The sequence below is a fragment of the Hymenobacter nitidus genome, from assembly GCF_020447315.1.
Lineage (GTDB): Bacteria > Bacteroidota > Bacteroidia > Cytophagales > Hymenobacteraceae > Hymenobacter > Hymenobacter nitidus.
The window spans coordinates 56,755-287,440 of record NZ_JAJADQ010000006.1; the positions used below are offsets into that span (position 1 = coordinate 56,755).

166 protein-coding genes, 1 tRNA gene and 1 riboswitch (2 of these 168 running past the window's edge) are annotated in these 230,686 nt (G+C 62.3%); of the genes, 88 read left to right on the plus strand and 79 right to left on the minus strand.

Features of this window, described 5'->3' with window-relative positions:
• Both LGH70_RS12505 and LGH70_RS12510 read left to right on the plus strand, forming a co-directional pair.
• Window positions 1–805 carry the 3' portion of a PQQ-dependent sugar dehydrogenase gene (locus LGH70_RS12505; protein WP_226186041.1) on the plus strand. Its footprint begins 2,750 nt before the window's first position, so the window shows 805 of its 3,555 coding nt (coding positions 2,751–3,555); its start codon lies beyond the left edge, outside the window; its stop codon occupies window positions 803–805.
• A 139-nt stretch (window positions 806–944) separates the two neighbouring features.
• Window positions 945–1,451, plus strand: a complete 507-nt coding sequence (locus LGH70_RS12510; protein ID WP_226186042.1) for a GNAT family N-acetyltransferase — start codon at window positions 945–947, stop codon at window positions 1,449–1,451.
• 1 nt (window position 1,452) lies between these two features.
• Here the strand turns inward: LGH70_RS12510 and LGH70_RS12515 are convergent, their stop codons facing one another.
• Window positions 1,453–2,895 carry an APC family permease gene (locus LGH70_RS12515; protein ID WP_226186043.1) on the minus strand — a complete coding sequence of 481 codons (1,443 nt, stop codon included), beginning with the start codon at window positions 2,893–2,895 and terminating at the stop codon, window positions 1,453–1,455.
• A 100-nt stretch (window positions 2,896–2,995) separates the two neighbouring features.
• On the opposite strand from LGH70_RS12515, the gene LGH70_RS12520 reads away from it, so the two are divergent.
• The 4 genes from LGH70_RS12520 to LGH70_RS12535 all read left to right on the plus strand — a co-directional run bounded on the left by LGH70_RS12520 (window position 2,996) and on the right by LGH70_RS12535 (window position 6,564).
• A complete protein-coding gene (locus tag LGH70_RS12520; RefSeq protein ID WP_226186045.1) occupies window positions 2,996–3,934 on the plus strand; it encodes a cation diffusion facilitator family transporter in 939 nt (312 codons plus the stop codon).
• A 100-nt stretch (window positions 3,935–4,034) separates the two neighbouring features.
• Complete coding sequence (locus LGH70_RS12525) at window positions 4,035–5,276, plus strand: glycoside hydrolase family 1 protein (protein WP_226186047.1); 1,242 nt, start codon at window positions 4,035–4,037, stop codon at window positions 5,274–5,276.
• Between the two features lie 11 nt (window positions 5,277–5,287).
• Window positions 5,288–6,010, plus strand: a complete 723-nt coding sequence (locus LGH70_RS12530) for a phospholipase D-like domain-containing protein (protein WP_226186048.1) — start codon at window positions 5,288–5,290, stop codon at window positions 6,008–6,010.
• A gap of 44 nt (window positions 6,011–6,054) precedes the next feature.
• Window positions 6,055–6,564: a methylated-DNA--[protein]-cysteine S-methyltransferase gene (locus LGH70_RS12535; RefSeq protein ID WP_226186050.1), complete on the plus strand. Its 510-nt coding sequence runs from the start codon at window positions 6,055–6,057 to the stop codon at window positions 6,562–6,564.
• Here the strand turns inward: LGH70_RS12535 and LGH70_RS12540 are convergent.
• Window positions 6,561–7,445, minus strand: a complete 885-nt coding sequence (locus LGH70_RS12540; RefSeq protein ID WP_226186052.1) for an alpha/beta hydrolase — start codon at window positions 7,443–7,445, stop codon at window positions 6,561–6,563. The genes LGH70_RS12535 and LGH70_RS12540 overlap by 4 nt on opposite strands.
• A 175-nt stretch (window positions 7,446–7,620) precedes the next feature.
• On the opposite strand from LGH70_RS12540, the gene LGH70_RS12545 reads away from it, so the two are divergent.
• Window positions 7,621–8,340, plus strand: a complete 720-nt coding sequence (locus LGH70_RS12545) for a tetratricopeptide repeat protein (RefSeq protein ID WP_226186054.1) — start codon at window positions 7,621–7,623, stop codon at window positions 8,338–8,340.
• Between the two features lie 123 nt (window positions 8,341–8,463).
• Complete coding sequence (locus LGH70_RS12550) at window positions 8,464–9,150, plus strand: hypothetical protein (protein ID WP_226186056.1); 687 nt, start codon at window positions 8,464–8,466, stop codon at window positions 9,148–9,150.
• 100 nt (window positions 9,151–9,250) lie between these two features.
• Here the strand turns inward: LGH70_RS12550 and LGH70_RS12555 are convergent, their stop codons facing one another.
• Window positions 9,251–11,581, minus strand: a complete 2,331-nt coding sequence (locus tag LGH70_RS12555; protein ID WP_226186058.1) for a M4 family metallopeptidase — start codon at window positions 11,579–11,581, stop codon at window positions 9,251–9,253.
• 393 nt (window positions 11,582–11,974) lie between these two features.
• On the opposite strand from LGH70_RS12555, the gene LGH70_RS12560 reads away from it, so the two are divergent.
• The gene (locus tag LGH70_RS12560) at window positions 11,975–12,739 is read left to right on the plus strand and encodes an SDR family oxidoreductase (RefSeq protein WP_226186060.1); all 765 of its coding nucleotides are present in this window, start codon (window positions 11,975–11,977) and stop codon (window positions 12,737–12,739) included.
• Between the two features lie 251 nt (window positions 12,740–12,990).
• On the opposite strand, the gene LGH70_RS12565 is transcribed toward LGH70_RS12560, so the two are convergent.
• A complete protein-coding gene (locus tag LGH70_RS12565) occupies window positions 12,991–13,857 on the minus strand; it encodes an ATP-grasp domain-containing protein (protein WP_226186062.1) in 867 nt (288 codons plus the stop codon).
• Between the two features lie 11 nt (window positions 13,858–13,868).
• A complete protein-coding gene (locus LGH70_RS12570; protein WP_226186063.1) occupies window positions 13,869–15,188 on the minus strand; it encodes an amidohydrolase in 1,320 nt (439 codons plus the stop codon).
• Between the two features lie 169 nt (window positions 15,189–15,357).
• On the opposite strand from LGH70_RS12570, the gene LGH70_RS12575 reads away from it, so the two are divergent.
• The 4 genes from LGH70_RS12575 (at window position 15,358) to LGH70_RS12590 (ending at window position 20,818) form a co-directional block, all read left to right on the plus strand.
• Window positions 15,358–16,155, plus strand: a complete 798-nt coding sequence (locus LGH70_RS12575; protein ID WP_226186065.1) for a WG repeat-containing protein — start codon at window positions 15,358–15,360, stop codon at window positions 16,153–16,155.
• A 439-nt stretch (window positions 16,156–16,594) separates the two neighbouring features.
• On the plus strand, window positions 16,595–17,401 hold the full coding sequence (locus LGH70_RS12580) for an energy transducer TonB (protein ID WP_226186067.1): 807 nt from the start codon (window positions 16,595–16,597) through the stop codon (window positions 17,399–17,401).
• A gap of 91 nt (window positions 17,402–17,492) precedes the next feature.
• The gene (locus LGH70_RS12585; protein ID WP_226186069.1) at window positions 17,493–19,049 is read left to right on the plus strand and encodes a hydroxymethylglutaryl-CoA reductase; all 1,557 of its coding nucleotides are present in this window, start codon (window positions 17,493–17,495) and stop codon (window positions 19,047–19,049) included.
• A gap of 215 nt (window positions 19,050–19,264) precedes the next feature.
• Window positions 19,265–20,818, plus strand: a complete 1,554-nt coding sequence (locus tag LGH70_RS12590) for a T9SS type A sorting domain-containing protein (RefSeq protein ID WP_226186071.1) — start codon at window positions 19,265–19,267, stop codon at window positions 20,816–20,818.
• 88 nt (window positions 20,819–20,906) lie between these two features.
• Here LGH70_RS12590 and LGH70_RS12595 read toward each other — a convergent pair whose 3' ends face one another.
• Window positions 20,907–21,431 (minus strand): hypothetical protein, encoded by a 525-nt coding sequence (locus LGH70_RS12595; protein ID WP_226186073.1) that lies wholly within the window; start codon window positions 21,429–21,431, stop codon window positions 20,907–20,909.
• A gap of 122 nt (window positions 21,432–21,553) precedes the next feature.
• Window positions 21,554–22,762, minus strand: coding sequence for a homogentisate 1,2-dioxygenase (locus LGH70_RS12600; RefSeq protein WP_226186075.1), 1,209 nt, complete (start codon window positions 22,760–22,762; stop codon window positions 21,554–21,556).
• Window positions 22,763–23,035: 273 nt separating this feature from the next.
• Here LGH70_RS12600 and LGH70_RS12605 point away from each other — a divergent pair, with 273 nt between their 5' ends.
• Window positions 23,036–24,067 carry a transglutaminase-like domain-containing protein gene (locus LGH70_RS12605; RefSeq protein ID WP_226186077.1) on the plus strand — a complete coding sequence of 344 codons (1,032 nt, stop codon included), beginning with the start codon at window positions 23,036–23,038 and terminating at the stop codon, window positions 24,065–24,067.
• 114 nt (window positions 24,068–24,181) lie between these two features.
• On the opposite strand, the gene LGH70_RS12610 is transcribed toward LGH70_RS12605, so the two are convergent.
• Both LGH70_RS12610 and LGH70_RS12615 read right to left on the minus strand, forming a co-directional pair.
• The gene (locus LGH70_RS12610; RefSeq protein WP_226186079.1) at window positions 24,182–24,658 is read right to left on the minus strand and encodes a lipocalin family protein; all 477 of its coding nucleotides are present in this window, start codon (window positions 24,656–24,658) and stop codon (window positions 24,182–24,184) included.
• 196 nt (window positions 24,659–24,854) lie between these two features.
• Window positions 24,855–26,549: a S41 family peptidase gene (locus tag LGH70_RS12615; protein WP_226186081.1), complete on the minus strand. Its 1,695-nt coding sequence runs from the start codon at window positions 26,547–26,549 to the stop codon at window positions 24,855–24,857.
• Window positions 26,550–26,962: 413 nt separating this feature from the next.
• Between LGH70_RS12615 and ruvX the strand changes: the two genes are divergently transcribed.
• The 3 genes from ruvX (at window position 26,963) to LGH70_RS12630 (ending at window position 29,091) form a co-directional block, all read left to right on the plus strand.
• Complete coding sequence (gene ruvX, locus LGH70_RS12620; protein ID WP_226186083.1) at window positions 26,963–27,373, plus strand: Holliday junction resolvase RuvX; 411 nt, start codon at window positions 26,963–26,965, stop codon at window positions 27,371–27,373.
• Window positions 27,370–27,978: a peptide deformylase gene (gene def, locus LGH70_RS12625; RefSeq protein ID WP_226186085.1), complete on the plus strand. Its 609-nt coding sequence runs from the start codon at window positions 27,370–27,372 to the stop codon at window positions 27,976–27,978. Before ruvX ends, def begins: the two co-directional genes overlap by 4 nt.
• A 135-nt stretch (window positions 27,979–28,113) precedes the next feature.
• Entirely contained in the window at window positions 28,114–29,091 is a 978-nt protein-coding gene (locus tag LGH70_RS12630; protein ID WP_226186087.1) for a zinc dependent phospholipase C family protein, read from the plus strand.
• A gap of 29 nt (window positions 29,092–29,120) precedes the next feature.
• Here LGH70_RS12630 and LGH70_RS12635 read toward each other — a convergent pair whose 3' ends face one another.
• Both LGH70_RS12635 and LGH70_RS12640 read right to left on the minus strand, forming a co-directional pair.
• Window positions 29,121–29,762 (minus strand): class I SAM-dependent methyltransferase, encoded by a 642-nt coding sequence (locus LGH70_RS12635; protein WP_226186090.1) that lies wholly within the window; start codon window positions 29,760–29,762, stop codon window positions 29,121–29,123.
• A 29-nt stretch (window positions 29,763–29,791) separates the two neighbouring features.
• Entirely contained in the window at window positions 29,792–30,760 is a 969-nt protein-coding gene (locus LGH70_RS12640; RefSeq protein WP_226186092.1) for a GDP-mannose 4,6-dehydratase, read from the minus strand.
• Between the two features lie 368 nt (window positions 30,761–31,128).
• Here LGH70_RS12640 and LGH70_RS12645 point away from each other — a divergent pair, with 368 nt between their 5' ends.
• The 5 genes from LGH70_RS12645 to LGH70_RS12665 all read left to right on the plus strand — a co-directional run bounded on the left by LGH70_RS12645 (window position 31,129) and on the right by LGH70_RS12665 (window position 35,420).
• On the plus strand, window positions 31,129–32,835 hold the full coding sequence (locus tag LGH70_RS12645) for an ArnT family glycosyltransferase (protein ID WP_226186100.1): 1,707 nt from the start codon (window positions 31,129–31,131) through the stop codon (window positions 32,833–32,835).
• 108 nt (window positions 32,836–32,943) lie between these two features.
• Window positions 32,944–33,315, plus strand: a complete 372-nt coding sequence (locus tag LGH70_RS12650; RefSeq protein WP_226186102.1) for a hypothetical protein — start codon at window positions 32,944–32,946, stop codon at window positions 33,313–33,315.
• A 115-nt stretch (window positions 33,316–33,430) separates the two neighbouring features.
• Entirely contained in the window at window positions 33,431–33,802 is a 372-nt protein-coding gene (locus LGH70_RS12655) for a DMT family protein (RefSeq protein WP_226186104.1), read from the plus strand.
• A 170-nt stretch (window positions 33,803–33,972) separates the two neighbouring features.
• Window positions 33,973–34,947: a helix-turn-helix transcriptional regulator gene (locus LGH70_RS12660; protein ID WP_226186106.1), complete on the plus strand. Its 975-nt coding sequence runs from the start codon at window positions 33,973–33,975 to the stop codon at window positions 34,945–34,947.
• A gap of 80 nt (window positions 34,948–35,027) precedes the next feature.
• A complete protein-coding gene (locus tag LGH70_RS12665) occupies window positions 35,028–35,420 on the plus strand; it encodes a RidA family protein (RefSeq protein WP_226186107.1) in 393 nt (130 codons plus the stop codon).
• A 122-nt stretch (window positions 35,421–35,542) separates the two neighbouring features.
• Here the strand turns inward: LGH70_RS12665 and LGH70_RS12670 are convergent, their stop codons facing one another.
• Window positions 35,543–36,415, minus strand: coding sequence for an aldo/keto reductase (locus LGH70_RS12670; protein WP_226186108.1), 873 nt, complete (start codon window positions 36,413–36,415; stop codon window positions 35,543–35,545).
• A 378-nt stretch (window positions 36,416–36,793) separates the two neighbouring features.
• Here LGH70_RS12670 and LGH70_RS12675 point away from each other — a divergent pair, with 378 nt between their 5' ends.
• Window positions 36,794–39,130, plus strand: coding sequence for a patatin-like phospholipase family protein (locus LGH70_RS12675; protein ID WP_226186112.1), 2,337 nt, complete (start codon window positions 36,794–36,796; stop codon window positions 39,128–39,130).
• 233 nt (window positions 39,131–39,363) lie between these two features.
• Here LGH70_RS12675 and LGH70_RS12680 read toward each other — a convergent pair whose 3' ends face one another.
• The 4 genes from LGH70_RS12680 to LGH70_RS12695 form a co-directional block, all read right to left on the minus strand.
• Window positions 39,364–40,209 (minus strand): MIP/aquaporin family protein, encoded by an 846-nt coding sequence (locus LGH70_RS12680; RefSeq protein WP_226186114.1) that lies wholly within the window; start codon window positions 40,207–40,209, stop codon window positions 39,364–39,366.
• 90 nt (window positions 40,210–40,299) lie between these two features.
• Window positions 40,300–42,309, minus strand: coding sequence for a type I pullulanase (gene pulA / locus LGH70_RS12685; protein WP_226186116.1), 2,010 nt, complete (start codon window positions 42,307–42,309; stop codon window positions 40,300–40,302).
• 434 nt (window positions 42,310–42,743) lie between these two features.
• Window positions 42,744–43,526, minus strand: coding sequence for an alpha/beta fold hydrolase (locus tag LGH70_RS12690; RefSeq protein ID WP_226186118.1), 783 nt, complete (start codon window positions 43,524–43,526; stop codon window positions 42,744–42,746).
• 60 nt (window positions 43,527–43,586) lie between these two features.
• The gene (locus LGH70_RS12695) at window positions 43,587–44,540 is read right to left on the minus strand and encodes a hydrogen peroxide-inducible genes activator (protein ID WP_226186120.1); all 954 of its coding nucleotides are present in this window, start codon (window positions 44,538–44,540) and stop codon (window positions 43,587–43,589) included.
• An 86-nt stretch (window positions 44,541–44,626) separates the two neighbouring features.
• On the opposite strand from LGH70_RS12695, the gene LGH70_RS12700 reads away from it, so the two are divergent.
• The 5 genes from LGH70_RS12700 (at window position 44,627) to LGH70_RS12720 (ending at window position 50,030) form a co-directional block, all read left to right on the plus strand.
• A complete protein-coding gene (locus LGH70_RS12700; protein WP_226186122.1) occupies window positions 44,627–45,304 on the plus strand; it encodes a response regulator transcription factor in 678 nt (225 codons plus the stop codon).
• 254 nt (window positions 45,305–45,558) lie between these two features.
• The gene (locus LGH70_RS12705; protein WP_226186124.1) at window positions 45,559–46,929 is read left to right on the plus strand and encodes a sensor histidine kinase; all 1,371 of its coding nucleotides are present in this window, start codon (window positions 45,559–45,561) and stop codon (window positions 46,927–46,929) included.
• 103 nt (window positions 46,930–47,032) lie between these two features.
• Window positions 47,033–47,329, plus strand: coding sequence for a hypothetical protein (locus LGH70_RS12710; protein WP_226186126.1), 297 nt, complete (start codon window positions 47,033–47,035; stop codon window positions 47,327–47,329).
• A gap of 48 nt (window positions 47,330–47,377) precedes the next feature.
• The gene (locus LGH70_RS12715; RefSeq protein ID WP_226186128.1) at window positions 47,378–48,322 is read left to right on the plus strand and encodes an SdiA-regulated domain-containing protein; all 945 of its coding nucleotides are present in this window, start codon (window positions 47,378–47,380) and stop codon (window positions 48,320–48,322) included.
• A 196-nt stretch (window positions 48,323–48,518) separates the two neighbouring features.
• Complete coding sequence (locus LGH70_RS12720; protein WP_226186130.1) at window positions 48,519–50,030, plus strand: catalase; 1,512 nt, start codon at window positions 48,519–48,521, stop codon at window positions 50,028–50,030.
• A gap of 460 nt (window positions 50,031–50,490) precedes the next feature.
• Here the strand turns inward: LGH70_RS12720 and LGH70_RS12725 are convergent, their stop codons facing one another.
• The 3 genes from LGH70_RS12725 to LGH70_RS12735 all read right to left on the minus strand — a co-directional run bounded on the left by LGH70_RS12725 (window position 50,491) and on the right by LGH70_RS12735 (window position 54,455).
• Window positions 50,491–51,828: a family 1 glycosylhydrolase gene (locus tag LGH70_RS12725; protein ID WP_226186133.1), complete on the minus strand. Its 1,338-nt coding sequence runs from the start codon at window positions 51,826–51,828 to the stop codon at window positions 50,491–50,493.
• Between the two features lie 232 nt (window positions 51,829–52,060).
• Complete coding sequence (locus tag LGH70_RS12730) at window positions 52,061–53,737, minus strand: GMC family oxidoreductase (RefSeq protein WP_226186138.1); 1,677 nt, start codon at window positions 53,735–53,737, stop codon at window positions 52,061–52,063.
• A gap of 118 nt (window positions 53,738–53,855) precedes the next feature.
• Complete coding sequence (locus LGH70_RS12735; protein WP_226186140.1) at window positions 53,856–54,455, minus strand: gluconate 2-dehydrogenase subunit 3 family protein; 600 nt, start codon at window positions 54,453–54,455, stop codon at window positions 53,856–53,858.
• 295 nt (window positions 54,456–54,750) lie between these two features.
• On the opposite strand from LGH70_RS12735, the gene LGH70_RS12740 reads away from it, so the two are divergent.
• Window positions 54,751–58,728, plus strand: coding sequence for a T9SS type A sorting domain-containing protein (locus LGH70_RS12740; protein WP_226186146.1), 3,978 nt, complete (start codon window positions 54,751–54,753; stop codon window positions 58,726–58,728).
• A gap of 411 nt (window positions 58,729–59,139) precedes the next feature.
• Entirely contained in the window at window positions 59,140–60,303 is a 1,164-nt protein-coding gene (uxuA, locus tag LGH70_RS12745; RefSeq protein WP_226186148.1) for a mannonate dehydratase, read from the plus strand.
• A gap of 69 nt (window positions 60,304–60,372) precedes the next feature.
• On the opposite strand, the gene LGH70_RS12750 is transcribed toward uxuA, so the two are convergent.
• Window positions 60,373–61,212, minus strand: coding sequence for an SDR family oxidoreductase (locus LGH70_RS12750; RefSeq protein ID WP_226186585.1), 840 nt, complete (start codon window positions 61,210–61,212; stop codon window positions 60,373–60,375).
• 281 nt (window positions 61,213–61,493) lie between these two features.
• On the opposite strand from LGH70_RS12750, the gene LGH70_RS12755 reads away from it, so the two are divergent.
• The gene (locus LGH70_RS12755) at window positions 61,494–63,200 is read left to right on the plus strand and encodes a hypothetical protein (RefSeq protein WP_226186150.1); all 1,707 of its coding nucleotides are present in this window, start codon (window positions 61,494–61,496) and stop codon (window positions 63,198–63,200) included.
• Between the two features lie 72 nt (window positions 63,201–63,272).
• On the opposite strand, the gene LGH70_RS12760 is transcribed toward LGH70_RS12755, so the two are convergent.
• Both LGH70_RS12760 and LGH70_RS12765 read right to left on the minus strand, forming a co-directional pair.
• Window positions 63,273–64,391: an alkene reductase gene (locus LGH70_RS12760; protein ID WP_226186152.1), complete on the minus strand. Its 1,119-nt coding sequence runs from the start codon at window positions 64,389–64,391 to the stop codon at window positions 63,273–63,275.
• A 138-nt stretch (window positions 64,392–64,529) separates the two neighbouring features.
• The gene (locus tag LGH70_RS12765) at window positions 64,530–65,699 is read right to left on the minus strand and encodes an OmpA family protein (protein ID WP_226186154.1); all 1,170 of its coding nucleotides are present in this window, start codon (window positions 65,697–65,699) and stop codon (window positions 64,530–64,532) included.
• A 118-nt stretch (window positions 65,700–65,817) separates the two neighbouring features.
• Window positions 65,818–65,927, plus strand: a riboswitch (SAM riboswitch).
• A 73-nt stretch (window positions 65,928–66,000) separates the two neighbouring features.
• Here LGH70_RS12765 and metH point away from each other — a divergent pair.
• The 9 genes from metH to LGH70_RS12810 all read left to right on the plus strand — a co-directional run bounded on the left by metH (window position 66,001) and on the right by LGH70_RS12810 (window position 76,770).
• Window positions 66,001–69,720, plus strand: a complete 3,720-nt coding sequence (metH, locus tag LGH70_RS12770; RefSeq protein ID WP_226186156.1) for a methionine synthase — start codon at window positions 66,001–66,003, stop codon at window positions 69,718–69,720.
• A 192-nt stretch (window positions 69,721–69,912) separates the two neighbouring features.
• Window positions 69,913–70,869 carry a methylenetetrahydrofolate reductase [NAD(P)H] gene (gene metF, locus LGH70_RS12775; RefSeq protein WP_226186158.1) on the plus strand — a complete coding sequence of 319 codons (957 nt, stop codon included), beginning with the start codon at window positions 69,913–69,915 and terminating at the stop codon, window positions 70,867–70,869.
• Between the two features lie 105 nt (window positions 70,870–70,974).
• A complete protein-coding gene (locus LGH70_RS12780) occupies window positions 70,975–71,451 on the plus strand; it encodes a tetratricopeptide repeat protein (RefSeq protein WP_226186162.1) in 477 nt (158 codons plus the stop codon).
• A gap of 345 nt (window positions 71,452–71,796) precedes the next feature.
• On the plus strand, window positions 71,797–72,285 hold the full coding sequence (locus tag LGH70_RS12785) for an energy transducer TonB (RefSeq protein ID WP_226186164.1): 489 nt from the start codon (window positions 71,797–71,799) through the stop codon (window positions 72,283–72,285).
• A gap of 53 nt (window positions 72,286–72,338) precedes the next feature.
• Entirely contained in the window at window positions 72,339–72,890 is a 552-nt protein-coding gene (locus tag LGH70_RS12790) for a hypothetical protein (RefSeq protein ID WP_226186166.1), read from the plus strand.
• A gap of 58 nt (window positions 72,891–72,948) precedes the next feature.
• Window positions 72,949–74,478, plus strand: coding sequence for an N-acetylmuramoyl-L-alanine amidase (locus tag LGH70_RS23630; RefSeq protein WP_262905329.1), 1,530 nt, complete (start codon window positions 72,949–72,951; stop codon window positions 74,476–74,478).
• 173 nt (window positions 74,479–74,651) lie between these two features.
• A complete protein-coding gene (locus tag LGH70_RS12800) occupies window positions 74,652–76,052 on the plus strand; it encodes an L-lactate MFS transporter (RefSeq protein WP_226186168.1) in 1,401 nt (466 codons plus the stop codon).
• Window positions 76,053–76,090: 38 nt separating this feature from the next.
• Window positions 76,091–76,234, plus strand: a complete 144-nt coding sequence (locus tag LGH70_RS12805) for an MFS transporter small subunit (RefSeq protein WP_226186170.1) — start codon at window positions 76,091–76,093, stop codon at window positions 76,232–76,234.
• A gap of 104 nt (window positions 76,235–76,338) precedes the next feature.
• Entirely contained in the window at window positions 76,339–76,770 is a 432-nt protein-coding gene (locus LGH70_RS12810) for a putative signal transducing protein (protein WP_226186172.1), read from the plus strand.
• Window positions 76,771–76,989: 219 nt separating this feature from the next.
• On the opposite strand, the gene LGH70_RS12815 is transcribed toward LGH70_RS12810, so the two are convergent.
• Complete coding sequence (locus LGH70_RS12815) at window positions 76,990–78,201, minus strand: molybdopterin molybdotransferase MoeA (RefSeq protein WP_226186174.1); 1,212 nt, start codon at window positions 78,199–78,201, stop codon at window positions 76,990–76,992.
• A gap of 235 nt (window positions 78,202–78,436) precedes the next feature.
• On the opposite strand from LGH70_RS12815, the gene moaC reads away from it, so the two are divergent.
• The 3 genes from moaC to LGH70_RS12830 are packed head-to-tail and all read left to right on the plus strand — an operon-like array spanning window position 78,437 to window position 80,483.
• Complete coding sequence (gene moaC / locus LGH70_RS12820) at window positions 78,437–78,928, plus strand: cyclic pyranopterin monophosphate synthase MoaC (RefSeq protein ID WP_226186176.1); 492 nt, start codon at window positions 78,437–78,439, stop codon at window positions 78,926–78,928.
• Complete coding sequence (locus tag LGH70_RS12825; RefSeq protein ID WP_226186178.1) at window positions 78,918–80,105, plus strand: NTP transferase domain-containing protein; 1,188 nt, start codon at window positions 78,918–78,920, stop codon at window positions 80,103–80,105. The genes moaC and LGH70_RS12825 overlap by 11 nt, the downstream gene beginning before the upstream one ends.
• Window positions 80,106–80,156: 51 nt before the next feature.
• Window positions 80,157–80,483, plus strand: coding sequence for a hypothetical protein (locus LGH70_RS12830; RefSeq protein ID WP_226186180.1), 327 nt, complete (start codon window positions 80,157–80,159; stop codon window positions 80,481–80,483).
• Window positions 80,484–80,493: 10 nt separating this feature from the next.
• Here the strand turns inward: LGH70_RS12830 and LGH70_RS12835 are convergent, their stop codons facing one another.
• Window positions 80,494–80,910 (minus strand): molybdenum cofactor biosynthesis protein MoaE, encoded by a 417-nt coding sequence (locus LGH70_RS12835; RefSeq protein WP_226186182.1) that lies wholly within the window; start codon window positions 80,908–80,910, stop codon window positions 80,494–80,496.
• Window positions 80,911–81,066: 156 nt separating this feature from the next.
• On the minus strand, window positions 81,067–81,309 hold the full coding sequence (locus LGH70_RS12840; RefSeq protein ID WP_226186184.1) for a MoaD/ThiS family protein: 243 nt from the start codon (window positions 81,307–81,309) through the stop codon (window positions 81,067–81,069).
• Between the two features lie 128 nt (window positions 81,310–81,437).
• On the opposite strand from LGH70_RS12840, the gene moaA reads away from it, so the two are divergent.
• The 6 genes from moaA to LGH70_RS12870 all read left to right on the plus strand — a co-directional run bounded on the left by moaA (window position 81,438) and on the right by LGH70_RS12870 (window position 86,661).
• Window positions 81,438–82,445 carry a GTP 3',8-cyclase MoaA gene (gene moaA, locus LGH70_RS12845; protein WP_226186186.1) on the plus strand — a complete coding sequence of 336 codons (1,008 nt, stop codon included), beginning with the start codon at window positions 81,438–81,440 and terminating at the stop codon, window positions 82,443–82,445.
• A gap of 87 nt (window positions 82,446–82,532) precedes the next feature.
• Entirely contained in the window at window positions 82,533–83,333 is an 801-nt protein-coding gene (locus LGH70_RS12850; RefSeq protein ID WP_226186188.1) for an alpha/beta hydrolase, read from the plus strand.
• Between the two features lie 102 nt (window positions 83,334–83,435).
• Window positions 83,436–83,990, plus strand: coding sequence for an RNA polymerase sigma factor (locus LGH70_RS12855; RefSeq protein ID WP_226186190.1), 555 nt, complete (start codon window positions 83,436–83,438; stop codon window positions 83,988–83,990).
• A 6-nt stretch (window positions 83,991–83,996) separates the two neighbouring features.
• Window positions 83,997–84,296: a hypothetical protein gene (locus LGH70_RS12860; protein WP_226186191.1), complete on the plus strand. Its 300-nt coding sequence runs from the start codon at window positions 83,997–83,999 to the stop codon at window positions 84,294–84,296.
• Between the two features lie 92 nt (window positions 84,297–84,388).
• A complete protein-coding gene (locus tag LGH70_RS12865) occupies window positions 84,389–85,087 on the plus strand; it encodes a ClpP family protease (RefSeq protein ID WP_284438445.1) in 699 nt (232 codons plus the stop codon).
• Window positions 85,088–85,386: 299 nt separating this feature from the next.
• Window positions 85,387–86,661, plus strand: a complete 1,275-nt coding sequence (locus tag LGH70_RS12870; protein WP_226186193.1) for a leucine-rich repeat domain-containing protein — start codon at window positions 85,387–85,389, stop codon at window positions 86,659–86,661.
• Window positions 86,662–86,667: 6 nt separating this feature from the next.
• On the opposite strand, the gene LGH70_RS12875 is transcribed toward LGH70_RS12870, so the two are convergent.
• Both LGH70_RS12875 and moeB read right to left on the minus strand, forming a co-directional pair.
• Window positions 86,668–87,834, minus strand: coding sequence for a putative sulfate/molybdate transporter (locus LGH70_RS12875; protein WP_226186195.1), 1,167 nt, complete (start codon window positions 87,832–87,834; stop codon window positions 86,668–86,670).
• Between the two features lie 45 nt (window positions 87,835–87,879).
• The gene (gene moeB / locus LGH70_RS12880) at window positions 87,880–88,983 is read right to left on the minus strand and encodes a HesA/MoeB/ThiF family protein (protein WP_226186197.1); all 1,104 of its coding nucleotides are present in this window, start codon (window positions 88,981–88,983) and stop codon (window positions 87,880–87,882) included.
• Between the two features lie 176 nt (window positions 88,984–89,159).
• Between moeB and fdhD the strand changes: the two genes are divergently transcribed.
• Entirely contained in the window at window positions 89,160–90,038 is an 879-nt protein-coding gene (fdhD, locus tag LGH70_RS12885; protein WP_226186198.1) for a formate dehydrogenase accessory sulfurtransferase FdhD, read from the plus strand.
• A 25-nt stretch (window positions 90,039–90,063) separates the two neighbouring features.
• On the opposite strand, the gene LGH70_RS12890 is transcribed toward fdhD, so the two are convergent.
• The 4 genes from LGH70_RS12890 to LGH70_RS12905 form a co-directional block, all read right to left on the minus strand.
• On the minus strand, window positions 90,064–92,484 hold the full coding sequence (locus LGH70_RS12890; RefSeq protein ID WP_226186200.1) for a hypothetical protein: 2,421 nt from the start codon (window positions 92,482–92,484) through the stop codon (window positions 90,064–90,066).
• A 41-nt stretch (window positions 92,485–92,525) separates the two neighbouring features.
• Window positions 92,526–93,665, minus strand: coding sequence for a DUF4249 domain-containing protein (locus LGH70_RS12895; RefSeq protein ID WP_226186201.1), 1,140 nt, complete (start codon window positions 93,663–93,665; stop codon window positions 92,526–92,528).
• 11 nt (window positions 93,666–93,676) lie between these two features.
• The gene (locus LGH70_RS12900; protein ID WP_226186202.1) at window positions 93,677–96,430 is read right to left on the minus strand and encodes a TonB-dependent receptor; all 2,754 of its coding nucleotides are present in this window, start codon (window positions 96,428–96,430) and stop codon (window positions 93,677–93,679) included.
• A 78-nt stretch (window positions 96,431–96,508) separates the two neighbouring features.
• Complete coding sequence (locus LGH70_RS12905) at window positions 96,509–97,273, minus strand: hypothetical protein (protein ID WP_226186203.1); 765 nt, start codon at window positions 97,271–97,273, stop codon at window positions 96,509–96,511.
• Between the two features lie 359 nt (window positions 97,274–97,632).
• On the opposite strand from LGH70_RS12905, the gene LGH70_RS12910 reads away from it, so the two are divergent.
• The 6 genes from LGH70_RS12910 to LGH70_RS12935 all read left to right on the plus strand — a co-directional run bounded on the left by LGH70_RS12910 (window position 97,633) and on the right by LGH70_RS12935 (window position 104,810).
• The gene (locus LGH70_RS12910) at window positions 97,633–97,950 is read left to right on the plus strand and encodes a DUF7009 family protein (protein WP_226186204.1); all 318 of its coding nucleotides are present in this window, start codon (window positions 97,633–97,635) and stop codon (window positions 97,948–97,950) included.
• Between the two features lie 154 nt (window positions 97,951–98,104).
• Window positions 98,105–100,663 (plus strand): FdhF/YdeP family oxidoreductase, encoded by a 2,559-nt coding sequence (locus LGH70_RS12915; RefSeq protein ID WP_226186205.1) that lies wholly within the window; start codon window positions 98,105–98,107, stop codon window positions 100,661–100,663.
• A 231-nt stretch (window positions 100,664–100,894) separates the two neighbouring features.
• Window positions 100,895–101,881 (plus strand): hypothetical protein, encoded by a 987-nt coding sequence (locus tag LGH70_RS12920; RefSeq protein WP_226186206.1) that lies wholly within the window; start codon window positions 100,895–100,897, stop codon window positions 101,879–101,881.
• 24 nt (window positions 101,882–101,905) lie between these two features.
• Window positions 101,906–102,916, plus strand: a complete 1,011-nt coding sequence (locus LGH70_RS12925; protein ID WP_226186209.1) for a hypothetical protein — start codon at window positions 101,906–101,908, stop codon at window positions 102,914–102,916.
• A gap of 88 nt (window positions 102,917–103,004) precedes the next feature.
• Window positions 103,005–104,027, plus strand: a complete 1,023-nt coding sequence (locus LGH70_RS12930) for a hypothetical protein (protein ID WP_226186210.1) — start codon at window positions 103,005–103,007, stop codon at window positions 104,025–104,027.
• Window positions 104,028–104,216: 189 nt separating this feature from the next.
• The gene (locus LGH70_RS12935; RefSeq protein ID WP_226186213.1) at window positions 104,217–104,810 is read left to right on the plus strand and encodes a hypothetical protein; all 594 of its coding nucleotides are present in this window, start codon (window positions 104,217–104,219) and stop codon (window positions 104,808–104,810) included.
• On the opposite strand, the gene tamL is transcribed toward LGH70_RS12935, so the two are convergent.
• Together tamL and LGH70_RS23845 are read right to left on the minus strand one after the other, a co-directional pair.
• A complete protein-coding gene (gene tamL, locus LGH70_RS23840) occupies window positions 104,807–107,170 on the minus strand; it encodes a translocation and assembly module lipoprotein TamL (protein WP_226186215.1) in 2,364 nt (787 codons plus the stop codon). The two genes, LGH70_RS12935 and tamL, sit on opposite strands and share 4 nt — an antisense overlap.
• Before the next feature lie 41 nt (window positions 107,171–107,211).
• On the minus strand, window positions 107,212–112,353 hold the full coding sequence (locus LGH70_RS23845) for a translocation/assembly module TamB domain-containing protein (RefSeq protein ID WP_226186217.1): 5,142 nt from the start codon (window positions 112,351–112,353) through the stop codon (window positions 107,212–107,214).
• A 380-nt stretch (window positions 112,354–112,733) separates the two neighbouring features.
• Between LGH70_RS23845 and LGH70_RS12950 the strand changes: the two genes are divergently transcribed.
• The 4 genes from LGH70_RS12950 to LGH70_RS12965 all read left to right on the plus strand — a co-directional run bounded on the left by LGH70_RS12950 (window position 112,734) and on the right by LGH70_RS12965 (window position 127,393).
• Window positions 112,734–115,472: a 4-alpha-glucanotransferase gene (locus LGH70_RS12950; RefSeq protein ID WP_226186218.1), complete on the plus strand. Its 2,739-nt coding sequence runs from the start codon at window positions 112,734–112,736 to the stop codon at window positions 115,470–115,472.
• A gap of 506 nt (window positions 115,473–115,978) precedes the next feature.
• Window positions 115,979–121,840: a beta strand repeat-containing protein gene (locus tag LGH70_RS12955; protein WP_226186219.1), complete on the plus strand. Its 5,862-nt coding sequence runs from the start codon at window positions 115,979–115,981 to the stop codon at window positions 121,838–121,840.
• A gap of 528 nt (window positions 121,841–122,368) precedes the next feature.
• A complete protein-coding gene (locus LGH70_RS23850; RefSeq protein ID WP_226186220.1) occupies window positions 122,369–126,280 on the plus strand; it encodes a DUF6923 family protein in 3,912 nt (1,303 codons plus the stop codon).
• 141 nt (window positions 126,281–126,421) lie between these two features.
• Entirely contained in the window at window positions 126,422–127,393 is a 972-nt protein-coding gene (locus LGH70_RS12965) for an NAD(P)/FAD-dependent oxidoreductase (RefSeq protein WP_226186221.1), read from the plus strand.
• A gap of 96 nt (window positions 127,394–127,489) precedes the next feature.
• On the opposite strand, the gene LGH70_RS12970 is transcribed toward LGH70_RS12965, so the two are convergent.
• The 3 genes from LGH70_RS12970 to LGH70_RS12980 all read right to left on the minus strand — a co-directional run bounded on the left by LGH70_RS12970 (window position 127,490) and on the right by LGH70_RS12980 (window position 129,338).
• Window positions 127,490–127,849: a hypothetical protein gene (locus LGH70_RS12970; RefSeq protein WP_226186222.1), complete on the minus strand. Its 360-nt coding sequence runs from the start codon at window positions 127,847–127,849 to the stop codon at window positions 127,490–127,492.
• Window positions 127,850–127,896: 47 nt separating this feature from the next.
• Window positions 127,897–128,319 (minus strand): hypothetical protein, encoded by a 423-nt coding sequence (locus LGH70_RS12975; protein ID WP_226186223.1) that lies wholly within the window; start codon window positions 128,317–128,319, stop codon window positions 127,897–127,899.
• A 317-nt stretch (window positions 128,320–128,636) separates the two neighbouring features.
• The gene (locus LGH70_RS12980) at window positions 128,637–129,338 is read right to left on the minus strand and encodes a carboxypeptidase-like regulatory domain-containing protein (protein ID WP_226186225.1); all 702 of its coding nucleotides are present in this window, start codon (window positions 129,336–129,338) and stop codon (window positions 128,637–128,639) included.
• Window positions 129,339–129,843: 505 nt separating this feature from the next.
• Here LGH70_RS12980 and LGH70_RS12985 point away from each other — a divergent pair.
• Window positions 129,844–132,351 (plus strand): DUF5686 and carboxypeptidase-like regulatory domain-containing protein, encoded by a 2,508-nt coding sequence (locus LGH70_RS12985; protein ID WP_226186227.1) that lies wholly within the window; start codon window positions 129,844–129,846, stop codon window positions 132,349–132,351.
• A 75-nt stretch (window positions 132,352–132,426) separates the two neighbouring features.
• On the opposite strand, the gene LGH70_RS12990 is transcribed toward LGH70_RS12985, so the two are convergent.
• Complete coding sequence (locus LGH70_RS12990; protein ID WP_226186229.1) at window positions 132,427–134,028, minus strand: family 43 glycosylhydrolase; 1,602 nt, start codon at window positions 134,026–134,028, stop codon at window positions 132,427–132,429.
• Window positions 134,029–134,669: 641 nt separating this feature from the next.
• Here LGH70_RS12990 and galK point away from each other — a divergent pair.
• Window positions 134,670–135,821, plus strand: a complete 1,152-nt coding sequence (gene galK, locus LGH70_RS12995) for a galactokinase (RefSeq protein WP_226186231.1) — start codon at window positions 134,670–134,672, stop codon at window positions 135,819–135,821.
• 199 nt (window positions 135,822–136,020) lie between these two features.
• Here galK and LGH70_RS13000 read toward each other — a convergent pair whose 3' ends face one another.
• The 11 genes from LGH70_RS13000 to LGH70_RS13050 all read right to left on the minus strand — a co-directional run bounded on the left by LGH70_RS13000 (window position 136,021) and on the right by LGH70_RS13050 (window position 160,406).
• The gene (locus LGH70_RS13000) at window positions 136,021–136,902 is read right to left on the minus strand and encodes a glycoside hydrolase family 16 protein (RefSeq protein ID WP_226186234.1); all 882 of its coding nucleotides are present in this window, start codon (window positions 136,900–136,902) and stop codon (window positions 136,021–136,023) included.
• A gap of 33 nt (window positions 136,903–136,935) precedes the next feature.
• A complete protein-coding gene (locus LGH70_RS13005) occupies window positions 136,936–137,739 on the minus strand; it encodes a PKD domain-containing protein (RefSeq protein WP_226186236.1) in 804 nt (267 codons plus the stop codon).
• A gap of 80 nt (window positions 137,740–137,819) precedes the next feature.
• Window positions 137,820–139,310 (minus strand): RagB/SusD family nutrient uptake outer membrane protein, encoded by a 1,491-nt coding sequence (locus LGH70_RS13010; protein WP_226186238.1) that lies wholly within the window; start codon window positions 139,308–139,310, stop codon window positions 137,820–137,822.
• Between the two features lie 21 nt (window positions 139,311–139,331).
• The gene (locus LGH70_RS13015; protein ID WP_226186240.1) at window positions 139,332–142,532 is read right to left on the minus strand and encodes a SusC/RagA family TonB-linked outer membrane protein; all 3,201 of its coding nucleotides are present in this window, start codon (window positions 142,530–142,532) and stop codon (window positions 139,332–139,334) included.
• A 75-nt stretch (window positions 142,533–142,607) separates the two neighbouring features.
• Window positions 142,608–144,947 (minus strand): beta-glucosidase family protein, encoded by a 2,340-nt coding sequence (locus LGH70_RS13020; RefSeq protein ID WP_226186242.1) that lies wholly within the window; start codon window positions 144,945–144,947, stop codon window positions 142,608–142,610.
• Between the two features lie 435 nt (window positions 144,948–145,382).
• Window positions 145,383–147,410 carry a 7TM diverse intracellular signaling domain-containing protein gene (locus tag LGH70_RS13025; RefSeq protein ID WP_226186246.1) on the minus strand — a complete coding sequence of 676 codons (2,028 nt, stop codon included), beginning with the start codon at window positions 147,408–147,410 and terminating at the stop codon, window positions 145,383–145,385.
• Window positions 147,411–147,523: 113 nt separating this feature from the next.
• Window positions 147,524–149,410, minus strand: coding sequence for a cellulase family glycosylhydrolase (locus LGH70_RS13030; protein ID WP_226186247.1), 1,887 nt, complete (start codon window positions 149,408–149,410; stop codon window positions 147,524–147,526).
• A gap of 149 nt (window positions 149,411–149,559) precedes the next feature.
• Window positions 149,560–153,852, minus strand: a complete 4,293-nt coding sequence (locus tag LGH70_RS13035) for an Ig-like domain-containing protein (RefSeq protein WP_226186267.1) — start codon at window positions 153,850–153,852, stop codon at window positions 149,560–149,562.
• Window positions 153,853–154,507: 655 nt separating this feature from the next.
• Window positions 154,508–157,858 carry a T9SS type A sorting domain-containing protein gene (locus LGH70_RS13040; protein ID WP_226186280.1) on the minus strand — a complete coding sequence of 1,117 codons (3,351 nt, stop codon included), beginning with the start codon at window positions 157,856–157,858 and terminating at the stop codon, window positions 154,508–154,510.
• 32 nt (window positions 157,859–157,890) lie between these two features.
• Window positions 157,891–158,502, minus strand: a complete 612-nt coding sequence (locus LGH70_RS13045) for a carboxypeptidase-like regulatory domain-containing protein (RefSeq protein WP_226186282.1) — start codon at window positions 158,500–158,502, stop codon at window positions 157,891–157,893.
• 371 nt (window positions 158,503–158,873) lie between these two features.
• A complete protein-coding gene (locus LGH70_RS13050) occupies window positions 158,874–160,406 on the minus strand; it encodes a M28 family metallopeptidase (protein ID WP_226186285.1) in 1,533 nt (510 codons plus the stop codon).
• A 289-nt stretch (window positions 160,407–160,695) separates the two neighbouring features.
• Here LGH70_RS13050 and LGH70_RS13055 point away from each other — a divergent pair, with 289 nt between their 5' ends.
• Window positions 160,696–162,780 (plus strand): tetratricopeptide repeat-containing sensor histidine kinase, encoded by a 2,085-nt coding sequence (locus LGH70_RS13055; RefSeq protein WP_226186288.1) that lies wholly within the window; start codon window positions 160,696–160,698, stop codon window positions 162,778–162,780.
• Here LGH70_RS13055 and LGH70_RS13060 read toward each other — a convergent pair.
• A complete protein-coding gene (locus LGH70_RS13060; protein ID WP_226186291.1) occupies window positions 162,777–163,313 on the minus strand; it encodes a GNAT family N-acetyltransferase in 537 nt (178 codons plus the stop codon). The genes LGH70_RS13055 and LGH70_RS13060 overlap by 4 nt on opposite strands.
• A 65-nt stretch (window positions 163,314–163,378) precedes the next feature.
• Here LGH70_RS13060 and LGH70_RS13065 point away from each other — a divergent pair, with 65 nt between their 5' ends.
• Window positions 163,379–164,344 (plus strand): ABC transporter ATP-binding protein, encoded by a 966-nt coding sequence (locus tag LGH70_RS13065; protein WP_226186294.1) that lies wholly within the window; start codon window positions 163,379–163,381, stop codon window positions 164,342–164,344.
• Window positions 164,332–165,903 (plus strand): ABC transporter permease/substrate-binding protein, encoded by a 1,572-nt coding sequence (locus LGH70_RS13070; RefSeq protein WP_226186295.1) that lies wholly within the window; start codon window positions 164,332–164,334, stop codon window positions 165,901–165,903. Before LGH70_RS13065 ends, LGH70_RS13070 begins: the two co-directional genes overlap by 13 nt.
• A gap of 50 nt (window positions 165,904–165,953) precedes the next feature.
• On the opposite strand, the gene LGH70_RS23855 is transcribed toward LGH70_RS13070, so the two are convergent.
• The 10 genes from LGH70_RS23855 to LGH70_RS13120 form a co-directional block, all read right to left on the minus strand.
• On the minus strand, window positions 165,954–167,189 hold the full coding sequence (locus LGH70_RS23855) for a sensor histidine kinase (protein ID WP_226186296.1): 1,236 nt from the start codon (window positions 167,187–167,189) through the stop codon (window positions 165,954–165,956).
• A gap of 12 nt (window positions 167,190–167,201) precedes the next feature.
• Entirely contained in the window at window positions 167,202–167,645 is a 444-nt protein-coding gene (locus LGH70_RS13080) for a response regulator (protein ID WP_226186297.1), read from the minus strand.
• Between the two features lie 3 nt (window positions 167,646–167,648).
• A complete protein-coding gene (locus LGH70_RS13085) occupies window positions 167,649–169,967 on the minus strand; it encodes an ATP-binding protein (protein WP_226186298.1) in 2,319 nt (772 codons plus the stop codon).
• Entirely contained in the window at window positions 169,949–170,515 is a 567-nt protein-coding gene (locus tag LGH70_RS13090) for a biliverdin-producing heme oxygenase (RefSeq protein ID WP_226186299.1), read from the minus strand. Before LGH70_RS13090 ends, LGH70_RS13085 begins: the two co-directional genes overlap by 19 nt.
• Before the next feature lie 242 nt (window positions 170,516–170,757).
• Entirely contained in the window at window positions 170,758–171,627 is an 870-nt protein-coding gene (locus LGH70_RS13095; RefSeq protein ID WP_226186301.1) for an AraC family transcriptional regulator, read from the minus strand.
• A gap of 149 nt (window positions 171,628–171,776) precedes the next feature.
• Entirely contained in the window at window positions 171,777–172,214 is a 438-nt protein-coding gene (locus LGH70_RS13100; RefSeq protein WP_226186303.1) for a DUF983 domain-containing protein, read from the minus strand.
• Between the two features lie 117 nt (window positions 172,215–172,331).
• Entirely contained in the window at window positions 172,332–173,519 is a 1,188-nt protein-coding gene (locus LGH70_RS13105) for an MFS transporter (RefSeq protein ID WP_226186306.1), read from the minus strand.
• A 154-nt stretch (window positions 173,520–173,673) separates the two neighbouring features.
• Window positions 173,674–174,858 carry an efflux RND transporter periplasmic adaptor subunit gene (locus LGH70_RS13110; RefSeq protein WP_226186310.1) on the minus strand — a complete coding sequence of 395 codons (1,185 nt, stop codon included), beginning with the start codon at window positions 174,856–174,858 and terminating at the stop codon, window positions 173,674–173,676.
• Between the two features lie 26 nt (window positions 174,859–174,884).
• Complete coding sequence (locus LGH70_RS13115; RefSeq protein ID WP_226186313.1) at window positions 174,885–179,276, minus strand: CusA/CzcA family heavy metal efflux RND transporter; 4,392 nt, start codon at window positions 179,274–179,276, stop codon at window positions 174,885–174,887.
• 214 nt (window positions 179,277–179,490) lie between these two features.
• The gene (locus LGH70_RS13120; protein WP_226186316.1) at window positions 179,491–179,874 is read right to left on the minus strand and encodes a hypothetical protein; all 384 of its coding nucleotides are present in this window, start codon (window positions 179,872–179,874) and stop codon (window positions 179,491–179,493) included.
• A 368-nt stretch (window positions 179,875–180,242) separates the two neighbouring features.
• Between LGH70_RS13120 and LGH70_RS13125 the strand changes: the two genes are divergently transcribed.
• Complete coding sequence (locus LGH70_RS13125; protein WP_226186319.1) at window positions 180,243–188,426, plus strand: YDG domain-containing protein; 8,184 nt, start codon at window positions 180,243–180,245, stop codon at window positions 188,424–188,426.
• 212 nt (window positions 188,427–188,638) lie between these two features.
• On the opposite strand, the gene LGH70_RS13130 is transcribed toward LGH70_RS13125, so the two are convergent.
• Window positions 188,639–188,711: transfer RNA gene (locus tag LGH70_RS13130), tRNA-Met, on the minus strand.
• Between the two features lie 244 nt (window positions 188,712–188,955).
• Between LGH70_RS13130 and LGH70_RS13135 the strand changes: the two genes are divergently transcribed.
• The gene (locus LGH70_RS13135; protein ID WP_226186321.1) at window positions 188,956–190,101 is read left to right on the plus strand and encodes an alpha/beta hydrolase; all 1,146 of its coding nucleotides are present in this window, start codon (window positions 188,956–188,958) and stop codon (window positions 190,099–190,101) included.
• Window positions 190,102–190,189: 88 nt separating this feature from the next.
• On the opposite strand, the gene LGH70_RS13140 is transcribed toward LGH70_RS13135, so the two are convergent.
• A complete protein-coding gene (locus LGH70_RS13140) occupies window positions 190,190–192,067 on the minus strand; it encodes a BamA/TamA family outer membrane protein (protein ID WP_226186323.1) in 1,878 nt (625 codons plus the stop codon).
• A 148-nt stretch (window positions 192,068–192,215) separates the two neighbouring features.
• Between LGH70_RS13140 and hemW the strand changes: the two genes are divergently transcribed.
• From hemW to LGH70_RS13160, 4 genes are all read left to right on the plus strand, one after another.
• Window positions 192,216–193,358: a radical SAM family heme chaperone HemW gene (gene hemW, locus LGH70_RS13145; protein WP_226186325.1), complete on the plus strand. Its 1,143-nt coding sequence runs from the start codon at window positions 192,216–192,218 to the stop codon at window positions 193,356–193,358.
• Between the two features lie 146 nt (window positions 193,359–193,504).
• Window positions 193,505–193,924, plus strand: a complete 420-nt coding sequence (locus tag LGH70_RS13150) for a hypothetical protein (protein WP_226186327.1) — start codon at window positions 193,505–193,507, stop codon at window positions 193,922–193,924.
• Window positions 193,925–193,962: 38 nt separating this feature from the next.
• The gene (locus LGH70_RS13155) at window positions 193,963–194,634 is read left to right on the plus strand and encodes an alpha/beta fold hydrolase (RefSeq protein ID WP_226186329.1); all 672 of its coding nucleotides are present in this window, start codon (window positions 193,963–193,965) and stop codon (window positions 194,632–194,634) included.
• Between the two features lie 32 nt (window positions 194,635–194,666).
• Window positions 194,667–195,425: a cyclase family protein gene (locus LGH70_RS13160; RefSeq protein ID WP_226186332.1), complete on the plus strand. Its 759-nt coding sequence runs from the start codon at window positions 194,667–194,669 to the stop codon at window positions 195,423–195,425.
• 99 nt (window positions 195,426–195,524) lie between these two features.
• Here the strand turns inward: LGH70_RS13160 and rpmA are convergent, their stop codons facing one another.
• Complete coding sequence (gene rpmA / locus LGH70_RS13165; protein ID WP_135463841.1) at window positions 195,525–195,803, minus strand: 50S ribosomal protein L27; 279 nt, start codon at window positions 195,801–195,803, stop codon at window positions 195,525–195,527.
• A gap of 103 nt (window positions 195,804–195,906) precedes the next feature.
• Window positions 195,907–196,212, minus strand: a complete 306-nt coding sequence (gene rplU / locus LGH70_RS13170) for a 50S ribosomal protein L21 (protein ID WP_226186335.1) — start codon at window positions 196,210–196,212, stop codon at window positions 195,907–195,909.
• A gap of 481 nt (window positions 196,213–196,693) precedes the next feature.
• Here rplU and LGH70_RS13175 point away from each other — a divergent pair, with 481 nt between their 5' ends.
• The 3 genes from LGH70_RS13175 to LGH70_RS13185 all read left to right on the plus strand — a co-directional run bounded on the left by LGH70_RS13175 (window position 196,694) and on the right by LGH70_RS13185 (window position 201,511).
• The gene (locus tag LGH70_RS13175) at window positions 196,694–197,653 is read left to right on the plus strand and encodes a ribonucleoside-diphosphate reductase small subunit (protein WP_226186338.1); all 960 of its coding nucleotides are present in this window, start codon (window positions 196,694–196,696) and stop codon (window positions 197,651–197,653) included.
• A 574-nt stretch (window positions 197,654–198,227) separates the two neighbouring features.
• Window positions 198,228–200,606 (plus strand): ribonucleoside-diphosphate reductase subunit alpha, encoded by a 2,379-nt coding sequence (locus tag LGH70_RS13180; protein WP_226186342.1) that lies wholly within the window; start codon window positions 198,228–198,230, stop codon window positions 200,604–200,606.
• 41 nt (window positions 200,607–200,647) lie between these two features.
• Complete coding sequence (locus tag LGH70_RS13185; RefSeq protein ID WP_226186345.1) at window positions 200,648–201,511, plus strand: BRO family protein; 864 nt, start codon at window positions 200,648–200,650, stop codon at window positions 201,509–201,511.
• A 236-nt stretch (window positions 201,512–201,747) separates the two neighbouring features.
• On the opposite strand, the gene LGH70_RS13190 is transcribed toward LGH70_RS13185, so the two are convergent.
• The gene (locus tag LGH70_RS13190) at window positions 201,748–202,065 is read right to left on the minus strand and encodes a cyclic-phosphate processing receiver domain-containing protein (RefSeq protein ID WP_226186348.1); all 318 of its coding nucleotides are present in this window, start codon (window positions 202,063–202,065) and stop codon (window positions 201,748–201,750) included.
• 323 nt (window positions 202,066–202,388) lie between these two features.
• Here LGH70_RS13190 and LGH70_RS13195 point away from each other — a divergent pair, with 323 nt between their 5' ends.
• From LGH70_RS13195 to LGH70_RS13205, 3 genes are all read left to right on the plus strand, one after another.
• Window positions 202,389–203,084, plus strand: a complete 696-nt coding sequence (locus tag LGH70_RS13195) for a hypothetical protein (protein WP_226186351.1) — start codon at window positions 202,389–202,391, stop codon at window positions 203,082–203,084.
• 292 nt (window positions 203,085–203,376) lie between these two features.
• A complete protein-coding gene (locus LGH70_RS13200; RefSeq protein ID WP_226186353.1) occupies window positions 203,377–204,393 on the plus strand; it encodes an alpha/beta hydrolase family protein in 1,017 nt (338 codons plus the stop codon).
• 192 nt (window positions 204,394–204,585) lie between these two features.
• On the plus strand, window positions 204,586–205,113 hold the full coding sequence (locus LGH70_RS13205; RefSeq protein WP_226186356.1) for a ferritin: 528 nt from the start codon (window positions 204,586–204,588) through the stop codon (window positions 205,111–205,113).
• A gap of 36 nt (window positions 205,114–205,149) precedes the next feature.
• Here the strand turns inward: LGH70_RS13205 and LGH70_RS13210 are convergent, their stop codons facing one another.
• Complete coding sequence (locus LGH70_RS13210; RefSeq protein ID WP_226186360.1) at window positions 205,150–205,584, minus strand: hypothetical protein; 435 nt, start codon at window positions 205,582–205,584, stop codon at window positions 205,150–205,152.
• 142 nt (window positions 205,585–205,726) lie between these two features.
• Here LGH70_RS13210 and LGH70_RS13215 point away from each other — a divergent pair, with 142 nt between their 5' ends.
• Window positions 205,727–206,077 (plus strand): hypothetical protein, encoded by a 351-nt coding sequence (locus LGH70_RS13215; protein WP_226186363.1) that lies wholly within the window; start codon window positions 205,727–205,729, stop codon window positions 206,075–206,077.
• A 140-nt stretch (window positions 206,078–206,217) separates the two neighbouring features.
• Here LGH70_RS13215 and LGH70_RS13220 read toward each other — a convergent pair whose 3' ends face one another.
• Both LGH70_RS13220 and LGH70_RS13225 read right to left on the minus strand, forming a co-directional pair.
• Entirely contained in the window at window positions 206,218–206,928 is a 711-nt protein-coding gene (locus tag LGH70_RS13220) for a hypothetical protein (RefSeq protein WP_226186366.1), read from the minus strand.
• A 312-nt stretch (window positions 206,929–207,240) separates the two neighbouring features.
• Window positions 207,241–207,681, minus strand: a complete 441-nt coding sequence (locus tag LGH70_RS13225) for a hypothetical protein (protein WP_226186368.1) — start codon at window positions 207,679–207,681, stop codon at window positions 207,241–207,243.
• Between the two features lie 325 nt (window positions 207,682–208,006).
• On the opposite strand from LGH70_RS13225, the gene LGH70_RS13230 reads away from it, so the two are divergent.
• Window positions 208,007–208,588 (plus strand): DUF4269 domain-containing protein, encoded by a 582-nt coding sequence (locus LGH70_RS13230; protein WP_226186370.1) that lies wholly within the window; start codon window positions 208,007–208,009, stop codon window positions 208,586–208,588.
• Window positions 208,589–208,612: 24 nt separating this feature from the next.
• On the opposite strand, the gene LGH70_RS13235 is transcribed toward LGH70_RS13230, so the two are convergent.
• Window positions 208,613–209,014 carry a nuclear transport factor 2 family protein gene (locus LGH70_RS13235; RefSeq protein ID WP_226186372.1) on the minus strand — a complete coding sequence of 134 codons (402 nt, stop codon included), beginning with the start codon at window positions 209,012–209,014 and terminating at the stop codon, window positions 208,613–208,615.
• A gap of 206 nt (window positions 209,015–209,220) precedes the next feature.
• Between LGH70_RS13235 and LGH70_RS13240 the strand changes: the two genes are divergently transcribed.
• From LGH70_RS13240 to LGH70_RS13255, 4 genes are all read left to right on the plus strand, one after another.
• Window positions 209,221–209,772, plus strand: a complete 552-nt coding sequence (locus LGH70_RS13240; protein WP_226186375.1) for a GNAT family N-acetyltransferase — start codon at window positions 209,221–209,223, stop codon at window positions 209,770–209,772.
• Window positions 209,773–209,778: 6 nt separating this feature from the next.
• Window positions 209,779–210,093 (plus strand): hypothetical protein, encoded by a 315-nt coding sequence (locus LGH70_RS13245; protein WP_226186377.1) that lies wholly within the window; start codon window positions 209,779–209,781, stop codon window positions 210,091–210,093.
• Entirely contained in the window at window positions 210,093–210,647 is a 555-nt protein-coding gene (locus LGH70_RS13250; protein ID WP_226186593.1) for a GNAT family N-acetyltransferase, read from the plus strand. Before LGH70_RS13245 ends, LGH70_RS13250 begins: the two co-directional genes overlap by 1 nt.
• Window positions 210,648–210,768: 121 nt before the next feature.
• Window positions 210,769–212,055, plus strand: coding sequence for a TPM domain-containing protein (locus tag LGH70_RS13255; RefSeq protein ID WP_226186381.1), 1,287 nt, complete (start codon window positions 210,769–210,771; stop codon window positions 212,053–212,055).
• Between the two features lie 257 nt (window positions 212,056–212,312).
• Here the strand turns inward: LGH70_RS13255 and LGH70_RS13260 are convergent, their stop codons facing one another.
• The 10 genes from LGH70_RS13260 to LGH70_RS13305 form a co-directional block, all read right to left on the minus strand.
• Entirely contained in the window at window positions 212,313–212,594 is a 282-nt protein-coding gene (locus LGH70_RS13260) for a hypothetical protein (protein ID WP_226186384.1), read from the minus strand.
• A 217-nt stretch (window positions 212,595–212,811) separates the two neighbouring features.
• Window positions 212,812–213,216 carry a nuclear transport factor 2 family protein gene (locus tag LGH70_RS13265; protein WP_226186387.1) on the minus strand — a complete coding sequence of 135 codons (405 nt, stop codon included), beginning with the start codon at window positions 213,214–213,216 and terminating at the stop codon, window positions 212,812–212,814.
• 327 nt (window positions 213,217–213,543) lie between these two features.
• Complete coding sequence (locus LGH70_RS13270; protein ID WP_226186391.1) at window positions 213,544–213,786, minus strand: hypothetical protein; 243 nt, start codon at window positions 213,784–213,786, stop codon at window positions 213,544–213,546.
• A gap of 334 nt (window positions 213,787–214,120) precedes the next feature.
• On the minus strand, window positions 214,121–215,521 hold the full coding sequence (locus LGH70_RS13275; RefSeq protein ID WP_226186394.1) for a lysophospholipid acyltransferase family protein: 1,401 nt from the start codon (window positions 215,519–215,521) through the stop codon (window positions 214,121–214,123).
• Between the two features lie 324 nt (window positions 215,522–215,845).
• On the minus strand, window positions 215,846–216,919 hold the full coding sequence (locus tag LGH70_RS13280) for a chorismate mutase (RefSeq protein WP_226186397.1): 1,074 nt from the start codon (window positions 216,917–216,919) through the stop codon (window positions 215,846–215,848).
• 185 nt (window positions 216,920–217,104) lie between these two features.
• Window positions 217,105–217,950 (minus strand): prephenate dehydrogenase, encoded by an 846-nt coding sequence (locus LGH70_RS13285; RefSeq protein WP_226186400.1) that lies wholly within the window; start codon window positions 217,948–217,950, stop codon window positions 217,105–217,107.
• On the minus strand, window positions 217,947–219,140 hold the full coding sequence (locus LGH70_RS13290; protein ID WP_226186403.1) for a pyridoxal phosphate-dependent aminotransferase: 1,194 nt from the start codon (window positions 219,138–219,140) through the stop codon (window positions 217,947–217,949). Before LGH70_RS13290 ends, LGH70_RS13285 begins: the two co-directional genes overlap by 4 nt.
• 52 nt (window positions 219,141–219,192) lie before the next feature.
• Window positions 219,193–220,026: a prephenate dehydratase gene (locus LGH70_RS13295; protein ID WP_226186406.1), complete on the minus strand. Its 834-nt coding sequence runs from the start codon at window positions 220,024–220,026 to the stop codon at window positions 219,193–219,195.
• A 708-nt stretch (window positions 220,027–220,734) separates the two neighbouring features.
• Window positions 220,735–221,436 (minus strand): carboxypeptidase-like regulatory domain-containing protein, encoded by a 702-nt coding sequence (locus LGH70_RS13300; protein WP_226186409.1) that lies wholly within the window; start codon window positions 221,434–221,436, stop codon window positions 220,735–220,737.
• A 115-nt stretch (window positions 221,437–221,551) separates the two neighbouring features.
• Complete coding sequence (locus tag LGH70_RS13305) at window positions 221,552–223,480, minus strand: YfbK domain-containing protein (RefSeq protein ID WP_226186412.1); 1,929 nt, start codon at window positions 223,478–223,480, stop codon at window positions 221,552–221,554.
• 231 nt (window positions 223,481–223,711) lie between these two features.
• Here LGH70_RS13305 and LGH70_RS13310 point away from each other — a divergent pair, with 231 nt between their 5' ends.
• The 3 genes from LGH70_RS13310 (at window position 223,712) to LGH70_RS13320 (ending at window position 226,102) form a co-directional block, all read left to right on the plus strand.
• Window positions 223,712–224,245, plus strand: a complete 534-nt coding sequence (locus tag LGH70_RS13310; RefSeq protein ID WP_226186414.1) for a Riean_0653 family protein — start codon at window positions 223,712–223,714, stop codon at window positions 224,243–224,245.
• A gap of 122 nt (window positions 224,246–224,367) precedes the next feature.
• Window positions 224,368–224,985, plus strand: coding sequence for an RNA polymerase sigma factor (locus LGH70_RS13315; RefSeq protein ID WP_226186415.1), 618 nt, complete (start codon window positions 224,368–224,370; stop codon window positions 224,983–224,985).
• Window positions 224,972–226,102 (plus strand): energy transducer TonB, encoded by a 1,131-nt coding sequence (locus LGH70_RS13320; protein ID WP_226186416.1) that lies wholly within the window; start codon window positions 224,972–224,974, stop codon window positions 226,100–226,102. The genes LGH70_RS13315 and LGH70_RS13320 overlap by 14 nt, the downstream gene beginning before the upstream one ends.
• A 191-nt stretch (window positions 226,103–226,293) precedes the next feature.
• Here LGH70_RS13320 and LGH70_RS13325 read toward each other — a convergent pair whose 3' ends face one another.
• Window positions 226,294–226,677, minus strand: coding sequence for a dodecin family protein (locus tag LGH70_RS13325; protein WP_226186417.1), 384 nt, complete (start codon window positions 226,675–226,677; stop codon window positions 226,294–226,296).
• Between the two features lie 364 nt (window positions 226,678–227,041).
• Here LGH70_RS13325 and LGH70_RS13330 point away from each other — a divergent pair, with 364 nt between their 5' ends.
• Window positions 227,042–227,800, plus strand: coding sequence for a porin family protein (locus tag LGH70_RS13330; RefSeq protein WP_226186418.1), 759 nt, complete (start codon window positions 227,042–227,044; stop codon window positions 227,798–227,800).
• A gap of 380 nt (window positions 227,801–228,180) precedes the next feature.
• Window positions 228,181–230,686 carry the 5' portion of a DUF7948 domain-containing protein gene (locus LGH70_RS13335; RefSeq protein ID WP_226186419.1) on the plus strand. The gene runs 518 nt beyond the window's last position, so only the first 2,506 of its 3,024 coding nucleotides appear in the window; its start codon is at window positions 228,181–228,183; its stop codon lies off the right edge, out of view.

The following is a 230,686-nucleotide window of genomic DNA, read 5'->3' on the forward strand; positions in this document are numbered from 1 at the left end:
TTACGCCGGGCCGGGCTTGACCAAGCAAATAGTACCCGGCGCGGCGTTGTCGCGGCCCGGCAGTGCGCCGGCAGCCGTGTATCTGTCGGACCTGAACTGGACGGCGGCCAGCAGCGGCTGGGGCCCCGTGGAGCGGGACGGCAGCAACGGGGAGCTGGACCCGGCCGACAGCAAAACTATTAGCCTGGACGGCGTTACCTATGCCAAAGGCCTGGGCGTGCACGCCGCTTCCAATATAACATATTCCTTAAAAGGGGCCTACAGCCGCTTTCTGAGCGACCTGGGCGTGGATGACGAAGTCGGCAATAACGGCAGCGTCGTGTTTCAGGTGTATCTGGATGGCACGCTGGCTTACGAAAGCAGCCGGCTGACCGGCAGCTCGGCCACGGCCCGCCTCGACCTGAACGTCAGCGGCAAAAACGAGCTGCGTCTGGTTGTTACCAACGCCGGGGACGACAACAGCTACGACCACGCCGACTGGGCCGGAGCCCGCCTGCTGCCGGCCACCGAAGCCCAACCAGCACTACGGGCCACTACTCCAAAGCTGAAGGCGTTGCCCTTTGCCCTGTACCCCAACCCGGCCACCTCGTTCGTGAACCTGAGTTTGCGGCTGCCCGAAGCTCAAACCGTGCGCGTGACGGTGCTCGACGCGCTGGGGCGGCAGCTGCTCGACACTACCCTTGCAGCCGCCGCGGGCCGGAGTGAGCTGCCCGTGCCCTTGCGGGGCCTGGCGCCGGGGGTGTATCTGCTGACGGTGCAGGCCGGCACAAGTACCAGTACCCAGCGCCTGGTGGTAGCCGAATAGCGACCCTTCGCTCGTGAGCAAAGCCCGGCAGGGCGGGTCTTTGGGACTCGCCCTGCCGGGCTTTTTTCGGCCTGGCCCGGGCCGGCCGCTAACCTGAGTTTAGGGTAAATCGTGTATGTTCAGGCCTTAAAACTCCCGTATGCCCCTGATTCGCCCCGCTACCGCCGCCGACCTTCCCGCCATTCTGAGCTTGGTAAGCCGCGTAGTGCCCCTGATGCAGGCCAGTGGCAACCAGCAGTGGAGCGCCGACTACCCCAACGAAGAAGTTTTCCGCCAGGATATAACCCACGAGCAGCTCTGGGTAGCCGAGCTGGCCGGGCAGGTAGTGGGCGTGGCGGCCCTCACCCAGGACCAGGATGCGGAATATGCCCAGGCCGACTGGGACGCCACCGAAACCGCTATTGTAACCCACCGCCTGGCCGTGGACCCTGATACCCAGGGCCAAGGCGTGGCCGCCGCTTTGCTGCAACAGGCCGAGCAGCTGGCCCGGGAACGGGGCCTGAAGTCGCTGCGGGTGGATACCAACTCGGAAAACGCAGCTACTCAGCGGCTATTCCCCAAGCTGGGCTACCGCTTTGCGGGCGAAATCACGCTGGCATTTCGGCCGGGGCTGCGGTTTTTGTGCTACGAGAAGCGGCTGGGGTAACTTAGGCGTCGAACGGCCACCGCTTCAAGCGGCGGCTCCAGAGCAGAAACACCCCCGTGCCCAGCAGCATCATGACCAGAGCAGCCAGCTGAAAGTAGAGCTTGAAGTGCAGGGTGCCCCAGGTTACCTCGGCCGGGGCAATGCCGCCGAAAACGGCCAGCCACACGACGATGGCCACCAGCACCGGCACCGGATACAGGGGCATTTTGAACGGCAGAGAGGCCGTGCCCCGCCGGCGGCGCAGCAGCATCAGCCCGACGGCCTGACCCACGAACTGTACCAGAATGCGCATGGCCAGAATAGCTGAGATGACCTCGCCCAGCTTAAAGAGCAGGCTGAAGACGAAGCCCACGCCCCCCAGAATCAGCAGCGACACGTGGGGAAAGTGCTTGGTGGGGTGGGTTTTGGCAAAGACCGGCAGAAACTCGCCGTCGGCCGCCGCCGCGTAGGGAATGCGGGAGTACCCCAGCAGCACCGCAAACAGGGAGGCAAAGGCCACCAGCAGCACCAGGGCCGTGGCCGCAGTGGCCGCCACTGGTCCGTAGAGGCGCTCCATGAATACGCTGATGATGAACTGCGACTTGTCGCCGGCCCCAGCTTGCCAGGCTTGCACCTCCTGCCACGGAATAACGGTGCCCACACTCCAGTTCAAGAGCAGATACAGCGCGGCAATGCCCAGAATGCTCAGGAAAATACTGCGCGGAATTACCCGCTCGGGGTTCACGATTTCGGCGCCCAGGTGGCACACGTTGTAGTAGCCCAGGTAGGAATAGATAGTCTTGACGGCCGCCTGCCCCATGGCCGCCGACAGCAGCAGGCCCGTCAGGTGTCCATCCTGCCACGACAGCAGGCTGCCCAGGCCGCCGGCCGGAAACAGCTCGACCGGGTGGTTGGGGTGGGTAAGGCCGCCAAAAATCAGCCAGCCCATCAACCCCAGTACGCCCACCCAGAGCATCACGCCCAGCTTGCCAATATCCTCGATGCGGCGGTAGAGCAGCACGATGAGCAGCAGCACCACGCTGCCGGCCACCAGCTTGGGCTGCCACCACTCGGGCAGGGGCACGAGGTAGCTGAAGTACTGAGCGAAGCCGATGGCGCCCGAGGCCAGCACCAGCGGCGACTGAATCAGGGTTTGCCACACGTAGAGAAACGACATGAGCCGGCCCCACTTTTTCTCGCCGTAGGCCAGCTTCAGAAATTTGTAGCTTCCGCCCGCCTCGGGGTAGGCCGCACCCAGCTCGCTCCAGATCAGCCCGTCGACGGCAGCCAGGCCCGCGCCTACCAGCCAGGCCAGCAGAAAGTGCGGCCCCATGAAGCCCATGACTAGCGGCAAGGTCACGAAGGGCCCAATGCCCACCATGTCTATCATGTTCAGAGCCGTGGCCTGCACCAGGCCCAGACGGCGGCGCAGCGGGGCAGTCGTTTCGGTAGTAGTCGGGGTCATAGGCGGTAAAAGTCGGATAAAAGCGGATTGTTCACCCAAGCAATATTAACCCCGCGTTGCCGGGTTGCGTACCACGGGTTCTTTCCCTCTGCTTTTCACTATGGCCGGAAGCTCTTCAAAAATTGCCATTTACGGGGCCATCGGAGCCAACATTGCCATTGCCATCAGCAAGTTCGTAGCCGCCTTTTTCACCGGCTCGTCGGCCATGCTTTCCGAGGGCATTCACTCCCTGGTCGACAGCGGCAACGGCATCCTGATTCTCTACGGCGTGAAGCAGGCCGAAAAGCCCGCCGACACCCGCCACCCATTCGGGCGCAGCAAGGAGCTGTACTTCTGGGCCCTGATTGTGGCCGTGCTGGTGTTTTCGGTGGGCGGCGGCATGTCGTTCTACGAGGGTATCGAGCACCTGAAGCATCCGGCCCCCATCACCGACCCTACCTGGAACTACTGGGTGCTGGGCCTCTCGCTCGTTTTTGAGGGCATTTCCTGCTTTCTGGCGTTCCGGGAGTTCAACAAAAGCCGGGGCGACGCCGGCTTCTGGGCCACGCTGAGGCGCAGCAAAGACCCCTCCGTATTTGCCATTCTGATGGAAGATCTGGCCGCGCTGCTAGGTCTGACCATTGCCCTGCTGGGCGTGTATTTCGGGCATTTGCTCAACAACCCTTACCTCGACGGCGGCGCCTCCATCTGCATTGGCGTACTGCTGGTGTCGGTGGCTATCTTCCTGATCTACAAAACCAAGGGCCTGCTCGTCGGCGAAGGCGTGGACGAGGAAACCCTGGCCAGCATCGACGCCATTGCCCGGGCCGAGGCCGCCGTGGAAACCGTCCGTACCCCGCTTACCAGCTACCTGGGCCCGGCCGACGTGGTGCTGGCCCTGGACGTGCAGTTCAAGCGCGACCTGACGGCCGGGCAGGTCGAGCAGGCCATCGACCGGCTGCAGGACGCCCTGCGGGCCAAGCACCCCGAGTTCAAGCGTATTTTCATCGAGGCCAAATCCCTGAGTCAGAAGCAGCGCCAGGCGGAAGCATTGGCCTAACCTTGATTTCAGGCAGTATATTATTGCCGATTTCCGCTCTTATCATCTGCCGCATTCTTCTCCCACCCGGCGGTGGTTTTCTCTACGCAACCCCTTTCCTATGCCGAAGCTCAACGCCACTACCGCCACCTTGCCCGCCAACCCTTTTCAAACGTTCTGGATGGGCGGCTACGAATGCACCGACCAGCTCAACGCCTTCGGGCACCGCGTCGACTTCCTGCACACCACTGGCCACTTGCAGCGCCTCGACGCCGACTACCAGGATCTGCAGCCCTTTAATATCGGCTCGGTGCGGGAGGGAATCCGCTGGAGCCAGGTGGAAAAAACGCCCTACCAGTACGACTGGAGCACGGTGCAGCACATGCTGGACGCGGGCCGGCGCCACGGCATTCAGCAGATCTGGGACCTGTGCCACTTCGGCTACCCCGACGACCTGACGCCCCTGCACCCCATGTTTGCCCGGCGCTTCAGCCACCTCTGCCGCGCCTTCGTGGCCTTCTACCGCGCCCAGCGCCCCGACGATACGCTCATCGTGACGCCCATCAACGAGGTAAGTTTTATGAGCTGGCTAGGTGGCGACGTGCGCGGCACCTCGCCCTACTGCGTGGGCCAGGGCTGGGAAGTGAAGCGCGGCCTGATGCGGGCCTACATCGAAGGCGTGGCCGCCCTGCGCGAAGCCGACCCCGGCATCCGCATCCTGACCACCGAGCCCCTGATTCATATTGTGGCGGCCCCCAACGCCAATCGCGCCCAGCGGCAGCGGGCCCGGGAATTCGACGAAAACCAGTTTCAGGCCGTGGATATGCTTTCCGGCCGCCTCTGCCCCGACCTGGGCGGGCGCCCCGAATACCTTGACCTGCTGGGCTTCAACTATTACTACGACAACCAGTGGCAGCTCGACCCGCACCAGACCCTGCCCTGGGCCAACGATTTCAACGACCCGCGCTTCCGGCCCCTGAGCTTTCTGCTGCAGCGGGCCTGGCAGCGCTACCACCGCCCCGTGGTGCTCACCGAAACCAGCCACCCCGGCATCGACCGGCCGCTCTGGATTGAGATGATCGGCCGGGAATGCGCCGCAGCCTTGCAGGCCGGCGTGCCGGTCTTCGGCGCCTGCCTCTACCCCATCATCGACCGGCCCGACTGGGACCACCTCACGCCCTGGCACCGCGCCGGCCTCTGGGATGCCGACATTACCGCCTCCGACCCCGGCCTGACCCGCGTGCTCGACCAACCCTACGCCGAAGCGCTGCTGGTGGCCCAGGAAACCGTGTCGGCCGCTATTCCCAAGCCGCTGACGGTAGTTACCGAAGCCGACGTGGCCCTTTCCCTGTCCTTGACCTAGCCTCTGCCATCATGAGCCAACCAGCCCCCAACCCAGCCGGCACCGCCGACCTGCTGCACCACTTCGAGCAGGCGTTTGCTGATTCCACGCTGTCGGCCCAGGAAGCGCGGGAGCTGCGGGCCCGGCTGGCAGCGCACGGGCAGCAGGGCCCGGCTCTGGCGACGCTGCGGCAGCAGCTCTTTGCCATGGCGCGGGAACGGTTCAACTCCTTCGAGGACAAAGCCGTGGTGGAGTGGCTGGAGGCGGCCAGCGCCTTGCTGTTGCCCCTGGCTCCACCCCAGCCGGCCCACACTACGGTGCATTTCAGCCCCGGCGCCGAGTGCGTGGAGGCCATCCGTCGGTTTATCAGTCAGGCGGCCCAGCAACTGGATGTGTGCGTGTTTACCATTTCCGATGACCGGATAACGGACTCTCTGCTGGCCGCTCACCGGCGCGGCGTGGCTATCCGGCTGCTCACCGACGACGACAAGCTGCACGACAAAGGCTCGGACGTGGTGCAGCTGCACGCCAACGGCCTGAGCATCCGGACCGACTGCACGACCAACCACATGCACCACAAGTTTGCCGTGGCCGACCGGCGCCTGGTACTGACCGGCAGCTACAACTGGACCCGCTCGGCGGCCCTCTACAACCTGGAAAACCTGCTCATCACCGACGATACCACGGCCGTGCGGCGCTACAGTGCCGAGTTTGACCGGCTCTGGGCCGAAATGCCCGTGTTTGAGGGCAAGTAAATCCGTGGGCGACGGGTTATCTTGCCGGGCCTTATTTTGCTTTGATGACTGCTGCCCCCGCCTTTGCCTGTTCGTACCTCGCCACGCCTATTGGGCTGCTGGAGCTGAAAGGCTCGGAAGCCGGGCTGGCCGCCGTGACGTTTCTGGACGCGCCAGGCCTACTCACCGAAACCCCGCGGGCCAGCGTGGCCGAGTGCCTGCGCGAGGCACACCAGCAGCTGCAAGCCTACTTCGGCCGCGAGCTGCGCGACTTTTCCTTGGTCTACGACCTGACGCGCGGCACTGACTTTCAGCGCCAGGTGTGGCAGGTGCTGCAGGGCGTAGGCTACGGCCGTACCGCTTCCTACCTGGACCTGGCCCGGCAGCTGGGCAACCCCGGCGCGGTGCGGGCCGTGGGTGCCGCCAACGGCCAGAACCCATTGGCCATCGTGTGGCCCTGCCACCGCGTTATCGGGGCCGGTGGGCAGCTGACGGGCTACGCCGGGGGCCTGCCGCGCAAAAAGTGGCTGCTGGCCCACGAGCAGCCCGCCGCCCAGGGCAACCTGTTTGGCTAGCCCGCGGCCCCCACAAATTTGCGCAGAGCCTGGTAGATGACATTGTCTTTCCAATAGAGTTGCAGCACCATGGGCACGTGCTTTTTGCCCGCCAGCACCGCAAACTCCGGCTCCCGCCCGAGCGTCTTTAGCTTCTGTCGGAACTTCTCACTGCTGCTACTGATGGACGGGTAGGTTTCGCCGCCAATAAACATGAGAAATGGCGGCGTTTGAGCCGTAACATAGTACATCGGCGACACGGCTTTCCACCCCGCGGGGTCTTGGCCGAAGGGCACCAGGTACTGCTCGTCGCCGCCGTACTGCATCTTGCGCAGGTAGTCGTACATATCCAGGCCGGCCGGGTCGTCGAGGATGGCGCCGCGCACGGGGTTGGCGGCCAGGCCGCGCCGGCTGAAAAGCTGATTATCGGCGGCCAGCAGCGCGGCCAGCCCACCCCCGGCCGAGTGGCCCATAGTAAACACCCGCTGCGGGTCGCCGCCGTACTCGGCAATGTGCTGGTAGGTCCAGACCACGGCCCGGGCGCAGTCGTCGGCCATGGCGGGCACCTGCGCCTGCGGGGCCAGCCGGTAGTTGATAATCACGGCCACGACGCCCTGTTTGGCCAGGCGCCGCCCGATAAAGGAGTAGAGGTTTTTGTTGCCGCTGTTCCAGTTGCCGCCGTGAATAAAGACCACTACGGGGTAGGGCACGGCGGCTTTTCGGCGCGGAGCATACACGTTGAGGCGGTGGCGCTGGGTGTCGAAGCCCGCTTCAGAAGTAGGCACGTAGGCAATATCGGTGGTGCGGCGGCTGGGCCGGGCCTGGGCTACTTCATTGGCTACCAGCACCAGCACCACGATAAGCAGCAGGGCGGGCAGCGCCAGGAAACGGAATAAGGTCATGCAAAAGGGTTTCGGCCAAGATTCACGCCGGCTTCAGGAACCGGGCGCCCCGCTATATACTTTATAACCCAGGGTCCGGATTGGCAGGCGTGCCCGGTTGGTGGGCGCCGCGCTATATTTGCCAGGGCTGTTTACGCGGTCTGTTCCCACTTCTGTTCTTACTTCAGCGTTTTATATGAAAAAGTATTTGTTGCTCCTGGCGTGCGGCTTTATTCTCGGGGCCGCTCCGGCGCAGGCTCAGCGCAAAACCAAGGTTAAGGTAAAGTCGGATGCGGCCGGCACGACGGCCAACCGCCAGCTGCCGCTGTTCGGGGGCCTATCGGTGGAAGCGGCCCAGCAGGTGATGGGTGCGGCCTTTCTGACCAGCATCGACAAAAGCTTCCCCTCCCGGGCCGAGGCCAGCAAGTTCTTCGCCAACAAAGGCTACGAGTACATCACCGAAAACAAGCCCGACACGGCCCTCTACCGCTTCAACCTGGCCTGGCTGCTCGACCCGAAAAACGCCGATGCCTACCGCGGGCTGGGCATTGTGGCCAGCCGCAACGAGACGCCCGACGAGTCCATCAGCCTGCTGACCCAGGGCCTGGTGCTGGCCCCCTCCAACTCCTTGATGCTGGTTGACCTGGGCACCAGCTACCTGATTCGCCATCAGCAAACCAAAAAGAAAAAGGACTTGGAGCAGGCCTATAAATATCTGGAGCAGGCCCTGGCCGCCGATGCCACCAACGCCTATGCCTGGCAGCAGATGGCGCGCGTGCACTACCTGCGCGAAGACTACGCCAAGGCCTGGGAAGCCGTGCACAAAGGCCAGAGCCTGAACGTAAGCAGCCTGGACCTGGACCTGATCAGCGACCTGACGGCCAAGCTGCCCGACCCCAAAGGCATGTTCAAATAAGCCTGGGGCGGTGCCCGACAGCAACGGTAAAGTGCTAACGCCCGTATTCCGGCTGCTTACCAACTGTAACAGGCCGTGAATTTTCGACTGCTTTCCCTCGCCAGCTTGCTGCTTTTCTCTCTTTTGGCCCACACCGTTCAGGCCCAGGGCCCCGAGCGGCGGAAGCGGCATTTCACCAACTCGGCCCGGCCCTACCACCGGGGCCCGATCTACTTCACACTGGGCGGCGGGGCGGCCTTTTACAACGGCGACCTGGCCGAAAGCCTGGGCGACAACCTGCCGGGCCCCAGCGGCAGCATCGGGGTGCTGTACCTGGTACGGCCCCGCGTAGTATTGGGCACCGAGCTTTCCCTTTTTAAGCTGGGCGCCAAAGACCAGCTGCCCGAGCGGGGCTATGCTTTCCGGGGCCGCAACGGCTCGTTGGTGGGCTTTGTGCGCTACGAGCTGGTGCGGGATGAGTCCGAGTTTGCCGACTCGCGCGGCGCCGGTGCCCTGATCAAGCCCTACGTGAAAGTCGGGGGCGGTTTTCTGCTCTACACGCCCGAGGCCTACATGGGCGACGGCCGGCCCGTGCCCAGCACCGTTTTCCTGACTTCGGAGCGCAACGACTACCCGGCCACGGCCCTGGTAGCCCCGGTGGGCCTGGGCTTCGTGTTTCGGCTGCTGCCCAACCTGAACGCCACGGCTGAAGGCAGCTACTACTTCACTTCCACCGACCACCTCGACGACATCAGCCAGCGCGGCAACGCTACCCGCAACGACGGCTACGGCCTGCTGGAGCTCAAGCTCGAATACTCGCCCTGGCGATAAACCCGCTTCCGGAACCACAGTTGCCTAAAGCAGCGCCCACTAAAAAAGGCCCGTCATCCGACGGGCCTTTTTTAGTGGGTGTGAGGCTCTACAAAAAACCTTATTCCTTCACGAAACGCTGACGGTAGATGGTCTGCCCGTCGCTGACGGTCAGCGTGTACAGGCCTTTGGCCAAGCCCGACACGTTCAGCTGCCCGTTGCCTTCGTAGCGGGCCGCCGTGCTGGTAGCGCCGCGCACGTCCAGCACCTGCACCGATACCACGCTGGCATTGTTCGGCAGCAGCACGGTCAGGCGGTCAGTAGCGGGGTTCGGATACACGTCGAACTGGGTGGAAGCTGTGCTGCCCGAGATGCCGTGCACGCCAGCCACAGCCGCACCGCCGCTTATAGTCACGCTGTAATCCTCGGTTTCGCCGTAGCTGTAGGCGTTGCAGCTACCCGTGCCCGAGTTGTCGCTCATCACCACGCGCAGGCGGGTTTTGCCGTTTTTGGCCGACAAGGGCACCGTGAAGCCCGAGCTGCGCGTGGCGCTGCTGGTAGAAGCGGCGGCGCTAACCACCAGCTCACCGGCATCGGTGAAGAGGCCGTTCTGGTTGTAGTCGATGTATACTTTGAAGTATTCCGCGTAGGCCGTGCCCACGAAGCCGGCACTGTAGCTGATGGTCTGGGCGGTACCAGCCGTCAGGGTCGGGGCCGCCAGAGCCGTACCGTTGTAGTAGCCGGCATCAGCGCCCGACGTGCGCGTCAGGGTGCCCAGGGCCACGTAGTCGATGAACTCGTAGGCGACGCTGTTGGCTTTCGAGGTGCAATACGTGACGCCGGTGGGTGGCGGTGTGCCCCCGCCGTAAGCGGCGCCCACGCCCACGGCGTTCCAGGCGTTGGTCACGGCAATTTCCTGGGCCGAGCCGGCCCCGTACAGGTCTTTGGCCGACTGAATCGAGTAAGTACGGGCCGCGGCGTAGTTGCTCGAGGCCGTCAGGTACACGCTTTCGGTGCGGTAGGCAATTTTGGCGGCGGCATCAATGCCGATACCGGTAACGCTGAATGAGGTGCCTTTGTCGTTGGTGCCGCTGCCGCCCACAGCCAGGCGGTAAAACCAGTGGTTGAGCACGCCCGAGTTAGTGTGCACTCCGCCGTAGTCGCCGCTGCCGGCATACCAGTAGGTGCCCTGGTAGGTATCGGGCTGGCCTTCGGCGTTGGGGTTGCTCATCGAGCGCAGCGAGGGCCGCACCTTGTCGATGTCTTCGCCAATGAGCCAGGTTTGCTTGTCGGGAGCCTTGTAATACTCCACGCAGGCGCCCCAGATGTCGGAGAAGCCTTCATTTAGTGCCCCCGATTCGTAGGAATAGGTCAGGTTGGCCGTGCTGGAGCACACCGCGTGGCCAATTTCGTGGGCTGCCACGTCGAGCGAGGTCAGCGGGTCGAAGCGGGAGGCGCCGTCGCCGTAGGTCATGCGCGAGCCGTCCCAGAAGGCATTTTCGTAGCCTGCCCCGCCCGGCGTATCGTCGAAGTGCACGTAGCTCCTGATTTTGGCGCCGGCGTTGTTGTAGGAGTTGCGGCCGTGCACGTTTTTGAAGTAGTCGTAGGTGCCCTGGGCACCCCAGTGCGCGTCGAGGGCTGCATTATCGAAGGCAGCGTTGTTGTACTCCGTCCAGCTGTTGTCGGCATCGATGAAGTCGACGGCGGCGGTGTAGCTGTTGCTTTTGCGGCAGTTGTAGGTTTCAATGCCCAGGCCGCGCGTCAATTCCCGCAGGCGGTAGCCACCGGTGGCCGTTTCGGTGGCCCCGGTCTGGGTACCCGAGTACTTGGTGCCAAACGTGCCCGTGGCGGCCACGTGCTTGATAATATTGTCCTGCATCACCACCTGGCCGGTGTGCGCGTCCACGTAGATGTAGGCGCGGCTGACGGGCTGCTGGGCGTAGATGTTGAACTTCCAGGCCAGCGTGGGCTGCCCCGCCTGCGCGGTGCCCGCGGCCCGCTGGTTTTCCACAATCACCAGCTCGCCCTGGGGCTTGTAGGTGGCCGCGGGGTTGTTGTCCTGGTCTTTCAGACCGGCTTCCTCGGCCGCATCCTGCCACATGTACTTCTTGGCCCCCACAAACTGCAGGGCCGCCTGCAACGCCGCCGATGCACTAACGGCGGGCGTCACGTTCAGCTTTTCAATCCGCTCGAAGCTGCCGCTCATGCTTTGCACGGCGCCGTCTTTGGCGTGCAGTGTGTAGGCAGCATGCTCCACCTTGATGCCCTTGTAGTATTGTTGGTGCCGCTCGTGGGCAAAGCCCAGCTGGTCGATTTCGGTCTTGCTGCGCAGCATCTGGTCGTTGGCGCCCAGCTGCAACTGCTCGGCAAAGGCTTTGCGGGCGTCGTTCAGGGTGTAGGCCGGAGCATCGGCGCGGAAAGCCACCAGCGCGGGCGTACCCTTGTCGGACAAGACCTTTTGCTGAACGTTTGTTTTTTGCTGGGCCTGGGCAGTAGAGCACGCAAGGCCACTAGCCAGTAGCAAGGCTACCGCTGCGTAATTTTTTCTCATGGGATGGTTGGCTTGAAAGATGATAGAAAGGAACGGGCTTCGGATTGGCTACCGAACAACAGAATGGCAATAACTCGGCATTATTATGGTCTTATTACTATTGAATTTACTAATTAGTTGACACTTTATTGCAAAATCTTCAATAAAAGTAAGTAGCCACCGAATATCCCGCCTTCTCTGGCCATGTTTCTAGGCCGCGCGGCCGGGGCATTTGCCGGCTGCGGCGCACAGCCAAGCCGCTACTTTTACACGTTCCCTTGATATTGTGACTTTCAACCTAACTACTGGAGCAACATGACGAACCGCTGGAATCTGGAAGGCCGCACGGCTTTGGTTACCGGAGCTTCTAAAGGCATTGGGGCCGCCGTGGCCGAGGAGCTGCTGCGCTTCGGAGCCACCGTAGTAGCCGTGGCCCGCCATGCCCCCGACCTCGAAGCTCAGGTGGCCGAGTGGCGGCGCCAGGGCCTGGACGCCCACGCCCTGACGGCCGACGTGAGCCGCCCCGACGACCGCCAAAATCTGCTGCACGAGTTCAGCCGGCAGTGGCCCAAGCTGGATATTCTGGTCAACAACGTGGGCACCAACATCCGCAAGTCGACGGCCGTGTACAGCGCCGAGGACTACCGCCACGTGATGGAAACCAACCTGGAATCGGTGTTTGGCATGTCGCAGGGTGCCTACGAGCTGCTCAAGCTGGCCCAGGGCTGCATCGTGAATGTGTCGTCGGTGGCGGGCCTCACGCACCTGCGCACTGGCTCGGTGTACGGCATGACCAAGGCGGCCATCATTCAGCTGACCCGCAACCTGGCCGTGGAGTGGGCCCCCGACAACATCCGGGTGAACTGCGTGGCGCCCTGGTACATCCGCACGCCGCTGGCCGCCGGAGTGCTCAGCAACGAGCAATACCTGCACAGCGTGCTGGACCGCACCCCCATGCAGCGCGTGGGCGAACCGGAGGAAGTAAGCAGCGCCGTGGCCTTTCTGTGTTTGCCCGCCGCCAGCTACATCACCGGCCAGACGCTGAGCGTGGACGGCGGCTTCAGCGTGAATGGTTTCTAGACCACGGATTCAGCGGATTTTGTGGGCGGTTGTTTCCCAACGTGTCCTTGCGAGGCGTAGCCGAAGCAATCCGTCCTCTGCGCAGTACGACACAGCCTGTTACCAGAAAGCCCTTTCCTACTTGCGTGGGAAAGGGCTTTTCAGTTTAGAAGGCTCGGCACATTTCAGAGGACGGATTGACGCCGCTTCATGCGCGGAATGTCCTTCGTCCTCGCAAGGACACGGGTTTCATATTTCTCTCACTTCCCGCTCTATTGGTGTAAAGCCGCTTCGTAGCGGGCAAAGGCGCCTTCGCTTGAGTCCAGGTAGAGGAAGGGCTCAATCAGCTCCAGCTCCATGAGCAGGAACTCGCCGTGGGAGTCTACCCCATCGACGCGGGCGTAGAGGCAGCCCTGGGCAAACTGGGCCACGATGCTGTCGGCGGCCTGGCGCAGGTGAGCCGGGGCTTTGCGGGGCTCGATGCCGCCGCCCAGGTAGTGCTGCACCCGGAAGTCGCCCGACTTGGGCGTTTTCAGCACGCAGTGGCTGTATTTGCCGCCCAAATACACGAGCGACCATTCGCCCTCAGTCTGGATTTCGGGCTGGAAGGGCTGCACCAGGAAGTCTTCGTGCTGCACCAGCTCGGTGAGCAGCGGCAGCCGCTCGGCCGTTTCAGGGCGGGTCAGGGTGAAGGTGTTTTTGGCGCCGCCGCTCACGGCGGGCTTCACCACCAGCTGGTCACTTTTCAGCAGGTCAAACAGCTCATCAATCACCACGGTGCTGCCTTTCGGGAGCCAGTGCGTGGGCACGATTTTCACGCCGGCCTGCTCCAGGTCGCGCAGGTACTTCTTATCGGCATTCCAGCGGATGATGTGGGAGGGGTTGAGCAGCTCGATGCCGGTAGCGTCCATCCGGTCGAGCCAGGCGTAGAAATCATCGACCCGGTCGAAGTAGTCCCAGGGCGACTTCACCACTACTTTGTCGTAGCCCGCCCAGTCGACGGCCGGGTTGGTCCAGACGCGGGGGGCTACCTGGTGGCCCTGGCTGCGCAGGTGGCGCGTGAGCAGGGTATCTTCATCTTCAACGGTAGGAGCGGCGTATTGCGCGAGACTCTCGCAGGTAACCAGGGCAATGTTCATTCGGGGGAAGCTTACTTTTTGGCGGTCAGGTAATCGGCGGCCAGGGTGGCCAGCGTGGTAACGCCCAAGGTCAGGCCGCTTTCGTCGATGCGGAAGCCGGGCGTGTGGTGGGGGCCGGTGGTGGCCGGGTCGGTGCCCTTGGTCATGCCGCCCACGAAGACGAACAGGCCCGGTACTTTCTCCTGGAAGAAGGCAAAGTCCTCGGCCCCGGTCACGGCCTTTTGCAGCACTACTTTATCGGCGCTGCCGGCGGCCGTGCGCAACGAGGGCAGCATCTTGTCGGTCAGCTTGAGGTCGTTGTAGGTCACGGGGGCGTAGTTCACGATGTCGACTTCGGCCGTGGCCCCGGCGCTGGCGGCAATGCCGGTGGCCGTACGGCGAATGTCCTCCCAGATCTTGCGCTGCATGTCCTTGTTCAGCGTCCGGATGGTGCCGGTCAGCTCCACCTGGTCCGGGATGATGTTGTTGCGCACCCCGCCGTGAATCATGCCCACCGTAATGACAGCCGCGTCCTCGGTCAGCAGGGTCTGGCGGCTGATGATGGTTTGCAAGCCCAGCACAATCTGCGAGGCCGTTACCACCGGGTCCACGCTCAGCCAGGGGTAGGCCCCGTGCGCCGATTTGCCTTTTACCTTGATGGTAAACACGTCGGACGAAGCCATTTCACCCCCGGGCCGGTACTTGAGCGTGCCCACTTCGGTCTGGGCGTTGATGTGCACCCCGAAGATGGCATCGACCTTGGGGTTGTCGAGCACGCCCTGCTTCACCATGAGCTTGGCGCCGCCTTCCTCGCCGGGCAGGGAGCCTTCCTCGGCGGGCTGAAAGATAAACTTGATGGTACCGGGCAGGTCCTTTTTCACCTGGCTCAGCACCTCGGCCGCGCCCATCAGCATGGCCACGTGGGTATCGTGGCCGCAGGCGTGCATCACGCCTACTTCCTGGCCGTTGTACTGGGTGCGGGCCTTGCTGGCGAAGGGCAGCTCGTTCTTTTCCGTGACGGGCAGCGCATCCATGTCGGCGCGCAGGGCTACTACGGGGCCGGGCTTGCCACCCTTCAGAATACCCACCACGCCGGTGCGGGCCACGCCGGTCTGCACTTCCAGGCCCAGACTTTTGAGGTGGGCGGCAATGATACCGGCCGTGCGGGTTTCCTGGTTGCCCAGCTCGGGGTGCTCGTGCAGGTCGCGGCGCCAGGCTATAACCTTGGCTTCCTCGGCGGCGGCCAGCTTGGCAATGCGGGCATCGAGGGCGGCATTCTGAGCGGTGGCGGGAGCCGCGGCCAGGGCGGTCAGCAGGCCGGCGGCGGCCAGGAAAAAGTAGCGTTGGTTCATCCGAAACTGGAAAAGCAGGCGTTAAGCAGGCAAGGTACAATGCCGGACGCATTTGCTGAAGCCGCCGGGCGCGCCGGCCGCCGCCAGCTGTTGGTCACGACAGTCCCAGGTTCTTGTAAAAAGCCAATTTGTGCTCGTCGTTTCCGCCCGACCCCGTATCTTAGGGGCAATGCCTGGCTTACCTCTCCCCGCTTTTCTCGTCAAACTGACGCCGCTGCTGCTGGCCCTGCTGCTGGCGGCGCCGGCGCCCGCCCAGACCACCCCGGCCCGCCTGGTTCCGTTCCGGAAAGGCGCCAAGTGGGGCTACGCCGACCAGAGCCGCCGCATCGTGCTGCCCCTGCAGTATGACGAGGCCGGCCCTTTCGTGCAGGAGCTGGCCTGGGTGCGCGTCGGCAGCCTCTACGGCTACATCGACGGGGGCGGCAACCCCGTCACGCCCATTCAGTTCACCAAAGCCGGCTCCTTCTCCCACGACCGGGCCACGGTGGAGCTGGCGGGCGAAACCTTCCAGATTGACGGCAGCGGCAAGCGCGTAACGGCCCCCGCCGAGCCCGAGCCGGAAAGCGAGTTTCTCACCCAGGGCGACCTGCTGCGGCAAAACGGCAAGGTCGGGTTCCGCTTCACGGTGGGCCAGGCCGTGGTGCCGGCCATCTACGACGAGATTCAGGAGAACTACAACGGCTTACTCTTCGTGCGCCAGGGCCAGAAGTGGGGCGTGCTCAACAACAAGGGCAAGCTGACGCTGCCTATCGAGTACGACGCCATCCGGGCCGTGGAGGCCAACAACTTTGCCTTCGCCATCGTGGAGCAGCAGGGCCTGTATGGGTACCTGGCCGAGGATGGCCGCCTGCTGGTGCCCCTCAAGTACAGCGCCGCCGAGCCCTTCGTGGCCAGCGTGGCCCGCGTAACGACCCCCGACGGCCGCAGCGGCTACATCGACACCCGCGGCCGGGAGTATTTCGAGTAGGCGCGGCCGGGTAGCCGGGCGGGTCAGGGCTTGGGAGGCTCTGCACCGGTGCAGAATGGCTGCCGGGCCCTCTTTAGTGCCCCTGCACCGGTGCAGGACGCATCCAGCACCCCCGGCAGCCGTCCTGCACCGGTGCAGGCCATGTCCGGAGCCCCCGGTAGTCATCTTGCACCGGTGCAGGATGACTACCGGGGCGCCTTTGGTCATTCTGCACCGGTGCAGAACGTCTCCGGGGTAGGCTGGAGCCATCCTGCACCAGTAGCAAGAGGCTTCGGGTGCCCCCGCAGGCTTCTGCCACCAGTGGCAACGGTTTCTGGGGTGGGCTGGATAGGCTTGCTACCGGTGACGGATGCAAATACTTACCGGGCAACGTATCTTCCGGATGCAGACCGGGGTCGGGGCTGCGTTATGCCGTACCCCACGTTATCCAACCGCCGCTATGCTCGACCTGCCCCTTCTGAACGTACGCCTGAATCCTTGCCATGAAGACTGGCAGCAGATGACGCCCACCGCGCAGGGCCGCCACTGCGCCAGTTGCCAGCGCACCGTCCACGACTTCACCACCGCCACCCAGGCCGACCTGATGGCTGCCCGCGCCGCCTCGGCCGACGGGCGCCTGTGTGGTCGGTTCCGGCAGGCGCAGCTGGCCCCGGCCCAGCCACAGTTGCGCCCGAAGCTGCGGCGGTTTCTGGTAGCCCTGGTGCTGGTGTGCGGGCTGGGACTAAGCAGTGGCGAGGCGTGGGCGCAGGTGCGGAAGGCTGAACTTAATACGCGGGCTGTACCGCCTGCCGGGCTGCAACTCAAAAGGCCCGAGGAGTTGAGCCCGGTTTCCCTGACGGATGATGTAGATCAGCTACTCGCGCCAGCGGGGCCAACACCGGAGCGAATGGTATTTGTTGGCTCCGTCGAGCAGATGCCGCAGTACCCCGGCGGCATGGACGCTCTGATTGCCTACCTCGGGCAAAACACCCGCTACCCTGACAGCGTCACGGCTTCGGGCAAGGTATTCGTCAGCTTTCTGCTCACGAAAACCGGGGCCATAACCAATGTCCGCATCACGCGGGGAGTCAATCCGGCCTTGGATGCGGAGGCCCTGCGCGTAGTGCAGCAAATGCCACCCTGGCTATCCGGTGAGCAAAATAACTTGCCGGTGGATGTGAGCTACACCATGCCCATCACCTTCAGCCGGGAGCCGGACACTGGTGCCCACAAGCAGAAAGGCAAGCGCCGGGCCGCCGGCCGGTAGGCGCTAATCTTAAGAGCATCATCGGCGGTTCGGGGAAAAATTCGCACTTTAATCCCGCTATATTTCCACCGAACCCACTTCCCTGCGCCTTATGATCTTTACGCCCAGCCCCATGCTCCTCAAGCTGCTCTATACCCGCGGCAGCCTGCACAACACGCCCGAGGGTGTGGCCTTCAGCATCAAAAACCGCCTCGACACGGTGCGCATCACCCGCATCGACTACGTGCAGGTGGACGATGTGCGTCTGGGCGTGGAGCAGATTGCCCTGGACCTGGGCGGGGGCGACGTGCGGCCCGCCACCGTGTTCAACGCCGACAGCAGCGGCTACGAGCTGCCCGTGGGTCAGGCGGCCACGTTTCATCTGGCCACCGAGCACCTTAAGGAGGGCATTCACAAGGTGCGGGTGCAGTTCTCAGCCGACCCCTTCGGCGACCTGAACGTGGAGGTGGAAGATGCCATCGTCAACATTCCCGATACCCGCACCCGCATTCCGCGTCAGGACCAGGACGACTACTCCGAGGCCGCCATTCAGGCCCGGCAGCGCTTCGCCGAAGAGTTTTCGGGCGAGGAGTTCAAGCACCTGAAGCACTACTCCTTCGACCCGCACATGCTGCAGGGCAACTGCGAGCATTTCACCGGCGTGGCCCAGATTCCGGTGGGCCTGGCCGGCCCGCTGACCGTGAACGGGGAGCACGCCCAGGGCGACTTTCTCATTCCGATGGCTACCACCGAAGGCACGCTGGTGGCCAGCTACAACCGCGGCATTCAGGTGCTCAACCTCTGCGGGGGCGTGAAGTGCACCGTCATCGGCGACGCCATGCAGCGGGCCCCGGTCTTTGTGTTCGACGACGCCCGCGGGGCCCGCGACTTCGGCAAGTGGGTAGAACAGGAAATCGAGAAGATCCGGCCCGAGGCCGAAAGCACCTCCCGCATTGCCAAGCTCCAGTACATCGATACCTACCTGAGCAACAAGTTCGCCTACCTGCGCTTCAACTACAGCACCGGCGACGCGGCCGGCCAGAACATGGTGGGCCGGGCCACCTTCGCGGCCTGCTCCTGGATTCTGGAAAACTACAAGGGTGCGCCCATCCGCCACTTCTACCTCGAATCGAACTTCGCCACCGACAAAAAGGCCAGCCAGATCAACGTGATGCGCACCCGGGGCAAGCGCGTGGTGGCCGAGTGCGTCATCAAGCGCGACATTCTGCAGCAGCGCATGCGCGTGACGCCCGAGCAGCTGGCCTACCACGGGCAGGTGAGCAACGTGGGGGCCTTTCTGAGCGGGGCCAACAACAACGGCGCCCACTCGGCCAACGGCATTACGGCCCTCTTCATTGCCACCGGCCAGGACGTAGCCAACGTGTCGGAATCGTCGGCGGGCGTGCTGTACTCGGAAGTGACCAAGGAAGGCGACCTGTATCTGAGCATCACCATTCCTTCCCTCATCGTAGCTACTCACGGCGGCGGCACGGGCCTGGCCACCCAGAACGAGTGCCTGCGCATGCTGGGCTGCGTGGGCCGGGGCACAGTGAACAAGTTTGCCGAAATAGTGGCCGGCGTGGTGCTGGCCGGCGAGCTGAGCCTGGGCTCGGCCATTTCATCGTCCGACTGGGTGAGCAGCCACGAGCAGTACGGCCGCAACCGGTAGGACAGATAGGATGGAACATCATTCCTCGCTCTGCCCGGAATGATGTTCCATCCTATCTGTCATCCTGGGTATTCCGCGCATTAAGCGGCGACGAAAGGCCTTATCACGCTAGCACGAATCGTAGAAACCCCAGTTGTTTTACTCCCACAAAGTCGTTCCCGAAGCTCAGGCATGACCGACTTGCCAGCCTTACAACCACACACCTATTGCCCGCTATGAATAAACTTGTACTGCTAAGCCTGCTGAGCCTGCCGGCCCTGGCACGCGCCCAATCGGCCCATCCCAACGTGCTGATCAGCGTGCAGAACTCGCCCAACGAAACCAGCATTGCCATCAACCCCAAGAATACCCAGGAGCTGGTGGCCGGGGCCAACCTCAACAACCAGTACACCTCGCTCGACGGGGGCCGCACCTGGACCTGGCGCACCCTGACCTCGCCCTACTCGGTGTGGGGCGACCCGGTGGTGGTAGCCGACACGACGGGCGCCTTCTACTACTTCCACCTGTCGAATCCCGGGGCCACGTCCATCGGCTTCCCCTTCATCGACCGGCTGCTGGTGCAGCGCACGGCGCAGGCGGCTATCCCCTTCAGCTACCGCAGCTTTTTCGGCCTGAACCCGCCCAAGCAGCAGGACAAGGAGTGGGTGGCTGTGGACCGCAAAACCAACACCCTGTACGCCACCTGGACCGAATTTGACGCCTACGGCAGCCTCAGCTCCCGCGACAGTACCCGCATTCTGTTCTCCAAGTCCACGGACCAGGCCCAAACCTGGAGCCCGCCCCGGCGCATCAGCTTCTACGGCGGCGACGCGGTGGATGAGGACGCCACGGTGGAAGGCGCCGTGCCGGCCGTGGGCCCCAACGGCGAAATCTACTCGGCCTGGGCCGGGCCGCGCGGCATCGTCTTCAACCGCAGCCTGGATGCCGGCCAAACCTGGCTGCCCAAGGAAAAACCCATCGTGAGCCAGCCCGGCGGCTGGGACTACGCCGTGCCGGGCATCTACCGGGCCAACGGCCTGCCCGTGACGGCCTGCGACGTAAGTACCGGCCCCCACCGCGGCACCCTGTACGTGAACTGGACCGACCAGCGCAACGGCCCCTCCGACACCGACGTGTGGCTGGCGCGCAGCACTGACGGCGGCCAGACCTGGAGTGCGCCCCTGCGGGTGAACAACGACCCGCCCGGCCGCCACCAGTTCTTTACCTGGATGACCGTAGACCAGAAAACCGGCTACCTGTGGTTTGTCTTCTACGACCGGCGCAGCTACCCCGACACCCGCACCGACGTGTATGGCGCCCGCAGCACCGACGGCGGCCGGACCTTCCAGAACTTCCGGCTGAGCCAGACGCCGTTTGTGCCCAATGAGAACGTCTTTTTCGGCGACTACACCAACATCACGGCCCACGACAACGTGGTGCGCCCCGTCTGGACGCGGCTAGACAACACGCAGTCCAGCGCCTGGACGGCCCTGATTGACCCGACGGTGCTGGCCGCCAAAGGCACCCTGCCCGACCTGACGCTGCAAACCTACCCCAACCCGGCCGCCCACACCCTGCACCTGGCCCTGGATTTGCCCACGGCGGCCCTGGCCCACATCGACCTGCAAACCACTACGGGCCGGCACGTGCGCACGGCGCTGCACCAGCAGTTGGCGGCGGGTCATCAGCAGCTCAGCATTCCGGTGCGCGACCTGGCGGCGGGGGTGTATCTGCTGGAAATGAAGATCGGCAATGCCGTGCTGCACCGCAAAGTCACGGTGCTGCATTAGTTCAGGCTAATCGAACGTCAACAGAAAGGGCCGCTGATATCAGCGGCCCTTTCTGTTAATCGGCTTGTTAATCAGCTTGGCTACCAGTTTAGAGCGGGTCGGCGGTTACTTTGAAGCGGGAGTCGGCCCGCACGGTTACTTCCTTGCCAATGGTGCTGTTCACGGTAGCCTGGGTGTGCAGCGTGTAGCTGGGCGCTTTGAGGTACTTGTCCAGCTTGGCGCCGCTCGGGGTCAGCTCGATGCTGCTCACGCCCTTGGGCACCTGCGCCAGCGAGGCCAGCGGTACGATGTCGTTCTGATCGGTGCCGATGGAGATGCTGATGTTGTTCAGGAAGTCAAAATTGGCGGCCGACGGGTCGGTGATGGTCAGCGTGAACTTGGTCAGCGACACATCTTTTACCAGGTCGGCGTTGGTGTTGTTGTTCTTGAAGGTCTGCTCGGCGTTGGTCGTCACGGGCACCGGCAGAATCACGGGCACGGTAACAACGGGGCTGGCGGGAATCTTGATGTTCTGGCTGTAATCAACGTTAAAGGTCAGCAGCTCATTGATCTTTTTGCAGCTCATAATGCCCAGCAGCAGGAATAGCGGGGCCAGTAGCAATACTTTTTTCATGTTGGTCAGTTGTTGCAGAAGATGAGAAAAAGGTTGGAAGACGCACAACGCCGGCCCCATTGGATTAGTGCCGGCGTTGGTTGACAACAATATAGACGTTTGCAGTTTATAAGTACCCGCTTCTAGTCCATCATATCCGCTGCCCGGGGTGGCTCGTGCTTGAAGTCCGGGTTCCAGCTCATCGGATAGTTCTTGTCCAGGTAAGGCAGGGCGGCTTCGGTCAGGTACAAGGGCCGGAACGTGTCGACCATAACGGCCAACTCGTGGGTTTCCTTTTTGCCGATGCTGGCCTCTACCGTGCCCGGGTGCGGGCCGTGCGGAATGCCGCTAGGATGCACCGTAAACGAGGCCAGATCCACACCTTTGCGCGACATGAAGTTGCCGGCCACGTAGTACAGTACCTCGTCCGAGTCCACGTTGGAGTGGTTGTAAGGTGCCGGGATGCTGTCGGGGTGATAGTCGAACAGGCGGGGCACGAAGGAGCAAATCACGAAGTTGTGCGCCTCAAAGGTCTGGTGCACGGGTGGCGGCTGGTGAATGCGGCCCGTAATGGGCTCAAAATCGTGGATGCTGAAGGCGTAGGGGTAGAAATACCCGTCCCAGCCCACTACGTCGAAGGGCGAGTGGCCGTACGTCAGCTCGTGCAGATAGCCTTCCTTCTTGATCCTGACCACGTAATTGCCCGACTCGCGCACGTCGTCGGTAATCAGGGCGTGGGGCGGCCGGATGTCCCGCTCGCAGTAAGGCGAGTGCTCCAGCAGCTGCCCGAAGTGGTTGCGGTAGCGCCGGCAGGTTTCGATGGGGCTGAACGACTCGATGATAAGCAGCCGCACGGGGCCCTCATCAAAGTGCAGCTGGTGAATGATGGTGCGCGGAATCACGACGTAGTCGCCGGGCTCGAAGCGCACGATGCCCAGCTGGCTCCACAGCTCGCCGCTGCCTTCGTGCACGAAGATAACCTCGTCGGCCAGGGCATTCTTGTAGTAGTAATCCATGCGCCGCTCCGTGGGGTTGCAGATGCTCATGGTCACGTCGGCGTTGCCGATAAGCGTCTGCCGGGCCTTGAGGTAGTCGCCGCCGGTGGTGGTCTGGCCCAGGGTGCGCAGGTGGCTGGGTTCCAGGGGCCGGTCTTTCAGCAGCTTGGGCGCGTAAGGCACTGGCTCCCCGACCTTCTTGATCTGGGTGGGCGGGTTGATGTGGTAGAGCAGCGACGAGACGCCGTGAAACCCGAGCGTGCCCACCAGCTGCTCGGAGTAGAGCGTGCCGTCGGGCTGGCGGAACTGGGTGTGGCGCTTGTGCGGAATCTGACCAATACGATGGTAGTAAGCCATACAAAAGGAATTTTCGGGTGGGAAAACGGGTGGGGTTCCGGTGGGTGAAGGTAACAACTACCCGGCAAAAGCCGGCGCCCGGGCCCGGGCGGCCGGATGGTAGTAGCATACGTAAGAAAACAACATTGCCGAAAATGAATTCTCTCTTTGGGCTTGGTGTCTTAGGAGCTACGCCTAGTGCCGTACCTTTGGTGCCCCAAAACCTAAGCCCCCATTCTTGCCACCAGCTCACGCATTTTGCCGCTGGCCTTTACCTTATCAAGACTTCTACCCGTGCTTCATCTTCCTTCGTTGCCGAAAGCTTTTTCCTTCCTGTTCCTGGCCGGCACGCTGCTATCCTGGAATGGCAAGTCGCCCGCCCGCCCTACTCCGGTGCAGGCCCGCACGTTTGCCTTCGAATACACCGCCACGGTGAAGGATTTGCCAGCCCAGGCCAAGGAAGCCGACCTCTGGATTCCGGTGCCGCACTCCGATAAGTCGCAGGACATCAAAGATCTGTCGATTAGCTCGCCCTACCCCTACGAGCTGCTCGACGCGGCCCACGGCAACAAGGTGCTGCACCTGCGGGTGCTGAATCCCAAGCCGGCGCCCTTCTCCGTAACGATGAAGTTCAACGCCACCCGGCGCGAGCACAAAAACCCCGTGCTGATGCCCGAGGCCGGTGCCAAAAAGGAAAAAGAAGCCACCGACCCCGACATGCAGCGCTGGCTGCAGGCCGACCAGCTCGTGCCCCTCGACGACAAAATCCGCCTCTGGGCCCAGGAAGTAGTGGCCAAAGCCAACGCCAAAACCGACCTGGAAAAGGCCCAGGCCATCTACAACCACGTGGTCAGCACCGTGAAGTACGACAAGACCGGCCAGGGCTGGGGCCGCGGCGACATCTACTACGCCTGCGACGCCCGCCGCGGCAACTGCACCGACTTCCACGCTGTGTTTATCGGCTATTGCCGCGCCGTGGGCATTCCGGCCCGCTTCAGCATCGGCTTCCCCCTACCCACCGAGCGGGGCGAGGGCGAGGTAAAAGGCTACCACTGCTGGGCCGAGTTCTACACCAAAGCCACCGGCTGGGTGCCCGTCGATGCTTCCGAGGCCGCCAAAGACCCTTCGCGCCGCAACTACTTCTTCGGGGCCCACGACGAAAACCGCGTCGAGTTCACCCGGGGCCGCGACCTGACGCTGGCTCCGCGCCAGCAGGGCCAGACGCTCAACTACTTCATCTACCCCTACGCCGAAGTCGACGGTAAGCCCTTTGCCTCCGTCGACAAGCAGTTCCGCTACCACGACCTGACGCAGGCCAAGAAGTAGCCCGCCAGCACCGCCCAAACTCAGAACGGGGCCTTCCCTACCGTTTGCAGCCGGTAGGAAAGGCCCCGTTCCTATGTTTTCATAGGTCAGAAAGAATCAGTACACGAGGTATAGCTAGTGGCCCAAAGGGCGCTTGGTAAAGGTTATTAGCATGCTGAAAGGCCCGTCGGTGGTTGTGGTGCGGTAGGCCAGCTGCAGGTGGGAGGCCGTTAGCTCGGCTATCTGCCAGGTGTCGTCGAAGGCGCCGTTGCCGCCCGTAATGGTCAGCAGGCGGCCATCGGCACTCACCGACCATTCTCCCTGGGCCCGCTCCTTGGCTTGGGCGCTGCACCGCAGGCGGCCAGCCCGTTCTATGTATACCTGCTTGCCCCCGGCCCGCTCAAAGCGGATAACGTCGTCGCGCAGGCAAGGCTCTATCCGTTGGCGGGACGCTTTCGGGCCGGTGTTTTCCGTCCAGCTCGTCCACACCCAGTCGTGGTTTACCAATAGCAATATGCGCTGCTCTGCGGTCGATGGAGTTGTTTTGGTCCACGTCCAGGCTGCCAGCAACCCGACCACGCCCAGGAGCAGCAGGAAGTAGAGTCGTTTCATGGCAACCGGGTTTATAATGAGCCTTCTTCCGTTTCTGCCGCGCAGCATCGGTTTTCCAAATTTCCCCTTATCACCAGCCCTTCGCAATACCTATAACTGGGTATTTTTCACCGCTTTGGACTTAGGCAAAAAGCCGTCCGCCGGCCTTCCCATGCGAGAAGGCCGGCGGACGGCTTTTGTCAAACAAGCGCTGTTCCTATTTCAGCAAGCCCAGCAAGGCGGTGCCGTCGGCGGTGCTGCTCAAAGCGCGCAGGGCTTGCTGCAGCTCGGCATCCTGGTCGCGCAGCACCTGATAATACGCGGTTTTGCCGTAGGCGCTGCGGGCAATCAGGGCCTTAAGCTGGCCGCGCAGCAGCGTGGCGCAGCGCCGCATCCCGGCCGCATCGGCGGGCACGCCGTTGTGGGCGGCCTGCGAGGCCAGGGTTTGCAGCTGCACGTCGGAGATGCGGAAGGAGGTGTTGAACTGCTCGAAGCGCAGGCCTTCCAGCTCGCCTTTGTGGTCCTGGTAGAAGTTCAGGGCAAACTCCCGCACCAGGTTGTGGCTCTGCAAACGGGTGTAATACGCCGAGTAGGCCGATGTGTCGCGGGGCACAAAAAGGTCGGGCATGATGCCGCCGCCGCCGTACACGGTGCGGCCCTTGTCGGTGCGGTAGCGCAGCGAGTCGGCGAAGTGGATGCTGTCGGCGTGGAAATACTCACCGTGCTTCTGGCGCTGGGCCAGTTCCTGCTCATACTGGGCGTAGCCGCCGCGGTACGACTTCTGAATCGAGCGGCCCGAGGGCGTGTAGTAGCGGGCAATGGTCAGGCGCAGCTCCGAGCCGTCGTTGAGAGCAATGGGCTGCTGTACAAGGCCTTTGCCGAAGGTGCGCCGACCCACCACCAGGGCCCGGTCATGGTCCTGCAAAGCGCCGGCTACGACTTCGGCGGCCGAGGCGCTGCCTTCGTCTACCAGCACCACCAGCGGGCCTTCCTCAAACTCGCCCAGGGTGCGCGAGTAGGTTTGGGTGTCGTACAGGTCACCTTTGCCATCGGTGTAGACAATTTTCTTGGTGCCCCCGATAAACTCGTCGGCCAGCTTGGTAGCCCGGTCGAGGTAGCCGCCGGGGTTGCCCCGCAGGTCGAGCACAAGGCGGCTCAGGCCCTGCCGACGCAAATCGCCCAGCGCCTGCTTAAACTCGTCGTAAGTACCGCTGGCAAAGCGGCTCACTTTAATGTAGCCGGTCTGGTTGTCAAGCATGTAGGCCACGTCCACCGAAGAGTTCGGAATGCGGTTGCGGGTAACCAGCACGCTGATGGGCTTGAGCTGCTTGCGGCGCTGCACCAGCAGCTGCACCTTGCTGCCGCGGGGGCCGCGCAGCTTGCCAAACATCTCCTCGGTGGTGATGTGCACGCCCGAAACCTGCTCGCCGTTCACGGCCAGGATCCGGTCGCCGGGGTGCAGACCGGCCTGCTCGGCGGGGCCGCCGCTCAGGGGTGAAACGATGGTAACGGTGTCGCGGAACAGATTGAACTCGACGCCCACGCCGTCGAAGTCACTCTGCAAAAAAGCCGAGGCCTGCTGCTGCTGCTTGGCCGGAATAAACACCGAATGCGGGTCCAGGCGCTCCAGCATGCGGCTGATGGCGTAGTCGGACAGCGCTTCGGCATCGACGGAATCGACGTAGTCGCGGTCGACGTAGCTCAGAATTTCTTTGAACTTTAGGTAGCCCCGGGCCGTGCCGTCGGGGTTTTGGTCGGAAGGCCGAAACGGATTTGCTCCCAGCAAAATACCACAGGCCAGCACGATGGCCAGCAGCAGCGGCTGCCGCACCTGACGCCGCGAGTTGCGGGGGGCGGAAGTCGACGGGCTTACCGGTTCGGGCGCCTGAGCATCGTTTGGCTCAACATTCATAAGCGACTGAGAGAGTAGGAGTTCGAGCGATAAAGAAGAATAATAAGCCAGGGTAAGCTTCCAAATTTATTGAAACTTTTCCAAGAAACGCCCATGCAACATAGGAGCATCCGGATTTTCCAATAACAGTACAATTTTTTATAAATTAAGAACTATACAGGGTTGATATAGCTTGATAATCTACAAAAGCCGAACTATTCTAAAAGCCTGAAGCACAAAGATAAATCTATGATTTTTCGAAGTATGTCGCCTTTAGACGAATTACGCTGATGGCAGGACCGACGCGGCCTTCTGGCGGCTAAATGCGAGGGTGCCTGCCGGTGATATAGCGTGTCACCATTCTTGCGGGCTGTCGTATCTTTACGCGGCGCAGCGGGTTGTTTACTGCCACTGCCATCTTTTTCACGCATTCCATGGGACGTATCCTTGCCATTGACTACGGGCACAAGCGAGTGGGGCTGGCCGTCACGGATCCGCTCCAGATGATAGCCACGCCGCTCGAAACTATTCACAGCCAGGACCTGCTGACCTACGTCAAGACGCTGCACGCCCGCGAGCCGCTCTCGGCCCTGGTTATTGGCATGCCCAAAACGCTGCTTAACGAAGCCACCGACTCGACCAGCGCCGTGGTGGGCGTGGTGCGGCGCCTGCGCAAGGACTTTCCCGAGCTGCCGGTGCATGAAATTGATGAGCGCTACACTTCCCGCATGGCTCACGCGGCCATGCTGGCCGGCGGCTTGTCCAAGAAAGACCGGCGCGACAAGGCCATGGTCGACAAAGTAAGCGCCACTCTGATTTTGCAATCTTTCCTCGAATCCCGATGATTTACCCCATTGTTGCCTTCGGTGACCCGGTTCTGAAAACCCGCGCCAAAGACATTCCGGCCGATATGCCCGCCACCGAGCTGAAGCAGCTGGTAGCCGATATGTTCGACACCATGTACCACGCCAACGGCGTGGGCCTGGCCGCGCCCCAGATTGGCAAAGGCGTGCGCCTGTTCGTTATCGACTCGGCCCCGATGGTGGCCCGCGACGAGGACGATGAAGACGAAGAGGAGGAAGAAGCTGACGCTACCGAGGCGCCCGTGAAGCGGGCCTTCATCAACCCGGTGATGGTGAGCGAAACCGGCGAGGAATGGGGCTTCGAAGAAGGCTGCCTGAGCATTCCGGGGGTGCGCGAAACCGTGTACCGCCACGAAACCATCGTGATTCGCTACGAGGATGAGCAGCGTGTGCAGCACGAAGACACGTTTTCGGGCATGACGGCCCGCGTGATTCAGCACGAGTACGACCACCTGGAAGGTGTGCTGTTCACCGACCATTTGTCGAGCTTTAAAAAGCAGCTCATCAAAGGCAAGCTCACCCGCATCAGCAAGGGCGACGTGAGTGCCGACTACCGCATGCGCTTTGCCGGCCAGGGCCGGCGCTAAACCCCGCAGAACCAGAGCAGAAACTCGCTGGTCGGGCCGCAAAAAAGCGGGCTAGGCCGGCGAGTTTTTCGTTACTTTTGGCTAGATGGGCTACCCTGGTTTTTAGCTCTTCGCCCGCCTTTTGCTTCTGTTTATATGCGTAAAACCTCTACCCTGGTGCTCTTACTAGCGTTGTGGCTGTGGCCGCAGCAGCCTCAGGCCTGGGGCTTTTTCGGGCACCGGCTCATCAACCGGTTGTCGGTGTTTACGCTGCCGCCCGAAATGGTCGGGTTTTACAAGAGCAACATCGACTACCTGACCGAAAACGCCACCCGGCCAGACTCGCGCCGCTCGGTGGTGCCCGGCGAGGCCCCGCGCCACTTCCTCGACGTGGACGTGTACGGCGACAGTGCCCTCACCAAGCTGCCCCACAACTGGGCCGACGCCGTAGCCCGCTACGGGGAAGACTCGCTGATGCGTCATGGCATTGTGCCGTGGCACGTGGTGAAGATGAAGTACCAGCTCACCGAAGCCTTCAAAAAGCGCGACGCCGACCGGATTCTGAGCCTTTCGGCCGACATGGGCCACTACATTGCCGATGCCTGCGTGCCCCTGCACACCACCCACAACTACAACGGGCAGCTGACCGGGCAGCGCGGCATTCATGGGTTCTGGGAAAGCCGGCTACCGGAAATCCTGAGTGCCAACTACGACTTTTTCGTGGGCCAGCCGGTGTACCTGAAAAACCCGACCCAGACTATCTGGGACGTGGTGGGCCGCTCCAACGCCGCTGTCGACTCGGTGCTGCGCTTCGAGCGGGAGCTGACCACGCAGTTTGCCGAGGACCGCAAGTTTGGCTTCGAGGAGCGCGGCAACCAGACCGTGCGCGTGTATTCCCGCGACTTCACCAACGAGTACCACCAGCGTCTGAACGGGCAGGTGGAGCGGCAGATGCGCCTGGCCGTGAAGCTGGTAAGTAGCTACTGGTACACCTGCTGGGTAGATGCCGGCCAGCCCGACCTGGGCAAGCTGCCCCGCACCCCTTCCGAAACCGAGAAGCAGCGCCTGGCCAAGGAAGCCACCGAACTGCGCAACGCCCCAGCCGAAGCCGCCGTGCCTGGCCACGAGGATTAAGTACTACTTAGCGGGAAGGGCTTTGTCACTTAACGCTTCTGCGCCACCAGCTGCACCAGCCGGTGCGTTTCGCGCGTGAAGTCGGCGGCTTGAATGGGCTCCTCGTAGCGCAGAATGCGGAATCCGGCGGCAGCGTAGAGGTCCCGTAACTCATGGGTGGCAAAGCCTATTTGCTGATCGGAAGGCGTGTTCCAGGCGCGGTTTACCTCGGCGTGGAAGTTCTCGAACACCAGCAGACCACCGGGCTTCAGAGCCGCCTGCACCTGGGCTACGTGAGCGGTGTCGTCGGCGTAGCAGAGCACCAGCAGGTTCCAATGACTTCGGCCCCAGTCGTAGGTAGCGGCATCGTGCTCCAGGGCAGTGAGTGGCACGCCCAGCTGCTGGGCCTGTTGTCGGGCAAAGGCTAGGGCCTGGTCGGCTAAATCGATGCCGGTGACCTGCCAGCCTAGTTGAGCCAGGTGCAGCGCGTTACGGCCTTCACCCATGTTAATATCCAGGGCCGCGCCGGGCCGCAGCCGGCGTACGGCTTCGACCAGCAGAGCATTGGGCTGCGGGTTGAAACGGGTACTGCGCCAAGCGGGGTCGAGCAGGAAATGATTCCAGCGGGCCCGCTCATAGTCGCGCAGCTGCTCGGCAGTGGCATCGGGCGGGGGTGGTGGGTAGCTGGGCACGGCGCGGCTTGTTGGTTACTTGGCAACTGCTACACTTCCTGCGTCTGCGGCAGCCAGGCCACAAACTGGCGCAGGCCTTCCGTGAGACTGGTGCGCGGGGCGTAGCCGAGCAGCAGCTGGGCCTTGCTGATGTCGGCGAAGGTGATGTCGACGTCGCCGGCCTGCAGGGGCTGGAACGACAGCTCGGGCTGCACGCCCACCACCTGGCCCACGGCCTCAATCAGCTCGAGCAGAGGCACGGGGCGGCTGTTGCCCAGGTTTACGGTTTCGAACACGCCGGTGTGCGACAACAGGTAGCGCACTCCGCGCACAATGCCATCCACGGTATCGGCCACGAAGGTGTAGTCGCGGGAGGTGCTGCCGTTGCCGAACACCGGAATGGGCTGGCCGGCGCGTAGCAGGCGCACAAACTTGTGAATGGCCAGATCGGGGCGCTGGCGCGGGCCATACACCGTAAAGAAGCGCGCATTCAGCGCATCCAGCTTATACAGATGATGGTAGGTGTGCACCAGCTCCTCGCCGGCCAGCTTACTGGCCGCGTAGGGCGAAATGCAGGTGGCCAGCGTGTTCAGATCTTCCCGGAACGGCTTCTCCGGCGAGTTGCCGTACACCGACGACGAGGAGGCGAAAAACAGCTTGCGAATACCGCGCTGGCGCATCCACTCCAGCAGATGCACGGTGCCCATCACGTTGCTTTCCAGGTAAGAAGCCGGCTCCTGCACCGAAGGGCCCACGCCGGCCTTGGCCGCGAGGTGCACCACGATGTCGGCTGCCACGGCGGGCAGCGCCGCCGGGCCCTGGCGCAGGTCGGCTTCGTGGAAGGAAAAGTGCGGATGGTGGGCAAAGCCGGCCAGGTTGGCTTCCTTCACGGCCCGGGGGTAAAACGGGTCGAAATTATCGAGGCCGATGACGTGGTAGCCGTCGTGCAGCAGCCGCTCGCAGAGGTGGGAGCCGATGAAGCCGGCGCAGCCGGTAACGAGAACAGTAGAAGGTCGCAAGCGGGTCGAGGGAAGGGATGCGGGCAAAGCCGGAGCCGAAAAGGTCGGGAAAATATCCATCAGGTTTTCTGATTAGCCAGCAAGCTGCTTGAAATAACGACCAGGCCGTCGGGCCGGGGTAAATTAGAATAGCTGATCCCCAACGCCCTACCATACGAAGCGCTTACGGTTCTGATGATAACTCTATAAATGAATTGTGGTTTATTATAGCCAGATTATTCCTTTCCTTCTATCATCCTTGCGCCAGCGCGCCGCAGCGCCGATGTCGGCACCTGTCCCCGCCGGCCGGGCCGCCGGCGGGCTACTTACCTAACTTCTACGCTTCCCGCCGCAGCACCGCAGCTGGGGCGGCCCGACGGATCTTCTGCATGGCATCGGCTTCTGTTCGTTCTTTTTTTGCGCGTAGCTGGGTGCGGCTGCTGACCGTGCTGGCCGTGTGCGGCGCCAACTTTTTTGCCCACCTAGGCGCACTGCCCGTCACGCTGATGGAGGCTCGCAACTTCGTGGCCGCCCGCGAAATGGCCGCCGGCGGCTCCTGGGTGCTGCCCACCATGAACGGGCAGCTGCGCCTGGCCAAGCCGCCCCTGCCCACCTGGGCGGTAGCCACCGTGATGCAGCTCACCGACGGCACGGCCAACCCGGCGCTGCTGCGCCTGCCCGCCGCCCTTATGGCCACGCTGCTGGTACTGTTTTTCTGGGGCCTGGTCCGCGAGCTTACCCGTGCCGCGCCCCTGGAAGTCCAGGCGCCGGGGCGCACGGCCTGGTTGGCGGCCCTGGTGCTGGGCAGCAGTCTGCTGGTGGTAACGGTGGGCCGCGAGGGGCAGTGGGACATCTTTGCCAACAGCCTGGCCGTGGGCAGCCTGTGGCTGCTGGCGCGGGGCAGCAACCAGCCCGGACCGGCTTACGCCACCTTTGCCGGGGCCGGCCTGCTGCTGGGCGGCTGCCTGCTGAGCAAAGGCCCCGTGAGCCTCTACACCATTTTGTTGCCGTTTGTAGCCGCCTACCTTACCAACTGGCAGCCGGGGGGCCGGGCACGGTTGCGGGCCCACGGGCGCGGACTGCTGCTGGGGCTGGTCGTGGCCCTGGTGGTAGGCGGGGCCTGGCCGCTGTATGTGTGGCAGCATGTGCCGGCCGCCGCGGCCGCCGTGGCCCGCCTCGAAGTCACGTCCTGGAGTGAGCGGCACGTGGAGCCGGTCTGGTACTACTTCAACTTCGCCGTGTTCGTGGGCGTGTGGGCCCTGGTGGCCCTGGCGGCCCTGGCCCTGCCCTATGCGCAGCGCCGCGCCAACGGCTTTGTGCCCTACGGCTTCGCGCTGGCCTGGCTGCTGGCCTCTCTGCTGCTGCTGAGCATCGTGCCCACCAAGAAGGAGCGCTACATGCTGCCGCTGCTGCCGCCCCTGGTGTTGCTGCTCACCGGGCTGCTGCGCTACTGGGAGCAGGAAGTGGCCGCGCCCGGCAGCACGGGTAGCCGGGCCGACCAGTGGCTGCTGCGCGGCTGGGCCGGGCTGCTAACCCTGGCCGCAGTAGCCGGGCCCGTAGCCCTGGGGCTGGCGCGGCTGCCAGGCTTTGCGGTAAGCTCCCCGGTCTTTATCCTTATAAGCGTAGCCCTGGCTGCCCTGGCCGCTACCGCCGCGTGGGCGGGCTGGCAGCAGCGCCCTTCGGTGCTGATGGCCGCATCCATAACGGCAATGAGCGTGCTGATGCTGGGGCTGATGCCCGCCTACGCGGCTTTGAAAAGCCGCTCCGAAGAGCCGGGCCTGCGCCGCCTAACGCAGGTGCGGGCCCGGCCCGAGTGGCAGCAGTTGCCCTGGCTGGCCCTGGATGAGCTGCACATCGAGCAGGTGTGGAAGGCCGGGCACGCCGTGCCCACCTGGGTGGCCCCGCCCGACAGCCTACCGCCGCTGCCGGCCGTGGTGGTGGCCGCCGCTCCGATGCCGCGGCGGCTGCCCGAAGCCTGGCGGGGCCGGGTGCGGGTAGTGCGGGCCGACAGCTTTTACCTGGGCAGCAAGCGGGCCGACGGACAGTTTTTCGTGGGTGAGCTGGTGCCGGTGGATGGGCAGCCGAAGCAGAAGTAAAAGCCGGCTTTAGTCCAGCTGTTTACCCTTACTTTCGAAGCCACGTATTCTTTTGCTACTTCTGGCTACCTGTTCTTAGGCCTCTTACGAAAGCACCTGCCTATACCTATGAACCTAATTACTCGCACCAAGGTGCGCCTAGGCCTGCTCTGGGGCCTGTTTGGGCTGCTGCTGCTCAATACCAGCCTCTACCAGCTGCTACTGCACGTTCTTTTCTCTGGCTATGGAAACCGGGACCTGACTCACCCGGAGTATTTGATGCATCGAAAAGTCGATACCATCTGGGACTGGGAGGTGCTGCTTTTACTGGTGGGCTTGCTGGCGGCGGGCCTCTATAACTTCCGTCGGCTCAACCGGGATTTTCCTCGAAAGAACGGGACGTATGACTGGGCTCAGCTGCTGACCTTCCTGCTGGTTATCGTGCTGAGCCTGCTCTTATGTATAGCGCTGTGTATGCCCCGGGGTGGTATGCTGGGCTAGTCAACCACGAATTATCACAACGCTTGCCCAGGCTACGGTGCTTTCCAGGGTGGCTGGTACCAAGCCCGCGCCCCGCCGTATTCTGGTCTATTTACTCATTCTTTTCTGTGTCCCCATGAAAGGCCTTACCACCATTGTACTGCTCACCATTTCCAACCTGTTCATGACCTTCGCCTGGTACGGGCACCTGCAGTTCAAGAAGATTACCTGGCTGCACGGGCTGGGGCTGGTGGGCGTGATTCTGGTGAGCTGGGGGCTGGCCTTCTTCGAGTACGTGTTTCAGGTGCCGGCCAACCGCCTCGGCTTCCGGGAAAACGGCGGCCCATTCAGCCTGTTCGAGCTCAAGGTGATTCAGGAGGTTGTGTCGCTGAGCGTCTTCACGCTGTGCGCCGTCTACGTCTTCAAAACCGACAAGCTGGCCTGGAACCACCTGCTGGGTTTCGCCCTGCTGGTAGCGGCGGTGTATGTTATTTTCCGGAAGTGGTGAGGAGTGGCAGCAGCTGAGCTAACCCAGCATATCAGGTCGAGCAGTGCAAAGCGCCTCGCGGGCTAAAAGTTGTTGAAAAAGGACTTCTGGTGAGGATATACTTGCTGTCAATCCAAGGGCTGTATCCGGCCCGATCCACAAAAAGAACCTTCTCTTCGCTTCCTTCCGCTATGAATCGATTTGACCGCATCACGGCCATACTCATCCAGCTGCAGGCCCGGCGGGTGGTGAGCGGCCCGGCCCTGGCCGAGCAGTTTGGCGTGAGTCTGCGCACCATCTACCGCGACATGCGGACCCTGGAAGAAGCCGGGGTGCCCATCACGGCCGAGTACGGGGCCGGCTACTCCCTGGTGGAAGGCTACCGGCTGCCGCCCGTCATGTTTACCCGCGAAGAAGCTACGGCCCTGCTTACGGCCGAAAAGCTGGCTGCCCACCTCACCGACGCGCCCACGGCCCACCTTGGCGCCGCGGCCATGGATAAGGTGCGCGCCGTGCTGCGTCACCCCGACCGGGACCATCTGGCTACCCTGGCGCCCCATATTCAGGTGCTGGAGCCCCGCGACCAGGCCGCCCGCCCCAATGCCTACCAGCTGCTGGTGGCAGCCGTGGCTACCCGGCAGGTGGTGCGCCTGCGCTACCAGGCCGCCGACCACCACGCGCCCAGCACGCGCGACATCGAGCCTATCGGCCTGTATCTGAGCCAGCAGTGGCACGTAGTGGCGTATTGCCGGCTGCGGCAGGCCTTTCGCAACTTTCGCCTCGACCGGATTCAGCAGGTTGACCTTAGCCCGGAAGTCTTTGCGCCCCGCCTCGAAACGCTGCAGCAGTACTGGGCCGCTGAAGCCGACCGGCGGCAGAAAGAGAAGGTAGTAGTGCGCTTCCAGCCGGCCGCTATGCTGCCCGCCACCCTGCAGCGCCTGCACGACACCAAGCACCAGTACGGCTGGGCCCACGAGCACCCCTTGCCGGCCGGCGAGCTGGAAATGACCTTGTTTCTGGGCTCTTTGCCCTACCTGGCCACCTGGCTGCTGCCCTACGCCGGGGCCGTAACGGTGGTGGAGCCGCTGGCCCTGCACGAGCACCTGCGCGAGCTGGCCCAGCGCGCCCACGATTTTTTTTGCATCCCGCCAGCAAGGCTGACATAAGGCTGTCAGTATTGGCCGCGACGTTTGTGGAGTCAAGTGACAAACACTCTTTTTCTCCATCATCAGCAGCAAGCAGCTACATGCAAAAGCGCACAATTGACCCCTGGAAATGGGGCGAGCAAACCAACTCCGTTCAGGCCGTGGAAATCAAGCAGGCCGAGGGCACGCTCTACTGCTCCGGGCAAGTGGCCATCGATGCCCAGGGCCAGCCCAGCACCGCCGACATGCGGACCCAGCTCATTCAGGTGTTTCAGAACCTGGAGCAGCTGATTCGGGAGGCAGGCTACGACTGCGCCGGCATCGTGCGCCTGAACGTCTTCACCACTTCGACGACGGAGTTTTTCACGACCTGCGTGGATGTCTACCAGGGCTGGACAACGCGGCACGGCATCCGGCAGGCTACCACAATGCTGGAAGTGCAGGGCCTGTTTGCGGGCCTGACCATTGAAGTAGAAGCCACGGTGGTTAAGTAGGAGCCGCCAGGCCTGCGTGGCCCCGCACGACACGACGCGCCCTGAAAACAAGAGGCTGAAGCTACTAGCGCTTCAGCCTCTTGCTGGTTCTGGTAGTCGGGCCGGGTGTTAATTGCCGGAACTTACCCCAGATAGGCCATGTCCTCGGCGCTGAGCTCAATGGCGGCAGCGGCCAGGTTTTCGCGCAGGTGGACCAGCGACGAGGTGCCGGGAATCGGGAGCAGCAGGGGCGACTTGTGCAGCAGCCAGGCAATGTTGAGCTGGGCTTCCGAGACGCCGCGCTGCCGGGCCATTTCGGTCAGCTTGTTGCCGGCACTGGGCAGGCCGTGCACCAACGAGAAGAAGGGCACCAGCGGAATGCCGTGCTGCTCGCACAGGGGCAGCACTTCACCGCCCCGGGTTTCGCCGTGGCCGTCGTTGAGGGTGGTGCGCTGGGCGTAGCCGTACATGTTTTCCACGCTGGCTACCTCACCCAGCTGCAAGGCGGCGGTCAGCTCCTCGGGGTTGACGTTGCTGACGCCCACGTGCAGGATTTTGCCCTCGCGCTGCAACTCGTACATTGCGCCCATCGACTCGGCGAAGGGCACGGCGGCGCCCGGCATCACCCGGAAGTGCACCAGCTGAATCTGCTCCTGGCGCAGGGTACGCAGGTTGTTTTCGATGCTGGTCCGCAGGTTTTCGGGCGTATTAAAAGGTATCCAGCTTTTATCGGGCCGCCGGGCCCCGCCTACTTTGGTGCAGATAACCAGGTCGTCGGCGTACGGGTACAGGGCCTCGGCAATCAGCCGGTTGGTCACGTCGTCGCCGTAGTAGTCGGCCGTGTCGATGAAGTTGACGCCGCTGGCCACGGCGGTTTTCAGGATTTCCAGGGCCTGGGGCCGGTCGGCAGGCTCCCCCCAGATGCCGGGACCGGTGAGGCGCATGGTGCCGTAGCCCAGGCGGTTGACTGTCAGCGGCCGGGTTGAGTTGGGAGCTATGGTGATGGTAGTGGACATAGTGGTTGCGCGAAAAGAAGCGTACAAGATAGATTGCGGACACCCGGTTTCCCGGCGGCCGGCGCGCCGGCGCTTTCGTCGTCAGGTGCCGGCCCTGACCAGTGCAAAGGTGGGTACTCCTTCGGTGGCCGGTGTGGTGAGTACTTCCGGATAAATGGTGAATACTTCCGTTTTTCAGGGCCGACCAGCTAAAATTCCGGGGTAGGGTGCCGGGCGGGCCGGGGTGAGCGGCTGAGTCGCGGCCACGAGGCTCAGCTGCGGTTCAGCTTACCAATAGGCCCCAAACATAGGCCATCGGCTATACAGCCGGCAACTTGCCGCACCTGAATGCGTAGGGAAAGCCGCTGCCCGATCTGGCGGCTTCACCTCTCCCACCCTATGCGCAACGTATACTGCCGGCTTTTGCTTCTGCTGGTATCAGCCTTTTCCCTATCTCCCGTTTCGGCCCAGAAAGTGGGTCTGGTACTCAGCGGCGGCGGCGCCAAGGGCCTGGCCCACGTAGGCGTGCTCAAGCAGCTCGAAAAAAACCAGGTCCCCATCGACTACATCGTGGGCACCAGCATGGGCGCCATCGTGGGCGCCTTATACGCGGCAGGCTACTCGCCCAAGGAAATCGAGGAAATTGTGCTCAAGCCCGAGTTTCAGAACTGGGTGTCGGGCGCACCCCTCGAAGGCAAGGTGTATAACTACTACGACGTGGACCCCACCCCGGCGGCCCTGCACCTACGCCTGGCCGTCGACTCGACCCTGAAAACCCGCGTGACGCCCAAGCTGGTCGACGACGTGACCCTGAACTACGTGCTGGCCACGATGCTGGCCCCGGCCGGCGCCATTTCCAATTACGATTTCAACAACCTGCTGGTGCCCTACCGGGCCGTGGCCTCCGAGGTGTTTACCCGCGAGAAGGTGGTGCAGCGCAACGGCTCCTTGTCGGATGCGGTACGCAATTCCATGGCCTTCCCGCTGGCCTTCCGCCCCATCCGGCAGGCCGACGGCCGCTACCTCTTCGACGGGGCCGTGGTGGATAACTTCCCGACCGGGGTGATGCGCGAGGAGTTTAAGCCCGACATCATCATCGGGGTGAATGTGGGCGACGTGGCCTTCAACAAGTACCCCAAGGAGAAAGACGACAAGCTGCTGACCAGCACCCTGGTATTCCTGGGCTCGAACGTGGCCGATACGCTGTCGGTGGGCAAGAACGGCATCTTCATCCAGCCCGATCTGGACGGCATCACGGCCGCCGACTTCAACAAGGTGCGCCAGCTGGTGCAGCTGGGTGAGCAGGCCGCCGAGAAGAAAATGGCCCTGACCCTGCGCCGCATTCAGCGGCGCGAAGACACGCTGGCTCTGCAGCAGCGCCGCCGCGCCTTCCAGGAAAAAGCGCCCCGCCCCGACTTTAAGGAAATAAAAGTGCAGGGCCTGCCGCGCCAGCAGCAGGATTTCGTGCGCCGTTTCTTCGTGCGCAACGGTACCAGCTACTCGCCCGGCGACGTGGAAGAAGGCTACTACCGCCTCGTCAACAACGACTTTTTCAACAACGTGTACCCGCGCATCCGCTACGACAAGCAGCAGGAAGGCTACGTGCTGACCGTGGACGCGCGCCAGAACAGCAACCTCACCGCCGACCTGGGCGTGATGCTCTCGACCCGTTCGATGAACAACTTCTACATCGGGGGCGCCTACCGCTACCTGAACCGCTACCTCTACACCATCCGGGCCGATGCCACCATCGGGCGCTTCTACAACGGGGCGCGGGGCTCGTTCCGCATCAGCATTCCGGGCCGCATTCCGCTGTACTTTGAGCCCACGGTCACCTTCAACAACTTCAACTACCAGGACACGGGCGGCCTGCTGGGCTCCACGGCCCAGAACACCCAGCTCAGCCAGCGCGACTTCAAAACCGAGCTGCAAATCGGCTTCAGCCCCAATTACCGCAGCCGCTACACCCTGAGCGGGGGCCTGTTTACCAACCGTGACCAGTACGCCAACACCGACGAAATCAGCAGCAACGCCCAGCTCGACCTAGACCGCCTGCAGGGCCTGACGGCCGCTGGCCGCTTCGAGCGTAACTCTCTCAACCGCCGCCAGTACGCCGTCAGCGGCAAGCGCGTGGAGGTCAGCGTGCGGGGTGTTACGGCCCAGGAAAAGTACACGCCCGGCACCACCGCCGGCGACCTGCCCGAGCGTACCAAAACGCACACCTTTCTGAAGAGCAACCTCTTCATCGAGCAGTACTTCACCTTCAACAAGGTGGACTCGGTGGGCCGCAAGGTGCACGCCTGGGGCTATATTCTGGATGCCGTGGCCACCACCCAGGGCCCGTTTGCCACCTACCGCGCCTCGCTCACCTCGGCCCCGGCTTTTTTGCCCCTGCCCGACTCGCGCACCCTGTTTCTGGACCGCTACCGGGGCACGGCCTACGCCGCCGTGGGCCTGCGCTACACCCGCGCCGTGCTGGGCCAGCTGGAGTGGCGCACCGAAGTCTACGGCCACGTGCTGGTGCGGCCCTGGGAGCGGCAGCTCGACAATACGGTGCTGGCCCGCCGCGGCAATACCGTCAGCCGCCCCTACCTCACGGCCATGACCGGCTTCGTGTATGAAACGCCCGTGGGCCCGGCCGCCCTGCAGTTTATTCACTACGACGACCGGGACAATAAATTCGGCGTCTTCGCCCACATCGGCTACGTCCTCTTCCGCGACCGGTCGTTGGATTAGCGGTGAGGTAGTGAGTTAAAAACCCGTGTCCTTGCGAGGCGCAGCCGTGGCACCCGCAGGACAGCGCCGCTAATCCGTCCGCTGAAATGTGCCGAGCTTCCTTTACTGAAAAGCCCTTTCCTGCTCGTGCGGGAAAGGGCTTTCTGGTAGAAGGACGGGACTACCTGCGCAGAGGACGGATGGCTTCGCCAGCTCGCCATGACTGACGAGGCAGAACATCACTCACCACCTCACTATTTCGCCACTGCCTGCGGGTACACGGGGGGCTCGGTGGCGTGGGGCTCCCGGGCGTGCGGGCTGCCCGGGGCGGCTTCGCAGCCGGCCAGGATGGCGCAGGCCATCGTCTGGCCTTTGTACACGCGGTTAAAAAAAATGGCCGCCAGCCACATGGCCACGATGGGCGCCACCCAGTACAGCCACAGGCCGGCGTAGCTTTGGGCGGCCACGGCGCTGCCCAGGGTGCGGGCCGGGTTTAGGCTCATGCTCGACAGCGGGCTTTCGAAGGTGATGTAGAGCAGCAGCAGCGCGCCAATCAGCCAGCCCGTGGATTTGCGCAGGCGCTCGTGGTGCAGCGCCAGCAGCATAACCAGCATCAGAATAAAGGAAATGACGAACTCGGCCCCGAAAGCCACGAGCTGCCCGTGCTCCGGCTTGGGCTCGGTCACCAGGTAGTTGATGGCCGGGTGGGCAAAGGCCGCGCCCAGGGCCAGCTTGAGCAGCTGCCCGATCAGCAGGGCGCCGGCCAGCTGGGCCAACATGTACCAGCACGCGTCGGCCCACCGGATTTTGCCCAGCTGCCAGAAGGCAATGGTCACGGCCGGGTTGATGTGGGCGCCCGACTTTTTACCCCACGGATTATACACCAGCACCACGATGACCAGACCCATGCCCAGCCCGATACCGGCGCGCCGCAGCAGCTCCTGCCCAGCCAGGGCCTGCTGCACCGGGGAGGCCGGGTGCTCAAACAGGATGGTAAGCAGCGTGCCGCAAAGCATAAAGAAGCCGATGCCGGCCGCCTCGGCCACGTAGTGCGGCCAGTGCCGGCGCCAGGCCCGGCCCATGTCAGGAAAGAATGTCATTAGCTGGTTCTACGCAAACGAGAAGCCCATGCCCACCGGCCTGGTACGGCTATGGAACCGCCCGGCGGCCCCGTGGTTATGAGCAAGGGCCTACGGCTGCACCAGAATCATGGCTGAGGAGGCAGGTAGGCTGAGCGGTTGGCCGGCTTCCACCGTCAGCTGACCCAGCCCCTTCTGGTTGATTTCCTGCCCGCGCAACACGACCGTATAACTCCCGGCCGGCAGCGGTACTGAGCTGGCCGCGCGGTTGCCGTTGAAGAGCACCGTGATGCGGCCCCAGTCGTCGCCGTTGGCGTGGTTCAGCAGCTGGTAGCCGATGGTATTGGCGGGCATGGCGGGCAGAAAGGCCAGGTGCTTTTCGACCAGCGCCCGGGTGGGCAGGCGAAAAGCGGGGTGCGTTTTGCGCAGACCAATGAGCTTCTGGTAAAACTCGAACACGGCGCGGTGCTGCGCCTTGCGGGCCCAGTCGAGCTGGTTTACGTTGTCGGGCAGGTTGTAGGAGTTGTGCGAACCGCCCTTGGTGCGCAGGAATTCGTCGCCGACGGGCAGAAATGGAATGCCCTGGCTGGTAAAGACGATGGTGTTGCTAAACAGGTCCATCTTAATCAGCTCTTCCTCCGAAGCGCCGGGGTTGGCCACCGTGAGCTTGTCCCAGAGCACCCGGTCGTCGTGGCAGGCCACGTAGTTGATGGCCTGGCTGGGCTCGTTGGCCCAGGGCGCCTTCGAGTAGTTCACCTTGGCGTAGTCGAGCTGGGGGTGCTGAGTGGCGCCCACGATGCCGAATTTTACGCTTTCCTCCAGGCCGGGCTGGCCGCTGGCAAAGCCGGGCTCGGTTTGGCGGGCGTAGTGGCCCTTTACCGCGTCGCGCAGCTCGTCGCCGAAGGCGGCAATGCGGTCCAGCTTCGGAATATTGGCTTTTACGGCCCGCTCGGTTTCGGGCAGCGGGCTGCTGCCGGCCGTCCAGCCTTCCCCGTAGATGAAAATGCTGTGGTCAATTTCGTCGAGGGCCACGCGCACGGCCCGCATGGTGCGCAAATCCAGGATGCCCATCAAATCGAAGCGGAACCCATCCACGTGGTACTCCCGGGCCCAGTACGCCACCGACTCCACGATGAGCTTGCGCACCATCGTCCGCTCGGAAGCCACTTCGTTGCCGCAAGCCGCCGCGTCGGAGTAGGTACCGTCGGGCCGCTGCCGGTAGTAGTAGCCGGGCACGAGCTGGTCGAAAGAGCTGCGGGCGGCATCGGCAGTGTGGTTGTACACCACGTCGAGCACGAGGCGCAGCTCCTGGCGGTGCAGAGCCTGTACCAACTGCTTGAACTCGCGGATGCGGCTGGCGGGGTCGGCGGGGTTGGTGGCGTAGGAGCCCTCGGGCACGGAATAGTGCAGCGGGTCGTAGCCCCAGTTGTAGCGGTTTTCTTCCAGCCGGTTTTCATCTACGGAAGCAAAGTCGTTGGTGGGCAGCAGGTGCAGGTGGGTAATGCCCAACTCCTGCAAGTGCTGCAACCCGGTGCTGACGCCCTGCGGCCCGCGGGTTGCGGGTTCGGTGAGGCCCAGGAACTTGCCCTTGTGCGCAATGCCCGACTGCGGGTGCATGCTCAGGTCGCGCACATGGGCTTCACCGATGACGATGTCGGTGGCCTGTTTCAGCTCGGGGCGCCGGTCGTCGGGCCAGCCGGCCGGGCTGGCGGTGGCCGGGTCGAGCAGGGCGCCGCGCAGGCCGTTGATACCCACGGCGTGCACGTAGGGGTCGGGCACTTCGGCCATCTGCTTGCCCCCAATGGTGGCCTGCACCACGTAGAACCGCCCCGGCGGCTGGGCCGGCAGCTGGTACACCCACGTCCCGCCCGCCGACTTCTGCATGGCGTACGTGGCCACCGGCTCGCCGCCCATGCCTTCGGCGTAGAGCTTAAGCTGCATGCTTTCGGCCGTGGGTGCCCACACCCGCAGCGTGGCCTGCCCGCGCACGAAGGTCAGGCCCAGGTCGGAGCCGGTGTAGGTGGGGTAGGCCGCAAAGTCGGGGAGTTTGGCGCCGCTTTTATTCGACACGGCGCAGGCGGTAGCCACCAGGAACAGGCATAGGAACAACAGAAACTTCATAGAAGTAAAGTTGCTGAAAAGCGGGCAGGAATTACTGACGGCTGAGGCCACAGCGGCTCCCTACTAATTGCCGGCAGAATAGCTTTGCTCAGCGCCGATGATTAAGTTTCCTCCAGCGCTTCGTCGCGCAGACAGTAGAAGTTACCACGGCAGCCGAGAGGCTTCAACTGCGCGGACGCCAGATGAAGCCTGACGGTCATTGGTGCAAACCTGCATCCGCACGCCATGCAGAGGTATTTTTGGATAAACAATATACCATGTAAACGCACATGCGTTTACCTATAAAGGTAAACACATAATAAATCTAAGATAAGAATGTTTACCAACAGCAAAAATTAACTCTGGTAAACACACCAAATACAATAAACATATCTGCTTACCCGGAACAACGTTAGCGGCGGCACAAGTTGCGGCCTATACTGCCAGCGGGCAAGTTACTGCGCCAGGTTGTGCTTTGCTACAAACTCTTGCAGCAGCCGGGCCACCGCTTCCGGAGCTTCGAGCGGCGGCAGGTGCCCTACGCCACCCAGAATTTCCAGGGGCGTGTTATCGGGCAGGTAGGGCAGGGTTTCGAGGCCGTGCACCGAGGGCGACATAATGGGGTCGGCGCCACCGCTGATGATGAGGCAGGGTGGCTGCACCAGACACAGGCGCGCCGAAATATCCTCGCGGCTGCCGTAGCGCATCCAGGCGTCCCAGGCCAGGTGGGAGGCCCGTAGGTTGTCTTCGATTACCAGGATTTTCACGGCTTCCGGCACGCGCTTCACCAGAATTCGGTCGGCCGTAGCCGCTGCCGCTTCGGGGTGGCCAAAGCCTTTGAGCGAAGCAGCCCGCTCCTCATCGGTCATGGGCTCGATGGTGGGCGGTGAAGGGGCCAGCAGCACCAGGCCCCGCAACCCGACGGGCTGCTCGGAAGCCACCCACATGGACGTTTTGGCCCCCATCGAGTGGCCGACGAGCACGTAATTACTCAGGCCGCGCCGCTCGATGAAGGCCAGCACATCGGCCGCGTAGTGCTCGACCAGGTAGCCGCTTTCGGGGGCCGGGGCCCGCCCGAAGCCGCGCAGGTCGGGGGCCAGGCAATGAAAATCGGGGGCCAACTCATCCATGACGAGCTGCCATTCCCGGCCGCTACCGGCCCAGTAGTGCAGGAAAACAAAGGTCAGCGGGCCGCGGCCCGCTTCCAGGGCGGGCAGGTCGATAGGTACCAAGGACATGAATCGGAGGTTGCTTTTCCTGACGTACGGAATGCGCCGCCCGGCGGCGCAAGCTCGACACTACTTCCACCGAATCTTTTGTCCGGCCTGCCCTACCCGCAGCCGGGCCGGCAGCTGGGCCAGGATTACGTCGCGCAGGGTGGCCAGCAGCGGCAGGCGCACAAACCCGTGATGTACTACCAAGCTTACTTCGCGCACCGGCTCGGGCGCGGCAAAGCGCTTTATCATCGGGTTCGTATCGACTTCCTCTAGCACCGACAGCTCGGGCACCAGCGTGTAGCCATCGGTGCGGCTTACCAGTTGCTTCAGGGTTTCAATCGAGCCGCTTTCGTAGGTGTAGGGCCGGGGCGTGGCCGGGGCCGGCGCGTTGCACAGGTTCAGCACCTGGTGGCGGAAGCAGTGGCCCTGCTGCAAGAGCCAGAGGCCGTCGGCGGCAAGGTCGGCTGGCTCGATAACCGACCTGTTGTAGAGCGGATGGCCTTCGGCGACGTAGCCCAGAAACGGCTCTTCCAGCACCGGAATTTCGCGCAGGCTCCGGTCGTCGAGGGGCGTTACGAGCAGGCCCACATCCAGAGTATGGTCCTTGAGGCGCTGCATAATGGCGGCCGACTGCAGCTCCTCCACGTGCAGGCGCAGCCCGGGGTAGCGCCCGGCCAGCTCCACCAGAAACAGCGGCACCAGGTAGGGCGCCAGCGTCGGGATAACGCCCAGGCGCAGCTCGCCCACCAGGTCGCCCTTTTCGAGCTGCACTACTTCGTGCAGCTGCTGCACCTCGCGCAATACCTGCCGGGCCTGCTGCACCACTTTAGCGCCCACCGCCGTGGGCCGCACGCCCTTGGTGGTGCGGTCGAACAGCAGCACGCCCAGCTCTTCTTCGAGCTTCTGCACCTGCATACTCAGCGTGGGCTGGGTCACGAAGCAGGTTGAGGCGGCCAGCACAAACTGGCGGTGGGTATCGAGGGCGACGAGGTATTCGAGCTGCTGCACGGTCATGCCGCAAATATAACCTGCCACTATACTTTATACATTACCCATCAATTTAACTTATACAACAACCCGCTACCCCACCCGTAATCCGGGTACTACTGCACCCGCGCCGCATGAAAATACTACTGGTCGAGGATGAGCCCAAGCTGGCTTCGTTTATTCAAAAGGGCTTCCAAAACGAGGGCTACGAGCTGGAGGTGGCCTTCGACGGGCAAATGGGTTTGTCCCTGTTCCGCCAAAACAGCTACGATTTGCTCGTGCTCGACGTGAACCTGCCCCACATCAACGGCTTCGAGCTGTGCCGGCTAGTTCGGGCCGACAACGCCCACGTGCCGGTGCTCATGCTCACGGCCCTGGATAGCCTGGAAGACAAAACCCTGGGCTTCGAGGCCGGGGCCGACGATTACCTGGTCAAGCCCTTCAAGTTTCAGGAGCTGCTGCTGCGGGCCCGGGCCCTGACCAAGCGCAACGCCGACGCCTCGGCCGTGAAGCGCACCCTGCGCATGGCCGACCTGGAGTTGAACCTGGAAAGCAAAACCGTGACCCGGGCCGGGCAGCGCATCGATTTGACGGCCAAGGAATATTCCCTGCTGGAACACCTGCTGCTGAACCGGGGCAAAATCGTGTCCCGCGTCGATATCACCGAGAAAGTCTGGGAACTGGACTTCGACACCAATACCAACGTCATCGACGTCTACATCAGCCACCTGCGCCGCAAGCTCGACAAAGGCCACGAGCCCAAGCTCATCCACACCGTCGTGGGTATGGGCTACGTGATGCGGGAAGGATGATTGTTTAATGGGGCGAATGTGCTAATCGTCTGTCATTGCGAGGCGTAGCCGCGGCAATCCGTCCTCTGCGCAGGTAGTCACGACCTTTTCCCACCAAGCCTTTCTACCGCAGCAGCCTCGAGCTACAAAGGGCTTGTCACGGTAGAAAGCTCGGCACATTTCAGAGGATGGATTGCCGCGGCTTACGCCTCGCAATGACACAGCATTAGCACATCAGCACATCAGCACATTTCCCACATTAGCACATTAACCCCATGCTGGTTCGCAACAAGCTCATTCTGCGGTTTATGGCATTGGTGTTTGCCATTCAGCTCTGCCTGACGGCCTTTATCTACTACTACAGCGCCCGGGCGCGGGAATTGCGCTTCTACCACCGGCTCGAAGGCAAGGCCACGCAAACCGCCAGCCTGCTGATTCGCCGCCTCCAGCTCGACTCCGAGGTGCTGCGCAGCTTCCGCAAAAAGGACCTGCTGACCATGCACAATGAGCGCATCAGCCTCTACGATTCGCAACGGCGCCTCGTGTTTCATCTTTCTCAGGAAGACGAGCCCGCCCCGGCCCGCGACGCGGAGTATTTCGACCAGATTACCCGCAAGAAACCCGCCCGGTTTCGGGAAGGCAAAGTGGAAACCCTGGGCATTCTGTACCGCTACAAAAAACGGGAATACCTGGTGTTCGTGGCCGGGCGCGACCAGTTCGGGGGCCGGGAATTCGACACGCTGACCTCGATTCTGCTCTGGGGCAACCTCGGGGCGCTGGTGCTCATCATCGGGGCCGCCTGGCTGTTTGCCGACCGGTCCTTGCGGCCTTTGCAGCGCATGGTGGCCGAGGTGAAAGGCATTACGGCTTCCAACCTGAAGCGGCGGGTGGACGAGGGCAACCGGCAGGACGAAATTGCCCAGCTGGCCATGACCTTCAACCAGATGCTCAGCGGGCTGGAGCAGGCCTTCGAGAACCAGAAAAGCTTCGTGGCCCACGCCTCCCACGAGCTGCGCACCCCGCTGGCTACCGTGCTGGGCACCCTGGAAACGGCCTCGGCCTACGACACCGACCTGCCCGCGGCCAAGCGCAGCATCGACTCGGCGGTGGAGGAAATCCAGAAAATAATCGACCTGACCAACGGCCTGCTGGCCCTGGCTAAAGCCGACGACACCTCGTTCCGGTGCGCCCACGTTTCGCTCGACGATGTGGTGCTACAAGCCGTGGACGCCTGCAAGCTGCGCTACCCCGGCCGCCCCATTCAGGTGGATTTCGGCCCCTGGCCCGAGGCGGTGGAGGAAGTGTACGGGGTGCGCGGCAACGCCCAGCTGCTGCACACGGCCGTGCTGAACCTGCTCGACAACGCCTGCAAATACTCCGAACAGGCCGTGCTGGTGGCCCTGAGCTACCCGGCGGCGCGCACCGTGCAGCTCACCATCTCCGACACCGGCCCCGGCCTGCCACCCGACGAGGCAGCCCGCATCCTGGAGCCGCTCTACCGGGGCCGCAACGGCCTCGACAAGCCCGGCTACGGCCTGGGCCTGGCCATTACCAGCAAGATTGTGCAGGTGCACGCGGGCCAGCTCACCATCGACTCCCGGGAAGGCGCCGGCACCCGGGCCACGGTGCGGCTGCCGGCCCTATAGGCCGCCGCGCGTTCAGGTTATTTTAATGTGGTAGTCAGACGACGTTAATGTCGGGGCCGGTCCTTTGCAGGGTACTTACGACTAACCGCCTATGAAACCGACCATGAATTCCTCTCCCCCGCTGCTGGCCTGGATTGTGGTGCTGCTGCTGTCCGTCGGGCTCAATATCTACGGGCTGGCTACCGGCTACCGCCCCAGAAGCGCGGCTCCGGCCTCTTCCGCCGCTACCTCGCGCTTCGTGCATAGTGCGGCACTCGAAGCCGATGAGGATGACGAGGATACCGAAGAAGACGACACTTCCTGGCTGGCCCTGAGCGAGGAGCTGCGCCAGACGCGCCGCCAACTCGCCGAGTGCCAGGGCCGTACCCCCACGTCGGCTCACCGTATTGTCAGCCAGTAAACCCCTTACCCACCCGATTTTCTGCTCTCTAGTTCTGCCGATTTCCCTATGAAAAACCTGCTTTTTGCCCTCCTTACGCTGCCTGTTGGCTGCAATTCTCCCGCTGCCACGTCGGCTGATGCCTCTTCCAGCTCCCTGCTGCCGGTACAAGCCGTGAGCCAGCGCACCACCCCGCCGGCCCCCAAAGCCGCTATGGCCTACGACTTCTCCCGTCCGGCCGCTACCTACGCTATGCCGTCGGAGCTGGCCGAGCTGTCGGGCATTGCCCTGGCCGGCAGCACCCATATTACCGGTATCGAGGACGAAACCGGCAACCTCTACGAGTACAACCTCACCACCCGCAAGGTCGACCGGGTGATTCCCTTCGGCAGCAGCGGCGACTACGAAGACGTGGCCCGCGTGGGCGCCGACTGGTTTATCATGCGCAGCGACGGGAAGCTGTTCCGCTACTCCGCCACGGGCACCCAGGAGTACGAAACCGGCCTGAGCTTCGCCAACGAAACCGAGGGCCTGACCTACGACGCGGCCTCCAAAACCCTGCTGGTGGCCTGCAAAGGCGAGCCGGGCGCCGGCCTCTCCTTTGGGCAGCGCGCCATTTACCGCCTGCACCCCGAAACCTTTAAGGCCGAAGCCAAGCCCGCCTATGTGCTGGACGTGGAAGCCATCCGCGGCTCTACCGCGGGGGCTGATGCGGCGGCCGAAAAGTCGGGGAAGAAGGGTAAAAAGAAGGGCTCGGGTAAAGGATTTTCGCCCTCGGCCGTAGCCGTGCACCCCGTTACCGGCCACGTCTTCGTGCTGTCGGCCAAGCAGAATGGCATCGTGGAGCTGGACCAGAACGGGCAGCTGCTGGCCGCCCAGCCCCTGCCCGCCGACCTGTTTCCCCAGGCCGAAGGCCTGGCCTTCACGCCCAGCGGCGACCTGTACGTGGCCACTGAAGCCGGCAAAAGCGCCACTCAGGCCAGTATTCATCTGTTTCGCGCCCGGGGCCGGTAATCTTTCCGGTTCTGTATAAGCAGCAACGCCTCGCCAACCTGAAGCCAAGTTGGCGGGACGTTGCCGTTTATATATCAACGCAAACTATACTGGTATTGAAATTATCAATTTTCATTATACATCGGGAAGCTCAACCTTTGTCCACCGCCAAACCCGGCGGCTTGCTCTGAACTCCAACCCTTTTCTGCACGTACCGATGGAAGAATCCACTCAACCCAAGAAGCTGACCACTGCGGCCGGCCGCCCGATTTTCGACAACCAGAACTCCGTATCGGCCGGGGCCCGCGGCCCGTTGCTGCTGCAAGACTACTTCCTGCACGAAAAGCTGGCCCACTTCAACCGGGAGCGGATTCCGGAGCGCGTGGTGCACGCCAAGGGCTCCGGGGCCTACGGTACCTTCACCGTGACCCACGACATCACCCACCTGACCCGCGCCAAACTGTTCAGTAAAGTGGGCAACGAGTGCCGCATGTTTGCCCGTTTCAGCACCGTGGGCGGCGAAAAAGGCTCGGCCGACACCGAGCGGGACCCCCGCGGCTTCGCCCTGAAGTTCTACACCGAAGACGGCAACTGGGACCTGGTGGGTAATAACACGCCGGTGTTCTTCGTGAAAGACCCGGTGAAGTTCCCCGACTTTATCCATACTCAGAAGCGCGAGGCCCGCAGCAATTTGAAAAGCCCCACGATGATGTGGGACTTCTGGAGCCTGAACCCCGAAAGCCTGCACCAGATTACCATTCTGATGTCGGACCGCGGCACGCCCTACGGCTACCGCCACATGCACGGCTACGGCTCTCACACCTTCTCGCTGATTAACGCCGAAAACGAGCGGGTATGGGTGAAATTCCACTTCCGTACCGAACAGGGCGTGAAGAACTTCAACAACGAGGACGCCATCCGGATGAAGGGCGAGGACGCCGACTTTGCCCAGCACGACCTGGTAGCGGCCATCGACAACGGCAATTTCCCCCGCTGGAAGATGTTCATTCAGGTAATGACCGACGAGCAGGCCAAAACCTTCCGCTGGAACCCCTTCGATTTGACCAAAGTGTGGCCCCAGGGCGAATTCCCCTTGCACGAAGTAGGCGTAATGGAGCTGAACGAAGTGCCCGTAAACTACCACGCCCACGTGGAACAGGCCGCTTTCTCGCCGGCTCACGTGGTGGACGGCATCGGCTACTCGCCCGATAAAATGCTGCAGGGCCGCATTCTGAGCTACCCCGACGCGCACCGCTACCGCCTGGGCGTCAACTACGAGCACCTGCCCGTAAATGCCTGCCCCTACGGCTTTAGCAACTACCAGCGCGACGGCCAAATGGCCCTCGGCGACAACGGCGGCCCCGGCCCCAACTACTTCCCCAACTCCTTCGACGGCCCCGTGGAAGACAAAACCGTGGGTGAGCCCGCCCAGGAACTTGATGGCCTCTTCGCCGACCGCTACGACCGCAACGCCGGCCCCGGCAACGACGACCACTACACCCAGGCCGGCAACCTGTTCCGTCTGCTCGACGCCCAGGCCCAGCGCAACCTGATCAGCAACGTGGTGGGCTCGATGAGCGGCATCGATGGCCCCAAGAAAGACCTCATCACCCAGCGCCAGCTTTGCCACTGGTTCCGCGCCGATATCCGCCTGGGCATGGCCATTGCCAAAGGTCTGGGCGTGGATGTGGAGATGCCCACCGAACATATTGCCGCCGCTACGGTTTAGCTTATAGTAGTAACCGACCTGCCTTTTTCTGCACAAAGAGCCGGCCCCCGCAAGGAGGCCGGCTCTTTTGTTTTGTGCGTGTCCGGATGAGCGAAGCGCGGCCCCAGCGGGGTAGCTAGTCCGTTATGCCGAACACAACAGTCTACTTTTCAGACTTTTCAGCATCGCCCTTACTTCTGACCGCGGCAACCACTAAAAACACAAAGGCTACTATATAAACGATACCTAAACCTGTGTTTTCAAACCGTAGGGTTTCGAAATCGAATTTTCGATATGCAGCGGTTCCGATAATAACGGCGAGCAGTGCAAGGGGTATCCGGCCCATTATTCTGGTAGTTGGTTGGCGTGTAGTAAGCTGCCCACCAAATATAGAGAAAGTGCTCTGTATACGTTGCTTGCCCGAGCACTTTCGGTAAACCACTGTACAAAGAGCACTTCACCATGCCGCGTTGAGCCGACCCTACACCTCCACTTTCAGCGTGGCCGGCTGCTTGGTGACCTGGAACATCTCGCCGTGGGGCACAATGGTAATCTGGCCGTATTCCTGGAGCAGTTGGCGGTAGGCAACGGACACCTTGCGCGGGTTCCGGTCGAGGTCGTAGAGGCCGCAGGCGTTGACTTTGCCTACTTTCTGGGCCAGGCCTATGTCCCAGTCGACCTGGTCGATAAGGGAATACCAGGTGAAGCCGAGCACGGGAATGCCTTCCTCGCGCATCCTGAGGATGTTGACCCACTGCTTCCAGAGCCAGGTGGGAGCGTCGTGCGCGTCGAAGACGTTGGTTTCGGTGTGCATCACTGGCTTGCGGTAGCGCAGGTAGTATTCGTGGGTGATGTTGTACCAGCCCAGCACGTCCATGCTGGTGCACTCCTCGCCGTTGGGCAGAATGATTCGCTCGTTGCGGCCGTAGTAGTCGTTGCCCATTACCTGGTAGCCCGGAGGCTCGCCGGCCATAAACCAGTCGTACTCCTGGCGCGTCATCCCGTTGTCGTAGAGGTAGTTGAGCACGTCGGCGTCGGGGTGGCGGGCGTAGAGCAGGTCCAGGGCCAGGAAGCGCAGCTTATTTTCCAGCTTGATACGGGCGCAGGGGCTGGCCCGCAGCTCGTGGATGTACTCAGCCGACTCACTTTGCACGATGATGCAGTCGGGCCGCACCTGGGCAATCTGCTGGTTGGCCATGATGCTGGCCGCCACCAAGTGCTTGATGGCCGTTACAAAGCCCTGGTCCGACCTGAGCTGCTCGTTCCAGATGCCGTCCTTGGCGCTCATGCGGGCCGTCACGAAAATCTCGTTGACGGGCGTGTAGTAGCGCACCCAGGGGTAGCGCCGGGCCACGGCTTCGGCGTATTCGGCGAAATGAACCGGCAACTCGGGGTTCTGGAAGTCGCCGAGCCAGTCGGGCACCCCGAAGTGCAGCAGGTCCAGAATCGGGGTGATGCCCAGGCGCTGCATCTCGGCCATGGCCTGGTCGGCAAACTCCCAGTCGTACTTACCCGGGCCCAGGTGGATGCTGTAGTACGGCAAACCGTAGCGCAACACCTTCAGGCCCATGTCTTTCACCAGGGCCAGATCTTCCTTCCACCGGTCGTAGTGCCCGCACTCGGCCAGCAGGTCGCGGCGGGTTTTGCCGTGGTCGATGGTAGGATACGAGCACTCGATACCGGTGGCAAACATGAAGTTGCCTGCCTCGCCCGTCGGCAGGCCGCTGCCGTCGCGCCCGGCGGCCCCGCCGTACTCGTCGCCGGCGTAGTTGCCTTCCCCAAACCGGGCTTTGATATGCTTCAAAAAGTCTTTAGCCATTGGATATGTCTGAACAAAACTCCCCTCCTGTTTCCAAATTCCGGGCATCAAGCGGCGTGGGTGCCCGCAGGGCGGGATGGTTAACTCGTTGCTGATGTTATGTATCTTGATAAAACCTTGGAGGATAAATTGTTTGGTCTACCGACTGCCGTCCGGCCAAACAACGCCAATCAACCACCCCGCCCTGCGGGCATCTCTCCTCATCTGAGGAGGGGATTTGACGTTTTATCAGTTACTTCTGGCTTTCCAGGAATTTATCGGCGGTGCGTAGGGCCAGGGCCATGATGGTCAGGGCCGGATTCACGCTCAGGGCGCTGGGAAACACCGAGTTGTCGCAGATGTAGAGATTGGGCACATCGAAGGCTTTGCCGTTGGCGTCCACTACCGCGTCGTCGCCGCTGAGGCCCATACGGGCCGTGCCAATGACGTGGGCCGAGCGGGGAAAAGCCCAGATGTCGGTGGCCCCGGCGGCTTCCCAGATCCGGCGCATCAGCTTTTCGGCGTGGGCGTTCATCCGAATTTCGTTGTCGTGGTTGGTGAAGTGCAACCGGGGCTTGGGCAGGCCACGGGCATCTTTTTCGTCGGCCAGCTCCAGGAAGTTGTCGGCGTGGGGCAGACAGTCGCCCAGGATGTTGATGCCGGCAATGTGGTTGTACTGCTGCATGTACTGGCGTAGCGGCTCGCCCCACAGCTTGCGGCCCCGGGCCACCTGCCCGGCAAACGTAACCGGCATGATACCAATGCTTTGCAACAGGTACCCACCCACAAAATCCGCATCCTTGGGCCGGAAGGTATCCTGGGAAATCAACGAGCCGGGAATGCCTTTGTAGGGTCGCACTTCCTCGGCGAAGGTGCCGAACACCTGAATGCCGGGGTGGGCCATGAAGTTGCGCCCCACGTGCCCGCTACTCAGCGCCAACTCATTGAGTAGCAAGAGCCGAGGCGTTTCCACGGCGCCGGCACACAGAAACAGGTGGCGGCAGCGCAGGCGCTGCTCCTCCCCGTTCTGCACGTACACTACGCCGGTAATTTTGCCCGTGTCGTCCCGCTCTATTTCGGTCACGTACGAGTTGGGCCGGATGTCGGCGCCGTGGGCAGCGGCCAGGGGCAGGAAAGTCACGTCCATGCTGGCCTTGGCGCCGGTGCTGCAGCCGGCCTGGCAGAAGCCGCGGTTGGTGCAGGCCTCGCGCCAGCCCACGCCCTCCTGGTAATAACGCGCCGACAGCGCCGCATTGGCCGCCGGCGAGGTTTTGATGCCCAACGTTTCGCAGCCGCGCTGCATCAGCTGGGCGGCGCCGTTCAGAGGCAGCGGGGCCAGTGGATAGCCCTTGCGGCGGGGCGGCCCCCACGGGTAAGGTGTCGGGCCCGAAATACCCAGAAACTGCTCCAGCTCCTCGAAATATGGCTCCAGCTCCTCGTAGCCAAAGGGCCAGTCGACGCCCGCGCCGAAGTCACGGTGCAGGTGCAGGTCTTCGGGCTGGGGGCGCGGGGTGTAGGCCGTGTAGTGCAGCGTGGAGCCGCCCACGCCGGTACCGGAGTTGTTTTTGCCAAAAGCCACCGGGTCGTGGCCGGCCGAAAGCCGCTCGTCGTTCCAGAACAGGAACTCCTGGGCTTTTTCATCGGTGGCAAAGTCCTTTTTCGGGTCGTGCCAGGGGCCGGCCTCCAGGGCCACTACCTTCAGGCCGGCCATGGCCAGGCGGGCCAGCAGCGGCGCCCCGCCGGCTCCCGTGCCGATAACGATGCAGTCCACGGTTTCGGCGGGCAGCGGTATTTCCAGGGGGGCAGGCTGGGGTACGAGGGGCGTTTCCCCCACCGGCGTATCGGCCAGCAGGCTTTTAAGCAGCGGGTCCTGAATTTCCGGCTTCACGGGGTTCAGGATGCCTTCTTCCAGGGTTTCTTCGTCGGGCATAACGGGGAGATGGGGAGGTAGTGACTTACAGACTTAGCGAGTTGGTGATTTTACTGAGTTGTGGTTCAGACTGCGCCGAGCTGCTCAAGTCGAACATCAAACTCACTAAATCACTAAGTCACTCATTCACCGCTGGTTCGCGCGGTTCTTTTTCGTTGAGGCCGATGTGAGTCCAGCCGGGCACGTCGGCCATGCCCACGTAGCCGATTTCCTCCTGGGCCAGCGGGTGGGCGTAGTAGTTTTCGGTCATTTCGGCCAGCAGCTCCTCGAAAAAGCGGTTGGCCGACAGCGTATCCCAGAGTGGGCCCGGCGCGGTTTCGTTCTGTACGGCCTGCAGCACGGCATCCTGCTGCAAGCCGGTCAGCTGCTCAAACGGGGCACCGAACATAACCCGGGCACTTTCCCGAATGCCGCCCAGCCCCAGCCGGTACGCTTCCCGGTCGGGAGGCAGCACGTCGTAGCGCCAGCCGTCGGAAAGGCCCTCGAGCAGGCGCTGGTCGATGGCGGCGGCCAGCTCGATGGGCGCGGCGCGGTCGGGTTGCGGAAACAGGCGGGCCGCTACCATGCGCAGCAGCTCATAGGTGGCCGCGTCGAAAAACTGCGGCTCATAGGCCGGGGCGAGCAGGCGGGCTTCCAGCGCCTGGCGCGTGGCCTCCGTCATGAGGTCGGTGGCCAGCAGGGCCCGCACCGTGCCTGCGGGGTAGGGAGAAGAAGTCATATCGGAATCAGAGGAAAAAGCCATAGGACACACGTTACTGACGAGCTAAGCCGCCGGAAGGTTATTGCCGTTGAGCTTGCTGCCGCCTAAATAACCCGCCCGGCAGTATTTTGTGAGGCGCATCCTGAAAATAACCAGCATCTTAGCCGGGCTTAAACCCTGGCCGGCCCTACCGCCGGGAGCTGCGAAACCCAGCACCGGCAACAGGTACGAAGCGTCCGAAATGGGCACTAAGCCCGCTTTTGTCTACCTTGAACCAGCTTTACTACCATTCGCCCCCTCTACCCTATTGCGTATGAAACAACTCCTTTACTCACTGCTGGCCCTGGGCCTGGCGCACCCCGCCGCGGCCCAGCTTACCGGCACCAAAACCATTGACCCGGCCGGCACCGGCGCCAACAACTACGCCACCTTCAGCGCGGCCATCAACGCCCTGAATGCCGGGGGCGTGGGCACTGCGGGCGTCACGTTCCAAGTGAAAAGCGGGGTGGTGTTTGCCGAGCTGCCCCCGGCTCTGACGGCCAGCGGCACGGCGGCGGGCCGCATCGTGTTTCAGAAGGACGGCACCGGCGCCAACCCCCGCCTGCAGGGCACGGGCACGGGCGCAACCGACGCGGGCCTGACCCTGGACGGGGCCGACTACGTGACTTTCGACGGCATCGACGTGACGGACGCGGCCACCAATACCACCCCGGTGCAGCAGCTGGAGTTTGGCTTCTGGCTGAAAAACGGCGCTACCAACAACCTGGTGCAGAACAGCACCGTGGATCTGAACCGCGCCAACACCACCAAAACCTACGGGGTGAACGTGCTGGACGGCAACAACAACCAGAACCGCTTCCTCTCCAACACGGTGCAGGACTGCTTCTACGGCTACAACATCGACGCCGGCGGCACGCTCTACGACACCGGCAACGAAATCGGGGTGCTGCCTGGTGGGGCGCCCAGCCGCGTGCTGAATATTGGCGCGGGCTCGGCCAACCTGCCTACGGGCATCGTGTACGGCATTTACCTGCGCACCCAGACCGGGGCCAAAGTAGCCGCTACCGAGGTTTCGGGCCTCACCGGCACCAGCGCCGTGTATGGTATCTACTCGACCGGCACTAATAACAGCGCCGACATTACCGACAACCGTGTGCATGCCATGACGGCTACCGGCTCCTCGGCCGCGGCCCAGGGCATCTACGTCAACAGCGGCACCACGCACCGCATTTCCGGCAACTACACCTACGACATTGCGGCCAACGGCGCCACGGGGTTTGCCTCGGGCATGGACATTACGGCCGGCACCACCAACTACGTTTCCAACAACTTCGTCTACGACATCCGGGCGCTGGCCAGCACGGCGGGCACCTCGGTACGGGCTCTGAGCTTCCGGGGCGGCACCAACAACTACTGCTACCACAACACGGTGGTGCTGACCGGCACGCCCACGGCGGCCAGCAACAAGAGCGGCGCGTTCTACATTTCGGGCACCCCGCCGGTTGATCTGCGCAACAACATCTTCGTGAACCTGATAACCCTGCCCAGCGGCGGCGGGGGCGTGGCGGCGGCCTTTTTCAAAAGCACCGCGGTGCTGACCAACCTGGCCCCTGCTTCCAACAACAACCTCTACTACGCCGGCACGCCTTCGCCGGAGAAACCCATTTTCTACGGGGTAGCCACCACGCCGGCCGTCGACCAGACGCTGGCCCAGTACAAGCAGCGCGCCGCCACGGCCGACCAGAGTGCCGTAACGGAAAACGTGCCCTTCATTAACCCGCTTACCGACCCGCACCTGCAGCCCGGCGTGGCCACGCAGGCCGAAAGCGGCGGCATGCCCCTGGCCGCCTCGCCCCTGCCCGTGCCCACCGACATCGACGGCAACGCCCGCACCGTGGCCACCCCCGACCTGGGTGCCGACGAAGGCACTTTCCTGACCGTCGATATATCCGGCCCCAGCATTGCCTACCAGCGCCTGCCGAACACGGCCAGCACCGCCAGCCGCACCCTGAGCGGCGTAGTAATTACCGACCCCAGCGGGGTAGCCAGCGGCACGCTCAGCCCCCGGCTCTACTACAAGAAAAAAACCGACGCCAACGTCTTCACGGCTCCCAACGACGCTACCGGCGACGGCTGGAAGTGGGTCGGACCCACGGCCTCTACGCCCAGCTACTCATTCACGCTGGACGTGAGCAAGCTGCGCTCAGCCCCAGCCTCCGGCGACTCGATTCAGTACTTCGTGACGGCCCAGGACGTGGTGGCGACGCCCAACGTCAGCGCCTCGCCCGGTGCGGGCTTTGCCGCTACTTCGGTGGCCAGCATCACCAGCGCGCCCACCAAGCCGAATGCCTACCGTGTGCTGGCGTTGCTGAGCGGCGTGCAGACGGTGGGAACGGCTGCCACGGCCAACTACGCCACCATTACGGCCGCCATTAACGACCTGAACACCAAAGAGCTGGGTGGCCCGCTGGTATTTCAGCTGCTGGATACCACCTACCCGAACGAAACCTACCCGCTGACGCTCAATGCCAATACCGGCTCCAGCGCCACGAACACCGTGACCATCCGCCCCGCGCCCAACCAAAGCGTGCGACTATCACCTTCGGCCGCCACGCCCCTGTTCATCATCGATGCCAGCTACGTAACGCTGGACGGCACCAATGGCAATAACAGCAGCGTCACGCTGATCAATAACGGCACGGCTACCAGCAGCGGCGTGGTATTCGTGACGGGTGCCGACGTGACCCTGCGCAACCTGAGCATTCAGGCGGCTACTTCGAACACGGCCTACGGCGTGGCCTTCAGCGGCGCGGCCAACGGCACGGTGCGCGGCTGCACTATCGGGCGCACCGCCACGGGCATTCAGGCCCAGAGCAACTGCGTCAACTTTACGGCCGTGAATAACCTGCTCGGCGGCACCACGGCCACGGATAAAATCGGCAGCAGTGGCATCGTCGTGACGGCCACCCAGGGCTTCGCCGTGAGCAACAACACCATTGCCGGCATCACGCGGGGCACCAGCCCCTCAGTGAGCGGCATCGTGGTCAGCGGGGCTTCCGCCGACGGCGTTATTGCCGCCAACCAGATTCGCGACATCGTGCATACGGGCACGGGCACCAGCAACAGCTACGGCGCCTTCGGTATCCGGCTGTCGGCGGCGGGGGCCAATGCCAACGTGGCCGTGGTCAACAATATGATTTCCGACATTGCCGCCACCGGCGACGACGGCGTGGCCTTCACACCCCAGGGCGTGTACATGACGACCGGCGGCGGCTACAAGCTGGGCTTCAACACGATTCGTCTGACGGGCACCGTGGCCGAGGGCACCACGCCGATTTCGTCGGCAGTTGCCATCGTGGCCGGCGTGAGTGACGTGTCGCTGGTGAACAATATCCTGGTGAACCTGCAAACTTCGACGCCGGCCGCGGGCCGCACCTACGCCGTGTACACCGAGGCTACCGCGTCGCCGTTTACGCTGATTGACAACAACGCCTATTTCTCGCAGAGCGGCCGCCTGGCCTACCTGCGCGGCGGTGAGCGGACCACCCTGGCGGCCCTGCGCACCGCTACCACCCAGGACGCCGGCAGCGTGGTTACCAACCCCTTGTTCAGCCTGATTACGGCCGGCGACCTGCGGCCCGTGGCCAACGCCAACTGCAACCTCGACGGCAAAGCCCGCCCCGTGGCCGGCGTTACTGCTGATATTGCCAACAACCCGCGCAACGCCAGCACGCCCGACATCGGGGCCTACGAGTTTGCCGCCGCGGCCCGACCAGTGCCGGTAGCACCCAATAAATTCGGCATCCAGGGCCAGGCCATTCCTGATCTGACGGCTACCGTCGCGCCTTTCGGGGTGGCTGTGTGGTATGCCGATGCCGCCCTGACCCAGCGCCTGTTTGCCGGCCCTAGCTTTGCCACGGGCCGCACCACGCTGGGCACCTACACCTACTACGTAGTCGATTCGCTGAATGCCTGCGTGAGTCCGGCTGCCACGGTGCGTCTCTCTATTGTGGGCCCCGATGCTACGGTGCCGGCGCTGCGCGAGCTAAGCCTGTCGTGCTACCCCAACCCGGCCCACAACGCCTTTACCCTGGAAGTAGCCGGCCCGGCCCGCACGATTTCGGCCGATCTGGTGGATGCGCTGGGCCGCCCCGTGCTACACCAGCAGGTGCGCCACGATGCCGCCACCACTCAGCACTCGTTTGACCTGCGGGGCCTGGCCAAGGGCATGTATCTGCTGCGCCTTACCACCGAAGGCCAGACCACCGGCCGCCGGATTGTGATTGAGTAAACCGACTTTTTACCGGCGGCAACGCGGCGTTTCCCTGGCGGGAGGCGCCGCGTTTTGCGTTAGTACCGGCCGGCTCACCGGCACGCTCAGCTGCCTGTTCAGCGCCGTTTCCCGCTTCGGAACCGGCGAAAAGGTGATAGTGGGCGGCAGCTTCAACAGCTGCGGCGGCCTGTGGTGCGTGTCGTTGGTAGTCATTGCCCAACAGAACGTCATTCCGAGCAGAGCGAGGAATCTCGCGGGCTGATGTTGCCAAAGTAATTTGTCATGCTGAGCTTGCCGAAGCATCTCTACCGCCAAAGTACCTTAATTAGCATTGCGGGAGAGATGCTTCGGCAAGCTCAGCATGACAGACCAAGCATGACGGGCAATTTCAATTCTGATAAAAAGCTGCTCAAGTCTTACCCCTTACTTATGTCCATTATTCAAAGCTGGCGCTGGTACGGCCCCACTGACCCGGTGAGCCTGTCCGACATTCGCCAGGCCGGGGCTACCGATGTCGTCACGGCCCTGCACCACGTACCCAACGGCCAAGTGTGGTCGGTGGAAGAAATCAAGAAGCGGCAGGCGGAAGTAGCCGCCGCGGGCCTGGTATGGAGCGTGGTGGAAAGCGTGCCGGTACATGAGCAGATCAAGACCCGCACCGGCGACTTTGCCCGGCACATTACGAACTACCAGCAGAGCCTGCGCAACCTGGCCGCCTGTGGGATTCGCACCGTGACCTACAACTTCATGCCCGTGCTCGACTGGACGCGCACCGACTTGGCCTACCAAGTAGAGGACGGCTCCAAAGCCCTGCGCTTCGAGCGGGCCGCTTTCGTGGCCTTCGATGCCCTGCTACTACAGCGTCCGGGGGCCGCGCAGGAGTACTCGGCGCAGGAGCTGGCCCAGGCCGAAGCCCGACTGCAAGCCATGAGCGAGGCCGAACGGGAACTGCTGCAGCGCAACATTATTGCCGGCCTGCCCGGCTCGGAGGAAAGCTTCACCCTGGAACAGTTTCAGCAGGCCCTGGATGCCTACCAAGGCATCGATGCAGCCCGGCTGCGGGAGCACCTGATTCTGTTTTTGCAGCAAATCGTGCCGGTAGCGGAGGAAGTCGGCATCAACCTGGCCATTCACCCCGACGACCCGCCCTACCCGATTCTGGGCTTGCCGCGCGTGGTAAGCACCGCCGCCGACGTGCAGGCCCTCTTCGAAGCCGTGCCCTCAACCGCTAACGGGCTGTGCTTCTGCACCGGCTCGTTCGGCGTGCGGCCCGACAACGACCTGCCCGGCATGGTGCGCCAGTTTGCCGACCGGATTCATTTCCTTCACCTGCGCAGCACCCAGCGCGACGCGCAGGGCAACTTCTACGAGGCCAACCACCTGGAAGGCGACGTGGATATGTACGCCGTTATGCGCGAGCTGGTACTGCTCATGCGCCAGCGCCAGGTGCGCCTGCCCATGCGCCCCGACCACGGCCACCAGATGCTCGACGATTTGCACAAGCGCACCAACCCGGGCTACTCCGCCATCGGCCGCCTGCGTGGCTTGGCCGAGCTGCGGGGCCTGGAAATGGGCATTGCCCGCAGTCTGTAGGATAATCAGTACATAGTAGCGCGAACTTTGTAGTTCGCGCTACTACTCTTCAAGCCTAAAAAGCCCGCCTTACTGGTCGCTGGAAAGCTTGCCGCCGGTAACATGCACGAGGCTGCCGGTCATGAAGGAGCCATCCTGGGAGGCCAGCAGCACGTAGGCCGGGGCCAGTTCCTCGGGTTGGCCGGGGCGCTGCAGGGCCACTTCGTAGCCAAACTTCTCGATTTCCTCGGCCGGCATGGTAGCCGGAATGTTGGGCGTCCAGACCGGGCCGGGCACCACGCAGTTCACCCGGATATTCCGCTCGCCCAGGTGGGTAGCCAGGCTTTTGGTGAAGGCGTGAATGGCCGACTTGCTGGCCGTGTAGTCGACCAGCAGCGGGTTGCCGGTGAGGCCCACGATGCTGCCGGTGTTGATGATAGAGTCGCCGGCCTGCAGGTGGGGCAGGGCCGACTGGGCCATCCAGATGTAGCCCAGAATATTGGTGTCGAAGGTGCGGCGGATCTGCTCCTCGGGAATGTCTTCGAACTTCTCCTGGGCCATCTGAAAGGCCGCATTGTTGACCAGAATGTTCAGCCCGCCCAGCTCGGCCAGGGTGCGGCGCACGGCCTGGCGGCACTGTTCCGGGTCGCGCACGTCGAGCTTGAGCAGAATGCAGCGGCGCTTGCGCTTCTCTACCTGACGCTTGGTTTCCTCGGCGTCCACGTCGTTTTCGTTGTAGAGCACGGCCACGTCGGCACCTTCCAGGGCAAAGGCAATGGCTACGGCCCGCCCAATGCCGGAGTCGGCGCCGGTGATGAGGGCAATTTTTCCGTCGAGCTTACCAGCGGCCTTGTAGTTGGCAAAATCGGTATCGGGCTGCTGCTTCATATCGGCTTGCTTGGCCGGGTAGGGCAGCTTTTCGGCTTTCATATCTTTGGCCGTGGGCCGCGTTTCGGGCTTAGGCGCGGCAGTTTTCTTAGGAGCAGGAGTTTTGGCGGAGGTCGACGCTTTTTTAGCAGCCATGGGGCGGTGGTGTAAGTAGTTAGAGCTTAGGCTTACGTAAAAACGGGCGTATGGTCGAGTTCCGGCGTGGCATCCCGCGCCCATACGGCGGCCTCACCGCGGCCCCGGTTGCGGACCCCGCCGAATCGGGATACTTTTGCCGGGCTGGCAGCCTCGCCCTGGAGCCCGGCCGCCCTTTTCCCCGGCTCATGACTCGACAACCTTCCTGGAAGCTGCTCAACCGCCTGGCGTTTGGCCTGGCCGTGCTGCTGCGCTGGGCCCACGAGCTGGCCATGCCCCAGCTCACGCGCGACATGCAAACCCAGACGGAAAGCGCCGTGAACCTGCTGCGCGGCCACGGTATCAGTCTGGCCCGGGTAAACTGGCAGGACCTTTCCCGGCCCGTGTTCGAGCCCCTGAACCTGTGGCCCCCCGGCTATGCCTGGCTGATGGCGGGTCTGCTGCGAGTAGCGGGCCCCGATGTGCTGCTGGCTACCCAAATTATGCACTGGGCCGGTTTGCTGGGGCTGCTTATGGCCTGGTGGTATCTGCTCAGGCCGCTGCGCAATACACTGGTACCTTGGGCGCCGGCCGCTTTTTTCCTGTTCTGGGGCCTGAGCAACGCCCCGTTTCATTTGCTGTTCGGCACCGATCTGCTGGCCCTGGCTTTCTACACCGGCGGGCTGGCGGTGCTGTTGCACCTGCTCACCCGCCCGACGGCAGCCCGCCGCGCCTCTTCCGGCCTGGGCCCCGCGCTGGTTATGAGCAGTCTGGGCTTTGCGGCCTGCCTGATGCGGTTTGCGTATTACCCGCTGGCTTTTTTCCTGCCCCTCACGCTGCTGCTGTTCGCCTGGCGCTGGCGGCCGGCCTTGCGCCGCCCGGCCCTGGCGGCCCTGCTGCTGCTGGTGCTGCTGCTGGGCGGGCTGCTGCTCTACCAGGCCCGCGTGGCCGGCGACGCCTACTACATCACCCAGTTTTATACCCAGCTCACCACCGAGCCGGCCAGCCGCGCCACGCTGGGCCTCTACTGGCATCACCTGTGGCAGCTCGACCCGGTACTGTACCACAGCTTTTTTTCCAACGAGCTAGACTTCAGCCGACTTCCAAACGGCACTTTACTTCGCGCCGGAGCCGTAATTCTGGTTTCAGCAACGGTAGCGGCGTTGCTGCTGGCCGGGCTGCGGAACGAATGGCGGGGCGCGCACCGCCGGGGCCGGGTGTGGCCCACCCGCCGGGTGCTGTTTCACCTGCTGGCCCTCGGTACGGCCGGACTCTGCGGCGCTTTGCTCGTCGCGCTGTCCCTGCGCTACCCAGCGGCGCTAGTGGGCTGGTTTGCCGGCGGCAGCTGGACCTACGTGGCCGATACGCGCTATTTCCTACCGGCTTTCCTGAGTGTGTCGGCCATGCTGCTGGTGCTGGTGCTGGCCCGCCCGCCCCGACTTGCCCCGCTGCTGCGCGGCGCCGGCGTAGCCCTGCTGGGCGCGGCGCTGCTGTTGTCGCTCGTCACGCGCGACCGGCGCACGGCCCAGCTGGTGTTTCGGCAGCCCACTTTTTCTATGGACCAAGCCCCCGGCCACCGTGCCGAAGTCGGCCGCCTAGACTCGCTGCTGCGCACGGTGCGGCCGGGAAAGCCGATTCTCTTTGCCCGCAACTACTACAACAAGCGCGTGGAAATTGCGGCCCGCCTGGCTGGTCACATCATTCTGGATGCCGATTCGCTGCTGGCCCACCAAGCCCTGCGCACCAGCCGGCCCGTTTTTATGCTCTTCGACCTCAACCCCGGTGCCCCACCCAGCCCGGCCGTAGTCGAGTTTCTCCGGCAGCACCGCGCCCAGCCCCTGCTGGGTCTGCCGGCCCTGGGCGCCCAGATTCTGAGCCTGGAAATACAACCAACCTCGGCTTCCCATCAGCAATAGCCAGCCACGAAAAAGCCCTGCCGCGGATAATCCGCAGCAGGGCTTTTGCTTACACGCTTATGTGAGAAGCAATTATTGCTCGGTAGCTACCGGCACTTCCTGCAGCGAGGGGTAATCGATGTAGCCTTTGTCGCCGCCGGCGTAGAACGAGGCGGGGTCGGGCGTGTTCAGGGCCGCGCCCTGCTCGAAGCGCTCCACTAGGTCGGGGTTCGCAATAAAGGGTACGCCGAAGGCAATCAGGTCGGCCTCGTTGTTGGCCAGGGCGGCTTCGGCCGTTTCTTGGGTGTAGCCGCCATTCAGAATGAAGGGGCCGGTGAAGATCTTGCGCAGGTGGGCGGCTACGGCTGGCACACCGGGTGCGGCGGCCATGGGGTGGCCAGGCAGCGCCTCAATGACGTGCAGATAGGCCAGGCCCAGCTTGTTGAGCTGCTCGGCGACGTAGCTGAAGGTTTTCACCCGGTCCGAGTCGGTGATGCCGCCCATGGCCCCGGTGGGCGCCAGGCGAATGCCAACCCGGTCGGCGCCAAAGACCTCGGCGGCGGCCTGCACTACTTCCAGAGCGAAGCGGGCCCGGTTTTCTACGCTGCCGCCATACTCGTCGGTGCGCTGGTTGGTGCCATCCTGAATGAACTGGTCGACCAGATAGCCATTGGCGCCGTGAATTTCCACGCCATCGAAGCCGGCAGCTTTGGCATTAGCGGCGGCTTTGCGGAAGTCTTCTACCACGGCTTTCACCTCGGCCGTTTCCAGGGCCCGGGGCGCGGGGATTTCCTGCATGCCATTGGTGGTGTAGGCCTGCACGCCCGTGGGCTGCACGGCCGAGGGCGCGACGGGCAGCTCCCCGTTATGGAAGTCGGGGTGGGAAATGCGGCCCACGTGCCAGAGCTGGATAAAGATGCGGCCACCCGCGGCGTGTACCGCGTCGGTGACTTTGCGCCAGCCCGCTACCTGGGCGTCGGAGTGGATACCGGGCGTGAAAACGTAGCCCACACCCTGGGGCGAAACCTGGGCGCCTTCGGTGATGATCAGACCGGCCGAGGCGCGCTGGGCATAATATGTCACCGTCGAGTCGGTGGGTACGTTGCCTTCGTTGTTGGCCCGGCTGCGGGTCATGGGCGCCATTACCAGGCGGTTGGGCAGCGAGAGGGCGCCCATCGTGAAGGGCGTGAAAAGGTTGGAAGCTTGGCTCATGGTTGAGAAAAATAAGTCGGAATAAACGCGCCGGTAGCAATTCCGGCGGATTGACGTCTGTCAACCAATGTAGCTACATAAATGTTTCCCAGGTGCTCCGATTTCCTGTTTTCGTGGCCCGAAACCGTGTTTACCGGCTTACCGCACTACGATTTCCACCCGGCGGTTGCGGGGCCGCTGCTGCGGGTCGCCGTTGTCGGCCACCGGGCGGGTGCCCCCGTAGCCCCGGGCCGTGAGCCGCACCGAGTCGATGCCCTGCTGCACCAGGTAGCGCCGCACCACGTTGGCGCGCTGCTGGGATAAACGCAGGTTTTTGGCCGGCTCGCCCACATTATCGGTGTGGCCCGCAATTTCGAGCCGCAGCGCGGGCTGCTCCCGCAGCTTCTGCACCAGGGAGTTCAGCAGGGGCCGGGAAGCGGGTAGCAAATTAGCCGTGCTCTGGGTAAAGTACAGCTGGGACAAGGCAACGGTGGCCCCTTTAGCCAAGCTCCGCAGGTCGGGCAACGCCGGCGCTGCTGCTGGCGTGACGGCCGGCTCGGGCGGGACAGCCTTCCGCTTGACCCCGGCCGGCGGCCGGCGGACAACGGCGGCGGGACGCGCCACGGGTGCGGGCCGGGCGGCCACGGGCTCCGGCAGCGGCCGGGGCAGCACCGGATACAGGTACCGCTGGGGCACTACGGTCAGCTTGCCCGGGGCTTTGGCGGCAAGGGCCGCCGCTTCCGTCGCCGGGTTGCCCAGCACCGAGGGCCGCGCCCACGACAATATTGCCCGCGACACGCCCTGCACGTTCTTGCAGGTCAGATCAATCCGGTACAGCTGCCCGGCCTGCAGGGTATACACCATATCAACCAGCAGGGGCGGCTTGTCGGGCAGGAAATACTCCGGCTCGTATTTCTCCATGGTCATCACGTCGTTGCCGCCAAAGCGGATGTCGAGGGCATCGTCCCACTCGGTATGCAGCACGTACAGGCCCGACTCCGGTGCGTAGATGTAGCCCGTCCAGCGCACCGAAAAGCCCTGCCCGGCTACGCCCGGCGCGGGCGCCGCGCCCTTCCACGTCACGTTTACCACCGGCTCTACCCGCGTGTGTACTGCTGCGCCGCGCACCGCGCCGGTGTAGTAGGCCGCCCGCAGCCCGGTGCCCCGGGGTAGCCGGCCGGGCACCGTTATGCCCTTAGGCAGCTTCTCTACGTCACTCGTCGTTACCGAAGAAGCGGCCCGGCGTGGGGTTTGGGCCCGCAGCGCACCGGCCGCCATCAGCACGATGGTCAGGCCGCGGCCGGTTAGGAACAGTAGTCGTGCCGTCATCAGCTATAAAACCAGCGTGGAAGCATCATATAGTGGCTTGGGTATGTCTGTAGCCGGATAACGCCCCGAAGTTGCACAAAATTGGATTTCGGATTTTCCTGCTGTATATTCGCTGTGTTACTTATCCAGAAAGACCGAGGGACTGGGCCCGACGACGTCTTGGCAACCTGAAATAAAACAAGGTGCCAACTCCCATTCCGCTGCTTCGGCCTCGGAAGAAGATAAGTACGGCATGCGTTTTTCCGCGCGGCTCTTTCTGGATAGGCACTTTTTAGCGCACTATTTCCTTAGAAACGCCGATATGCAGCCCACCACGCTCCGCCCCGACTCCCCGCTTTACGACATTCTGCAGCAGCGCATCCTCGTGCTCGATGGCGCCATGGGCACCATGATTCAGCGCCACACGCTGGAGGAAGCCGACTTTCGCGGCACCCGCTTTGCCGACCACCCCAAGCCCCTGCGCGGCAACAACGATTTGCTCAGCCTGACCCGTCCCGACATTATCCGGGGCATTCACGCCGACTACTTCGCCGCCGGGGCCGACATGGTGGAAACCAACACGTTCAGCGGCACCACTATTGCCCAGGCTGACTACGGGCTGGAGCACGTGGTGTACGAGCTCAACTTCGAGTCGGCCCGCATTGCTAAGGAAGTAGCCGACGAATTTACGGCCCAGAACCCCAATAAGCCACGCTTCGTAGCCGGCGCCATCGGGCCCACCAACCGCACGGCATCGTTGTCGCCCGACGTGAACCGGCCCGGCTTCCGCGCCGTGACGTTTGATGAGCTGGCCACGGCCTACCTGGAGCAGGTGCGCGGCCTGGTGGAAGGCGGCTCGGATACTCTGCTCATCGAAACCATCTTCGACACGCTCAACGCCAAGGCCGCCCTGTACGCGGTGCAGAAATTCTTCGATGAGGGCGGCAAAGTGGTGCCGGTCATGATTTCGGGCACGATTACCGACGCCTCCGGCCGCACCCTTTCGGGCCAGACGGTGGAGGCTTTCTGGAACTCCATCAGCCACTTGCCTCTGCTGAGCGTGGGGTTGAACTGCGCCCTCGGCGCCGACCAGCTGCAGGTCTACGTGAAGGAGCTGAGCCGCATTGCCGACGTGCATATTTCGGCTTACCCCAACGCCGGTCTGCCCAACGCCTTTGGCGGCTACGACGAGTCGGCCCAGGAATTTGCGGCCGTGGTGGAAAATTACCTCAAGGACGGCATCGTGACGGTGGCCGGCGGCTGTTGCGGCACCACGCCCCAGCACATTGCCGAGCTGGCCAAGCTGGCCGAGAAATATCAGCCCCGCAAGCTGCCCGAAGTGCCAAAAGCCACTCGTTTGGCCGGTCTGGAGCCCTTCGGCATCTACCCCGATTCGCTGTTCGTGAACGTGGGCGAACGGTGCAACGTGACTGGCTCCCGCGCCTTTGCCCGCCTCATTCGCACCGGCGCCTACGAAGCCGCTCTGCAAGTGGCCCGTGACCAGGTGGAGGGTGGCGCCCAGGTCCTCGACGTGAACATGGACGAAGGCATGCTCGACTCAGAGCAGGCCATGACGACGTTTCTGAACCTGATTGCCTCCGAGCCCGACATTTCCCGCGTGCCGGTCATGATTGACTCCTCGAAGTGGAGCGTGCTCGAAGCGGGCCTCAAGTGCGTGCAGGGCAAGAGCATCGTCAACTCGATTTCGCTCAAGGAAGGCGAGGAAGTGTTCAAGGAGCGGGCCCGCACCGTGCGCGCCTACGGGGCGGCTATGGTGGTCATGGCCTTCGACGAGAACGGCCAAGCTGACTCCTTCGAAAAGCGCATCGAAATCTGTCAGCGCAGCTACGATATTCTGGTAAACGAAGTCGGTTTCCCGGCCCAGGACATCATTTTCGACCCCAACATCCTGACCGTCGGCACCGGCATGGAGGAACACCGCAACTACGCGCTGGACTTCATCGAGGCCGTCCGCTGGATTAAAGCCAACCTGCCCGGCGCCCTGACCAGCGGCGGGGTCAGCAACATCAGCTTCAGCTACCGCGGCAACGACGTGGTGCGTGAGGCCATGCACTCGGCCTTCCTCTACCATGCTATTCGGGCGGGCCTGGATATGGGCATCGTGAACCCCAGCCAGCTGGGCGTCTACGACGAAATTCCCAAAGATTTGCTGGAGCTGGTGGAAGACGTGCTGCTTAACCGCCGCCCCGACGCCACCGAGCGGCTGGTGGACTTCGCCGAAACCGTGAAGCAGAAGGACAAGGTGGAAGTAGTAGCCGACGCCTGGCGCAGCCTGCCGGTGGCCGAGCGGCTCCAACACGCCCTTGTGCGCGGCATAACCGAGTTTATCGACCAGGACACCGAGGAAGTGCGCCAGCAGGTCGGTCGGCCTTTGGAAGTCATTGAAGGCCCGCTGATGGCCGGTATGAACGTGGTGGGCGACCTGTTTGGGGCCGGCAAAATGTTCCTGCCCCAGGTGGTGAAGTCGGCCCGCGTGATGAAGAAGGCCGTGGCCTACCTCGAACCCTACCTGCTGGCCGACAAGCAGGGCTCGGAGCGGCAGACGGCGGGTAAAATCCTGCTAGCCACCGTGAAAGGCGACGTGCACGACATCGGCAAGAACATCGTGGGCGTGGTGCTGGCCTGCAACAACTTCGACATCGTGGACCTGGGCGTGATGGTGCCGTTGGAGAAGATTCTGGACGAGGCCGTGAAGCAGGAAGTCGACGTTATCGGCCTCAGCGGCCTGATTACGCCCAGCCTCGACGAAATGGTGTACGTGGCCCAGGAAATGGAAAAGCGCGGCCTCAAAACCCCGTTGCTCATCGGTGGCGCTACTACCTCCCGCCTGCACGCGGCGGTGAAGATTGCGCCCAACTATTCCGGCCCCGTGGTGCACGTGCACGACGCCTCCCGCTCGGTGGGCGTGGCCGCCAGCCTGCTCGGCAGCAGCCACGCAACCTACGCCCGCGCCGTGCACGACGAGTACACGACCCTGCGCAATGACTACGCCGGCCGGCAGCGCGAAAAAAGCTACCTGCCCATCGAGGCGGCCCGGGCCAACGGCTTCCACGCCGACTGGGACGCGGCCCCCATTACCCGGCCGACCTTCCTGGGCACCAAGGTGCTCGACAACTACCCGCTGGCCGAGCTGGCCGAGTACATCGACTGGACGCCCTTCTTCCACACCTGGGAGCTGAAAGGCCGCTACCCCCGCATTCTGGAAGACGAAACGCTGGGCGAAGCCGCCACCAAGCTCTTCGCCGACGCCCAGGCTATGCTGCAAAAGGTAGTTGCCGAAAACCTGCTCACGGCCCGCGCCGTGGTGGGCTTCTGGCCCGCCAACACCGTCGGCTCCGATACCATTGAAGTCTACACCGACGAGCAGCGCGACACGCTGGCTACCGAGTTTTTCACCCTGCGCCAGCAGAGCGAAAAAGCCCCCGGCGTGCCCAACCTGGCCTTCTCCGACTTCCTGGCTCCCAAAGAATCGGGCCGCGCCGACTACATCGGCGGCTTTGCCGTCACGGCCGGGCTAGGCATTGAAAAGCTGATTGAGCAGTTTGAAGCCGACCACGACGACTACTCCAGCATCATGATCAAGGCTTTGGCCGACCGTCTGGCCGAGGCCTTTGCCGAGCGCCTGCACCAGCGGGTGCGGGAGGAGTTCTGGGGGTATTCGGCCGACGAAAAGCTCAGCAAGGAAGACCTGATTCAGGAGAAATACCGCGGCGTGCGGCCCGCCCCCGGCTACCCCGGCTGCCCCGACCACACCGAGAAAATCACCCTGTTCAACCTGCTCGACGCCGAAAACCAGACCGAAATCAAGCTCACCGAAAACCTGGCCATGTACCCCGCCTCCTCGGTCAGTGGCCTCTACTACGCCCACCCCGATTCGCGCTACTTCGGCCTGGGCAAAATCGGCCGGGACCAGGTCGAGGACATTGCTCGGCGCAAAAACATGCCGGTACCGGAGCTGGAGCGGTGGTTGTCGCCCAACCTGAACTACGATAATACTGCCGTGCCCGTCACGGCATTGTAGGAACATTAATTCCCCTCTTTTTTTTAAGGAGGGGTGCCCGAAGGGCGGGGTGGTTCAATCGTTGAACGATTTGGCAGCAGTAGTTCCCAAAGCCTTTCAACGAGTATCAACCACCCCCAACCCATCCTCATCTGAGGAGGGGAGCTTAAATTACCATTACAATGCCCCGCGAAACCTGGTTTCGCCTGCTCTATGAAAGTAACCGAACATCTAACCCGCGCCGACGGCAAAACCCTGTTTTCCTTCGAAGTGCTGCCGCCCCGCAAGGGCGAAAATATCCAGACGCTGTTTTCCAATATCGAGCCCCTGCTGGAGTTCAAGCCGCCGTTCATCGACGTGACCTACCACCGGGAGGAATACGTGTACCGCCAGCACCCCAACGGCCTGCTCGAAAAGAAAACCGTGCGCCGCCGCCCCGGCACCGTAGGCATCTGCGCGGCCATCAAAAACCGCTTCGACGTGGACACCGTGCCTCACCTCATCTGCGGGGGCTTCTCGAAGGAGGAAACCGAAAACGCCCTGATTGACCTGCACTTCCTGGGCATCGACAACGTGCTGGCTTTGCGCGGCGACCCCATCAAGAGCGAAGGCCACTTCAAGCCCGAACCCGACGGCCACGCCTACGCCTGCGACCTGATTGGGCAGGTAGCCAACCTCAACAAGGGCGAGTATCTGGATGAGGAGCAGGACGATACCTGGGCCACCAACTTCTGCATCGGCACGGCCGGTTACCCCGAAAAGCACTTCGAGGCGCCCAACTACGGCGCCGACTTGCGCTACCTCAAGCACAAGGTAGACCGCGGGGCCGAGTACATCGTGACCCAGATGTTTTTCGACAACGAGCAGTACTTCAACTTCGAGAAAAAGTGCCGGGATGCGGGCATCAACGTGCCCATCATTCCGGGCCTCAAGCCCCTGACGACCAAAGGCCAGCTCACGATGCTGCCCCGCTCCTTCTACCTCAACATTCCCGAGGAGCTGTCGGAGGCCGTGCACCACTGCGCCGACAACGAAGCGGCCCGCCAGATCGGCATCGAGTGGTGCATCAACCAGAGCAAGGAGCTGATGGCCCACGGCGTGCCCTGCCTGCACTACTACTCTATGGGCAAGTCCGAATCTATCCGGCGGGTGGCCTCGGCGCTGTTTTAAGCGGTGAAAGGGCGAACTTGTGAAATGGTGAGTTTGATGTTCTGAACGCGCGCAATTGCGTAAACCCAACGACAACTCGCCATTTCATCATTTCACTTCTCGCCGTTGGATACGCTCGACGACTTATTTGCCCGGCTGCGGGCGGCCACCTCGCCCGTTGAAATCGAGGCCCTGCAAAACGGCATCTGGCAGCACTGGCTCATGACCGGCGACTGGGAGCAGGACAAGCAGCTCGAAGTGGGCCTGCGCGCCCTGGCCGCCGGCGACTACTCGGCGGCTATCAGTGTGTTTACGGCGCTTACTGAGCAGCTGCCCGGCTTTGCGGAAGGCTGGAACAAGCGCGCCACGGCCTACTACCTGCGCGGCGAGTACCGTGCCTCCCTGCTCGACATTGCCCAAACCCTGCGCCACGAGCCCCGCCACTTCGGCGCGCTGTCGGGCTGGGCTACCATTCTGCAAACCCTGGGCGACTACCGGGGCACGCTGCACGTACTCCGGCGCCTGGAGGCAATTTGTCCCCACTTCCCCGGCCTGCAGGTCCGTCTGCACGACCTACGCGACCAGCTCGACGAAAATATCTAGCGCGGCTTATTCTTGCGCGGCTCTATATAAATCTTTAACTTTACTGGGCTTACACCTTTTTGCGAAAAGTGTAAGCCCATCTCTATTTTAGTCTTTTTTGCTGGCTACCAGCTTTTAGGCCACACATCCATTCTTCTTCACCTTTTGTAATAGCCCGCTTCTGATATAACTATTCAAGCAAACCGTATAACCCGAATCCCCCCTCGGCTTGCGGCTGCTGGTTGTAGCAGAACAGTTTTTCCCACCCGTTCTATGAAAAAAACTGTACTCGTAGTACTGTTGGCTTGCGCATTGCCAACAGTTGCCTTATGCCAGCGTCTCCGCAAAACGGAATTCGAGAGCGGCATGATTGAGAAAGGCAATAAAGTGGGCGTCTGGGAATACTTTGCCTACACCCGCGACGGACGGCAGGTGACGGTGCAGAAGTACGACCACACGGCCAAGAAGCTGGTTTTTTTCCGGCCTGTGGAGGACATTATGTACGATGTGCAGCTGCAGCCCGGCGAGTGGAGCCGCGCCCGCGTCGACCAGCCCCCGCTGTTTGTGGGCGGCGACCCGGCCCTGGCGTCCTACACCACCAAACTGGTGTACCCAACGGCGGCCCAGGACCGCAAGCTGCAGGGTAAAGTCCTGATTTCTTTCATGATTGATACGCTCGGGCAGGCCAGTGGCCACAAGGTGCTGATGAGCGTGGGTGGCGGCTGCGACGAGGAGGCTATGCGCGTGTGCCGCACCATTCCCCAGCAGTGGATTCCGGCCCGCAAAGACGGCCGGGCCGTGCCGGTGGTGTATGAGCTGCCCTTTACCTTCAAGATGCAGACGGTGGCGCAGTAGCCATTGTTCAGCTTCGGATTAATCTTCGGCGCGCCACTTACGTACAGAGCCCTATGACACGACTTAGCCTCTCCTCCGTTGCTGGTATGGCCCTCTTTGCCGTGGGCGCCAGCTTGCTGTCGGCCTGCGACACGACGCCGCGCGAGCGGCAGGAAATAGTGCGGGATGAAGCCCGCAAGCTCGATACCCTGGCCGACCGCGCCGCCGACCGGCTGCGCAACGCCGGACGCCGGGCCGCACGCTTCGACTCCGTTTCGCGGGCCCGCAACCGGCAGCCGCTCGACAATGCCGCCTCGGCCGCTTTCACCCAGCAGCTGCTCGGCACCTATTCCGATATCGAAGCCCTGACGCCGGCTACCATCGAGCCCGCCTACGTGCAGCTGCTGCGCCAGACCCGGGCCCAGCGCAAGCAGTGGACTCAGCGCGACTGGGACTACGCCAGCAGCATCTACAAGCGGCTGAACGAGCGGCTGAAGGCTATCCGGCTGGACGTGAAAGGCCGCGACGAGCTCCGCATCCGGGCGCTGCAGGCCGAGTTTACAACCCACGAAACCAGCCGCGACGTGAAAGACCTGGGCGAGGCCGTAAAGGCCGTTCAGGAATAACGTTGCGGTTTGCATTCTTCAAAGCCCCGTTTCCGCGGGGCTTTTTTGCGTTTATCCTATGACCCCTTCTCATTCAGTTTACCGCTCCTGGCAGTTGCTGCTAGTACTCGTGCTGAGTAGTCTGGCCGTGAGTAGCCGGGCCCAGGCCCTGATTGAAACGGCGGAAACGGTGCCGGCCACCAACCAGTGGCTGCAGCCCGGCGACCGGCTGCAGGTGCGCCTGAAAGGCAGGCCGGGCCAGCGCGTCACCTTTCTCAGGGGCCTGCCCATGACGGAGCTGCCCCCGGCGCAAACGAAGGGCCAGCGTGGTATCTACCAAGGTACCTACGTGGTGCGCCCCGGCGACACGCTCCAGAACCGGCCCATCCTTTTTCAGGTAATGCGCAACGACACTGTGGCGCTGGCCTCGGCTTTTAGCCGCAGTAAAGTCCGGTTTCTGAGCCCCGACGCTCCCCAGCTGGCGCTTACCAAGGGCCAGCTCGCCTACCTGAACCACGGCCTGGGTGAAGACCGGCTGGGCGGGGCCAAGCTCGGCTACCTCGACTCGGCCGTGGTGCTGCATGTCACGGGCATGGTGGGCGCGCAGTACCGGGTGCGGCTGGCCGAAAACCAGGTGGCCTGGGTGCCCCAGGACGTGGTGCGCCTGCTGCCCCCGGGCGGCTTTGTGCCCACCTCGCTCACCGGCTCCTGGAGCGTGGCCGGCGACTCGCTTTACGACTACGTGCAGGTGCCACTGGAGGCCCGCCTGCCCTACCGCTCCCAACTGCTGACCAACCCGACGCGCCTTGTAGTCGACATCTTCGGGGCTACCTCCAACACCAACTGGATAACTCAGCGCGACGGGCTGCGGGAACTGGGCAACGTGTACTACGAGCAGCCCCAGCCCGATATTTTCCGGCTGGTACTGCCCCTGCGCCACGCCCAGGCCTGGGGCTACAGCATCGACTACCGCGGCACCACTCTCCGAATTCGGGTGAAGCGCCCCCCGGCCAGGCTCAGCCTGAAGGGCCTCACCATCGGCCTCGATGCCGGCCACGGCGGCACCAACGTAGGTGCTGCTTCGGCCAAGGGCAGCCAGGAAAAGGTGCTCACGCTGGCCATTGCCCAGAAGCTACGCCAGGAGCTGGAAAAAGCCGGTGCCCGGGTGCTGATGACGCGTGAAACCGACGTGACCGTGGAAAACGGCTCCCGCGTGCTGCTAATGCGCCAACTCAACCCCGACTTGCTGCTCAGCATCCACGTCAACTCCTCGGGAAGCGCTACAGTGCAGGGTACCAGCACCTACTACCGCTACGTGGCGTACCGCCCCCTGGCGCTGGCTATTTACAACGAGGTGCGCAAAACCGGCCTGAAGGGCTTCGGCAACGTGGGCAGTTTCAACTTCAACCTGAATGGGGCCACCGAATATCCTAACGCCCTGATTGAAACGGCTTTCGTATCGAACCCCGAGGATGAAAAGCGCCTCACTGACCCGGCTTTTCAGCAGCAGCTGGCCGAGCGCATCAAGGACGGAGTGGAAGAGTTTCTGAAGAGTACCCGCGCCAAGGGCCCCCGTGGGTGGCTTTTGCGGGAGCCGGCCGCAAACTAAACCGTTGTGCCTATACCAGATTAGCAAAAAAACCAGCCCTGGAAAGCAAATCTGTCGTTAAAGAGCCCAACATCCTTGCTTCCGCCTGGTTATCAGCCTACTTCAAGACGGCCGGGCCTGGGTCCGGCTGATTGATACCCGTTCTTCTCATTCCTCACCCCTAACCAATTCCCATGGCAACTGATTCTTTACTGGACCGCAGCCGCACCATTGCCGGGCCGGGCTTCAACCGCTGGCTGATTCCGCCGGCCGCGCTGGCAATTCACCTGGCCATTGGGCAGGCCTACGCCTTCAGCGTGTTCAAAAAGCCCATGGGAGCCCTTATTAGCGGCAACGTAGACGCCCCCGCCCCCGCCGACTGGACGCCGGCCCAACTAGGGGTCATCTTCTCCATTGCCATTGTGCTGCTGGGGTTGTCGGCGGCCGTGTTTGGGAAATGGTTGGAGCGGGTGGGCCCTCGCAAGGCCATGCTGGCTTCGGCATTGTGCTTCAGCGGCGGCTTTTTCATCGGGGCCCTGGGCGTGCACCTGCACAGCATCTGGCTAGTGTATTTCGGCTACGGCTTCGTGGGCGGCATCGGGCTGGGCATCGGCTATATCTCGCCCGTAAGCACGCTTATCAAGTGGTTTCCCGACCGGCCCGGCGTGGCTACGGGCATGGCCATCATGGGTTTTGGCGGCGGCGCTATGATTGGCTCCCCGCTGGCCGTGGCCCTGATGGACCACTACAAAGCTTCGGCCCCCATGGGTGTGGCCCCCACCTTCCTGACTATGGGCCTGATTTACCTGCTCTTCATGCTCTTCGGCGTGTTCACCATCCGGGTGCCGGCCGAAGGCTGGAAACCCGAGGGCTACGTGCCTCCCACGACAGCCAACGCCATGATTACCACCCACAACGTGGACGCCGATACGGCCATCAAAACGCCGCAGTTCTGGCTCTTGTGGGTGGTGCTGTGCATGAACGTGACGGCCGGTATCGGGGTGCTCGAAACGGCCTCGCCCCTCATCCAGGAAACTTTCTCGGATAAGTCGATGGGCGCCGGCCTGGGTGTGACGGCAGCAGCGGCAGCCGGCTTCGTGGGCCTGCTCAGCCTGTTCAACCTGCTGGGCCGCTTTTTCTGGTCGTCGGCCTCGGATAAGATAGGCCGCAAGCCCACCTACATGATTTACTTCGGCCTGGGCATCGTGCTCTACGCCCTGGTGCCTACGCTGGCGGCTAGTGCCTCACTGTCGTTGTTCGTCATCGTATCCTGCGTGATTCTGAGCATGTACGGCGGCGGCTTTGCCACGATTCCGGCCTACCTGCGCGACTTGTTCGGCACCATGCAAGTCGGCGCCATTCATGGCCGCCTGCTCACGGCCTGGAGCACGGCCGGCGTGCTGGGCCCCCTGATTGTGAACTTCCTGCACGAAAGCCAGAAGTCGAAGGGCCTGACGGGGGCGGCAGCGTACCAGACGGTGTTCTACACCATGGCCGGCCTGCTCGTTATCGGCTTTCTGGCCAACCTATTGGTAAAGGCCGTGGATGCGCGCTACCACGTGAAGGAAGCGGCGGCCCCCAAGGTGGCCGCGTAGTTTTTACAGTATTCGCTCGTTGCTAACCCTGCCTTTGTATGGAAACCAAGACCAATTCAACCCCCGAAGCCGCGGCGTCATCTTCCAGCCTGCAGGTCGCCCTGGCCTGGGTGTACGTGGGCGTTCCCCTGCTGTGGGGCGTGTCGCAAACCTTCATTAAAGCCCTGGCTTTGTTTAAGTAAGCAGGCTGACAAGCGCCGGACCGCCGGAAAACAAAAGAGCATTTGGCACACCGCCGAATGCTCTTTTGTTTGTTACTTACCTTCCTGACTAGTAACCATTTCTCATGAATTTCCCGCCCGCCCAGGACCGTATTGTGGTGCTTGAGTCCTTTGTTGACCCCATTACGGCTCACCTGGCCAAAAGCCGCCTGGAAGCCGAGCAGATTCCCTGCTTTCTGACCAATGCGCTCAACCGGCTTTACGGCCCGGCTACCGGCGGCGTGCACCTGCACGTGCGCCAGCAAGATGCGGAAGCAGCCGCCGAAATTCTGCGCTACCAAACCGTGTTCATGACCGCCACCCGCGCTGACGACGAGCCCGGACCCGACATCGTGCACTGCCCCAAGTGCGACTCCACCGACGTGGCTTTCGGCCCCGCCCCCCGCAACACCTACAGCCTCCCGATGCTGATGCTCTCGGTGCTGCTCGGCCGCGGCAAACGCTACCACTGCTCCCACTGTCGGCACGAGTTCAAACGCTCGGAGGTGGAGGGGTAGTTAGGTGGTGAGTTTAATGTTCTTGTTTCCTTGCGAGGCGCAGCCGCGGCAATCCGTCCTCTGAAATGTGCCGAGCACCCTGAAGTGAAAAGCCCTTTCCTACTGCGGTAGGAAAGGGCTTTCTGGTAAGAGAACGTTTGTCACCAGCAGAGGACAAATTGCTTCGTGCCTCGCAATGACACCAGAACGTCAAACTCACTATTTCACCACTTCACCACCTCACCGAAACCGCACGAGGGGGAAGGCGTCGCCGGCTTTAAAGTCGGTGGGCTCGGCGGGCAGGCGCAGGAAGGCGTCGCACTGCAGCAGGGAGGCCAGGTCGCCGGAGCCGCCGCTTTTTTGCGGGTGGGCCAGCAGGTGGCCGTAGGGCGACAGCTCCAGGCGCACGGGCAAGAAGTAGGCAATGCGCGGCGCAAAAGAAAAATCGGTGGCCAGCAGGGCCGTGGGGCGGGGCAGCTTGCTGTGCGGCTGCTCGCAGCGCCGCAGCCAGGGCAGCACGTACTGGTAGAAATTAACGAAGGTGGAAACCGGGTTGCCGGGCAGCGCAAACACCACCGCGCCCCCGGCTTTTTCCCCAAACCAGAACGGCTTGCCCGGCCGCTGGTGCACCTCATGAAAAATCTGGCTTACACCCAGCTCCCGCAGCATGGCCGGCAGAAAGTCGGCCTGCCCCTTCGATACGCCCCCGCTGAGCACCAGCGCATCGTAGGCGGCCAGCAGCGGCGGCAGCCCCTGGCGCAGCGCCTCCTGGTCGTCGTTGAAATGAAAAATCTCACTCTGAACCCCGGCCTGCTGCAGCGCGGCCTGCACCATGTAAGCGTTGGAGCGCCGAATCTGGTGGGGCAAGGGCGTTTCGGTCAGCTCCACCAGCTCATCGCCGGTACTGACGACGGCCACCCGTAGCTGCCGGGCCACCTGCAGCGTGGCCGCTCCGATGGTAGCGGCCACCGCAATTTCGGCCGGGCTCAGCCGGATGCCCGCTGGCAACAGCAGCGCGCCCTGCTCCCGGTCGGAGGCCTGGCGGTGCACATTGTGGCCGGCGACGGGTGGTGGCACCCGCACCGCCGCTATGCGCTGACCGTTTACCTCGTGAAACTCCAGATCTTCGTAGCGTACTACCGTGTCGGTGCCGGGCGGCAGGGCAGCCCCGGTCATGATTTCTACGGCCGTTTGCGCATCCAGCAGGGCCTGGGGCGGCATGCCGGCCAGCTGGGTAGCGGCAATAGGAAAGGTGGCTTGCCCGGCTGCCACCGCTTCGAAGCTCAACGCAATGCCATCCATTGCCACCCGGTGAAAGGGCGGAAAGTCGCGGTCGGCGTGCAGGGCTTCGAGCAGCACCCGGCCGACGGCTTGCGGCAGCGGCACGGTTTCGGGGGGCAGGGGGCGGGCCGTGGCCAGCACCTGGCGCGTGGCTTCGTCAACTGAAATCATGGGCGAAAGAAATGCTCGGGGCGTGGGAGAGGGTAGCACAAAGAAAGGTAAACCAGCCTACCGGCTGGCAATCCAGACCGGGCCGGCCGGGCCTGGTTTGCTTAAATCCGGAGCCGTTGCTCAACGCCGGGCCGCAAATATGCGTCTCTACCGTGTTGTCAGGGTTAAGTTGCGTGCTTTGTCACAACTTTCGGCCCGGGCTCCGGCTTTGTACGCAGTTCCCCTTTTCGTTTCTATGTCTGACTCTTCCCGCTCCCTGACCCACCTGAATGCCGCCGGCCAGCCTGCCATGGTCGATGTGGGCGCCAAAACCGCAACCCGCCGCGTGGCCCGGGCCCGCAGCCGCGTACTTCTCGGTCCCGAAATTCTGGCGCTGGTGCAGGCCGGCGACCTGCCCACCCGCAAGGGCCCGGTGTTTCAAACGGCTATTCTGGCCGGTATCATGGCCGCCAAAAAAACCGCTGACCTGATTCCGCTCTGCCACCCGCTGGGCCTCGACGACTGCCAGGTGCAGATTGAAGTGGTAAGCCCTGAGGCCATCCATATCATTTGCACGGCCACCGTGACGGGCAAAACCGGCGTGGAAATGGAGGCTCTCACCGGCGCCTCGGTAGCGGCCCTCACCGTGTACGACATGTGTAAGGCCCTCTCCCACGACATCGTGATTCAGGAAACCCGCCTGCTGGATAAAACCGGCGGCAAAAGCGACTTTCATCATGCCGACTAACCCCAGCGACTCTGCCAAGCCCCGCACCAAGCACGCGGCGCTGGTCCGGCCCGCCCTCGGCGAGTTTGGCCGCCACGAGCTGGCCATTCTGGGCGCCCCCTGCGGTAAGATAAAAGAGCTGGTGACGCGCCTCGTGCCAGCTTTGTCGGCCACCTTGAGCGTGGGCTACGTGGATGCTGACCACGCGGCCGGCGACGACGCGGCCGACGGTGGCGCGGGCGGGGCCAGCTCCATTATGCTGGCCGGCGCCAGTGCCGAGCTGACCGATAAAATCAGCTTCCGGCGCGTGGACCAGCGCCGGGAGCTGGACGGCTTCAGTCAGAAAGAGCTGCTGGCCCACCAAAGTCTGGTGCTGGTAAACGGCAACCACTTCCGGGCCCGGCAGCAGATTATCATTCTGGACCCAGCCAAGCCGCTGGAAAAAAAGCTTGATAAGCTCACCGACGTGCAGCTCATCCTGCTGCCCGAGGGCGTCACGGAAGTGCCGGCCTATCTGCTGGCGCACTTTGCCGAAAACCCACTAATCCCACAGCTGCCGCTAACTGATACAGAGGCCATTGCTGCTTTCGTCCGGCAGTGGCGGCAGCGCAACTTGCCGCCGCTGCGGGGCCTGGTGCTGGCCGGTGGGCAGAGCCAGCGTATGCAAACCGATAAGGGTCGCCTGCGCTACCACGGCCTGGAGCAGCGCGAGTATGCGGCCCGGCTGCTGGCCACGGTTTGCACCGACGTGCACGTTTCCTGCCGCCCCGACCAGCTGGCCGAGCTGCCGGCCGGCCTTACCCCGCTACCCGACCGGTTTCTGGACCTGGGTCCGATGGGTGGCATCCTCTCAGCGTTTCAGCTCGACCCCAACGCCGCCTGGCTGGTCGTGGCCTGCGACCTGCCGTTTCTCTCGGAAGCCACCCTGCGGCACCTGATGGCCCACCGCAACGGCGCGAAAATGGCCACGGCCTTCCAGAGCCCCGAAAACGAGTTTCCCGAGCCGCTGATTACCATCTGGGAGCCTCGCGGCTACGGCACTTTGCTGCGGTTTCTGGGCCTGGGCTACTCCTGCCCCCGCAAAGCTTTGATTAACTCCGACATCGAGCTGCTGGTCGCCCCCGACCCCACCGAGCTGCGCAACGTGAATACGCCCGAGGAAGCCGCCGTGGCCCGGCAGGAGCTGGAAAAACAGTAAGCGCCGGTTGCAAGTATGTATTCGTTACCGAAAGGGCATTAAACTGACTATATGCATCTACTCGACAAATGGGTCCGCATACCGCTGCTGGTACTGCTGGGCCTTGTAGGGGCAGGGGTGGCGGGCTTTGTGTACAGCTCACGCCTGAGTCCACAGGCCAGAGCGGGCAACCGAAATCTGGTGCACGCGCGGCAGCTAGCGGTGGGCATGTCCCGGCAGGAAGCTCTTATGATTATGGGAATTCCCAAGGAGAAATGGGCTTCGCCGGACAGCGGCCGACACTGCTATTCCTATACGCCTTCTCCATTGGCATCGGATAACATCAGCTTTTGCGTTGGGGCCGACGACCGGGTAACCAGCGTAAATCTGGGTACCTAAACTGGCTGCGCTACGGATGGGCGGCCACCCACACGGAGCCGTCTTCGTACTCCTCCTTTTTCCAGATGGGCACCACCTGCTTGATGGTGTCGATGATGTACTGGCAGGCGGCAAACGAGTCGGCGCGGTGGGGCGTGGATACAGCTACCACCACGGCCACGTCGCCGATATCGAGGCGGCCTTTGCGGTGCGTAACGGCCACTTGCCGCAGCATGGGCCATTTTTCCTGGGCCTGCGCAGCCACGTGCTCCATCTGCCGGATGGCCATGGCGTCGTAGGCTTCGTAGTCGAGGCGCACCACGCGGCGGCCCGTGCTCTGGTTGCGCACCGTGCCAATGAACGTATTGACGGCCCCGGCCCCATCGTCCTGTACGGAGGCCAGCACGGCCGCCACGTCGATGGGCTGGTCGGTAAGATGTATATGCATGCGTATGGGTTCTTTTCTTTTTCCGCCTGTCATTTTGAGTAGAGCGAAGGACCTTATGACCGTAGAACGGCTCGTTCTCACCTGGTAAGGTCCTTCGTCGCCGCTTTATGCGCGGAATGCTCAGGATGACAGACAATTTTTAGTCGCCAGCATTAGCTACCCGCCGCTCACGGGCGGAATCAGGGCTACTTCGTCGCGCTGGTGCAGGCGGTAGTCGTCGGCGGCATATTCGCTGTTGACGGCTACGGCAAAGCTGGTCAGCTCGTTCAGGGCCGGGTATTGGCTGCGCAGCTGGTTCATCAGGCCCGCCACCGACTGCTCATCGGGCGTGTCGAGGTCGAGCGAGGAGCTGCCTACTATTTCTTTGGCAATGCCAAAAAGCGCAATTTTCAGTTTCATTTGTTTGTCTATACTCCGGAGGCAGTATACGCGGCCGGCACCGGAACAGAAAAGCCAATTGCCGGTTTTTTGTTCTGCATCTCTTTTGGCGCAGTCTGCGTTGAGGCAGTAATCGTATTTCCGTTGTTATGTCCGTTGCTACCCCTGTTCTGTTTGATAACCACGGCCGGCCGCTCGAATACGTGCGTTTGGCCGTTACGGACCGCTGCAATTTGCGCTGCTTTTACTGCATGCCCGAGGAAGGCATTCAGTATTTGCCCAAGCAGGAGCTGCTGACCTACGAGGAAATGGAGCGGGTGGTGGCTATTCTGGCCGGCCTGGGCGTACGCAAAGTGCGTCTCACCGGCGGGGAGCCATTCGTGCGCCGCGACTTAGTGCCCTTCATCAGCCGCCTCAGCCAGATCAACGGCATCGACGATATCAGCCTGACCACCAACGGCGTACTCACGGCGCCCCACATTCCGGAGCTGGCTCGCCTGGGCATCCGCACCGTCAATCTGAGCCTGGATACGCTCGACCGAACCCGCTTCGCCCGCATCACCCGCCGCGACGAGCTGCCCCGGGTACTCGACACATTTTACGCGTTGCTGGCGGCGGGCATCAAGGTGAAAATCAACGCCGTGGTGATGGACGGGCAGAACATTGAGGACCTCGTGCCCCTGGCCGAACTCACCCGCGACCTGCCCGTAGACGTGCGCTTTATCGAGGAAATGCCCTTCAACGGGGGCAGCCACGGCGCCATCCAGATTCCGTGGAGCCACCTGCGCATCCGCGAGCATCTGGAGCAGCACCTGGGTTTGCTCACGCCCATTGCCACCCGGCCCGGCGACACGGCTTCGCACTACACCGCCGCCGGCCACCAGGGGCGGCTGGGCATTATTGCGGCCTATTCCCGCACTTTCTGCGGCACCTGCAACCGCCTGCGCCTCACGGCCGAAGGCGGCCTGAAAACCTGCCTCTACGACCAAGGCGTGCTCGACGTGCGGGCCCTGCTGCGCGGCGGTGCGTCTGATGCTGAAGTTGCCACGGCCCTGGCCTCGGCCTTCCGCAACCGCGCCGCCAACGGCTTCGAAGCCGAGCGGCAGCGCCCCGTGCACCAGCTCAGCTTCGAGTCGATGAGTACGATTGGGGGGTAAGTGGTGAGACTTCTTGCAAGGTGCTGCCCGCAATGACAAACGGACAACGTAGCGGAATCCGGTGGGACTTCGTATTCTTAGGCTGTTATGAAGTTTTTGCTCGGAACCGTCGGATTTGTCGCCCTCTGCTACCTGGCTGTGTGCGTGCTGCTGTACTTCAAACAGGAGCGGCTGCTGTTCTTTCCCGACAAGCTGCCCGCCGACTACCGCTTTTCCTTCACCCAGCCCTTCGAGGAGCGCTGGATAACCGCCCCCGACGGCACCCGCCTGCACGGCCTGCTGTTTCCGGCCGACTCGGCCAAGGGCCTGGTTTTTTACCTGCACGGCAACGGCGGAGCCCTGGACGGCTGGGGCGACGCGGCAACGCTCTACACCCGGCTGGGCTATAGCGTGTTCATGCTCGACTACCGCGGCTACGGCAAAAGTGGCGGGGAAATCAGCAGTGAAAAGCAGTTCCTGGCCGACGTGCAGGCTGCGTATGAACAACTGAAGCCGGAGTTTCCGGAGGAGCGCACCATCATTCTGGGCTATTCGCTGGGCACGGGCGCGGCGGCCTGGCTGGCCGCCCGCTACCACCCGCAGCTCCTGATTCTGCAGGCGCCCTATTACAGCATGCTGGCCACGGCCCGGCAGCACTATCCCTGGGTGCCGGGCGTGGTGGTGCGCTACCCCATCCACACGGCCCGGGAGCTGCCCCGCGTGGCCTGCCCGATTTTTATCTTCCACGGTGAGCACGACGAAGTCATTGATTACCAGACGACGCTACAGCTCAAAACACTGCTCAAACCCCAGGACCGGTTCGTAACGCTGACCGGCGCGGGCCACAACGGCATGACCAGCAACCCGCAGTACCAGGCCGAAATTCGGCAGCTGCTGGCGGCGCGCTGAGCGGCGGCTATTATTTTTTTAGTGGCGGCGGGGTGATAGTTGCCCCCTATCCGGATTAACTACCAGAACCGCGCTACTCACTCACTGGTCAGGTCTGCATCTATGGAAACTTCGGCATCACTGCGGCACGCACTGCTTACCAGCCGGGAACAAACCCTTACCCGCATCTACCAGCGCACCTTCCCGATGGTGCGGCGCCACGTGCAGCAGCACGGCGGCACACCTCCGGATGCCAAGGATGTGTTTCAGGATGCCCTAGTTGTTTTCTACGAGAAGGCTACGACCGAGGGCTTCGTGCTGTCGGCGTCGGTCAGCACCTACCTGGTGGGCATCTGCCGTAACCTCTGGCGGCAGGAGCTGAGCCGCCGGCAGCGCCTGCCCCTCACTGGTATTACCGACGCCCACGCGCAGGTGCCCGGCGAAACCGAGCCGGCCGAGGAGCGCGACACCCTTCCCTTGCTCGATTACGTGGAGCAGCTTGGGGAGCGGTGCAAGAGCATTCTGCTGGCTTTCTACTACTTCCAGCAGCCGCTGGAGCAGATTGCCGCGGCCAACCAGTACCAGAGCGTGCGCTCGGCCACGGTGCAGAAGTTCAAGTGCCTGGAGCGGCTGCGCAAATCGGTACGCACGGCCGTGGCCCTCACCCTAGCCCGCTAACCCACCATGCGCCCCGCCCTCGACCGTCTCCAGCAGATTGAGCACCACCTGCTCGGCCGCCCCTCGGCCGCGGCCGCCGCGCAGTGGCAGGTGCAGCTTCTCACCGACCCCAAGCTGGCCGCCGATGCCCAAGCCCAGCGGCAGCTCTACGACGCGCTGCGCCAGGCCGGCCGGCGGCAGCTGCGCCAGGAGCTGGACCGGATTCATGAGCGGCTGGAGCGCCAGAGCCGGCGGCGCGGCTGGCTGCGGGCGGCCACCGACGGCCTACGGCGCCTGTTGCCCGGCCGGCCTCAACCCGACCAGTAGTTTCCCCTCCCTTCTCTGATTCAGAGCCTTTTTACTGCCTTTTCCGAGGCGGCCTGGCCCTGCTACGTCCATTCCTTATCCTTTTTCTTGCCATGCTCATCTCCCAGGAATTCCGAAAATTTGCCGTGCAGGGCCAGGGCCTTGCCAGCTCCAGCCTCGACCGGTACCAGCACCAGCTCGAAGGCCGCTACTACCCGCTGGTGACGGGCATGACGCGCTCCGTCATTGAGGAGCGGCCTACGCGCTTCGCCGAAATCGACGTGTTTTCGCGCCTGATTATGGACCGGATTATCTTTCTGGGGCAGGCCGTCGACGACAATATTGCCAACATCATCACGGCCCAGCTGCTGTTTCTGGAGTCGGTGGATGCCAAGAAGGACATTCTGCTCTACATCAACTCGCCCGGCGGCTCGGTGTATGCGGGCCTGGGCATCTTCGACACGATGCAGTACGTGAATCCCGATGTGGCTACGATTTGCACCGGCCTGGCCGCTTCGATGGGCGCCTTTCTGCTCTGCGGCGGCGCCATCGGCAAACGCTCGGCCCTGCCCCACGCCCGCGTCATGATTCACCAGCCCTCCGGCGGCGTGCAGGGCCCGTCGTCCGACATAGAAATAACGGCCCGCGAGGTCGTCAAGCTGCGGCAGGAGCTCTACGGCATCTACGCCGGGCGCACGGGCAAAACCTACCAGCAAATCCACGACGACTCGGACCGCGACTACTGGATGCGCGCCGACGAGGCCCGGGAGTACGGGTTGATTGACGAAGTGCTGGAGCGCAAAGCGGAGTAAACGCTGCTTTTTACTTTCTGAACGTCATTCCCACCGCTCCTAACATCGTTCCCACTGCTCCTAACCTCATTCACGCCGCCTCTGCCTTCGTTCACGCCGTCCCTACCATCGCTCACGTCGCTTAGTAGGTCGTTCACGCCGGCGGCAACGGCCGCTTACTTGCCTAGCCACACCCAGCCGCGCTGCATGGCGGCGTAGTACACGGCCGTACCCACCACTGGGTCTATTAGGCAAGTTGTAGCTTTATAGTAAAAAATATGTGGGCCTCAACTCTGTGATGGAGCCGCTATACTCATTCTATGTATTGGAAATCTATTGTTTGGCTAGCCGTCAGTGGCTTGACAATGGCTGTGAGCTGCAAGCCACTGAAAAGAGTTTACCGGCGCACCATTCATTGGCAGCAGACCCAAACCCAGACTCAATACCTGCAGCGGGCAGATATAATTGGCGGCACGGAGCTAGATAGTGGCCGCTTCGATGTTCTGCATTATAGCTACTCTTCCAATCGGCCGCATATCAGTGATACCTGGTACAGCAAAGAGATTTTCTTGCGCATCAAGCAGTTGTCTGATCTGCAGGTGGGCCAGGCAATGCAGGTGCCCAACGCCGTCTTTTCCGTCATTGGCTACGACCGGGCGACGTGGCATTTCGAGCAGTTTGGGAGCATCACAGGCACCATTACCCGGTTACATAGCTCGGCTACTCAGCCGCGCCTGCGCTTCGACTTGCAGTATATTGATTGGAAAAAACGGCAACAGCGCCTGTTGCAGGGCATATTTACATTCCGGCTGGATTCCACCTATTTCCTGCGCACCCGCCAGGATTTTCACGGCCAGTATGAGGATTTGCGGCTGGCGCTAAAAGAGCCCGCCAAGGTGAAGTCGCTGGACCTAACCACGTATGCTATTCAATATGAAAAGCGCAACGGCCAAGACAGCGGCCCCGACACGCTGTACAGCCGGTTGGGCGAGCTATACAATCTGGATAGCTTGCGCCTGCATTTAAGTCATCTGCAACGCTTGCCTGATGGCTTTGAGAAACTGAAGCGGCTGAAAAGGCTAGACCTAAGCTACAATCAACTGACGGAGTTTCCGACGGTGCTTTACCAACTGGATAGCCTGCAGGAGTTGAACCTGGAATGGAACCGACTGGACAGCATTCCAATTGCAATCCGGCAAATGAAAGGGTTGCGGGTGCTGAACCTGAACGATAATCACCTGGGGCGATATCCGGAGGCTGTGAATGAGCTGACCGGCTTGCGTGAACTGCACCTGGGCAATGCCAACCTGCGCGCACTCCCGACGAGTATGAGCCGACTGCAACGCCTGGAAGTAATAGAGGTAAATAGCTTTTGGAACAGCAAGCGTAAAAATCAGGTAACCAATATAGATGCTCTGGTAAGTCTACCTCGCCTGAGAAGGTTGAGCCTGAAGGACAACCCACTTGATTCTTTGCCAACGGCAGTATACCAACTTAAGCAACTGGAAGAACTCAACATCCAGTACACCGGCCTTGATTCTGCTGCCGTGGATCTTCGGCGCCTGCCGAAACTGAAGAAGCTCGAATTACAGTAAACGCGCTTACTTGCCCAAGCCCACCCAGCCGCGCTGCATAGCGTAGTACACGGCCGTACCCACCACCAGCCCCACCAGGTAGCCGTAGGGCAGCCCGCTGCACAGCACGCCCACCAGCAAAGCCACCGTCAGATCTGATTTCGAGCTGGTCAGGTCGCGCAATAAAGTAGCCAGGGTGAGGGCTTCGAAGAGCAGCAGCACGCCCAATATGGGCAGGGGAAATATCTGGACCACATCGGCGAAGCCCTGGCTGAACAACAGGCCCAGCACCAGAAACAGGCCGCCGTAGAGAATTACCGAGCCACCGGTGCGGGCCCCAAACGCGTAGTGGCCCACCATGCCACCCGAGCCGTGGCACACCGGAAAGCCCCCGAAAAACGGCGCCACCACGTTCATCAGGCCATACGTGAAGCTGATCTGGCGCACCGATACCTGCTTGTCGGGGTAGTGGTCGTGAATCACCTGGCGGGTAGCCAGAATGGAGTTGCCAAGCGACAACGGAATCTGGGGCAGGGCCAGCAGCACGGCGCCGGTCAGAATATCGGCGCGCTGCGGAACGTGCCAGCCGGGCAGGTGCAGACCGATGGCCTGCTGGGCGGTGCCGAGGTCGAGCTTGAACACCAGCGCGTAGAGCACCCCCAGCGTGATGACCAGTAAAGAGGCTGGCCAGCGGCGGTTGCCCAGCAGCAGCACCGTCACCACGAAAGCCGCGGCGGCCAGCGCGTAGCCGGGGGCACCGTCGGCGGGCACGTATTCCTTCAAGGCCAGCGTAGCCAGCTGCAGGGCCAGCCCAAACTGAATACCGCGCACCACGGGCTTGGGAATCAGCCGGGCCAGCGCGTCAATCAAGCCTGTTACGGACAAGACCAGCATGCTCAGGCCAATAGCCAGCCCGCCGCCGAAGATAATGCGGCCGGGAATTTTCTGGGCAATAACCAGGGCGGCAAAGGCCTTGAGGGGCTGCACCGGCATGGGCATACCGTACCAGAAGCCCGAAAACATCTGCAGCAGGCCAAACACGATGAGCAGCCCGGCACTATCGACGCCCGAGGCGGCAATAACGCCGATGAGCAGCGGTAAATCGGTGCCTAGGTCGCCGAAAGCCCCGGCCAGCTCGTTGCGGTCGAAGCGGATACGGCGGGCGGCGGCAGGAGCGGAAGAGGTCAGGGGCACGGGAGGATAGGTAAATGCAAAAATCAGTAGCGGAGCCAGCTGCCCTTACTCCGGCACGCTGCCCACTTCCGCCGTCCAGGCCAGTGTGCCGCCCGTCAGGTTGGTCAGGTTGTCGAAGCCGAATTCGCGCTGCAGCTGGTCGATGGCCTGGGCACTGCGCCGGCCGCTGCGGCAGTATACTACAATGGGATGGTGGCGCGGCAGCTCGGCCACGCGCTGGCTCAGGCTGCCCAGCGGAATCAGGGCGGCGCTGGGCAGGTGAAACTCAGCGTACTCGGGCAGCTCGCGCACGTCCAGCAGGAAGGGCGGCACTTCCGATACCAGCTGCTGGGCCAGCTCCGGAGCCGACACGGCGGCAATGGCCGGCTGGCACAGCTCGGCGTAGTCGGCCGCATCGGCCGTGTCGAGGTTGATGCGGGCGCGCTCGGGCTGGCGGGCAAAGCGCAGGGTGCGGGTCTGAAACGAGAGGGCGTCGAAGAGCCAGAGCCGGCCGCTGAGAATGTCGCCCAGACCCAGAATAACCTTGATGGTTTCGGTAGCCTGGGCGCAGCCCACCAGGCCCGGCAATACGCCCAGCACGCCAATAGCCGAGCAGTTGGGAGCCTCGGCAGCCGTAGGCGGCTGCGGAAACAGGCAGCGGTAAGTAGGCCCGCCCTGGTAGTTGAACACCGACACCTGGCCTTCGAACTTATAAATAGCCCCCGAAACCAAGGGCTTGCCCAAACTCACGCAGGCATCGTTGAGCAGGTAACGGGTCGGAAAGTTGTCGGAGCCGTCGACCACGATATCGTAGCGGGCCACCAGGTCGCGCACGGCGGCCACATCCACGCGCCGGGGCACTACCTCGCAGGTTACCAGCGGGTTGATACGCTGCACAGCTTCGGCGGCGGCTTCGGCTTTGTTCTGGCCCAGGTTGGCGGGACCAAACAGCACCTGGCGCTGCAGGTTGCTCATCTCCACCGCGTCGCCGTCGGCAATGCCCAGGGTGCCTACGCCGGCGGCAGCCAGGTACTGCAGCACCGGGCAGCCCAGGCCGCCGGCGCCCACCACCAGCACGCGGGTCGCTTTGAGCTTCTCCTGCCCGGCCTCGCCTATTTCGGGCAGCTGCAGGTGGCGTTGGTAGCGTTGACGCTCGTCGGGAGTAAGCATGAGGGTACTGAACAAGTAAGAAGGAATGCGGCCGGAGCGGCCCGGCACCAATGCCATCCGTAATCCGGCTCTGGCTTTAAACTTACAGCTTCGTTTAAAAGTTAACCCTATCCGGGCAGGGTGCGCCGGAAAACCCGGTAGCTACCCAGGCAAACAACCTCTTACTTTTTCGCTCCATGGATACCTCGTCCGTCTTTCTGCCGCCTACCAGCTACGATTACCTCACAGTGCACAAGGTAACGGGTGCCGAGCTGACCGAAGCCTCCGATGTGGTGGCCGCCGAAGAGCCGCTTGAAATTCGCCTGGGCTTCGGGCCGGCCGGGCAGCGCGAGCACCGGACCCTGGCCATCACCATGCGTACCCCCGGCCACGATATGGAGCTGGCCGCCGGCTTTCTGCTCACCGAGGGCATTGTGCGCAGCCGCGCCGAGCTGACCGGCATCCGCTACTGCCCCGACGTGACCAAGGAAGAGGAGCGCGAAAACGTGGTGCGGGCTGAGCTGGCCGAAAACGTGGGCGTATCGATGCCGCGCCTGGAGCGCCATTTCTACACGTCGTCCAGCTGCGGGGTGTGCGGCAAAACCAGCATCGACGCGGTGCATGCCGCGGCCTGCCCGGTGCTGCCGATGAATGGGCCCTACGTTTCCCCGCAGGTAATTCATGAGCTGCCGGCGCGGCAGCGGGCGGCCCAGGCGCTGTTCGAGCAAACCGGCGGCCTGCACGCGGCGGCCCTGTTTTCCCCCGCCGGCGAGCTGCTGCTCTTGCGAGAAGACGTCGGGCGCCACAACGCCCTGGACAAGGTAATCGGGGCGGCGCTGCTGCAGGAGTGGCTGCCGCTGCACCATACCGTTCTGCTGGTGAGCGGGCGGGCCTCGTTCGAGCTGGTGCAGAAGGCGGCCGTGGCCGGCATTCCGGTGCTGGCGGCCGTGGGCGCGCCCAGCTCGTTGGCCGTGCAGGCCGCCAAAGACTTCGGCATGACGCTCTGCGGCTTCGTGCGCCAGGGCCGCTACAACGTGTACAGCGGGGCCTGGCGCCTGCGCGAGCCGCAGCAGTAGCCGACTTTAGAAACCTTCCGGCCTTCTACAGGCTGGGCTTTACCTCGAAGGTGAAGCTGGCCGTGCCCGGCAGGCCGTCCTTCGTCAGGCCCTGCACCACCACCCGGTAGCGGCCCACCTGGTCGGAGGTGAAAAACGGCAGTTCGGTGCTGGTAGTGGTCTGCACGCTTGGGTTCCAGTAGAGCAGGTTGCGGAAATCGGGCAGGCGGCTTTGCTGCTGCTGGGGTGTGTCGTAGCGCGGGGCGTAGAACTCACGCTGGCCCTGCAGGCCCTCGTACTCCTGCAGCAGCGCGTGGGCATCCAGCGGGAAGCCCGCCAGGTCGCCCTTGTAGGTAGTGTAGCTCACGATGCCATTATACACCTGTTTGCCAACGAAATAACGCCGGGTCACGACGTCCAGCTTCTGCACTTTCAGCGGGTCGAAGGCCATGATGCGGTTGGTATTGAACACGGGCAGCCCGTCGAGCAGCACCAGTGGGTTTTCCTCGACTCCGCGGGAGTTATCATTGGGCACCAGAAAGTGGAAGCCGTCCTTGCGGATGCGGACCAGCACGCCGGGCACGTATTCGCGCATCACTTCCTCCATCACCTTGAAGCGGGTGTAGGCGTCGAGCAGGTATTGCTCGCTGGGCTTGCCATAAAAAGCGGTGCTATCGGCCGGGGGCGCCAGATAGCGCACCGCCTGTTTGCCCAAGTAGTGCTGCTGCACCTCGGCCTGCACGTGGCGCCGCTGCAGGCTGGCGGCCAGCTGCTCGGCCAGAGTAAACGTGGTGGGCCGGCCGGCCGCGTATTGCTCCGAAAACGGGTTGAGCAGCTCCACGCGGTAGAGGCTATCCTGGGCCGTATTGGGCTGAGCCACCAGCTGCCGGGTGCCGTAGAATTGCGTGGTTTCGAACTGCACGCTGCCATCAGGCCGGCTTACGGAGTTGTAGAGCTGAATGGCGCGGCTGGGGGCCGTCAGGTAGGCCACAATGCCCTCGGCCGGGGCGCCGGTGGCGCTGTTCAGCACCCGGCCCCGCACCACGTGGCCGTTCAGCTCGGGCAGGTAGGGCAGCGGCCGGGGCTGCGGGGCCAGCACCTCGGCCCACCGAAACCGGCTCCAGCCCTGGGTCAGCATCAGGTTGTCGGCGGCGGCCTCACGGCCCGGCGCCAGGTAGTACTCGGGGTGCTCCACGGTGCCCTTCACATCGGACGAAAGCCAGAGGTAGCTGCTGATATCGGCACCGCCAGCCGCAGACAAGGAGTCGAGCTGATACACGGCCACCGACAGCTCGGCCGCCGAGGCTGCCGTAGCGGCCAGCTGCAAGGTTACTTTCTGGCGGGGTGCGTACTGGGTTTTATCGGTGCGGGCCGAGAGTGGCAGCGTGGCCGTGGGCGCCCGGAAATACAGCCGCTCGCCCACGGGCTGCCGCTGGCTGTTGAACAGGGTGAAGTGCGTAATGCCGGCCGCCAGCTGCTGCTTATCAACCAGAAACAGCGCCTGGCCCTGAGAAAGCTGCCCGGCCGCGGCTACCACCGGCTGCTGGCGGGTGTGGGCCAGCAAAAACAGGTTTTCGTTGGCGGGCACGGCGCCCTTCACCTCCACTACCAGGCGCAGCTGCTGGGCGTCCTCATCTTCCAGGCGCAGCCCGTAGCCACTCGCGCGCACCGGCGGCAGGGCGCTGGTAATGGGCGGCTGACCCGCCACCCGGATAACAGCCGAGTAGGGCCCGCCTTCCTGCGTGGGCGTAAATAAAAAGCTGCCCAGGCCAAACTGCAGCGTCCGGAAGGTGGCCACGCTCTGGCCGGCCTGGTCCAGCACGGTGCCTTCGGCGGCTACGCTGCGGCCTTGGCTGTCGGTTATCTTGAAACCGACTTTGCTGCGCACGCCCTGCACCAAGTTGCCACCCTCGGGAAAGAACTGCGGGTCGTAGCTCAGCGCCGCGCTTTTGGCGGGCACGCTCAGCGGCGTGCGGGTATTGACGATGGTAACCGGGCTATGGAAATACAGCTCGGGGCCAAAGTTCTTCATCCAGCTTGTGTAGGCCCGCACGGTGTAGCGGCCCGAGGGCAAAGCCGGAGGCAGCACCAGGGAGCCGTGCCCCGTGGCCTGCCGCAGTGCAATTTTGGCCTGCAGCACCGGCCGCTTTTCCTCATTGAGTACCTCCACGTAAGCTACCGAGCTGGCCGCCAGGGGCTGATGCCGGCGCCCGTCCACGGCGTAGAGCTTAAACCACATGGTTTCGCCACTCACGTAGCTGGGCCGGTCCAGGTGCAGAAACAGCTTTTCGGCCGGGGCGTGCCGGTCGTAGCGGACCAGGGCCGGACCGATGCGGGCCAGCGAATCGGTTTGGGCGGTGGCGGGCATTGCGGCCAGCAGGCCCAGCACCCCCAGCACGGTGGCACCCAGTACGGGGCGCGGCCGGGCAGCGCGGCGCCAGAAAAAATCAACAGAAGAACAGGTCACGGGAAGGCGGCGCAGGCGGTGGAAAGAAGGAACCCGGAAGGCTACTGCCAGAAGTCGGGGCGCTTGTTGGTGCCGCGGCGGCGGCAGTCGGCGCAGTCGGCCGGCGCGGTAGCGTAGCCGACCAGGATGCTGGTCAGGGGCGGACCGTACACGCCGAAGAGCGGCACGACGGCGCCGTTGCCAAATGCGCCGTTGATGCCTCCCAGCAGCACGGTATCGGGCCGGGGGCACTTGTAGCCGGTTTCGTACACGGTGGCGGGCAGCTCGGAGCTGGAAATGAACAGGCGCTTCTGGGTTTCGGTGCTGGCGCCCACGTAGCCGATAACGGTTTCGGTGTCGTCGGTGAGGCTGCGCACGTTGCCCGTGAGCTGGGACGGCACCGGGTCGAAGAGGCTGCCTACGGTTTCGGTGTTGGCCTTCAGCAGCTCCCAGTAGGCATATTCCTCGGGCGTCTGGGCATACTGGCGCACCAGCACGCTGTACTTGACGCGCAGCTTCACGGAGTTGCCCGGCAGCAGCACCAGCGGGAAGTTGGCTACCACATCCTGGCTGAGCCGGGCCGTGGAGCTAAGCTCGATGGAGGACGAGTTGACCGTCGTCCAGCAGGTAGACACGTCCTCGGTGCGCGGCTGCACGCGGCCTCCCACGTACTCCAGACCCGAGTAGTAAGGCGTTTCAAACTGCCAGGTTTCCGCGTACGACCACCGGTAGTAGCGCGTGCTGTTGGTGGCGTCGCGGGTATTCACGTACACCTGCACACGCCCGTTTTCGAGGGCCCAGCGCAGGCTTTCGATGGGCGGCGTCACTTTGGCCGCCACCAGGGCTGAGGCATACTCGCGGCCCGCGGCCGTGCGCAGGCGCAGCTGGTACTTGCGGCCGGGACTCAGGTTCAGGGCCGCCGAGACGTAGGTGCCGGGCGTTTGCTCGGTGAGGGTGTAGGGCGCGCCGGTTTCGTCTACAATCGTCACCGTGGCCTTTGGTTCTACCAGCGGCGCGGCGCCGCCCGCAATGCTCTGCGTGCGCGACAGGCGGATGGTCGTCACGCCGCTCAGGTTGATAAAGCCATTCACCACCAGGTACTTTGGGGGCGAGTCGAGTACGTCCGGCTCGAAGGGGTCGACGCAGCCGGGCAGGGCCAGCACCAGCAGCAGCCAGAGAAAATACTGTTTGAGCAGCGGCATAAGACTCTTTACTAAAACTTGAAATTGTAGGTTACCGTCGGGATGGGCTGGCCGAATATGGAAAGCTGGTAGCCCGCCACGCGGCCCTCCTGGGTTTTGAAGTACACCGAATAGGGGTTGCGGCGGCCCGTGAGGTTATACACCGACACCGTCCAGGAGCTGTGGGCCAGCTTTTTAGCCTTGTGCCCGCCCTCGATGTTCATGGCGAAGTCGACGCGGTAGTAGTCGGGCACGCGGTAGGCGTTGCGGTCGGAGTAGTACACGCGCGGCACGCCGTCCACGTAATACAGGGCCAGGGGCAGCGTAATGGGGCGGCCGGTGCTGTAGTTGAAGTTCACGGAGGTGCTGAAGCGGCGGCTGAAGCGGTAGTTGCCGGCCAGCATCACGTCGTGGGGCTTGTCGAAGTTGCTGGGGTAGTATTTCCCCCCGTTGATGCGCTCCGCGGCAAAGCTGCTGTTGGCCTGCACCAGGGAGCGGGAGTAGGTGTAGTTCAGCCAGCCGTTGAGTTTGCCCGTCGATTTCTTGATGGACACCTCCACCCCGTAGGCCTTGCCCTCGGCATTGATCAGATCGGTTTCGAGGTGGTGGTTGAGCAGCAGCCGGGCCCCGTTCTTGTAGTCCACAAAGTCGTGCATGCGCTTATAGTAGGTTTCCACCGAGGTTTCGATGGTGTTGCGCCGGAAGTTGTGGTAGTAGCCCACCGATACCTGGTCGCCGACCTGGGGCCGCACGTAGGCGTCGCTCAGCTTCCAGGTGTCGGTGGGCGAGAGCGAAGCCGTGTTTGAGAGCTGGTTGATGTACTGGCGGGTGCGGTTATAGCTGGCCTTCACCGAGGAATTATCGGTCAGGGCGTACTTCAGCGAGACGCGGTACTCGGGGCCGTGGTAGGTGGCAATGGTGGCGCCCGCGCCGTAGCGCACCGTGTCCACGATGGTGCCGGTGCTGCGCGGGGCACCGGGCAAATACTGGTTTACGTCGCGCGGGCCCAGGGCTTGGTAGAGCGAGTAGCGCAGCCCCAGCGACACGGCCAGGCGGGAGGTAATATCGATCCGGTCGGACAGGTAGAGGGCGCTTTCCTGGGCTTGCTCGCGGGCCAGCTCGTCGGGCAGTATCAACGACTCATTGCCCTGGGGCACCAAGCGGCCGGGCTGTACGCGGTAGCGCAACGTGCTGACCCCGAAGTCGATGGTATGCTTGGCGTTCAGGAAGAAGCTGAAGTCGGCCTGGCCCCCAAGCTGCGTGATGCCATAGGACAGCTCCGAGGCCGTCACCGGGTTTCGTTCACTGGCCACCTGGTACTGGTACTGGCTGAAGGTGCCGGTAAGCACGCCGTAGAGGCGGTTGCTGAAAATGTGCTTCCACTTCAGGCTGCCGCTGCGGTTCTGGTAGGCATAGGCCGTGTCGGAGGCCAGCTTGAACCGGTCGCGGCTGAGGTAGCCGGTGGCATAGAGCGAGTTTTTCTCGTTCAGCTCGTGGCTGATGTGGGCGCTCAGATCATAAAAGGAGGCCGAGCTTTCGCGCAGGTCGCGGTTGGGCAGCAAGTGCAACAGCCAGTCGGAGTAGGAAGTGCGGGCCCCGATCAGGAAGGAGCTTTTATCCTTGATAATGGGGCCTTCTAGGGTCAGGCGGCTGGTGAGGGCCCCAATGCCGCCCGAGCCGGAAAACTTCTTCTTGTTGCCGTCGCGGGTGGCAATGTCCAGTACCGACGACAAACGGCCGCCGTAGCGGGCCGGAATGGCGCTTTTATAGAGCTCCACCGTTTTGAGCATGTCGGGGTTGAAGGCCGAGAAGAAGCCGAACAGGTGGGACGGGTTGTACACCGTCGCGTCGTTGAACAGAATCAGGTTCTGGTCGGTGCCGCCGCCGCGCACGCTGATACCGGTGCTGCCTTCGCCGATGGCCTTCACGCCGGGCAAAGTCAGTACCACGCGCAGAATGTCGGCCTCGCCGAAGGCAGTGGGCACTTGCCGGATGGTTTTGATGTCGAGCTTTTCCAGGCCCATCTGCATGCCGGCCACGTTCTTGTCTTTTTCGGCCTCAATCACCACCTCTTTCAGGTTGGTAATGTCTTCCTCCACTTCCACTTCCAGCTTACCGTCGGAGTGCAGCAGAATACGGCGCTGAGTGTTGCGGATACCGATGCCCCGGATGTTGAGCGTGTAGCGGCCGGGCGGCAGCGTAAGGGCGTAGTAACCAAACTGGTCGGTAGAGACGCCCACGGCCGGCGCCTCGATATACACCGAGGCCCCCAGCACCGGCTCGCCCGACTTGGCCTCCCGCACGTGGCCCGCCAGCGTGGCTTTGGTGAGGCCCTCGCGCGGGCTGCCGATTTCGTAGAGTCGGGCCGGATTGGTGGCGGCCCGTACGGGCTCGGCCACGGCCACCGGCTGGTCGGTAGCAGCCGGGGTGGCCACACCGCCCTGGAAGAAGTTGCCCGGCAGGGTCGTAACCAGGGGCCGACCGGGGGTGATGAATACGTTGTGGTCTGCGTCGATGGCAAAGCGCAGGTCGACCGGGGCCAGGGCCTGCTGCAGCACGCTGGTCAAGGACTGCTCCTGGGGCTGCAGGGTCACTTTCACCTGCTTCACGGCCGCCGAGTCGAAGAAGAAGCGGTACTGGGTCTGGGCTTCCAGCTGCCGCACAAACTGCTCCAGGGTCAGGCCCCGAAACGTGCCGCTGATAACCGGCTCCGGCGTTTGAGCATAGCTACTCACGCTTCCCACACACCCTAACACCAGCAGCAAGAGCCGGTAAAAGTATTTCATAAACAGATGATTGCGCAAACTGAAAGATACTCTAAAAGACGGCAGCCCGTCAGCTATTGGGGCTGCACAGTAGGGCCGCTACTTGGCGGTGGCAGGCTGGGCCACGGCGTAGCGCACCAACTCCACCAGCGACGTTTCGCGCCGGTCTTTGGCAAAGGAGAGCTTGCGGGTCCGGATGTGCTTGCGCAGGGCGGCCTTGTGCTCGGGAAAGAGGCCCACCACCGTGCTGGCCTTCGTCAGCTTGTAGTAGCGCCGGCCGTGGAAGAGGTAGAAATCGTTCTTCTGGGTGATGTTGCCCACCAGGCGGCCGGCGGCGGCAGTTTCCTGCAGGTCTTTGCGGCGCAGGGCCAGCAGCTGCACCGTGCCCTCGGCCACGAGCAGCTCGTAGTAGCCCGTGCGGGGCAGCGTCGCGCCGGCCGTGTCGGCCGCGACGAGGCGCACGAACTGGTGGGTACCGATGCGGAAGCGGCGCACGTTTTCGTCGGTGAGAGTCATATCCAGCATGCTGCTGGGCGCCTGCAGCACCAGCTTGTCTTTCACGATGTCGTAGCGCAGGGGCACCTGCTCGTAGGTAGCGCCGCCGTACTCCAGGGTGGCCCGCTGCTGCTCTTTTGCCCCGAAGAACTGGTGCCCGTTCACGTGGTAGCGCACGTAGTCCACGTACTCGGCTCCGTTGTACAGGCGCGAATCGGCGCCCAGCCCTTGGGTGTAGTGCTGGCGCAGACTGCCCAGGGCCGTGGACGTCTGCGCGCTGGAGTCGGCCGCAAGCTGAGCCTGGGCCCGGGCCTGCTGGCTGAGTAAGCTCAGGCCCAGGCCCAAAGTGAATACGTAAATGTTGTGCATCGAACTCAATAAGGAATGCGCCATCCGGCACTTTTGGGCTGCTACAATAGGCGACCGGGCGGCAAAACAAGCAGAACACTACCCCGGCCAGAACCTGGGCGCCGCACTCCGACTAGCAAGCTAAGAACCAGACGGCAAACTTGCGTACCAAAGGCCGGCAGTGGCAGATAAGGTATGGACCGGCGGCCCCGCCTGCTGGTTGCTCGCGCGACCCTAAAATCTTTCGTTCCGAATCCACAAGGGAGTTATTGGCCGGAATGCCGGGCCGCGGGCCAGGGCAAAAAATACTAGTGGGCTTTCTTCTCCGCCACAACCTTAGCCGCGTAGTGGGGTTACTCTGTGGTCTACGTTCCGTTTGCATGAAACTCCGTCTCGAAGCCAACTCCCTGCGCCTGCGCCTTTCCGAAGCCGACGCGCAGCAGCTTGCCCAAACCGGCCGGGTGGCCGTAGCCGTGGGCCTGCCCGGTGCCGGCCCGCTCACCTACGCCCTAGAACAAACCGAGGCCCCGGACTTCAGCGTCAGCTACGCGGCCGGGGGCCTGACGGTGCACCTGCCCGCGGCCCTGGCCCGGCCCTGGCTGGGTTCCGAGCAGAATGGTCTCTCGGCCACGCTGCCGCTCGAAGCTGGCCAGGCCCTGAGAATTCTGGTGGAAAAGGACCTCGACTGCCGCCACTAGCGGTAACCGGCCGCGGGCTTCCGGTTTCGGCAACCCCACCACTGGCTTCTGCGTCTGAGTTTTAGTAGTGCGGTCCGCGCAGCCCGGGGTCCGGACCGCCGCAGGAAAATTTCCGGGCCGCCTATCCTTTTTCCGCTTCATCTGTTTGCCTATTATGGAAAAGTCACCCGCCGAAGACCCCAGCAAAGCTGGCAAAACCGAACAGCAAGGCGCCGAAGCCAATGCTCCGAAAAGCGGGGAACGACCCGACCAAGGCAAAGCACCCGCGCCTGACCATTACCGCCCCGACCCCCAACACGAACGAGACGAAAGCGTGATACCAGCCCCCGACGTAGCCAACGCCAAGTACAAGCAGCCCATCCTGGCCCAGCCCCCGGATGCCCCTACCGGCTTGCGCCTCGAAGAGCAGGCCAAGGTAGCGGCCGGCGTCACGGCCGTTATCAAGTCCATGCAGTTTAGCTGGAGCGAAGGCGGCATGAGCCGGGGCACCAAGGGCCTGATGAACATGAACCAGAAGGACGGCTTCGACTGCTCCAGCTGCGCCTGGCCCGACCCCGACGACCACCGCTCGGTGGCCGAATTCTGCGAAAACGGCGCCAAGGCCACCGCTTCCGACGCCGACGACAAAGCCGCCGGCCCCGAGTTTTTTGCCCGCTACAGCCTGGCCGAACTCTCGCGCATGACCGACCGGGACCAGAACAACGCTGGCCGCCTGACCCACCCCATGGTGAAGCGCCCCGGCGACAACCACTACTCCCCCATCGAGTGGCCCGCCGCTTTCCAGATTATTGCCGACAACCTGAACTCGCTCAGCTCGCCCCACGAGGCCGTGTTCTACACCTCGGGCAAGGTGCCCAACGAGCCGGCCTTTCTGTTTCAGCTGTTTGCTAAGCTCCTGGGCACCAACAACCTGCCCGACTGCTCCAATATGTGCCACGAGAGCAGCGGCGCGGCCCTGAGCCCCACGCTGGGTCTGGGCAAAGGCTCGGTGACACTCAACGACATCCACGAGGCCGAGGTCATCCTGGTTATCGGTCAGAACCCGGGCACCAACCACCCGCGCATGCTTACGGCTCTGCAAAAGGCCAAGCGCAACGGGGCCAAAATCATCAGTGTGAACCCGCTGCTGGAGGCCGGCCTGAACCACTTCAAGAACCCCCAGGACTTTATGAACCCGCTGCGGGCCCTGGGCGCGCTGATGGGCGACGGTACCCAGATTACGGACCTCTTCCTGCAGGTGCGCGTGGACGGCGACATGGGCGTGCTGCGCGGCATTATGAAGCACCTCTTCGAAGCCGAGGACCTGAACCCCGGCCGCGTCGTCGACCGGCCCTTTATCGACAAGTACACCACCGGCTTCGAGTCGTTCGAGCAGAACATCCGCAACACCTCGTGGGAGGATATTGAGGAAGTCAGCGGCATTTCGCGGGCCCAGCTGCTAGAAGCGGCCAACATCATCGGCACCAAGCAGAAGATTATCACCTGCTGGGCCATGGGCGTCACGCAGCAGCGCCAGGGCGTGCAGACCATCCAGGAAATCGTGAACCTGCACCTGATGAAGGGCGCCATCGGCAAGCCGGGCGCAGGCACCTGCCCGGTGCGCGGCCACTCCAACGTGCAGGGCGACCGGACCATGGGTATCTGGGAGCAGCCGACCAAGGAGTTCCAGGATTCACTGGGCAAGGAGTTCAACTTCCAGCCACCCTACGAGCACGGCTACGACACGGTGGAGGCCATCAAGGCCATGTACAAGGGTAAAACCAAGGTCTTCTTCAGCCTGGGCGGCAACCTGCTGGCCGCCGGCCCCGACACGGAAGTCATTGCCGAAGGCATGCGCAAGCAAAAGCTGACCGTGTTTGTGGGCACCAAGCTCAACCGGGGCCACCTCACCACCGGCGAAACCAGCCTGCTCCTGCCCTGCTTCACCCACCTCGACGTGGATATGCAGAAGTCGGGGCAGCAGATGACCTCCTGCGAAAACTCGATGGGCGTCGTCAGCCAGAACAAGGGCGTGCTCTTGCCGCTTGAGGGCCAGATGATGAGCGAAGTAGCCATTCTTTGTGGTGTAGCCATTACCACGCTGGGCAACAAAATCAACATTGCCGACTGGGTAGCTATGACGGAAAACTACGACGTCATCCGCGACCATATTGCCCGCGTAATTCCGGGCTTCGACAACTTCAACGAGAAGCTGCGCCGCCCCGGCGGATTTTACCTGCCCAACGGCCCCCGTGAGCGGAAGTTCACGACCAAGAACGGCATGGCCAACTTCTCCACTACCGAGCTGGAAAAGCACCACCTGGAGCCCGACCAATTGGTGCTGATGACCGTGCGCAGCCACGACCAGTTCAACACCACCATCTACGAGTATAACGACCGGTACCGCGGGGTGCACGGTGAGCGGCGCGTGCTGTTCATGCACCGCCAGGACATGGCCGAGCGTGGTATCGAGGCCAAGGGGCTGATTGACATTACCAGCCACTTCAAGGGCGAGAAGCGCACGGTGGAGAAGTTCATTGCCGTGCCCTACGACATTCCCAAGGGCAACGTGGCGGCCTACTTCCCCGAGGCCAACCCGCTGGTGCCGGTGGGCTCGGTAGCCAAGGTTAGCAACACGCCCACCTCGAAGTACGTGGTGGTGACGGTGGTACCGACGCTGGCCCTCAACAGCACCAAAGAGTATCTGGAAGCACGGGTGGCGGCCGTTTCGTAAGCCCCTTTTTTCTCTGCCAGCAAAAGGCTCCTCACTACCGTGAGGGGCCTTTTTTTATGCGCTGCAACTCAGCAGCGCAAGGCAAACTCCCGGTTTATCCTGTCAAAGTCCGGGTTGGTGTAATAAAGTTCGGGCCGGGCGGGGTGGGCTCTACATTTCGTCTATCCATCCGTCTTGCCAACAACGCGTGGCCTGTCTTATCCTCATTTCTACTTTTTTATTCCTGTTGCAATGAAGTTTACATCTCCCTCGGGCCGCAAGGCCGTAGCGCTGCTGGGTGGTCTCACCTTGCTGATCAGTTGCTCCAAAGAAACGGGCGTAGCTCCCAAGGAACCCAACAACGCAGACCGAAACCAAACCAGCCCCTGGACGGCTTTCGTGCAGCGCGTGTCGGAGGGTGTCAACAGTGACCCGCTGGGCCAGTACGTGGCCAAGAGCGTGCAGGTCGCTGATGGCACCGACCGGCTCCAGCGGCCCAAGATGAATGCCGAGGACCGCAGCTGGGCCAGCATCCAGAGCCTGCTGGCCGCCACCCGCGGCCCCGACGTGCCCTATATTCAGCCCATCGAGCCCACCTGCGACGACTACTCCTACTGCGGCGGTGGCGGCGGCGGTGGTGGCGGCACGCCCACGGTCTACTCCACCTTCACTTCCTCCGAGGGCCAGTCCCTGAACGGTGACCCGTTCATTAATCCGGACAACTACATTTTGGACGTAGAGCTGGCCAAGAGCAGCTACGCCTCCGTGGATGCCAAATCAGGCTATACCAAGCTCAGCGCGGACCTGAACAAGGGGGCCGGCGGAAAATTCATCTTCCTGACTTTCACCCGCAGCTCCTTCGAGCAGGGGCACTCGGGCAAATGGCCGGCGCAGCATCCGCTCACCCGAATCTGGGCCGACAGCTACAGCAGCAGCTCCGACCACGACGCCCACGGCACAGGCCTGGATGAAGTCTGGAACCCGACCTGGGGAAGCTTTTACCTCTGCGACCTGAACGACGGTGCCGGTGGAAAGTACATCTACGCGCACATGACCAAGGATATTCAGCGCCCGGCGGGCTGGCAGAGCGGCACGCCACCCAAAGTTCCGATTAAGGAAGTCGGCATTCTGTCGGGCAACAGCAGCAGCATTCAGCCCCCGGCCGGCTGGGTTCGGGATGGCAAAGACCTGAACGAGGGCGCGGGTGGCGACTTTATTTATCTGTGCACCAAGTATTAATCCATTTTTAGCTCCTATTACTCCGTGAAGAATCTAGTAAAACTCAGTGTAGCAGCGGCCTTCGTAGCCGCCGGCATGGGCGGTATGCTCGGCTGCAGCAAGGAATCGGCCGCCCCCGCGCCGGCCGCCACTCCCGAAACCGGCGTTACGACCTCTATGTGGACGGCTTTCGTGCAGCGCGTGTCGGAGGGTGTCAACAGTGACCCGCTGGGCCAGTACGTGGCCAAAAGCGTGCAGATTCCCAACGAGGGTACCCGCCCCGTGCGGCCCAAGATGAATGCCGAGGACCGCAGCTGGGCCAGCATTCAGAGCCTGCTGGCCGCCACCCGCGGCCCCGACGTGCCCTACATCCAGCCCATCGAGCCCACCTGCGACGACTACTCCTACTGCGGCGGCGGCGGTGGCGGCGGCGGCGGCACGCCCACGGTCTACTCCACCTTCACTTCCTCCGAGGGCCAGTCTATGGACGGCGACCCGACCGATAACCCCAATAACTACATCATGGATCTGGAGTTGGCCAAGAGCAGCTACGCCTCCGTGGCCGCGCAGCCGGGCTACTTCAAGCTGAATGCAGACCTGAATAAGGGCGCCGGCGGCAAGTATATCTACCTGTGCTTTTCGCGCAAGCAGGTCGATCCGCATGGCTACCGCAACCTCTGCGGGTCTATTGCCTGCGACAAGCTGGCCGTAACCAAGTTCCACGCCGAGGCCTGGACGCAAGCCATATCCGGCGCCGACCCAGGCCCGAACTACGAGCATATCTGGAACCCGACGGGCACTTCCTGGCCCGCCAACATGCAGTACAAGCAGATTGACTGCAACGACGGCGCGGGCGGCAAATACATCTACTGCTTCCTGACCAAGGGCCCCTTCCCCTCCAGCTCCTCCAGTCCGGTACGCACCCCCATCCGGGAGGTAGGCGTCATTTCCGGCAACAGCAGCAGCATTCAGCCGCCCAGTGGCTGGGTGCGCGACAACCAGGATATCAACGATGGCGCCGGGGGCGACTACATCTACTTCTGCTACAAATACTAACTCATTCTTACGTCTGGGCCCAGGCTGGCCGGTAGCTCCATAAGCGGCTGCCAGCCTGGGCACCGGGCAGCTAATCACTGTTATTGCAATGCTAAAATCAACTTCATTTGCCCGGCTACTGGTGCTACTCCTGGCCGGGGCCGGCACGCTGGCCAGTTGCAGCAAAGACTCGGCCCCCGCGCCGGCCGCCACTCCCGAAACCGGCGTTACGACCTCTATGTGGACAGCTTTCGTGCAGCGCGTGTCGGAGGGCGTGAACAGTGACCCGCTGGGCCAGTACGTGGCCAAAAGCGTGCAGATTCCCAACGAGGGTACCCGCCCCGTGCGGCCCAAGATGAATGCCGAGGACCGCAGCTGGGCCAGCATTCAGAGCCTGCTGGCTGCCACCCGCGGCCCCGACGTGCCCTACATCCAGCCCATCGAGCCCACCTGCGACGACTACTCCTACTGCGGGGGCGGCGGTGGCGGTGGCGGCACGCCCACGGTCTACTCCACCTTCACTTCCTCCGAGGGAATTGGTATGGATGGCGACCCGACCGACAACCCAACCAATGCTATTATGTGCGTTACAGCCTTAATCCGGGACTCCGAGCGGGACGCCAACCTGACTATGTCGGCCAGCGCCTCTGTGTATAGCGGCTTTAACAGGTTGAATGCGGACTTGAATAAGGGTGCCGGCGGCAAATACATCTACCTCACCTTCACCCGGAAGTCCCTTTATCCAGGTGGTTACTGGTTTAATCTATATCAAGGGGATGACTCGGGCCGCAAACGACCTATTACCCGATTCCGCAATCCTGGCGAAGGAGGTACCATCGACGGTAACTACACCAATACGTGGTGGGAGGATGTCAGTAAGCTACTCGGTGGCGGCATCTTCAACCGCGCAGATTTCAATGACGGCGCGGGTGGCCCCTACATCTACCTGCAGTATTCCAAGCTGGTAGAAACCCAGCGCGGCTTTCCCTACCCAACCCAGTTCGTGAAGGAAGTCGGCGTTTTGTCGGGCAACAGCAGCAGCATTCAGCCCCCAGCGGGCTGGATCAAGCACCCGCAGGATCTGAACCAGGGGGTGGGCGGCGACTATATCTACCTCTGCTACAAGTACTAGGTAAGAACACCGGCTTTGGGTGGCCTGCTCTGGTAGCCGCACCCTGCCTTATATGCTACGGCGCACCGCTCTGACGAGCGGTGCGCCGTTTTGCGTAGTACAGCCTCGTATTTACTTCAGAAGAAACCCAGCGGCCCGGCTGCCGGAAACGGCCATTCTTCGTACTCTTGTATCTTAACGGCTACCCGCATGTCCACCGATTCCGAAATCTCCGTTTTCACCCACCACTTCGGCCGCCCCGACCCGGCCGTGCCCCCCGGCGACTTCTTTGCCGACAAGTTCGACAAGAGCCTGTGGCGGATGATGTACGACGAGGTGGGCGCGGGCTGGTACCGCCATGGGTTTCTCTACCTCTTTGGCGTCGAGCTGCCCCTGCTCACGCCGGCCCTGGCGGCCTGGACCAGCATTCTGGAGCCGGAGGTGGAGCGGGTCGTTATTGGGCGCAATGCCTACGGGGCGCTGCTGGTGGCCGAAAACACGACCGAGGAAGGCACCGATGCACCCATCGGCCTGCTCGACCCCTGGCTGGGCACCTACACCAAGCACGAGGGCCTGGACTTTGCCAGCCTGCTCAGCGACTGGCTCCCGCTCGACCAGCTGCCGGGCTTCCTGAACCAGACTGTGTATGACAGCTTCAGGCAAAACGGCGGGCAGCTAACCGACACCGAGGTACTGGCCATTCAGACCGCTGTTTTTCAGGGCGGACCGCTGGCCGATGCTACTTTCCAGCCCGAAGACGTGCTGGCGTTTCACCAGCGCCTGGGCGCGGCCCGCGGGGCTTAGAATGGGTAGCCGATGGCAATGTTCAGGCGGGGCGACGACTTGACGGCTCCCACCAGCTCGTTGCCGGCGGCGTCTTTGATGGCGCCCGTGTCGAAGGGGTAGCGCAGCGGATAGGCCAGGTCGAGGCGGATGACGAAGAACTCGACGTCGATGCGGATGCCGGCGCCGGCGCCCACGGCCAGCTGCTTGAGGAAGTCTTTGGGGTTAAATTGCCCACCGGGGCGCTTGTCGTCCGGGTTGACCAACCAGATATTACCGGCATCCACAAACAGGGCGCCCTTCACGTACGGAAACAAATCCTGACGATACTCGGCATTGGCCTCCAGACGGATATCCCCCACCTGGTCGTAAAACTGCGTCGAGGTTTCCCGCGCAGAAGACGGCCGGTAAGCACCCGGCCCAACGCCACGGGCGGCAAATGCCCGCACGCTGTTGGGTCCGCCGATGCCGTACTGCTTCAGGTAGGGCAGCACTCGGGAGTTCAGATACGGGATGCCCGCCCCGATGAGCAGACGGGTGGCCAGCTTGTTGCCACTGGTGGGGTCCACGCTCGTGCGGAAGTAGTTGCGAAATTCCAGGTCGACCTTGCTGTACTGTGAGAACTCCTGGTTCAGCAGCGTGTAAGCCTGGCTGTTGTCGGCGGGATTGGTGCGCTTGGCCTGGCCCGTGAGGTTGCTGAGCAGGTAGGCCGCGTTGCCGGATACTTCCAGGCCGCCGCTGAAGTAAATCTGGTTGCGGCGCTGCTCCAGGGCCTGCTGGTTGTAGGTGTAGCGGTAGCTGCTGCCCAGAATGAACTGCTGGCGGAAGCTGTTGGCCAGGAAAGGCCGGTCAACCAGGAGTTGGTCGAACTCGGGGCTGGTGTTGCCCAGCCGGATGTACTGCAAGTCGATGGGGCGCAACTCCTGCTCGTTGGTGAGCTTGGTTTTCCAGGTGTAGCCGTAGTTCAGGCTGAGCACGTCTTCCTGGAAAGCCCCCACGCGCTGCACGTAGCGGTAGCCCGCGCCGAAGCTGGTGCGAGGCTGAAAGTCGGAGTTTACCAGCCGGATATCGAAGGGCGGCGTGATGAGGCGGGGCACCAGCAGCTGGGCATCGACGCCGACCTCGTAGGAAGTGACGCCGATGGTGGCCGTATTGCCCTGGGTCTGGTTTTCGAAGGTGCCGGTTAGGTTGATGAGCAGCTGCTCGGCGCCGCGCAGGGCCGAGCGGTTGCGGTACTGCACCTGAAAGCCGGGCCCGGTAAAGCCGTTAGACTTGCTCACCAGCAGCACCTCGGCCCGCAACGACTGTTTGGGTACCTGGGTCATGCGCACAAAGGAGTTCAGGAAGCCGTAGCCGGCCGAGTCGGCCTTGGCGCGGGCCGGCCGGAAGCGGATATCCACGAACTTGAACGTGCCCAGGCTCATGAGGCGGCTCAGGGTCTGGTCGGAGCGGCGGCGGCGGTAGAGGCTGTCGGGGTAGAGGAAGGTGGCGTTGGTAATGGCCTTGGCCTTGAACACCTTCTCATCGGGGAAGTAGCGGTATTTCTCGAAAATAACCGGCTGCTGATTCTGGGTTGTGTCCGAGAGGTTGTAGCTGGTATTCAGCGTCACGTTGTTCAGCACGTAGGGCTTGGCGGCCCGCGGCGGAATCGTGCTTTTCACCTTCAAATACACGTTCACCTGGTTGTCCAAGGTGCTGTCGACCTGAAACAGCAGGTAGTCGGGGGTGAAGTAGTAGTAGCCCTGGTTTTTGAGGACGCCGTCGATGCGGGCCCGCTCATTAACGAAGGTTTGCAGGTTGTAAGGCTCACCTACTTTCAGCAGCGAGGCCGACTCAGTGGCCCGGATGGCGCGGTCAATCAGTGTGTCGCGCTCCGGGAAGTGGATTTCCTTGATGGTGTAGGGCTTGCCGACCAGAGCCGTGTAGTCGACGGTGGCCGTGCGGTCCTTCACCTGGATTTTGCTGCCTACGCTGGGCGTGAAGTAGCCATTGTTGTTGAGGCGGTTCACCATCAGGCGCTTCACCTTCTGGGTGTCTACCTCACTGATGAGCACGGGCCGCTCGCCGTATTTGTTAGCCAGCCACTTGCCCAAACCCTTTGTTTTGCCCTCGCCCAGGTGCCAGAAGTAGAGCTTGGGCCGCAGCCCCAGAATGGAGGCGTTGGGCTTGGGCGTAATCACACCTTCCAGCTCGGTTTGCAGGACCGCCTCGTTGGGCACGGCCACTTCCGATTTTATCTTGACCGTGCTGCCGGTGTAGAGCCTGGCACCTTCGGGAATGTATTTCGTGCCCGAGCAGCCACTGGCCAGCAGCCCGGCCACCACGCCCAGCACGCGCAACGACGGAACAGAAACAACGGAAAAACGGCGAGCTACAGACACGGAACAGAACTAAGTGAAACGTCTTTTAGGCAATACAAAAACTAGCGGCTGGTAGTAGCCGGCGCGGCCCGCACCGAGTCGCGTCGCGTAAGGGCGGCTGGGGTTTGCGTCGAGTCAGGAGCGGTTTTCTTCTCCTGCCGGCGCTGACGGCGCTCCTGCTTCACTTCCTCCTTCACCACGTCGTCGATGCCCTTGAACAGGTCGGCCAGGTCGCGGTAGTCGCGCTGGAAGATGAGCGAGGCACCAGTACGCACGAATTGTCCGTCGATGTCGCCGTAGGCGTTGTTGCGGAAGGCCCGCAGGCGAATCCGGCCGTTGGCCAGCACATTATACTCCACGCTCACGTCGCCGGCGAAGCTGCTCACGCCCCCGCTGCTCTGGCCGTTGGAGGCCTGGTTGCCACCGCCCAGGGGCACATCGGTACCCAGGCGCACGGTGAGGCGGTTATTGAGCAGCTGGCGGCGCACGGCCACGTTCAGGTCGGTGCGGGTTTTCTCGGCGCCCGAGGAGTAGTCGGCGTAGGAATTTACGCCCAGCTCCACACCCAGGTTCGACAGGTAGCTGCCCGTCAGGTTGTTTAGCTGCTGGGTGAGCACTTGGCTGGCCGAGCCCCGCAGCTGGTCGGCCACGATGTTGCCGCCACTCGACTTGAAGGGGTCCTGCGACATAAACCGGTTGAGCACCAGCAGCGAAAATACCTGCTTGTTGAGCTCGGTGGTTTCACTGGGCTGGCGCAGCTGGGCCAGGCGCGTCTCGATGGGGCCACGCAGCTCACTGCGGGCATTTTCGGGCAGCTTGATATCGAAGCCGATGATGGGCTTGAGCAGCTCGCCAGTCACGTTCAGATACACCTGGAACGGCAGCTGGTTGCGCCCCACCGCCTGCAGTGTCTCATCAGCCAGGCCCTGGGCCGACAATAGCTCGGCCGGCGGCGCCTTCACGTTGTAGATGGCCGCCACGTTGAGCTGGGCGTTGTAAGGGTCGCCGGTCCAGGAAATGGTACTGCCGGGGGCAATGGCAAACTCCCGCGAAGCCAAATCATACAGCGACATGGCGTATTTGCCCTCGGTCACGTCGAGGCGGCCGCTGAGCGTGATAGTACCGCTGGGGTCGATGGCGGTGCGCAAGGTGCCGGCGGCCCGCACCTGCAGGTTGTCGCCGCTGGCCTGGTCGATGATGATGGTGAAAGGCGTGTTGTCGTTCACCGTCACGGTGGCCGTAATGTCGTAGCCGGCGGCGGTTTTCACCGTATCCTGGGCTATCTGGCGGGCCAGCATGGTATCGACGGGCACGCTAAAATCGACGAACTGCACAATTCCCTCCCGTTCTACCAGGCCGGCTTCGTCGTTGGGCACGGCTACTTTCAAATCGGAGCCCTCGGCCACCACGGCGCGGGTGCGCACCACAGGCAGCGTCATGTTGCCCGAAATGCGGGTATCCGAATCCACCACCAGCTTGCCATAGAACAGCGGGTTGTCGCGCTGGGAGCTTTGCACGGCCAGGAATTTGTCGGTCGTCACGTTCAGGTTGAAGCGGTAGTCGTCCACGTAGTTGCGGGTGAATACCGTGCCGCTGGCCACGGCCTTATTGCCCACCGAGTCGAGCACCGTGAAATTGTCGAAGGTCAAACCTTGAGCGCCGAAGTTCACCGTCTGGCTCGGCACGCGGTAGGGCGCCCCCAGCTGGCTCACAGTAAAGCCTGCGTCGGGCGTGGTCGTAATGGCGCCCCGAATCAGGGGCTGGGCAATGGTGCCGCGCACGTCGAGGTTGCCGGTAATGCCGCCCACCGACTCGCGCAGCTGCCCGGCCGAAAACGCCTCGGCCGTTTTGATGTCGAGCCGGTTCACCGTTACCGCAAACTGAATGGGGTCGGGAGGCGTGGCCAGGTAGTAACCCACAGCCCGCACGTCGGTACCCGACGTGTTGGTCAGGCGGGCGTCCACGTCGTAGCGGTTGGCAGTAGGGTTGGTGGCTTTCAGCGTCACGTCGCCGACCAGGGCCTTATTGTAGGCGAAATTGGTCAGGGCCAAATCGGCCGTAAAGGCCTGCCGGGGCTGCCCGATGCTAAAGGCCACGGCTTGCCCGTTGATAGTGCCGGCCACCATAGAATCGGGCATACCGCCGGCTTTGGCCAGGCCATTCAGGTCGAAGTTGGTGATGGTAGCCTGCAGCGGGTACTGGGCGCCGGGCAGGGTTTGGAGGGCCAGCACCTGGTTGCCCTGGCTGAGCCGCACGTTCTGGGCCAGAATGGCGCCGGTAGCCGTGGTGTAGCGCACCTCGTTATTGGGCGCCACGCTCCACTTCTGGTTGTCGAGCACCAGGTCGGGCCCAAAGCTGAAGGCGTAGGCCTGGCCTTGGTTAAGGACCTGCAACACGCCGGCCACGTTCAGGCGCTGGGCACTGTCCGATTCGGCGATGCGCAGGTTGGTGCCAATCTTGTTGTCGGCAATGCTGCCCACCAGGCTCGGGTTGGGCAGGCGCAGCGACGTATCTTGGCTGGCCTGGCGCAGGCGCAGGGCGTAGTCCAGCTTCTGCGGGTCCGACGACACATTGAGCCGCAGCGAATCGAGGCGGTAGGCGTCGTACACAATCAGCGGAATCCGGCTGTTCAGGGTTAGGTTAGCGGCGCGGCTGTCGTAGCTGCCGGTCAGCTTGAAGGGCGAAATCTGCTTGAGGCCCGGCACCAGCTGGGTAGCTATTTTCGGATTCTTCAGGTTGGCGTCGAAGGTGAACTGCCGGTACACACCGGAGGCCGTGTAGCGCACCCCGGGCAAATCGAAGTACCGGTCGATGTGGCGCTGCAGCTCCAGGGCCAGGTCGCCCAGGCGGGTGTTGCCGCGCAGAGTGGCATCCAGCACGTTGGAGGCAAAATCCACTTCGGTGCGGCCCGGCCGCTGCAGAATCCGGCCGCTGAGTGAGTCGAGGGCGAACGGCTGGTTGTCTTTTACAATCACGATGCGCCGGCCCGAGAACGTACCGTTGAGCGAGTTCAGGTCCGAGCCGCTGATGTTGGCCGCCAGGTCGCCCTGAATGCGCAGGTCGCCGCCGGTGTAGAAGCCCAGGGCCGTCAGGTTGGCCCCGCGCAGGTTCAGGCGGTCCACGGTGTAGGTCGGGTTGTTGGCGTCGCGCAGGTTCACGGTAGCCAGCAAGTCCAGGTTCAGGTTGGGGTCCTGGCTGCTGCGGGCGTCTACTTTGTAAATCTGCCGGTCGATGTCCACATTGGCCGTAATGCCGCGGTAGTTGTAGCCGTTGTACTGGGCACTCTGCACGTTGGCCACCAGCTTGCCCCGCATTTGGGCCGGGTCGAGGCCCCGGGCGTTGAGGCGGCCGTTGGCGGTAATCTTGCCAATGGTCGGGTCGCGCAGGAACTTGCCCACGTCGAGGCCCTGGGTGGTGAAGGTGGCCGTAATCGGCTCCTGGCCTTTCGGACCTTCACCCATATCCACCTTGGCCGTAGCGTTGCCGAAGCTGGTGGTGGCGCGCAGGTTGGCGTCGAAAATCTGGACCGTGGGCCGCCCTTTGAACGTGCCGGCCACCGTCATACGGGCCGGCAGGCGGTACTCGGCCGGAATCGTGCCCTTGGGCAGCAGGCTTTTCAAATCAGCATCCGACGTCGAAAACTGCCGGATGTTCAAATCGGTGTACAGGCGCCGGTCGGTTTCGGGCAGGCCCACAATCCGGCCGCTGGCTTTTACCACCGTGTTGCGGAAGCCCACAAACTCCAGGTTCTGAATGCGCATGTCGCCCACGCGGCCACTCACCCGGCCACTGATGAGCACCGACTGGTTGGGGCCGGTATTGAAAGGCGGCGTGCCGGCCAGGTCGGGAGCCAGGTAGAGGATGTCGCGGAAGCCCAAACGCACGTTGCGCAGGTCGCCCTCGATACCCAGGTTGGGCAGCTGCTTGGTGTCGGCCAGCGCGTCGAGGCTCTTGTAGCGCATGGCCAGGGTCTGGCGGATACGGGTGTGGGGCGTCTGCAAATCCAGGTTGTCCAGGCGGGTCTGCACCGAGTCGAAGACGACGTCGGCCGTGGCGCTCTGCACCTGGAAGCCGCTCTGCTCCTTGCCCGCCAGGTTCACGATGCGGCCCGTGGTGCTGTTTTCGGAGTACGACAGGTTTTCCGTGTTCAGCACCAGATCCGTGAACTTGAGGTGGTTGTAGTCCATGGCCGGCACGCGGGTACGCTGCCTGGGCTCGTCGAAGTTGTCGAAGGCCACGTCCACCCCGCTGATGTCGGACTTCTTGAGCGTCACGACCCAGCTGGTAGCGGCGCCGGTGGCTTTTTCCACCGACTCGTTCAAGTCGCGCACGGCTTCGGCCGGGTTTACCACGCGCTGCTCCACCGGCACGTTCTCATTCTGGGCGTAGGCAAACGAAGTATTGCGCAGCCGCAGCGTGTTCAAATCGATGCGCGACTTAATCAGGTCGATGTTGTCGGCCGTGGCCGTGGCCTCGCCAATACGAGTGCTGATAAACTGGGCCGCCACGTTGTTGCGGTAGGTCAGGCTCACGTTGTTCAGGGCCGCGCTGTTCAGGCCGAAAACCGTGGTCAGGGGCTCGGAAGGGGTGTCTGGTGGCACTTTGCTTTGCACGATGCCGATGCTGGTGTTCTTCAGCGCGGCCGTGTTGATGCGGTAAATCGAGTTGTCCACGTCTACCTCGTCCATCGTCACGGCTAGGTCCCCGACTTTGGTGCGGATGTCGTTGCCGTCAACCTGGTCCTGGTAGGTCAGGTAGATGTTGGACAAATGCAGGTCGCCGATATTGTACTTAAAACCGCCCGTCGAATCGGCCGGGGCTGTCGTGGTGGTGTCGCCGGTGGCAAAGGCGGCCACGATAAAGTCGTAATTCGAGACGCTGTCAGGCTCGGTGCGCTTAATATGGAGAGTTCCGTCGTTCAGCTCCAGCGACTTCACGTTAATCTGCGACTTGGTCAGGGCCCATAGGTCCAGATTTACGCCCAGGTGGCCCACCGAGAGCAGCGTATCGCGCTGCTGGTCTTCCAGATATACGTTGTCGAAGGAAATGGCATTGCGGAAGTCGGTGCGGAATTTTCCGATGCGGACTTCCGTGCCCAGCTTGTCGCGCAGGTAGCCTTCGGCCTTGCGGGCCACTAAGTCCTGCGTCGCGGGAAATTGCAAAGCCACTACTGCCACAATTACCAGCAGCAGCACGAAGGCCACGAACCCCAGAATAGCATACAGGGCGCGGCGGGCGTAGGTAGGTAGAGAGTTGATGGCGCTTATTAAATAAAAGGGTCCGCCCGTCCCAACGCAAAAACGCCCCCGCAGGTTGGATTTTCCCTTTCCCGGGAGTCCTTACGTACTACCACGCAGGAGCTTGTTATATCGGCTTATCACGATAAACAAAATATGCGGAAAATCGGACCAGCCGCGCCAAAGCCTTTTTCCTTCACAAGCACCTGTTTAATTGAACTTTATCAGCAAACAAAGACCCTTAAAGCAGCGCAATTAACTACGCAACTAATCAATTCCCGGCGGCCAGTGAAAACTTACTCCTGCACTCTATTATCTTTCGCCTCCAATTCGATTTCCACCCTCCCATGATTCTTCGTTTTACCCTGCCTTTCTATACCGCCTGGGGCCAGCGGCTGGTAGTTTGCGGCTCCGAGCCCGCCCTGGGCTCCTGGAACCTGGCCCAGGCCCTGGCGCTGCATTACCACCCGGCTTCCGGCACCTGGAGCCAGGAAATCAGCTTGCCCGACGACCAGGCCGGCACGGTAGAATACAAATACATTCTGCTGGACGAGCGCACCGGCAACCAGGACTGGGAGTGGGGAGAAAACCGGGCCGTCAACTACGACGGGCGCCAGTACAGCCGCATCGTGCTGGAAGACTACTGGCGCCCGGCCGCCCAGCCCGAAAACGAGCTGCACACCGCCGCTTTCACCCAGGCCCTGATGCGCCGCCCTGCCCGTCCGGCCGCCCCGGCTGCTAAGCCCGCGGCCCGCCTGGCCGACTCGGTAGTGCGCTTTCAGCTGCAGGCCCCGCGTGTCGATTCCGACCACCAGCTCTGCGTGCTCGGTTCCGATCCGGCCCTGGGCGCCTGGGATGCCCGCAAGGCCGTATTGCTCTCCGACAAGGATTACCCCACCTGGACCGCCGACGTAGCCCTGGAGCATGCCGAGCGCACCACCCAGTATAAATATGGTATCTGGGACCCGCGGGAGAAGAAAATCCTGCACCTCGAAACCGGCGACGACCGGGTTATTTCGCCTTCGGCCGACCGCAAAACCCTGCGGGTGCGCGCCGATGAGCATTTCCGCTACCCCAACGGCCATTGGCGTGGCGCCGGCGTGGCCCTGCCGGTATTTGCCCTGCGCAGCCGCCGCGGACTGGGCGTAGGTGAGTTTCCGGATCTGAAGCTGCTCATCGACTGGGCGGCCAGCACCGGCCTGAAGATGGTGCAGATCCTGCCCATCAACGACACCACCGCTACCCATACCTGGGTTGATTCGTACCCGTACGCGGCCATTTCGGTGTTTGCCCTGCACCCGCAGTACCTGAACCTGGACGACGTAGCCGAGCTGAGCGAAGCGGCCGACCGGCGCGAGCTGGACAAGCTGCGCGACGAGTTCAACCAGCGCGACTTCGTGGATTACGAGCCGGTGATGAACGCCAAGTGGAAGTTTATCAAGGCCTTATACCAGCAGGAGAAGGCCCGATTCCTGGCCGACCCCGAGTTTCACGCTTTCCGGGAGGAGCAGCAAAGCTGGCTGACGGCCTACGTGGCCTTCTCGGCGTTGCGCGACCGGTTTGGCACGGCCGATTTCTCGCAGTGGCCCGCCGAGTTCCGGGCACCCCGCGACCTGGAGCAGCTCACCAGTGAAACCCAGGCCGACTTCGACGAGTTTGGCCTGCACTTCTTCACCCAGTTTCACCTCGACAAGCAGCTGCGCGAGGCCGTGGAGTATGCCCGCCAGAGCGGTGTGGTGATGAAGGGTGACCTGCCCATCGGCATCTACCGCCACTCGGCCGACGCCTGGACCCAGCCCGAGCTCTACCACATGGATCAGCAGGCCGGTGCGCCGCCGGACGACTTCTCGACTACCGGCCAGAACTGGCGCTTCCCGACCTACAACTGGGAGCGGATGGCCCAGGATGGCTACCGGTGGTGGAAGCAGCGCATGAGTCACCTGGCCCGCTACTTCGACGCGCTGCGCATCGACCATATTCTGGGCTTTTTCCGCATCTGGGAAATGCCCGGCCACTCGGTGGAAGGCCTCCTGGGCCACTTCTCCCCCGCTCTGCCCCTGCACCGCCACGAAATCGAGCAGCGCATCGGCTGGTTCGACTATGCCCGCCTGTGCGAGCCATACATTCGCTGGCACCTGCTCACCGACATCTTCAGGGAGCAGGCCGATGCCGTGCGCCAGGAGTTTCTGGATGAGGCCAGCCACGGCGTATTCCACCTGAAAGCGCACCTGCGCACCCAGCGCCAGATTGAGCGGGTATTCGAGCAGAAAATTGCCAACGACCCCGGCAACACCGACCACTACGTGTGGCTGCGCACGGGCCTGTACAAGCTGGTGAACGAGGTGCTGTTTGTGCCCGCCGAGCAGCCCGATTTCTACCACCCGCGCATCACGCTGCCCAAAACCTACGCCTTCCGGGAGCTGGACGAGCACACCCGCCACCGCCTCCACGACCTCTACAACGATTTTTTCTACCGCCGCCACGAGGATTTCTGGCGCGACCAGGGCATGGTGAAGCTGCCGGCCGTGCGCTACGCCACCAACATGCTTATCTGCGGCGAAGACCTGGGCATGGTGCCCGAGTCGGTGCCGGGCGTGATGAAGGCGCTGGGCATCCTGGGCCTCAACATCCAGCGCATGCCTTCCGACCCGCAGGTGGAGTTTGGTCACCCCGGCGCAGCACCCTATCTGTCGGTGGTCAGCCCCGGCTCCCACGACATGAGCACGGTGCGCGGCTGGTGGGAAGAAGACCCCATCCGGACCCAGCGCTTCTTCGAAAACACGCTGGGCCACTGGGGCGAAGGCGCGCCCTACCACTGTGAGCCCTGGGTAGCCCGCGAAATAACCACCCAGCACTTGCAGTCGCCGGCCATGTGGGCCGTTTTCCCGCTCCAGGACCTGCTGGCCATGGACGACCACCTGCGCCGTGCCAACCCACTCGACGAGCAGATCAACGTGCCTAGCAACCCGACTCACTTCTGGAAGTACCGCCTGCACCTGAACCTGGAGGACTTGGTGCAGGAAGTGGGCTTCAACCACGAGGTGCAGCAGTTGGTAGTAGCCAGCGGACGGCGGCAAGTGTACTAGTAGCACCCGGCGTTCCGGAGCAATACCAGCTTTAGTCAGGCCACTTTATTCAAACGGTTTCATCATCACGATGAAACCGTTTTTTTGCTTATACCCATTATTATCAAATAGTTAAAGCCTAATCAGCAGCAAAGAAAAAGCGCCGAATTATTTCTACTACATATCATTAGAGTCTGCACTTCCTTCAGATAAGAATCCGGAGCATTCAGCTATGAAGTGCAACCGTTCGGCCAAAAATCCAACCCTGCCGCACGGTTCCGTCTAGGTTTGTGCAAGAAAAATACGTGCGTGTTTTCAGCGGGCAATCCGAGTTAACTACGACTTCGTAAGCTTCGCTTAATCCAACTTCCCTCCGATTATCCTACTGATTACTACTGGCCATTACAAGCACTGAGGGCACAGTTGGCCTTCGCCTGACATGGTAAAGTCTTATCAGCCCTGAATACTACTACCCATTGCCACGGCTTTTACGAGCCATCACCTTGTTTTTCACACACACATATACCATGAAAACAACCTTACGATTAGCGTTTTTGCTGCTTGTATGGGGGGCGCTAGGCCGGCCAGTGGCCTATGCGCAAACAGCGCCAGCCCTCATCACGCCGAACCTTACGGGTGCGGCCATTCCCCGTGCCAACGGCATTACGGCCGTGTTTGCCGGAACCGTAACTACCACGTTGTTCAACGACGCGGACGGCAACACGGACCTGTCGTACTACCGCATCACCACGCTGCCTACGCAAGGGCAGCTGTATGCGTATAACCTGGCCAGTGGTGAACGGCAAGCGGTAACTTCTACTACCCAGCAGTTTAGCCCTTTCCAGTATCCCAACCTGGCCTACGCTCCCAACCCGGCAGCTGCGGCAGCGACCTACTTTTTTCAGTATCAGGCAACCGACGAAAGCGGTTTGTCTTCCGCCGTGGGTGCTTTCAACATTCCGGTTAATGCCAACGCCCGCGTCAACCAGCTCCCGCTGAGCCGGGAAGCGACCAACCAGGTGATGTCGAAGGGCTACGGTCCGACGCCCCTGGCCCCCGGCCTGTTTGGTGCCGACACCGACGGTACGGTAGATAGCTACATCATCACGGCTGTGCCCGCCCCTGCGCTGGGCACGCTGCGCATCGGCGCGGCCGGGGCCACCGTGGCGGCCGGCAACACCCTGACTGCCGCCCAGGCCGATCAGCTGACGTTCGACCCGGCCCTGACGGCTCCCAGCTTCGGCACGGCCCTGATTCAGTTTCAGGCCGTGGACAACAATGGCGCTACGGATGCCAGCGTAGCCAACTACGCCGTTCCGATTTCTAATACGGGCAGCCCCGTGGGCTCGGTTCTGGACTTTACGTCCCGCCCCATCATGGAGGACTGGGCTACTACCACGCGCAGCGTGACCGTGAACGGCACGACCATGTCGGTGAGCAACTACACCGGCTCTGACCCGGAAACCAACCTCATCATCGAAGACAACCCCACCATGCCCGGCCGCGCCCTGGTGTGGACGGCGGACTACATCAACAACAAACCCCAGGCCGAGCGTGATGCGAGTATCACTTTCAGCTTCAGCAAACCCGTGAGCGGCTTCACCATGAGCCTGGGCGACATCGACTTGAACGGCACCGCCTGGACGGACCGCGTCATCATTACCGGCAAACGGGCCGATGGCACGACAGTAAACCTGACGCCCGCCAACATCGACCTGGGCGTATTCGTGAGCAATACCGGCAACACCCTGACCGGCACCGGCAACACTACTACGGCCGACGACAACACGGTTATTACCTTCCCCGAGCCCATCGTCAGCGTAACATTCGATTACGCCAACACGACAACCGCGGCCAACGCAGCCCAGCAGCTGATGACCTTCGAGTCGTTTGCCTGGTACACGCCCGATGCGGTAACGACGCTGACGGGCCCGGCCCGCGTGAATCCCAACACGACCGTTACGTACGTGGCTACCACCGTCAACAACGGCCCCTACACGGCTTCGGCCGTGACGCCTACCGTGCAGCTCACCGCTGGTCTGACCAACGTCACCATCGGCGGCGCGGCGGCTGGCACGAACTACAACGCCACGACCGGCGTGCTGACCCTGCCGACTACGACGGCCCTGAACAGCGGCAGCGCCCTGACCTACAACATTGGCTTCACCATCGGCACGTCTACCGTGACCGGCATAGCCCGCAACGGGTCGACTTCCTCGGATGAGGTGCCGACCAACAACAACGGCTCTTTGAGCAACGCCCAGGTAACGACGGTGGTAAACCAGCCCCCGGTAGTGCAGAACGTGACGGCGCCTACGATGAGTGCCAACAACGGCGCTACTGCCATTCCCTCGCTGGTAGGCTCCGACCCGGATGGCGACAATACCATTGTCAACTACGTTCTTACCAACCTGCCCAACGCAACCACCCGCGGCGTGGTCTCTTACACCCGCGCTGGCTCTACCGTAACGCTGCTGGCTGCCAACGGCTCTTCCGTGGCCGACCGCACCCTGACGCCGGCCGAAATGGCCACCCTGCAGTTTGACCCCGCCGACGCTGGCGCCGGCAACAGCGCAACTTTCAACTACACGGCCACCGACGACCTGGGCCTGACCTCCAACATAGCGACTTACACCCTACCCATTGCTGCTATTACACTGGCTACCACCGACCTGTCGGTAACCCAGCAAGTGCAGCTGGGCCCCTACCAGATTGGCGACCAGGTGACCTTTACGGTGACGGCCGGCAACAACGGTACCGCCGCTTCGGGCGTGCAGGTAAAAGATGCGTTGCCCGCGGGCCTGAGCTTTGTGAGTGCGAATCCTTCGCAGGGCACCTACGACAACGCCACCGGTACCTGGACCGTCGTTTCGGGCCTGAATACCTTCGCCAGCGGCGCTTCGGCCACACTGACCATCACGGCTACCATTACCAAGAACGGCACGTTCACCAACGTTTCGACCATCACGGCTACCACGCCCGACTCGAACCCGCTGAACAACGAAGCCAGCCAGATAGTAAACCCCGGCACGGCCGCCTACGCCCAGGACTTTGAGGGCCGCATTGCGGCTGACTACTGCGAAATCTACACGGGCATGTCCCTGACCGGCACGACCAACGTGTTGGCCGACAACACTTCCCTGCTTTCCAACGCGGTGCTTGGCACCACGGCTGCTTCGTACGCTACTCCCCTGCTGCGTTTCACTGGCTCGGGCACGGTATCGTTCCTGACCCGCGTCACGAACACGACCAGCACGCCCCGCTACCGCGTGTCGCTGCTCACCGAGGGCGGCGCCCGCACGATACTCACCGCCTTCACTGCCTTTACCAACACTACCGCTACGACCATCACCGCCAACGTACCCCAGTCGGGTGTGTACCGCGTGGAAGTGGCCTTCGATGCTACCGCTAACAACGCCGCCAACGGCCTGGCCATCATCGACGAGGTCGTTATCAACAATGCTACGGTAGCTACCCAGGCGAAGAACGGCTCGAACTGCGCCGCCAACATCCTGCCCGTAGCCACCGACGTTTCGTTCCGCATTGCCAACAGCGCAGGTCTTACCCTGATTCCGGCCTTGGCCGGTACCGACACGGCTCCCGGCACGGTTGACTCCTACGTGTTCCAGACCGTGCTGGACCCCTTCACCCAAGGCTCCCTGACGTTGAATGGCATCGTGGTAAAAATCGGCCAGATCATCACGGCCGCCGAAGCCGCTACCCTGCGCTTCGCCCCGGTAGCCGGCTACGTGGGCACGGCCAGCTTCCAGTTCAGTGCCATCGACAACAGCGGTGAGCTGAGCCTGGCGCCTGCCACCTACACCATTTCGGTAGAAGCCGCCACGACCATTTCGGGCCGCGTATTCGACGACGTGAACTACGGCGGTGGCTCGGGCCGCTCCTACGCCACGGCCAACACCTCGGCCATAGCCTCCAACTTCGCCGACAACAGCATCATGCGCGGCAGTGCCATCGTGGAGCTGTACGACAAAGACACGGACAAGATTATTGCCACCACCACGACCAGCAACACGGAAGGCACTTACACCTTCAACCAGATTCTGGCCGGCAACTACGTGGTGCGGGTAGTCAACTCCTCGGTAACGTCGGTGCGCAACGCCACGGCTTCAGGCGTGCAGGCCGTGCAAACCTTCGTCAATGGTGACCAGAACAAAGTGGGCGGCGAAGTACCCAGCAAGGTAGACGCGGGTCAGAACACGGGCAGCCAGCTGCTGGCCAGCCTGACCACGCCTACCCAGACGGCTCAGTCGATTACTACGGTTACGATTTCTTCGGAGCTGCTGGCGCCGGCCACCAACGTGGACTTCGGCTTCAACTTCGACGTCATCAGCAACACCAACTCGTCGGGCCAGGGCTCTTTGGCTCAGTTTATTCTGAACAGCAACGCCCTGCCCAACAGCAACTTCACTGGCAACCCTACCGCTACCCTGAGCCAGCAGAGCCCGGTAGCTGCCTCGCCCCTCACGGCCGGCCGCGAAACGAGCATCTTCATGATCAGCGACGGTGCTACGGTTGGCAACGGCTTCCGTAGCGGCATCAACAGCGGCTTTGTAGGTACCACAGCTACGATTTCCTTGACCAGTGCCCTGCCCGACATCACGGCTTCCAACACGACCCTGGACGGCTCCCGCCAGTCGCTGGCTACCGGCGACGACGTGGCGCCAGTAACCCTCGGGGCTAATGCCACCACCGGCTCGGAGGTTATCATCAACTTCAACTCGCTGAAGGGCCTGGTGGTAACGGGTGGTAACACCATCATCGACCGGCTCGAGTTCAACAACGCCAAAGGCAGCAGCACCGCCACTAACGGTACGCTTACGGACGGCGCCGCCATTACGCTGAGCGGAGCCGGAGTATCCGGCTCGATTGTACGCTTTGTGACGGCCCGTAGCAGTGCCACCGCCGGCATCTTCCTGACCAACGGCGCCACCGGTGCTTTGGTAGCGGGCAACGTGCTGCGCAATGGCTTGGCGACGGTAGCCGCTGCCGGCGTCACCGCCACCGACGCCGACGGTATCCGCCTCAATGGTGCTTCGACCAACACCTTCAACACTAATATCCTGCTGAGCAATGCTGGCTACGGCATTGAGCTGAGTGGAACTGCCAGCAACACGAACACCTTCCTGGCCAACACCATTGACGCGAACGGCGGTGGTGGCACCAGCAGCAATGCCGGCATCAGCATTCAGGCGGGCAACAACAACCTGTTCAACAGCAACATCATCAGCAACAGTGTTGGTGGCGACGGTATCGTAGCCCTGAATGGCACGTCCGGCAACCGCTTCACGCAGAACTCGATGTTCGGCAACGGCGACCTGGGCATCGACCTCTCAACGGGTTCGACGGCCACAGGCGAAGGCACCAACATCAACGACAACACCGACGTGGATACCGGCGCCAACGGCGTGCTGAATTTCCCTGTGCTGACCCAGGTAACCCAGGATGGCACCAACCTGCGCATCACGGGCTACGCTCCTACCGGCTCGCTGGTAGAGTTCTTCGTGGCCGACGTAACCACGGCGGCTTTTGGCGAGGGTCGCACCTTTCTGGCCGCCCGTACGGAGGGTGCCCCCGAAGACGTTGACACTAAGCGTGGTGACTATTCGGGTACCATCAGCGGCCTGAACCAAGGCAGCGAAACCCTGGCCAGCCGCTTTGCCTTCGTGATTCCCTTCTCGAACCTGTCGGCCAACCAGATTGCAGCCCTAACTGCGGGTGGAGCCCGCGTAACGGCAACGGCTACCCAGCTGGCTACCGTGAACAGCCTGCAGGTAGGCAACACGTCCGAATTCTCGGGCAACGCGGCCGTAACCAGCGGTGTGCTGCCCGTAGAGCTGACCCGCTTTGTAGTGCAGGCCGCCAGCACCGACGCGCAGCTGACCTGGGCCACGGCCACCGAGCTGAACAACGACCATTTCACCATCGAGCGGTCATTCGACGGCGCGACGTTTGAGCAGCTTCGCCAGGTGAAAGGCCACGGCACCACCACCCAGGCTCATAGCTACTCCTTTACCGACGCGGGCATCGGGGCCCGCCACGCCGGCAACGTGTACTACCGCCTGCAGCAGGTTGATACCGATGGCAAGGCCACCTACAGCCCGGTGCGCGTGGTGTCGTTCACCCCCGAGGCTTTGGTTGGCCTCTACCCCAACCCTACTACGACTAACCCGACGCTGAACCTGACGGCTCTGCCCGCTGGCAGCTACCAGGTAGCGGTGCTCGACGTAACGGGCCGGGTGCTGAGCAGCAGCCGCTACGCCGGCGGCCTGGCTCACCCGCTGGTCCTCGGCAACCTGCCGGCCGGTGTCTACATCGTTCGGGTACAGGGCCAGAGCATCAACCACTCGGTGCGCCTGGAGAAACGGTAGCAGCCTGAAATGCCCTAATAAAAAAGCCTCTTCCATCATTGGAAGAGGCTTTTTTATTAGGGCATTTCAGGCTTGCCTGGCACCCGGAACCGAGGCAACACGTTCCGCGTTTGGGGCCCTCGAAACCAGCTGGCAGCTCGGCCGCTAAATCTGGTACGGCCTCATTAAACGTATGGATTCTGCGGCCGCCTCTACCCGGAAAAACCGGCTGTTTGCGCACATAAATTCGGTGTAATGAATTTTATTTATAATTGAATTTTTCTCATCAAACCTCATCTGCATCCTCAACCGAAAAATACCATGGTTCACACAAACCCGGCTGCCTTTGGGCGTGATATGGGGAATGTTCACCGAAAAAATAACGCGTAATTCAGTTACTCAGAGTAAGTTTGCATATTGATTGGTCTGTGCAAACCGAAATCTGTTCAGGTTTGGAATTTTCTCTGCTCTTTTTATAAACATTCTATGACAACAATCTTACGCATAACAGCGGTGCTGTTATTCTGGTTGGCACTAGCCCCTACCAAGGTGCAAGCGCAAGAAGGCCAGGCATTTTCCTGCGATGGTACCTTCTACCAGATCCGCCAGATCAACACGGGTGCTGCTGCCTACTCGGCGCTGTACGTGGTCGACCGGTCTACGGCGGCTTACACTACCAGCGTTTATACGTTTGGCGGCACCAACAGCACCGGCAACCTGGGCGTAGTACTCAACGCGCTGGGCTACAACCCCCAGGACAGCTACCTCTACGCCGTAACCTACCCCGCCGACAACGGCACCCCAGACCCAGTGGAGGGCATTCACCTGTACCGCATTGGTCGGGGTGGCATCCGCGACCTGGGCAAGACCAACCTGCCGGTAGCACAGTACAACTCCGGCACCATCGACAAGCAGGGCAACTTCTACCTGGCCACGCGCCAAAGCGCCGGTCAGTTCCTGGATAAGCTGTTCCGCCTGAAGCTGTCGGATTTCGGTACCGTACTCACTCAGCACGATGAGCTGCCAGTGGTGACGGGCACGGGCGCTGCCACCACCGTCGACTTTACCGACATTGCCTACAGCCCCACGGATGACGGGATTTACGGCTCCAGCTACCTGGAAGACTTGTTCAAGATCAACATCGTTACGACCAATAACGTCGAGCGGGCCGTTCTGTCGACCGTAAAAACGGGAACCAACACCACGGTTGTAGGCTCGAACTTCTTCGACATTGCCGGCAACCTTTATACCTACTCCAACACGGGTGGTATCTACTCCGTCGATACGAGCAACGGCACGGCCACACTTATCAGCAACGTGGACGCCGCCCCCAACAGCGACGGCGCCAGCTGCATCAACCCCAGTGAGCGGATTGACGTGGTGAAAGACCTGATCAGCGTCACGCCGACGGGTGCGACCCGTCAGTTCGACGTCCGTTTCAACATTCAGGTGAAGAACACGGGTACATCGACGGCTACCAACGTACAGGTTTCGGACTTCCTGGTGGCCAACGGTACCTTCCCGACGGCTACCGCCCTGTCGATTATCAACCGGTCGATTACCAACAACGGTGCCAACGGCGGCGCCGCGCCTACCCTGGCGCCGAACGCTGCCTATAACGGCCAGACCACCAACGCTGACCTGCTGACCGGCAACCAGAGCCTGACCGCCGGCCAGAGCGCCCTGATTGACTTCACAGTCCGGGTTACCTTCGGCAATGGTACTCCCACTACACCGGCGCTGAACAGCGCTTACGCCTCTACCATCAGTGGTACGGCAGCCAACCAGGGCCACATCCAGCTGTCGAACGGCGACGTGCTGCCCCCTGGCAACCTGCTGGCGCAGGATCAATCGACCAACTCGGCGGTTCTGCCCCTGACGGCCAACGGCGACACGCCTTCGGCTACGCCTATTCGCTTCGGTATCTCGATTCAGGGTACCGTATTCGAAGACATGAACTACGGTGGTGGCCTGGGCCGCGACCAGGCTACCAGCCAGGGTCGGCCCCTGCCCGGAGCCCGGGTAGAACTCTACACGACCAGCATAACTACTGGCGGCGCTTATCAAGGGTTTGCCACCACGGATGCCAGTGGCAACTATGTGTTCACGAACCTTCTCAATGGCAACCCGCTTGCCGCCAGCACGGATTATCAGGTACGGGTGGTGAATACCTCCGTAACCAGCAGCCGTCCGAACCGCTTCGCGGCCAACGTGGTAGGCGTGCAGACCTACATCTACAATAACACCAACCAGGTAGGTGGTGCCAACCCCAACCAGAGCGACGTAGGCCCGAACGCCACCAATGCCACGATCAACAGCCTGCAAGGGCAAGCCGCAACGACCATTCTGCAGTCCCTGGTTACGGTTACGACCCAGGCTTCGGGTGCCCGCACCGGCGTTGACTTCGGCTTTAACTTCGACACGGTAGTCAACACCCGCGACAGTGGTCAGGGCTCGTTGCGCCAGTTCATCCAGAACAGCAGCTACCTGGCCAACGACAACCTGGCCCAGGTAGGCCTGCCGGCCGGCAAGGAGCACGCCATCTTTATGATGAACGACGGCATCGTGAGCACCGGTGGCCTGCGCGGTGCGGGCTTCGCAGCCGCTGGCTACAGCGCTACCACCGGCATCTTCACCATCACACTGGCCTCGGCCTATGACCCCATGTACGACGATAACACCGTTATCGACGGCAAGCTGCAGTCGAACCGTACGGGCGAAGATGTGGCCGTTACGCCAAACAATACGGGTGCTGAAGTTGCCATCAACTTCAACCGCTTTGCCGGTCTGATTACGCAGGGTGCTAATACCCGGATTGCCTCGCTGGCGTTGAGCAACGCCTTGGGAACCGGTCTGAATAGTGCCAACGGATCCGCCCGCGTAGAAGCGGATGGCTTTGCAGTCACGTTTAACGGCGCAAACACGGCCGGCTCTATTGTAACGGACATCACTGCCCAGAGCAACTTTGTGGGTGGCGTACGCCTGCAGAATGGCGCTACCGGAGTAACCGTCAGCAACAACAGCCTGCGTACTGCTGCCACCAACGCAGCTGACTTCAACTATATCAACTCGGATGGTGTGGGCGTTAGTCTGGCCAATGCTTCGGGCAACACTATCACCGGCAACGCCATCAACGCCAACGCCGGCTACGGCATCGTGCTGGCCGCCGGTGGCACGAACAACTCCAACACCATCAGCGGTAACACCATCAGCGGCAACGGTGCTGGTACTATTACTGATAACGATGCGGGTATTGCCATCTTGGCCGGCAACAACAACCTGATCAGCGCCAACACCATCACGGGTAACTCCGGCGACGGTATCGTGGCCATGTCCGGCACGTCGGGCAACCGCTTCACGCAAAACAACACCAGCGCCAACACCGGTGGCAGCGCTACCGGCAACCTGGGCATCGACCTTTCGTCGAATGCCACGGCTACTGGCGACGGTGTGTCGCTGAACGCCAACAACAAGACGGCCGCCAGCGGAGCCAACAGCCTGCTGAACTTCCCCGTCCTGACCCAGGCGACTATCACGACCGGCGGCAACCTGATTGTATCGGGTTACGCCCGGGCGGGCGCGCTCATCGAGTTCTTCGTAGCCAGCGCCGACCCGACCAGCTTCGGCGAAGGAGCTACTTACCTGTTCAACGCCACGGAAGGCGCCGCTGGTGACACCGACACGCGCTTTGCCAGCTACACCGGCGGCCGTGCCGATCTGAACCACGGCTCAGAAAGCGGAGTAAGCCGTTTTGTCTTCTCGATTCCGGTAACGGCCGCGCAGCGCACCAGCCTGGTAACGAACCGCCTGACGGCTACGGCTACCGTACCAACCACCGTCAACAACTTGGCTGTGGGCAACACCTCGGAGTTCTCGGGCATTATCGCCGTGACCAACAACGCTCCGTTGCCCGTCGAGCTGACCTCGTTTGAAGCGAAGGCCGTGGGCGTAAACGCTCAACTGACCTGGGCTACCGCCTCGGAAACCAACAACGACCGTTTCGTAGTGGAGCGCGCGTACGGCGACCAGGCTTTCACCCAGATTGGCACCGTGAAAGGCTCGGGCACCAGCACGAAGTCGCACAGCTACAGCTTTGTGGATGCTAACGTTGGAGCCAAAAACCTGGGTACCATCTACTATCGTCTCAAGCAGATAGACACCGATGGCACCGTAAATCAGAGCCCGGTACGCACCGTGCTGTTCGAAACCGTGAAGGCTGAGCCCTCCGTGTACCCGAACCCCACCGTGCCCAACCAGGATGCCCAGCTCGACCTGCTGGCCCTGCCCGCCGGCAACTATCAGGTATCGGTAGTTGACATGACGGGCCGCACGCTGAGCAGCGCGACGTACGCGGGTGGTGAGTTGCACCCCTTCGCCGTCCGCAGCCTGACGTCGGGTTCTTACCTGGTCGTGATTCGCGGCAACAACGTGAAAATCACGAAGCGTTTGGTGAAAAACTAAGCGTAACATTCCAAGAGCAAAAAAAGCCTCTCCCATCCAGGGAGAGGCTTTTTTATTACCCGTCAAACACTGTAATGGCAACCGAATGGCTAACCGTAATGCTCGTTTCGGGGTATAGCAGGGTTCTACGCCGTTTCGACCATGCCACACCGCTCCATTTCCGCGCCTCGCCACCGTGCCCCAGCCCTGCCCAGCACCGACTACGACGTTATAATCATTGGGGCGGGTAGCGCCGGGCTCAGTGCCGCCCTGTCCTTGGGTCGCTGCCTGCGTCGGGTGCTGGTCTGCGACGGAGGGCCGCCCCGCAATGCGCCTTCGCCCGGCGTGCAGAGCTTCTTCACCCGCGACGGTATCAAGCCGGCCGAGCTGCTGCGCGTGGGCCTCGACCAGCTTAAGCCCTACGACACGGTGGAAGTGCGCGCGGCCCAGGTGCAGCGCGTGACGCCGGGCTTCCAGGTGTTTGAGGTGGAAGCCGAGGGCGAATCGGGCCGGACCTTTACCGTTACGGCCCGCAAGCTGCTGCTGGCTACCGGCGTAGAAGACGAGCTGCCGCCCGTACCGGGCATGCGCGACCTGTGGGGCCGCGGCGTGCTGCACTGCCCCTACTGCCACGGCTGGGAAGTGCGGGGCCAGGCTTTAGCCGTGTATGGGCAAGGCAAAATTGTGACGGGCATGGCCCTGCTGGTCAGCCGCTGGGCTCCCGACCTGGTGGTGTGCACCGATGGCGCCGGTCATTTGTCGCCCAACGCCCGGCGCCGGCTGCGCCAGCAGAAAATCCAGCTCAATGAGGAGCCCATCAGTCATCTGGAGGGCACGGCCAACGGGCAGCTGCGCCATATCGTGTTCAAGAACGGGGACAAGCTGGCCCGCCACGCCTTGTTTGTGCATCCGCACCAGCACCAGCGCTCCACGTTGGCCGAGCAGCTGGGCTGCCGTCTTACCAGCAAAGGCGCCATCTGGATCAACAAACACTCCCAGACCAGCATCAGTGGCCTTTACGCCGCCGGCGACATTACTCCGGGCCCGCAGAAAGCCCTGCTGGCCGCCGCCGAAGGCACGGAAGCCGCCATTGCAATTCACGAAACCCTGACGCGGGAAGAATGCCCGAAATAAAATACTGACCAGAAGCGTAGTTGGCACACGCCAGAAGCAAAAAAGCCCATTAGCACGAAGGCTAATGGGCTTTCTACGTCTAGCGAGAATCTGATTCTAGCTCAGGTTAGAGTGGGCTTTCAGGATCTGGCGGGCCTGGGCGAGGTTGGTGTCGCGCGAGTTAACGGCCAAGTACACGAACTGCGAGCCATCGGAGGAGAGCTTCAGCAGGTGCAGCTGGTCGGTCAGGGTGAGCAGGATGTCCTGTACGGTCTGGTTCAGCTTCAGAGCCTGAATAGCTTTGAGCTTGGCTTTCACCACCTCGGTGTTGTAGGCGGCAGCCGTTTCAATATCAAAATCGGCAATGTTGGCGTGCGACGCCAGCGGCATGCCGGTTTCGGTTTCTACTACGGCTACGGCCAGCAGGGTGGGCAGCTCGGCCAGAATTGCTTGAACGGTTTGTTTGGGACTTGCCATTACTAAAATGAGCGTGTGATGTGAAAAGTGTGTAAAAAAACGTGAGATTAAGCCGTGTGACGGCGCATTATTTCTTTGGCAATACCCAGGTTTGCATCCGCCGTTCGCACGGCCAGAAAGCAATACCATTTCCCGTCGTTCAAGGGCCGCAGGTGGTGCAGCTGGTCCTCCAGAATAACCGAAACATCCGTCAGGGGGCCACCTACCCAGGCTTTGGCAGCCAAGGCATCCTCCATTGTCCGAAGCAGCTTGGCGTAGCGCAGGCTGATCTGGTTGGGATTGTAGGCGCTGTTGGTCGTGTAGAAGGCCAGAACTTTACCCGAGCTCGTGTCGACGACGCAGCTCATCAGCTGTTCCGGAATGTCGGCCAGCAGGCCTTCCAGCACTTGCATAGCGCGCTTTCCGCTTTCATCGGCTACTCCGGCAGTGACTTTCTTTAATTGGAGTCGGTTGAAAAACGGAATATTCATTGGGAAAAAGGGGAACCGGTCTGTGGCAACCCGAGTAGGTACTCAGAGGTCGACCGATACTTCGTTGCAGGTAAAAGTGCGGGGGCGTTGGGTGGTGCCGGTGGTAGCCGGCAGCCGGGCAGGCAGATAGTAGCGGGGCTGAGAGGCCGAAGCCCAAAAGCTCTTTAGAAAATCCGGGCGCGAGTTTCTAAAGAGTCCGGTGCAGCCTATTTTGGTAGCTGATACAAGCAAAAGGGATTTTTGTTGTCAACTTTTCTTTGTTGCTCGCCCTGGGTATTGGCTAGACGGCGTGGTATCAGGGTCTTACTAGCCCAAACTTAAAAATTCCACCAGTGGCGCTTTTTTACTTTGGCCACGGCGTCGGTACGGGGTAGCAGCGTCACGTTCTGCACGCTGCGGCCTTTTACCTGCACTTCATCTTCGGTGTAGCCACCGTAGCCAAACTGCAGCTTCGAGGTCTGGTTGGCGGGCACCAGCAACGAGTAAGTACCCTGGGCATTGGTCGTTACGCCCCGGCCGCTGGTTTTGTCCAGCACAGTGGCGCCCACCAGCGGACGGCCATTCTCGTCCAGAATCCGACCGTTTACCACGGCCATCTTCTTGGCGGCAGCTTCAGCCGCTACGGAGCTCATTTCCTCACTGGCGGCCATGGCCAGCGTGGCCGAGGGCACACCTACCCGCGCGTCTTTGGAGGGCAGGCTGGTACCAGCCAGCACGGCCCCGCTAAGCAGGGCGCCCACCAGTACGATAGAGCCGGCCCGCCGACGGAAACGGACTGGTTCAGTGCGCATCAGGTGGAACTGGTGCTGCAGCCAGCCTACCGGGCGCACGGTGTGGCCGGCGGCACGCAGGGTGTAAAAACGTTTTAGCGCTTCATCACCAGCATTGGGATTTGCCTTGAGGTACGCGTCCACAAGGTCAGCATTGTGGCCCGACAAGTCGCCGCGCAGGTAGGCGTCGCGGTAGGTCGGTAGTAATTCTCCTGTTACAGGATGGAACGGGTAAGCTGTTAAAGCCATTGTCGTAAAATAAAGGTGTGAAAAAATGAATGAGGACTGTAGCACATTATACCTGGCAACAGACCAATATCTACTGTGAATAATCCTAATACCAATGATATTCGATAAATGTTTTAATTTTTGATATGAAAGTACCTTTACAGTCGATAAAAAGCTCGTATTGTTCAGTTTACCAACTAGTTTGTAACGGTTTTTATATTTCCTGGTAACCGATTAATGCAAGCTCAACAGTATCAATAAGCAGAACCACACTTACCCTGATCCAATGCGGACCGTGCCCAGATCATTGCTTGCGAGTACCACCAACCGAAAATAATTATGCCCCGAACCGCTAGCAAAGACCGCACGGCAAGACGGACCCAAAAACCTCCTACCCCGCGTAGCAGCGTGAAACTACTACGCGGACAGATATTGCCTCCCAGGCGTTTTTTGTTTGCCCTATAGTGTGTAGCTTACGAAGTTGCCGACCTTAGCCTATTGCGCCATACCCGTCTCTGAGTAATTTATGAAGCATACTTACGCGCTATTAGTCTTGCTATTAGCTCTTGCCCTGCCGTCCTGGGGGCAGCGTATGGTATTTTCGGGGCGGATTACGGAGGCTTCCACCGGGCAGCCTGTTCCTTTCGCTTCCTTGTTTGTACCGGGTACCACCATTGGCATCACCGCCGACGCCGAGGGCCGCTACCAACTCACCACCACCCAGCCCATCGACACGCTGGCCTCCTCGGCGCTGGGCTTTCTGGCCCTGAAAAAGGCAGTTGGCCGGCAGGAGCAGCAAACCGTAAACTTCGCGCTACGGTCCGGGGCCGTGACCCTGAGCGAGGTAGTGGTGCGGCCCCGCGAAAACCCGGCCTACGTGATTCTGCGCCGGGTGCAAACCCACAAGCCCCGGAACGACAAGCGCCAGCTCAAGGCCTTTGAGTTCGACAGCTACAGCCGCCTGCAAACCAGCATCACCGATTTACCCGCCCGCCTGGCCAAGCGCAAGGTTATCCGCGACATGCTCACCTTGTCCGACAGCATGAGCAAGGGCACCGGCGCGGGCATCAGTGCCAAGGCGCTGCCGATTTTTGCGTCCGAGATTCTCTCGCGCGTCTACACCCAGACCCACCCCATCCGGAAACGGGAGGAAATCCGGCGGCGGCAGATGCGGGGATTGGGGCCGCGCGAAGGTTCGGTATTGTCCCAGATTCTGGGTTCCTCGCTGCAGGACTACAACTTTTACCTGAACTGGCAGAATATCCTGGGCAAGGACTTTATCTCGCCCATTGCCGACGGCTGGAAGCTGGCCTACGAGTACGAGCTGCAGGATTCGGTGTTTGTGGGCCAGGACTGGTGCTACCAGTTGGCCGTGCAGCCGCGCCGCGCCCAGGATCTGGCCTTCACGGGCACCATCTGGATAACGGCCGACACCTACGCGCTGCGCAAAGTAAGCCTGACCAAGAGCCCCGAAGCCAACATCAACTTCGTCAGTGAGCTGCGCATCGACCAGGAGCTGACGCCGCCCGACCAGGGGGCGGGCCTGCCCGCCCGGGTGCAGGTGAAAGTGGGCGTGAAGCCCGCCGACAACCAGGCCGGCATGCTAGTGCAGTTCACGACCATCAACTCCAACTTCGAGCGGAACCACGAGCGGGCCCTGGCCTTTTATGACAACCCGATAGAAACGGCCGCTAACGCCACCCAGATTCCTAAAGACTACTTCGACAAGAACCGCCCCGACTCGCTGAGCCTAGCCGACCAAACCACGCTGGCCGTGCTCGACTCGGTGCGCGAGCTGCCCAGCGTCCGGTCGGTGCTGGATTTGGCCGACGTGCTGGTGAACGGCTACAAGCGCGTCGGGCCGCTGGATCTGGGCCCGATTCTGTCGACCTACGGCTTCAACGACATTGAGGGCCACCGCCTGCGCTTCGGCTTCCGCACCACTCCGGAGCTAAGCCGCGACTGGCTGGTGCGGGCCTATGCCGCCTACGGTTTCCGCGACGGGCGCTTCAAGTACGGGGCCCGCGTGAACCGCATTCTTGAGCGGCAGCACTGGACGGTGCTGGGGGCCGAGTACCGCCACGACCTCGACCAGGTAGCCTTGCTCGACAACGAGTTTGGGCAGGAAAACCCGCTGTTTGACGCCGCGGCCCGCTTCGGCCGCATCCGGGGCAGCCGCCCGCTGATGCGCGACGTATCGGGCCTCTCGCTGCAGACCGACATCATCCGGGGCTTTACCCAGAAGATTATGGTGCGCCACCAGCGCTTTACGCCCCTCTACAATTTTGCCTACTACAACACCGAGCGGCGGTTTCCCGGCGCGCCCACGGCGGCCAACATCACGCTTTCCGAGCTGATTCTGGAGTCGCGCTACGCCCACGATGAAGTGTTGATTGAAACTGAAAACCGCCGCCGGGCCGTGGGTTTGATGCGCTGGCCGGTGTTCGTGTTTCGCTACACGCTGGGCGCCAACCAGCTGTTTGGCAGTGACTTTAAGTACCAAAAGTTTGCTTTCATCACGACGCAAAGCCTGCAGGTCGGCATTTTCGGCCGCGCCGACTACCGCATCGAGGCCGGCTATATTCCGAGCACGGTGCCCTACCCCCTGCTCAAGACGCACATGGGCAACCAGTCGCCGTTCTACAACGGGGCGGCCTTCAACCTGATGCGCTACTTCGAGTTTGTCAGCGACCGGTATGCCTCCGTGCGGGTGGAAGACCACTTCGAAGGGTTGCTGCTGAATAGCCTGCCGCTGCTGCGCAAGCTGAACTGGCGCCTGCTGGCTTCCGGCAACGTGCTGTTTGGCGGCGTAAGCCAGGCGAACCGCAACCTGACCCCAGCCCGCAACCCGGCTACTGGCGAGGCCCAGCCCACCTTCCAGGCCCTGGACCGCGGACCGTACGCCGAGGTCGGCTACGGCGTGGAAAACATCTTCAAGGTGGTCCGCCTGGATTTCCTGCACCGCCTGACTTACCGCAGCGCCCCCGAAGCCGACAACTTCGGCGTGAAGCTCAGCCTGCAGTTCAAGCTGTAAAGCGGATTTACCTTTAGAAAGCAAAAGCCCCGGCAACGCGCGTTGCCGGGGCTTTTGGGTATTGGCTAAGCTTGCTTAGCGCTTGTTGCGGAGCGAGAAATGGTTGAAGGCCACCGTAGAAGCAGCCGGCCCATTGGCCAGCAGCGCCACCCGAATGCCCCGGTCCCAGGGCGGCAGGTAGGTCCCGTTGATGGCGAAGCTTTCGGTAGGCATGGCCAGCCAGGTGGTGCCGTCGGTGCTGAAGCTGAAGCGGTAGCGCTGCCCGCCCCACACCTCCAGGCGCAACGACAGCGTTTTGCAGCTTTCCACGGCTACCTTGGTCAGGCACTCCCGGGTGCCGCCTTTCACGTGCCAGAGCTGCAGGCTGTTGTCGCCGGCCATCAGGGCCAGGGAGTTGGCATGGTCGCCGATGGCCCCGATGCCGGCGAAGGTGCCGGGCGCTAGGTTGGCAAAATCGAGGGTCGTAATAGCTTTGTAGGTAGCGGCAAAGGTGCGCTGGGCCACCATAGCCCCCAAGCCCTTGGAGCCGGCCGCCAGCAGCAGCTGCTCGTCGCAGATGCCAACTTCGGGCTGCTCGCCCACGGGCCACTGCCAGGTGTGCGCCAGCTGGTTGCCGGAAAACGTATCCGTAACGTCGAGCACGCTCAGGTCGGGCAGGGGCGCGGCCTGGGGGCTTTTGCCCTGGAATTCGGGCCAGCCTTCCGCGTTCCAGGTAAACTCGCTCAGAATGCCCTGGCGGCCCACAAACTCGTGGCTGTCGGTGTAATACGCGTGGTGCAGCAGAAACCAGCGGCCTTCGTACTCGGCTACGGTGCCGTGGCCGGGGCACTTCCAGGTTTTATTCTTGTCGAGAATGGGGTTCTGGGGGCACTTCTCCCAGGGGCCCAGCAGACTCTTGGCACGGGCCACGCCGGTGGCGTAGTTGCAGCACTTGCCGCAGCAGCCGTTGCCGGCGTAGAACATGTAGAAGTAGTCGTCGTGGCGCACGATGGCCGAGCCTTCGACCAGGCAGCCTTCCCACTTCTCGGTGTTGCGGAACAGCTCCACCTTTTTGCCAACCAGGGCCATGCGCTTTTCATTGATGCGCTGGGCCCAGATGGGCGTGGGCTTGCTCTTGCTGTTGCCGTCTTCTTTCCACACCAGGTACAGGTCGCCGTGCTCGTCGCGCATGGGGAAGCCGTCGATGGAGCCCAGGCGCTGCCCCACCAGCGGGCCATGGTCGGTGTAGGGGCCTTCGGGCTGGTCGGCGCTGGCTACGGCTACGCACAGGGGGCCGTTTTTCTTGCGGGCCGTGTAGTAGATGTAGGTTTTGCCGCCCTCGTAGAAAATCTCCGGAGCCCAGAAGTTGGCGTCGCACCAGTCGGGCAGCTGCCCGGGAAACACGTGCGTCACCAGCTCCCAGTCCACCAGGTTCTCCGACTTGAACATGGGAAACACCGGTCCCCACTCGGCCGACGTAGCGCTGGCCCAGTACGTATTGCCGATTTTGGCAATCGTCGGGTCCGGGAAGTCGCCGGGCAGCACGATGTTGGCGTAGTTGGGGCTGGGCGCCGCCTCGACGGGCGGGGCCACGGTGGGCATAGCATCGACCAACGGCGCAACGGCCGTATACTCAGTCGAGGAATCTACAGTAGGAACCGCCGTGTAAGACGGTCCGCTTTCGAAGTCGAACGACACAACTAAGAGGAAAAAAGGGGTGGGAAACGAACGATGGTTTTCGGGGCGGTGCCAGCCGTTGGGGGCCGTACCAAAACACAACTCAACTCGTCTGCACGGCGGGGGCTTGCTCTTGCGAGCAGTGGTAAAAGGGGAATTTCGAAGCCCTACTTAGCGCAGCAAACCGAAAGATACTACTTTACTTCTGCCGACAAACAAACAAGTGTATTTTTTTAATACGACCAAAATTCGTTTCAAATGTTTTCACCAGGTACTCAGGCCTCACTTTTGGAAGATGACCCGCAACGCTAAAAGCCGCAATTCAGGTTCAATTCAGAGTATTTTTCTGAATATAGCCCAGATAAGGCACCCGCAAGCATGGAGCATAATTCGGGCCACTCTTATCTAACTACGCAAGCAATTTTAGCTAAAACTATGATTTAACTAATATTTCACAGAAACCGGACAAGATTCTGCCGCGAACGGCTTGCTTTGCATTCGAAAGCAGGCCAATACTTTACACATTTTAATTCTGGCTCCCTGCTCCCAACATTGCTTCCGCACAGCCAAAGTACCCGGGGCCGCGTAAACTTATTTTTCGCCGCCGCGCCCCACCTTGCGGCTGCGGCCTACTTACTCACCCACACTTCTCACCGCCGCTTATGCTCATCCACGATATTGCCGCTGCGTTCCGGCAGCGTTTCCAGTCCGAGCCCCTGCTGGTGCGCGCGCCCGGCCGCATCAACCTGATTGGGGAACACACCGACTACAATGCCGGCTTTGTGCTGCCCGCGGCCATCGACAAGGAAATGTACTTCGCAGTGGCCCTGAACCAGACGGACACGATTCGCCTGTATGCCCACGACCTGCAGGAGGCAGTGGAAGTGCGCGTGGAGGAAGTGGCCCCCAGCCAGACCCAGTGGGCCAACTACCTGCTGGGCGTTGTGGCGCAGCTGCAGAAGCGCGGCCTCGCGGTGCCGGGCTTCGACTGCGCCTTTGGCGGCACGGTGCCGTCGGGGGCGGGCTTGTCGTCGTCGGCAGCATTGGAGTGCGGCATGCTGTTCGCCCTCAACCAGCTGCTCAGCGCCCAGCTGCAGCCCATGGAAATAGCTAAAATGGGGCAGGCCGCCGAGCATGAATATGCCAAGGTGATGTGCGGACTGATGGACCAGTTTGCCAGCGTGTTTGGCCGGGCCGGCCAAGTGGTGCGCCTCGATTGCCGCTCTCTGGATTACGAGTATTACCCCTTCGACACCGCCAGCTGCCGCATCGTGCTCTGCAACTCGGGGGTGAAGCACGCCCTGGCCAGCTCCGAGTACAACACCCGGCGCCAGGAGTGCGAGCAGGGCGTGGCGGTTCTGCAGCAGCACTACCCGGAGATTAAAACCCTGCGCGACGCGACCCTGCCCCAGCTGGACGCGCACCGTAACGAGCTGGGTGAGGTAGTGTACAAGCGCTGCTCCTACGTGGTGGAGGAAAACCAGCGGGTGGAAGAAACCGGCCGCGTGCTGCAGCAAGGCGACCTGGCCGCCGTGGGGCAGCTGCTCTACGCCTCCCACGCCGGCCTGCGCGACAAATACGAAGTAAGCTGTCCCGAGCTGGATGTGCTGGTGGAGCTGGCCCAGTCGGCGCCCGGCATCTACGGGGGGCGGATGATGGGCGGCGGCTTCGGCGGCTGCACCATCAATCTAGTAGACACCCAGCAGGTAGCCAGCTTTGTGGAGCACATGAAGGCCGGCTACCTGCAACGGCTGGGCTTGAAGCTTGACACTTATGAGGCCACGATTGTGGACGGCGTAGGTTTGGTGCAATAGCGCCGGGCAAAACCCCAAAAAGCCGCCCGCCGATACGTATCGGCGGGCGGCTTTTTTATTGGTATCGGTTGTCGGCTTCCAGGCAGATGCACATAAACACATAAAAAAGAGGCCGGTTCGCGCTCCTAACTTCGCGAATCCGGCCTCTTACCCCGGTTACTCGTCTGCATGAGCAAGCAAGCCGGGAAACCTGAGGAATTTACTTGTACTGGTAGTAGCGTACGTAGTCGACGCGCATCTGCTGGGGCAGCACCGTGGTGGCATCCGGGTCGCCGTCGAAATTGCCGCCAATAGCCACGTTCAGGATGAGAAAGAACGGGTTGTTGAACGGAAACGGGCTGGCGTCGGAACCGGTGAAGGTGTAGTAGAGCTCCCCGTCGAGGAAGAAGCGCATGAGGTCCTTACTGCGCACCACCGAAAAGACGTGGTACTTATCCGACAGGTCTTCGGCCAGGGTTTTGGTGATGCCCTTCATGCGGTGGTCGGTGGAGCTGGTGCCGAAGTGCATCGTGGACAGCATCTCGCGGGGCTTGCTGCCGCGCAGCTCCATAATGTCGATTTCCCCGCACATAGGCCAGTTGTTCTGGTCGATGTCGGCGCCCAGCATCCAGATGGCGGGCCACACGCCTTTGCCTTTCGGCACCTTGGCGCGCACGTCGATGCGGCCGTACTGAAAGCTCTTCTTGCCCTTGGTAATGAGGCGGGCCGAGGTGTAGGGGTTGCTGCCTGACTGCTGCCGCAGGGCCTGAATTACGAGCGTGTCGCCGGTGATAAAGCTGTTTTCGCGGGAATTGGTGTAGTTCTGCAGCTCCCGGTTGCCCCAGCCGCCGCCGCCCTGCTCATACACCCACTTGCTTTGGTCGAGGGTGCCGCTGGTAAATTCGTCGTTCCACACCAGGTTGTCGTACTGGCTGAAGTTGCGCGGCTCCTCATTCACGCCCGGCGTGGGCGGTGGCGGCGGCGGTAACGGTCTGGGGTTGCTGCTCTTGGATTTTTCGGTGCACGAGAGTAGGCTCAGGCTTAGCAGCAAGGCAGCCCACAGGCCCTGACGACGCGTACGGGATAGAAAGGAGGACTTCATGCGAGACAAGGAAAGCAAAGGCCGTTGCTGGCTTTATGGTTTGGCGACCATCTTGAACTGAAACACCGTGCCGCCGGGCTTACCGGCCCGGAGCACCATATTCGTTGCGCTGATGTCGATGATGCGGTAAGTCAGGTCGGGCGCGTCGGTTACGCCAATGAAAGTACCGGCTTTTTTAAACTCAATCATGGCGTAGCCCTGGCCGGTGGCGGGTCCGAAGGTGAAGTCGGACGAGCCCGAGCGGGGCGCCTGGCAGGTGAAGTCGCCGGCGACGAACGTTTCAGCCTTGGCGTTGTAAATGAAGTTGTTGGTGTTGGAAAACGTGTACTCATCGTCGGACTGGCAGGTGGGCAACGAGCCGGCCGTGACGCCGCCGAAGTACTCCGCCGGGTTGGCTTCCGTGCCCACGGTGATGGGCGCATTCACGTCGTTCTGCAGCATCCAGGTTTTCGACGAGCCGCCGGTCAGCAGCTGCTTCACAATGTCGATTACCGGGGGCAGCGTGATTTCCTTCACGTCGGAAAAGCTGGTGCCGCCGCGGCCTGCCACCGTGAGCTTGGTCTTGACCGCGCCGCTGCTCTTATAGACGTGCGTCACCGTCTTGCCCGTGCCCACCGACTCGTCGCCGAAGTCCCACTGATACAGAAAGCCGTCGGCGCCGGTGGCCGTGAAGGTCACTTCGCTGGTCAGGCCCACGGTTTTGATGGAAGTGGTGTAAGAAGTCTGGGGCAGGGGGCCTTCCAGAGTGTAGTCGTCGCCTTCTTTTTCGCAGGCGGTCAGCAGCAAGCTCGCCGTCGAGAAGAGGCCCAGCACTGCTACGCGTACTATGTGTTTCATGGAAATTCGGAGGAAGTGGAAAGGATGAAAAAGCCGGAGGTTGCCCGCCCCAGACGAAGCCCGGGGCAGACGAAGCCCGATTAATAACCCGTGTTCTGCGTCAGGCCGGTATTCACGTCCAGCTCGGTCTGCGGAATGGGCATCACCACGTTGTAGGGCTTAATACCCTTGCGCTTGAGGTGCTCGGAGGTGAGCAGCTCACCGGTGCGCTTCATATCAAACCACCGGTCCATTTCGAAGGCCAGTTCGTATTTCCGCTCCCGCCGGATGGCGGCCCGGAACTCGTCGTTGCCCATGCCGGGGCGCAGGTCGTGGGTGCCGGCCGAGCCCAGCGGCTCGCCAAACGCGCGGCGCCGCACCATGTTGGCATACTTGTAGCCGTCGGGAGTGTTGCCCTCAGCCTCGGCCAGAATCAGGTAGACTTCGCCCAGCCGGATAACCGGAATGTTGAGCTCCGAGTCCCAGACCCGGGTGTTTACCTTGCCCACAAACCACTTTTTCACGCCGTAGCCGTTGGGCGAGCCGGGTAGCTCCTTGGGCTGCTCACGGCCGTCGGGGTACTTGTCGCCGGGCTTCCAGATGGTTACCTCGCGGCGCACGTCACCGTCTTCGTAGCCGGCCACGAAGTCGGGCTCGGGAATATTGAAGCCGTAGCCGCCCTGGGGCACGATGCCCTGGCCGCGGGGGGCCATGAACTCATTGCCGCTCCAGCCCAGGCCGTCCTGGGTCCACTCGTTGCGGCCCGATACGTACTGCACTTCGAACAGCGACTCTTTGCCGTTCTCGTTGGCCACCTTGAAGTTGTCGCCGTAGTTGGCCCACAACTCCTTGCCGCTCTGGTTGATAACGAGGCGGGCCTGGGTGGCAGCATCGCTCAGCTTGTTCTGGGTCAGGTACACCTTGGCCAGCAGCGCCGCCGCCGACCACTTGGTGGCCCGCCCGATGTCGTCGCCGTTGTAGGAGCCCTCCAGCTTGGTAATGGCATCTTTCAGGTCGGCCTCAATCTGGGCATACACCTCGGCTACCGGCTTGCGCGGGGCATTCACTTCTTCCAGGGTCTTGGGAGGCTTTGTCAGCAGGGGCACGTCGCCGAACGTGCGCACCAGGTCGAAGTAGTACTTGGCCCGCAGAAACTCGGCCTCACCGATGCAGCGGTTCTTGATGGCCGCGTTGATGTCCATGCCCGGTATCTTCTCCATCACGATGTTGGCCCGGCCGATGCCCACGTAGCAGCTGCCCCAGAGGCGGGTCGTGAGCGGGTTGGTGCTCGGAATGTTGAAGTTGTCGAGCTGCTGCTGCTCGATACCGTCGCCGCCGCCACCACCACCGGTGGTAGAGAGGTCCGACATAATATCGCCGATACCCCACAGCGAGGAGTTGTACTGGCCGGCTTTGTTCAGCTCGCTATACACGGCATTGGTGGCCTGAATAGCGTCGGTTTCAGTTTTGTAGAAGTTGGCGTCGGTTACCTGGTCGGTGGGCTCTTCGTCGAGAAAACTCTCACCGCAACCCGTCAGCAGACCCAGCGTCAGGAGCCAGGCACCGCAAGCATATTTATTGATGGATGACATTGTCGTACTGAGGTTAGGAGGTTAAAAACCGATGTTTACACCGGCCAGGAACACGCGCGACTGTGGGTACACGCCCAAATCGACACCCCGGGCGCCCACTTCGGGGTCGTAGCCGGTGTAGTTGGTCAGGGTCAGCAGGTTCTGGCCGCTCACATACACGCGCAGCTGCTTGGCCGCAATCCGGTCCATGATGGCCTTGGGCAGGGTGTAGCCCAGGGTCAGGGTTTTGACGCGCATGTAGGAGCCGTCTTCCATGAAGTAGCTGCTCACGCGCAGGTTCTGGTTCGGGTCGCCGGCAATGGCGCGGGGCACGTCGGTGCTGGTGCCGGGGCCAGTCCAGCGGCCCAGTACCCGCTTGCTGCCCTGGCTGTTGCCGTACAGGGCGCTTTCCAGGATGTAGCGGTTCTGGTTGTAGATGTCGTTGCCCTGGGAGCCCTGCAGGAACACGTTCAGATCGAAGCCCTGCCAGCTCAGCGTGTTGCTCATGCCGTAGGTGAAGTCGGGGTTGGGGTTGCCGAAGAAGGTGCGGTCCTTTGCGTTGATAACTCCGTCGCCGTTCAAATCCTTGAACCGGATGTCGCCGGGGGCCGTGCCGCCGGTCTGGTAGAAGGGCGTCACGCCGTTGCTCTTGGCCAGGGCGTTGTCGTTGACGGCCTTCACTTCTTCGGGCGTCTGGAACAGGCCGTCGGCCACGAAGCCGTAGAACGAGCCGAAGGCCGAGCCCTCATCGTAGCGCACAATCACGCCGCTCAGGCCGCTCAGGCCGTCGTAGGGCTGCCCTACCCCAAGTGATTCCAACTCGGTTTTGTAGGCCGAGATGTTCAGGGTCGTCGACCAGCTCAGGCTCTTGCCCGCGCCCTGCATGTTGCGGGAGGTGAAGGAAAAGTCGATACCGCGGTTGTAGGCCGAAGCCGCGTTGCGGTTCACCGCCTCGTAGGTACCCGACACGAGTGACACCGGCACCGGCGCAATCAGGTTGGGCGAGCTGCGGTTGTAGAGGTCGATGGTGGCCTCGAAACGGTTGTCGAGGAAGCCCACGTCGATACCCACGTTGGTCTGGTTGTTGGTTTCCCAGCGCAGGTCGTAGTTAGCCAGGCGCGTAGGCGCGGCCCCGGTCTGAATCGTGCCGTTGGGGCCGAAGGGATACTGAATGCGGGAGTTGATGGCAAACAGGTAAGCAAAGCGGCCGGCGTTGTTGGGGTTGCCTACTTTGCCATAGCCCACGCGCAGCTTCAGGTTGCTGATCATGCGGTTGCCCTTCAGGAACTCCTCTTCCGAAATGCGCCAGCCGGCCGACACGCCGGGGAAGAAGCCGAGTTTCTTGCCGGGTTCGAAGTAGCTCACGCCGTCGTAGCGCATGATGGTGGAGAACAGGTACTTGCCGGCAAACTCGTAGTTGAGACGGCCGAAGTAGCTGAGCAGCTTCTGGCGGGGTTCGATGGTGCCGCCGTTGCGTACCAGCGTGTTTTCCGGACCCGAGACAATGGTCTGCAGGTCGTTGCGCAGGTAGCCGCTCCGGTAGGCTTCTACGTTCTGCTTGTCGATAATCTGCGCCGACTGGCCCAGCAGCACGCTCACCTGGTGCTTGTTGGCAAACAGGTGGTCGTAGTTGATGGTATTCTCAATCAGGTAGCTGGTGTTGTAGTTCGAGGTAGCCGAGGCCCCGGCCACGCCGTAGCGGGTAATGTACGTCTGGTCCCCGATTTTGAGCTCAGGCACGGAAGGCCGGAAGGAGTTGAAGTTGTCAAAAATCAGGTCGGCGCCCACGTTAGTGCGGAAGCGTAATCCTTTTAGCGGCTCCAATTCGGCGAAAACCGTCGTCAGGGCCCGGTTGCGCACAAACTTCTGGTTGTTGAGCGTGGCGGCTACCACCGGGTTTTCCTCCACGAAGTTGTCTTCTTTGCCGCGGGGCTCATAGTAGTAGCCATCAGGGCGGAACAGTGGAATGATGGCCGGTATGCGCAGCGCCTGCTGAATGGTGCCGTACTCGTTGTTGCGCGAGCCTTCGGTACCACCCCCGGAGTTGATCTGCCGGTCGTTGAGGTGGGTGAGCGAAATGCTGGAGCCCATTTTCAGCATCTTATTTACCGACAGGTCGCCGTTGGCACGCAGCGTAAACCGCTCGAAGTTGGAGCCGATAACGGTGCCGTCCTGCTGGAAATAGCCGCCCGACACGGCGAAGCGGGCTTTGTCGCTGCCGCCGGTGGCCGAGAGGGAGTAGTTCTGAATGGCGGCCCGGCGGAAAATCTCATCCTGCCAGTCGGTGCCTTCGCCCAGCGCGGCGGGGTCGCGCAGGCGGTCCACCACGATTTTCTCGTTGGCCGCAATGCGGTTCTCGTTGTTGATAACGGCGTATTCCTGGGCGTTGAGCAAGCTCAGCTTGCGGGCGGCCTGCTGAAAGCCCCGGTAGGCGTCGAAGTTGATGGTCGATACGCCGGCCTTGCCCCGCTTGGTGGTGATAATGACGACGCCGTTGGCGGCCCGCACCCCGTAGATGGCGGTAGCGGAAGCGTCCTTCAGAATGTCAATGGTTTCAATGTCGTTGGGGCTGATGGCATTCAGCTGGTTGTCGCCGCCCTCGGGCAGCGGGAAGCCGTCCACCACATACAGCGGGTTATTGTTGCCGGCCGACGTGATGCCGCGCACCCGAATAGAGGTGCCGGAAGCCCCGCCCGGCGAGCCGCCGTTCGAGGTCACCGTGACGCCCGCCGCCCGGCCCTGCAGGGCCTGGGTAGCATCGGCCACGGGCTGGGTCGCAATTTCGCGCGCCGACACCGACGATACGGCGCCCGTTACGCTCGCGCGCTCTTGGGTGCCATAGCCTACTACTACTACCTCACTCAGCGCCTTCAGGTCGTCGGCCAGCGTGACGGCCAGGTTGCCGCTGTTGCTGCCCGTCACGGCTACTTCCTGACGCAGGTAGCCCACGTAGCTGAATACCAGCGTGCTGTTTTCCGGCACCGACAGCACAAACGTTCCGTCGGAATTGGTGGAGGTACCAATGGTGGTGCCTTTCACCAGCACGGTTACGCCCGGCAGGGGCTCGCCGTTGGCTTGCGTCACGCGGCCCGACACCGGCACGTCGGCCAGCGTGGGGCGCCCGGCGGCGGGGAGCGGCAGGGCCGGCGAACCAGCCAGGGCGGGTGCCGCCACTACCGGCAACCCAAGAGCTGCCAAGAGCAGTGCCCGCCGCAGAAAATGCGGGTAATTAGTTGAATTCATGAGCGTAGGAATTGGAAGTGGAGAGCAAAAAACATATACCCCAGCCGCACTCGCGCCGGCCGGGGCCGAAGAAATCTAGGGTCGGGTGCCGGCGCTGCCCTGGCGGTCGGTGGGCGTGGTAGCGGCAGCGGGCGTGGCGTAGCGGAAACGCTTGGTCTGGTCGCCCACGCGCAGGGTAAAGTAGCCATCTTCCAGCTGGGCCTGCCCCTGGGCGTTGGGGTAAGTCAGGTCGCGGCGGGGCTGAATCTCGAAGGTAAATTGGCGGCTGGCGCCGGCAGCCAGCTCCTGCTTGTCGAAGTGCTTGAGCAGGCGCACGGGCCGGGTAACGCGCCCTACTTCATCAGTCAGAAACCAGAGCACTGCTTCCTTGCCGGCCCGGCTGCCGGTGTTGGCCACCTGCACCGTGGCCCGAATGGTGCCGTTGCCGCTGAGCACGGAGTCGGAGAGCTGCAGGTTGCTGTACTTGAAGGTGGTGTAGCTCAGGCCCTCGCCAAACTCGGTGAGCATGGCGGCCTTGTACTTGGGCCCGCGGTTTTCGAAGCCGGCCCCGAAGTCACTCAGCTCCAGACTGTTTTCGTTGTTGTCGTGGTGGTAGTTGGAGATGTGGCCGGCAAACTGCGGATAGGTGAAGCTGAGCTTGCCGCTGGGGTTTACCTTGCCGCTGATAACCTCGGCAATGGCCTGCCCGCCGCCGAAGCCGGGCAAGCCGCCCCACACCACCGCCGACGCCTTGTCGGCCACGCTGCGGATAATGCTGGGCCGCCCTCCGATAACCACCAACACGGTTGGCTTACCGGCCGCCTGGGCAGCGCGAGTCAGCTGCAGCTGGTCTTCAGGCAGCGTCAGGTCGCTGGTGTTGCCCAGGCCCTCGGTGTAGGGCCGCTCGCCCAGGGCCAGCACCACGGCATCGGCCCGGCGGGCAGCGGCGCTGATGTTGCTGAGCAGCATTTTGCCCGCCGCGTCGCGGTACGGCATGGTTTCTATCTGGGCCCCAGGGTACTCCTTTTTCAATGCTGCATATATCGTCAGCACTTCTTTGGGGTATTCAGCTTCCGGGCGGCCCTGCCAGGCCAGCGTCCAGCCGCCGGCTAGGTTGGCGCGCGAGTCGGCCGAGGGGCCCACCACCAGCAGCCGCTTTACTTTGGCGGGAGCAAGTGGCAGCGTGCCCTGCTCGTTTTTGAGCAGCACGATGGATTCGCGGGCGGCTTCGAGGGCCTGCAGCTTCAGGGCTGGGTCGCCGATGCGGCTGAGACGGTCGGTGCGGGGCATGGGGTTGTCGAAGAGGCCAATGTCCTCTTTCATCTGCAGCACCCGGCCGGCGGAAAGATTGATACGCTCCTCGCTCAGCCGGCCTTCGCGCACCAGCTCCTTCACGTAGCGGCAGAAGTTGGTGGTGTAGGGCGTCATGGCCATGTCCACACCCGCATCAATGGCCTGGAAGGTGGCTTCCTTCTCATTGGGCGCCGTTTTCTGAATGCGTACCAGCCGGATAATGTCTTCCCAGTCGGTAACGGCCACGCCTTTAAAGCCCATTTGGCGGCGCAGCAAGTCGGTGAGCACAGCTTTGGAGGAATGGACCGGCTCGCCGTTGATCAGGCCGCTGTTGATCATAATGCTCTTCAGGCCGGCGTCGATGGCGGCCTGAAACGAGGGCCGGAAAAACTCCTGGATGCGCTGCTCCGGAATCAGGGCGTTGGTCCGGTCCCAGCCATTGCGGGGGTCGGAGTAGCCCAGAAAGTGCTTGCCGCAGGCGGCTACTTTGTAGGGCGCTATTTCTTTGTTTTCCTGCAGCTCCCGCACAAACGCAGCTCCCATAACGGAGGCCACCAGCGGGTCTTCGCCGTAGGTTTCGTACACGCGCGGCCAATAGGTATTCACGCCCAGGTCGAGCACCGGGGCAAACACCCAGTGGTGGCCCAGATCAGCCGACTCCAGCACCGTGGCGCGGGCCGTTTGGCGGGCAAACTCGGGGTTGAAGGTGCCGCCCAGGTTCAGATTGTGCGGAAAGATAGCCGTGCCCGCCACGTAGCTTGCCCCGTGCATGTGGTCGATGCCGTAGATAATGGGAATGTGCAGCCTGGACTCGCGCATGGCAATGCGCTGCAAAGCCGCCGAATAGCGAATCCACTGCGCCGCCGGCACGGCCTCTCCATTTAGAAACGAGCCTACGTGGTATTGCCGGATCAGGGGCACCAGCTTGGCCGAGTCCAGGGTCACATCCTTCTGTACCCCGGTTGTGTTGATAACCGTGTTGGTGAGCTGGGTCATCTGCCCGATTTTCTCCTCCAGCGTCATCTGGGCCAGCAGCGCCGCTACCCGCTCACTCACCACAGCAGGGGGCAGCGCGTTGCTGGCCGCAGAGACTGAACTGGCAGTAGGCGCGGACGAGGCTGCAGGAGTCGCAGCCGTCGGCACGGCACCCCGCTGACAGCTACTTCCGACACTAAGGATAGCACCGAGCACAAACGTCTGCGTGACACGGGCCAAGCCTAAGCGCCGCAGGAATACGGAGGTCCTGGCTACTCCAGTAGGAGCTGCCAAGGAGGGGTAGGTAGTCGTCATTTTGCTGGGGGGAATACCCAAAGATATTCTTCCTTGTTTGGGAAATGCAATAGCAAAAACCCTTCATACAAGCTGAAAACAAGGTTTTTTCACCTACTTCACATCGTGATTATACACTTACCACACACGCCGAAAACAGCTTTATAGCCTAATTATGACTTCAGCCCGGTTTTCGCAGCAAATTGTACTTACGGCTAAAAAACAATGAAAAAAGCGGCCGTAAAGCCGCTTTTTTCGAAAATAAATTTGTCCTGTCATTCGATTTGTGCTGCAAACGTTTGCAGCTACTCACGAACGGACCGATTCAACGGCCACCTGGTCTTCCTCCACGGTCGAGGTCGAGTCGAGCAGGACGTGGGTCCAGCCCTCGTTTTCGTCGTAATCCGGAGCCAGCCGGCGGCGGCGCATGGCCTCCAACACCTTCTGGCTGAAGCTCCAGCAGGTACCCTGGCGCAGCTCCAGTACCCGGGAAAGCTCCTGCGATGAGTAGTTACCTTTGTGAGTGTAAATCAGGAAGACAGCGTAGAAGGCCTTGATAATGGAGAACTTACACTTCTGCAGCATCGTGTAAGCCGTAGCCGACTCCACGTAGCGGCACTTGGTGCAGCGGCGGGCATGGGCCTCGCGGGCGTCGCAGTACTTCTCGTGCCCGCACTTGCGGCACCGGTAGCCCTGGGCCCACTTCAGGTCGGCCAGGTAGCTCAGGCAAGCGTCCTTGTCGGGGTAGATCTGGCTGAACTCGCCGAAATCAACCTCTTTCGACAGCACGCGGGCCGTTTGGGCTTCCTGCAGGTCGCGCTGCAAGTCGGTGTTCAGCTTCTCGATGGCTGCCGACTGCAACGCCAGCAAGCCGTTGGCCTGCAGCAGCTCCCGGTTCTGGGCCACGATGGTTTCACTCTGCTGGCGCAGTTCCTCGGTGCGGCGCGCCACCTGGGCTTCCAGCTCCGAGTTGAGCTGATCTTTCAGCTCCTGGTTCTGGTGCAGCTGCTCCACCAGCCTGTCCTGCGCTAAATGCTTCTTGCGCAGCTGCTTCACCAGCTTTTCCTGGGCCCGAATGGTGGCATCTTTGATACCCTTTATCTTCTCGCCCAGCGCATACGACAGCACGGCTACTTCAAACACGAAGGCCACGTTCATGCTGTAGACGGTGAAGGCATTGTTGAAAAAATCGACTCCTAACTTTCTGGTAATCAAAAACAATAAGCTAACTACTACCCCGGCCTGGGCCAGCAGAAAGATGCGGGCCGGCCGGAAGCCCTGCCGGTACACCTGAATGGCAGCGTAGTAGAGCAACCCGTACGGGAGCAGATACAGCCAGAAGCTGAAGCCCGACTGAATAAACATCGTGTCGAGTAGCAGCAGGCCGGCGCTGAGCAATACCACCAGGCGCACTACCGGGTCGAAGCGGGGTAGGCGCTGGGGCGCGTCCAGGAAGTGGCGGGCATAGTAGCCGAAGGTGAGCAGCAGCAGAATGGGTGCCCCGGCGTTGACAATCTGGTTGAGCCAGGGCAGCTTCGGCCAGATATATTCGAAGCCCAGCCCGTCTTCGGACAGAAATAACAGACTGCAGCTCAATACATAAGCCACGTAGCGCAGGTAGGTTTGCTCCCCGATGAACAGGAAGATAAATAGGTTATACACCACCATGATCAGCAGCACGCCATAGAAGCCACCGAGCATGCCGTACTCGCTCTGGAAGTGCGACGAGAGCATGGCCTCATTGCGCAGCCGCCCCAGAAAGCTGGTTTTGGAGCTTGACTTCAGCCGCAGGTAGTACGTCTGGGTCTGGCCCGGCTGCAGGTGGAGGCTGAACAGAAAGTTCTTGTAGGAATACGGGCGGGTGGCAAACGGCAGGTCGGCGCCGGTGTGCACGGCGGCGTATTTGCCGGCTGTGTTGGCCCCGTAGAAGGTGAGGTTGTTGATGTGCGAATCGAACATCTCCAGGTACCAGTGATGCTCATCGGAGTCTTCGATTCGCACGTTAATACGCAGCCAATACGCCGATTCGGTGTTTTCGATATTGCCGGCCAGCTTGCCGCCCGAGGTTACGTCGCCCGACTGGAAACGGCTGCCCCAGGTCGGGCTCATCACATCCTGCAGGGTGAGCCGGCCCGAGGGGTCTTCGAGCACCGCGTAGCGCGAGGGGTCGACGTACAGCTCATTGATGCCGCCATTAATCCGCAACGTGTCTTCGCGGGGCGCGGCCCGGCCGGGAGTTGCAAACGTGAGAAAAAGCAGGCACAGGTAGCCTAATACACGCCAGCCCAAGGAGCCGGCAGCCTGAAGTCGGGGGAATTGGTGGGTGTAGGGCCTCATGTAGCTCCCAATTTAAGGAAACGAACGCAGGGCTACCAGTAGTGCCGTCGGAGGCCGGAGCCTTCGGCCTGATGCTCGCATGCGGAGGCGGCGGCAAACCGGCTGGTGGGCGTTTATTGCCCTCCCTGAGTTGTTGGGGTGGTGGAAGAAGGAGTGAATTGCAGCCAGCTCACGCTGGCGCCCGGCTGCTCGACGTAGAGCTGCAGGGTATGCTGGCCGGCCGGCAGCACGGCCGTAGAAACCGAAACGGTGGTCCAGGCGGCGGCTGGGTCGGGCGTCACCGTCAGACTGCCGACCTCTTTATCGTCGAGCCGTACGGTGAGCCGGGCCGGAGCCGCCGCGTCATTTTTCACGCGGGCCTGCAGCAGATAAGCCTCGGGCTTCGCCACGGAAACCGTGTAGTTTATCCACTCGCCGGCGGCCATATCACTGATAGCAAAGCCGTTGGAAGGCTGGTCGGCGACGCGCTGAATGTCGATACCATCGTTGCGGCAGATGCTGCCGTTGTTGGTCGGGGCTTCCTTGCGGTAGTCGATTCGCTCGGCGTAGGCGTCGTGGTAGGCTACGCCGTTGCGGCCCATGTCGTAGTCGGTGGCGTGAATGGTGCCGGGAATACGGAGCGTGGCGAAGGGCGTGCGGGCCGTGGCGGGGCTGGTAAGTGCGGCAATAACGTCGCGGTTGGGCACGCACTCCTTGAACTGGATATTGCGTAATAGTGCCGTACGGCCCTCCGGCGTGAGGATGCTGCCGTAGTGACGCACGCGCAGCAGACTGGTCACGCCTTCCACCCGCTTCAGGTTCCAGTGGCACCAGCCAATCTTCTGCGCATTAAGCCCTTGCACGGCCCCGGCAAACCACTCGTTCGAGTTTTCACCGGTTTCACCTACCCACACCGGCACCTGCCACTTGTCGCGAAAGGCGGCCAGGTTAGCCAGCAGATTGATCTGGTTGGGGTTCGGGTCGGCGGCTTTCGGGTCGTTGGGACACCAGTAGCGGTGGGCGTTGTAGACGAGGTTGCGGCGGTCTTTAATCCGGAGCTTGTCGGGGGTCAGGTTAGTGTATTCGTTGCCGTAGCCATTGCCTTCGAGCAGCAGCAGGTGCTGGTCGCCCTGTGCCCGCACGGCATTGATCAGGCGGCTATACAACACATTTATTTCGGCGTTGTCATTCGATAAGCCATTCTCCACGTTGACTTTATGCGGCTCGTTGATGAAGTCGTACATAGCCACGCGCGGGTCGTGCTGGTAGCGGGCGGCCAGCTTTTCCCAGAGCCGCACGGTAATATCCTGGTAGATGAGGCGGCCTTTGCTGTCTTTGCGCTTCCACAGGTCCAGGGGCACGAAGTTGTCGTTGATGTTGCGGTCGAAGCCCTGCCCGCCGGGGGCCGCGTGCAGATCCAGAATGACGTAGAGGTTGTTGGCCGCGCACCAGCTCAGCACCTGGTCGATGAGGCGGAAGCCGTCCAGATTTTGGGGGTCGGTGAAAAGCTGATTCTGGTCGTACCAGCGCGTGAGGCTCTGCACGTAGGCTTCTACGGTGCGCGGGTCGCGGGGCCGGCGGCTCACGTTGTTGCGCGCCACGCGCTGCTCCCGGGTCAGAAACAGGTCGTAGTGAAACGGCAGGCGCACGCAGTTGAAACCCTGAGCGGCAACGAAGTCAATGTCGGCCTTGGTGACGAAGCTGGCCCGGTACCGGGCGTAGAAATCCTCCAGCTCCTGGTCGGACATGGTGCGCAGCAGCCCGCCCCGAATGCGGGCCTGGGAGTCGAGCGTATCGGTTTTGAGGATGTAGCTTTCCTGCAGCAGCCAGCCGCCCACATTGAAGCCCCGCAGCACGATTTCCTGGCCGCCGGCGTCCACAATTTTGCCGCCCTGGGCCCGTAGCAAGCTCATCTTCTGGGCCTGAGCTAGGCCGGAGGACCATAGCACTACCAGCAAAAGCACCGGCAGCAGCCAGCAATACAACGGCCCGCGCCGGCTCAGTACATCACGCTTTTTCATATCTATTTGGTTTCGTAATCAAGGCTGGAAATAGAAACGGGACGGGAATATCCCGCCCCGTTTCGGTGAAGTCCCACCCAGGGTCTTCACCTCTCCCATTTACTACTGTGCAGCGCGGCCGACCGTATGCATCATGGGGCCGGACACGCTTAATTCTTGATAATTTTCTGCACCTCTACCCCGCTGCCGCTGCGTACGGTGAGGACGTATACGCCCCCGGGCAGCGTGGCCAAATCCAGGCTGGCACTGGTAGTGCCGGCCATGGTAGCCGCGGTGCGTACCAGGGCGCCGCGCATATCCGTCAGCGTCAGGGTATGGGCCGAAGTACCACGCAGCTCTACCAGCAGGGTGTTTTTCACCGGGTTCGGGTAAGCGGCGCCGATGAGGATGTTGCGGGCGGGAGCAGTGGCCAGCGCGGCCTGGGGCGCGGCGCAGGTAGTGCCCACGGTGTAGCTATGCGGAGTGGCGCTAGAGTTGCGCTCGGCCATGGTAGTGCCTACCCGGTAGGTGAAGTAGAACGACAGCGCCGCGCCGGCCGCCTGGGGCTGCGAGAACGTGAAGTCGGAGCCGGCTGCTGTCATCTGGTAGCCCGCGTAGCCGCCGGTGCCTACTTTCACATAGAGCAGGGCCATGGTGCTGCCCGCAATGGGGGCCAGGGGAATAAACTTCCAGCTCACGGTGCCGTTGCTGGTGCTGATTTCGTAGCGGTAGTCGCCGCTGGCTACCGTGCCGCCGCACACGGTGCTGGCCGTGCCGGCTGGGGTGCCGTACACTTCCAGCTCGTAGAGCGAGTAGCCGTAAGTAGTGCCGCGGGCCGTGCCGTAGATGCGCACGTAGCGGCCCGCCCCGCTCAGGCCGGTGTGGTCGTTGGTCAGGGTAGTGTTGCCGGTCACGGTTTTGACGGTAGTCCAGGCCGCTGCGTCGTTGGATACCTGCACCAGGTAGTCTTTGCCGTAGGCCGCTTCCCAGCTCAGCTTCACCCGGCTCACGTTGTAGCGCGCCCCCAGATCCACATAAATCCACTGCGGGTCGGCGAAGGCGCTGGCCCAGCGGGTAGCCGCGTTGCCATCCACGGCCAGGGTCCCGCCGGTGGCTGTATTCTCGGTGGAGGAAGTCGTGGTGGGCTTGTTCAACGCCAGGTTGGTGCCGCTCGTGCCGCCATTCACCGTGATGCTGACGGCGGCGGAAGTCGTGACGGCGCCGGCGTTGTCGGTGGCTTTGGCGGTCAGGGAATACGTGCCGGCCCCTACCCCACTCCACGAGAAGCTGTAGGGGGCCGTCAGGTCTTCGCCCAGCTTGGTAGTACCCTGGAAGAACTCGACTTTGCTCACTGTTCCGTTGGCATCGGCAGCGTTGGCCGTAATGGTTACGCTGGCCGGGGCCGTAAACGTGGCCCCGTTGGCGGGGGCCGTGATGCTCACCGTCGGGGGCGTATTGCCGGCCGCGTTTACCGTTACGCTCACGGCCGCGGAAGTCGTGGTGGCGTTGGCGTTGTCGGTGGCTTTGGCCGAGAGAGAGTACGTGCCCGCCGCCACACCGGCCCAGGTGTAGCTGTAGGGGCTGCTGGTATCGGTGCCGAGCAGCGTGGCGCCGTTGTAGAACTCAACTTTCGCCACCGTGCCATCGGTATCGGCGGCAGTGGCGGTAACGGTGATGCTGGCCGGAGCCGTGAAGGTGGCGCCGCCGGCCGGGGCCGTCAGGCTGACGGTGGGCGGCGTGTTGGTGGGCGGCGGGGTGCCGGTTTTCACCAGGCTGCGAATGTTGTCGATGTGGTAGACGTGGCTGGTCGTCGAGTTGGGCGCAAACAGAAACACCATCTTGTCCACGTCCGCATCGGGCGTGCCGGCATCGGGGGCGCTGGCGAAGGTGAAGGTGAGCGTGTGCCAGGCGTTGGTTTGCTTCACGGCCGCCTGATAGATGCTGTGGCGCCCCGTGGGGTAATTGCCCGTATTCGACTGCGCCACGTTTTCCAGCTGGCAGGAAACGACTGTGCCCACCGGCGCCGTGGTGTAGATGTCGATGGCAAAGGCTTTGTCGCCCTTCTTATACGCCGCGCCGTCTTTCACTAGGTTGTTGCGGAACGACAGCACATCGTAGGTGGCCGTGGCGTTGCGGGCATAGCGACCCACGCGGGCCGACGCATTCGGGGCCACGGCGGCTGGGTTGGCTACCGTGGGCGTGTAGGTGCCGTCGGCGCTGAGGAACGTCAGGTTGTGAGTGGCCTCGTAGTCTTCGAACATGGTGCCCGCCGTGTAGGTCGGGGGAGCCGCGTACTTGGCCACCCGGATGTTGTCGACGTAGTAGGTGGCGCCGGTCAGGGAGTTGTTGGCAAACAGGAAGGCCAGCTGGTCGATGCTCACGTTGGCCGTACCCGCGTCGGGGGAGGAAGTGTAGGAAAAGGCCAGGGTTTCCCAGGCGTTCTGCTTAGTGGTGCGAGCCTCGTAGCTGCTGTTGCGGCCGGCCGGGTACGCAGTAGCTGCCGCGGCCTTGTTCTGCAGGTTCAGCACCACGGGCGTACCCACCGGGGCCGTGCTGTACACGTCCACCAGAATCTGGTTGGTCTGGTCCTTGAACAGGCTCGCATCCTCGATTACGCTGCCGGGTGTACCGGCCGTAAAGAACAGCACGTCATACTGTTCGGCCGCATTGCGCACGTAGCGGGCCACGCGGGCCGAGGTGTTGGGCGCTGTGGCGCTAGGGTTGGCAAAGGCCGGAGTGTAGGTGCCGTTGGTCAGCGTGGCATCGAAGGTCAGGCGGCTGGTGCCATCGTAGTTTTCCAGCACGTCGGTGGCTACCACGGGCTGATCCGGCTTCTTTTTAACCAGGATGTTGTCGAGGTAGAACGTGGCGCCCGAGGCAACGCCCGGCTGGAACAGGAACACTACGTTGTCGATGTCATACACGCTGGTACCGGCATCGATAACCTTCTCAAAATCAAACTCTAGCGTTTCCCAGGCATTCTGGCGGCTGGTGGTGGCAGCATAGGAGCTCTGGCGGCCCGTGGGGTAGTTGGTAGACAGCACCGTGCGGCTGTTTTCAAACTGCATGGTGATCTTGCTGCCTACCGGTGCCGTCGAGTACACATCTATGTACACCTTGCGGCGGCCGGCGGCGAAGTCGGAAGCGTTGCTGACGGTGAGGCCCCGCACGTACAGCACGTCGTACTGCTCGGCGCCGTTGCGCACGTACCGGCCCACTTTGGCCGAGGTATTCGGCGCCGCTGCCCCGGGGTTGTTCACCGCCTGCGTGAGCACGCCGGTCATGGTGCCGTAGGTCAGCACGCGGTTGGCTTCGTAGTCTTCGTACACCCGGTCGAGCAGCAGCGGGGCACTGACCGTCACGGCTTTGGTGTAAGTGGTAGTCGTGCAGTTGTTTACCGTTACAGTAGCAGCTACAGTACCGCCCGTCGTGCCCCAGTTCACCTGAATGGAGTTGGTACCCTGCCCGCTGCTGATGGTGGCGCCGGCCGGCACCGCCCAGCTGTAGGTGGCCCCGCTGATGGCGTCGAGGCGGTAGGTTTTGCCCTGCTCGTTCTGGTATACCTGCGCGTCGCCGAATACGGCGTAGTTGGAGGGCCCGGTATATACCCGCACGTAGTCGACCTGGGTGGTGGTGGGGTAGTCGGAAGGCGTGGCGTTCTGGTTGCCGGTAAAGGGCGTGCCGGGGCCGCCCACGGCGGCGTTCAGCATGATGTAAAAGTTGCCGTCGTTGAAGGGCCAGCCGCCGCCGAAAGTAGTTTCGGGCGAGGCCGTGTGGTAGAGGTTGCCATCCATGTACCACTTAATCTGGTTGGGGCTCCACTCAATGGCATACACGTGAAAATCAGCCGATAAGTCGACCGTGCCGCTGTACTCCCGGCCGGTGTAGTGCCAGCCGCCGGCGTCGTAGTGAATGGTGCCCGCCACCGACTTGGGGTTCTTGTGCTTGGCCTCCATGATGTCGATTTCCCCGGTGAAGGGCCAGTTGCTGGGGTCGGCCAGCATCCAGAAGGCAGGCCATACGCCCTGGGCCGAGGGCAGCTTCATGCGCGCTTCGATGCGGCCGAACTTGAAGGTTTGCAGGGCCCCAGCGGCGGTTTTGGAGAACAGCTTGGCCGAGGTGTAGTTGTATGTGCGGCCGCCCTGCACCGAGTTTTCGTAGCGGGTGGCAATGTTCAGGTAGCCGCCCGTCACGGTGGCGTTGGCGGCGCGGTACACCTGCAGCTCGGCGTTGCCGAAGTTGCACAGGCCAGTTTCGCAACCGTCACCTTCGTACACGCGCCACTTGCTCAGGTCGCCGGCCGTGGTAAACTCATCGGCCCAGACCAGCTGGTTGCATTGGGCCCAAAGCGTGGCGGGCGTGAAAAGCAGACACAGCACCGCCAGCAAAAGCCGTGGGCTGTTCAGTATCCGTACGGCAGACGCCGGCTGGGGCGCCCGGGATGGGTAAAACGATGTTCTCATACTGCTTGAGCTGGATTGGTGGGGAATCAGCACCAGGGCACGAGCGTGCCACGGCAGCAATAGGTGGGATGAGAAGGGGCAGGAAGGAAGCGGAGCGGGTACGGGTGGGCCCGGAAAGCCCAGAATGCAGTGCAAAAACGCGGGAGCCAGAACCCGGGGTGCCAAGGCCGCTGGTAACAGCCAACAGCTACCGGTCTAACGGTATAGCCAGGCTCCACAAACGTTTGCGGCGGATCAAATATTCAGACGTTGTTTGGGAAATGCAAGCCCAAAAACCTGCATTTCTGCTTGTAAACCGGGTTTTTAAACTTGCATCACAACATGTGTATACACTTATAGCACACGCAAAATTGGCTGTGCTTCCTATCAGCCACCTTCGGGCCTTAGCGGGCCGCCCAGATAAAAAACAATGTAAAACCGGCCGGGGCGGCCCAACTTTTATTCAATTTTCTCCGGGTTGCCTTGGTTTCTTTGGTCACTTGCCACGATGGGCCGCGCCCAGCCGCCAGGGCGCGTAGCTGCGCACCGGACCGAAGGCCGCCTTGGTGCAGAAGGCTCTACACCAGCCGGAACTGGTAGCGCCCAGGAGCCGGAACATAAAAAGGCCGGCAGGAAAATTCCTGCCGGCCTTTTTCATTCGCCGCAAGCCGTAGGGCTAGTGCTGAATGCTGATGTTCTCCTGCAATACCTCGTCGCCCTGAATTACCTTGATATGGTAGAGGCCGTTCGGGATTTTGGAGGTGTCGAGGCGCAGCTCACCCTGCTGGGTTTGCTGGGCATTTACCTGCTTGCCGCGGCCATCGTAGAGCTCCACGCGGAATGCCTGGAAGTCATACGCCTTGCCGGGGGCACCGGCGGCCTCGGCCTCCGTCGTCACCGCCGTGCGGGCCGGGTCTTTCGAGGTCACCAGCAAGTAGTTGTCCGATGGGTTAGGATAGAGCGAGATGCGCTGGGCCGTGGTGGCTTCGCGGGCCATGCCGCCGCACTTGGGGTTCACAAACTTCATGGCGTACTTGTGGGCCGTTACCGGCAACACGCCCGAGCAGCTGCTGCTCACCGATACGTCCACGGTTACTTCCGTCGTGTACGCATCCAGACGAACCTCCACGTAGGTGCGGCCGTTGTAGGAAGGCACTGGGTAGCCGTCAATTGCCCACTGGTAGTTGGTACCAATATTGGAACCGGAGGCCGTGAAGCGGTAGGTAGCGGCGCAGGCCGTAGCGTTGGAGGTCGTCGTAGTCAGGACCACGGAACTGCTGGAGCACGAGGGGCCGGAAGTACCGCAGGCCAGGGTGCCCAGGTTCAGGGCGGGGTTGGCCGAAGACGTCACGCCCGGATTCACGGTGTATTGCCCGCCGGACGCTACCACGATGCTGGCCTGGTTTTCCACGCACAAGAAGGCGCCCGACTCCACGATTACCTGCCCGTACACGTTCAGGACAGAGCCGGCGCGGACCACCAGCGTGGCGCCCGACTTGATGCGCAGCACCGAGCCGGCATTCACGTCGACGCGGCCGCCGGAGCGCAGGTCGAGCAGGCTGCGGGTAGCCATATTCAGTGAGGCGGTGTAGGTGCTGTTCACGCCCACGGCGAAAATACCGCCGCTGTTGAGCTGCACCACCGTGCCGCAGTTGGAAGTATACATTTCGAAATTGCCCACCGGGGGCGCCGCCTGCGTGGCCGCCGTGCCGCCGTTTACCGGCAGGTAGCCGTTGTTGATGTACAGCTCTCCGCCGCTGTTTACCTGCACCGAAGGCAGCAGGTGGCGGTAGATGTTGCCGAAGTTGTAGATAGTCGACAGGCTCTGGGGCAGGGCGTGGTTGGACTGGGCCAGCTCGTTCAGAATCCAGGCGGTGTTGTTGCTGTAATACGACGCGTTGCCCTGGCCTGAGCTGGTGCCGTTGGTAATCTGCACGTGGGGCTCGTTCACGTCCGGGGCGAAGTAGGCGTCGAAGGCGTACTTGGCGCGGTTCGGCACGGTCGGGTCCGGAATGTTGGTGCTGAGGTTGTAGTTCAGGTTGGCGCTGCCAATGGGCCCCGAGGCTACCACGTCCAGCACGCTGGTAGTGGGCATAAAGGTGTTGGATTCGAAGCCGTTGTTGAAGATACCCGACTCGTCGCGGGCAATGCCACCGGTGCGGTAGGTGGAGCCGGGCGCGGTGTCGTAGGCCGGCGTCGAAGCCGAAACCTGCTTGTAGTGCCAGTTGAAGCTATAGGGCTTCTGGTAGCGGAACACCACGTTGTGGTTGCCCCTGGACGATGCGCCGGGCAGGGCATAGGAGTAGCCTTGGCCCGTAATGGCCAGCGCGGGGTTGAAGCTGGTGTCGATGCTGAGCAACTCACAGCCGGGCCACATGCCAGGCTGCTGGGTGGCCTGCTTGCTGCCGTTGGCCACGGCCACGCGGCGCATCAGCGAAGGGTAGCTGTTGGCCGAGCTCTGCCAGGCCTGCCACTCGTTACGGTACGCCATGGCCGCGCCGTCGTCGAAGTGGTACACCAGCATCTGGCGGGCAGCGGGGCGCAGCAGTTTTTCCTTGACGTCACGGGCACTGCCGGCCCCAATCCACACGTCCGACAGCCGGTCGAACATGTGCTGAATACCGATTGGAATGTTGGCGCCACGGTGGGGCGAGTCCATCGAAACGTAGAGCTTGGCGTTGTGGCAGATGTTCTGCTGCTCCATCCAGGCCAGGGCAAAGCGCGCTACCTGGCCGCCCATGCTGGCGCCCATCACCACGCTTTCCTGGGCATCGGCGGTGCGGTTGTTGGGGTTGTTGATGTAGTCGAGCAGCTCGACGAGCACCATGGCGTTGTTCTGAATCAAATCAGCGCCGTCGGTAAAGTCCAGAAAAACAACGTCGTAGCCTTGCTGCGTGAGTTGGGTGCGCAGGGCGGGCAGCATCTCCAGGGCTTTGTATTCGCCATTGTAATCCACCATCTCATTCCAGCCGGCCTCGCCGTTACGGAAGATGCCCAGTCCCGTCAGGGCATTGGCACCTGACCCGCAAGATGCCAGCTGAAACGAAGACAGGCTGATCGGGCCCGTCGTGGCCGGCGCGTAGTTGTCACACTTCGACCCGGCCCGCTTGCGTTCAAAGTCAATGCCTTCCACAAATACCATGGGCTTGCGGAACTTGCCGGTCGTGTTGCCGGCGCCCCATTTCACCCAGCCCATGGCCCGTGAACGGGCGTAGCCGCCCCAGCTGCGGGACGAGGCCAGACCCAGAGCTACGTCGGGCAGCATTGAGGCCCCGCGGGCCTGGCGCACGGCCGTTACGGCGTAAGCGCCGGCCGAATACACCGTTACCTGCTGCTGATCAGTGGTTGTGGTCAGGGCATCGGTACCGCGCGAGTACACCTCCGGGTTGTTCCAGACGGCAGGCATAGCAGTGCCCATCTGCAGCTGCTGCCAGCCCGTGCCGGCGCCGGTATCCACCCACAGGTCAGCGGGCTTGGTGGCATTGTTGGTAAAGTAAAACTCGGGGCCGATATAGAGTTCGTAGCTGCCGGTGTAGGTTTCGATGGGCAGAGCCGAGGCAAATATCCGCCCCTGGGTGTAGGGGCTGCGGCTCAGGTCAGGACCATCGTACACCCGCGCCTGGAGCGAGTCGACGGTAATCAGCTTCTGGGCAGCAGCATCGGGCAGCAGCTTGTCGTAGGTGTAGTCGAGCACCAGCAGCGGTACCTGGCCGTTGGCAATCTTGCCGTTGATCTGCTCGCGCAACGCACTGAGGGTGGGCAGGTTGGTCTTGTTCAGCGAGGCCTGGTAGAACTCGGCGTACTGCTGCTCCCAGTTGGCGTAGCTGTTGGTCGCTTGGCCGTTGCCGGTAAACTGCTCGGGCTTGCTCACCGGTAGCGTCAGGTCGTAGAGCACCCCGGTCTTAATGCGGTTGCGGTCCAGCGTGCTCAGGCTGCTCTGCAGATCCTGCGACAAAGAGGTTGCTTCCTGCGCCCAGGAGGCCAGGCTAAGTCCCAGCAGGGACATAATCAATAAAGCTTTTTTCATAAAAATAAGTGGTAGAATAAAATGAGTAAAGGTTAAAATCGAATAGTTATGGATAAGGTATCTAAAGCCGTAACGCGCACCTGCTGAGCCCCATCCGTGCGCCGGCCGGTCGTATCCCGCACCGACCAGGCAATGTAGCGGGGCTCCCGGGCATCGATGCGGCGCACGTAGGTCTGGCTGGCCGGCGCGGCAAACTCATCGGCCGGCCCGGCATAGCCCGACACGGTCAGCCACACCCGGCTGCGGGGCGGCTCGTCGAGCAGGCGAATGCGCAGGTAGGCCGGGGCCTGCACGGGTAGGCGCAGGTTGGCAGCGGGCTGCCGGCGGCGCACCGTGGGGGCTTCCCCCCAGATGGTGTAGTACCCCGGCGGAGCCGTGGCCAGCAGCAGGTAGCTAGCCGCCGGATCAGGCAAAAATGCAAAAGAGAAGTTTCCCTCCGCATCCGCCGTGTGCGGTTCCGCTACGGCTGCGTACCCGCCAGCACCCAGGCCGCTCCCGCGTTGGGCATACGCCTGCACGGTCGCGCCGCCCAGGGCCTGCCCGGTATGCCGGTCGACGACCCGCCCTGATACGCGCAGCAGCTTGGCCGGAAAGAAAGGGAGTGTGCAGCCGCTCAGCAGCACCAGCCAGAATAGGCCGGACACGCCAATAAAGCGCCAAATAGCTAGTAGCAAGACAGATAAAACCGATAAAGTATAGCCAATAACAGATCAGCCAGGCCCATTAGCCCGACAGCATAGCAGTAATGGTAGTAGCAGGAACAGGAAGTGTAGCGGCGTTAAAGAATAGTGACGATAGAGATTAAATAACGGAGGGTAAGCTAATGGTACAAACGCAAACGAATAGTAGATAACAAGGGGCTTAGCTATAGTGGCTTTCCCGAGCCCGGCGAGAATGCAGCCGCAAGGTAATAGGTATATTTATAATTCAAAATAAATTTTCCGACCCCTTGGCAAGTGGCAGCCTTCTTACCAGGAAGCTACCCGAAACGGGTGGCCGGCCAACGGCTTCATTGCTAACGTTCCAGCTTGGCGCCGGGGTCGACCGTCACGCGCTGAGGGGTGTTGGACACGGCCCAGCCCGTGGCGTACATCCAGCGGGTCATGCGGGCCAGCTTGGTGATGTCGATGCGCGAGGCCTCGTCGCGGGGCGTGTGGTAGTCGGGGTGCAGCAGCGTGGTGAAGAACAAAGCCGGAATACCGGCCCGCACGTAGGGCACATGGTCACTGCGGAAATACCAGCCTTCCGGGTGCTTGGGGTCATCCCAGGAAGTGTCGATAACGAACTTGGCAAACTGCCGGTTGGCCTGCAACGCCATATCGACCAGGGCTGTGGAGTTGCGGTGCGGACCGGTGGAGCCCAGCAGCGCCGCCGAATCGGGGGCGTTGCGCCCGATCATATCCGCGTTCAGTACCGCTACAATCGACGTTTTGGGCACCGTGGGGTGCTGTGCATACCAGCGCGAGCCCAGCAGGCCCCGCTCCTCGGCCCCATGCCACACAAACAGCGCCGAGCGTTGGCCCGGCCGCTGCTTCCAGGCCCGCCCGATGGCCAGCACAGCCACGCTCACAGTAGCGTTGTCGTCGGCCCCGTTCCAGATGGAATCGCCGGCTACTGGGTCGCCGATACCGTCGTGGTCGTGGTGGCCGCTGAAGAGTACATTTTCCTGCCGCAGCGCTGCATCAGTGCCCGGCGCCCGGGCAATAACGTTGACCGACGGGTAAATAAAGGTATTCAGGTCGAGGTCGGCCTTCACCCGCGCCTTGCCGGTCTGGAGTGGGGCGCCGGCCGCCTGGCGCAGCAGCAGCACCGGCACGGTGGGCGCGGCCGTAGCCATGGCAGGCAGCTGGTACACGCCATCCTGGTAGCGGTGCCCCACAAAGCCCAGCTGCGGCTCGGCGGTGTTATCGGCTACCAACAGGATGCCGGCCACGCCCTGCCGGCGCAGCACCGCCGTCTGTTGGTTCAGGGCCGCCATAATATAGCGGAAGCCCCACAAACTCATTTTGGGCGCCGGCAACGGCCGGGGCGGCAGCAGCGTCATGGCCACCACTTTGCCCCGCAGGCTGGTTCGGGCGGTGTCGGCCAGGGCGCTAAGCCAGGTCACGGGCGCATCGAGGCGGGCTTCGATGGGGGCCGTCACCCAGGCCTGCTGCCACAAAGCCACCGGCTGCCCGTTGATCTGCAGGCGGGTGCTGGCAGCTACCGTGAGGCGGCGCAGCGGGTAAAACTGGAAGTAGGTACCGTCGTCGCCGGCCGGCTCCAGCCCGATCTGGCGGGCCCGCTCGGCCACCCACACGGCTGCCCGCAGCTCATCGGCGGTGCCGGCCCGCCGCCCGCGCAGACTGTCGCTGGCCAGCTCGAACAGGTCTTGGCGCAGCTCGTCTTCCCGGATGGCAGCAAAGGCGGGCGGGTCGGTGGGCGCCGCCGTGGCCGTGGTAGCAGAAGAAGCAGGCGGACGGGTGCAGCCCAGCAGGGTGGTGCCGACTACGAAGAGTACGGTCAGAACCGGCCGTAGCGGTGCCGAAACGAGTAGGTGTTTTTTCACGGGAAGCAGATCAAAGCCAGCGGCAGCGGTGCCCGACAGGCTGGGAAGCTACTATACTTTTACGGTGGCACGAAAGTTTAGCCCACTGGCCGCGGGCCGGCACCGCCGATGAGCTGCGGGCGGCCGCATTTCCGCGCCGCCGCACCGCCACGCCCGGGTGGGTTTGGGCCGGTGAATTACCTTGTTGTTTGGTGAACCTGAGAGCCCTTAGCCACCGCTTCTGCGCGGCAAATAGCTAGGAGCCTGAAGAATATATTATTTCACTAATAGTTGTTTCTTACTTTTGTGCATGCGGAAACTGCTTCCCGTACTATTATTAGGCTACTGTGTCTTCTTCGCCACTTCACTCCGGGCCCAAAGTCCGCAGACGCGGGTGCTGCGGGCGGCACTGGCCCGGGCCACCGCCGATACCACGCGGGTGCTGCTGCTGGCCGATCTGAGTGCCACCTACCGCTACTCCCGCTTCGACTCGGTGCAATGGTATGCGCGGCAGGGCCTGGCGCTGGCCCGGCAGATTGGCTACACCAAAGGCGAGGGCCGCTGCCTCTCGCGCCTGGGCATTCTGATGAGTGAGCGGGGTAATCTGCCCCAGGCCCTGCGCATCGACTTGCAGGCCCTGCAGCTGCACGAAAGCAGCGGCGACCAGGAAGGCATGGCCCGCACCCTCAACCAGATCGGGCTGCTCTACCATTCACTGGAAGACTACCAGCCGGCCCTCTCCTATTACTTCCGGGCCCAAAAGCACTACGAAACCGCCAAAGTCGACGACGATTCCCAGCTAATCAGCGTGCTCACCAACCTGGGCGCCAGCTACGAAGGCCGGGGCCAGCTCGATTCGGCCGAGTACTTCCTGAACCAAGCTTACGCCCTGACGCGCAAGTCGCGGACGGTGCACCAAAGCTGCTGGGGCAACCCGCTGCCCTACGTGCTGCGCGAGTTGGGCTTGCTGCACGCCTCCCGCGGCCAGAGCGCCGAGGCCCTGGCGTATTACCGACGCAGCGCCCAGGCCGCGTTTCCGGAGCACGACCTGCGCAGTGCCTGCCGGGCCTATCAGTACATGGCCGAGCTGTTTCGCACCCAGCGCCAGACCGATTCGAGCGTGTACTACGCCCGCAAGTCGCTGGCGCTGGGCCAGGCGCTGCCCTTTGTGATTGGGGTGGTGCATACCAGCAAGCTGCTCACCAACGCCTTCCAGGCCCGGCAGCAAACCGACAGCACGCTAAAGTACATGCGCGTGATGGTGCAGGCCCAGGACAGCCTCTATAATCCGCACCGCATCAAGCAGGTCGATGCCATTGGCTTTGCTGAGCAGCAGCGCCTGCGCGAGCTGGAGCAGGAGCGGCTGCAGTACCAGGCCCGCACCCGCCTCTACATTCTGATTTTCGTGCTGGGCAGCCTCGCGCTGCTGGCGCTGCTGCTGTGGCGCAACAACCGCCAGCAGCAGCAGGCCAATGCCCGCCTTTCGGCCCTGAACCAGGAAATAACCCAGCAGAAGGAGGAAATCACCAGGCAGCGCGACAGTCTGGGCCGGATGCTGCACGAGCTCAAAACCACGCAAAGCCAGCTGGTGATGCGCGAGAAGCTGGCCTCCCTGGGGGAGCTGATGGCCGGGGTAGCCCAGGAGATTCAAACGCCCGTCAGCAACGTGAAAAACCTGGCCGCCATCAGCGACGACCTAATTGACAAGCTGCGCGTAGACCTGCGGCGGCTCGGGCTGGAAACCGATGAGCTCGGCACGGCCTGGGACAACCTGCAGCTGCTCAGTGACTATCAGCGCAACATCGTGCGCTCCAGTCAGCGGGCCGCCTCCATTGTGAGCGGCATGCTGGAATACTCGCGCAACAGCCCCGGCCCTCGCCAGCTGACGGATGTAAACGCCTTCGTGGAAGACTACCTGCGCCTGACCTACCACGACCTGCGCTCCAAGAACCGCAGCTTCTCCGCAGCGCTGCTGCCCGCCCTCGACCCGGCCGTGGGCAACCTCTCCATCATCCGTCACGACCTGGGCCGGGTACTCATCAGCCTGTACACCAACGCTTTTCAGGCCGTGCAGCAGCGCCAGCAGACCAAGCAGGACGGCTACGTGCCCCAGGTGGCCGTCAGCACCCGGGCCGCCGCCGACCACATCGAAATCCGGGTGCGCGACAACGGCCCGGGGCTGACGCCCGAACAGCAGGCGCGGGTGTTCGAGCGGTTTGCGGCCCCGCGTGCCCCCGAGGAAAGCTCCGGCCTGGGCCTGGCCCTGAGCTACGACCTGATTACCAAAGGCCACGGCGGCACGCTCACGGTGGAAGCCCAGCCGGGTGAGTTCACCGAGTTCGTCATTACTCTGCCCCTGAACCTGCCGCCGGAACCGGGCGCGCCGGCCGCTTAAGCACCGGCGGCGGGCAGCGGCTTTTCCAGCACCAGCAGCTCCAGGGGCTGGCGCGGAATTCCAAACCGCGGGTTGTCGGGAAAGGGCACGGTTTCGCCGGTGCGCCGGTAGCCCTGCCGCTCGTACCAGGCCAGCAGCTCGTGCCGCACCGATATAACCGTGATTTTCATGCGGCTAGCCCCCTGCCGCTGCGCGTAGGCATCGGCGGCCTGCAGCAGAAACCGGCCGATGCCACCGCCCTGCTGCGTGGACCGCACCGAGAGCATGCCCAGGTACATGGCGCCGGCCTGCCGCTGCAGATACACCGACCCGACCAGCACGCCGGCCTCCGTGCGGGCCATCAGCAGCGTCGCGCCGTCGGCCCGCAGCATTTCCTCCAACGATTCGGCGTCGATGCGGGGGCCGTCGAGCAGGTGGGCTTCGGTGGTCCAGCCCTGCTTCGAGCTTTCCCCGCGGTACACGCTGTTGACGAAGGAAGCCAGCTCGGCCACGTCGGTGGTTGCGGCGGGCGTAATGGTCAGAATCGGGTTCATAGCACAAAAGTATACCTTGGCGGTTGTTGAGCTGACTTGTTCCGTTCCTCCCTTTCTCTGTCTACATGCCCGAATCTGTAACGCCGGCCATTCGCGTGGCGCACGCCCATAAGCGCTATGGGGCCCACGCGGTGGTGCAGGATGTGTCGTTTGCCCTGACGCCCGGCGAAACCCTGGTGCTGCTTGGGCCCAGCGGCTGCGGCAAAACCACCCTGCTCAAAATGCTCAACCGCCTCGTGGAGCCCGACGCGGGTACTATCGACATCAACGGGCGGGACGTGCAAACCCAGCGCCCCGAGGAGCTGCGGCGCGGCATCGGCTACGTTATTCAGCAAGTAGGCTTACTGCCACATTACACTGTGGCTGAGAATATTGCCGTGGTGCCGCGCCTGCTGGGCCAAGCCGGGGCCGCCGTGCAAGAGCGCACTACTGCCCTGCTCACGCGCCTGCATCTGCCGCCCGAGCGCTACGCCGGCCAGTATCCGCACCAGCTGAGCGGGGGGCAGCAGCAGCGCGTGGGGTTGGCCCGGGCCCTGGCCGCCGACCCGCCCATCGTATTGCTCGACGAGCCCTTCGGCGCCCTCGACCCCATTACGCGGGCCGGCATCCGGCGTGAGTTTCGGGAGCTGGAGGAGCTGCGCCGCAAAACCGTGGTACTCGTAACCCACGACGTGACCGAAGCCTTCGAGCTGGCCGACCGGATTCTGCTGCTCAACGCCGGGCAGGTACAGCAGCTGGGTACCCCGCGGGAGCTGCTGTTTCGGCCCGCCAACAACTTCGTGCGGGGGTTTTTCGCGGCCGAGCGGCTGGCCCTGCAGCTGCGCACCCTCACCCTGGCCGATCTGCAGCCCTTCTTAGCGGCGCCTGATCCAGCGGCTACCACTCTTTCGCCCGCCACGACGGTGCAGGAAGCCCTGGAAAACCTGACGCGGACGGGTAGTGCTCAGGCCCGCTATTCATTTGATCTGGCCGAGCTGATGGCAGCTTTCGGACGAGCCTTGCAACAGGAGGAAGCCGCATGGAAACCATAACCGGGCTGCTCACTTTCTGGCAAGCCCAGGCCGGCAAGCTGGGCGAACAAACCCTGCAGCACATCGGCCTCACGGCGGCTTCCCTGCTGCTGGCCGTGGTGCTGGGCGTGCCCCTGGGGCTGCTGCTCACGCGCCGGCCGCGCTGGGCCCCGGCCGTGCTGGGCGTGGCCGGCGCCCTACAAACCGTACCCAGCATTGCCCTGCTCGGCTTCCTGATTCCGTTGCTCGGCATCGGCCCCAGGCCCGCCATTTTGGCCCTCTTTCTTTACTCGCTGCTGCCCATCATCCGCAACACGCTGGCCGGTATTCAGGGCGTGAGCCCGGCCGTGGTGGAAGCCGCCCGGGGCCTGGGCCTCACCGACGGGCAGGTGCTGCGCCGCGTGGAGCTGCCCCTGGCCCTGCCGGTCCTGTTTGCCGGTATCCGGACTGCCACGGTGATTAATGTGGGCATGGCCACGCTGGCCGCCTACGTGGCGGCGGGCGGCCTGGGCGAGTTTATCTTTGGCGGTATTGCCCTGAACAACCCGGTGATGATTCTGGCCGGCGCCCTGCCTGCCGCGGCTTTGGCCCTAGCCTTCGATGCCGCACTGGCCGGGCTGCAGCGCCTGAGCACCCGGCGGCTGGTGCGCGTGGGCGCAGCCCTGCTGGCAGTGCTGCCGCTGCTGGGCGGGCTGTATCTGCTGCCCCGGGCGGCGGGCAAGCTGCTGGCTGGCTTCAGCCCCGAGTTTGTGGGCCGGGCTGATGGGCTACCGGGCCTGCGCAAAGCTTACCACCTGCGCCGCCTGCCCAGCGTGGTGCTGGCCCCGGCCCTGGTGTACGAGGCCGCCCGCCACCACGACGTAGACCTGATTGACGGCTACTCCACCGACGGCCGCATCCGGGCCTACGACTTGCGGGTGCTGCACGACGACCGGCGCACGTTTCCACCCTACTACGCGGCCCCGGTGGTGCGCCCTGCGCTGCTGGCCGCTCACCCCGAGCTGCGGGGCGTGCTGGACCAGCTGGCTGGGCAGATTTCCGATTCGGTAATGACCAACCTGAACTACCGCGTCGACTACCTGCACCAGGAGCCCCGGGCCGTGGCCCATGCCTTTCTGCGGCGGCGCGGCCTGTGGAAAGAGCCCCGCCCCCAAACGCCGGGCGCCGCCGTGGTGCGGCTGGGCTCCAAGATTTTTGCCGAGCAGTATATTCTGCTGGAAATGTACGCGGCCCTGATTCGGGGCAATACCGGGCTGGCCGTGGAAACCAAAACCGGGCTGGGCGGCACAACTATCTGCTTCGAAGCCCTGCGCACCGGTGCCATCGACCTGTACCCGGAGTATACCGGTACGGGCCTGCTGGTGCTGCTGCAGCCCTCCCCCGCCGTCCTCGATTCGTTGGGCGGGCGGCCGCCGGCCGTGTTTGGCTACGTGCAGCAGCAGTTTCGGCGGCGCTACGGGCTGGAGTGGCTGGCCCCGCTGGGCTTCAACAACACCTACGCCCTGCTGATGCGCCAACGCCACGCCCGGCAGCTCGGCATTACCTCTATTTCGCAGCTGAGCACCTACTTGCGGCAGTAACCCGGGGCTTCCTCTCAACTTCTGAATTGCGCGGCATGGCGCCCCTAGCACTACGGTTGGCTGAGGTAGATGCGGAAAAGGGTGCCGACGTTCAGCTGGCTTTCTACCTCGATGCGGCCACCCTGGGCCTGCACCAGCCGGTTCACCAGAAACAGGCCGACGCCCGTGCCTTCACCGGCTTCGGGGTGGAAGCGCCGGAACAGGTGAAACATCTCCGTTCCGTGCTTTTCCAGGTCGATGCCCAGGCCGTTGTCCTGAATTTCGATGATGGACTGCCCCGACGCCTGACGACTTCTGATGCACACCTGCGGGGCACGTTCAGGGTGCCGGTACTTGATGGCGTTGGCCAGCAGGTTCAGCAGAATGGTGCGCAGACTGCTGCGCACGGCCACTACCTCGGACTGGGCGGCAAAGTCCGTGTCGACAGAACCGTGCACCGTGAGTAGCTGCGGGCGCAGGGTCTGGAGCACGTCGGCGGTAAGGTCGGGCAGGGAAACGGGCTCGGTGCTCTGCTCGCCCGTGGCACGGTCTACCTGCACCACGGCCGACAGATCCGTCACGGTGGTAGTCAGGTCGCGGATGGACTCGTCCACAAGGCGCAGCAGCTTGTCTTCCTCCGGGTCGTCGAAGGTAGCCGTGCGGCGCATCTCGTCGAAAAGGCCACGCAGGTTGTTGATGGGCTGCTTCAGGTCGTGGGAGGCGGCGTACACGAAGTTGTCCAGGTCGGCGTTGGTGCGGGCCAATTGCTGGTTGCGGGCCTCTATTTCCTGGTTGGCAGCCAGCAGCTGGGCGTTGGTTTGCTGCACCTGCTGGCGGGCCTTGGTCAGCTCGTCGAGCGAGTCGCGCAGCTGCTGGTTGATGGTTTGGAGCTGCCCGTGGTAGCGGGCCACGTACTGGCGCCACTCGTTTTTCTCAATGGCGTGCAGCACGGTTTTGCTGAGCAGCTCCTGGTCGAAATGGCCCTTTACCAGGTAGTCGAGGGCGCCTTCGTTGAGGGCGCGCACGGCCAGGGCCTCACTACCCCCACCCGTAATCATGATGACGCACAGCGAGTCGGGCCCGGTCAGCTGCTTCAGATCGTTCAGCAGGGTCAGGCCGTCGGTGTCGAGCAGGTTATAGTCCAGCAGCACGCAGTCGGGCCGCAGGCGCTGGAATTGCGCCAGGCCTTCTGCCCCCGAGGCAGCCTCCAATATTTCCAACCGCTCAAACCCCATCTGTTTGCCCAGATAGCGCTTATACAACACCCGGTCATGCTCGTTGTCGTCAACGAGGAGGATTTTTTTCACGCGCGCAATAACCTAGTGGGTCAGGGGGAGTTCGGAGGTATTCAGCCAGTAGCGCACCAGCAGCCGGGTTTTTTCTTCCAGAGCTGCGTATTCCATCGGCTTGGTCAGGTAGCTGTTGGCGCCCAGCCGGTAGCAGTCCTCAATGTCGCGGCTGCTGCTGGAAGTGCTGAAGATAATGACTGGAATTGACTGCAAACGTGGGTCGCGCTTCAGGGTTTCGAGCACGGTGCGGCCGTCGGTGCCGGGCAGGTTCAGGTCGAGCAGCACGAAGGCGGGCAGCACCTGGGGCCAGCTTTTGTGCTGACCGTAGCCCTGCAGGTATTCCAGGGCCTGGTCGCCGTCCTCGCAGCGCAGCAGCTGGTTGGGCAGGGCATGCTTGCGGAAGGCCCGGCCCAGGGCCGTGAAGTCTTCTATACTGTCTTCGACCACCAAAATGGGCTTGTGCGTATCGACCATGGCTTAGAGGTGCTTAGAAAGTGAGAAATAAAAGGTAGCGCCCTGGCCCAGAGCCGACTCCACCCACAGTTCGCCGTCGTGTTTGCCTACCATCTTGCGGGCTATGGCCAGCCCCGCGCCCGTGCCGCCTCCGTACTTCTCCTGGGCGTGCAGCCGCTTAAAGATCCGGAAGATGGACTCGTGGTGCTTCGGGTCAATACCAATGCCGTTGTCCTGCACGTAGAATACGTAGAAATCGTGGGGGTGGCCGGTGCCGCGCGGGCCCCGCGTATCGGCGGGGGCCAGGCCCACACGAATTACCTTCTCCGTGTCGTCGCTGTAGCGCATGGCATTGGTCAGCAGGTTGTTGAACACCTCCCGGATGCGAATCGGGCTGCAGCGCAGCGTGGGCAGCTCATCCAGGATGCTGACGCGGGTCTGGGTTTGCTCGAAGCGCGGGTGCAGCAAGTCGATTACCTCCTCCACCAGCGCCTGCACGTTGGTTTCCTCCACCACTATTTCCTGGCGGCCCACGCGGGCCAGCTGCAGCAGCGACTCGATCAGGGACTCCATGCGCTGGCTTAGGCGCACCAGTGTTTGGAGGCGGCCGGCGCCTTCCGTGTCGAGCTTATCGGCGTAGTCTTCGAGCAGGAAGAGGGAGTAATTATGAATGCCGCGCAGGGGCTCTTTCAAATCGTGGGAGGCCACGTAGGCAAACGAGTCCAACTCGTCGTTGCTGCGCTCCAGCTCCGAGTTAAGGCGGCTCAGGCTGGTGGCGCGCGCCTGCAGCTCGTTGAAAATCTTGAGGCGCACGTCGGACAAATGCAGGCGAATTTCCTTGGCCGCCTCAATTTCCATCGGCAGCCACGGCGCCGACGTGTTCATTACCGTCTGGGCCCAGGCCTCAAACGACTGCCGGGGCGAGAGGCGCAGCTGCCCGTCCTGCATAATCTCGGCTTTCTGGCTTTGCCCGGCCCAGGTCACGGTCTGAATCTGCTCGGGCCGGAACCAGATGATGTAGTCCAGGGCATCTTCGGCCAGGGCAATGGCAATCAGGCCGCTGGCCGTGCCCCGGATGGCCATGCCCTGCTCGGGGTTGTGGCGCACGTAGGAGTCGGTGTAGAAAACATCCTGGGGCGCGTTTGCCCGCAGCCACTCGGTCAGCTCCAGAATCTGCGCCTCGGTGGGCGTGTTGCCCAGCGTGATGATGTCGCCGTCGAAGCAGATGGCCGCCCCGCCGCAGTCGAAGGCGTCGCGAATGGTAGGCATGCGCTGGTAGAGCCCCTCCACGAAGTTGCTGTGGTGGCGCACCAGGTCGAAAATCTGGGCCTGGGTCTGGCGAATGTGGAGCTGGTAGGCGGCGTCTTCCTGCTGCTGCTTGGTGGTAAGCAGAGCCGAGAAGGTTTTGCCGATAAACAGGCAGAGCTCACGCAGCTCGTAGCTCACCAGGCGCGGCGTGAGGTGGTGGCAGGTAATCAGGCCCCAGAGCACCCCATCCTGAATGACGGAAATCGTCATAGTGGCCGCCACGCCCATGTTGCGCAGGTATTCCAGGTGTATCGGCGACACGCTGCGCAGCACGGCGTAGGTCATGTCGGGCGGGCGCGAGGCCTGCGGGTGCAGCACCGGCACCAGCTTGGCGGGCTGGTAGCTGGCATCGGGAATAAAGCGCAGCCAGTTTTTGAGGTACATGGCCCGGGCCTGCTGCGGAATGTCGGTGGCAGGGTAGTGCAGCCCCATAAAGGGCTCCAGCTCGTCCTGCTTGGCCTCGGCCACTACTTCGCCGCTGGCATCGGCGGCAAAGCGGTACATCAGCACCCGGTCGAAGCCGGTGATGTCGCGCACCTGGTCGACGGCCACCTGGCAGAACTCGCGCACCGAGGGGGCGCTCAGCAGCTGGGTCAGCGTCAGGTTCAGGGACGGCAGGTCCAGGACGCTGACTTCCGTATTGGCCACCGGCTCAAACTCGAGCCAGATCAGCTGGTCGTAGCGGTGCAGGATGATTTTGTAGAACGGCTGCTCGGCCACCGCATCAAGGCGGGCCCCCAGCAGCTTGGTGGCTTCGGTGAGGGAAGGCAGCAGCGCCTCAATTTCGGCTATAGTTGCCGCGCTCAACACCTTATCCAGGCCCGCGCCTATCAGCGCCTCGGCGTCCAGGCCAATGAGCTGCCGGGTATTTTCGCTGGCGTGCACAATGCGCCGGGTCTCGGGCTGCAGGCACAGCAGAAAGCCGTAGGGCTGCACCGAGCCGGGAATGTGAATAGGCTCCCGGTCACAGTTGGTAAGGGTGATGGGAGAGTTCAGCAGACTTTCGTCGCTGTAGATTAGGGTTTCTCGATCCACGCGTGCAGAGTTTGAAAAGTTGCCGCGGCCGAGGCCACGATTTCGGCTTGGTTGTCCTCGGTAGCCGCCTCGCCCAGCAGCTGGCAGAAGCTTTTCCAGAGCGGCCCGGTTTGCTCGCCGTGGCCGCTGAAGTAGGTGCGGGCCTCTATTCCGGCCTTACCCAACTGGCGGGCCAACACCTGCCCGCCCAGCGTGGAGCCTTCCAGTACGTACATGGCGCCCAACAGTTGAGCTGGCGTTTCGAGCGGCGGCATAGTCGGGCACAGGGGCAGCGCAGTAGCGCCCACGCCCAGGTCGGCAGGTATCAGGTGGGCGCGCTGCCGCAGCTCCGGCTGCCACTCCGGCCCCAGGCCGTGCTGGCGCAAATGGGCCTCGTAGGGCACCAGAAAGCCGTAGAGCTTGGCCAGAAACCGGTGGGTGGCTTGCGCAGTAATCGAATCGGCCTGCAGGGCCCGGTTGAACTCATTCTGCTCCAGGGCATCATGGTACGGCCGGGTTTCGGTGCGCAGCTGCTGCAGAATGGCCGGTCGATGAAGGGTAAGCGACATACGGTACGGAAGAGTACGAAAAGTAAATATACGGCAACATGAACGGAAATTCCGGCTGCCAAAGTTCACTACTGTTGAGGTGGCAGGTAGCCGGCGGCCCTGGCCACCCGGCCGCCGGCGGGGTCTTCCGGGCCAGATACTCTTGTGGTTAGCTGCCGTTTTCACGGTTGATTTCGCCCGGCAAAATTCAGGTTTCCCCACGCCTTTTCAGGAAATACGCCGGTGCAGGGCCCACCCCTGGCTTAGTGCTTGTGGCTTTGCCGAAACGCTTCCGGCGTCTGGCCCACGTACTTCCTAAAATAGCGGGCAAAGTAGGACGCGTCGTCGAAGCCCAGGGCCGCGGCCACCTGCGCCACCGACTGGGCCGAGTGCGTGAGCTGGCGCTTGGCCTCGGCCACTACCCGCTCGTGAATTAAGTCGCTGGCCGTTTTATTGAGCACGCGGCGGCAGATGGCGTTCAGATGATTGGCCGTAAGAGCCAGCCGCTCGGCGTAGTAGCGCACCGATTTTTCGGCCCGGAAATGCGCGTTGAGCAGCTGCCCAAACGCCCGCACCTGCTCCAGGCCGTAGGCGGGCAGCGGCGCTTCCTCAGCCGGCGGGTAGGCGCGGGCGGCCAGCTCCAGCGTCAGGTACACATAGGCGCCCACCACATCGGGGCGGTTGGGCGCCGCCGTTTGCTCCTCCTGGAATATACGCTCGAGCAGGGGCCGCACCTGGGTTTCGGCCGGCGCCAGGTAAACGACCGGCTGGTGGCCGGGCGTGAAAAACGGATAGGCAGCCAGGCGGCTGGCCGGGTAGTGCTGCAGGTAGAACTCGGCGGTGAAAAACAGGATAAAGCCCCGGGTATTGGCCGACAGTTCCCAGGCGTGCACCTGGCCCGGCGTCAGGAAAAACAGGCTGCCCGGCCGCAGCTCGTAGCTAATCTGGTCGATGGTATGGGTGCCCCGGCCGTGGGTAATATAGAGCAGCAGGTAGAAATCGTGGGCGTGGGGCTCATTTACGTGCGGAAAGCGCTGCACGTGGGTTTCGAGCTGCTGAACGTAGTACCAGGGGTTGTTGCCGGTGCGCGGAAACGCGTCGAGGGCCAGAACGGGCAGGGCGGGTGCTTTCATGCGGAAACAAGCCCCGCCGCCCAGGGACCAAGGCGGCGGGGTGCCCGCGCAAGCTACGCAATATCAGCAGCGCAAATTGCCGGGCAACCAGGCAGCCAGAAAAAGCCCCGCCGCCAGAAGTTCTGACGGCGGGGCTTTTTCTGGCTGCCTTATAAAGCGGCGGGGGCGTTGGAGCGGCCAGGCCGGGCCGCATCCGGAGCTAGCCGCCGCAGGTTGGGGTCGTACTTGATGCCCCCGAACAGGTAGAGCATAATGGCCCGGGAGTAGCGCAGCGTGGCCGGCGCCGTAAGCAGTACCAACACCGTAACAATCAGCACATACACCCACACCGAGGGGTTGTTGAACAGATAGTAGGCCGCCACGCCGCCGATGGCAAACCAGGCCACCGAGAAGGCGTAACTCACAAACATGGCGCCCCAGTAGAATCCGGGCTCGGGCTCGTAGGCCACGCTGCACACGGGGCACCACTCGGGCATGATGGCGTACTTAGTGAGCTTGTAGGCCGGATACGAAAACAGCGGCCCCTGGTGGCAGCGCGGGCAGCGCAGGTCCAGCAGCGCCAGCGTGGAAGAATCTATGGGTTTCATAACGCAGAAATCTAGTGGTCGATAACGCTACAAAAGTACCTACGTGGCCCAGGCCAAAGAAGACACAAAAGCGTGCATCTACCGCACAAATCAACGATTTGCCCCGCCCCTAGTCGGCTAGCCAGCCACGGCCTGCCGCACGGGCTCGGGTTGGGGCGGGCGGGCCTGCAGCCGCAGCAGCAGCAGGGCGAAGCCGGCGCCGGCCAGGGCCATGCCCACGCCCACCAGGGCCGGGGAGGTGTAGCCGAAGCCGGCCGCAATGGGCAGGCCGCCCAGAAAAGCGCCCAGGGCATTGCCAATGTTGAAGGCGGCCTGGGTGACGGACGCGCCCAGGGTTTCGGCCCCCTTCGAGGAGTGAATCATCATAATCTGGATGGGCGCGGCTACGGCCAACGAACAGCCGCCCGCTATAAAGGTCATGACGATGGACAACGCCGGACTTGCGGCCACGAAGTAGATGAGCAGCAGGGTGCCGGCCATAGTCAGCAGCAGCACCAGGCAGGCGTTGAGCGGACTGAGGCGGTCGGCCAGCTTGCCGCCCACCACGTTGCCCACCACCATGCCCAGGCCGGCCACCATCAGAATGTAGGGTACCTGCTCGGGGGCAAAGCCGGAGACGTCGGTGAGCAGCGGGGCAATGTAGCTGATCCAGCAGAATAGGCCGCCGGTGCCAATGGCCGTGAGCAGCACAATCAGCCAGGTTTCCAGCTTGTTGAAGGCCTTCAGCTGGGCCTTCACGGAGCCGTTCTGCTCGGGCTCCAGCGCCGGCAGAACCAGCTGCACGGCCAGCACCGTAAGCAGCCCGATCAGGCCCACCCCGGCCAGGGTGTAGCGCCAGGAATAGTGGTGGCCGATGTAGGTACCGATGGGCACCATGAGCAGGTTGGCTACCGTGAGGCCGGCAAACATGATGGAAATGGCCTGGGCCTGCTTGCCCTTCTCGGCCAGCCGGCTAGCCACCACCGAACCCACCCCGAAAAAGGCCCCGTGTGGCAGCCCCGACAGCAGCCGGGTAATGAACAGCACGGTATTGTTGGGCGCAAATGCCGACAGCGTGTTGAACACCGCAAAGAGCAGCATCAGCAGCATCAGCATTTTCTTGGGGGCCACGCCCCCGCCCCCCACGGCCAGCAGCGGCGCCCCGATGACGACGCCCAGCGCGTAGCCCGAAATAACGTAGCCCGCCTGCGGAATCGTGACGCGGAACTCGGCGGCAATGTTGGGCAGCAGCCCCATCATCACAAACTCGGTGGTGCCAATAGCTAAGCCGCCCAAAGCCAGCGGCAGTAATTTTGATTTTCCCATCAGATAGATACCGGCAAAAAAGAGTGAATAAGCCCGCTCCGGCCGGCCTTGCGGGCGGCGGTTAGGCAGTAAGTAATAAGTGGTGGGATTGGGGTCGGGAAAAGCGGATTGGATAGCAGCTTTCTGCTGGCAGGCAGCGGCGGGGGCCAGGGGTTTACTCTTCCTGTTGCTGGCCTTTGCTGAGCTCCGCCTCCAGAAAGTACGCCCCGCGCCGCACGAGCTGGGTGGTATCGGGTAGTTCGTCGAGGGGCCGGATGGCCACGTCGCCGCTCTGCACCGAGCCCGTCTGAACGCGGTAGCGCCGGAACTGGTTGCCGGTTTTGCCAACCCGGGCAAAGATATAGCTCAGCTCCCCGGCCTGAATGACGGCCTCTTCCGGCAAGGTGGGCTGGCGCGCCCCGCCGGTCTGAATCTGGGCCGCTACGTACTGCCCGGGCAGCACCGGGGCCTTATTATCGTCGAGGTGGGCGTGCACGTTCACGGTACGGGCCTCCCCGTCGAAGTCCTGGCCGATGAGGTAGATGTGGGCCGAAAACTCCTGCTGCACCGAGCTGCTGGGCACCTTGAACAAGATCTTCTGGTTTTTGCGCAGGCGGGCAATATCCTTCTCAAACACCTTGAGCTCCAGGTGCAAATCAGCGTGGTTCAGAATTTCGACCAGCACATCCTGGGGGTTGGCGTACTGGCCGGGGTTGATGTTGACGGCCTTCACAAAGCCGCTCAGCGGGGTAGTCAGGGCCACATTGGGGGTCAGGGAAGACGCCCGCAGCCGCTCGGGTGCCAGGCCCAGCAGGCGCAGCTGCCCGGCCAGGGCCCGCTCGGTGGCCTGCTCGGTGGCGTAGTCGGCCTGGGCCTGCTGCAGCTTGCGCTTGGCCCCCACATCTTCCACGTCCAGCACCCGCTGGCGCTCCAGCTCCTGACTCAGAAACGTGAGCCGGGCCCGGGCCTGCAGGTATTCCTGTTGCAGCTTGAGGTAGTCGGGGTGGCGCAGAATGGCTACTACGGCGCCTTTTTTCACCTGCTGACCCGGCAGCACCTCCACGCGCTGCACATAGCCGCCCAGCACGGCACTGATGGACACGCGGTTCTGGGGCGGCACGTCCACCACGCCGTTGGCCAGCACGTTGGTGGTCATATTCTTGTGCGTAAAGCTCCCGATTTCAATGCCGGCCGCCGTGAGCTGGGTCGGACTCAGGGTAATCAGGTCGGGCGAGGCCGGAGTGGCCGGCGCTGCGGCAGGCGTGGCGGGTTCGGCCGCCTTGCTGTTGGACTGGCAGGAGGATGCCAGACTGGCGCCGGCCACTGCGAAAACGAGGTAAACTAGTGAAAAGCGAAGCATGAGAAAGCGCGAAAAGGGGCCGGACGCTAGAGGTCAGCGCCGGTGATGGTTTGAAGGGCAATAACCAGCTCGTTGTACTGGCGGGCCTGGTCGAGGTGGGCTTGCTGAATCTGCCAGGCGGGCTCGGTGTTCACCACGTAGGTTACGTAGTCGATGTCGCCGGCGCGGAAGCTTTTTTCGGCCGTGGTCAGAATGAGGCGGGCCTGGGGCAGGGCGGTTTGCTCGTAGTAGCTGAGCGACGCGCGGGCCCGCAGCAGCTGTTGGCGCAGAGCCGCCACCTGCCCGTTCAACTGGGCCGTGGCGTAGGCCAGCTCCGAAGCGGCCACCTGCTCGCCGAGCTGGGCGGCCGCAATCCGGTTTTTCTGCACCCCGCCTAACAGCGGCACCGACACGCCCACCTGCCCCACCTGGAAGCCCCGCTCCTTATTAATAGTCTGGGCGAAATAGCCGGCCCGCACCTCGGGCAGACGACGCAGCTTCTCTACCTTGGTTTGCTGCTGACTGCTAGCCACTTGCTGCTGCAGCAACGCCAGTGTCGGGTTAGCTTCCGAGGTCAGCAGCACCGTATCGGCCGCCGTCAGGGGCGCCACCAGGCTGGTGGTAGTGTCGATACTGATGGGGCCGCCGGCGTTGAGCAGCACGCCGAGCTGCTGGCGCTGCACCTGCACGTTGGTGCGCAGGGTAGCCAACTGGTTGTGCAGCTCCTGGGCCCGGGCCTCGGCCGATACCTGCTCCAGACGGTTGGTTTCGCCGGTGCGGTAGCGGATGCTGGCGGCCCGGGCAGCCCGGCGGTACAGGCTGTCCTGGCGGCGCAGCACAGCCAGGCGGCGGTAGTCGGTCAGCAGCCCGTAGTAGGCGCTGCGGATAGCCTGCGTCACTTCCCGGCGCTGACTGCGGGCCCGTTGCTCGGCCGTGAGCACCTGGGTTTCCAGCAGCTTGCGCTGGGCGGCGTACACCTGGGGCAGGGCGCTTTGCTGCACAATGTTCAGGCTTTGGTCGCGCAACGGGCCCGAAATCTGGCCGAATTGGTAGTCTACCGATGTTCGGGGCACATCGTAGCCGGTGCGGGTAAGGGCGCGCTGGCGCTGGGTTTCCAGGGTGGCCGTTTGCAGCAGCAGGCTTTGCTGGGCGCCCAGTTGCAGGGCCTGGTTTAGGCTGAGGGGCAAATTGCCCGGCTGATTTTGGGCCACCGTTTGCTGCGGTGCTACCGCCAGCGCCAGGCCGCCTAGCACCAAGAGTACCGTAGTGAGGCGGCCGGCCTTGGCCAAGTGGCCGGCTTCCCGAGGCTGATGTTCGGGCGTTTCATCGGTCGGGCTGGGCTCCCCGTCCTTGGTAAACAGGGTGTAGAGCACCGGCAATACGACCAGCGTAAGTAGGGTGGCCGAAATCAGCCCGCCGATAACCACCGTAGCCAGGGGCTTCTGCACCTCCGCCCCCGCCGCCGATGACAAGGCCATGGGCAGAAAGCCCAGCGCCGCTACGGCCGCCGTGAGCAACACCGGCCGGAACCGCTCGGCCGTGGCGTGCAGCACCCGCGTGTGCACGGCCCGTACCCCGTTGGCGGCAAAGTCGTTGATACTGGCTACCAGCACAATACCATTGAGCACGGCCACGCCAAACAAGGCAATGAAGCCCACGCCGGCCGAAATACTAAAGGGCATGCCGCGCAGCCACAAAGCCAGAATCCCGCCGATGGCCGCCAGCGGAATACCGGTAAAAATCAAAGCCGCCTGCTTCACCGAGCGGAAAGACAGGTAGAGCAGCAGAAAAATCAGCAGCAACGCCACGGGCACGGCCACTTGCAGGCGCGACTTGGCCTGGAGCAGGTTCTCGAACTGCCCGCCGTAGGCCACGGTGTAGCCCGGCGGCAGCTTCAGATGGGTGTTGAGCTGCTGCTGAATATCGGCCACCAGGCTTTCCACGTCGCGGTTGCGCACGTTCACCCCGATATTGATGCGGCGCCGGGCATTGTCTCGGGACACCTGCATGGGCGCGTTGCGGAAGGCCACGGTGGCTACTTCACCCAGCGGAATCTTCTGGCCACCGGGCAAATCGACGTAGAGGCTGCGCAAGTCCGTGATGCTGCGGCGGTTCACCGAGTCGAGGCGCAGCACCAGGTCGTAGCGCCGCTCGCCCTCGTACACTTGGCCCGCTACGTCGCCGGCAAAACTGGCGCGCAGCAGCGTGTTCAAATCGGCCACTTTCAGGCCGTAGCGGGCCATTTTCTGCCGGTCGTAGGTGACGCGCAGCTGGGGTAGGCCCACCATCTGCTCTACTTTCAGGTCGCCCACGCCCGCCAGGGGCCGGATGAGGTTGCCGGCCTGGGTGGCTTTGTCGTAGAGCACACCCAAATCGTCGCCGTAAATCTTGATGCTGATATCCGACTTCACGCCCGAAATCAGCTCGTTGAAGCGCATCTGAATAGGCTGCTGAAACTCCAGGGTAATGCCCGGAATGCCGGCCAAAGCCTGCTGCATCTTGCCCGCCAGCTCTTCCCGGGAGCTGGCCGAGGTCCATTCACTCTGGTCCTTGAGCACCACGATCTGGTCGGAGTCTTCCAGGGACATCGGGTCAGTGGGAATTTCCGAGGTGCCGATTTTGCCCACTACCTGCTCGATTTCGGGAAAATTCTTTAGCAATACCTGCTGCACCTTGGTGGTCGTAGCAATGCTCTGGCTAAGCGAGGAGCCGGGCTTGAGCGTCACGTTCACGGCAAAGTCGCCCTCGTCGAGCTGGGGCACAAACTCGCCGCCCATGCGCAGGAAGATGACCACGGCTCCGGCCAGCAAAGCCAGGGCCCCGCCCACCACCAGCCGCCGCCACTGCAGGGCCGCCGTAATCAGGGGCCGGTAGCCGCGGTAAAGAAACTTCATCAGGCGGTCGGCAAAGGTGCCATCCTCTTTGATGTTTTTGCGCAGCGCCCACGCCGACACGGCCGGTACGTAGGTCAGGCACAGCAGCATAGCCCCGATAATGGCGAAGCTCACCGTCAGGGCCATGGGCCGGAACATCTTGCCCTCAATGCCGGTCAGGGCCAGAATGGGGAAGTACACAATCAGGATGATGAGCTGGCCGAACAAGGCGGAGCGCATCATGCGGGTGGCGGCCGTTTCGGCCACGTAGTCCATCGTCTCGATTTCGGCCTGCCGGCGGTGGTGCACGAGGTGGAAGATCATGGCTTCCACGATAATCACGGCCCCATCCACGATAAGGCCGAAGTCGAGGGCGCCCAGGCTCATCAGGTTGGCCGACACGCCGAAGGTGCGCATCATGCCCAGGGCAAACAACATGCACAAGGGTATCATGGAGGCCACCACGAGGCCGGCGCGCAGGTTGCCCAGCAAGAGCAGCAGCACGAGCACCACAATCACGCCGCCTTCCACCAGGTTGCTGGTCACGGTGCGGATGGCTTTGTCGATGAGCTTGGTGCGGTCCAGAAACGGCTCGATAACCAGGCCTTTGGGCAGGGCTTTCTGGATTTCGACTACCCGCGCTTTCACGCCCTTGATTGTTTGTTCGGAGCTGGCACCCTTGAGCATCAGCACGATACCACCCACGGTTTCACCCTGACCGTTGCGCGTCATCGCCCCGTAGCGCACAGCCTGCCCGAAGCGGACGGCGGCCACGTCGCGCACCAGCACGGGCAGGCCCTGGGTGTGCTTCACCACGATGGTGCCCACGTCATCGAGGGAAGCCACGCGGCCTTCGCCCCGGATAAAGTAGGCGTTGGGGCCCTGCTCCAGGTAGGAGCCGCCGGTGTTGGCATTGTTGGCCTGCAAGGCTCCGAACAGCTCGGCCACCGACACCCCGGCCGCGTTCAGCCGCTCGGGGTTTACGCTTACCTCGTACTGCCGCACCGCCCCGCCGAAGCTGCTCACGTCGACCACGCCCGGCACGCCGGCCAGCTGCCGCTTCACCAGCCAGTCCTGCACGTCGCGCAGCTGACTCAGGGAAAACTGCTTTTCAAAGCCGGGCTCGATGCGGATGGAGTACTGGAAAATCTCGCCCAGGCCGGTGGTAATGGGGGCCATTTCGGGTTGGCCGGCCTCGGGGCTCAGGCTGCTTTCGGCCGTCTTTAGCTTTTCGGCCACCAGCTGCCGGGTGAGGTAGGTGTCGGCATCATCCCCGAACACGACGGTAATCACCGACAAGCCGAAGCGGGAGGTCGAGCGGATTTCCTCCACGCCGGGCACCGTGCGCAGCTGCTGCTCCAGGGGCACGGTAAGCAGCTGCTCTACCTCCTGGGCGGCCAGGGCCGGACTCTGGGTGATGACCTGGACCTGGTTGTTGGTGATGTCGGGAATGGCGTCGAGGGGCAGGTGGGCCGCCGAGTAGCCACCCCAGGCCACGAGGCCCAGCACCAGCAGGGCCACAAAAAGCTTGTTGCGGATACTGGCCGCAATTATTCGGGTAAGCATAAGCAAAGGAGTGTTAGCCCACGGCGTGCCGCCGCGCCGGCCTCAGCCGGCTACGCGCGCAAACCCACCAGCCGGAAAACAAGCTGGTACTACTCAGGCTACAAGAAGGAAAGTGACTGCGCGCACGGGCACTACAACTCCGGCCGGCTTTCTACGTGCCCGAAAGCCAACGACGACAGGCCCAGAGCAGAAGGCCCAGCTCCGCCAGTAGCGCCTAGGCGCGGCTTCGGGGCGGCTGCAACAGACTGTTGGCCAGGGAAAAGGCATACAGCGGCCGGCTGTGCGGGCGGTAGGTGGCCATGGGCCGCGCCGCGCGCCGGGCCAGCACCGCAATGTGGGTGGCCGGCACGATGTAGTCGAGGTTGGGGAAGTTGTGCTGCCCGCGCAGCGGCAGCGTGTCGTGCTCCTGGCCCTGGTGGGCGGCCCGCACGTATTGGTCGTGGGTGGTGCTGGCGGCCCCGTAGTGCAAGCCCAGAAACTGCGTTACCGACAGCGGCTGCGCGGTGGTGGCCGCGTGGGCGCGGAAGTGCCGCACAAGCTGGGGCAGCTTGCTCAGCTCTTCCACATCGTTCTGCGGAACCAGACTGCTCACGAGCATGAGCACACTTAAGAAAAGGGCAAGTGCTGATCGTATCACCGGGGCAAAGATACAACAGCCTGCTATTTCTGCTCAGCGCTTTTCGGCTGGACTGCCCCCACAAAAGCTATGTACCGGGAGGGTGAACTGAAAATATAGTATAAACCCTATTCATTATGACAGATACATCTAACGACACAATGCAAATAAAAGTTGATATAAAACTATAATCACCATGATGTGTCATTATTTTTAATGATATATTACAGTAAATCAAAGCCAAAATACAGTTTAACACCTCCCGCAAGCCACCAGCGCTGGCGGGCCTGGCTTTGCTTTGCCCCGCTCCCCCTACCTCTATTGCTCATGCTCATTTTACGCTCACACCTATGGCCACACTTCTATTTCCCACCTCGCGGGGCAGCCGGCTTCTCGTTGGCGCCCTGCTGCTTTGTCTGTTGCTTGGTTCCTTAACGGCGCTGGCCCAGACGGCCCCGTACACCCCCACCGTCAGCTCCGATAAAGACGACTACTCGCCGGGCCAGGTGGCCCATATTACCGGCGCCGGCTGGATCCAGGACCAGTTAGTACACGTCGAATTTCAGGAGGAGCCTGATTACCCGGATTTTCACAGCTATGATGTGGCCGTGGATGCCGCCGGCCGCTGGCAGATCGACTACAACATCGAGCAGCGGCACCTAGGCGTCCGGTTCACGGTAACGGCCGTGGGCCAGACCACCGGCACCCGGGCGCAAACCGTCTTCACCGACGGCCCGGGCCTAGCCCTGACCATCCTTTCGCCGAGCCGCAATGCCCGCTCAGCCCCGCGTATGGCTGCCGTTTCCGCTCTTTTCGATTTGAATCTGCTTAATAATGCCACAGTAGCCGGTTCGCTGAAAGTGTTTAGTCAGCAGGCGGGCGGCAAGCGGGCGGGCACGGCAACCGTGAGCGGCAATGCCCTCTCCTTCCCTGTTCTAAGCTTCAAGCCAGGTGAAACGGTTTATTCTACCATCACTTCGGCCGTTGAAAGCAACAATGGCAATAAAAATCTGGTCCCGGGTCAGGTTTTCCAGTTTACGACAGCAGCAGCGGTTGCCCCGGGCACGTTCAGCGGTGGCGCTGAGGTTTCCTCAGTTACCAGTCCCATGTCCGTGGCCCTGGGCGACGTGGATGGGGATGGAGACTTAGACATGCTGGTGACTAGTACCAGCACAAACACCATTAATATCCGGCTCAACAATGGCACGGGCGGCTTCTCGACGCCAGCTGCCAATGCGCAGGTATCGGTAGGAAGCCAAGCTTATTATGCAGCCCTAGGCGACATCGACAGCGACGGCGACTTGGATATGGTGACAGCTAACTATAGTTCCACCAACGCCAGCGTAAGGCTTAACAACGGGGCCGGGGTGTTCACAGCACCTGCGACTAATTCAGAAGTGCCGGTCGGCAGCGGGGCTTACAACATCGCCCTGGGCGACCTGGATGCCGACGGCGACCTGGACATGGTGTCGACCAACGGTGCAGGCACAGCCAGCGTGCGGTTCAACAACGGCCAAGGAAGCTTTACCGCGCCAGCAACCAACGCGCAGGTAACAATTGGCACTAACCCCAGCTGCGTTGTTTTGGGCGATATCGACGGCGACGGCGACCTGGATATTCTGGCGGCCAACCATGCAGCGGGCACCGTCAGCGTCCGGCTGAATAACAATGCGGGCGTCTTCACCAGCCCAGCTACTAATGCGGAGGTTCCGGTAGGATCCGCTCCAATCAGCCTGGCGATAGGGGATGTGGATGGGGATGGCGACCTTGATATGCTTACGGCCAGTAACGGCATTAGTACCATGAACGTGCGGCTCAACAATGGCTCAGGCAGCTTTAGCGCTCCATCTGCCAACGCGCAGGTGGCGCTGGGCTCCTCAGATAATCGCAAGTTAGCGTTGGGGGACATTGATGGCGACGGTGACTTGGACGCGCTGATTCCTACCGTCACGACTAACAGGGTTATTATCCGGCTCAACAATGGCACGGGTATTTTCACAGCTCCTGCTACCAATCCGGAAGTAGCTGTTGGCAACTACCCCCAACATGTGGTATTAGGGGATATAGATGGAGACCAGGATTTAGACATGGTGGCAGCCAACCAGCAAAGCAACTCTGCCAGTGTCCGCTTAAACCAGCTGGCCCCTCCCACCATCACTAGCCTGGCGCCCCCCAGCGGCCCGGTCGGCACGAGCGTGATTATTACCGGCACCAACTTCACCGGCACCAGCGCCGTGACCTTTAATGGCACGGCCGCCCCCGGCTTTGTGGTCAACTCGGCCACCCAGATTACGGTGAGCGTGCCGCCTGGTGCTACCACTGGGCCGGTGCTGGTGAAGAGCAACGCACAAAGCAGCAACGGCGTGGCTTTTACGGTGCAGCAAAGCCAGAGCATCACGTTTGCCGCCCTCGACAACAAAATATATGGCGAGGCCCCTTTCCTGATTGCGCCCACGGCGTCTTCCGGGCTGCCGGTGAGCGTGGCCGTGAGTGGCCCGGCCAGCTACAATACCACGACCGGCGAGGTAACTGTCAGCGGCATTGGCTCCGTCACGATTACCGCCACCCAGGCAGGCAGCCCCGATTTTCTGGCGGCCCCGGCCGTGTCGCGCACCTTCACGGTAGCTCCCGCTACCCCGAGCCTGGCCTGGGGCCCGCTCCCCGATAGTATGTACGGGGATGACCTGAACGGCAAGCTCACGGCTACGGCGGCCGCCTATGGCACCGCCGTGCCGGGCACGTATGTCTACAAGCTGGGCCCCACGGTACTGACCGCCGCAACCCGGCTGAACGCCCGCGCTACGGCCTATATCCTCACCGTCGAGTTTACGCCCGCCAGCCCCAACTACACTCCGGCGACCGGCTCGAACTCTTTGCTGGTGCAGAAAGCCAATCAGACGATTGCCTGGAACGCGCCGGCCCCTATTTCCTACGGCACGGCGTTGGGAAGTAATCAGCTGATGGCTACGGTGGCCGGCGTAGCAAGTGGCTCCGAGCCCGGCCCGCTCAGCTATTTGCCGGCCGCCGGCACGGTGCTCAACGCCGGCCCCGACCAGACGCTCACCGTCACGGCCGGAGCTACGGACAACTACCACCCGGCCAGCAAGTCGGTTCTGCTGACGGTCAGCCCCGTGAACCCGACCGTAACGGCAGTGGGCGGCAGCTTCTTCTACGATAAGCAGGCGCACGGGGGCAGCGGCTCGGCTACTGGCGTGGGCACTCCGCCCGCCGCTCTTGCTCCCGTAGCGCTGCGCTATAGCGGCACGGGTGCCACCAGCTACGGCCCCAGCAGCGCGGCTCCTACCCAGGCCGGCACCTACTCGGTAACGGCCTCCTATCCTGGCAGCACCAACTACAACGCCGCAACCAGTGAGCCCGCCGAGCTGACCATTCAGCCGGGCAGCCTGATGGCGTATTTTACCGCCGCCGATAAAGTCTATGATGCAACTACCGGCGCCAGCATTACCAGCCGCACGGTAACCGGCGCCGTAGCGGGCGACGACGTGCAGCTGGCAGGAGGCACGGCCGTGTTCAACAATGCCACGGTGGGCAGCGGCAAGCTGGTAACAGCCGGCGGCTTCACCCTGACCGGGGCCGACGCGGCCAATTACCGCTACTCGCCCTCCGCTCCTTCCGCCCAGGCTGCTATTACGGCCAGGCCATTAACAATAACCGGGCTGAACGCCGTTTCCCGGCCATATAATGGTACTACCACGGCCACGGTAGCCGGCACGCCAAGCTTGAGTGGGGTGGCCGCCGATGAAACCCCGGGCGCTGTCAGCCTGACGGGTACGGCCACCGGCTCGTTTGCCTCGGCCGGCGTGGGCACTGGCAAAAGCGTGGCCGTGACGGGCCTGACCCTGGCCGGAGCCGCCGCCCCAAACTATACCCTGGCCTTGCCAACGCCCCTGACGGCGGATATTACTCCCCAACTGCTCACGCCCTCGTTTACGGCTGCCAGCAAACCCTACGACGGTACCACGGCCGCTACTATCACAACCCGCTCGGTGACGGGCCGCGTGGGCAGTGAGGACGTGACACTTGCCGGTGGCACAGCGGCTTTTGCCGATGCCCAGGCCGGCACTGGCAAAACGGTGACGGGTTCGGGGTTCACTCTCAGCGGCCCGGCCGCCGACAACTACACGCTGGGCACTCCCCCCATTGCCAGTACAACCACCGCCGATATTACGACGGTGCAGCTCACGGCCCACATCAGGGCGGCCGACAAGGTGTACGATGGCACGGCCGCGGCCACGCTAACGGCGCAGTCGGTGAGTGGGCAGCTGAGCGGCGACGAGGTGAGCCTGACAGTGAGTACGGCCAGCTTCGCGACCAAAACGGCGGGGCCGGATAAAACCGTAACGGCCGCCGGGCTGGCCCTGACCGGCGCCGATGCGCTCAACTACCGCGTAAACCCCACGGCTACGACCACGGCCACCATCACGCCCCGACCGCTGAGCATTGGCATCAGCGCCAGCAGCAAGCTGTATGATGGCACCCGCAGCGCCACCACTACGGCCCTGCTGCCCGCCGGTAGCGGCCAGGTGCCCGGCGACGACCTGGCGGTGAGCAGCAGCAACGGCGAGTTTGACACCCGGAATGTAGGCGCGGCCAAACCGGTAACGGCCACCGTAGCTATCAGCGGGGGCGCCGATCAGCTTAACTACTTCCCGCTCAGCTCTACGGCGGCCACCACGGCCAGCATCACGCCCGTTGCTCTGGGCGCCGCCATTACCGCCTCCGACAAAATATATGATGCCACTACGCTGGCCACTATTGCCACGCGCACTCTCACGGGTGTTATAGCAGATGATGAAGTAAGCCTGAGCGGCGGCACGGCCAGCTTCGCCAGCGCGGCGGCCGGAACCGGTAAATCCGTGACGGCCAACAACCTGACCCTGCTGGGCCAGGATGCAGGCAACTATACCATCACCGGTACGGCCTCGACAACGGCCGCCATTACGGCCAAGCCCGTAACGGCCGCGTTGGCCGCCACCGACAAGGTGTACGACGGCACGGCGGCCGCCACCGCCACTGGCAGCCTGCCGGCCGGAGCCGTGCTGGGCACCGATGAGGTAACGGTGATGGTAACCGCCGCGGCCTTCGATAATGCTGCTGCCGGCCCCGGCAAACCCGTAACAGCTACCGTAGCCCTGGGCGGAACGGCCGCTGGCAACTACCAGCTCACGGCTCCCACGGCTGCTACCACCGCCAGCATTACCGCCAAGGGTCTCACGCCGGGCTTCACGGCGGCCCCCAAAATGTACGATGGTACCCGCGCAGCCCTCATTCTGACCCGCACGCTTACGGGTGTACACGGTATGGATGCCGTGACGCTGAGCGGCGGCACGGCGGCCTTCGATGATAAGAATGTGGGCCTGGATAAGCCGGTAGTAGCCACGGGCTTCACCCTGACCGGCGCGGCGGCGGGCAACTACGCGCTGGCTCCCGCAGCCAGTGCAACCGCTACGGCCACTATCACGCCGGCCACGCTAACGTACCTGGCTACGCCCACTTCCCGCCTCTACGGCAACGCCAACGGGCCGCTCGGCGGCACCGTGACGGGCTTCGTGAATGGCGAAACCCCGGCCACAGCCCTTGGCGGCACCATCAGCTTCACCTCGCCCGCCACGGCCACGAGTCCGGTGGGCACCTACGCCAGCAACGGGTCCGGCCTGACGGCCAACTTCAGCAACTACCTGTTGGTCCAGGCCCCGGCCAATACTACGGCCCTGACCGTGACGGCCCGGCCCGTTACTATTACGGCCAGCAGCGGCCAGACCAAGGTGTACGGCTCACCCGACCCGGCTTCGTACTCCTACACTGTGGGGGGCAGCGGCCTGGCGGCTACCGATGCCTTTAGCGGGGTCCTGCGCCGGACCGAAGGCAGCAACGTGGGCGACTACGCTATTGAGCAGGGCGCCCTTACCATTCTCAACAGCAGCACCAATGCTTCCACGGTTGACAATTACACCGTTAGCTACCTTCCCAGCGACTTTACCATCACGCCCAAGCTCATTACCGTAACGCCGCGGGCTGGCCAGGGCAGAATATACGGCGCCCCGGAGCCTGCTTTGCTGTATGAGCCGGTGAGCCTGGTGGGTACCGATGCGTTCAGCGGCGCCCTGACCCGGGAGCCAGGCACCACGGTGGGCGCGTATACTATTCTGCGGGGCACCCTGAGCCTGAGCAGCAACTACACGCTGAGCGTTACGCCCGATGTGCCCTTCCGCATCACAGAAAAGCAGCTTACGGCCTCCATTAGCGCCCCCGATAAAACCTACGACGGTACTGCCGCCGCTACGGTCACCGGCACCGTGCCGGCCGCGGCTCTCATCAGTGGCGACGCGGTGAACGTGGTAGTCAGCAATGCTGTGTTCAGCGACAAGGCGGCTGCCCCCGGCAAGCTGGTGACGGCTACCGTCGCGCTCAGCGGCCCCCATGCCTTCAACTACAGCCTGTCGGCGGACCAGGCGACGACGAGGGCAACCATCAAGCCGGCCGGCCTGATGCCAACCTTCACCGCCGCCAGCCGGGTCTACGACGGCAGCCCTGAGGCCACCATTACGGGCCGGAGCATCAGCGGGCAGGTTGCCGGCGACGTGGTCAGCCTGAGTAATGGCACGGCAACTTTCGCCACGAAAAATGTGGGTATCGGCAAAACCGTGACGGGCCAGAACTTTGCGCTGGCCGGAACCGATGCCGGCAATTACTACCTGCTCAACCCGAGGCCAACCACCACGGCCACAATTAGCCCGCGCCCCCTTACCATCACGGCCACAGGCATCGACAAACTATTTGACGGCACCACCTCGGCTAGCGTTACGCTCGGCGACGACCGGGTTCCGAACGACATGTTGAGCAGATCCTACGCCAGCGCCACCTTCAGCAATGCCAATGTGGGCAGCGCCAAGCCCGTAGCGGTGAGTGGCATCAGCATCGGTGACGCCGATGCCGGCAACTACACCTTCAACCCGACGGCCAGCACAACCGCCGCTATCCTGCTGGCTACGTCGAACATTGCGCTGACGACGCCCGGGCCGGTGCAATACTCCGACCAGGCCACCTTCACGGCCACCGTGACTTCGCCCAGCGCCCAGGCCGTGCTCGGCAGCATCAGCGGCACCGTCGATTTTTACCTGAGCAGCGGCGCCAACACGTACCTGCTGGGTTCCGCCGCTTTCCCCGGCCCGGGCGGCCTGACCACGGTGACCAAGGCTTTTGCCATCGGGCAGAAAGCCGATACGTATAGCACCAGCGCGGTATTCAAGCCGACCTCCACCAATATTGGCGGTGCCACCAGCGCGGCCGGGAGCCTGCTGGTCAATCGGGAAAACACGGACATCGTGTATTCCGGCCTCGAATACTTTGGCACCAGCAGCCCTATCTCGGCCTCGGCCAACGTGGAATACATTGCCACGCTAACCGACGCGGCCGACCAGGCCCGGGGGACAATCACCTATGCCCGGGCCGTTTTCAAGCTGGCAAACGGCGCGAGTGAAACCAACCTGTTTGGCACCACCAGCTTTGCGGTCAGCTCCATCAGCCCCACCGAAAGCCTGGTGGGCACGGCCCGCAGCGGCGTGCATACCGTTACGCTGAATGCTTCGGACATCAGCAGCGGCGGCCGCACCTTCGGGGTCATTACCGAGGCCCAGGGCGACTACTACACCGGCCGCACGCCTGAGTACACGCTGATTACCATTGCCGTGCCCGGCCAGGACTACGTGAACGGCGGCGGCAACGTGGTGGTGGCGCAATCGGGGGGCACCTACGCCGCCGCGGCCAACTCGAAGATGAACTTCGGCTTCACGATGAAGTGGAACAAGAGCGGCAAAAACATCCAGGGGCAGGCCAACATCATTTTCCGCCGGCTGGTGGCAGGCGTGTGGCGCACGTACCAGATCAAGAGCAACGCCATCAACACCCTGGGCACCGTATCGACGGCGGCCGGCAACCAGGGCGACTTCAACACCAAGGCCAACCTGACCGATATTACCAACCCGTTGAGCCCGGTCGGTATCGGCGGCAGCCTCGACCTGTCGGTGCAGGCCTTCGAGTCGACGGTAACGGGCACGCCGCATCAGATGGGCGTCACGCTGCGTGCGTCCACGGGGGAGCTGCTGTTTTCCAACAACTGGATTGGGGGCAAAACCCAGCTTCTGGCCCTGCGCGGCGGCAAAATCAGCGTCCGCAGCAGCACGAGTACCGCCCCGCCCGCGGCCAAGCCAGGTGTAGCTCTCGCCAACTCCACCGCCGGGGCGCGCGGCACCAGCAGCGCGCTGGAGGTGTACCCCAATCCCATGGCCGACCAGGCGACTATTCAGTTTCATCCCCAGCAGGGTGGCAAGGCCCAGGTGTACCTCTACAACCATCTGGGGGCCCTGATTACGACTCTTTACAACGCCGAGGTGGAGCGTGGCCGGGCCTACTTCCTGCCCCTCACCAGTGAAAATCTGCCCAACGGCGTCTACATCTGCCGGCTGATTCTCAATGGCAACGCCGAAAACAAGCGCATCAGCCTTGTGAAGTAGCGGCGCCTACCACCAGCTGATTTCCCGAAAAAGAGGCAGCCGGCAGGTTGCCTCTTTTTCGGGAAATCCCGTCAGTGCCTGCAAGCCACCAAACGCACATACCTATTCCCGGCGCCCGGTGCTGCCATTCGTGCAGCAGGCGTGAATAGGAGTCAGGAGTATACTGTGGGCAAAAGAAAAGGGCGTTTCCAGATTGGAAACGCCCTTTTAGGTAGCGGGGACAGGACTCGAACCTGTGACCTTTGGGTTATGAGCCCAACGAGCTACCAACTGCTCCACCCCGCACTGTTTGGTGATGCAAATGTACGAGGGTTTTTCACAAATGCTGCATGTAAGCTCATATCATGACCTGCCAACTGCTCTCCACCCTGATTATCAGGCACAATAATTTTTTATTTCGGTCATGCCGGCTGGTCAGCGCGACTGTAGTGCCAGCGTACTATCCTATTCAAACCGGCAATTATTCAACCCTTAAGCTGAACAGGGCGTACAGATGGGGCACTCCTGCCTCCTTCTAACAACCACACTTATGACACTTTCCTTCTTCGCCGCTCATCCCGCGTGGCTGGCCGCAGCTCTGTTTACTGCCTCGTTGGGCCTTGCTTCCTGCGGTGGCTCCGCCAGCGAGCAAGCCACCGAAACTACTACCACCACCGAAACTACTGCCGCCACCGCCGCGGCCTCCAAGCCAGTGAAGCCCGCCGGTGCGGCCCCGGCCTGGGCCCCGAATATTGCCCCGGAAATGCAGACCATAATCGAGAAGCTGGCCAGCCTGCAAGGCCCCACTCCGCCTGAAACCCTGACGCCAGCTCAGGTACGCAAGGCTCCTTCGGCCACCGATGCTACCATGGCCGTCATGAAGGATTTTAGCATTCCCGTGCCGCCTTCGCCTCTGGACACCATGAGCCGGGAGGTTGCCCCGGGCGTAAAAGCGCGCATCTATGTGCCCAAAGGGGCCACGGGCCCACTGCCGGTGGTGGTGTATTACCACGGCGGCGGCTGGGTAATTGCCAACCTCGATACCTACGACCCCTCGGTGCGGGCCCTGGCCGAGCAGACTAACGCTATTTTCGTATCGGTGGCGTACCGGCAGGCTCCCGAGCACAAGTTCCCGACCGCGCACAACGATTCTTTCGCGGCCTACCAGTGGGTGCTGAAAAACGCGGCTTCTATTAAAGGCGACTCCAAGCGCGTGGCCGTAGCCGGGGAAAGTGCTGGCGGCAACCTAGCCGCCGCCGTGTGCATGATGGCCCGCGACAAAGGTGTGATGCAGCCCAAGCACCAACTGTTGGTATACCCCATTGCCGACTACAGCATGAATACGCCTTCGTATCAGCACAACGCCCAGGCCAAGCCCCTGAGCAAGCCCTTCATGGGCTGGTTTTTCAAGCACTACCTGCGTACCCCGGCCGATGGCGACAGCCCCCTGATTTCGCTGGTGAAGGCCCCGGACGTGAAAGGCCTGGCGCCGGCCACCGTCATTACGGCCGGCATCGATCCGCTGATGAGTGAGGGCAAAGCCTACGCCGACAAGCTGCAGGCGGCCGGCGTGGCGGTGAAATACCAGAACTATGACAACGTAACGCACGAGTTCTTCGGCATGGGTGCCGTGGTACCCCAGGCCAAAGAAGCGCAGGCTCTGGCAGCCGGCGAGTTGAAAAACGCCCTGAAGTAGCTGACTCACTTAGCTACCATCATGCAAACAGAAAGGCTGCCCCGGAATCGGGGCAGCCTTTTTTGTACTGCGTCGGCACAACTCGGCCCTAGAAGCGGCTGGTGATACCGAAGTGAATCTTGGAATTGCTCAACGACATTTTCTGGTTATCGGAGCGGCCCACGGAGTACACGAACTGAAACAGGCCGGCACCGGTGCGGAAGCTCAGGCCGGCACCCAGGCCCGTGGGCGTGTCGTGGGTCCGGTCATTTTGCAGGTCGCGCCGCAGGTAGCCCTGGTCGGCAAAGACGAAGACGTAGGAGTCGGCGCCGGTGAACTGCCGGTACTCCACGGTGCCCACGCCGTAGGTATTGGCATAAAACGCGTATTCATTGAAGCCCCGCAGCGTAGCCAGGCCCCCGATGCGGAACATGTCGTTGAGAAACAGCCGCTCGTTTACCAGTGACTCGCCCCGCAGGCGCGTGAGCAGCACCCCACCCCGCCCGATGCGGTAATAGTACTCCATGCGCAGCCCCAGCGTGATTTGGGTGGTGCGCAGCGGCACGCGGCTGTAGAGCGTGTCGTTCAGGTCGGAGTTTTTGGTAATGTTCTTGGTACCCACCGCGCCCTGCACGGCCGCCAGCAGCCCGCGCCGCGGAAACAGCAAATCGTCGAGGCTGTTCCAGTTGTAGTCGAGGCCGTAGGAGTTGTACTGGGAGTCAATATTCTCGGGCAGCACCGTGAGGTCCTTGAGCGAGTTGGCCGTATCGGCCAGCAGGCGAGAGCTGCGGCGCTCGGTGAAAAAGCTGATGCGCCCGGCCCGCACCGTGGGGTACGTGACCTGCAGGCGCGGCTGCAGCGTCAGAAACGAGTTGGACTGCTTGTAGAGGTTGAACGTGCCGCCCAGTTCCAGCGGAGTGCCGAAGAAATTAGGGTGTACATAGTGCGCATCGAGCAGCTGCGACAGGGCATCGAGCTTGCGCCACTGCAGGCCAATCTGCTTACCCCCCCCGCTCAGGTTGCGCAGGTTGATGGTTACGTCGCCGGTGAGCTGCACCTTTTTCTGGCCCGGCCCCGGTGTGGAGTTGGGCAGTACGCCCACAATGGCATCGAACTGGTTGGAGGGCCGGTCTTCGAGCAGCAGATAGATGCGGGCTCGGCCCTGGGCAAAGCGGACCTCGGGGTCGGCTTTCACCTGCAAATACGGCAGCTGGCGCAGCAGGCGGGCCGCAGCATCCACGCGCTGCTGGTTGTAGGGCTGGTTGGGAAAGATCTGCAGATACTTAGTCAGAAACCGCTTTTTGGTTTTAGTCTTGCCCACAATCTGAATGGAATCGAACAGTACCACGCGGCCCCTATCGAGCACCACGCGGCCGGTGATGTCGCCGCCGCGCAGCTCCAGGGAGTCGAGGCGGACGGCGGCAAACGGGTAGCCCTGGTTTTCGGCTTCGTTCAGGAGGTTCTGTTGCAGCCGGGCCCACTCATTGGGCTCGAAGGGCTTGCCATTAAACAGCCGCTCCCGGTAGCCGGCCCGCATCATCAGCCCATCGCCGAGGTTGCCGTTGCGCAGGCGGGCCCACCGGAATTTCTCGCCCACGTAGAGCTGCACATATAAGGTGTCGTGGGCCCAGCGCATGCCGTCGGCCGAGGCCGTCAGGTAGGCATCGGCCTGCAGCGCCAGCACTACATCGCGCACTTCCCGAAAGGCCGCCAGCGAATCGGGTACGGTGGTGCGGTAGCGGTAGCGGCGCAGCAGGGCCTGGTCGGCGGCTTCGGTTTCGAGCCGGATAACCTTACGGTCGGCGGTGCGCTGGGCTTTGCGCGTCAGGCTGGAGTCGGGCCGGGCAGCCGGGGGCGGCAGCGGCGGGGTTTGCAGGGCCGGCTGGTTGGGTACGGGCAGCGTCGGGGTTTGGGCCCACGCCGAAGCCCACGGCCCGGTGAGCAGGCCGCCGCAGAGCAGCAGGAAAACGAGGACGCGGGCGTACATTTGGAAACACAAACGCGAAAACGCGCTTTTAATTTCCCGAAAATACGCGGCCGGACCTGTTTGCCGCCGCGGCAGTGAACGAACCACCGGGCCGCTGCTGTTTTCCGACGTTACGCAGGGCCATTTTCGGCCGCGCTTTCCCTTTTTCATGGCTGGCATCTACCTCCACATTCCGTTCTGCAAGCAGGCTTGCCACTACTGCGACTTCCACTTCAGCACCTCCATGGGCCTGAAAAACCAGCTGGTCGACGCGTTGGTGCGGGAGCTGGAAATCCGGCGCGACTATCTGGGCACGGGAGCTACGCTCGAAACCATCTACTTCGGCGGCGGCACCCCGTCTTTGCTGACGGAGGCGGAGCTGGACACGATTTTCAGCGCCATCTACCGCCATTTTCCGGTGGCTGCTACCGCCGAAATAACGCTGGAGGCCAACCCCGACGACCTCACGCCGGCCAAGCTGCGGGAGTTGGCCGCTTCGCCCGTCAACCGCCTGAGTATCGGCCTGCAAAGCTTCCACGAACCCCACCTGCGGATGATGAACCGGGCTCATTCGGCCACTGAGTCGACCTCGGCCGTACGGGCGGCCCAGGCAGCGGGCTTCGAGAACTTATCCGTGGACCTGATTTACGGCGTGCCGGCGCCCGACCACGGCCTCTGGGAACAGGATATGGCTCAGGCGTTTGCCCTGAACGTGCCCCACCTCTCCTGCTACGCCCTCACTATCGAGCCCGACACGGTGTTTGGCCGCCGCCTACGGAAAGGCAGCTTCACGGCCCCGCCCGACGACTTCGTGGCCCGGCAGTTTGAAATGCTGCTGGCCGCGCTGCCCGCCCAGGGCTACGAGCAGTATGAAATCAGCAACTTCTGCCGCCCCGGCCGCGAGTCACGCCACAATGCCAACTACTGGCGCGGCGTGCCCTACCTGGGCCTGGGCCCCAGCGCCCACTCCTTTAATGGCTACAGCCGGCAGTACGCGGTGGCCAACAACCCGCAGTACGTGAGCAGCGTGCTGGAACGGGGCGAGGTGCCGGCTACCGTCGAAACCCTCTCGCCCACCGACCGCGCCAACGAGTACCTGATGACCTCGTTGCGCACCAGCCGCGGCTGCGACCTGGACTATCTGCACCACACCCTAGGCACCGACCTGCGCGCCAGCCGGGCTGCCTACCTGCGGGAGCTGGAGCACAATGGCTGGGCGACCGTGCGCGGCCCCCGGCTCGTGCTGACGGACCGGGGCAAGCTGCTGGCCGACCAGATTACGCTGGAGCTGTTTCTGGAGCCTGAGGCGTAACTGCCATCACAGCCGGTTGAAGCAGCCCGGCGATAACTCCTTTCCTGTTAGCGGCTTGCCAGAACGAGTAAGGCCAACTCCGTTGAAATCCGCGAAATCTGCTTTCCGGGCTTAATCCGTGCGCCGGATTTACGTATGTTCAGAAGATGAAACGCCTCGTTGATGCTCTCGTGGATGACACCGACTTTTTTGTCGAGCAAATCCAGATTACCGCTATTGTCTTTGATAACACCGACGACGTGACGGTGTGGGCCACCACGTTTTTTGATGACGACATCCACTTTTTCCACCTGGGCCTGCAGTTCCCTTCCCTCGACCTGCTGCTGCGCCTGGCCGGGCCGCGGGCCGAAGCCCTGCAGGAACAGGTAGCCGACGCGCTGGCCACCGTTACCGACTGGCCCTGCCTGCTCGAATACACCCACGAAGACTCCCCGCCCGTACCTCTGGATGGCGTGGCCATGAAGCTTTCCTGCACCTACCCCGCCGACGAGCCCGAGGAAGACGAAGACAGCATGCCGCATAATATCTTCTACCTGGAAGGAGTATTCATGCGCCTTGAGCCGTGAAATGGCTGATTCTCTGTCTTCACCTACTCTGGTTTTCCGTGCCTGTACCTGCTGCTTCCGCGCGCGTTTTCTATCTGATTCCCGGCCTGGGCGCCGACGAGCGGGTCTTTAAAAACCTGCTGCCCTTGCTCGACGGCGAGGCGCACGTTATGGCGTGGCCGACGCCCGAAGCCGACGAAACGCTGCCGCATTACGTGGCTCGCATGGCCGCAGCCATTCCGCCCGAGCAGCCCTGCCTGGTCGTAGGCGTGTCGTTTGGCGGAGTAGCAGCCCTGGAAATTGCCCGTCTGCGCCCCAAAGCCCGGGCCGTGCTGGTGTCCAGCATCCCCGACGCGGATTCCCTGCCGCTGCTCCTGCGCGTTATTCGCGGTACCGGGGTCTACAAACTGTTTCCACCGCAGTGGCTGAAGCTGTTTCCTAGGGCCGGACAGTGGTATTTCGGAGTCCGGAACGGCGAGGAGTACCAGATCTTCAAACAGATTCTGCGGGACATGGACCAGGCGTATACCCGCTGGGCCATCGACCGGCTTCTGCACTGGGATAGTACCAATGCGGGCCGCAGCATTCAGATTCTGGGCTCCCACGACCGGGTGTTTCCACCCGGTCCCGCGCCCGTCGACCATCTGATTCCGGGCGGCACCCACTTTATGGTGCTCAGCCACGCCCCCGAAATAAGCCGCATCCTGAACACGCTACCCGCCGAAGACTGACATTCTCTTCCGGGCGCTTTTTCCTTCACCCCATGCTTGCTACCTACCCGCACCACGGGCGCACGTATTCCTTCGACCCCGCAGCCCCGCTGGATATTTCCCTGCCCCTGGCTCCGGGCCCCAATCAGGTGAACTGCTTCTGGGCCGAGCCGGTGCAGTTCGATACGATTCGGGTGGGCAGCTTCGTGGGCAGTGTGGCGCTGGGCGGCAGCACCAACTACCAGCGCGTGCACCTGACGCCCCACGGCAATGGTACTCACACCGAGTGCTACGGTCACATCAGCCCTGAGCCCACCGCTACGCTCAACCGCTGCCTGCGCCGCTTCCTGTTCCTGGCTCAGTTGGTATCAGTCGCGCCGCGCCCCCAGCCCAACGGCGACCTGGTAGTACTACTGGCCGACGTGCAGCCGCTGCTCGAAGCGGCGGCTGTTGCTCCAGAAGCGGTAGTACTGCGCACCTTGCCCAATGACGAAGCCAAGCAGCAGCGGCAGTATTCGGGCACCAACCCAACGTATATCGAACCGGCCCTGGCCCATTACCTCGTGACCCAGAACATCGAGCACCTCCTGCTCGATCTGCCCAGCGTCGACCGGGAGGAAGACAATGGCGAGCTGCTGGCCCACCACGCCTTCTGGCAATATCCGGAGCAAACGCGCACCCACTGCACCATTACCGAGTTGATCTTCGTGCCGGATACGGTAGCCGACGGCCTGTACTTGCTGAATCTGCAGGTAACCAGCTTGGAGCTGGACGCCAGCCCGAGCAAGCCGGTACTCTACCAACTATCGTAGCCACCTCTCGAAAAAACACGGCAACGCAAAAAGGGATAGCCCGGCAGGACTATCCCTTTTCTACGTCAGATCAACTCCGGAGAGCTGTTCAGCAGTTAGTTACGCAGCAGCCTCAGCTACTTCCGAAACCGGAACTACCGTTACGAACGAACGGTCTTTGCGGCCTTTGCGGAACTGAACCGTGCCGTCAACCATAGCGAAAAGCGTGTGGTCCTTGCCGATACCCACGTTCTGGCCGGGGTGGTGCTTGGTGCCGCGCTGACGCACGATGATGTTACCAGCAATGATATCTTGACCGCCGAAGATCTTCACGCCGAGACGCTTAGAATGAGATTCGCGGCCGTTGTTGGAGCTACCTACGCCTTTCTTGTGTGCCATTGTATTAGTACTTAGTGCTTGGTTATCAGTGCTTAGAAAGTCGTGTTAGAGCCGAACGAACCTGGGATACCCCAGCCTCCAGGCACTAACAACTAAGCCCTAATTAGCCGATGCTGTTGATCATTACTTTGGTGAACTGCTGACGGTGACCGTTCAGCTTCTTGTAGCCCTTGCGGCGCTTCTTCTTGAATACCAGCACCTTGTCGCCCTGTACGTGCGACAGGATGGTGCCCGTTACGGTTACGTCCAGCGTGGGGGCACCAATGGTGATGGTCCCGTCGCTGTCGGTCAGCAGGGCTTTGCCCAGCTCTACCGTATCGCCGACGTTGCCAGCCAGTCGGTGAGCGTATACAAATTTATTGGCTTCGACCTTGGTCTGCTTCCCGGCTATGTTGACAATTGCGTACATCGGCGTCTTCGCGTTTTCTGAAAATTGGAAGGCAAAAGTACAAGTACGATTTCACAAAACCAAACCTAACTCACTAATCATCATTCAGTCGGGTCGGCTTCGTAGGCTTGCTCCCTCTCCCACGGGCCCGGTAATAGTCCCTTAAGGAACGCCTGAGCGGGTACACGCATAGCAAATTTGTGGATAAATCAGATTGTCCACAGGCAAAATGTGGATAACTTTCCCAAAATCGGCTGATTTGCCTGGTTTCAGCCCGATTTTCACCCCGCAGCCTTCTGTGGAAATCTTTGGGTCATACAGAAAAATTAGCGGAGAAAAAACGTGAATGAGCCTGCCGCGGAGTTTATATTTGGTGCTTCGACCCGGCTAAGCCGACCCAAAAATCGGCTAAACATTTCTTCTCGGCCCAGGGTTGGCAAGCTGTTCTTCCTGCCTTATTCAGGTTTTATCCGAAGTCTTTTCCACGCCTCACTTCCCCGCTATGGAACCTTTGCTCGTCGAGAACCCCAACCGCTTTGTGCTCTTCCCCATCCAGAATGATGATGTGTGGCAGATGTACAAGAAGGCCGAAGCCTCCTTCTGGACGGCCGAAGAAATTGACCTGTCCCAGGATCAGAAAGACTGGGAAAACCTCAACGACAACGAGAAGCACTTCATTTCGCACGTGCTGGCCTTCTTCGCTGCCTCCGATGGCATCGTGAACGAGAACCTGGCCGTCAACTTCATGCAGGAGGTGCAGATGCCCGAAGCCCGCTGCTTCTACGGCTTCCAGATCATGATGGAAAACATTCACTCGGAGACCTACTCCCTGCTGATTGATACTTACATCAAGAACCCGCAGGAGAAGGACCGCCTCTTCAACGCCCTCGAAACCGTGCCCTGCGTGAAGAAGAAGGGCGAGTGGGCGCTGAAGTGGATTAACTCCGAGAACTTTGCCGAGCGCATCATTGCCTTTGCCGCCGTGGAAGGCATCTTCTTCTCGGGCTCGTTCTGCTCGATCTTCTGGCTTAAGAAGCGCGGCCTGATGCCCGGCCTGACTTTCTCCAACGAGCTGATTTCGCGCGACGAAGGCCTGCACTGCGACTTCGCCTGCCTGCTCTACAGCTACCTGCAAAACAAGCTGAGCGAGGAGCGCGTGCACAGCATTATCCGCGACGCGGTGCAGATCGAGCAGGAGTTCGTGACCGATGCCCTGCCCGTGAACCTGATTGGCATGAACGCCAAGAGCATGGCCCAGTACATCGAGTTTGTGGCCGACCGCCTCCTGCAGAGCCTGGGCTACAGTAAGATCTACAACGCTACCAACCCCTTCGACTTCATGGAAATGATTTCGCTGCAGGGCAAAACCAACTTCTTCGAGAAGCGCGTGGCCGAATACCAGAAGGCTGGCGTGATGAGTGAGCGGACCGAAAACGCCTTCTCCCTCGACGAGGACTTTTAAGCAACGCCATTACCGAAAAGCAAAAGCCTGTGACTCACCTCACAGGCTTTTACTTTTTATGCTGAGGTTATGCTGGGCTAGAAAAGCTAGTCAGGGTCCCCTCCTTTTTCAAATTCCGCGCATCAAGCGGCGTGAGTGCCCGAAGGGCGGGGTGGTTTATTGGGGCTAGAAAGCTAGAGCTATCAACAAAACAGCAGGAACCAGCATTAAAAAAGTTGTTCAACAAGTAACCACCCCTAACCCCTCCTTGAAAAAAGGAGGGGAACTGGCTTCTCTAACTTTGGCCCTCCTACCCCACACTATCAAATTTGCGGCAAAATCCCAACCCTATTTCCGGGCTCATTTCGCCGCTATATAGCAGCTGCCTAATCCCGAAAAAGGGCCTGAACAGCACTGCTTTAGCCTAATGTGGAAAACTTCTAAACTTTAGGTTTGTCCTACCCACCGGAAGCCGATAACTTCCGCATCAGGAACGCCGGTTTAGCACCCGGCTTGCCTTCCTTCTGCACGTAGTCCCCGCCCTTTCACGGCGTGGTGTTTTCTCTACATCCATCCAATACAACCTCGCACGCTTATGCTGGTAATCAAACGCGACGGCCGCCGCGAATCCGTGAAATTCGACAAAGTCACGGCACGCATCGAGAAGCTCTGCTACGGGCTCAACCAGAACTTCGTCTCCCCGATTGAGGTGGCCAAGAAGGTCATCGATGGCATCTACGACGGCGTCACCACGGTGGAGCTCGACAACCTGGCGGCCGAAACCGCCGCTTCGCTCACCACCAAGCACCCCGACTACGCCATCCTGGCCGCGCGCATTGCCGTGAGCAACCTGCACAAGGTGACCTCGAAGTCGTTTTCGAGCACCATGAAGCGCCTCTATACCTACGAGGACCCCAAGACCGGCGAGAATGCCTCGCTCATCGCCAAGGACGTGTGGGAAATCATCCACAAGCACGCCGCTACTCTGGACTCGGCCATTATCTATGACCGCGACTACTCGTACGACTACTTCGGCTTCAAAACCCTGGAGCGCAGCTACCTGCTGCGCGTGGACGGCAAGGTAATCGAGCGGCCCCAGCACATGCTCATGCGCGTGGCCATCGGTATTCACAAGCACGACATCGAGTCGGCCATCGAAACCTACGAGCTGATGTCGGAGCGCTGGTTTACCCACGCTACCCCAACCTTGTTCAACGCCGGCTCGCCCAAGCCCCAGCTCAGCTCCTGCTTCCTGCTCACGATGAAGGACGACTCCATCACGGGCATCTACGACACGCTGAAGAACTGCGCCCAGATTTCGCAGTCGGCCGGCGGTATCGGCCTGAGCATTCACAACGTGCGCGCCACGGGCTCCTACATCAAGGGTACGAATGGCACTAGCAACGGCATCATCCCGATGCTGAAGGTCTTCAACGACACGGCCCGCTACGTGGACCAGGGCGGTGGGAAGCGCAAAGGCGCCTTCGCCATCTACATTGAGCCCTGGCACGCCGATATCTTCGACTTCCTGGATCTGAAGAAGAACCACGGCAAGGAGGAAAACCGCGCCCGTGACCTGTTCTACGCCCTCTGGACGCCCGACTTGTTCATGAAGCGGGTAGAGGAAAACGGCGACTGGACGCTGATGTGCCCCAACGAGTGCCCCGGCCTGGGCGACACCTGGGGCCCCGAGTTCGAGAAGCTCTACCACAAGTACGAGAAGGAAGGCCGCGGCCGCCGCACCGTGAAGGCGCAGGACCTGTGGTTTGCCATCCTGGAAAGCCAGACCGAGACCGGTACGCCCTACATGCTCTTCAAGGATGCTGCTAACAGCAAGAGCAACCAGCAGAACCTGGGCACCATCAAGTCGTCGAACCTGTGCACCGAGATTATGGAGTACACCGACGAGAACGAAATTGCGGTCTGCAACCTGGCTTCCTTGGCCCTGCCCCGCTTCCTGAAGGAAGAAGGCGGCCACCTGGTGTTCGACCACCAGAAGCTGTACGACGTGACCTACCACGCCACCAAGAATCTGAACAAGGTAATCGACATCAACTACTACCCCGTAGTGGAAGCCGAACGCTCGAACCTGCGCCACCGCCCCATCGGCCTCGGCGTGCAGGGTCTGGCCGATACCTTCATTGCCCTGCGCATGCCCTTCGAGAGCGACGAAGCCACGGGCCTGAACAAGGACATCTTCGAGACCATCTACTTCGCGGCCATGACGGCCTCCATGGATTTGGCCAAGAAGGACGGCGCCTACGAAACCTTCCCCGGCTCGCCCCTGAGCCAGGGTAAGTTCCAGTTCGACCTCTGGGGCGTGACGCCCGAGAGTGGCCGCTGGGACTGGGAAACGCTGCGGGCTCAGGTAGTAGAGCACGGCGTGCGCAACTCCCTGCTGGTGGCCCCCATGCCGACCGCCTCGACCGCGCAGATCCTGGGCAACAACGAGTCGTTTGAGCCCTACACCTCCAACATCTACGTGCGGCGCGTGCTCAGCGGCGAGTTCATGGTGGTGAACAAGCACCTGCTGAAGGACCTGGTGAAGCTCGGCATCTGGAACGAGCAGATGAAGAACGAAATCATTGCCGCCAACGGCTCGGTGCAGAACATCGACCGGATTCCCCAGCACATCAAGGACCTGTATAAGACGGTGTGGGAGATTTCCCAGCGCCGCATCATTGATATGTCGGCCGACCGGGGCGCCTACATCTGCCAGAGCCAGAGCCTGAACCTGCACGTGATGAACGTGAACTTCGGCAAGCTGACCAGCATGCACTTCCACAGCTGGAAGAAGGGCCTGAAAACCGGCATGTACTACCTGCGCACCAAAGCCGCCGCCGACGCCATCAAGTTCACGGTGCAGAAGCAAGCCGCCGAAACCCTGGAGCCCCTGAACGTATCGGCCCAGAACGCCTCGGACATGGCCTGCTCCCTGGATAACCCCGACGCCTGCGAGGCCTGCGGGTCGTAAAAATCTCTCAACAAACTGCTACAAATTTTAGCTGCAAAAAGATGTCAGTTCCGATAAACTTAGCTAAATTGGTTTTTGTTGAAGAGGCACCACTACTCAAGAACATGAATCAAAATCCTGCTTCAATACCTTCTTTCGACGATTTTACTATCGTGGGAGAAGCGACAGACGCCGCTAAAACCTGGTGGGCAAGTGACCTTGCACAAATGTTAGGTTATAACGACATGACGTCATTTGCTAAAACCATTCGCAGAGCGATGGGAGCGTGCTTGTCTGCTAATATCGACTGCTCGGATGAGTTCTCTAAGACGAAGCGAGTAGTAGACGGTAACGTTGTAGACGATTTTAAACTCACGCGTTTTGCTTGCTATATGGTCGTGATGAACGGCGATAGTAAAAAGCAACAAGTTGCAAGAGCTCAAGTATACTTTGCGCAACAAGCAGAACAGTTCGACCTTATTCTGGAAGGCAAGAACGATGTTGAGCGAATCATAGCTCGTGCAGAGATTACCGACGGCAACAAGTCACTCAATGCTGCAGCTGCAGCCTCTGGAGTAACAAATTTTGCAATTTTCAATGATGCTGGTTACCGAGGTCTTTATAACATGGGTATAAAGCAGGTTTCAGCAAAAAAAGGTGTGGTTAACGGTACTCTGCTAGACCATATGGGGCGTACAGAATTGGCGGCTAACTTATTTCGAATCACCCTGACAGAGGATAGGCTTAAAATGAACAACGTCAAGGGTGAAAACAATGCTTGCCTTGTCCACCGTAGCGTTGGTAAAGGTGTGAGGGACATGGTCCGAGACAATACCGGTATGTACCCTGAAGACCTTCCTGTCGAACGTAAACTAGGTGAGGTGCAAAAGCAACTGAAAAAAGCTAATAAGCAACTTAACAAGTGAGTTAGCCTCTAGGTAAAAAGCCCCTATTATTCAACTAGTAGGGGCTTTTTATTTTAAATACATCTAAGGGTGTCTCCCTCTCGCAGTCGCTCGGCTGTGCCGAGTGACGCTTACGCCGGAGCGGCTGTGCCGCGAGTGTCCCGCGCCGGCCGGGCCTACGAAGCGGGCGGATTCGCAGCAGAGCTGCTCAGAGCGTAGTCGTCACTCGGCATAGCCGAGCGACTGCCAAGAGGGGCTCACTGCAAGCCTTTCTTAAACTTCAGGAAGTTTTGCAGGAGGCGCTTGATGTTCTCGGCCCCTACCGGGTTGGCCGAGTGAACATTGAAGTTTTCTATCACCAGATCATTTTCGACCAGCCACTTCGCGCAGTCGTAGCCGCTTTTCATCTCGCAATCATGCTCGTCGTCCCAGCCTAAGTCATGGTCGAAGGAGATTTCCTGGGGTAGGCCTCGCTGGTTGATAGTCGCTACGAACTCATCGAAGCTCCTTACGACTTGCCAGCCTTCTCCTTTCGGCGTCCGGATATCATCTAGGTATAGCTTGTAGCCCTGCATGGCTCTGAAATGGGATAGTGGTGTGGAAAGCTTACAAACATACTGCCGGTAGAAATTCCTCACTCGACCCAAACAAAAGTTTCCAAGCTCCGCAACTGTCGCGGGGCTTGGAAACTTTTGTTTTAAGGCTCCGCACCAGTTGCGGGGCTCGGCAACATTTGTTGGAAGGCAGTGTACGAGTTGCGGAGCTCAGAAACATTTGTTTTTGCCCGCTGCAACTGGTGCGGGGCTTCGAAACAGTTGTTTTCGGGCTCCGCAACTACTTGCTAGTGTACAAGCAGAACGGTATATTCCTGAAGTTGTATCCTTTAACTCCTTTATCCATGTCCAGTAATCCTATTGAGCCGGCTGCTACGCCGGCTAAAACGGCTAAGTCCGTGCGCCGGGCCAGCCAACTACCCACCAATGCCATTGCCCTGGCGGAGGTAGCCACTAATGCTGCCAAAGCGTGGCAAGGCTCGGAGCTGCCGGCGCTGCTCTGGCTCACCAAAACCGACTTCGCCGCCCAGGCGGCCAGCTTCGCCGAGAGCCGCGACGAGGCCGATGCGGCCGGTGATGCCCGCACCCCGCAAGCCAAACGCCTAAAGGCGCTGGATGCGCTATTGGATAAGAGCCTGACCTACGTGAAAGGCTATCTGGCGGAAGCCAAAGACGACAAAACCGCTTACTACGGCGAGTTTGGCATCGAGAAGCTGGGCAAGGCCTACCGGTTGCCCCGAACCCGCAACGAGCGGGTAAAGGCCCTGGACAAGCTGCTGCTGGCCCTCAAGGCGCATAAATTCGACAAGAACAAGTACGGCACCGCCCACTGGGAGCCCCTGGTAGCGGAGTACAAGCAGCTGGTAGCCCAAAGCACCGAAGCCAGCGGGCAGCGCAGCGGCAAGGTGAGCAGCAAGGACCAGGGCGAAGAGCAGCTGCGCAAGGCCCTGCGCGCCCTGATTCACCACATCAAGGCCCAGTTCCCGGATACGTTTGAGGCCAAGCTGCGGGAGTTTGGGTTTCAGAAGGAGAGCTATTAGGGGGTTGTAGCGCTACCTGGCTTGAGCATGTTAGTAGCGCGAACTGTGTAGTTCGCGTGCCTGCACGACCATACGGCGCGGGGCACGCGAACTACACAGTTCGCGCTAATGGCTTTGGTGGGCCAAAAATCAATCGGTGCCGCTCCATTTCACTTCACTTCGCGCCGCCTGGAGAAATCCGGGCGGCGCAGTCGTTTTACCGGGGGGGGCACTACCCCCGACGTGCGGGATTAAATAATACATTTACTGAATATTCAGACTCTCCACTCTCGCCCCATTACTGCAAGGAACAATGAAATGGATTCGTCGGCTACTGCTGGTTGTGCTCATTCTGGCCGTTGGGTTCGGGGCAGTCATGGTGGGGGCGGCGCTGCGCCCGGAGCGGCCGGTCGGGTTTCAGCGGGCCCAGGCCACTGATGCGAGCGGGCAGCCTTTCGCGGTGGGCATCTGGTACCCGACCCAGGCCCGGACTTGGCCCACGACGTGGCTGGGCCTGAGCCTGATGGACGTGGCCGCCGACGCACCCGTAGCGGGCCGCGGCTTGCCCCTCGTGGTGTTTTCGCACGGCAATTCCGGTGGCCCCGGCAGCCACGCCGACCTGGCCCTGGCCCTGGCTAGTGCAGGCTATATCGTGGCGGCCCCCATGCACAGCGGCGACAACTACATGGACCAAAGCGCCGCCGGGACGGTCGCCTGGCTTGGCGGGCGCACCCGGCAGCTGCATGCCACCATCGACTATATGCTCCAGCGCTGGCCGGGGCACGCCCAGCTCAACCCCGCCCGCATCGGAGCCTTTGGCTTCTCCGCCGGCGGCCTTACCGTCCTGACGGCCGCCGGGGCCCAGCCTGACCTGCGCCTGATTGCTAAGCACTGCGCCGAGACGCCCGAGGCCATCTGTGCGTTGTTGCGGGCCGGCAATTCCCCCCTGCTGGACCCCGAGCAGGCGAAGAAGGGCAACAGCTACGTGTCCGACCCAAGAATCAAGGCCGCCGTGGTAGCCGCCCCCGGGCTAAGCTTCACGCTGGGCCCCGGGGCGCTTACTGCCGTGCGGGTGCCGGTGCAGCTATGGAGCGGCGAGCAGGACACCGTGGTTTCCTATGCCACCAATACCAAGCGGGTTCGGGAGGCTCTGGGAGCGGCGGCCGAATTCCATTCGGTGCCGGGGGCCGGGCATTTCTCGTTTCTGGCTCCCTGCGGCCCGTTGGCGCCGCCGCTGCTGTGCACCGACCAGGGGCAGTTTGATCGAAAAGCCTTTCACCGGGGCATGAATGCCAGCGTCGTTGCCTTTTTCAACAAAGCCATCCGCTAAGCGCCGCGCTGGCCCGGGGCGGTTATAGTAGCGCGGGCTGTGTAGTTCGCGGGCCAGAACGACCTTACGGCGCGGGCACGCGAACTACACAGTTCGCGCTACTGGCTTTGGTGGGCCTTCCGTCGTATTCACAGCCGGTTGGGCGCAAACCTGTAAATTACCCGCTCACTCCAACCCTACTTCCGACCTGCTATGCTGCCCCAACTCGTTCAAAACGCGCTTAACAAGCAAATCTTCATGGAAGCCCAGTCGTCGCAGGCCTACCTGGCTATGGCGTCGTGGGCCGAGATTCAGCCGGGCCTGGACGGGGTGACCAACTTCTTCTACCAGCAAAGCGACGAGGAGCGGGTGCACATGCTCAAGCTGATTCGCTACGTGAACGAGCGGGGCGGTTTTGCCCTGGTGCCGGCCCTGCCCCAGCCGGTGGTTACATTTCAGTCCCTGAAGCGCGTGTTCGAGGACTTTCTGAAGCACGAAATAGCCGTGTCGGAAAGCATAAACGAGCTGGTGGGCCTCACGTTGCAGGAGCGCGACTTTGCCACCCACAACTTCCTGCAGTGGTACGTGTCGGAGCAGCTGGAAGAGGAAGCCCTGGCCCGCACCCTGAACGACAAGCTGGAGCTGGTCGGCGACGACAAGAGCGGGATTTACATGTTCGACAAGGACATCATGCTGTTTCGGGGCAACACCGCTGCTGACGGCGCCAACGGCCGCCCGTAGGCAGGCCACACGCGCATTGGCCAGCCCGGCCCTGCCCTACGCCGCGGGGGCAACGGGCTGGCTCAGCAGCCACTGCACGGCTTCCGCTTCGGCCTCGAAGGAGCGGTAGACCAGCGGCAGACCCAGCACCTGGGTGGTAATGTAGGAGGTAGCCAGCCGCACCATCACCTCCGCCGACACGACCACGGCGCCGTGGCGGTAGCCGCCTTCCTGCACGGCCAGCGGCAGCCAGTGCTGGGCTATCCACTGCTGCTCGGCGGCCGTGAAGGGCGGCATCACGCGCTGGTCGACCAGAATGCGGCTCCAGTTGAAGCGGCCTAGGGCCAGGCGCATGTGGGTGAATACGGCCTGGGTTTCCTCCAGCCGGCGCGTGTTGGCGCTCCAGCGCACCCGCAGGAAGCCGTTCGGATCCTGGAGCAGGCGGGCGGCGGTATTCTCGAAGTAAAGCCGGGGGACGCGGGAATTAGGCATTGCCGGGCAAAGATACAACCAGTCGAAATACTACCCCGCGGCTGGCACGCGGGGCAGGCAGCCTATGAAAACCGTTTTCGCACGGTTGTGCGGCCGTTTATGTATCTAGCCAGCTGCTACGACGACTATGTTTACGATACCGATGATGCTACCCAAACACTTCGGCGGCCTGCTACTGGTGCTGCTCAGTGCCACCCACGCGCCGGCCCAGACGGCGGCGCCCCGGCCCGGTTCCGCCCCCACGCCCAAAATCCTGCTACAGGGTATCTGGGCCGAGAATACTGAGGACAACGCCTTGTTCTTCGTCCGGGGCAACCACCTGACCTACGTGGAGTTCCTGGACCGGCCGCTGCGCTACACCGTTTCGGCCACCACCCTGAATATTACGCAGGTCGACGGCCCTTACCCCTGCCGCCTGCGCAAGCTCACGCCGGACAGCCTGGTATTTGAAGACCCGTACGGCAATGTGATGCGCCTGTACAAACGCCGGTAGAAACGTCGGCGGCCCCTATTTCTTCTATCCTCCGGCCCTGTTTGTACACTACACCTCACTACACAGCGAAGCCCACGCTACCAGGTAACGCGGGCTTCGCTGTGCCGCAGGATGGAGCGGGGTTACAGTCTGTCAGGGGGCTAGAAGGGCAGACCGCTGAACGAGCCGTTGGAAACGGTGCGCGACACCGGTCCGTTGAGGCCCCCGATCCGGACCGCCACAAACGAATAGGTGCCCGAGGCCCGGCGCGTCTGCAGGTTCACATCCTTGATTTCCAGGACGCCGCTGGTAGTCACGGCTGGGCTCAGGCCCTGCTGGGAGGTGTAGGTCACGCCATCGGCACCCAGGAAGGTAGCCCGGTAGGTGGCGCTGGTCAGGGTGCGTTTCCCGACTTCCAGGGGGCCGCTCAGGTAGATGGTTACGTTCTGCGCGTCCCCGTTCCGAAAGGATATTTCCGTACGGGTTGACAGCACCATAGCGCTGCCCTGGGGCGGCGTCAGGGCCACTCCGTCCAGGGTGTAGGCGAATACGGACGGCACGAGAGCAGCTGTCACCAGCGGCGCCTGCACATCGGCCGAGGCCACGGTCACGGCAACGGGGGCCGGAGTCAGGTAGTCGGCAGCCGGCGTGAAGGTCAGCGTGTAGGAGCCGGGGGCCAGGTTCGGCAATGAGTAGCTGCCGGCCGTTGGCATAGCCGTCCGTTGGGCGCCATCAGCGGCGGTGGCCGTCACCATCGATACCGAGCCCGCCGGACTGACTACCCCTCGCAGGGTGGCCTTCTCGACGGGAGCCGGGGCCTGTACGTCGTCGTCGCTACAGGAGGTAGTGAGCGTGGTGCCAGTGAGCAGCATACTAAACAGGCATAAACGGGCGAATTGGTACATGTAACGGCGTAAAGCGACGGTAAAAGATGGGTCAACAAGTATAGCCTAATTTCGGCGGAGGCCTTTTGTCGCGGGGGTGTGCCGGCACAAAAAGGTGTTCCGCCGCCCTCCACCGGCAAAGCCCGTCTCGGCTACCGGGGCAGTATACGAAGAAAATCCTTGCTGCCCGGCCGTCCGCCCCACATTATACCCTTCAACAGCCACCGGGTTTGCCTGTGGGCCAAGCCCGGTGGCTGTTGCTTTACTCCTGTTCGAGGCTGGAGCTGATGTGCCCAGCCGCTACCGGGCCGCGGCCAGCAGCAGCTGGGGCCCGCGGGCTTTCAGGGTACGCACCGTGAGGGCCAGCCCCGCGGCGCCAGCGGCCATGTGCAGGGTGTAGCGGTACTGGGTGCCCGCGGCGTTCAGCAGCAGCGCGTAGCGGCCGGTGGGCAGGTTGCGGAAGCAGAAGCGGTGCTGGTAGACCGGAGCGGCATAGGCTTCGTCGAACAGCACCTGCCCGCTGCTTAGGCTGATAACCTGCACCCGGCCGGGCAGCGGGGCCGGGCTGGCGATGCGCACCCGGAGGCTTTCGGCGTCGGGGCTGGTGAGGGCAACGGTGGGGCTTTGCTGGGCGTGGGCCGGCGAGGTGGCGGCCAGGGCCAGCAGGCCGGCCAGCACTACAGGACGAGCGGCCAGCCGGGCGGCGGCAGCCAGGGCGGCGCAGATAGGAGCGTGTTTCATAGCAGTAAGCGGAAAGAGAGTGGAACAACGGGGCCGCGGGAACCGGCACTGTGCGTTTTTGAACACTGCCGCCCTCCCGCTGGCCGTAAGAAGCCAAGCGCTGTGCCAAGTGCATAAATCCTTCTACAACCACTGTTTGGCCCGTTATCGGACAGCACTGCCCCGCCCAATTGTGTCCGGACCTAGGCAGGGCGTCCGGTTTTGTGCCGTCCTGCCGTCCATATGCTCGCGGCGGCAGGCAGAGTGCTTTGGCTGCTGTTGCGGGCCGGTTCGGGCCTTACCTTTGGGGTGCGAATCGGAATAAATCCGCTTATCGGCTGCTCGTATGTCCCACTGGCCTCATCTATCCTATCTGGAACACGGTACTGCCCGGCAGCGGCAGGCTGTGGCGGCCATTACCCGCCTGGGCATCTGGACCACACTGCAGGCGTACGCGCCGGTACTGGCGGGCACCATTCCGCTGGCGGTGGATTTGCCGGCAAGTGACCTAGACGTTATCTGCGAAGTGCCCGAGCCGGCCCTGCCCGCCTGCGAGCAGCTCCTGCGCCGGCACTACGCGCACCGACCCGACTTCCGGCTCACTCACCGCGTGTTTCAGGACCTACCGACCATTGTGTGCGGCTTCCGGGCCGAGGGCTTTGCCTGGGAGGTATTTGGCCAGCCCCAGCCCACGGCCCGGCAGCAGGCAGTGCGCCACTTAGCCGTAGAGCAGGCCATATTGGAAGCGGGCGGCGAGGCCTGGCGTCGGGCCGTGCGGCAGCTCAAGCACAGCGGCCTGAAAACCGAGCCTGCCTTTGCCCAACTCCTGCGCCTGCCCGGCGACCCGTACGCGGCCTTGCTCACGCTGGAAGGCCTCACGCCGGCCCAGCTGCGCCCCCGCTTGGCCGGGCTGCTGCCGGCCGGATAGGCTGAGGAATGCTGCACCATTGGCTTAGACCGGCTCGAAGCAGGGGTAGCGGCGCTGCCGGTAAATGAGGCCGTCCTTGAACTCGAAAATCAGGCACAGCTCGGCGGCTACGCGCTGCCCGCGCTGCAGGGGGCCAATATCACTGGTGGTAGTGGCCTGCCAGAAGCCTTCGACCAGAATACTGCCGTCGGAGCTTACCTGGGTATTGCGGACGCTGAACTGCTGGCCGTGCAGCAGTTCCCGGCCTGCCCGCAGGTTATCGAGAATTTCGCTGAACGAGCGGCGCTGCAGGGTTTTGTAGAGCGCATTGGGGTATTCGGTCTGGACCACATCGGGGTGCAGCACGGCGGCGTAGTCGGCCGGGTCGGTAGCGAATGAACCGACTAGGTCGAAATAGGTGGTGAGGACGGCTAGGTGCTCGTTCATAGGGAGGGCAGAAGAAAGGGAAGCCCCAAGATAGGTCCATCGGCCGGACTACAATAGCCCAACGAAAGTTGCTGGGCCGCCACATGAGCAGGCGGCCCGGCTTTTGGTGGGCTGCCCGCTCATGTGGCGGCCGGCCAGACTCGTTCCGACTACACCGAAGCCCGCTATATTTGTTTGGTTGCCTTCCCAAAGCCGTATAGCCCGCTATGATTCCGCTTATCACCCACACGCCCCGCCTCACGCTTATTGCCGCCAGCCGCGCCCTGCTCACGGCCGAGCTCGACAAGCCCCGCTACTTTCCCGTTCTGCTCGGTGCCGCCCTGCCCGCCGACTGGCCGCCCGGCAACTACGATGTAGCCACCATGCGCTACTTTCTGGAGCAGCTCACGGCGGGCGGGCGCACGGCGGCCGGCTGGTACGGCTGGTATGCTCTGCGCAAAGCCACCGACACCACCCCCACCACACTGGTGGGCGCGGGTGGTTTTCTGGGTCCGCCCGACGCGGCGGGCACGGCCGAAATAAACTACTCGGTAGCCGCTGAGTGGCGCCGCCAGGGCCTGGCCACCGAGCTGGTCGCGGGCCTGGTGCAGCAGGCCGAGCAAACGGAGATGGTGCAGCGCCTTGTGGCCCACACCCAGCCCCACAACCCGGAGGCGGAGGAAGTACTGCGCCGCAACGGCTTCGAGCTGCTGGGCCTGGAAGCCGACGGCCGCCTGCGCTTCGAGCGGGCCGTGACGCCGGCCCAAATCAGTCAGTAACTCAATTTGCACCTTGTTTCAGGCATTGCCATGACCGAGCAGATTCTTCACTTAGCGCACCAGGCCCACGCGCTTACCGAGCAGGCCGCCGCGGCCGAAACCGATATTTGGGAACGAAAAAAGCTCGTGCTGGCCGATTTGTCGCTGCACCTGGTGCAAGCGGCCCTGCGCCACCCCCGCCCCGATGCCCGGGAGCTGCAGCGCTACCTGTTTTCGGTACTCACCGTGGCCGACGGCTTTATGGATACTCCGGACCTGAAGCCCATGGCCGAAACGCTACTGGCCGCCACCCAGGCGCCCGCCCCTAGCCCCCAGGTGTGATGCTGACCATTCAGCTGACTCCCTTCCCGGTGCTGCACACCCCGCGGCTCACGCTGCGCCAGCTCACCCCCGACGACGCGCCGGCCATGCTGTTCTTCCGCTCCGACGAGGAATTTCTGCGCTACATCCCGCGGGAGAAAGAAACGACCCTGGCGCAGGCCCAGCAGCACCTGCGCCTGCTGGATAAAATCTGGGCCGACAACGAAGGCGTAACCTGGGCCATCAGCCGCCGAGGGCAGACCGAGCTGCTGGGCACCATTTGCTTGTGGCACCTACAGCCCGAAAACTACCGGGCCGAGGTGGGCTACGGCCTGCACCCGGCCCACGCCCGGCAGGGTCTGATGGCCGAAGCTCTGGCGGCCGTGGTTGCCTACAGCTTTGGGCCGCTGGGCCTGCACAGCCTAGAAGCCCAGGTAGCCCCGGATAACGCGGCTTCCATTCGGCTGCTGGAAAAGCAGGGCTTCGTGCGGGAGGGCTACTTCCGGGAGATTTACCACTTCCGGGGCAACTTCCTGGATACGGCCGTCTATTCCCTGCTGGCCCCGCGCCCATAAATAGAGCGGGCAGCAGGCAAGCAGTAAGCCGCCCAGGCACCCGGCCGCCCCAGATGACCACGCGGCGGCAAGGCGCGTAGAAGGCGAAACAAGTCTATTCTTTCACCTTACTCCCTTTGCCATGCACCGCCTTCTGTTTCTGCTGTTTGTATTCGTGGCGACTGGCCTGGGTCAGCCGGCCCTGGGTGCTCCCGCCGACGAGCTGCCGCCGCGGCCCACTCCGTTCCGCTTCATCAACGACCAGGCCCAGCTGCTGAGCCCCGCCGATGCCAAGACGCTGGAAGGCGGCCTGCGCCGCTACGCCGACAATACCGGCACCCAGATTGTACTCGTAACCGTGCCCACCCTCGGTGGCCGCGACGTGGCCGACTACGCCCGCGCCCTGGGCGAGGCCTGGGGTGTTGGGCAGCGTGACAAAGACAACGGCCTGATAATCCTGCTCGGGGCGCAGGAGCGCAAAGTCTCCATTCAGGCGGGCTCGGGCCTGCAGAGCGCCATTACGCCCGAGGTGACGGCGCGCGTTATCAACCAGGACATGACGCCCCGCTTCAAGCAGAACAATTACTTCGGCGGGCTGCGGGCGGGCCTCAACTCGCTGATGCTGGCCGCCAACCCTGATTCCAACCCGCGCAAAGACCAGCCAGCTACGGCCGCCGAGCCTGCTGCGGCCACCACGGATAACATAACCCCGAGCCTGAACAACGACCTGCCCGCCGCGGCTACCGAGCCGGCCACGACGATGCCCGTATCGGCGCCGGAGCCGGAATCGTCGGGCCTCGGGCTGGGCACGCTGGCACTGGGTGCCTTGCTCATTGGCGGCGCTATCTGGCTTATCACCCGCATGTTCCGCCGCAAGGCCACACCGCCCAGCCCTCAGGGAGCCTACCAGAACGGCAACCCCGCACCGGGCGCCGGTCCTGGTGGTACGCCCGATTTCCTGCCCAACCGCCCCAATAGCGGTGGCTATAACCAGGGCTACAGCCGACAGCCGCAAGCCCCCGATTTTCTGCCGAACCGCTCGGGGATGGGCGGGGGCAGCGGCATGGGTGGCATGCTCATGACCGGGGCTGCCGCCGCGGCCGGGGCCTATATCGGCAACCGCATGGCCTCGGGCCACGATACCGACGCGCCCCACAGCGACCAGCTGAATTCCAACGCGGCCAACCAGAGCCTGGACCAGGGCGCGGCGGGTGCGGCCGGGGCCGCTACCGGGGGCGGATTTCCAGCCTTCGATAACTCCGGCACCACCGACGGCCCCTCCCCCGACTACTTCTCCGACGAAGCAGCGGCCAACGACGCCCCCGACTATTTCTCATCCGACGAAAGCTCTTCCTACGACGACCCTTCCTCGGGCGACTCGGGGGGCGGTGGCTTCGACGACACCGACGACAACAGCGGCTCCTGGTAGCCACTCTGTTCAAAGCACAACAGAACCGCCACCTCCGATGAGGTGGCGGTTCTGCTTTTATAAGTTACTGGCTCAGGGAAGCCGATGCTGCTCAGCAGACATGATACAGGAATCACGCTGCATTCGTCGGGCCACTGCGGTGGTGGGTGACAACCCAACAGCTACCCCGGAAAGCAGTTCAGCCGCACTTTCCGGTGGGAAGGTGCGGCTGAACTGTGGCTGGCCTCAGCTCAAGGCTGGCTTACCGGGCGCAATGCCTACTGATTGCGCGTTGGTGGATCGACGGTGATAACGCCTTTGCGGGCTGGTGCGGCCTGCATCTTGCGCTTGGCTTTGCGCCGGGCGGCCCAGCGCTTGAAAAAGCCGGGCTTCCGGTGTTTTTTGCGGCCTTTGTAGCGCTTGTAGTTGGGGCGCGGCACCGGGCGTCCGTCCACGGTTGCCTCGGTGCTTGGCACGAACACTTCCGGTTCGGCAACGGCGGCCCCGGGCTCGGCCAGGGTCAATACAATCAGGAGCAGCAGAACGAAGAGCTTGTACATAACGAAGAAGAGAAAATGGGTCTTACGCTTCGCACGCACAATCTGAAAGGGCCAGCAGCCTATTCACCAACCTTGCCGAGCGAATTCCTCCACCTCCACTAGCGAATACTATACCAGGATGAAAATGGTGTTTTGATGAAACGAGAAAAAGTTCATCCAGGATTCAGTCCGCTATATAATTCTTACTTCACTACGCTTAGCCGACAGGAAATTCCGGTTAAAAGGGGTCGAAGCAGTTGTAGGTGCGCTGCTGAATAATCTTGCCGTCCTTGAGCTCGAATATCATGCAGAACTGCGCCGCCAGTACCTGGCCCCGCACCAGAGGGCCAATGTCGTTGGCCAGCGTGGCGTGCCAGTGCGCCTCCACTACCATTGTTCCATCGCCGCAGGCGTGGGCCCGGTGCAACTCGAAATGCGGATTCAGCAGCAGCTCGCGGCCCGCCCGGAGGTTGTCCAGAATATCGGTGAAGGAGCGGCGCTGAATTTCCTTGTGCAGTAGGTTGGGATACTCGATTTGTTCCACCTCCGGGTGGAGCACCTGCGCATAGGCCGCCGGGTCGGTTTCCAGCGACTCACTTAAGCTCAGAAAGGTGGTAATTGTGTGGAGTTGTTGCTCGGCCATAAATGGTAGGAAAACAGAGTGGAGCCCCAAGATAGAGGAAGTGCAGGTTCCGAACCTAGTACTCTTACTGTGGCAGGTAGGTTTGCCGCAGATCCCAAAATCAACCTAAAATCGTACTGCGGCACGGCCGGCCGCACAACGCCTGCCTCTCAGCTACTTACCAGCACCGGCGCGGGCCGTTTTCGGACTGCCCTCTCCCGGGCCAGGCCGGCACAAACACAAAGCACCGGCCCGGTATTTTCCTCCCAGGCCACGCCGGAGCGGAGCAAGTGGAGAAAAGCATCGGGCCGGTGCTTACCGGGGTGTGTAGGCAGGGCAACGCCCTGGCTATTTGTTGCGGGTTGGCTTGTCTACTTTGATGACGGGCGTAGAGCGGTGCTTGCGCTTACGCATAGCCTTGCGGCGTAGCTTCCAGCGGCGAAATACGCCTAGCTTTTTGGCCTTGTGACGGCTGTTGCCCCGGTAAACCTTGTAGTTGGGCCGGGGAGTAGCCGCTTCTTCGGCCAACTCGGTAGTGGCGGCTGACGCTTCGACGGAAGCCAACACGGCCTGCGGATCCAGCAGCGTCATAAACGCGCAAAAGAGAATGAGTATTATTTTGTACATAGCAAGGATTTAAATGTTGAAAGAATCATTTCTCCATCCCAATACATTGCCTAAGTCCTATAACATAGGCCATTGACGCTACTAAACTAAGAATTTATGCCCGAAATATCCAAGTAGATTTGGATAAATATTAATTTTCTCGAATAAACACAAATTGTTCTTTTCCGAGTATACAAACCCTCTGACCTTCTGCCTTTTAATGTATCTACACTTGTTATCTTTCCGCAGCGGCGCCACACGCCACGGCCAGGTCAGGCCGCTTGGGCAGACTTGGCAGAGAAGTTAGCAAGGCGTGGGGCTAGCTTCGTTCCTGCGGAGCGCCGGCAGTGCCGACAGCGGTCAGGAAAGCGGCCCGGGCTTCGCTGAGCAGCTGCAGGATGGCCTGGCGCTGCCGCAGTAGCTCCTGCATCACCGGACGCTTGGTGCGCAGCAGCTTCAGGGCCCGCAGGCGCAGCAGCCGGGCCTGCAGATTGTTCCAGTAGCTGAGGGCATAGAAGCCGGCCGGCGGCAGACTCAGGCCGTAAAGCAGCGTCCAGAGCCAGCTTTGGGTGAAGTGGTGCACCAGCCCGATTTGCAGGGCGTAGCCGAAGCCGAAGGTCAGAATGCCGGTGACCATCATAATGGGAGCCACGAATTCCAGGTCTTTGGTGGCCCGCTTGGCAATCATCGACGGCAGGATGTAGGGAATGTAGTTGTTGATGAGCCCGTACAGGTACAGCGGGAAGCCCAGCACGATTTTCAGGCCCGACACAGTGGCCCGCGTCCAGCGCTGCCGGCCGCCGTGGCTTGCTTCCAGCGCTTCGTCGGTAAGGCGCAGGCGGTCCAGGTCGAGCAGGTAGCTGCTGAGCTTTTCGCGCACGGCCAGCAGCCGGGCGGGGCCGTGCTTTTCAAAGTAAGGCACGGCTTCAAGCAGAGTGCGGCTCAGCAGGAAGTTGTCGTAGAGCGTTTCCTCGTCGTCGGGCACCAGATGCTCGCCGAACGTGCGCTCAATCTGCAGCACCAGCTCATCCTCGGCCGCATCGCGCGTGATAATCAGGCGCTGCTCCAGGCGCCGCCGGATTTCCTCGGTCAGGGCGTCGGCCGCCGCTTCCGGGTCGGCGTGGAAGGCCGCGGCGTAGTCGGCCACCAGAATGGGCTTGCCGATGTTGACGAATACATCGGAACGGAACCGACTGGGGTCGAAGTAGTTGATACCAATGGGCAGGATACGCAGGCCCAGCTTGAAGTCGTGGCGGGCTTCGGCGCCGAGCGTAATGCGGGCCGCCCCGGTTTTCAGGGGCCGCAGGCGCCGCTCGCTCACGCTGGTGCCTTCCGGAAAAATCTGAATGACGCCGCCCTTGTCGAAATAGTCGTAGCACTGGCCGAAGGCGGCTTCGTTGCGCTGGGCCAACTCTTCGGGCGTCACGCCAGAGTCGCCACTTTCCGCATCCTGGCGCCGGTAAATCGGGATGCAGTTGCCCGACAGGAAAATGGCCTTGGAAATCGGGTTTTTGAAAAAGGTGCTCTTGGCCAGAAAAGCAATGGGCTGGCTGCGGCTGGCGGCCACAATCAGCGGGTCCATCAGGGTGTTGGGGTGGTTGGACACGATGAGCATGGGCCCGGGCTGCTCGAGCCGCTGGCGGTGGCGGATTTCGAGGCGGCGGAAAAACACGCGCAGCGCCACCTGCACTACGGGCTTCATAACAGTGTAAAAGAGCATGGAGCTAAGTACGGCCAAACACCACACACGAACAACGAATCAGCAGACACCCCAGTGAATTACCAGTTTCTGTGAAGTCTGTTGCTTTGGCGCAACAGCCAGCAAAACTGCTTTTAAAGCCACCAACAGCGCAGCTATTGACGGGGCCGAAAAGTCTGATTTTGGCAATTTTTCATCCGGCGCTCACCCAGCTCCTCTGGTTATTTCCTTGCGTGGGGAAGGCCAGTACACTGTTTGCCCGCAACTCCCGGCAACGATAAAGCCCCGGAACCAGCAGCGTTCCGGGGCTTTATCGTTGGGGTGGCCTGAAGGGCAGTGCAAGGGCTACTCCTGCTCCATTATCTTATTCTGGTGGTTGATAGACTCCAGGTGGACGGCGGCAAAATACTGCTCGATAAACTCGGGGGTGAGGCCCACCGACGAGCCCTGACGCTGGGCGCGCTCCAGCACCTCGTTCCAGCGGCTGGTTTGCAGGATGGTAATATCATTTTCCTTTTTGTAGACCCCAATTTTCTCGGCCACGGCCATGCGGCGGCCCAGCAGCTGGATGATTTCAGCGTCGAGCTGGTTGATTTGCTCGCGCAGGCTGGCCAGGGCCGTCAGAAACTCGCGCTGGTTGGTGGTTTCGTGGCGCCACACCAAGTCCTGAATCAGGTCGCGCAGCACTTCGGGCGTAATTTGCTGCTTGGCGTCACTCCAGGCGTTGTCGGGGTCGATGTGGCTTTCAATCATGTTGCCGTCGAAGCCCAGGTTGAGGGCCTGCTGGGCCACGGCCGCCAGCGTGTCGCGGCGGCCGCAGATGTGGCTGGGGTCGCAGAGGAGCGGCATTTCGGGGTGGCGGCGCTTCATTTCGATGGGCAGGTGCCACATTGGAGCGTTGCGGAAGTCGGTGTTGCCGTAGGAGCTGAAGCCCCGGTGAATGAGGCCCACCTGATTCAGGCCGGCCTTTTGCAGGCGCTCCACGGCCCCGGCCCACAGCTCCAGCTCGGGGTGAATAGGGTTCTTGACCAGCACCGGCACCTGCACGCCGCGCAGCACGTTGGCAATTTCCTGCACCGAAAACGGGTTGCCGGTGGTGCGGGCGCCCACCCACAGAATGTCGACGCCGAAGGCCAGGCAGTCTTCCACGTGCTTGGCCGTGGCTACTTCCACGGCAATGGGCAGGCCGGTCAGCTCACTGGCCTTCTTGAGCCAGGGCAGGCCCTTGGTGCCCACGCCCTCGAAGCCACCGGGCTTGGTGCGGGGTTTCCAGATGCCGGCGCGCAGGGCCTGCACTTTGCCGGTGGCGGCCAGGCGCTGACAGGTTTCGAGCACCTGGGCTTCGGTTTCGGCCGAGCAAGGGCCGGAAATGAGGTAAGGCTTGTCGTCGGGCTGGCGGTTGAAGAGTGCGGATTGCATGCTGTATGAGGGGGTTAGGTTTTTGCGTTTTTTAGGGGTAGCTCTAGTTCGCCTCACCCCTAGCCCTTCTCCGCAAAGGAGAAGTGACTAATTTTAGTTGTTGTTCTGATTTTAGAGTCGTTCAACGATTGGACCACTCCGCCCTTCGGGCACCCCACCTTGAAAAAAGGAGGGAAGTTTTGTCCTTATTTTAGGATCTTCTTAATCAGGTTGGCCTGTTCAATTTGCTGGTAGACGGCGGGGTAATCCTCCTGGGAAATGAGGTGGCGCAGGTGCTGGAGCTGCTTGATGTGCTCGTCGAGCACGTCGAGCACGTTCACGCGGTTTTGGCGGAAGATGGGCACCCACATATCGGGCGAGCTTTTGGCCAGACGCACCGTAGAGGCGAAGCCGCCGCTGGCCAGGGCAAAGATCTGCTGCTCCTCTTTTTCCTTCTCCAACACTGTGAGGGCCAGGGCAAAAGAGGTGATGTGCGAAATGTGCGACACGTAGGCCGTGTGCAAATCGTGGGCGGCAGCGTCGAGGTACTCGATGTTCATCTGGAGCTGCTCGAACAGGGCCTGCACCTGGTTCACGGCATCGGCGTCGCTCTGCTCGGCGTCGCAGATAACCAGGGTTTTGCCGGTGAACAGCTCCGGTACGGCCGCTTCGGGGCCCGAGTACTCGGTGCCGGCCATGGGGTGCACGGCCACGAAGCGGCCCCGCTGCGGGTGCCCGGCCACAGCGGCCAGCAGCATCGACTTGGTCGAGCCCACGTCGATAACGACTTGTTGTTCTACTTCTTCCAGCACCTGGGGCAGCACCGTGAGCATGGCGTCCATGGGCACGGCCACTACCACCAGGTCGGCACGGCGCACGGCGGCGGCCAGGTCGGCAGTGCCTTCGTCGATGAGGCCCAGCGCCTGGGCAGTGCGCAGGTTTTCGGGGCTGTGGTCTACACCAATGACATGAGCGGCTAGCCCTCTCTGCCGGAGGCTCAGTGCCAACGAGCCCCCAATGAGCCCGATACCGATTACCGTTACTGTTTTCATACTGCGGAAGTCGTAAAAGAAGGTTGCGCCTGGGCCGTGCGGATGCGCCCCAGGGCGGCTTCCAGCACCGCCGGAGTCTGGCACAGGCTCACCCGGATAAACCCATTGCCGTTCGAGCCGAAGATGCCGCCGGGCGTGATGAACACCTTGGCCGCGTGCAGCAGCTCGTCGCTCAGGGCGTAGCCATCGGCATACCCAGCCGGAATAGCGGCCCACACGAACAGGCCTACTTGGTTTCGCTCGTAGGTGCAGCCGATGGTGTCGAGCAGCTCGAATACCAGCTCCCGGCGGGCGGCGTAGTGGGCATTCAGCTGCTGGTACCACGCTTCATCCAGCTGCAGGGCTTCGATGGCGGCCAGCTGCACCGGCAGAAACATACCCGAGTCGAGGTTGCTCTTGAAGCGCAGCACTTCCTGCAGCAAGTCGGCGCGGCCTAGCAGCATACCCACGCGCCAGCCCGCCATGTTGTGCGACTTGCTCAGGGAATTCAGCTCCAGCACTACTTCCCGGGCACCCGGCACCGCCAGCAGACTCTGGGCCGGCTCCTGATTCAGGATGAAGCTGTAGGGGTTGTCGTGTACTAGCAGAATATTGTGTTCCGTTGCAAACGCCACCAGCCGGGCGAAGAAAGCCGCGTCGGGTGGGGTGCCGGTGGGCATGTGCGGGTAGTTCACCCACATCAGCTTCACCCGGCTCAGGTCGCGCCGGGCAAGGGTGTCGAGGTCGGGCAGCCAGTTGTTGTCGGCCGTCAGGTCGTAGTCGATGGGCGTGGCGCCGCTCAGGTGGGCGGCGGCGCGGTAGGCCGGGTAGCCGGGGTTAGGAATCAGCACTTCGTCGCCAGCTTCCAGAAACGTCATGCTGATGTGGATGATGCCTTCCTTGGAACCCAGCAGAGGCAGCACCTCGGTTTCCGGGTTCAGCGCCACGCCATACCACCGCTCGTACCAGCCGGCCATAGCCTGGCGCAGGGCTGGCACGCCCTTGTAATTCTGGTAGGCATGGGTGGTGGGCTGCTCGGCCGCGGCCGTCAGGGCGGCCACTACGCGCGGGTGGGGCGGCATATCGGGGCTGCCGATGCCCAGGTTGATAACCTGCGCGCCGGCTTTGTTCATGCCCTCGATTTCGCGCAGCTTCTGGGAGAAGTAGTATTCCTGCGTGTGCTGAAGGCGGCTGGCAACGGAAACTTGCATGGGTTTGGGTGCTTGGGGTTGGTGCTTAGCTATTCTATTATCAACATCCGGCTCACTTGTGCGTCACTCCTTTATGGTACACACCCAGCACTTCGAGGCCTTCTGTCACGGACTTCATTTCCCGCAGGGCGGCTTCCAGCTGGGCCGGGTCGTCGAATTCGAGGTCGGCGTGGAAGTAGTAGTGCCAGGTTTTGGCCGGAATCGGGAACGACTGGAGCTTGGAGAGGTTGATGCCCTGGTCGGCAATGCGGATGAGCACCTGGGCCAGGCTGCCCTGGGCGTGGGTGGTGTGAAAATACACCGAGGCCTTGTTGGGCTGCTCCACGGCCACGGCATTTTCGGGGCGGGCCACCACCAGAAAGCGGGTGTAGTTCTTCTTTTCCGAGTGAATATCCTTGCCCAGAATTTCCAGGTCGAACAGCTCGGCGGCCAGCTGGCCGGCAACGGCCGCCGTGCCCGTCCGCAGCCCTTCCCGGATGCGCTGGGCGCTCAGGGCCGTATCCTCGGTTTCGACCAGGCGCCAGGGGCCGTGCTGGCTCAGGAAGTCGGCGCACTGCAGCAGGGCCATCGGGTGAGAATGCACCTCCTGAATATCTGCCAGCTGCTGGCCGGGCAACGCCATCAGGTGCTGCCGAATCTGCAGGTACACTTCCCCCGTTACGCGCAGGTCGCCTTTGCGCAGCAGGTTGTAGTTAGGCAGGATGCTGCCGGCAATGGAGTTTTCAATGGCCATCAGCCCGTGGCGGGCGGTGCCGGCGCCCACCTGCCGCACCACTTCGCCAAAGGTGGCGCAGGGCGTCGTCAGGGCCGCGGGGCCGAAGTAGTAGCGGGCGGCTATCTGGTGGAAACTTCCTTCAAAGCCCTGGATGGCAACGGTCGGGAGCATGGCAATGGGTAGTGAGATGGTATAAAAAAAGGCCTCCGGTGTCCGGGGCCTTGGTTTGCTGGGGTGGCTGCACGGGGTCAGCGGGGGCAAATCAGGGCCGGCTTCTTTGGATAAAAGAAGTAGCAGTAGCCGTAATAAAAGAAAGCGGAAGCGGACATGTGGGACAGGTGATGGTAAACAAAAAAAGAGCCTCCCGGGGTGCGAGAGGCTCTTCTTAGGTATGGTTCAGGATGCTGGACATACGGCCTCGGTTCTACGGTTTGGCGTAGAAAAAAAAGTAGGCAACGTAATAACGGGACTGTAAGGCGGGCATCTCAAGTGCAGTGGTTAACTGGCCCAAAGGTTAGCAATGATTTTTAGACAACAAGCGTTAGCCGCCAAAATAATTTTATACCCTTCTGACTATCAGGCTATTTTATTCGCACAAGCCGACCATAAACCCTCCATAAAGCTCACCCGGCCGCCACGAAAAACTCCTGACCAGTCGCCCACCAGCCAGGAGTTTCTTCCTCTTGATCCGTAGTGCGGGCAGCGGTTACGCCCGCCGGACCCAACCCGCGCCGGGCGGCGCCCGGCAAACTGGGGCCCCAGCCCGGTTCGGGCGGGGCCAGGCCCACCCAGCCGCCCGCAGACTAAGCGGCCGGATAGTTGGCGCATCGGCTACGGGCCGGTGGCGCAGTAGCAGCAAAAGAGCAGCGCTTCGCATGGCTAGTCGCGCGAAAAGGCATTTTTCACCCGCCCGGGAATCAGGCTCAACCGCTGCCACATGCCTTTCGGAGTGTATGGAGCAAAGTATCCCATTGTTTCAACCTCCATCTTCACTTCTATAAACGGCTTCACAGGTTGTGGAATTTCTATGCTCAGGTATCCTAATTGTTGGAAAATCAGCGGAAGCTTCTGCTCATCCTTGCCTGCTGGCAGTGAGAAGTAACCATTGGAGTTAGTAACCGCATAGCGAATGGTACCTTTCAGCAGTATGGCCACTCCTGGAAGTCCATCACCGGTTTGCTTGTCGAGTACCCGCCCGGTTATTATAACCCCAGCTTCGTCGGCTGATAGGGGCTGGTCTACTTCAACTGGTTTGGCCATAAAGTGCGGGGTCACAGCCACCTGCTCAACCGGTGCATTCCGTTCATGGACACGGCTTTGGCCTTGAGCGAAATCCGAGAACAGCGTCCGGAAACTTAGTAGCGCCACCGTAGCTGCCAAAGCCGTTTGCCACCATGCCGTGCCGCTCGGGGCCGGCAGGGGCTGCAAAACGCGGTTCAGCTGAGTGGCGCCGAACCGGCCGCAGCCCTGCCCCGCGGAGGAAGCCAGCACGGCCAGGATTTCGGCGTCGGTTTTCTGGGTGAAGTCAATAACCACGTGTTGGCAGGCGGCGCAGTGGCGGCCCGCGCCCTGGGGTGTCATAGCGGCCCAGGGTTGGGCGCAGGGCAAAGCAAGGTGCAGAGTGACGGGCGACTTATGCATGGGAACGACTTACTTACAATGAGTTAGAAACTGATAAAAGCAAAGACCGGGCGGCTTAACGGGTGCCCACTGTGCCGGCCGCGGGGCTGATGCCCTCGGCCAGCTTCACCAGGCGCACAAACTCGGCCCGGTAGCCGTCGGCATCGGTGCCGCGGGCGGCCTGGGCCAGCTGGGCGGTAGTGGCGTAGGTAGCCGTGCCCCGGTGGTCGGACTGGCGCAGCAGCATGCCAAACTGGGCCACGGCCGCCGCAAAGCGCAAATTCTCCGAGGCCTGGGCCACGGGCACGGCGGCCCCGCGCAGGGTGCGCTCCAGCAGCTGGCTGGTGCTGCCCTGGGGCTGCTTGTAGCGCAGCTTCACGGTCATCAGGTCGGCGGAGGCGGGAGCAGGCCGGATGGGCGCGGGGTTGGGCTGGTACTTCAGTGGGTCGGTGCCAGTGGCCGCGCCGGGCGGAATCAGCTCGTAGAGGGCCGTGACGGTGTGGCCCGCACCCAGCTCGCCGGCGTCTTTACGGTCGTTGTTGAAGTCCTCGGCGGCCAGAGCGCGGTTTTCGTAGCCGACCAAGCGGTACTGCTGCACCCGGGCGGGGTTAAATTCGAGCTGCAGCTTCACGTCTTTGGCCAGCGTGAACAGGGTGCCGCCAAACTGCCGCACCAGCACCCGCCGGGCCTCGTCGAGGTTGTCGAGGTAGGCGTAGTTGCCGTTGCCTTTATCGGCCAGGCGCTCCATCTTGCTGTCCTGTAAGTTGCCCTGGCCCACGCCCAGCACCGTGAGAAACACGCCCGACTCCCGCTCCTGAACAATGAGGCGCTCCATGGCGTCGTCCGAGCTTTCGCCCACGTTGAAGTCGCCGTCGGTGGCCAGCAGCACGCGGTTGTTGCCGTCCTTCTGGAACTGCTCGCGTGCTACCTGGTAGGCCAGGCGCAGGCCCGCGCCGCCCGCCGTCGAGCCGCCCGCGCTCAGCCGGTCGATGGCGGCCAGGATGTCGGCCTTGCGGTGGCCGGGCGTGGCGGGCAGCACCAGGCCGGCCGCGCCGGCATACACCACCATGGCTACCTTATCCTGGGGCCGCAGCTCCTGTACCAGCTGGCGCAGGCCGGCCTGCACCAGGGGCAGCTTATTGGGCTCATCCATCGAGCCCGACACATCCACTAGGAACACCAGGTTGGCGGGCGGCAGCTTCTCGGTGCTCACCTGCCGGCCCTGCAAGGCTACGTGCAGCAACTGGTGCTGGGGGTTCCAGGGGCACACGGCCAGCTCGGTGGTGATGGAAACCGGGTCGGGGCCGGTGGGCTGGGGGTAGGTGTAGTGGAAGTAGTTCAGCATTTCCTCGATGCGCACGGCATCGGCGGGCGGCAGCTGGCCCTGGTTGAGGAAGCGGCGCACGTTAGAGTAGCTGGCCGCGTCCACGTCGATGGAGAAGGTGCTCAGCGGTTCCTTCTGGGCGCTGCGGAAGCCGTTTTCCTGAATGGCGGCGTAGGATTCGCCCAGGCCCGGCGCAGGGCGGGGAGGCGCGGAATCGTAGAACACATCTGCTGCAACAGGTGCATTCAGTTCACTTTTACTTTTCCGCGGCCTCCCCGCCGATGCTGCTCCCCGAATCCGGATGCCACTTACTTTGCCCGTCACTACCACCTCGTTCAACGCCTTGGCGTCGGGCGCGAGGCCCACGTTGAGCGAGTCGGTGGCCGGCACGGGCACCTCCCGGGGCACGTAGCCGACGGTGGTAAACACGAGCGTTTTGCCTCCCTTCGGAATAAGGAGTCGATAGGAACCGTCAGAGTTGCTTGAGACGCCGGTAGTGGTGCCTTTTACCAATACCGTCACGCCGGGCAGGCCCTGGCCGGTGGTGCGGTCGGAGACGCGGCCGTGAATGGTGCGCCCGGTGGCCTGCGCGGCGCGAACTTGGGGCGCCGACTGCAGCGGGCGGGCCAAAGCGGGGGCGGTCAGCAGGCAGCCGAGGGCCATCAGGAATAGCTTGTTCATAGAATCGGACGGGGGATAAGGGTTTCTCCCATCTGATGCAGGCGGCGGCGTGAATTCCACACCGCAGCGCAAAAAATCTTTGGCCGGCGGCCGCGGGCGGCTCCCCGAAGCAGCGCGGGGCGGTAGTCTGGCCGGGAATCCTGTCTTGCCGCTCTGCTCTTTCTATCCTGATTGTTACCCGTTCTATACCAGTACACTTCGGGCAGCTGTGCCGGTCTACTATTCCCCTTCATGAAACGTCTTCTGCTCTACGCCGCCTTACTGCTGCTCACCCAGTGCAGCAAGTGCAAACAGGAAGACCCCAGCCCCGAAAGTCAGCTGCCACCGTCCACTCAGACTGGGGCTAATACGTTCGGCTGTCTGGTCAATGGCCAGCCCTGGACGCCAAAAGGTGGGGATGGCACCGCTAATTATACTGTATCGTATGATGCGGCCTATAGAAAAGGAACCTTAAATATTTATACTTATAGAATAACAGGAACGACAGCCTACACTTATCAAAGCATCACTTTATTCTCTGATAGTTTAACGCGTACTGGAATCTATTCTTTGACCATAGCAGGACATCAGGAGGGACTGTTTTCTGATTTGTCCACTGGTTGTAAATTCCATGGCAATGCCCCTCACTATCGGCGTGGCAACTTAACCATCACGCGTTTGGATCTACAAGCCGGTATCATCGCCGGCACGTTCGCCTTCACGCTCTACAAGCCCGGCTGCGACAGTATCCGCGTTACCAACGGCCGCTTCGATAAACAGCTCTGATCCTCCGCTCCTTCTATTGCTAGTAGCCTCGCACCCATTCCGGGTTCGGAGCCGCGCTGCGCCCAACAACGCCCCCGATGCCGTATCTTGGGCCTCGCCCGGTGCTCCCAGCCGTTATTGCTATGTTTTTCAAACGCCGCCCTAAGTCGCCCACCGAGCTTTCCGACGAGGAGCTGCTGGCCCGCTACCGCCTCGACGGCGCCGTAGCCGACCTGGGCGTGCTCTACGAGCGGCACATGCCGCTGGTGTTTGCCGTGTGCCGCAAGTACCTGCGGCCCGACGAAGATGCTCAGGACGCGGTGATGCAGCTTTTCGAGAAGCTGATTGAGACGCTGCGGCGGCACGAGGTGAGCAACTTCCCGGCCTGGCTGCAGGCCACGGCCCGCAACCACTGCCTGATGATTCTGCGGGCCCGGCAGCGGGCCGGCCCCGACGGCGCCCTGGTGTTGCATTTTCCCGACGCGGCCGATATGGAATCGGCGGGGGTGCTGCATCAGGCAGGTGATGCAACTGAAGACGAAGAACTCACCGAGGCCCGCCTGCAGGCCCTGGAACACGCCCTGGCCGATTTGCCTACGGGCCAGCGCCGCTGCCTGGAGCTGTTTTACCTCGAAAAGAAATGCTACCGCGACATTGCCGACCTCACCGGCTTCGACCTCGGGCTGGTGAAAAGCCACCTGCAAAACGGCAAGCGCAACCTTAAACGTTACCTCGACTCAGCTCCCAATGCGGCCCGCTAATCAGCCTCCCCTCCCACCGCTGCCCCCGACCCCCGATGCGGCCGGGCACCTGCCGCTGCCCTTGCTGCGGCAGTACGTGGCCGGAGCCCTGCCCACCGCCGAGCAGCACCGCATCGAGGCCCACACCCTGAGCTGCTCCCGCTGCGCCGAAATCCTGGAAGGCCTGGAGCAGTCGGATGTGGCTACTACCGACCAGGCCCTGAGCCAGCTGCACCAGCGCCTGCACCAGCGCGTGGCTCAGGAGGCCGCCCCGCGCGGCACTGCCCAGGCGTGGCGCGCTATGGCCGCCGTGCTGCTGCTCTTGCTGGCCAGCACGGCCGTGTGGTGGGGCTTGCGCAAGCCGCAACAACCCGCCGCCGAACCGGTACTCGTGGCCAGCCGGCCGGAAGCGGCACCGGCGGAAGTAGCCGCGGCCAGCACAGTCGCACCCGAGAAACCCGAAACGACAGATGCGGTGGCCTCGGCGCCCGTGGTGGTGGCGGAAACGGCCGCTGCGCCAGCAGTGGCGGCGCGCCCTAACCGGCCCCGCGTGCTGGCGCAAGTGAAAAGATCCTCCCGCCCAACCCGTACAGCTACCCGCCGGCCCGCCACGGAACCCGCCGGAGCCGTCACAGCGGCGGTTGTCACGGCTGATGCGCCCACGGTAGCCTACAACGCACCGGCTCCTGCGGCAACTCAAGCCGGCAAAGCCGAAGAAACTAGTTCGGCTTTGTCGGCTGCGAAAGAGGCGGCCGATACAGTGACCAATCCGGCTCCGGCCGTGGCCAAAGCCAAGCAGGTGCTGACCGAGGAGCGAGTAGCGCGCAAAGCCGCATTGCCCCCGGCGGTTATCGTTACCCCGCAACCCGTGGGCGGCTACATTGCTTTGCGGGAATACCTACGGCGCGAAAACAAGTTCAAGCCCGAGCACCCGACCATCGAGCTGTCGGGCACGGTGCGGGTGAAATTTACGGTAACGGCCGCGGGCAAGCTGGAGAACTTCCAGATCGTGCACGGCATGCGTTCCGACTACAACCAGGAGGCTATCCGGCTGCTGTGCGAAGGGCCGGCCTGGCAGCCCGGCGCCGCCAACGGCCGCCGCTCCGACCAGGTAGTGGAAATCAGCGTCAGCTTTTAGCGCCAGCTCCTTAAAACGGATTTGTCATTCTTCATCTGGCGTACGCCTGCGAAGGCCCCTCGCCTACCCTACTCCAGCTAACTGCCAACGTGCAAAAGCCCCCACCACTGCAGTGGTAAGGGGCTTTTGTATTAAATCAGGCATGTCACTCAGGCGAGGGAGGTCCTTCGCAGGGCTCAGGCAGACGTAGCCTAGCCACTGTAGCCGCCGCCGCTCTGGGGCTCGGTGGCGCTGCCGCCGGGCTCTACGTCGCGGGGCAGGTCGGGCTGGGTTTTCACCTGCACCTGGCTGTAGTCGGGGCTGCCGTCGCCGGCCGGGGTGGGCGTGTCGATGGCGGCCGCGGGCTGGTGCTGGGCGCTGGGGTCCCACTTGTGCATCACCTCGAAGCTGATCTTGGCCGTGACGCGGTACTCCACAATCTTGTTGTCGCGCACGCGGCAGCTCTGGTCCTTGATGTAGATGGACTTGATGCCTTTCACCGTGGTGCTGGCTTCGGTCAGGGCGCGTTGCAGGGCATCTTCGAAGCTCTTCTCGGACGAGGCCAGAACCTCGATTACTTTTTTGATGGTGCTCATAGCTCGGAGGGGTGTTTGGATTGGTGCTTGGGAACAGGTGTACGTAGCACAAGCATAAACAGCCGTGGATTTCAGGAGCAAAAATCAACTTCGAACCCCGTTTACGGGTCCGTTCAGCCAGGATCAGCCGCAGGCATCGCCCCGGCTTTCGTCGGTAGTTCCGGGGATTTGGTCGGTGTGGCTATAATTTAAACCCCTGATTTACAGCGGTAATTACTTTCCCGACTTCCCGCCGCTCAGCGGCTACGCACCGACTGGCACGGTTTTGTAATGTATACCCTCAGAACGCCCGCTGCTGCACTGGGCGCCCCGCCGCAGCCCGCCTTCTTCTCTCGGTATCCTCCCTCCTGTTTATTCCTTTGCCATGAACTCCAAAAGCCTTTTCGGGCGCTTGGCTGTAGCCGCGCTTTTGCTTTCTGCTTCGTTTTCCACCGCCCAGGCGCAGGTTCGCCGGGCTACGTATTCCACCGCGCCGGCCCGACCTGTGTATTCGGCTCCGGCTCGCACCGCTACGCAGGGCGTACAATTCGGCCTGCGGGCTGGCGTCAACGTTTCCGACTGGTCGGGTGATGCCGTGCAGAGCGTGATGGACCTGGCCGGCTACACCAACGGGGCCGTTACGAAGGAAATGAAGCCCGGTTTCCATGCCGGCGTGTATGCCACCATTCCGCTCGGCCCCGGCTTTGCCGTCGAGCCCGGCGTGTCGTACTCCGAGAAGGGCGCCAAGCTGGTCGGCACGCTGCCCTGGGAGCAGTTCGACTTCCTGAATGCCCGCGTAACGGCCACTTCGCGCATGTCTTATATTGATGTACCCGTGCTGTTCAAAGGCTACCTGACGCCCGGCTTCTACCTGTTTGCCGGTCCGCAGGCCTCGTTCCTGGTCAGCAACAAAGTGCGCGTGGAAGCCGGGGCTCTGGGCTTCAATGCCTTTTCCACCGACTTCGACGTGAAAGAGCAGTTCCGCCCCGTCGACTTCGCCGTGGTGGGTGGCCTGGGCTACCAGTTTGGCAACGGCCTGGGCTTGAGCGCCGGCTACGACTTCGGCCTCTCGTCCCTGGATAAGAACAACAACTTCGACGCCCAGAACCGCGTCATCAAAGCCTCGCTGAACTACTCGTTCTAAGCAGCCCGACGTTGTTTCGTCTGTCGTCCTGTAGCTGGCGTACGTGACGCGCAGGACCTTTCTCGTCTGCGCGCCAAGCCTGATCAACTATGAAAAGCCCCTTACCGCTGCGGTGGTGAGGGGCTTTTTCACGTTGGCAAGAATGGTCGTTTTTATCCGGGTTGATTTAGGCTTTCGAGTTGCCGGGTACAGAAGCAGACTGCGCAAAGCCATGCCGGTCCCGCGCAGACCTATGGGGTTGTAGCTTCAACAAAGCCGGCCACTGAAATAGGCTGGCTTCCTTCGCTAAAAAGCTGGCAAATTACTAGCAGGTACGCCCCCGATTTAGGTAGTTTTACACTTCGTTTGATCTTACTTTATTCTCCTTTTTTCAGATTCTTATGTCCTTTTCTACCCGATGGCTACGGCCGGTACTGGCCTTGCTATGTGCAGTTGGCACCAGCGGAGCCCAGGCAGCTTCCGGCCCCCAATTTGTTGAAAACAAAAATCAGTGGGCAGCGCCGGTTCGTTTTCGGGCCGACGTGCCGGGCGGCAGCGTGTTCCTGACGGCTACCGGTCTGGTCTACGATTGGCGCAGTGCCGCCGACCTGCTCCGCGCCCACGATGCCGCCGAAGCAGCCACCCGCACTCACCAGCCCGCCGATGATGTGGCGGTGCACGGCCACGCAGTATTCGTTGACTTTGTGGGGGCATCGGCGGCCGCCAAGTCGGTGGGGCAGCAGCAGCTGCCGGCGTACCACAACTACTTTATCGGCAATGACCCAAGCCGCTGGGCCAGCCAGGTGCCGCTCTTCGAGGAAGTGCGCTACGCCAGCCTGTACCCCGGCACCGATCTGCGGGTGTACGGGACCGAAAAAGGCAGCCTCAAGTACGACTTCATTGTGCAGCCCGGTGGAAAGCCCGCAGCCATTGCGCTCCGCTACCGTGGCACCAACGGGCTGCAGCTGCAGCCCGACGGCACCCTGCTGGTGCGCACGTCCGTAACCGAAGTGGTAGAGCAGCGCCCGTATGCGTATCAGCTGGTGGGCGGCCAGCGCCGCTCGGTACCCTGCCAGTATCGCCTTACCGACAACACACTGCGCTACGATTTCCCGCAGGGCTACGACCGTCAGCAGCCCTTGATAATCGACCCGGTCGTGGTGGCCTGCACCTATTCGGGCAGCACCGGTTCGGTGTGGGGAGCAGCCACTGGCTACGACAACGCAGGCAATATATATACCGGCGGTTTTGGCCAGGGCAGCGGGTATCCGGTTACGCCGGGGGCCTATCAGATTTCATCCCGGGGCAGCACCGAAGTGGCTATCAGCAAGCTGAACCCGACCGGTTCCCAGCTGATATACGCCACCTATCTGGGCGGCAGCAGCTCGGACGAGGTACGGGCGCTGCGCACCAACAGCGCGGGGGAGCTGTACGTGCTGACCAGCACAAGCTCTCTGGACTTTCCCTTCACGGCGGGCTGCTACGATAATTCGGCCAACGGCTCGGGTGATCTGGCCATTACGCACTTCAATGCCACCGGTAAGGTCCTGTTAGGGTCAACCTATCTGGGGGGCAACAGCGTGGATGCGCCGGTTGAGCTGGACGTCAACAATGCCGGAGCGGTAGTGGTTGGCACTACGTTTTCGACTAACTTTCCTACTACCGTCGGGGCGTACGACCGTACCACGGTAGGCAACGACCTGTTTGTGGCCAGCCTGAATGCCTCGATGACCACGCTACAATGGAGTACTTTCCTGGGCGGTGCGCAGGGACCTGAGACCGGCACGGCCGTGCAGCTGGAGCCTACCGGCAACGTGCTGGTTACGGGTACCACCAATGCCCCCGATTTTCCGGCAACGTCCGGCGCGTTGCGCACCGGGTATGCCAATCCCGGCGACGCCTTCGTGTCTCGTTTGCGGGCCGACGGCGGCGCCCTTCTCGCTTCCACCTTTTTCGGTTCGTTGAACGGGACTGACGCCATAACGCACGTCGATACCGATGCGGCCGGCAACGTAATAATATGCGGCACCACGTCGGGGACGCTTGCCTCCACGCCCGGCGCCCTTACCACGCCGAATGGACGGGTTTTCATAGCGGGCCTGAACAATGCGCTTACCCAGCAACAGTTTCTGGCTAAACCCCTGAACACCTCCTTCCTGACGACTCAATCGTTTAGGCTGGATGACTGCGGCAATATTCACCTTGCGGGCCTCGATTCCACTCCGGGCTTGCCAACCGTGAATCCGTTGCCCAATAGCGGCTTGAATGGGTTTTACACGGCCACCCTGAACGCTACTTGCAGCACCCAATTATTCGGTTCTTACTTTAGTTCTTCAAGCCAACACGTGCACACCAACTCGCACCGGATTGACGAGCAGGGCCGGCTGTACCAGAGCTTCTGCACGAGCGGCACCTTCCCCACCACGGCCACGGCGTATGCCCGCACTTCGCGGGCCAACGGGCTGGATGTACTGGCCTTTAAAATTGACCAGAACACTGGCGGGGGCACTTCGGTGCAGGCGGCCGTGGCGGCTGTCGATTCGGTGTGCGCGCCTACCCAGGTGGCCTTCGTCAACAAGACCGTGGGCAGCACCCGTTTCCGCTGGGATTTTGCCGATGGCTCCGCCGTGGATACCTCCCAGGCCCCGGTGCACCTGTTTCAGAACCCTGGTACGTACCAAGTGCGTCTGGTGGCGCTGGGCACCGGCCTGGCGTGTTCCCGCAACGATACTACCTACGTGACCGTGCGCGTGAAAGCCAAGCCAACGGTGACCCTGCCCCGCAACCTGAGTATCTGCTCCGGGGGCTCCCTCACGCTGAATGCCAGCACTCCTGGTACCACCTACCGCTGGAGCACCGGCGCTACCACAGCCAGCATTGTGGTGAAGCAGCCCGGCAAGTACTCAG

What these genes read in the sequence shown, in the direction of transcription:
- LGH70_RS12760 (WP_226186152.1), bottom strand. Translation starts at nt 64,391, where the DNA reads ATGAGCCAAGCTTCCAACCTTTTCACGCCCTTCACGATGGGCGCCCTC.
- LGH70_RS13120 (WP_226186316.1), bottom strand. Translation starts at nt 179,874, where the DNA reads ATGCTCGTGAGCAGTCTGGTTCCGCAGAACGATGTGGAAGAGCTGAGC.
- moaA (WP_226186186.1), top strand. Translation starts at nt 81,438, where the DNA reads ATGTCCGTTGCTACCCCTGTTCTGTTTGATAACCACGGCCGGCCGCTC.
- LGH70_RS12585 (WP_226186069.1), top strand. Translation starts at nt 17,493, where the DNA reads ATGATCTTTACGCCCAGCCCCATGCTCCTCAAGCTGCTCTATACCCGC.
- LGH70_RS13080 (WP_226186297.1), bottom strand. Translation starts at nt 167,645, where the DNA reads ATGGTCGATACGCACAAGCCCATTTTGGTGGTCGAAGACAGTATAGAA.
- LGH70_RS13185 (WP_226186345.1), top strand. Translation starts at nt 200,648, where the DNA reads ATGTCAGTTCCGATAAACTTAGCTAAATTGGTTTTTGTTGAAGAGGCA.
- LGH70_RS12930 (WP_226186210.1), top strand. Translation starts at nt 103,005, where the DNA reads ATGCTAAAATCAACTTCATTTGCCCGGCTACTGGTGCTACTCCTGGCC.
- LGH70_RS12800 (WP_226186168.1), top strand. Translation starts at nt 74,652, where the DNA reads ATGGCAACTGATTCTTTACTGGACCGCAGCCGCACCATTGCCGGGCCG.
- LGH70_RS13295 (WP_226186406.1), bottom strand. Translation starts at nt 220,026, where the DNA reads ATGCTCCCGACCGTTGCCATCCAGGGCTTTGAAGGAAGTTTCCACCAG.
- LGH70_RS12560 (WP_226186060.1), top strand. Translation starts at nt 11,975, where the DNA reads ATGACGAACCGCTGGAATCTGGAAGGCCGCACGGCTTTGGTTACCGGA.
- LGH70_RS13270 (WP_226186391.1), bottom strand. Translation starts at nt 213,786, where the DNA reads ATGACGCTGCTGGATCCGCAGGCCGTGTTGGCTTCCGTCGAAGCGTCA.
- LGH70_RS12905 (WP_226186203.1), bottom strand. Translation starts at nt 97,273, where the DNA reads ATGCACAACATTTACGTATTCACTTTGGGCCTGGGCCTGAGCTTACTC.
- LGH70_RS13300 (WP_226186409.1), bottom strand. Translation starts at nt 221,436, where the DNA reads ATGACACCCCAGGGCGCGGGCCGCCACTGCGCCGCCTGCCAACACGTG.
- LGH70_RS12595 (WP_226186073.1), bottom strand. Translation starts at nt 21,431, where the DNA reads ATGAAAAAAGTATTGCTACTGGCCCCGCTATTCCTGCTGCTGGGCATT.
- LGH70_RS12910 (WP_226186204.1), top strand. Translation starts at nt 97,633, where the DNA reads ATGAAACTCCGTCTCGAAGCCAACTCCCTGCGCCTGCGCCTTTCCGAA.
- LGH70_RS13160 (WP_226186332.1), top strand. Translation starts at nt 194,667, where the DNA reads ATGCTTGCTACCTACCCGCACCACGGGCGCACGTATTCCTTCGACCCC.
- LGH70_RS13195 (WP_226186351.1), top strand. Translation starts at nt 202,389, where the DNA reads ATGTCCAGTAATCCTATTGAGCCGGCTGCTACGCCGGCTAAAACGGCT.
- uxuA (WP_226186148.1), top strand. Translation starts at nt 59,140, where the DNA reads ATGTCCATTATTCAAAGCTGGCGCTGGTACGGCCCCACTGACCCGGTG.
- LGH70_RS12590 (WP_226186071.1), top strand. Translation starts at nt 19,265, where the DNA reads ATGAATAAACTTGTACTGCTAAGCCTGCTGAGCCTGCCGGCCCTGGCA.
- LGH70_RS13040 (WP_226186280.1), bottom strand. Translation starts at nt 157,858, where the DNA reads ATGAAAAAAGCTTTATTGATTATGTCCCTGCTGGGACTTAGCCTGGCC.
- LGH70_RS13290 (WP_226186403.1), bottom strand. Translation starts at nt 219,140, where the DNA reads ATGCAAGTTTCCGTTGCCAGCCGCCTTCAGCACACGCAGGAATACTAC.
- LGH70_RS12650 (WP_226186102.1), top strand. Translation starts at nt 32,944, where the DNA reads ATGAACCTAATTACTCGCACCAAGGTGCGCCTAGGCCTGCTCTGGGGC.
- LGH70_RS12710 (WP_226186126.1), top strand. Translation starts at nt 47,033, where the DNA reads ATGAATTCCTCTCCCCCGCTGCTGGCCTGGATTGTGGTGCTGCTGCTG.
- LGH70_RS12860 (WP_226186191.1), top strand. Translation starts at nt 83,997, where the DNA reads ATGCGCCCCGCCCTCGACCGTCTCCAGCAGATTGAGCACCACCTGCTC.
- LGH70_RS12865 (WP_284438445.1), top strand. Translation starts at nt 84,389, where the DNA reads ATGCTCATCTCCCAGGAATTCCGAAAATTTGCCGTGCAGGGCCAGGGC.
- LGH70_RS12730 (WP_226186138.1), bottom strand. Translation starts at nt 53,737, where the DNA reads ATGCCCGACGAAGAAACCCTGGAAGAAGGCATCCTGAACCCCGTGAAG.
- LGH70_RS13115 (WP_226186313.1), bottom strand. Translation starts at nt 179,276, where the DNA reads ATGCTTACCCGAATAATTGCGGCCAGTATCCGCAACAAGCTTTTTGTG.
- LGH70_RS12520 (WP_226186045.1), top strand. Translation starts at nt 2,996, where the DNA reads ATGGCCGGAAGCTCTTCAAAAATTGCCATTTACGGGGCCATCGGAGCC.
- moaC (WP_226186176.1), top strand. Translation starts at nt 78,437, where the DNA reads ATGTCTGACTCTTCCCGCTCCCTGACCCACCTGAATGCCGCCGGCCAG.
- LGH70_RS12765 (WP_226186154.1), bottom strand. Translation starts at nt 65,699, where the DNA reads ATGACGGCACGACTACTGTTCCTAACCGGCCGCGGCCTGACCATCGTG.
- LGH70_RS12750 (WP_226186585.1), bottom strand. Translation starts at nt 61,212, where the DNA reads ATGAAAGCCGAAAAGCTGCCCTACCCGGCCAAGCAAGCCGATATGAAG.
- LGH70_RS13010 (WP_226186238.1), bottom strand. Translation starts at nt 139,310, where the DNA reads ATGTCATCCATCAATAAATATGCTTGCGGTGCCTGGCTCCTGACGCTG.
- LGH70_RS12615 (WP_226186081.1), bottom strand. Translation starts at nt 26,549, where the DNA reads ATGAATGTTGAGCCAAACGATGCTCAGGCGCCCGAACCGGTAAGCCCG.
- LGH70_RS12510 (WP_226186042.1), top strand. Translation starts at nt 945, where the DNA reads ATGCCCCTGATTCGCCCCGCTACCGCCGCCGACCTTCCCGCCATTCTG.
- LGH70_RS13110 (WP_226186310.1), bottom strand. Translation starts at nt 174,858, where the DNA reads ATGCTTCGCTTTTCACTAGTTTACCTCGTTTTCGCAGTGGCCGGCGCC.
- LGH70_RS12805 (WP_226186170.1), top strand. Translation starts at nt 76,091, where the DNA reads ATGGAAACCAAGACCAATTCAACCCCCGAAGCCGCGGCGTCATCTTCC.
- rplU (WP_226186335.1), bottom strand. Translation starts at nt 196,212, where the DNA reads ATGTACGCAATTGTCAACATAGCCGGGAAGCAGACCAAGGTCGAAGCC.
- LGH70_RS13255 (WP_226186381.1), top strand. Translation starts at nt 210,769, where the DNA reads ATGCACCGCCTTCTGTTTCTGCTGTTTGTATTCGTGGCGACTGGCCTG.
- LGH70_RS12855 (WP_226186190.1), top strand. Translation starts at nt 83,436, where the DNA reads ATGGAAACTTCGGCATCACTGCGGCACGCACTGCTTACCAGCCGGGAA.
- pulA (WP_226186116.1), bottom strand. Translation starts at nt 42,309, where the DNA reads ATGAAGTTTCTGTTGTTCCTATGCCTGTTCCTGGTGGCTACCGCCTGC.
- hemW (WP_226186325.1), top strand. Translation starts at nt 192,216, where the DNA reads ATGGCTGGCATCTACCTCCACATTCCGTTCTGCAAGCAGGCTTGCCAC.
- LGH70_RS12545 (WP_226186054.1), top strand. Translation starts at nt 7,621, where the DNA reads ATGAAAAAGTATTTGTTGCTCCTGGCGTGCGGCTTTATTCTCGGGGCC.
- LGH70_RS12565 (WP_226186062.1), bottom strand. Translation starts at nt 13,857, where the DNA reads ATGAACATTGCCCTGGTTACCTGCGAGAGTCTCGCGCAATACGCCGCT.
- LGH70_RS12810 (WP_226186172.1), top strand. Translation starts at nt 76,339, where the DNA reads ATGAATTTCCCGCCCGCCCAGGACCGTATTGTGGTGCTTGAGTCCTTT.
- LGH70_RS12985 (WP_226186227.1), top strand. Translation starts at nt 129,844, where the DNA reads ATGAAGCATACTTACGCGCTATTAGTCTTGCTATTAGCTCTTGCCCTG.
- LGH70_RS12850 (WP_226186188.1), top strand. Translation starts at nt 82,533, where the DNA reads ATGAAGTTTTTGCTCGGAACCGTCGGATTTGTCGCCCTCTGCTACCTG.
- LGH70_RS12970 (WP_226186222.1), bottom strand. Translation starts at nt 127,849, where the DNA reads ATGGCAAGTCCCAAACAAACCGTTCAAGCAATTCTGGCCGAGCTGCCC.
- LGH70_RS12670 (WP_226186108.1), bottom strand. Translation starts at nt 36,415, where the DNA reads ATGTCCACTACCATCACCATAGCTCCCAACTCAACCCGGCCGCTGACA.
- LGH70_RS12815 (WP_226186174.1), bottom strand. Translation starts at nt 78,201, where the DNA reads ATGATTTCAGTTGACGAAGCCACGCGCCAGGTGCTGGCCACGGCCCGC.
- LGH70_RS13140 (WP_226186323.1), bottom strand. Translation starts at nt 192,067, where the DNA reads ATGTACGCCCGCGTCCTCGTTTTCCTGCTGCTCTGCGGCGGCCTGCTC.
- LGH70_RS12840 (WP_226186184.1), bottom strand. Translation starts at nt 81,309, where the DNA reads ATGAAACTGAAAATTGCGCTTTTTGGCATTGCCAAAGAAATAGTAGGC.
- LGH70_RS12630 (WP_226186087.1), top strand. Translation starts at nt 28,114, where the DNA reads ATGCGTAAAACCTCTACCCTGGTGCTCTTACTAGCGTTGTGGCTGTGG.
- LGH70_RS13210 (WP_226186360.1), bottom strand. Translation starts at nt 205,584, where the DNA reads ATGCCTAATTCCCGCGTCCCCCGGCTTTACTTCGAGAATACCGCCGCC.
- LGH70_RS13135 (WP_226186321.1), top strand. Translation starts at nt 188,956, where the DNA reads ATGACACTTTCCTTCTTCGCCGCTCATCCCGCGTGGCTGGCCGCAGCT.
- LGH70_RS12680 (WP_226186114.1), bottom strand. Translation starts at nt 40,209, where the DNA reads ATGACATTCTTTCCTGACATGGGCCGGGCCTGGCGCCGGCACTGGCCG.
- LGH70_RS13055 (WP_226186288.1), top strand. Translation starts at nt 160,696, where the DNA reads ATGCGGAAACTGCTTCCCGTACTATTATTAGGCTACTGTGTCTTCTTC.
- metH (WP_226186156.1), top strand. Translation starts at nt 66,001, where the DNA reads ATGCAGCCCACCACGCTCCGCCCCGACTCCCCGCTTTACGACATTCTG.
- LGH70_RS12790 (WP_226186166.1), top strand. Translation starts at nt 72,339, where the DNA reads ATGACACGACTTAGCCTCTCCTCCGTTGCTGGTATGGCCCTCTTTGCC.
- LGH70_RS13205 (WP_226186356.1), top strand. Translation starts at nt 204,586, where the DNA reads ATGCTGCCCCAACTCGTTCAAAACGCGCTTAACAAGCAAATCTTCATG.
- LGH70_RS12705 (WP_226186124.1), top strand. Translation starts at nt 45,559, where the DNA reads ATGCTGGTTCGCAACAAGCTCATTCTGCGGTTTATGGCATTGGTGTTT.
- LGH70_RS12825 (WP_226186178.1), top strand. Translation starts at nt 78,918, where the DNA reads ATGCCGACTAACCCCAGCGACTCTGCCAAGCCCCGCACCAAGCACGCG.
- LGH70_RS13230 (WP_226186370.1), top strand. Translation starts at nt 208,007, where the DNA reads ATGTCCCACTGGCCTCATCTATCCTATCTGGAACACGGTACTGCCCGG.
- LGH70_RS13005 (WP_226186236.1), bottom strand. Translation starts at nt 137,739, where the DNA reads ATGAAACACATAGTACGCGTAGCAGTGCTGGGCCTCTTCTCGACGGCG.
- LGH70_RS12700 (WP_226186122.1), top strand. Translation starts at nt 44,627, where the DNA reads ATGAAAATACTACTGGTCGAGGATGAGCCCAAGCTGGCTTCGTTTATT.
- LGH70_RS12645 (WP_226186100.1), top strand. Translation starts at nt 31,129, where the DNA reads ATGGCATCGGCTTCTGTTCGTTCTTTTTTTGCGCGTAGCTGGGTGCGG.
- LGH70_RS13200 (WP_226186353.1), top strand. Translation starts at nt 203,377, where the DNA reads ATGAAATGGATTCGTCGGCTACTGCTGGTTGTGCTCATTCTGGCCGTT.
- LGH70_RS13325 (WP_226186417.1), bottom strand. Translation starts at nt 226,677, where the DNA reads ATGAGCACCATCAAAAAAGTAATCGAGGTTCTGGCCTCGTCCGAGAAG.
- LGH70_RS12870 (WP_226186193.1), top strand. Translation starts at nt 85,387, where the DNA reads ATGTATTGGAAATCTATTGTTTGGCTAGCCGTCAGTGGCTTGACAATG.
- LGH70_RS12965 (WP_226186221.1), top strand. Translation starts at nt 126,422, where the DNA reads ATGCCACACCGCTCCATTTCCGCGCCTCGCCACCGTGCCCCAGCCCTG.
- LGH70_RS12575 (WP_226186065.1), top strand. Translation starts at nt 15,358, where the DNA reads ATGCCTGGCTTACCTCTCCCCGCTTTTCTCGTCAAACTGACGCCGCTG.
- LGH70_RS13000 (WP_226186234.1), bottom strand. Translation starts at nt 136,902, where the DNA reads ATGAAGTCCTCCTTTCTATCCCGTACGCGTCGTCAGGGCCTGTGGGCT.
- ruvX (WP_226186083.1), top strand. Translation starts at nt 26,963, where the DNA reads ATGGGACGTATCCTTGCCATTGACTACGGGCACAAGCGAGTGGGGCTG.
- LGH70_RS13320 (WP_226186416.1), top strand. Translation starts at nt 224,972, where the DNA reads ATGCGGCCCGCTAATCAGCCTCCCCTCCCACCGCTGCCCCCGACCCCC.
- LGH70_RS12525 (WP_226186047.1), top strand. Translation starts at nt 4,035, where the DNA reads ATGCCGAAGCTCAACGCCACTACCGCCACCTTGCCCGCCAACCCTTTT.
- LGH70_RS12915 (WP_226186205.1), top strand. Translation starts at nt 98,105, where the DNA reads ATGGAAAAGTCACCCGCCGAAGACCCCAGCAAAGCTGGCAAAACCGAA.
- LGH70_RS12900 (WP_226186202.1), bottom strand. Translation starts at nt 96,430, where the DNA reads ATGAAATACTTTTACCGGCTCTTGCTGCTGGTGTTAGGGTGTGTGGGA.
- LGH70_RS13030 (WP_226186247.1), bottom strand. Translation starts at nt 149,410, where the DNA reads ATGAAAAAGCGTGATGTACTGAGCCGGCGCGGGCCGTTGTATTGCTGG.
- LGH70_RS13215 (WP_226186363.1), top strand. Translation starts at nt 205,727, where the DNA reads ATGATGCTACCCAAACACTTCGGCGGCCTGCTACTGGTGCTGCTCAGT.
- fdhD (WP_226186198.1), top strand. Translation starts at nt 89,160, where the DNA reads ATGGATACCTCGTCCGTCTTTCTGCCGCCTACCAGCTACGATTACCTC.
- LGH70_RS12935 (WP_226186213.1), top strand. Translation starts at nt 104,217, where the DNA reads ATGTCCACCGATTCCGAAATCTCCGTTTTCACCCACCACTTCGGCCGC.
- LGH70_RS12735 (WP_226186140.1), bottom strand. Translation starts at nt 54,455, where the DNA reads ATGACTTCTTCTCCCTACCCCGCAGGCACGGTGCGGGCCCTGCTGGCC.
- LGH70_RS12980 (WP_226186225.1), bottom strand. Translation starts at nt 129,338, where the DNA reads ATGGCTTTAACAGCTTACCCGTTCCATCCTGTAACAGGAGAATTACTA.
- LGH70_RS12530 (WP_226186048.1), top strand. Translation starts at nt 5,288, where the DNA reads ATGAGCCAACCAGCCCCCAACCCAGCCGGCACCGCCGACCTGCTGCAC.
- LGH70_RS12725 (WP_226186133.1), bottom strand. Translation starts at nt 51,828, where the DNA reads ATGGCTAAAGACTTTTTGAAGCATATCAAAGCCCGGTTTGGGGAAGGC.
- LGH70_RS13060 (WP_226186291.1), bottom strand. Translation starts at nt 163,313, where the DNA reads ATGAACCCGATTCTGACCATTACGCCCGCCGCAACCACCGACGTGGCC.
- LGH70_RS12715 (WP_226186128.1), top strand. Translation starts at nt 47,378, where the DNA reads ATGAAAAACCTGCTTTTTGCCCTCCTTACGCTGCCTGTTGGCTGCAAT.
- LGH70_RS13330 (WP_226186418.1), top strand. Translation starts at nt 227,042, where the DNA reads ATGAACTCCAAAAGCCTTTTCGGGCGCTTGGCTGTAGCCGCGCTTTTG.
- LGH70_RS13035 (WP_226186267.1), bottom strand. Translation starts at nt 153,852, where the DNA reads ATGAGAACATCGTTTTACCCATCCCGGGCGCCCCAGCCGGCGTCTGCC.
- LGH70_RS12655 (WP_226186104.1), top strand. Translation starts at nt 33,431, where the DNA reads ATGAAAGGCCTTACCACCATTGTACTGCTCACCATTTCCAACCTGTTC.
- LGH70_RS13235 (WP_226186372.1), bottom strand. Translation starts at nt 209,014, where the DNA reads ATGAACGAGCACCTAGCCGTCCTCACCACCTATTTCGACCTAGTCGGT.
- LGH70_RS13095 (WP_226186301.1), bottom strand. Translation starts at nt 171,627, where the DNA reads ATGAAAGCACCCGCCCTGCCCGTTCTGGCCCTCGACGCGTTTCCGCGC.
- LGH70_RS12975 (WP_226186223.1), bottom strand. Translation starts at nt 128,319, where the DNA reads ATGAATATTCCGTTTTTCAACCGACTCCAATTAAAGAAAGTCACTGCC.
- LGH70_RS12515 (WP_226186043.1), bottom strand. Translation starts at nt 2,895, where the DNA reads ATGACCCCGACTACTACCGAAACGACTGCCCCGCTGCGCCGCCGTCTG.
- moeB (WP_226186197.1), bottom strand. Translation starts at nt 88,983, where the DNA reads ATGCTTACTCCCGACGAGCGTCAACGCTACCAACGCCACCTGCAGCTG.
- LGH70_RS12580 (WP_226186067.1), top strand. Translation starts at nt 16,595, where the DNA reads ATGCTCGACCTGCCCCTTCTGAACGTACGCCTGAATCCTTGCCATGAA.
- LGH70_RS12665 (WP_226186107.1), top strand. Translation starts at nt 35,028, where the DNA reads ATGCAAAAGCGCACAATTGACCCCTGGAAATGGGGCGAGCAAACCAAC.
- LGH70_RS13225 (WP_226186368.1), bottom strand. Translation starts at nt 207,681, where the DNA reads ATGAAACACGCTCCTATCTGCGCCGCCCTGGCTGCCGCCGCCCGGCTG.
- LGH70_RS12830 (WP_226186180.1), top strand. Translation starts at nt 80,157, where the DNA reads ATGCATCTACTCGACAAATGGGTCCGCATACCGCTGCTGGTACTGCTG.
- LGH70_RS12955 (WP_226186219.1), top strand. Translation starts at nt 115,979, where the DNA reads ATGAAAACAACCTTACGATTAGCGTTTTTGCTGCTTGTATGGGGGGCG.
- LGH70_RS12920 (WP_226186206.1), top strand. Translation starts at nt 100,895, where the DNA reads ATGAAGTTTACATCTCCCTCGGGCCGCAAGGCCGTAGCGCTGCTGGGT.
- LGH70_RS12675 (WP_226186112.1), top strand. Translation starts at nt 36,794, where the DNA reads ATGCGCAACGTATACTGCCGGCTTTTGCTTCTGCTGGTATCAGCCTTT.
- LGH70_RS23630 (WP_262905329.1), top strand. Translation starts at nt 72,949, where the DNA reads ATGACCCCTTCTCATTCAGTTTACCGCTCCTGGCAGTTGCTGCTAGTA.
- LGH70_RS13150 (WP_226186327.1), top strand. Translation starts at nt 193,505, where the DNA reads ATGAAACGCCTCGTTGATGCTCTCGTGGATGACACCGACTTTTTTGTC.
- LGH70_RS13065 (WP_226186294.1), top strand. Translation starts at nt 163,379, where the DNA reads ATGCCCGAATCTGTAACGCCGGCCATTCGCGTGGCGCACGCCCATAAG.
- LGH70_RS13275 (WP_226186394.1), bottom strand. Translation starts at nt 215,521, where the DNA reads ATGCTCTTTTACACTGTTATGAAGCCCGTAGTGCAGGTGGCGCTGCGC.
- LGH70_RS13070 (WP_226186295.1), top strand. Translation starts at nt 164,332, where the DNA reads ATGGAAACCATAACCGGGCTGCTCACTTTCTGGCAAGCCCAGGCCGGC.
- LGH70_RS13090 (WP_226186299.1), bottom strand. Translation starts at nt 170,515, where the DNA reads ATGTCGCTTACCCTTCATCGACCGGCCATTCTGCAGCAGCTGCGCACC.
- LGH70_RS12570 (WP_226186063.1), bottom strand. Translation starts at nt 15,188, where the DNA reads ATGAACCAACGCTACTTTTTCCTGGCCGCCGCCGGCCTGCTGACCGCC.
- LGH70_RS12785 (WP_226186164.1), top strand. Translation starts at nt 71,797, where the DNA reads ATGATTGAGAAAGGCAATAAAGTGGGCGTCTGGGAATACTTTGCCTAC.
- def (WP_226186085.1), top strand. Translation starts at nt 27,370, where the DNA reads ATGATTTACCCCATTGTTGCCTTCGGTGACCCGGTTCTGAAAACCCGC.
- LGH70_RS13100 (WP_226186303.1), bottom strand. Translation starts at nt 172,214, where the DNA reads ATGAAACCCATAGATTCTTCCACGCTGGCGCTGCTGGACCTGCGCTGC.
- LGH70_RS13105 (WP_226186306.1), bottom strand. Translation starts at nt 173,519, where the DNA reads ATGGGAAAATCAAAATTACTGCCGCTGGCTTTGGGCGGCTTAGCTATT.
- LGH70_RS12540 (WP_226186052.1), bottom strand. Translation starts at nt 7,445, where the DNA reads ATGACCTTATTCCGTTTCCTGGCGCTGCCCGCCCTGCTGCTTATCGTG.
- LGH70_RS13240 (WP_226186375.1), top strand. Translation starts at nt 209,221, where the DNA reads ATGATTCCGCTTATCACCCACACGCCCCGCCTCACGCTTATTGCCGCC.
- LGH70_RS13190 (WP_226186348.1), bottom strand. Translation starts at nt 202,065, where the DNA reads ATGCAGGGCTACAAGCTATACCTAGATGATATCCGGACGCCGAAAGGA.
- LGH70_RS13310 (WP_226186414.1), top strand. Translation starts at nt 223,712, where the DNA reads ATGAAACGTCTTCTGCTCTACGCCGCCTTACTGCTGCTCACCCAGTGC.
- LGH70_RS13280 (WP_226186397.1), bottom strand. Translation starts at nt 216,919, where the DNA reads ATGCAATCCGCACTCTTCAACCGCCAGCCCGACGACAAGCCTTACCTC.
- LGH70_RS12720 (WP_226186130.1), top strand. Translation starts at nt 48,519, where the DNA reads ATGGAAGAATCCACTCAACCCAAGAAGCTGACCACTGCGGCCGGCCGC.
- LGH70_RS13265 (WP_226186387.1), bottom strand. Translation starts at nt 213,216, where the DNA reads ATGGCCGAGCAACAACTCCACACAATTACCACCTTTCTGAGCTTAAGT.
- LGH70_RS12600 (WP_226186075.1), bottom strand. Translation starts at nt 22,762, where the DNA reads ATGGCTTACTACCATCGTATTGGTCAGATTCCGCACAAGCGCCACACC.
- LGH70_RS12660 (WP_226186106.1), top strand. Translation starts at nt 33,973, where the DNA reads ATGAATCGATTTGACCGCATCACGGCCATACTCATCCAGCTGCAGGCC.
- LGH70_RS13285 (WP_226186400.1), bottom strand. Translation starts at nt 217,950, where the DNA reads ATGAAAACAGTAACGGTAATCGGTATCGGGCTCATTGGGGGCTCGTTG.
- LGH70_RS13025 (WP_226186246.1), bottom strand. Translation starts at nt 147,410, where the DNA reads ATGAGGCCCTACACCCACCAATTCCCCCGACTTCAGGCTGCCGGCTCC.
- LGH70_RS13305 (WP_226186412.1), bottom strand. Translation starts at nt 223,480, where the DNA reads ATGAACAAGCTATTCCTGATGGCCCTCGGCTGCCTGCTGACCGCCCCC.
- LGH70_RS13260 (WP_226186384.1), bottom strand. Translation starts at nt 212,594, where the DNA reads ATGTACAAGCTCTTCGTTCTGCTGCTCCTGATTGTATTGACCCTGGCC.
- LGH70_RS12755 (WP_226186150.1), top strand. Translation starts at nt 61,494, where the DNA reads ATGACTCGACAACCTTCCTGGAAGCTGCTCAACCGCCTGGCGTTTGGC.
- metF (WP_226186158.1), top strand. Translation starts at nt 69,913, where the DNA reads ATGAAAGTAACCGAACATCTAACCCGCGCCGACGGCAAAACCCTGTTT.
- LGH70_RS13125 (WP_226186319.1), top strand. Translation starts at nt 180,243, where the DNA reads ATGGCCACACTTCTATTTCCCACCTCGCGGGGCAGCCGGCTTCTCGTT.
- LGH70_RS13180 (WP_226186342.1), top strand. Translation starts at nt 198,228, where the DNA reads ATGCTGGTAATCAAACGCGACGGCCGCCGCGAATCCGTGAAATTCGAC.
- galK (WP_226186231.1), top strand. Translation starts at nt 134,670, where the DNA reads ATGCTCATCCACGATATTGCCGCTGCGTTCCGGCAGCGTTTCCAGTCC.
- LGH70_RS12835 (WP_226186182.1), bottom strand. Translation starts at nt 80,910, where the DNA reads ATGCATATACATCTTACCGACCAGCCCATCGACGTGGCGGCCGTGCTG.
- LGH70_RS12895 (WP_226186201.1), bottom strand. Translation starts at nt 93,665, where the DNA reads ATGCCGCTGCTCAAACAGTATTTTCTCTGGCTGCTGCTGGTGCTGGCC.
- LGH70_RS12690 (WP_226186118.1), bottom strand. Translation starts at nt 43,526, where the DNA reads ATGTCCTTGGTACCTATCGACCTGCCCGCCCTGGAAGCGGGCCGCGGC.
- LGH70_RS13250 (WP_226186593.1), top strand. Translation starts at nt 210,093, where the DNA reads ATGCTGACCATTCAGCTGACTCCCTTCCCGGTGCTGCACACCCCGCGG.
- LGH70_RS13220 (WP_226186366.1), bottom strand. Translation starts at nt 206,928, where the DNA reads ATGCTGCTCACTGGCACCACGCTCACTACCTCCTGTAGCGACGACGAC.
- LGH70_RS12740 (WP_226186146.1), top strand. Translation starts at nt 54,751, where the DNA reads ATGAAACAACTCCTTTACTCACTGCTGGCCCTGGGCCTGGCGCACCCC.
- LGH70_RS13015 (WP_226186240.1), bottom strand. Translation starts at nt 142,532, where the DNA reads ATGAATTCAACTAATTACCCGCATTTTCTGCGGCGGGCACTGCTCTTG.
- LGH70_RS12950 (WP_226186218.1), top strand. Translation starts at nt 112,734, where the DNA reads ATGATTCTTCGTTTTACCCTGCCTTTCTATACCGCCTGGGGCCAGCGG.
- LGH70_RS12610 (WP_226186079.1), bottom strand. Translation starts at nt 24,658, where the DNA reads ATGAAACGACTCTACTTCCTGCTGCTCCTGGGCGTGGTCGGGTTGCTG.
- LGH70_RS13315 (WP_226186415.1), top strand. Translation starts at nt 224,368, where the DNA reads ATGTTTTTCAAACGCCGCCCTAAGTCGCCCACCGAGCTTTCCGACGAG.
- LGH70_RS12535 (WP_226186050.1), top strand. Translation starts at nt 6,055, where the DNA reads ATGACTGCTGCCCCCGCCTTTGCCTGTTCGTACCTCGCCACGCCTATT.
- rpmA (WP_135463841.1), bottom strand. Translation starts at nt 195,803, where the DNA reads ATGGCACACAAGAAAGGCGTAGGTAGCTCCAACAACGGCCGCGAATCT.
- LGH70_RS13175 (WP_226186338.1), top strand. Translation starts at nt 196,694, where the DNA reads ATGGAACCTTTGCTCGTCGAGAACCCCAACCGCTTTGTGCTCTTCCCC.